Raw genomic sequence first — 225,830 nt, 5'->3', positions numbered from 1 at the left:
CGCTGTACCTGCGCCTGGCCGAAACCGCTGCGGGCGACCGCCCACCGCTGCCCGACGCCTTCGTGCAGGCGGTGCAGCAGGTGCCCGGCGTGGCGCGCGCCGACGGCCTGCGTGCCGTGCCTGTGCAACTGGCGCCCGCCCTGCCCCCGGTGACGCTGCTGGCGCGCCCGCTGCACACCGGGCCCGGTACCGCGCTGGCCCTGCCCCTGGTTGGCGAAGCCCTGCGCGCGCCACCCGGGTCGGGCGCGGTGCCGGTGTACGTGAGCGAAGCCTTCCGCGATCTCTACAGCGCCCGGCCCGGCCAGTGGCTGCCGGCGCTGGCCACCGCGTTCGCGCCCGAGCGCCTGCAGGGCCGGCGTTTCTTCGTCGCCGGGGTCTGGCGCGACTACGCCCGCCAGCACGGCAGCGTGGTGATCGACCGCGCCGACTACCTGCGCCTGACCGGCGATGCGCGCGTCAACGACCTCGCGCTGCAACTGGCCGACGGCGCCGACGAAGCCGCCGTGCGGGCCGACGTCACCCGCCTGGCGGCCAGCGCGGCGTTGCCCGAGGCACTGGCCTTCGCGTCGGCGGCGCAGATCCGCGCCACCTCGCTGCGCATCTTCGACCGCAGCTTCGCCGTCACCTACTGGCTGCAGGCGGTGGCCATCGGCATCGGGCTCTTCGGTGTGGCCGCCAGCTTCAGTGCCCAGGTACTGGCACGGCGCAAGGAATTCGGCCTGCTCGCGCACCTGGGGCTGACGCGGCGGCAGATCCTCGCCGTGGTCGGCCTCGAAGGCCTGGCCTGGACCACGCTGGGCGCGCTGGCCGGCCTGGCCCTGGGCTTGGTGGTCAGCCTGGTGCTGGTGCACGTGGTCAACCCGCAGAGCTTTCACTGGACCATGGACCTGTCGCTGCCCTGGCCCCGGCTGGCGGCGCTGTGTCTGGCCGTGGTGCTGGCCGGCACGGTCACGGCCTGGCTGTCCGGGCGCGCCGCCGCCAGCCGCGACGCGGTGCGCGCCGTCAAGGAGGACTGGTGATGCCGATCCAGCGCCGCCACCTGCTGGCCACCGCCCTGGCCGCCGCCCCCGGGCTGCGCAGCGGCCCGGGGTGGGCCGAGACCCGCACGCTCGCGCCGCGCCCGCTGGCCTTTCCGCGCGACCACGGCAGCCACCACGACACCCGCACCGAATGGTGGTACCTCACCGGGCACGGGCAGGCTGGCGACGGCCGGCTCTATGGCTTCCAGATCACGTTCTTCCGCAGCCGGGTCGACGCGGCCGCCCGCTTGCCCGGGCGGCTGGCCGCGCGCCAGTTGCTGTTCGCGCACGCCGCCATCACCGATGTGGGCGGCGCCCGCCTCTGGCACGACCAGCGCATCGCGCGCTGGAACGGCGAAGTGCCCGCCGACACCGAGCGCGGCGTCTTCGCCCGCGAGACCGACACCGAGGTGGTGCTGCGCGACTGGCACCTGCGGCGCCGGCCCGATGGTGGCTACGAAGCCCGCATCGGCGGCGACGAGATCGGCATCGAACTGCAGGCCACACCGCGCCAGCCCCTGCTGCTGCAAGGCGATGCCGGCTTCTCGCGCAAGGGCCCGCAGCCCGCACAGGCGAGCTTCTACGTCAGCCACCCGCAACTGGCGGTGCAGGCCCGCCTGCGGCTGCCCGGCACGCGGGTCGCGGTGCGCGGCAGTGCCTGGCTGGACCACGAATGGAGCGAGGCGCTGCTGCACCCCGATGCCATGGGCTGGGACTGGATCGGCATGAACCTCGGCGACGGTGCGGCGCTCACCGCCTTCCGCCTGCGCCGCGCCGACGGCTCGGCGCTCTGGGCCGGTGGCTCGTGGCGCACGGCGGCGGGCGTGCTCACCGTGTTCGGCCCGGACGCGCTCGCCTGGACACCACGGCGCCGCTGGACCAGCCCGCGCACCGGCGCCGACTACCCGGTCGCCTGGCGCCTGGACACGCCGGCCGGCAGTTTCACCGTGCAGTCCCTGGTGGACGCGCAGGAACTCGACAGCCGCGCCAGCACCGGCACCGTCTACTGGGAAGGCCTGTCCGACCTGCTCGATGCGCAAGGCCGGCGCACCGGCCGGGGTTATCTGGAGATGACCGGCTACGCCGGCCGGCTGGTGCTCTGACCCACGTGCCCAGGCCGCGTCACGGGCGCGACCGCTGTGCGGGAAATCCCCCAAAGCCAGGCCGGGCACCCCCCGCCTAAGATGCCCCTCGGCCGTCCGCCGACGGCAGGAGACCCGCCATGAACACCGCCACCGGTGCCGCCCCCGAGGTGGTCGACCCGCGCAGCTTCCAGCGCTTCGCCGACTTCTACCCCTTCTACCTGAAGGAGCACAGCCACCGCACCTGCCGCCGCCTGCACTTTGCCGGCTCGACACTGGCACTGGTGTGCCTGGCCCTGCTGCTGGCCACGGGCCAGCCGGGCTGGCTGCTGGCCGGGCTGCTGTGCGGCTACGGCTTCGCCTGGTTGGGCCACTTCGGTTTCGAAAAGAACCGGCCAGCCTCGTTCAAGCGCCCGCTCTACAGCTTCATGGGCGACTGGGTGATGTACAAGGATCTCTGGACCGGCCGCATCCCCTTCTGAGCCACCCCGCGGGCGGGCGCCCGCAGCGCCCCGCCCATCAGGGCAGGTTTTCGCGGAACATGATCTGCCCACGCGTGACTTCCACCCCCGTCATCGCGTCGCGGCCATCGCGCAGGTTCGCGAAGATGCGCACGCAGGTCATCATGGCGCCCTGCGGGTTCTGGCTGATCACCGCGTCCATGGTGCCGTCGATCAACAGCGCTCGCGTGTCGGGCGACAGGCCGTGCCCGATGAACACCACCTTGTGCGCGCGGCCGGCCTCCTTGAGCGCGCGGCCCACGCCGTCGGATGCGCCGCCGATGTTGTAGAGCCCGGCCAGGTCGGGGTACTGCTCCAGCAGGGTGCGCGTGAGTTCGTGATTGCGGTCGGCATCGTCGTGCCCTTCGCGCAGGCCCACCACCTCGATGTGCGGGAACGACTCCTTGAACAGGTGCAGGAAGCCCACCTCGCGCTCCTCGTGCGCGCGGTAGCTCAGGCTGCCCGCGATCATGGCCACCTGCGCCGGGCGCTCGCCGATGAAGCGCGCGATCAGGTACGCCGCAGTGCGGCCGGCGGCGCGGTTGTCCAGGCCCACGTAGGCGGCCCGCTTCGAGCCCGAGATGTCGGAAATCAGGGTCACGGCCGGCACGCCGCGTGCGGCCAGCGCGTCCACCGCATCGCGCACCAGCGGGTGCTCCAGCGCCATGAAGGCCACGCCGTCGGCCTTGGCGCCGTGGCGCAGCAGCGCCTGGGCCAGCACCTCGGGATTGAACCCCTCGACCCATTCGACCCGGCAGCGCACGTTGTAGGGCGACCAGTGCGCCTCGGAATAGCCGATGGTGTCGCCGAGCATGCGCAGGAACCGGTTGTGGCCCGCCGGCAGCAGAAACACCAGTTGCATGGGTGCGGGCTGCAGCGCGTGGTGCAGGTCGGCGTCGGGCAGGTACTGCAGGCGCTCGGCGGCCTGCAGCACACGCTCGACCGTGGCCCGGCGCACGCCAGGACGGCGGTTGAGCACGCGGTCCACCGTGGCCGTGGAAACACCGGCCAGCTGGGCAATGTCGGGAATGCGGGCAGGCTTTGCCATCAAAAAACCATCAAAAAACATCAATCAAGAAACTGGCAATCTGGCGATGCCGGCAGTTATTATTCCCTCACGTTTGATGGATGTACACATCAAATTTGATCAAACAACACATCTTGTACCAGCCGCCCTGCCGGCCCGGTACCCGGAGACAGGCATGCCGTTTTTCCCCCTGGGGCTGCGCCCCTTGAACCGCCGCTGCGCCGGCTGAACGGACCCCGCGCGTGGATTACGAATTCGATTTCGCCAGCGTGCTGGCCGCCTGGCCGCAGTTTCTGGACGGCGCCTGGCTGACCATCCAGCTTTCGGTGCCGGCCACCGTGATCGGTTTCATCATGGGCACGCTGCTGGCCATCGGCCGGCGTGGGCCGGTGCGCTGGTTGTCGGCGCTGTGCGGCGCCTACGTGGAAGTGATCCGCAACACGCCGTTGCTGGTGCAGGTCTTTCTGGTGTTTTTCGGCCTGTCCAGCCTGGGCTGGAAGGTGCCGGCCTTCACGGCCGCGCTGCTGGCCATGGTGATCAACGTGGCCGCGTACTCGTGCGAAATCATGCGCGCGGGCATGGACGCCATCCACAAGGGCCAGCTCGAAGCCGCCGAATGCCTGGGGCTGACGCGCCGGCAGGTGTACTGGCACGTGATCCTGCGCCCGGCCATGGAGAAGGTCTACCCGGCACTGACCAGCCAGTTCGTGCTGCTGATGCTGGCCACCTCGATCACTTCGCAGATTTCGGTGGAAGAGCTCACCGCGGCTGCGGCCCGCGTGCAGTCCGACACCTTCCGCCCGTTCGAGGCCTACATCCTGGTGGCCGTGGCCTACCTGGCGCTGTCGCTGCTGATGCGCGCCGGCCTGTGGCTGTTCGGCATGGCGGTCTTCACCCGCCGTCGCCGTCTCGGCACGGGAGGCACCCGATGAACACGCTGTTGCTTTGCCTTGCGGAGGCCTTCCATGGTTGATGGCGGCCTGAATCTCTACCACCTGCAGTTTCTGGCGGTGGGCGCGCTGTGGACGGTCTGCCTGTCGCTGATCGCTTTTGTCGGCGGCGGCCTGGCCGGCGGGGTGATCGCGCTGTGCCGGATCAGCTCCTTCAAGCCGCTGCGCTGGCTCACCATCGCCTGGATCCAGATCATCCAGGGGACCCCGCTGCTGGTGGTGCTGTTCGTGTGCTACTTCGGCCTGAGCATCATGGGGCTGGAGCTGCCCGGCCTGGTGGCGGCCAGCATCGCGATGATCGTCTACGTCAGCGCCTACCTGGGCGAGATCTGGCGCGGCTGCATCGAGGCGGTGCCGCGCACCCAGTGGGAAGCGGCCGAGTGCCTGGCGCTCTCGCGCTGGCAACGCATGCGGCTGGTGGTGCTGCCGCAGGCGCTGCGCATCGCCACACCGCCCACGGTGGGCTTTATGGTGCAGATCGTCAAGAACACCTCGCTGGCCTCCATCGTCGGCTTCGTCGAGCTGGTGCGCGCCGGCCAGCTCATCAACAACTCCACCTTCCAGCCCTTCCTGGTCTACCTGATCATCGCGGCCGTCTACTTCGCGATGTGCTACCCGCTGTCGGTCTGGAGCCGGCGCCTGGAAGCACGCCTGCACTTCGGCCAGCGTGCTGCCGGCCAGGCCTGAGACACCGCAGAACAAGGTTTCCGAGACATGAAAGCAACCCCCTCCATGAACGCGGTCGTCGAACTCCAGGACGTGCACAAGCGCTTCGGCAGCAACCCGGTGCTCAAGGGCGTGTCCTTCGCCATCCCCAAGGGCCAGGTGGTGGCCATCATCGGCCAGAGCGGTTCGGGCAAGAGCACGGCGCTGCGCTGCATCGACCGGCTGGAAACCATCGACAGTGGCACCATCCAGGTCTGCGGCCACGCGGTGCACGCGCCCGACGTGGACCTGCGCCGGCTGCGCCAGGACGTGGGCATCGTGTTCCAGAGCTACAACCTGTTTCCGCACCTGACGGTGGAGCAGAACATCACGCTCGCACCCAAGGCGGTCAAGGGCCTGTCCAGCGCCGACGCGCGCGCCATCGCCGAACGCACGCTCAGGCAGGTCGGTCTGGCCGACAAGGCCCAGGCCTATCCCGAACAGCTCTCGGGCGGCCAGCAGCAGCGCGTGGCGATCGCGCGATCGCTGGCCATGGAGCCGCAGGTGATGCTGTTCGACGAGGTCACTTCCGCACTGGACCCCCAGCTCACCGGCGAGGTGCTGCGCGTGATCGAGCAGCTCGCCGAAGGCGGCATGACCATGGTGCTGGTCACGCACGAAATGGAATTCGCCGCCCGCGTGGCCGACACCATCATCTACATGCACGCGGGCAAGGTCTGGGAGACCGGCCCCGGCGCCATGCTGAAGAACCCGCAAACGCCCGAGCTGCGCGACTTCCTGTCGCACGGGCTGTGATCCGGCGGCGCCCCTTTTTCCTTCACCACCACCCCAACGGAGACACACCATGACCCCTTCCCGCTTCCTGCGCCGCACCCTGCTGGCCACTGCCGCCGCCACCCTGTGCCTGCCCGCGCTGGCCGAACTGGCCGACGTCAAGGCCGCCGGCAAGATCCGCATCGGCATCGACCTGAGCGCTCCCTTCTACGGGTACGTGGACGACAAGGTGCAGCCCGCCGGCTCCGACGTGGACGCGGCCAAGCTGCTGGCCAAGGACCTGGGCGTGGAGCTGGAGATCGTCAACACCACCAACTCGGCGCGCATCCCCAACCTGCTGTCGAACAAGGCCGATCTGATCATCTCCTCGCTGTCGATCACGCCCGAGCGCCAGAAGGCGGTGGACTTCTCCATTCCCTACGGCGCCATCCAGGCCGCCGTGGGCGCGCCCAAGAGCCTGGCGATCAAAGGCATCGACGACCTGGCCGGCAAGACCGTGGCCGTGACCCGCGGCGGCCCGCAGGACAAGATCCTGTCGGAGCGTGCACCCCAGGCCAAGGTGGTGCGCTTCGACGATGAAGCCGCCTCCATCACCGCCGCCGCCAGCGGCCAGACCGACATCGTGGCCATCACGCCGCCCATCATCGCGGCCATCGCCAAGCGCGCACCGGCGCGCGAGTTCGAGGTCAAGTTCATCCTCCAGTCCTACCAGCTCGGCATCGCCATGCGCAAGAACCAGCCCGAGCTGATGAACTGGGTCAACGGCTGGGTCAAAACCAATCTGCACAACGGCAAGCTCAATGAGATCCACCTCAAGCACGCCGGCGTCGCCATCCCCAAAGAAATCATCGACGGCGCCAAGTAAGCGGCTGGCACCGCCACCCGCGCCCACGCCACACAGGAAGGAATCCGCATGAGCCGCCACTTCGGCGAAATCCGCCAACTCGGCTATGTCGTGCACGACATCGAAGCCGCCATGGACTACTGGAGCCGCACGCTGGGCGTGGGCCCGTGGTACTACAACCCGCGCGTGCCGATCAAGCACTACCGGTACGACGGACAAGACTACGAGCCGCACAACTCGGTGGCCCTGGCCAACTCCGGCTTCGTGCAGGTGGAGCTGATCCAGACCCGCAACGACGTGCCCTCGATGTACCGCGACTTCCTGCAGGCCGGGCGCACCGGACTGCAGCACGTCGCCTACTGGACCAGCGACTACGACGCCGATCTGGAACGCCTGCTGGCGCAAGGCTTCAAGCCCAAGATGCAGGGCGAGGTCGGTGAAAAGGGCCGCTTCATCTACTTCGACACCGAGTACCACCCGGGCACCGTGATCGAGCTGTCGGAAGTGGCCGGCCCCAAGGGCCGCATGTTCGACCTGATCCGCGAATCCTCCCTGACCTGGGACGGCGTGACCGACCCGGTGCGCCCCTTCCCCGACCTGAGCACGATCTGACCTCTCGCCCATGACGACGCCCGCCGACCGGCTGCAAGCCACCTACCTGATCGAAACCCCCCTGGAACCCGCGAAGGTGGCCGAGGTGATGGCGGGCGAACAGTCCTGCGGGACCTTCACCCGCGTGCAGGGCGAAACCGACGCGCTGCGCGAACGTGCCCGCGCCACGGTCGAACAGCTCGACGAACTGCCCGCGGCCGAAACGCCCAGCCTGCCCAACGCCTGGCTGGACCGCCAGGGCCGGGGCGGTCCGTGGCGGCGCGCTCGGGTGCGGGTGAGCTTTCCCACTGCCAACATCGGCGCCAACCTGCCGACGCTCGCGGCCACGGTCAGTGGCAATCTGTACGACCTGGGCGAAGTCACCGGGCTGCGGCTCGAATCCATGCAGGTGCCGGCCAGCTACCGCGCCCGCTTCGAGCGCCCGGTGGCCGGCATCACCGGCACGCGCAAACTCACCGGCGTGACCCACGGCGCGCTGGTGGGCACCATCATCAAGCCCAACGTCGGCTTCTCGGCCCAGCAGACGGCCGAACTGGTGGCGCAGCTGTGCGCGGCCGGCGTGGACTTCATCAAGGACGACGAGGTCTGTGCCGACCCCGACCACGCCCCGCTCGCCCAGCGCGTGCCCGCCGTGATGGCCGCCGTGCGCGCCCACCAGGCGCGCACCGGCAAACACGTGATGGTGGCCTTCAACATCACCGACGAAACCGAGGCCATGAAGCGCCACGCCGATCTGGTGGAACGCGAAGGCGGCTCCTGCGTGATGGTCAGCCTCAACTGGTGCGGCTTCTCGGCCGTGCAGACGCTGCGCCGCCACACCCCCCTGGTCATCCACGGTCACCGCAACGGCTTCGGCGCGCTCTCGCGCCACCCGCAGCTGGGCATTGGCTTCCAGGCCTACCAGACGCTGTGGCGGCTGGCCGGCGTCGACCACATGCATGTGCACGGCCTGCAGGGCAAGTTCTCGCAGCCCGACGCCGAGGTGCAAGCGTCCGCGCGCGACTGCCTCGCGCCGCTGGCCGAAGGCTGCGACGACGCGGTGATGCCCGCCTTCTCCTCCGGCCAGTGGGCCGGCACCGTACCCGCCACCTGGTCGGCCATCGGCACCGACGACCTGCTGTTCATGTCGGGCGGCGGCATCCTGGCCCATCCGGGCGGGCCGGCCGCCGGCGTCACCAGCATCCGCCAGGCCTGGGCCGCGGCGCGCGCCGGCATCGCCCTGCCTGACGCCGCGCGCGAGGCGCCCGAACTGGCCGCCGCCCTGGACTTCTTCGGCCCCAAAACGCGGTGAACCCCGACACCGCCCGCCCCCGACTGGCCTGGTACGGCGACGACTTCACCGGCGCCACCGACACCCTGGCCACCACGGCCCAGGCCGGCCTGCGCAGCCTGCTGTTCCTGGGTGTGCCCAGCGCCGCGCACCTGGAGCGCGCCGGTCCGCTCGACGCGGTGGGCATCGCCGGCGCAGCACGCGCCATGGGGCCGGCCGAGATGGCCACCGAGCTCGAACCCGTCGGGCGTTTTTTCGCCCGCCTGGGCGCGCCGGTGGTGCACTACAAATGCTGCTCCACCTTTGACAGCGCGCCGCACGTGGGCAGCATCGGCGAAGCGGTGCGCTGCCTGCGCCCGCACCTGCCCACCGCCTGGGTGCCGATCGTCGGCGGTCAGCCCAATATCGGGCGTTACTGCTGCTTCAGCCAGCTGTTCGCTGCGGCCGGCACCGGCGGCGAGGTGCACCGCATCGACCGCCATCCCACCATGAGCCGGCACCCTGTCACGCCCATGGGCGAAGCCGACCTGCGCCGCCACCTGGCCGCACAAGGCCTGCCCCGCGTGCTTGGCCTGCATTACCCGAGCTACCAGACCGCACCCGCGCAGCAGGACGCCCTGCTCCAGCACCTGCTGGCCGACGCACCCGACGCGGTGCTGTTCGACATCGCCAGCCCCGCCGACCTCGCCGCGGTGGGGCGGCTGCTGTGGCACCAGGCGCTGCAGGCTCCTCTGCTGGCCGTCGGCCCCAGTGGCGTGGAACAGGCCCTGGCCGCCCACTGGGCCGAGACCGCCGATGCGCATCCAGCCGCATCGGCCCCCTTGCGGCCCCCGAGACCGGCGCAGGGCCCGGTGTTCGTGTTTGCCGGCAGCCTCTCGCCCCGCACGGGCGAGCAGGTGGCGGCGGCCCATTCCTTCGAACGGCTGTCGCTCGATGTTCGCGATTTGTTGAGCGATCCGGCCGCGGCCCGCCACCGGTGTCAGAGCGTGCTCGCCGCCCTCGCCGCCGGCCAGCACGTGCTGCTCCACACCGACGCGCAGGCCCGCCATGGCGACCTCGATCCCCACGCCGTCGCCAACGCCACTGGCGAACTGGTGGCGGCCATCGTCAACGCGTGCGCCCAGACGAGCCGCCCGCTCCAGCGCATCGGCATCGCCGGTGGCGACACCTCCAGCTTGGCCGTGCAAAAGCTCGGGCTCTGGGGCCTGGCTTGCGAGGGCGTGCTGGCGCCCGGCGTCACCCTCAGTCGGGCACGCAGCGATCAGCCCGCCCTGGATGGGCTGGAGCTGATGCTCAAAGGGGGGCAGATGGGCCCGGTGGATCTGTTCGAGCGGCTGTTGCGCGGGCTGGCCTGAGCCCCGCCGTCATCCCCCTCAAGCCGGGCGACCAAACACCGTCACCACGTAATCCGTCATGGCCAGGCCGTGCGACTGCGCGATCGCCTCCAGGCGCGCCTCGATGGCGGGATCGTGGAATTCGTGCACCTCACCGTCGCGCAGCGACACCAGATGCCCATGGTGCGGCTCGCCATCGCACAGTTCGTAGACGGCACGCCCACCCCCGAACTGGCTCTTCTTGAGAATGCCCGTCTGCTCGAACTGCGCCAGCACCCGGTACACGGTGGCCAGCCCCAGGTCCATGCCCAGACCGACCATCTGGCGGTAGACGTCTTCGGCGGCCAGGTGGCGTTGTTCGCTGCGCTGAAACAACTCCAGCACCTTGATGCGCGGCAGCGTCACCTTCAGGCCAGTGGTTTTGAGCTTGTCCAGATGCTCCATGCGTCAAGGCCCTCAGGGCGCTGGCAACGCGCCACGTCGACAGGAATGCGGGAAAAAAAGCATGGCTGGTCGGAAGTCTTCCGATGGCTAGCTAAAAACGACCTTGAGGTGATGAAACCCCGGGTCGCCCCACGATGAAACACTGGCAGCCCCCGAACATCTGGAAATCCCCTGCCCGGTTGGCTGCAATGACTGCATCATAACATTGAATGCGAATAATTCCCATTAATTCGGAAAAATTTTTCCACCACCACGCCCACGGATGGGGACGCTGCTGCAACGGGCTGCCGGCGCCACGATGCCATCCCAGATCGGGTCGGGTCGGCCGGGAGCAACGAATGGCTGTTACAGGCTGGTACAGCGGGAGGGAAATCCAATGTGCGCAGACAGCCCATCGGTACCTGATGCCGCCGTTCCCTCAACTCCGCGGACCATACAAAGTGCTCCGCCGCACTGTGGCGGGAGGCGGCTCCGGCGCCCAACCCCATCGGTGATGGCCAGAAACGACAAAGCCCGGTGAAAACCGGGCTTTGTCAGGGAACTATCTGGGGTGGCTGATGGGACTCGAACCCACGACGACAGGAATCACAATCCTGGACTCTACCAACTGAGCTACAGCCACCGCAAGCCCAAGATTATAGCCTGAACCCGAGGCGTTTCCAGAACTTCATCAGGGTCTTTTCGGTTCCGGCACCAGGATACGCACCTTGAAGCGATCCTTGAGGGTCTCGTAGTAGGCCTGCGCCTCAGCGGTGGTCCACCATTGCGCGTACTGCTGGCGCTCCTGCGTGCGGCGCGCGGCCTCCGCTTCGGAACGGGGCAGCAGCTTCTCGACCTTGACGATGGCGTAGCCCTGCGCGCCCAGATCCACCCCCGCCCAGGCGGGTAAGGTGGTCGCCGGCGCACTCAGGGCCGCCCGCAGCACCGCAGCCGACACCCCCTGGGGCTGGTCGCGCGACACGGTCACCGCCGCCGGCAGACCCGAGGCATCGCCACCGGCCTTGAGGGCTTCCAGACGCTGGGCACCGGCTTCGCCGGCCAGCTGTGCCGAGCGCTGCGCCACCAGTTGGGCGCGCACCTGCTCGCGCACCTCGGCCAGAGGCTTGGTATGGGCCGCCTCGTGGCGGGTCACCCGCGCCGAGGTCAATTGCCCGCTGCCCGTTTCCAGCGCCTCGGTGTTCTGCTTCTTCTCCAGCGAATCGGGCGCAAACAGGGCCGCCAGCAAGCGCTGGTTGCCCAGCACGCCCGCGTCGGGCCGCGGCTCGCGGGTCACACCCTGGGCGGTCTGCACCGTCAGCTTCAGACGTTCGGCCGCCGGCTGTAGGCTGTCGGCCTGTTCGTAGACGAGGTTGCTGAAGGTTTCGGCCGCTTCGCTGAACTGCTTCTGGGCCTGCTGCTTCTTCAGATCACCTTCGAGCTGGGCACGCATCTCCGCAAAGCTGCGAACCTTGGGTGCGCGAATGTCGGTGAGTTCGATGATGTGGAAACCGAATTCGCTTTCCACCAGATCGGAGATACCCCCTTTGGCCAGCGCGAACGCGGCGTCCTCAAAGGGCTTGACCATAGCGTTGCGCCCGAAGAAGCCGAGGTCACCGCCTTGCGCCGCCGAACCGGGGTCCTGCGAGTGGGCCTTGGCCAGTTCGGCAAACTTGGCCGGGTCCTTGCGCACCTGGTCCAGCAATTCCTGCGCCTTCTGCCGCACTGCGGCCTTTTGTTCGGCCGAAGCGCCGGCTGGCACCGTCAGCAGGATGTGGCTGGCGCGGCGCTCTTCACCGCCGGAGAGCGCCACCGCGTTCTGGTCGTAATACGCGCGCAGGTCGGCTTCGTTGAGCGTGACTTCCTTGGCCAGGGCAGCGGCATCGAGCACGAGGTACTCGACATCGACCTGCTCCGGGGCCTGGAACAGCGCCTGGTTGCTGTTGTAGAAAGCCTCGATCTCGGCCTCCGTGGGCTGCACGCGGGCGGCAAAGTCCTTGGCCGCGAGCATCTGCACGCGAATTTCGCGGCGCTGGAAGAACGGCTCCAGCGCCTGTGCCGCCACGGCCGGCGTCACCAGGACCGATGCCGTGACGCCGCCCAGCACCTGCTGGCGCGAAAGGTCGGCGCGCACGCGGGCCTCGAACATTTCGGGCGACAGGCCCTGGCGGGCCAGCAACTCGCGATAGGCCTCGACGTCGAGCGTGCCATCGGGCTTGCGCAGCGTGGCAATCGCCTGGTTGCGCTGCAGTTCCGCCGCCAGGCGCGCGTCGGTGGTGTAGAGGTGGTCCTTTTCCGCAGCGACGGCCAGCACGCGGTCCCGCACCAAGCGGTCCAGCGTGGCGTAGCGGGCTTCGTCGCTGTCGAGCAGGCGTGCATCCAGGCCGGGCATGGACTCGCGCAGGCGCTGGGCCTCGACCTGGTGGGCCTGGTCCCATTCGGCCTTGGTGATGTCGTGCCCATCCACCGAGGCCACCGGTTCGCTGCGCTCATTGAAACGGGTGTACCCCTCGATGCCGAACAGCACGAACGAGGGAATGATCAGGATCATCAAGAAGCCCATGAGGTACTTCTTGTGGTTGCGGATGGAATCGAACATGCCTGGCTATCCTGAAATCGGCGAACAACAAAAAAGGCGAACCCGGGTTCGCCTTTTGGGGGTGGTGGGTGCTGACGGGGTCGAACCGCCGACCTACGCCTTGTAAGGGCGCCGCTCTACCGACTGAGCTAAGCACCCCACCTGAAATTCCCGGTGCCGTCAGTTCAGCGCGTCCTTGAGCGCCTTGCCAGGACGGAACTTGGGCACCTTGGCGGCCTTGATTTTAATCTCAGCGCCCGTGCGGGGATTGCGGCCCTTGCGCGCGGGACGCTTGGTCACGGCAAACGAACCAAAGCCCACCAGCGACACGGTACCACCCTTCTTCAGCGTGGTACGGATGGCCGCAATGGTCGAGTCCAGGGCGCGGGTCGCCGCAGCCTTGGAGATGTCGGCATTCTTGGCGATGTGTTCGACGAGTTCTGTTTTGTTCACGAAAAGCCCCTCTTGAAGTGTTGGAAGGAAATCGTTGATCCGAGCAGTGCCCGATGGGCAATACAAAGGCCGCAACAGAGGCGGCCTGCTACGCGCGCATCACGCCGGACGCCAATGAGGCACGGGTGACGCGATGCCATGGGATTAGACCCACGCGCTTGCCAGACTGTCAATACGCAACGGCCACGCCGTCTGCCTGCCCGCGCGAAAGGCGGCATTCTAGACGCTCGGATGCACCAGAATGCGCAGCAGCCGTGAATTTTTGCCAGCGTTCCCGCCGCCCTTGCGCGGCGCGCGCTCAGCCTGCAAGTGCCTGGGCAATCGCCTGTCCGACGTCGCGCGTGCCGGCTGTGCCACCCAGGTCGCGGGTGCGTGGCGCGCCGCTGTCGGGTTGCAGCACGGCCTCGATCGCGCCGAGCACCGCATCGTGCGCGGCCCGGTAGCCCAGGAAATCCAGCATCATCGCGCCGCACCAGATCTGGCCGATCGGGTTGGCGATGCCCTGCCCCGCAATGTCGGGGGCCGACCCGTGCACCGGCTCGAACAGCGAAGGGTGTTCGCGCGTGGGATTGAGGTTGGCGCTGGGCGCAATGCCGATGGTGCCGGTGCATGCCGGGCCGAGGTCGGAAAGGATGTCGCCGAACAGGTTGCTGGCCACCACCACATCGAAGAAGTCCGGGCGTTGCACGAAGTGGGCCGTGAGGATGTCGATGTGGAACTTGTCCACTTTCACATCCGGATACGATTTCGCCATTTCCGCCACACGCTCGTCCCAGTAGGGCATGGTGATCGCAATGCCATTGCTCTTGGTCGCACTGGTCAGATGCTTCTTGGGGCGCGACTGGGCCAAGTCGAACGCGAACTTGAGCACGCGGTCCACCCCATGGCGGGACATCACCGTCTCCTGCATCACGATCTCGCGCGGCGTGCCTTCAAACATGCGCCCGCCGATGCTGGAGTATTCGCCTTCGGTGTTCTCGCGCACGATCATCATGTCGATCTCACCCGGCAGGCGCGGGCTGCCGTCGCGCCGCACCACGGGCGCGGTCACGCCGGGCATCAGGCGCGCTGGACGCAGGTTGATGTACTGATCGAACTCGCGGCGGAACAGCAGCAGCGATCCCCACAGCGACACGTGGTCGGCGATCTTCTCCGGCCAGCCCACGGCGCCGAAGTAGATGGCCTCGTGACCGCCGATCTGGTCCTTCCAGTTGTCGGGCAGCATCTTGCCGTGCTTCTCGCAGTAGTCCCAGCTCGAAAAATCGAAGTGGTCGAACTGCAGGTCGATGCCGAACTTCGACGCGGCGACCTCCATCACGCGCAGGCCTTCGGGCATGACTTCCTTGCCGATGCCGTCCCCGGCGATGACAGCGATGCGATGGGTTTTGCTCATGGTGTCTCCTGAAAAATGGCCTCGGACCGGATGGTGGATGCGCAAGCATAAGCCGGCCAAAGGCAATAATCCGGAAACCCATTGATTCCTACAGAGCAAGAATTGGAACGCTCCGATCTCGAACTGGTCTGCGCCATCCGCGCCCAGGGCAGCCTCGCCGGCGCCGCCCGCGTGCTGCAGGTGGCCCCACCCGCTGTGAGCAAACGCCTGGCCGCGCTGGAAGCGCAGCTCGGGCTGCGCCTGTTTCTGCGCACCACGCGGCGCGTGAGCCCCACGGCCGAAGGCGAAGCCCTGTGTGAACAGGCCACGCGGCTGCTGGGCGCCTTCCAGGCCGTGGAGGAATCCCTGCGCGAGCAACGGCGCGAACCGGCAGGCAGCATCCGCCTGGCCGCCACCTTCGGGTTCGGCCGACACTGGCTCGGGCCCGCCCTCGCCGAGTTCCAGAGCCGCCACCCCGCCGTGACGGTGCAGTTGCACCTGACCGAACAGTTGCCCGATCTGGCCGTCGAGGGCTATGACGGTGCCATCTGGCTCTGGAACGCGCCCCAGCGGCGCGCAGGCGAATGGACGGCACGGCGCCTGGCGCGCAACCAGCGCGTGCTGGTGGCAGCGCCGCACTACCTGCAATCGCGCGGCGCACCCGCGCAACCCGAGGACCTGGCCCGGCACGACTGTCTGGCCGTGCGCGAAAACGTCCATCCCAGCAACCCACGCTTCGACGAATGGCGGCTGGTCCACGACAGCAGCGGCCGCCAGGCCAGCGTCGCCGTGCAAGGGCCACTGAGCAGCAATTCTGGAGAGATGGTGCGCGACTGGTGCCTGGCCGGGCACGGCATCATGCTGCGCAGCCTGTGGGACGTGGCCCCCCGGCTCGCGGCCGGCGGTCTGGTGCGGGTGCTGCCCGCATGGTCCATGCCCGATGCCGATGTCCACTGGCTGGCGCCCTACCGGCCGCAGACGCCACGCCGCATCCGGCTGCTGGTGGACTTTCTGGCGCAGCGCTTCGAGGCCGAGCCCTGGAAGCTCAGCCCACCGGCTTCGGCACGCGCACCACGAGGCTCACGCCGAACGCCGTGAGCGCGATGCCGGCCACCGTCACCACCGTGATGGGTTCGCCGAACAGCAGCCACGCGATCAGCGCCGTGCACGGGGGCACGAGGTACATCAGGCTGGCGACCGAGGCCGCCGCACCGCGCTGGATCAGCAGGTACAGCAGCGAACTGCCACCCAGGGTCAGCCCGAGCACCGACCAGGCCATGGCGCCCGCCAGCTCGGCATTCCATTGCATGGGCTCGGCTTCCAGCAGCGCCAGCGGCAGCGTCACCAGCAGCGCCGCCGCCAATTGCACCGTGTTGGCGGTGCGCACGTCGCACGGTTTCACGAAACGTTTCTGGTAGAGCGTGCCCGCGGTGATGGCCAGCAAGGCCAGCAAGGCAAAAGACAGGTTCAGCCAGTTGGCCTGGTCGCCCGGCCCGCCCGAACCGAATTTGCGCGACACCACCAGCACCAAGCCGGCAAAACCCAGCAGCAGACCGGTCCACTGCCGGCGCGACACCGCCTGCCCACCCACGCTGGACAGCCACACTGCGGTCAGCACCGGCTGGATGCCGACGACCAAGGCCGATAAACCGGAGCCCATGCCGGCCTTGACCGCCGCCCACACGCCGCCCAGGTAGGCCGCGTGCATCAGCACGCCGGTGACCGCCAGGTGCAGGGTCTGGCGCCGATCGCCAGGCCAGCGCACGCCGGCCCACCAGATCCAGGGCAGAAAACACAGGATGGACAGCGCATACCGCACCGCCAGAAACTTCATGGGCGGTGCATAGGGCATGCCGTAACGCGCCACGATGAAGCCCGTGCTCCAGATCAGCACGAACACCCAGGGCATGGCCTGGAGCCACCGGGTGTCGGTTGCGCGTTCGCTCATGAATGCCCGCGACTCATCGGGCCTTGGCGCGGATTTCCGGCAAGGCCTTGCGCAGGTAATAGACCATCGACCAGACCGTCAGCACGGCCGAGGCCCAGATCAGCCATGTGCCCCAGACGTGCGTGTCGACCACGCCGAGCAGCACGCCGTTGAACAGCAGGAAGGGGATCGCCACCATCTGCACCGTGGTCTTGAGCTTGCCGATCATGTGCACCGCCACGCTCTTGGTGGCACCGATGATGGCCATCCATTCGCGAAGCGCCGAGATGGCGATCTCGCGACCGATGATGATCAGCGCCACGAACACGTTGGCGCGGTCCAGGTGCACCAGCACCAGCAGACTGGCACAGACCAGGAACTTGTCGGCCACGGGATCGAGGAAGGCGCCGAATGCCGAGGTCTGGTTCAGCTTGCGGGCCAGGTAACCATCGGCCCAGTCGGTCAGGGCAAACACCACGAACAGCACCGTCGCCAGCAGGTTCTGCTGCGCGGCGTTCAGACCTTCCCAGTAAAAGACGCCGATGATGAGCGGGATCGCAACAATGCGCGCCCAGGTCAGCAAGGTGGGAAGGTTGAAGAACATGGTGCGTGATTATGCGGGAGCCCGCCCTTAGCGCAGCGCACGGTAGATGGCATCGGCCAGTTCGGCCGAAATGCCGTCCACGGTCGCCAAATCCTCCACGCTGGCGGCCGCCACCCCACGCACGCCGCCGAAGCGTTGCAACAGACGGGCTCGCTTCTTGGGCCCCACGCCCGGGATGTCTTCGAGCTTGCTGCCGCCGGTGCGCACCTTGGCACGTTGCGCGCGCATGCCGGTGATGGCGAAGCGGTGGGCCTCGTCGCGGATCTGCGCCACCAGCATCAGCGCGGCCGAATCGTGGCCCAGGTAGACCTTGGGGCGGCCATCGGCGAACACCAGTTCTTCCAGCCCGACCTTGCGGCCTTCGCCCTTTTCCACACCGACGATCAGCGCGAGGTCCAGGCCCAGTTGCTGGAACACCTCACGCGCCATCGACACCTGGCCTTTGCCCCCGTCGACCAGCACCAGGTCGGGCATGCGCGGTCCCTTGGGCGGTTCGGCCGATTCGGCGGCTGCCACGACCGCCGGATCGGGCGCGTCGTCGCTGCGCTCCGGCGCCTCCGCCAGGGCCTCGCCCTGCTCGGCGCGCAAGGCCTCGGCGATCCTGCCGTAACGCCGCAGCAGCACCTGGCGCATGGCGGCGTAGTCGTCGCCCGGCGTGATGCCGTCGATGTTGTAGCGGCGGTACTGGCTGTTCTGCATCTTGTGTGCCTCGAACACCACGCACGAGGCCTGGGTCGACTCGCCCGCCGTGTGCGAGATGTCGAAACACTCGATGCGCAGCTCGTCGAGGTTGTCGTCCGGCAGGCCCAGCGCTTCGGCCAGCGCACGGGTGCGCGCCTGCTGCGACCCCTCTTCGGCCAGCAACCGTGCCAGCGCGATCTCGGCGTTCTTCTGCGCCATGTCGAGCCAGGCGCGGCGGTGCTCGCGCGGCTGGTGCACCGCGTGCACGCGGGCGCCGTTCTGCTCGGTCAGGGCCTCCATCAGGGCCTTGCTGACGGCGTGGCTGGTCACCAGTGTGTGCGGCAGCGCGGTGCCCAGGTAATGCTGGGCGATAAAGGCCTCGAGCACGCGCACGTGCACGCGCTCCAGCGGGTCCGCACCGGCCACCGGCGACGCGCCACCTTCCGTGCCCAGGCCCTCGTCGATCTGGGTGGCATCGTCCACGTGCGCGGGAAAGTACGGCCGGTCGCCCAGGTGGCGGCCACCGCGCACCATGGCCAGGTTCACGCAAGCCTTGCCGCCGAGCACGCGCACGGCCAGGATGTCCACGTCGCGGTCGCTGGCGCTTTCCATGGCCTGCTGGTGCAGCACCCTGGACAGCGCGCTCATCTGGTTGCGGATTTCGGCCGCCTGCTCGAATTCGAGCCGGTCGGCGTGCGCCATCATGCGCATTTCCAGCTCGTCCAGCACCTGCTGGGTCTCGCCACGCAGGAAGCGCTCGGCCGCCGCCACGTCGCGCCCGTAGTCTTCCGAATCGACCAGGTCGACGCAGGGGCCGCTGCAGCGCTTGATCTGGTAGAGCAGACAGGGCCGCGTGCGGTTGGTGAACACCGTGTCCTCGCAGGTGCGCAGGCGAAACACTTTCTGCAGCAGCGTGATCGACTCCTTGACCGCCCAGGCGCTCGGGTACGGCCCGTAGTAGCTGTGGCGCCGGTCCACCACGCCCCGGTAATAGGCCATGCGCGGGAACGCCAGGGACGGCACGGGCAAGGCACCGGCGGTGCGGTAGGTTTCGCGCGTGCCGGTGATCTTCAGGTAGGGGTAGCTCTTGTCGTCGCGAAACAGGATGTTGAACTTGGGGTTCAACGTCTTGATCAGGTTGTTTTCCAGCAGCAGCGCCTCGGCTTCGGAGCGCACCACCGTGGTCTCCATGCGCACGATGCGGCTGACCATGTGGCCGATGCGCGTGCCATCGTGGTTCTTCTGGAAATAGCTGCTGACGCGCTTCTTCAGGTTGCGCGCCTTGCCCACGTAGAGCACCTGGCCCTGGGCGTCGAAATAGCGGTAGACGCCGGGCAAGGGCGGCAGTGCGGTCACCTGGGCCAGCAACGCCTGGCTGTGCGCGGGTTTGTCGGCGTCGGACGGGGCATCGGTCATGGGCGCTATTGTGGACAATGCGCGCCATGCCTTCGCTGCTCTGGGACGTTTTCTGCACCGTGGTCGACAACCACGGCGACATCGGCGTGGGCTGGCGCTTCTCGCAGGGGCTGGCCGCTCGTGGCCAACGCGTCCGTCTGTGGGTGGACGACGCCTCGGCGCTCGCGTGGATGGCGCCCGAAGGCGACCCGGACGTGCAGGTGCGGCCCTGGCAAGGCATGCCGCCAACCGGGCTGGCCCCCGGCGATGTGCTCGTCGAAACCTTCGGCTGCGACATCCCGCCGGACTGGGTGCTGGCCGTGGCCCCACGGCCCGGCCCCTGGATCAACCTGGAATACCTGAGCGCCGAAAGCTACGTGGCGCGCATGCACCGCCTGCCTTCACCCGTGCTCAACGGCCCCCTGGCCGGCCGCACCAAACACTTCTTCTACCCCGGCTTCACGCCGGACACGGGCGGCCTGCTGCGCGAAACCGACCTGGCGGCACGCCAGGTCCGCTTCGACCGCAGCGCCTGGCTGCATCGGCACGCCGACGGCTGGCAGGGCGAACCCGTGCACAACCTGTTCTGCTACGAACCTGCCGGCCTGCCCGCCTGGCTGGACAGGCTGCGCGCACCCGACCAGCCCCCCGCCCACGTGCTGGTGGCCCCGGGTCGCGCCGCCGCCGCGGTGCGCCAGCACCTGGGCCCGGCCACACAGCACGGCCCGTTGCGCCTGACCTGGCGCCCCCCTTGCAGCCAGGCCGAATTCGACGAAGGCCTCTGGGCCAGCGACACCAACTGGGTGCGGGGTGAAGACTCGCTGGTGCGCGCCCTGTGGGCCGGCCGGCCGCTGGTCTGGCACATCTACCCGCAACACGACGGCGCCCACCACGCCAAGCTGGCGGCCTTCCTGGACTGGCTGGACGCCCCGCCCGACCTGCGTTCGGTGCACCGCTGCTGGAACGCCGACACGCCGCAAGACATGCCCGCTCACGATCCGATGGACTGGGTAGCCACACTGGCCCGCGCCCGGGAACGGCTGCTCGCGCAACCCGATCTGGTGTCGCAACTGCTGGATTTCGTGGCGGCCACCGCGCCCCACTGACCCCGCCGGCGTGGCTCAGCCGGCGCGCCCCTCGCTCAGCGCCGGTGCCACACGCAGGAACGCCTCCCGCAACACCGCGACCGCCGGCAACTCGGGCCCCGACCCCCGGTGCGTGAGCATCATCCCGTGCTCATCGGGAATGCCAACGCGATGCGGATCTGGCGCAACGCGGCCAGCATCGAAGGGCTGGACAGGCGGGGCGCCATCGGGATTGGTTAAAATCGCAGGTTTTGCAAAGGGCCACGGCCCGCTTTGCCGCCGGAAGTTCCGCATGGGGTGGGACCCCTGCCCCGCGGCTGGAACCCTACCTACTCCCAGATTCACCATGAAAATCGCCCAAGAAATCCGCGCCGGCAACGTCATCATGCACGGCAAGGACCCGATGATCGTCCTGCGCACCGAATACGCCCGCGGCGGCCGCGGCGCGGCCACCGTCCGCATGAAGCTCAAGGGCCTGCTGGGCAACATCGGCACCGAAGTCGTGTTCAAGGCCGACGACAAGATGGACCAGATCATCCTGGACCACAAGGAGTGCACCTACTCCTACTTCGCCGACCCGATGTACGTGTTCATGGACACCGAGTACAACCAGTACGAGGTGGAAGCCGAGAACATGGGCGATGCCCTGAACTACTTGGAAGACGGCATGGCCGTGGAAGTGGTGTTCTACGACGGCAAAGCCATCTCGGTCGAACTGCCCACCAGCGTCGAGCGCGTGATCACCTGGACCGAACCCGCCGTCAAGGGCGACACCTCGGGCAAGGTGCTCAAGCCCGCCAAGATCGCCACCGGTTTCGAAGTCGCCGTGCCGCTGTTCGTGGCCCAGGATGACAAGATCGAAATCGACACCCGCACCGGCGAATACCGCAAGCGCGTCTGAACACCGTGCTTGCACGCGCCGGCGCTGCGCGGATCGCCGCTCCCCGACAGGACGGACGGCCTCCAGCGCGCCCCGGCGGGAGGCCGTTGGCGACCTCCCACCCAGGCTCCTGACGGAGCCTTTTTTTCGCCCCCACCATGGAACTGCTGTCCCGCATCGCCGACGTGATCGTCCCGGTCTTCCTGATCGTGGCGATCGGCTACACCTACGGGCGCCGGCACGCGCCAGACCTCGGTGCCTTCAACCGCATCGCGCTGGATGTGCTGGCGCCGCTGCTGGTGTATGCCGCCCTGGCCGACCGCGACTTCCAGCTCTCCGCCCATGTGCCGCTGCTCATCGGCGGCACCGTGCTGATCCTGGGCAGTGGCCTGCTGGCCTGGCCCCTGGCGCGCCGCTTCGGCGCCGAACCGCGCACCCTGGTGCCGGTGATCATGTTCAACAACTGCGGCAACATGGGCCTGCCGCTGGCTCTGCTGGCCTTCGGCACCGCGAATTTCGGGGCCGCCGTTGCCCTGTTCGCGGTCAGCAACCTGCTGCATTTTTCTGTCGGGGCACGCATCACCAGCCGCGTGGCGCGCACCCGCGACCTGCTCACCAGCCCCTTGATGATCGGTACCGCACTGGGTTTCGCCAGCGCGCTGACCGACCTGCGCCCTCCCGCCCCGGCGCTGGCCGGCATGAAGCTGCTGGGCGACGCCCTGCTGCCCATGATGCTCTTTGCCCTGGGAACGCGCCTGACATCGCTCACCCGCAGCGGCCTTGCACAGGGCCTGCTCGGTGCCCTGGCCCGCCCACTGATCGGACTCGCGCTGGGCATTCCGCTGGCCTGGGCCCTCGGCCTGGAAGGTGCGGCGCGGGGCCAGTTGCTGCTGTTTGCCGCCCTGCCACCCGCCGTGGTGCAGTACATGCTTGCCGAACGTTATGGCCAGGAACCCGACAAGGTGGGCGCAATGATCATGCTGGGCAATGCCCTGTCCGTGGTCTTTGTCCCGCTGGCCCTCGCGCTCGGGCTCTGAGCGCCATCCTCCCGTTTCAAGACACCGCTGAAAGGACCCTCTCGATGCAACCCACCCAGCACCTGAGCGAACAGCGCCTGGCCGACGCCTGGGCCGAGCTGCAGGCCCAGTCCAACAACGGCACCGCCCTGACCGCCGACGCCTACCGCCTGGCCTTCGCCGACCCCGAGTTCATGCTCCGGCGGGAAACCCGGGGCATCCGCATCCAGCTGGAAATGCTCAAACCCGATCTGGCGCAGGCCAGCATGGGCGTTCAGCACACCGTCGTGGTGTTCGGTAGCGCCCGCATCCGCGAACCCGCGGTGGCCGCCGAACAGCTCGCCGCCGCCGAGGCCGGGGGCGATGCACGCACCATCGCCAAGGCACGCGCCCTGATGCGCAACGCCCACTACTACGACGAAGCCCGTGAATTCGCGCGCATCGTCGCCCGCTACAGCCGGCACTGCCCGCGCGAGGAGCAGATGTTCGTCTGCACCGGCGGCGGGCCCGGCATCATGGAAGCCGCCAACCGGGGCGCCCACGACGAAGGGGCCCTGAATGTGGGGCTCAACATCACGCTGCCGCACGAGCAGTCGGGCAACGCCTACGTCACACCCGACCTGGGCTTCAAGTTCCACTACTTCGCGATGCGCAAGATGCACTTCATGATGCGCGCGAAGGCCCTGGTGGCGTTCCCCGGCGGTTTCGGCACGCTGGACGAGCTGTTCGAGGTCATCACGCTCGTGCAGTGCCAGAAAGCCAAGCCGGTCCCCATCGTGCTGTTCGGCAGCGACTACTGGCGCCGGCTGCTCAACCTCGATCTGCTGGTGGAAGAAGGCACGATCTCGCCGGAAGACGTGAACCTGGTCAAGTACGTGGACGACCCGCAGACGGCCTGGGAACACATCCTGGCGTTCTACAACCTGCCGGACGTGCCGTCGCGCTGCGGATAAACAGGGTGGCCCGCCGGCGGCGGGCCACCGGGACGCGGCAGACGCCGCGCCAGGGATGCTTCAGTAGCCGCCGCCCAGGGCCTTGTACAGCGTGACCTGGTTCAGGCGCTGCGCCAGCGCGGTCTGCACCTGCGCCTGCCGGGCCGTGAACAGCGAACGCTGGGCATCGAGCACGTCGAGGTAGCTGGCCACGCCGTTGCGGTAACGCAGCTCGGCCAGACGCATGCGGTCGGACTCGGCACGCACGAGGTCTTCCTGCGCCTTGAGCTGTTCGCCCAGGGTGGCCCGGCCGGCCAGCGCGTCGGCCACTTCGCGGAACGCGGTCTGGATGCTCTTCTCGTACTGGGCCACGGCGCCGTCGCGTGCGGCGCGGGCCGCGCCGAGCGAGGCCTGGTTGCGGCCGAGATCAAAGATCGGCAGCAGCGCCTGCGGTGCCAGCGTGAAACCCCAGGAGCCGTCCTTGAGCAGCCCCGACAGCTCGGTGCTGGCCGAACCCAGCGACGAGGTCAGCGAGATACGCGGAAAGAAAGCCGCACGGGCCGCGCCGATGTTGGCATTGGCCGCACGCAATTGCTGCTCGGCCTGGCGGATGTCCGGACGGCGCTCCAGAAGGTCCGAAGGCAGGCCTTCGGGCACATCGGGAAGGGCAACGGTTTGGGCCGAAGGCACCTGCGGCAGCCATTCGGCCGGCACCGCCTGCCCCACCAGCAAAGCCAGCGCATTGCGGTCCTGTTCGCGCTGGCGCTGCTGCTGGGCCAGCGTGGCCCGCGCGGTGGCCGCCAGCGACTCGGCCTGCCGCAGGTCCAGCGCGGACGAAGCGCCGTTCTCGAACCGCAGGCGCGTCAGGCGCAGTGATTCGTCGCGCGTGACCTGGGTGTCGCGCGTCAGCGCCAGCAGTTCCTCATCGGCCTGCAGCGTCAGCCAGGTGCTCGTCACGGCCGCCACCAGGCTGGTCTGCGCCGCATGCAAGGCTTCTTCGCTGGCCAGGAAGTTGGCCAGCGCCGCTTCGCGCAGGCTGCCGAGGCGGCCGAAGAAATCGATCTCCCAGGCGCTCACCAGCAGGCCGGCGGTGTAGGTGCTGCTGATGTTGCCGCCTTCGGTGGCCACACGCTCGCCCGTCACGCCCACGTTCAGCGTGGGCGCCACGTTGGCGCGGGCGATCTGGTACTGGGCACGGACCTGTTCGACATTGGCCATTGCCACGCGCAGGTCGCGGTTGTTGGCCAATGCCAGCCGGACCACTTCGCGCAGGCGCTCGTCGGCCACGAAATCGCTCCAGGCCGGCAGGGCGGCGGCAGCAGCGGCCTGTGCGGCCGGCGCACCACTGAACGTGGCGGGCACGGGCGCCTCGGGGCGCTGGTACTCGGGCGTGAGCGAACAGGCGGACAGCGCGGCCAGGGCCAGGGCACCGAGCGCCCAGCGGCCGGAGCGGGAGAAACGGGTCAGGGGGGTAGCAAGGTCACTCATCGCTCTTGGCTCCGATGTGCGAATGTTCGGCCGCAAACTGTTGCTGGCGGGCGCTGCCCTTGAACAGCGAACGCACGACCACAAAGAAGATCGGCACGAAGATCACCGCCAGCGCGGTGCCGGTGATCATGCCGCCGATCACGCCGGTACCGATGGCCCGCTGGCTGGCGGAACCGGCCCCGGAGGCGATGGCCAGCGGCAGCACGCCGAGCGTGAAGGCCATGGAGGTCATGACGATGGGACGGAAGCGCAGGTGCGCCGCCGCCAGCGCGGCTTCGATCACGCTCTTGCCCTGGGCCTGCAGGTCCTTGGCAAATTCGATGATCAGGATGGCGTTCTTCGCCGACAGGCCGATGATGGTGATCAGCCCCACTTGGAAGTACACGTCGTTGGCATAGTTGCGAAGCAGCGTGGCCAGCAGCACGCCGAGCACACCCAGCGGCACCACCAGAATCACCGAGAACGGAATCGACCAGCTTTCGTACAGCGCTGCCAGGCAGAGGAACACCGCCAGGATGGCAAACGCGTAGACGATGAGCGCCTGCGAACCCGCCAGCTTTTCTTCGCGCGACTGGCCGGTCCATTCGAAACCGAAGCCCTGCGGCAGTTGCGCCGCCAGCTTTTCCATTTCGGCCATGGCGTCACCGGTGCTGAAGCCGGGCGCCGCGCCACCGCTGATGCGCATGGACGGGTAGCCGTTGTAGCGCACGGTCTGCATCGGGCCGGTGACCCAGTGGGTGCTGGCGAAGGCAGACAGTGGCACCGCCTGCCCCTTGCTGTTGAGCACGTTCAGGCGCAGCAGGTCTTCCGGCTGCATGCGGGCGGCCGCGTCGGCCTGCACCACCACCCGTTGCAGGCGGCCGGCGTTCGGGAAGTCGTTCACGTAGCTGGAACCCAGCGCGGTGCCGATAGCGGTGCTGATGGACGCGAAGTCCACCCCTTGCGCGTTGGCCTTGTCGCGGTCGATGTCGAGCTGCAACTGCGGCGCGTCTTCCAGGCCGTCCGGGCGCACCTGGGTCAGCACCTTGCTCTGCGATGCCATGCCCAGCAACTGGTTGCGCGCGGCGACCAGCGCTTCGTGCCCACGACCGGCGCGGTCCTGCAGGCGGAACGTGAAGCCCGACGACGCCCCGAGCTCGGGGATCGGTGGTGGGCTCAGCGGAAAGATGAACGCATCGCGGATGCCCGACAGCGCGCCGAAGGCACGGCCAGCCAGCGCCTGGGCCGAGCTGCCCGGCCCGGTGCGTTCGGTCCAGTCCTTGAGGGTCACGAACGCCAGCGCGGCGTTCTGCCCCTGCCCGGAGAAGCTGAAGCCCAGCACGCTCACCATGCTCTCCACTTCGGGTTGCTGCAACACGAAGCCTTCCACCTGCTTCATCACTTCCAGCGTGCGCTCGCGGGTGGCCCCCGGCGGCAGTTGCACGTTCACGAGCATGTTGCCCTGGTCTTCGTTCGGCAGGAACGACGTGGGCAGGCGGTTGTAGACCACGGCGGCGGCGGCCACGATGGCGGCATAGATCACCAGCGTGCGGCCGGCGCGCGGCAACAGCGCCGCCACGCCCTTTTCGTAGCGCTTGGCGGTGCGGGAGAAGCCACGGTTGAACCAGCCGAAGAAACCCTTCTTCTCGTGATGGTGCCCCGCCTCCACCGGTTTGAGCAGCGTAGCGCACAGCGCCGGCGTGAGCGACAGCGCCATGAAGGCCGAGAAGGCGATGGACATGCCCATCACCGCGGCGAACTGGCGGTAGATGTTGCCGACAGCGCCACTGAAGAAAGCCAGCGGCACGAACACCGAGATCAGCACCACGGTCACGCCGATGATGGCGCCCGAAATCTGGCCCATGGCTTTGCGCGTGGCCTGCAGCGGCGGCAAGCCCTCTTCGCTCATGATGCGCTCGACGTTCTCCACCACCACGATGGCGTCGTCCACCACGATACCGATCACCAGCACCATGCCGAACATGGTCAGCACGTTGATCGAGAAGCCCAATGCCAGCAGGCCCGCAAAGGTGCCCAGCAGTGCCACCGGCACCACGATGGTCGGGATCACGGTGTAGCGCCAGTTCTGCAGGAACAGGAACATCACCAGGAACACCAGTGCCACGGCTTCCAGCAGCGTTTCGGCCACCTGCTGGATGGAGATCTTCACGAAGCGCGAGCTGTCGTAGGGGATGGCCCACTGCATGCCTTCGGGGAAGTAGCGCTCCAGTTCGGTCATCTTGGCGCGCACCGCCTCGGCGGTGGCCATGGCGTTGCCACTGGGCGCCAGTTGCACACCGATACCGGTGGAAGGCTGGCCGTTGAGACGGGCTTCCGTGGCGTAGGCCTGGGCGCCCAGTTCGATTCGTGCCACGTCCTTGAGGCGCACGGTCGAGCCGTCGCTGCCGGCCCGCAGCACGATGTCGCCGAACTGCTCGACCGTGCTGAACTGGCCGTTGACGACCACGGTGGCGGCGATGCTCTGGCCGGCCACGTTGGGCAGGGCCCCGATTTCGCCAGCCGACACCTGCACGTTCTGCGCGCGGATGGCGGTGGTCACATCGGCCGCGCTGAGGTTCAGGCCCAGCAGCTTGGCCGGGTCGATCCAGACCCGCATGGCGCGCTCGGTACCGAACAGCTGGGCCTGGCCCACGCCAGGGATGCGCTGGATTTCCGGCACGATGTTGCGAGCGGCATAGTCGCCCAGCGCCACCGGGTCCCACTTCGGGTCATCGCTCGACAGGATGGTGAACAGCAGGAAGTTGCTGCGCGACTTGTCCACGCGCACGCCTTGCTGCGTCACCGCAGCGGGCAGGCGTGGCGTGGCCCGCGACAGCCGGTTCTGCACATCCACCTGCGCCAGATCGGCGTTGGTGCCGGCCTCGAAACTCAGCGTGATGCTGCCGGAGCCGTCGGCCTGCGCCACCGACTCCATGTAGATCAGGCCGGGCGAGCCGTTCATCTCGCGCTCGATGACCGACAGCACGCTGTCTTCGAGCGTCTGGGCCGACGCGCCGGGATAGGCGGCCGAAACCACGATGGCGGGCGGCGCCACCGGTGGGTACTGGGCGATCGGCAGCTGCGTGATGGACACGGCCCCGAGCACCATGATGAACAGGGCGATCACCCACGCAAAGATGGGGCGGTCGATGAAAAACTTCGCCATGTCGGGCGCTCCTTATTCGCTCTTGGCCGGGGCCTGACCACCGGCCGGTGCCGCGGCGGCAGCACCTTGCGGCGCCCAGGGAACGGCCTTGACCGGCGTCCCCGGGGGCATCATCTGCAGCTTCTGGAAGCCGTCGACCATCACCTGCTCGCCGGTCTTGAGCCCATCCAGAACCACCCACTGGCCGTTCTGCTGGCCACCGATGCGCACAACACGCCGTTCGATCTTGCCTTCGGCCGACACCACCTGCACCGTGTCGCCCTGGGCCGATCGCGTGACAGCCTGCTGCGGCAGCAGCACGGCGTCACCGGCCTTGGCCTGCTCCAGGCGCACGCGCACATACAGGCCCGGCAGCAGCACGCCCTTGGGATTGGGCACTTCGGCGCGCAGCGTCACCTGGCCGGTGGTGCTGTCCACCGTGAGGTCGGAAAACAGCAAGCGACCGACCTGCCCGTATTCGGTGCCGTCTTCCAGCACCACACGCACCGCCGCGGCGTCCTGGCCAGCCGACTTGAGCTGGCCCGCCTCCATGGCGCGGCGCAGACGCAGGGCCTCGGTGGCCGACTGCGTGAAGTTCACATACAGCGGGTTGACCTGCTGAACCACCGCCAGCGCCGTCGCCTCGCCCTGCCCGACCAGCGCGCCCTCGGTCACCAGCGCGCGGCCGATGCGCCCGGAAATCGGCGACGTCACGTTGGCATAACCCAGGTTGATGCTGGCGGTCTGCACCGCGGCCTTGCCGGCCGCCACATCGGCCTCGGCCACCTTCTGCGCGGCCAGCGCGTTGGCGTATTCCTGCTGGCTGATGGCGTTTTCGGCCACCAGCGGCTTGTAACGGTCCGCCAGCGCCGTGGCCTGCACCAGGCTGGCTTCGGCCTTGGCCAGACTGGCCCTGGCACTGGCCAGTGCGGCTTCGTAAGGCGCCGCATCGATGCGGAACAGCACTTGGCCGGCCTTGACGTCGCTGCCTTCCTGGAAACTGCGTTGCTGCAGGATGCCCGCCGCCCGGGCGCGCACCTGGGCGACGCGCGAGGCTTCCAGCCGCCCCGGCAATTCGGTCAGCAATCCCACATCACCCGGCGCCACCGTCACCACACCGACTTCAGGCGCCGGCATGCCCCCACCGGCCGCCGCCTGGGGCGCCTCCGACGGGCTGCAGGCGGCCAGCGCGGCGACCAGCGGCAACAGGAACAAGGGCCCCAACGGGCTCCGGGAAACGGGCCGGCGGCGCGGGTTCTGGCCGGCAACAAGGCAGCTTTGGGGACGTTGAGCGCTGGGCATGGCGATCCTTCGGGATGACGAGGGCGGAAAAAAACCACCAGCACGGGCTCTGCCCCGGCAATAACCGAGGACCCGGGTCTGGCAAAGCGGCGGAGTATACATACGTTCTTGAATGTATGTATATTCTGGGGAAATTCGACGACACGCTGATGACCGATGCAGGAGGTATGCCATGGTCCGACGAACCAAGGCGGATGCCGAAGCCACCCGACACCGGCTGCTTGATGCGGCCGAGACGCTATTCCAGCACAAAGGGGTTTCCAACACGTCGCTCCACGATATTGCGGTGGCTGCAGGCACCACGCGGGGGGCGATCTATTGGCACTTCAAGGACAAGGCCGACCTGTTCAACGCCATGATGGAGCGGGTTTCGCTGCCGCTGGAGGAAGCCCTGGCCTGCCTGGGGGCCAGCGCTGACCGCGTGGACGACCCGGTGCGGGCGCTGCGCCTCATGACGCGCACGGCTCTGCGCCGCGTGGCGACCGATGAACAGACCCGCCGGGTGTTCGAGGTCGCCACCCATCAGGTGGAATACACCACCGAAATGTCCGCCGTCCGCGAACGGCACCTGCGGGTGCGCAACGATTGCATGCAGCAGTCCGAACAGGCGCTGGCCGCTGCTGCGGCCCGAGAGCGCGTGCACCTGGCCATGCCCGTGTCCACAGCGGCCCTGGGCATGCATGTGATGATCGACGGCCTGATCCAGAACTGGCTGCTGCAGTCCGAGGCCTTCGACCTGGTGAACACTGGCACCCGCGTGCTCGACACCTATCTGCGGGGTCTGGGCTTCCGCCTGCCGGACCACGAAACGCTGGCGGACAACGACGACGCTGCGATCAACGCGGCCCCGCAGTGTCCGACCCAGCGCCCCTGACCCGTTCGGGGTCGGCCTCCGGCCGGGGCAGTCGCCAGGCCAGCGGCGCGCCCACCCCAACCAGCCCCCCCACACTCCAGAACACCGCCCCCACCCCCACCAGGGCCCCGGCAGACCCGAACAGCAGCGGCATGACCACGCTGGACGCGTTGATCGCCATCGAACGCAGGCCCAGCGCTTCGCCATGCCGGTGCCGGGGCGTGATCTGGTGCAGGGTGCTCATCACCATCGGCTGCACCGAGCCCAGCGCCAGCCCAAGCAACACCGACAGGGCGGCCATGGTCCAGGCCGACGGCGCCAGGGGATACACCGCGAACAGCGCCGCCGTCGCCACCATGGCCACGGTGATCACCTGGGCCTCGTGCAGGCGCGCCGCGATCCAGGGCATGAGCAGGCGGATGGCGGTGGCAGCGAGTGCAAAGCCGCCCAGAATGCTCCCGATCACCGTGGCCGACAGCCCCCGCTCGTGGCCGATCACCGGCACCAGAAAGGTGTGCACATCCCAGCAGGACGACAACAGCCAATTGACCAGCATGAGATCGCGGAACCCCCGCTCACGCAGCAGCGTCCACGACGACGAGCGCGCGGCCCCGGCCGGGCGCGGGCTGGCCGGCAGCTCGGCGACCGGCCTCACCCACCACAGCGCGAGCGGCGGCAACAGGGCCAGCAGCAGATAGGCGGCGCGAAACCCGGCCGCATCGATCAGCAGACCGGCCACGAACGGGCCCAGGAAGTTCGACACCGACGGCCCGAGCGCCAACCAGCTGAACACCTGGCGCAGCTCGGCCGGGCTGCTGGCCAGCGCGCCCACATGGCGCTGCAGAGCGATCACGGCCAGACCCGCCGCGGCGCCACTGGTGAGCGCGGTCAGGCACAGCACCCCGAACACCGGCCAGGCCACGGCCAAAGCCCCCCCGGCAACGGCCACCACCACGGCCACCCGCAGCGGTCGCTTGAGTCCGTGGCGGTCAGCGTAGCGCCCGGCCGGCAGCGACAGCACCACCTGCGCCAGCGAAAACAGCGCCAGCAGCACGCCCACCGCGATGGCGCTGTGCCCCTCGCGCAAGGCCATGAGCGGCGCGGCCATGCGAAAGCCGGTCATGCACCCGTGCACACAGACCTGCGACCCGATCAGGCGCACCAGCGACGGCAGCAGCGAGCGGCTCAAGCGTCACTCTGCGGGTCGGCCTGCTCGGGCGGCAGCAGTGCCTGCGCGCGGTCCTGCGGCAGCGCTTCGACCGACTTGAGCGCCCGCCCCATGGCACGGCTGCGCACCTCGGCCGCATCCAGGCTGTTGAGCACCGTCTGGGTCTGGTTCTTCACCTTCGCCAAGACATCGCCAAACTTGCCGAATTCGGTCTTGACCGCGCCCAGCACCTGCCAGACCTCGCTGCTGCGCTTTTCCAGCGCCAGCGTGCGAAAGCCCATCTGCAGCGAATTGAGCATGGCCATCAGCGTGGTCGGCCCGGCCAGCGTGACGCGGTGGTCGCGCTGCAGGGCCTCCATCAGGCCGGGCCGGCGCAGCACCTCGGCATAGAGGCCTTCGGTCGGCAGAAACAGGATGGCGAAGTCGGTGGTGTGCGGCGGCTCCAGGTATTTGTCGGCGATCGACCGCGCCTCCAGCCGGATGCGCTGCTCCAGGGCGCGCGCCGCGATCTCGGCGGCTTCGGCGTCGGCGCGCTGCTGCGCATCGAGCAGGCGCTCGTAGTCCTCGTTGGGGAACTTGGCGTCGATCGGCAACCAGCAGGGCGCACCGTCGTCACCGCGTCCGGGCAACCGGATGGCGAAGTCGACCACGTTGCGGCTGTTGGGCCGCGTTACCACCTGGGCGGCGTACTGTTCGGGCGCAAACACCTGTTCCAGCAAAGCCGCGAGCTGGGTCTCGCCGAACATGCCGCGCGTCTTCACGTTGGTAAGCAGGTGCTTGAGATCGCCCACCCCTTGCGCCAGGGTCTGCATTTCCCCCAGCCCCCGGTGCACCTGTTCCAGCCGGTCGGCCACCTGTTTGAAGCTCTCGCCCAGACGGGCCTCCAGCGTGGCGTGCAGCTTTTCGTCCACCGTGGCGCGCATCTCTTCGAGCTTGCCGGCGTTGCTCTGCTGCAGCTGGGCCAGTTGCTGTTCCAGCGTGGCGCGCACCTCGGCCAGGCGGCGTGCGTTGGCCTCGCTCAGGTCCTGCAACTGGCGCGTGAGCGTGTCGCCCAGCGTGCCACGCAGTTGCACCAGTTGCTGCGCAAAAGCGTCGATCTGCGCGTTCTGTGTGCGCGTCGCCTCGGCCGCCTGCTGCGTGATGCCCAGGCTGATCGCCTGCAACTGCTGCGTCAGGGTGTCCCCCAGCGTGCCACGCAACTGCAGCAGTTGCTGGGCAAAGGCGTCGAGTTGCGCGTTCTGGGTGCGGGTGGCTTCCGCCCCCTGGCGCGATAGGGTTTCCTGGAAGGTGGCCAGGGTTTGCTGCACCTCCTGGCGGCCACCGCGCGCGTTCTCGCCGATCTCGCGCCGCAACTCGCTTTCAACACGCTCGATGCGCTGCGTGCTCTGCTGGCCCAGGCTCTGCAACTGCGAAAGCAGCTGCTGCTGACGCGCGAGCGCCTGGTCGTCCACCGGCGGCTTGCGGAGCCACAGCGCCACCCCGATCAACCCGTTGACCAGCAGCAACGCCAGCACCACCCACAGCCACCACATCTCGTTCATGGGGCGAGATTATCGGCGCCTGCCGCCACCCGCGCAGCGGGTGGGGCAACTCAGTGCCGGCCGATGACCTGCGGGTTCAGCGGGGTCAGCGCCCGCCCTTCGGTCAGGTAGGCGATGAGGTTGTCGGCCGCCAGGGTGGCCATGGCCAGGCGCGTGGGCCGCGTGGCGCTGGCGATGTGGGGCGTGAGCACCACGTTGGGCACGGTCAGCAGCGCGGGATTGACGGCCGGCTCGCCCTCGAACACGTCAAGCCCCGCCGCGGCCAGGCGCTGCTCGCGCAACGCCGCCACCAGCGCATCCTCGTCGACGATGCCGCCCCGCGCGATGTTGATGAGCGTGGCCGTGGGTTTCATGCGGGCGAGTTCGGCCGCGCCCACGGTGTGGTGCGCCGCCGGGGTGTAGGGCAGCACCAGCACGAGGTGATCGGCCTGGGCGAACAGCGTGTCGCGGTCCACATAGCGGGCGCCGACGCGGGCCTCCTGCTCGGGCGAGAGGGGCGAGCGGTTGTGGTAGATCACCGGCATGCCGAAACCGAGCGCGCCACGGCGCGCGATGGCCTGGCCGATGCGGCCCATGCCCAGAATGCCCAGGGTGCTGCCATGCACCTCGGCCCCGGCGAACAGGTCCAGCGACCACTGCTTCCACCGCCCGGCGCGCAGGTAGTGCTCGCTCTCGGTGACACGGCGGGCGGTGGCCATGAGCAGCGCGAAACCGAAATCGGCCGTGGTTTCGGTCAGCACGTCGGGCGCGTTGGTGCCCAGCACGCCGGCGCTGGTCATCGCTTCGAGATCGAAGTTGTTGTGGCCGACGGCCAGATTGGCCACCACCTTCAACTGCGGGCACGCCGCCAACAGCGCGCCGTCGATGCGTTCGCTGCCGGTGGTGAGCACGCCCACCTTGCCCTGCAGGCGTTCGCGCAGTTCGGCCGGCGACCAGGCCACGCCGTCGGGCGTGGTTTCCACCTCGAAGTGCAGCCGCAGCTTGTCGATCACCTCGGGGAAGACGGCCCGGGCCACGAGGATGGCGGGACGCGCGCTCATGCCAGTTGCCCCCGCATCACAGGAAGAACACCCAGGTCATCAGCGCGAACAGCGGCAGCAGGATGGCGCCCGACCAGAGCATGTAGCCAAAGAAGCTGGGCATCTTGACGCCGCGGTCTTCGGCGATGGCCTTGACCATCAGGTTTGGCGCGTTGCCGATGTAGGAGTTGGCCCCCATGAACACCGCGCCGGCCGAGATGGCGGCCAGCGTGGGTGCCAGCGTGGTCATCAGCACCTGCGGGTCGCCACCGGCGGTGTTGAAGAACACCAGGTAGGTCGGCGCGTTGTCCAGGAACGAACTCAGGATGCCGGTGGCCCAGAAATAGGCCGCCGGATTGGGCGACCCGTCCGGGTTGGTCACCGCCTTCACGATGGCGCCGAAGGGGCCTTCCACACCGGCCTTGAGCATGGCAATCACGGGAATGATGGTCAGGAAAATACCGGCGAACAGCTTGGCCACTTCCTGCATCGGTGCCCAGTTGAACTGGTTGTCCGCATGCACGCTGCCTGGCGTGACCTGCAGCGAAACCACGGTCACAACGAGCAGGCCGATATCGCGCAGCAGGCCCGGCAGACCGACGTGGGTACCGGCGATGTCGAACACCACGTCGGACTTCCAGAGGCCGCTCATCAGCACCAGCCCCACCACGCAGCCGAGCAGCACGAAATTGATGCGACCATCGAAGCCGAACTTTTCGTCTGCCGGCGTGGGATCGACCGGCCGGATTTCTTCGCGGCGGTGAAAGTACCACCAGTCCATGGCGTAGAAGATCGCCAGCAGCGCACCGACCAGCAGCGCGGTGTCGGGCAGGATGTGGATGAAGGTCCACGAGAAATCCACACCCTTGAGGAAGCCCAGGAACAGCGGGGGATCGCCCAGCGGCGTGAGCGAACCACCGGCGTTGCTGACGATGAAGATGAAGAACACCACCACATGCACCACGTGCTTGCGGTTGTCGTTGGCACGGATCAGCGGGCGGATCAGCAGCATCGACGCACCGGTCGTGCCCATGAAGCTCGCCAGCACGGCACCGATGGCCAGGATGGCCGTGTTCAGCCCCGGACTGCCACGCAGATTGCCCCGGATGTAGATCCCCCCGGCCACGGTGAACAGCGCGGTGAGCAGGATGATGAAGGGGATGTACTCGGCCAGCAGCGCGTGCACGATGCCCGCCCCGGCCACACCCGGGCCGAACACGATGGCGAAAGGCAGCAGGAACGCCAGCGCCCAGGCCGCCGAAATCTTGCCGAAGTGGTGGTGCCAGAACATCGGCGCCAGCAGCGGGAACAGGGCGATGGACAGCAGAATGCCGGCAAACGGCACGCCCCACATCACCGACAGCTGGCTGCCGTCCAGGTCGGCGGCGCGGGCCAGCGCCGGCGCCAGCAGGCCCAGGATGGGCAGGACCGCGCGCGGGGCGCGGGAAAACAGGGAGGTCATGAACGTGTCTCCAGAAGCGGGCCGCGCGGCGATCAGACGGCGAGCAGGTCCACTTCAAACAGCAGGGTCGCGTTGGGCGGGATCACGCCACCGGCCCCGCGTGCGCCATAACCCAGCTGCGGCGGAATCACGAGGCGGCGCGTGCCCCCCACGGCCATGCCCTGCACGCCTTCGTCCCAGCCCTTGATGACATGGCCAGCCCCCAGGGGAAACTCGAACGGCAGGCCACGGTCCTTGCTGGAATCGAACTTGGCGCCTTGCACGCCGTCCTGGAACAGCCATCCGGTGTAGTGCACCTGCACCGGGCGGCCGGCCTGGGCCACCTCGCCCTGTCCGATCACGGTGTCTTCATATTGCAGGCCGCTGGGGGTGGTGATCATCACGAATCTCCTTCGTTGATTGTGTTGGGCAAAGGCGCGATTATCCAACCACGCTCTGAGCACGGCCTGACGGCGCCCTGTCCCCGGGTGCCGGACCGTCCGCGACAGCCCCGGATCACCGCCTGCCCCCCGATAGAATGGCCCGCAGCCATCGCGCTTCCGAGCCCCGACCGAGGGCGCCCACCGCACACCAGGAATCTTCCATGAGCGTCTACGACAAACTCCACCAACTCGGCATTGCCCTGCCCCCCGTGGCCGTGCCGGCCGCGGCCTACGTGCCCTTCGTGCAGACCGGCAAGCTGGTCTTCATCAGCGGCCACATCGCCAAGCGGGACGGCAAGCCTTGGACCGGGCAGCTCGGCCTGAACACCACCACCGACGAAGGCAAGGCCGCGGCGCGTGCCATCGCCATCGACCTGCTGGGCACGCTGGAAGCAGCGGCCCGCGCGGCCGGCACCGACCTTGACGGCGTCAAGCGCATCGTCAAGGTGATGAGCCTGGTCAATTCCACGCCCACCTACACCGAACAGCACCTGGTCACCAACGGCGCCAGCGAACTCTTCGGCGAGGTTTTTGGCCCAGCCATCGGTGCACACGCCCGCAGCGCTTTCGGCGTCGCGCAGATCCCGATGGGAGCCTGCGTGGAAATCGAGCTGATCGCCGAGCTGGCCTGAACGCGGCACACCGGCGCGGCCCATGGCGATGCATCCCGTTCCCCTCGACCGGGCCAGCCGCCTGCTCAACCACGGCCCCACCGTGCTGGTGGGCAGCCGGCACGGCGACCGCGCCAACGTGATGGCGGCGGCCTGGGCCATGACGCTGGATTTCGAGCCGCCGAAAGTCTCGGTGGTGATCGACAAGGCCACCCTCACCCGCACCCTGGTGGAAGCCAGCGGCGTGCTCAGCCTCTGTGTGCCCTGCGCGGCCCAGGCCGGGCTGGTGCGGGCGGTCGGCAACGAGAGTGGTCGGGACCACCCCGACAAGCTCGACCGTTGCCAGGTGGCCTGGGAGCCCGGGCCGCTGACGGGCTGCCCGCTGGTGCAAGGGGCCATCGCCTGGATGGAGTGCCGGGTCCTGCCGGCGACCGCACACGTTGCCGGCCCGCACGACCTGATCCTGGCCGAGGTAGTCAGCGCCTGGGCCGACGACCGCGTCTTTTTCAACGGGCGCTGGCATTTCGAAACCGCCCCGCCCGATCTGCGCAGCCTGCACCACGTGGCAGGCGGGCACTTCTACGCCATCGGCGAGCCACTGCCCCCGCCGGAAACCCGCTGATCGCGGCCCCACCTCCGTGGATCCCCCCCCGACGCCCGCCCCATCCCCGGCCGGGTGCGCGCAGTGGGTCTGCGGATGGGACCTGGGCCACAACGCGGCCGGCCGCGCCCACACCCTGGCGGAACTGCATGCCCAGGCCGCACCGACCGGGCTCATGGGTTGCCTGGACGGCGCCACCCACGCCCACCTCTGGGAACCGATCCGCGACACCGCCCTGCCGCTCCAGGCCCTGGTGGTCGATGACTGGAGCGCCTTCGTGCGGCAGGCCCGGCATTTTGTCGAACACCACCCCTGCCGCCTGCTGCACCTGTCCAAGCCCCGCGGCCCCAACCTGGTGCTGGGCCTGCTCTACAAGCAGCGCTGGTCCACCACGGTGCTGATGGACATCGACGATGAGGAACTGAGCTTCGTCGGCGACCCCACACCGACCACCCTGGACGGGTACGTGACCACACAGGGTGCGTTGCCCCCATGGCACGAACTGCGCGGTGCCGACTGGACCCGCATCGCGGTCGGCCATGCCCGGGACTTCGATGCCGTCACCGTGTCCAATCCGGCGCTGCAGCAGCGTTATGGCGGGCTCCTTCTCGCGCACGCCCGCGACGGTTCGGCCGGCCCGGCGGACGAAGCCAACCGCCAGCGCAGCCGCGCCGCGCTGGGCCTGCCCGCCGGCGCACGGGTGGTGCTGTTTTTCGGCACACCCCGGGCACACAAAGGTCTGTTGCACACGGCGCACGCCATGGCCTCGCTGCGCTGCCCGAACGCGGTGTTCACCGTGGTCGGCGAGTTTCCCGACCCCAACCTCCAGGCCGCGCTGCTCGCGGTGCCCGGGATCCGGGTGCACCTGCTGGGCAACCAGCCCTTTGGGCGCACCCCGGCCATCGTGGCCGCCGCCGACGCCTGTGTCCTCATGCAAGACCTGTCGTACGGCCCCGCGCGGTGGCAGATGCCGGCCAAAATCAGCGACGCGCTGGCCATGGGTGTGCCAGTGATCGCCAGCGCCGCCCCGGCCCTGCAGCCCCTGGTGGCCGCCGGAGCGCTGGAGGTGGCGACGCCTGCCAGCCTGGCCACGGTGCTGGACCGCCTGCTGCTGGACCCCGGACGGGCACGCGATCGCGGACTGGCAGGCCGCCGCTACTTCGACGCACACCTTTCCTTCGCGGCGCAGCGCGAGCCGCTGGACGCCCTGCTGCGGCAAACGGTGCCGCGGCCGCTGTCGCCCGCGTTGCAAGGCCTCCTCGCCCACCTAGGCTGAAGCGCTGCCGGCGCGCAGCACGCGTTCAGAACCAGGTGCTGACGGCGTCCACCACGCGGTAGCCGTCGTCCACCACCGGCAACCAGCGCCACTTGTCGAAGGTGGTGCAGGGGTGGGAGGTACCGCTGGCCACCGTCTCGCCGAGATGTGGCCATTCGGCCGGGGGCGCGCTCGCGTCGAAGCGCAGATAGGCATGTTGGTCGTTGAGCGCGTCGATGCGCCAGTGGGCCGGTACCGGCTGCGGCGCACCACCCTGGGCATCGGACCGCCACACCGGTTGCGGCAGGTCCAGGTCGTGGGCGACGTCGCGCTTGCCCATGGACAACAGCGCCAGACCGGGCTCGGGCTGGCTTTGCACGCAGGCCAGCACCTCCAGCGCGGGCTTCAGCGTCTCACGCAGGTTCAGGCGCTCGGCCACACAGCACAGGTAGCGCGTGTAGCGCTGGTGGTCGTGCGTGAGGTAGCAGCCCGAGCGCAGCACGCCGCGCACCGGGCGGCCAAGCTCGGGGGTCAGGCGCGCCGCCACGAGGTCGAAGATGGCCGAGCCGCCCGCGGTGAGGACGATTTCGTCGCGGCCGAACCAACCTTGCGCGATGGCTTCGCGCGCGATGGCATCCACCCGGTCCATCAGGCCCTGCACGGTGGCGCTGTCTTTGGCGTGGTCGCAGTGGGCGGTCGTGCCTTCGTAGCACTCGATGCCCACGAGCTGCAGCACCGGGCTGGCAGCGATGCGCGCGGCCGTCTGCCGCGCCTCGTCCGCCGTGCGGGTGCCCGTGCGCTGGCCCGCGATGCCCAGTTCCAGCAGCACCTCGAAGCGGCCCTGGAACGACCGGCTGGCGGCCCAAGCCTAGATGGCGTCGACCTGCCCGACCGCGTCCACCAGGAACATCGAACGCAGATCGGGCCGCTCGGCGTGCAGCGCCGCCAGCGCGTCGAGCTCGGCACGCTGGATCACCTGGTTGGCGATCAGCAGCACCGGCACCCGATGGCGCGCGCCGACGGCGGCCTGGAACACGGTGGCGAAGCTGATACCCCAGGCGCCGGCGTCGAGCTGCATCTGCCAGAGCTCGGGCGACATGCTGGTCTTGCCATGCGGTGCCAGATGCAGCGCGCGCTGCGCGCAGAAGTCGCGCATCCAGTGCAGGTTGTGCCGCAGGGCAGACTGTTTGAGCACCGCCAGCGGCAGCGGCAGGTCGCCACGCAGCAGGTTCCAGCCTTGCGCCGGGATCTGCTCGCGAACGAGTGGCGCGCCCGCCGAAGGGAAGCCCTTGAGGTGAGGTCCAAAGACAGGTCGGGGTGCGGTCATGGCAGCAGACGGTGTATTCAGTCCAGCGGCCACTGCAGGGCCTTGGGCAGGTTTTTGGGCGGGTGATCGGGCTCGGCGGCCGGCGCCGGGCCGGCTTTGATCTCGACGCGCCGCCACCACGGGTCGGTGCGCTCCACGTGTGCGGGCTCCACCGCCTGGCCCAGTTGGGGCATCAGCAGCGGCGCATCGTGTTTCTCGGCCAGCGCATGAAGCACCTCGGCTGGCTGGTCCCAGGCGTGCATCGCCAGGCTGAACGTGCCCCAGTGCACCGGCAGCAGCACGCCACCACCGAGCAGCGCATGCGCCTTCATCGCGTTCTCGGGCCCGAGGTGGATGTCGCCCCAGGCGGGGTGGAAGGCGCCGATCTCCAGCATCACCAGATCGAATGGGCCCAGGCGCTGGCGAATCTCGGCGTAGGCGTCGGTCAGCCCGGTGTCGCCGCTGAAGAACACGCTGTGCCGGTCCGACCGAATGACCAGCGAGGACCAGAGCGTGGCGTTGCGGTCTTTGAGGCCGCGCCCGGAAAAGTGCTGCGAAGGCGCTGCGGTGACGGTGACCTCGCTGCCCGGCAGGCGGTGGCTCTCCCACCAGTCCAGTTCGGTGATGCGTTCGGCCGGCACGCCCCAGGCCTGCAGGTGCGCACCGACGCCGAGCGAGGTGACGAAGGGCACCCCGCGCTTGTTCAGCTCGCGCACCGTGGGGTAGTCCAGGTGGTCGTAGTGGTCATGCGAGACCAGGGCCGCGTCCACCGGAGGCAGTTCTTTGACCTTGAGCGGCACGGGCTGAAAGCGTTTGGGGCCAACCAGGGTGGACGGCGAGGCGCGCGGCCCCCAGACCGGGTCGGTCAGCAGGCGTTTGCCGCCAATCTCGATCAGCACCGTCGAATGCCCGAGCCAGGTGGCCCGCAGACCGCTCTGCGGGGCCCGGCGCCAGCCTTCGAGCGGGTTCACGGCGGGCAGCGGCGCGGTGGGCACACGGCGCTCGCCGCCACACAGGAAATCGGTCAGGCCCGGAAAGGGCACACCCGGGTCGCGCAGCCCCGGCGCCACCGGGTAGACGTTGTGAAAGCCCTCGCCGCGCCACTGCGGCGAGCCCTTCATGCGGTCCAGCCGCTCGCCGTCAGCGCGTTTGCCCAGTGATTTCATGGCCGTCCTTTCCGTGAACCACCATTCTGCGGGCTGCGCCCAGGCCCCGCCCGCGTCAGTGCTTTTGTCGGCGCGCGGCGGCCCGCCGGACCTGCCGGCTCTGTTGCGCCAGGGCCTCGCGGGCCTGCTCCGCCGCACGGGCCTCGCGCCGCGCCCTGAGCCACCGGCCGACGAGCCGCGCCGCCCCGAACGCAAGCGCAAAGCCCACGGCCATGATCACCACGCTGGCACCGCTGAACGCCATGCTCATTCCACCCGGGTGATGCGCTGCGGCTTGAAGCCGAGGTCGGCCGCCTTGCCCTTGCGTGCCCGCGCGGCCTTGGCGTTGTTGAGGCTGCGGATTTCGAGCGTCTCGTCGCGCTCCTTGCCGCCACGGCCGATGCCGTCGATGCGGATGCTGCGCGTGTAGGCACAGGCGCCAGCCAGCGTGTCCTTGTCCTCCAGGTCGATCAGCATCAGGCCACGACCGCCTTTCTCCATCAGCTTCAGTTCGCCGATCTCGAAGGTCAGGATGCGCCCGCCGGTCGAGGCGCAGGCCACGTGCGTCGCGGGCACCAGCGGCTGGCTGCCCGAGCTGTGGGCCACGTGCGAGGGCGCGCAGATGGTTTCGCCCTCGCCCACGCTGATGAAGGCCTTGCCCGCCTTCTGGCGCGAGACCAGGTTCTCGACCGTCGCCAGGAAGCCGTAACCGCCGGTGCCCGACAGCAGCAGCGTGGCGTTGGCCGGGCCGGCGAAGTAGTGCGCGGGCTGGGTGCCGGCTTCCAGATCGATCAGCGTCGTGATCGGCTGGCCATCGCCACGCCCCCCTGGCAGGCTGGCCACCGGCACGCTGTACACACGACCCACACCGTTCTGTGCCGTGCCGAAAACGATGAGCACGTCCACTGTGCGGCACTCGAAGGTGCCGTACAGGCCATCGCCGGCCTTGAAGGCGAAGCTGGCGGCCTCGTGGCCGTGGCCGGTGCGCGCACGCACCCAGCCCTTGCTGGAGATCACCACCGTGACCGGCTCGTCCACCACCTTGATCTCGGCCACGGCCTTCTTCTCGGCCTGAATCAGGGTGCGGCGCGGGTCGGCGAAGGTCTTGGCGTCCTGCTCGATTTCCTTGACCATCAGGCGCTTCAAGCTCGCCGGATTGGCCAGAATGTCTTCGAGCTTGCCCTGCTCTTCGCGCAGCTCCTTCAGTTCCTGCTCGATCTTGATCGCTTCAAGCTTGGCCAACTGGCGCAAGCGGATTTCAAGAATGTCCTCGGCCTGGCGATCGCTGAGTTTGAACGCCTCGATCAGCGCAGCCTTGGGCTCGTCGCTGTGGCGGATGATGCGGATCACCTCGTCGATGTTCAGCAGCACCAGCTGCCGGCCTTCGAGGATGTGGATGCGGTCCAGCACCTTGTTCAGGCGGTGCTGGCTGCGGCGAATGATCGTCGTCTGGCGGAATTCGATCCACTCCTCCAGCATTTGGCGCAGGCTCTTCTGCGTCGGCCGGCCATCGAGCCCGATCATGGTCAGGTTGATCGGCGCCGAGCTTTCCAGGCTGGTGTGGGCCAGCAGCGCGGTGATGAGCTCCTGCTGCTCGATGCGGCTGCTCTTGGGTTCGAACACCAGGCGCACCGGCGCGTCCTTGCTCGACTCGTCGCGCACCGCGTCGAGCACCATCAGCATGCTGGCCTTGAGCTGGGTCTGGTCCTGGGTCAGCGCCTTCTTGCCGGCCTTGACCTTGGGGTTGGTGATCTCCTCGATCTCTTCGAGCACACGCTGGCTGCTCACGCCGGGCGGCAGCTCGTTCACCACCAATTGCCACTGGCCACGCGCCAGGTCTTCGATCTTCCAGCGCGCGCGCACCTTGAGGCTGCCGCGGCCGGTGCGGTAGGCGTCGGCGATGTCGCCGGCCGGGCTGATGATCTGGCCGCCACCGGGGTAATCCGGTCCGGGCAGGATGCTCAGCAGTTCCTCGTCGCTGAGCCTGGGGTTTTTGACCAGCGCCACGCAGGCATCGGCGACCTCGCGCAGGTTGTGGCTGGGGATCTCGGTGGCCAGGCCCACGGCGATGCCGCTGGCGCCGTTGAGCAGGTTGAACGGCAGGCGCGCGGGCAGCTGTTTGGGTTCTTCGAACGAGCCGTCGTAGGTGGGCATGAAGTCCACCGTGCCCTGGTCGATCTCGTCCAGCAGCAGCCCGGTGATCTTGGACAGGCGCGCTTCCGTGTAGCGCATGGCAGCGGCGCCATCGCCATCACGGCTGCCGAAGTTGCCCTGGCCGTCGATCAGCGGGTAGCGCTGGGAAAAGTCCTGCGCCATGCGCACCAGCGCGTCGTACGCCGCGCTGTCGCCGTGCGGGTGGTACTTGCCGAGCACGTCGCCGACCACACGGGCGCTCTTGACCGGCTTGGCCGCGGTATTGCCGGAAAAGCCCAGGCCCATGCGGTCCATGGCGTAAAGGATGCGGCGCTGCACCGGCTTCTGGCCGTCGGCCACGTCGGGCAGCGCGCGGCCCTTGACCACCGAAAGAGCGTATTCCAGGTAGGCCCGCTGGGCGTAGCTGGCCAGGTTGTCGTCACCGGCGTCGCCGCCCGCGGGCGCGGAAAGATCGGGAATGAGGGTGTCCATCGGTCAGTGAAGAAAAGCAGAAAGGGAGGCCGCCCCGGCCGGTGCCGGCAGCACCGCGCTCACGCGGGCGGGGCGCTCCCGCAGGGAGACGGTGGTGTCGGCCGGCCCGGTGGCCGGCGGGCGCAGCAACTGGTGCAGGCGGGAAACCGTGCGCACGTAGCGCTGGGTTTCGGCAAAGGGCGGAATCTGGTTGCCGTAGCGCTGCACCGCGCCTTCGCCAGCGTTGTAGGCGGCCAGCGCCAGCTCGGTCTGGCCGTCGAAGCGGCGCAGCAGCCAGGCCAGGTAGCGGGCCCCGGCCTGGAGATTGGTGCGTGGGTCGGTCAGGCGCGCAGGCACCGGCTGCCGGGCCGTGGCGTGCACACCGAAACGGCTCGCGGTGTCGGGCATGAGCTGCATCAGACCGATGGCCCCGCGCGGGCTCACGGCCTGCGGATCGAAGCCGGACTCGGTCGCCACCACGGCTTTGAGCAGTTCGTATTCGAGCCCGGCCGCGGCCGCGGCTTCGCGCATCAGGTGGCGCACGGCCTTGTAGGCGATGGACACCTCGAACGTGGCCAGCAGGCGCGCCGGGGCTGCCGCAGCCCCCTCGGCCGCACCCACGTCGGCATCGCCCGCGTACAGCAGGGCGTAGCGCGCATCCACGCGTTCACCGGCAAAGTGCGGCACCCCTTGCGGGTCCACAAAACCCCAGACCTGGGCCGACGCCGGTCCGGCCAGGGCCAGCCACAGCGCCAGCAGGCAAGCCCCCGAGCGCGCCAGGTGGCGCATCAGACGTCGACCTCCACCGAATCGCCGTGCAGCTCCATCAGTTCGCGCCGCGCCGCCGCCTCGCCCTTGCCCATGAGCTTGGTGATCAGGGCCTCGGTGCCGGCGAAGTCGAGCGCGCCCAGCGCCACGGGCATCAGGCGGCGCGTGTCGGGGTTGAGCGTGGTGTCCCACAGCTGTTCGGCGTTCATTTCGCCCAGCCCCTTGAAGCGGCTGATCTGGCACTTCTCGCGCGGCACCCCGTCCTTGGCGCACTTGTCGAGGATGGCGTTGAGCTCGCCCTCGTCCAGCGCGTACTGCTTGCTGGCGGGCTTCTTGCCGCGCGCCGGCACATCCACCCGGAACAGCGGCGGCCGCGCCACGTACACGTGCCCGGTCTCGATCAGCTTGGGAAAATGGCGGAAGAACAGCGTCAGCAGCAGCACCTGGATGTGCGAGCCGTCGACGTCGGCGTCGCTCAGGATGCAGACCTTGCCGTAGCGCAGGCCGCTCAGGTCCGGTGAATCGGCCGGCCCGTGCGGGTCGACGCCGATGGCGACCGAGATGTCGTGGATTTCGGTGTTGGCGAACAGGCGGTCGCGCTCGACCTCCCAGGTGTTGAGCACCTTGCCGCGCAGCGGCAGCACCGCCTGGCATTCCTTGTCGCGGCCCATCTTGGCGCTGCCGCCGGCCGAGTCGCCCTCCACCAGGAACAGCTCGTTGTGGGCGATGTCGCGGCTCTCGCAATCGGTCAGCTTGCCCGGCAGCACGGCCACGCCCGAACCCTTGCGCTTCTCGACCTTCTGCCCGGCGCGCTGGCGCGTCTGCGCCGCCTTGATGGCCAGCTCGGCCAGCTTCTTGCCGTATTCGACGTGCTGGTTCAACCAGAGCTCCAGCGCCGGCTTGACGAAATTGGACACCAGGCGCACCGCGTCGCGGGAGTTGAGTTTTTCCTTGACCTGGCCCTGGAACTGCGGGTCCAGCACCTTGGCGCTGAGCACGTACGAAGCCCGCGCGAACACGTCCTCGGGCAGGAGCTTCACGCCCTTGGGCAGCAGCGCGTGCAGCTCGATGAAGCTCTTGACCGCCTGGAACAGGCCGTCACGCAGACCGCTGTCGTGGGTGCCGCCCGCGCTGGTGGGAATGAGGTTGACGTAACTCTCGCGCACCGGCGCACCGTCTTCGGTGAACGCCACACACCAGCCCGCGCCCTCGCCTTCGGCGAACGTGTCGTCCTTGCTGTCGGCGTAACCTTCGCCGTCGAACACCGGGATCACCGGATCGGTGGTCAGCGTCTGCTGCAGGTAGTCGCGCAGCCCGCCCTTGTACTGCCAGCTCTGGGTGTCGCGGGTCTTTTCGTTGACCAGCGTCACCTGCACACCCGGCATCAGCACGGCCTTGCTGCGCAGCAGGTGGGTCAGCTCGCCCAGCGGCAGCGTGGCCGCGTCGAAGTATTTGGCGTCGGGCCAGGCGCGCACCGTGGTGCCCTGCCGGCGATCGCCCTCGCCCTTGGGCACCACCACCAGCGGCTCGATCACGTCGCCACCGGCAAAGGCCAGGCGCGCCACCTGGCCTTCGCGGAAACTGGCGACTTCCAGCCGGCTCGACAGGGCGTTGGTCACGCTCACACCCACGCCGTGCAGCCCCCCTGAAAAGCTGTAGGCGCCGCCCTTGCCCTTGTCGAACTTGCCGCCCGCGTGCAGCCGGGTGTAGACCAGTTCGATCACCGGGGCCTTTTCTTCCGGATGCAGACCGAACGGAATGCCGCGCCCGTCGTCTTCCACGCTGACCGAGCCGTCGCCATGCAGCGTGACCTTGATCTTCTTGCCGAACCCGGCCAGCGCCTCGTCGGCGGCGTTGTCCAGCACTTCCTGAATGATGTGCAGCGGGTTGTCGGTACGGGTGTACATGCCCGGCCGCTGCTTGACCGGCTCCAACCCTTTGAGAACGCGGATGGAGCCTTCGGAATAGTCGCTTGATTGGGTTGCCATGGCGGCGGATTGTAAGGTGCCCCGCACAAAACACTGTATGAAAGCACAGATCAAAAATGCACACGAAAGGCGAACTCCTGCGTTGATGCCGGCGGATCATCAATCGCCCGCAGTGATTTCATGACCCTGAGACGCGCAGGTGCATGCCGATTCCGGACGGATTGGCTACATTTGCCGGCTATGTCCGCCACTTCCGCTTCCTCCGCCGCGCCTCAGCGGCTGTCTGCCATGCAGGTGCTCGCCTGCGGCGCCGCCATCGTCACCCTGTCGATGGGCATCCGCCACGGCTTCGGCCTGTGGCTGCAACCGATCACCCAAGCCCAGGGCTGGACCCGGGAAACCTTTGCCTTCGCACTGGCGATCCAGAACCTGTCCTGGGGCCTCTTCGGCATCTTCGCCGGCATGGCGGCCGACCGCTTCGGGGCGTTCCGCGTGCTGCTGGTGGGCGCGGTCCTGTACGCCTTCGGCCTCATGGGCATGGCCCTGTCGTCCACGCCGCTGCTGTTCTCGCTGACCGCCGGGGTGCTGATCGGCGCGGCCCAGGCCGGCACCACCTATGCGGTCATCTATGGCGTGATCGGGCGCCAGATCCCGGCCGAACGCCGCTCCTGGGCCATGGGCGTGGCCGCGGCGGCCGGCTCTTTCGGCCAGTTCCTCATGGTGCCGGTCGAAGGCTGGCTGATCAGCGGTTTCGGCTGGCAGCAGGCGCTGCTCGTCCTCGCGGCGGCGGCCCTGCTGATCATGCCGCTGTCGCTGTACCTGCGTGAACCCGGCTTCGGCACGGGCGCGGCGCAGCACCGCGAGCAGACCATCGTGCAGGCCCTGCGCGAGGCCTTCGGCTACCGCAGTTTCCAGCTGCTGATGGCGGGCTACTTCGTCTGCGGCTTCCAGGTGGTGTTCATCGGCGTGCACATGCCCAGCTACCTCAAGGACCACGGCCTGTCGCCCCAGGTGGCCAGCTACGCGCTGGCGCTGATCGGTCTGTTCAACGTCTTCGGCACCTATGCCGCCGGCGTGCTCGGCCAGCGCCTGGCCAAACGCCACATCCTGGCATTCATCTACCTGGCGCGTGCCGTGGTCATCCTGGTGTTCCTTTGGGCGCCACTGACACCGATGAGCGTGTATGTGTTCTCGGCCGTCATGGGTGTGCTGTGGCTGTCCACCGTGCCGCCGACCAACGCCGTGGTGGCGCAGATCTTCGGCGTGGCGCACCTGTCCATGCTCGGCGGGTTCGTGTTTTTCAGCCACCAGATCGGCAGCTTCATGGGCGTGTGGCTCGGCGGCCTGCTCTACGACCGCACGGGCAGCTACGACGTCGTCTGGTACATCGCCATCGCGCTGGGGGTGTTTGCCGCGCTGATCAACCTGCCGGTGCGCGAGTCGGCCATCCGGCGCGGCCCTCAGCGGGTCGCGGCTTCCGCATGAAGCCGCGCGCCACCCAGGTGCTGGTATGGCTGGCCGTGGCCGCAGCGCTGGCCGCCACGCTGGCGCTGTACCGCCAGCCGGACTTCATGGTGAACCTGGCCGATCAGCTCTGGAGCTGCTTTTGAACACCCTGGCGGTGCAGCCGCCGCAGCCCCTGTCCCCGCCATCGGCCTGGGTCCGGCGCTGGTGCCACCTGATTCCGGCCGGCAGCGCCGTGCTGGACGTGGCCTGTGGATCCGGGCGGCATCTTTATGCGCTGCACGCACAGGGCCATCCCGTCACGGGCGTGGACCGATCGGCCGAAGCGGTGGAAAACACCCGTCCGCTGGCCGAGGCTGGCGCGCGCATCGTGCAGGCCGACATCGAAAACGGCCCCTGGCCGTTGCCCGGTGAGCGGTTTGGCGGGGTGGTGATCACCAACTACCTGTGGCGCCCGCTGCTGCCTACCCTCGTCGACAGCGTCGCGGAAGGCGGCGTGCTGATCTACGAAACCTTCGCGGCCGGCAACCAGACCGTCGGCAAACCTTCGCGACCGGTTTTTTTGCTGGCGCCCGGCGAACTGCTGCGCGCCTGCGCCGCGCTGCGCGTGGTGGCCTACGAAGACGGTTTTCTCGATCAGCCCGCACGTTTTGTGCAGCGCATCGCGGCCGTGCGGGAACCCCGCACTGCCCACGATCAGCCCCTGCGGCACGCCCTGATGGGCGCTGGGTAGAATGAGCGATTCGCGCGGGTACCGCCTGGATCCAGTGACCTCCGGCGCCCGCCGCGTGCCACAAACTGACCGCATTCCATGAAGACCATCACCGGCAGCATCGTTGCTCTCGTCACCCCCTTCCTGCCCGACGGCAGTGTCGACTACCCCACCCTGCGCAAGCTGATCGACTGGCACATCGACGAGGGCACCGACTGCATCGGCGTCGTGGGCACCACCGGCGAATCGCCCACGGTCAGCGTGGAAGAACACTGCGAGATCATCCGCGTGGCGGTCGAGCAATCGGCCGGCCGCGTGCCCATCATGGCCGGCTGCGGCGCCAATGCCACCGCCGAAGCCATCGAGCTGGCCAAATTCGCGCGCAGCGTGGGCGCCGACTGCCAGTTGCAGGTCGTGCCCTACTACAACAAGCCGACCCAGGAAGGCCAGTTCCAGCACTTCAAGGCCATTGCCGAAGCCACTGGCGACCTGCCCATCATTCTGTACAACGTGCCCGGCCGCACCGTGGCCGACATGTCCATCGACACCGCCTTGCGCCTGTCGCAGGTGCCCGGCATCGTCGGCATCAAGGAAGCCACCGGCAACATCGAGCGCGCGCAATGGCTGGTGCGTGAAAAGCCCGAAGGTTTTGCGCTCTATTCGGGCGACGATCCCACCGCCGTGGCGCTGATGCTGTGTGGCGGCCAGGGCAACGTGAGCGTGACCGCCAACGTGGCCCCGCGCCTGATGCACGAGCTGTGCGTGGCCGCCATGGCGGGCGATGCGCGCAAGGCCATGGACATCCAGATGCGCCTGATGCCGGTGCACAAGAACCTGTTTGTCGAAGCCAACCCGATTCCGCTGAAGTGGGCCATGGAACGCATGGGTCTGTGTGGCGGTACCATGCGCCTGCCGCTGACACCGATGAGCGCCCACCTGGAACCGGTGGTCGAAGCCGCGCTCAAAGACAGTGGCCTGATCGACTGAGCTGCCCGGCGGCCCGTCGCTCTTTCCCGAACTCACCAACCAGAGCTTTCCATGCGTCTCACCGAATCCCGTCTCCTGCGCAGCCCCTCCCGCCTGGGCACCCTGGCCATGGCCGCCGCGTTGCTCGGTGGCTGCAGCGTGCTGCAGGAAGACAAGATCGACTACAAGTCCGCCCAGCGGGGCAATACGCTGGCGGTGCCGCCCGATCTGACCCAGCTGAGCCGTGACCCGCGCTTCCAGGTGCCGGGCGATGCGGTCAGCGCCAACAGCTACCAGGCTGCGCAGCCGACGGCCGCCCAGGCCACTGCCGGCAACACGGCCGCCGCCAGCCTCGGCGACGTGCGCATCGAACGCGCCGGCACCCAGCGCTGGCTGGTGGTCAACCGCCCGGCCGACCAGCTCTGGGCACCGGTGAAGGAATTCTGGGAAGAAAACGGTTTCCTGCTGCAGCTGGAGCAGCAGAACCTCGGCATCATGGAAACCGACTGGGCCGAGAACCGGGCCAAGATTCCGCAGGACTTCATCCGCTCCACCATCGGCAAGGTGTTTGAAAACCTGTACTCCACGGGCGAGCGCGACCGCTTCCGCACCCGTCTGGAACGCAATGCCAGCGGGGGCACCGAGATCTACATCAGCCACCGTGGCCTGGAAGAGGTCTACACCAGCAGCCAGAAAGAGCAGACCGTGTGGCAGCCGCGCGCGGCCGATCCGGAGCTGGAGGCCGAATTCCTGCGCCGCCTGATGGTCCGGCTCGGCGCCAGCGAGGCCCAGGCCAAAGCCGCCGTGGCGACCGCGCCGTCGACGCCGCCGGCCGCCCGCGTGGTGACGGAAAACGGCGTGCCCACGGTGCAGCTGGAAGGCGATTTCGATCGCGCCTGGCGCCGTGTCGGCCTGTCGCTGGACCGCAGCGGCTTCACCGTGGAAGACCGCGACCGCAGCCAGGGCGTGTACTTCGTGCGCTACATGCCCGCAGGTGCCAACGAGACCGCCAAGCCGGGCTTCTTCAGCCGGCTGTTCAGCGGCACACCCGCTGCCCAGGGCCCGGACCGCTACCGCATCCAGGTGCGCAGCACCGGCAGCACGGCCGCCGTTACCGTGCTGGATGGCCAGGGGCAACCGGCATCGTCGGAAAACGCCCGCCGGATTGCCCAGTTGCTGGCAGACGATCTCAAATAACCCGCGCGGGTATCCGCCGACAAAAAAGCCGCTCAGGGAGCGGCTTTTTTTCTGGGCTCGCAGGCCCGGATTATTTGACGGCGTCCTTGACCGCTTCCACAGCGTCCTTGGTGGCGCCGGCCGCCTTGTCAGCTGCCTCCTTGGTCGCGTCTGCCGCAGCGGCCACGCCATCCTTGGTCGCTTCCACGGCCTGGCCGGCCGCTTCCTTGGTCGCGTCCACGGCCGCCGCAGCGGTGTCCTTGGTCGCTTCGACGGCGGCGGCCGCGTTTTCCTTCACCGCCTCCACCGAAGCGGCTGCGGGCGCCGGCTCTTCCTTCTGGCCGCAGGCCACCAAAGCGGCAGTTGCCAGCAGGCTGGCACACAAAAAAGTGATCTTCATGAGATATCCCTTGGATGAAAAACGCGCTGTTGTCTCGGCCCCTGCGGCGGCAAGACCTGCTTGCCACCGCAGGAGGTCACGCTTCCCGGCGCGCGCGCAACCCGGGACGTGCACGCAATGTACCTCCAGGACGCGGGTTCCCATCCATCGGTAGCCGCTGTTTCTTTTGTTCACACCGCGACGCGGTGCCCACGCCGCGCCACTGTGGGGAATGTCACAGGCCAAGCACCGTCGCCGGGAAAGCCGGACTGCCCTTGAGCCAGAAGGCGTCCAGCCGCTCGCGCAACGCCACCTTGCGTTCGGGAGAGCGACTGGCCACCAGCACCGAGCGCTCCGGGTCGATGCGCTCCAGCGTCCACGCGGGGGTCCAGATCGCGCTGGGCACACCCTCGCCGCTTGCACCCCGGCACGCGCGGGCCTCGACGATGTGCGACCAGGTGGTGCGCCAGCCGACAAAGCGCGGATGCCGCTGACGCAGCGTGTCGAACTCGCGGGCCAGCAGTTGCAGCGTGCGCCCGGTGCGCGACCAGGCGTTCAACGCTTCGACCACCGCACGCTCACCCAGCGGCCAATCGGCAAAGTCGGTATCGCTCAGCAGCAGTTGCTGCCAGCCTTCCGAAGCGGCTGTCTGCAGGGCCTGTCGCACGATCGCGCCAAAGTCTTCGCGGCCCACGATGCGGCCTTCCGGCAAAAGGGGCGGTGACGGGGTGGAATCGGTCGGTGGCATGCCTGCTCCTGCTGCGGGTCCGGACTCGCCATCTGACACGGCAGGGGCAGCGGCGTCAAGCGCCTTGCCGCAACCAGCCGGCTTCGTACCAGTCCTGCAGGATGGCCCGCACCGCCTCGCTCGCACGCAGCACGTCGCCGGCGGCCAGCGAGCGCTGATCGGCCAGTCGCTGCATCAGGCGGGCATCGGCACCGCCAGCGCGAAAGCTCTCGCCGTTGATGAACACGTGGTCGGCGTCATACATCATGCGGGTACGGCGATCCAGCGCCACCGCCCCGGGCCGCCAGTCTCCGGTCGGCTCGTCAAACCAGACCTGAGGTTTCGGCTCGGTCATCGCCTCGCCCAGGGCGCAGGCCAGGGAGCGGCGATCGGCGAGCAGGCGCTGCAGCGCATCGGCGGCATAGGCGTGCAGCGCGTCCGGCACCGCGGCGGGTGTGGGCGTGGCCGCCTGCGCGGGATCGCGGTACAAGGTCTCGTCCTCGAACGCGTCGGCCATGCGCTGGACCAGCTCACCCGCGAGCGACGCGCGCTGCGGCACCCGGAAGCCAATGGAATAGGTCATGCAGTCACCCCCCACGGCAATCCCGTCGTGGGCCCAGCGTGGTGGCAGATAAAGCATGTCGCCCGGCTGCAGCAGATGCTCTTCTTCGGGCACGAAGTGGCTGAGGATCTTCAGTGGCACGTCGGGCTCCAGCGACAAGTCCTTCTGGCGGCCGATGCGCCACAGCCGCTCGCCACTGGCCTGCAGCAGGAACACGTCGTAGCTGTCGAAGTGCGGCCCGACCCCGCCGCCATCACTGGCCCAGGAGATCATCAGGTCGTCCAGCCGCGCGTCGGGTACGAAGCGAAAGCGCTGCATGAGTTCGTGCACCGGGTCGACATGCAGATCCACCCCCTGCACCAGCAGGCTCCAGCGCGGCTGCTTGAAGGGTGGGAAGGCCCCTTTCGCGAAAGGACCGTGGCGCAGTTGCCAGCCCGCGTCGCGGTGCACGATCAGGCGCGACTCCACCGACGGCTGACCCGCCAGCGCAAACAGCGCCGCCCGCGAAAGCAGTGGCTGAAAGCCGGGAATGGCACCGCGCACGAGCAAAGGCTTCTTCTGCCAGTGGCGCCGCATGAACTGTTGGGGAGAAAGGCCGCCCAGCAAAGGGGTGGGCAGCGCCAAGTCGCCGACGAGGCCGGCGCGGGAAAGGGACACAGCTGTCATGGGACAATTGTCCGATGAAAATCACCCCGCAATGTGTCGTTTCACTCACCTGGACGCTCAAGGACACCCTGGGCGAAGAACTGGACGTGCTCGACGAGCCGGTGGAATTCCTCGTCGGCGGCGCCGACCTGCTGGCCCGCATCGAAGAGTCCTTGCAGGGGCATGAGGCCGGCGACGTGCTCGATCTGCACCTCGAACCGGAAAACGCTTTCGGTGACTACGACGACCGGCTGCTCTTTCTGGAGCCGCGCCAGCTGTTTCCTGACAACCTCGAAGAGGGCATGGGCTTCGAAGGCCTGCCCGAAGGCTGCAATCCCGCCGCGCCGCGCGACCGCCTCTACTTCGTGAGCGACATCTATCCCGATCATGTGGTGCTGGACGGCAACCACCCGCTGGCCGGTATTGCCCTGCGCCTGAAACTGAAGGTGCATGCCGTGCGGGAAGCCGATGTGGCCGAAGTGGGCCGTGGCACCCTCGGCGCTGGCTTCTTCCGCGCCCACATCGACCCGCCCGCCGACACGCCCCCGCGCACCCTGCATTGAAAAGAACCCAGGGCCCTCACGGGCTCTGGGTTCTTTTCACCACGGCCTGGCGATTTCAGCCGCGACCGGTCGATCCGTACCCGCCTTCACCGCGCTCTGAGGGAGCGGCAAACTCGTCCACCACGTGGAAACGCGCCTGGACCACGGGCACGACGACCAACTGGGCAATGCGCTCCATCGGCTCGATGGTGAAGGAGGTCGGGCTGCGGTTCCAGGCGCTGACCATCAGCTGGCCCTGGTAGTCGCTGTCGATCAGACCCACGAGATTGCCCAGCACGATGCCGTGCTTGTGACCCAGGCCCGAGCGCGGCAGGATCAGCGCCGCATAACCAGGGTCGGCCAGGTGAATGGCCAGCCCGGTCGGCACCAGTTGCCAGGCATTCGGGGCCAGTGAGAGCGGCGCCTCCAGGCAAGCGCGCAGGTCCAGGCCGGCACTGCCCGGCGTGGCGTAAGACGGCAACTGCCCGGCCAGACGCCGGTCCAGGATCTTCACATCGATCTGCATCAGGGGTTCCAGTCCTTCACTCGGTCTTCTTGAGCGACTCTTCGAGCGCCTTGGTCGGATCTTCGGGTTCCGCTTCCTCGGCAGCAGGCGGGGGCTCCAGCGTGGGAGCCGCGCCGGCCTCGTGGGATTCTTCCTCGCCACCCATTTGCAGATCCTGCATGTTGTTGAGCATGTCCATCACCTGTGCATCATCGACCTTGACCGCCTTGTCAAGATTGCCCAGCACCAGCCCCGGGTTGAACAGGATCACCGACACCATGATGAGCTGCAGGATGATGAACGCGATCGAGCCCTTGTAGATCTGTGACGTGGTCACGGCCGGGATGCGCTCACCGGTCACCTCGTCGGTGTAATCCTCGCGCGCCGCCACGCTGCGCAGGTAGAACAGCGCAAACCCGAACGGCGGTGTGAGGAAGGAGGTCTGCATGTTCATGGCCAGCAGCACCCCGAACCAGATGAGGTTGATGTCCAGGCTTTGGGCCACCGGCACCAGCAGCGGAATCACGATGAACGCGATCTCGAAGAAGTCGATGAACATCCCGAGCACGAACACCAGCAGGTTCACGAAGAGCAGGAAGCCCAGTTGGCCACCCGGCAGCTTGTCGAACAGATGCTCCACCCAGATGTGGCCGTCCGCCGCATTGAAGGTGAAGCTGAACACGGTCGAACCGATCAGGATGAACAGCACGAAGATCGACAGCTTGGTCGTGTTCTCCACCGCTTCCTTGAGCAGCGACACACTGAGCGTGCGGCGGCCGGCAGCCATGATCAGGGCCCCGACGGCGCCCATGGCGCCGCCCTCGGTGGGCGTGGCCACCCCCAGAAAAATCGTGCCCAGCACCAGGAAGATCAGCACCAGCGGCGGGATCAGCACGAAGGTCACCTGCTCGGCCAGTTTGGACAGCAGCCCCAGGCGCAGCAGCCGGTTCACGAGGGCCAGCGCCAGCGCCAGGAACGAGCCCACGGTGATGGACATGATCACCACTTCATCGCCCGCCGGCGGCATCTCCCGGCCGATCATCGGGTTGATGATGGCTTCGTGGTTCATGCCCCAGAACCAGCTCGCGGCGGCGCAGATGGCCAGCAGCACCAGCAGGGACACGTGCCCGGAGGCACCGCTGGATTCGCGATAGATGCGCGCTTCGGGGGGCAGGGCCGGCACCCACTTGGGCCGGAAAATCGCCACCCCGGCGATGAAGAGCAGGTACAGGCCCACCAGCATCAGACCGGGAATCAGCGCCCCCTTGTACATGTCACCGACCGAACGGCCCAGTTGGTCGGCCAGCACGATCAGCACCAGCGAGGGCGGAATGGCCTGGGCCAGCGTGCCCGAGGCGGTGATGGTGCCCGTCGCGATGGTGCGGTTGTAGCCGTAGCGCAGCATGATGGGCAGCGAGATCAGGCCCATGGAGATTACGGCCGCCGCGACCACGCCGGTGGTGGCCGCCAGCAGTGCCCCCACCAGGATCACCGCCACCGCCAGCCCGCCGCGTACCGGCCCGAACACCTGGGCCACCGTGGCCAGCAGGTCCTCGGCCATGCGGCTGCGTTCGAGAATGATGCCCATCAGGGTGAAGAACGGGATCGCCAGCAGCGTCTCGTTCTGCATGATGCCGATCACCCGCAGCGGCAGGGCTTGGAACAGGTTGGACGGGAACAGCCCCACCTCCATGCCGATGAAACCGAAGAAGAGGCCCGTGGCCGCCAGCGCAAAGGCGACCGGGAATCCGGTCAGCAGGAAAAACAGCAGGCCCGCAAACATCAGCGGGACGAACTGGTTGGCAATGAGTTCGGTCATGTCCGTCTCGCTCAGTGGGTGGTCTTGGGTGCCACGGCGGCGTGTTGGTGCTCGGCTTCGGCAATCTGCTTGGCCAGCATTTCGGCTTCACTCGGCCCGGTGTGGTCCAGCGGGTCCGGGCCGGCTCCGGCCAGGAAGGCCAGGCGCTTGATGAGTTCGGAGAGCCCCTGCAGCAGCAGAAAAGCAAAACCCGCCGGAATCAGCAGATACACCGGCCAGCGGATGAGCCCCCCCGCGTTGAGCGACACCTCCCCGGAGGCCCAGGCACGGGCGAACACCGGCCAGCCCTCGATCATCATGAGGATGCACAGCGGGGCAAGGAAGATCACGATCCCCAGCACGTCGATCCAGTTGCGCGTGCGCTGGCTGAACTTGCTGGAAACAAAATCGATGCGGACGTGCGCGTTGCGCAGGAAGGCATAACCGCCCCCGAGCATGAAAACGGCCGCGAACAGGTACCACTGGATCTCCAGCCATGCGTTGGAGCTGGTGCCAAGCACTTTGCGCACCACGGCATTGCCCGCACTGATCAGCGTGGAAGCCAGGATCAGCCACATGGTCAGCTTGCCGACCCAGTGGCTGAAGGCGTCGATGAGCCGAGATAGCTTAAGCAGGAAAGTCATAAAGGTTCCCCTCAGGGACGGGAAAATCGCAAACCCAGCAGTCTACGATGGCCGCGATGTGGGCTGCTGTTCAAAGGCTGACGACCTGCCGTCGGCCACTGCACAAAAAACCCCGCACACGCGGGGTTTGCAGCCAACGGCAGGCGGGACCGCTTACAGCTTGGCCGACTGCATGTAGCGGTCGAACTGGGCATCGGTGAAGCGGAACCAGAGGTTCTGGTCCTTGCGGAAGTTGGAATAGTCCGTGTAGATCTTCTTCCAGTGTGGATTGGAGTCGGTGAGTTCCTTGTACAGGTCCATCGAGTGCTTGAACGCCGAATCCATCACCGCCTTCGGGAACGGCAGCACCTTGGCGCCAGCGGCCACCAGGCGCTTGAGCGCGGCCGGGTTGCGGGCGTCGTACATGGCCTGCATGGTGACGTGGGCGTGCGAAGCCGCGGTTTCGACCATCGCCTTGTACTCGGGCGACAGTGCATTGAAGGCCGCCTTGTTGATGTAGAAGTCGACCTGGGCACCACCTTCCCACCAGCCGGGGTAGTAGTAGTTCTTGGCCACTTTCTGGAAGCCCAGCTTTTCATCGTCGTACGGTCCGATCCACTCGGCCGCGTCGATGGTGCCCTTTTCCAGCGCCTGGTAGATCTCACCGCCGGGAATGCTCTGTGGCACGCCACCCATGCGGGTCAGCACGCTGCCGGCAAAGCCGCCGATGCGCATCTTCAGACCCTTGATGTCGTCCAGGGTCTTGATTTCCTTGCGGTACCAGCCGCCCATCTGGGCACCGGTGTTGCCACCCGGGAAGTTGATGATGCTGTACTGGTCGTAGAACTCGCGGAACAGCTTCAGGCCGTTGCCGTCGTAGTACCAGGCCGTCAGCTGGCGGCTGTTCAGGCCGAAGGGAATGGCCGTGCCCATTGCAAAGGTCGCATCCTTGCCGGCGTAGTAGTACGGGCAGGTATGGCCCGCTTCGACCGTGCCTTGCTGCACAGCGTCCACGACGCCCAGCGCCGGCACGAGTTCACCCGGAGCGTGCACGGTCACGGAGAATTTGCCGCCCGACATTTCGTTGAGCTTCTTGGCGAACACGTCGGCCGCGCCATGAATGGTGTCCAGCGACTTGGGAAAGCTCGAGGTCAGGCGCCAGCGAATGGTGGCCTGGGCTTGCACGGCCGGCGCAACACCGGCGGCGAGCACACCCGCGATACCGGCATGCTTGATGATGGAACGACGATCCATGTGAGTTGACTCCGTAATGGCGTTGGACTTGCTTGCCTGACCGTTGTGCGTTCATCGCGCAACAGCAGACGGGTGACTTGCAACAGTCCGAGGCATTTTAGGGAGCGGGTTCGGGGTCAACTGTCGGGTTTTCCCTCGAAACACACGCCGTCACGGCCAGCCTTCAGGGTTCTGCAAGCTTGGTGAAAGCCCGGCGCAAGCCAACGCAGAAACCTCAACAGGTCATTGAAACCTTCTCACAAGCGCGCTGCTCAGGCCGCTTTCAGATCGTTGGCACCATCGGTCAGCAAGGCACCGAAACGCGCGCGGATCGAACGCTCGATGCCGGCGGCATCCAGCCCCAGATCGGCCAGCAGGCGGCCCGGATCGCCATGTTCCGTGAACACATCCGGCAAACCCAGTGAGAGCACGGGCAGGGACAGGCCTTCGGCTTGCAAGGCTTCCAGCACCGCACTGCCTGCGCCTCCCTGCACGCACCCCTCTTCCACCGTGACCAGGGCTTCGTGGCTCCGGGCGAGCTCGCGCAGCAGGTCGGTATCCAGCGGTTTGGCCCAGCGCATGTTCGCCACGCTCAGCCCCAGGCGCTCACCCACTGCCAGGGCCGGGTGCAGCAACGGACCGAACGCGAGGATGGCCACACGACGCCCCTGGCGCCGGATCTCCCCCTTGCCGTACGGCAAACCTTCAAGACCGGCCGGCACCTGGGCGCCGATGCCCGCCCCGCGTGGGTAACGCACCGCCACCGGGTGGTTTTGCGCGAACGCGGTCGACAGCAGTTGCCGGCATTCGGCCTCGTCGGCCGGACAGGCCATCGCCATGTTCGGAATGCAGCGCACGAAGGCGATGTCGTAGGCGCCGGCGTGGGTCGCCCCGTCAGCGCCCACCAGGCCGGCGCGGTCCAGCGCGAACACCACGGGCAGATTCTGCAAGGCCACGTCGTGGATCAGTTGGTCGTACGCCCGCTGCAAGAAGGTCGAATAAATGGCCACCACCGGCTTCATGCCTTCGCAGGCCAGACCGCCGGCAAAAGTGACGGCATGCTGCTCGGCGATGCCGACATCGAAGTAACGCCCCGGGAAGCGCTGATGGAATTCGACCATGCCCGAGCCTTCGCGCATGGCCGGTGTGATGCCCACCAGACGCGTGTCGGCCTCGGCCATGTCGCACAGCCACTGCCCGAATACCTGGGTGAAGGTGGGCTTGGGCGGTGTGGCAGGCTTGACCAGTCCCACCGCCGGATCGAACTTGCCCGGCCCGTGGTAGGCCACCGGATCGGCTTCGGCCAACTTGTAGCCCTGCCCTTTTTTCGTGACCACATGCAGAAACTGCGGCCCGTTGTCGTTGTCCATCAGATGCCGGATGTTCTCCAGCGTCGGGATCAGCGATTCGAGGTCGTGTCCATCGATGGGACCGATGTAGTTGAAGCCGAATTTTTCGAACAGCGTGGCCGGCACCACCATGCCCTTGGCATGCTCTTCCAGCCGCTTGGCCAGTTCGAACAGCGGCGGCGCCCCCTTGAGCACGGACTTGCCCACATTTTTGGCTGCGGCATAGAACTGCCCGCTCATGAGCTGAGCCAGATAGCGGTTGAGTGCTCCCACCGGCGGCGAGATCGACATGTCGTTGTCGTTGAGGATCACCAGCAGGCGGCCGGTTTCCACACCCGCGTTGTTCAGCGCCTCGAAAGCCATGCCGGCGGTCATGGCACCGTCGCCGATGATGGCCACCGAGCGGCGGCTTTCGCCCTTCATCTTGGCCGCCAGCGCCATTCCCAGCGCGGCCGAGATGCTGGTGGACGAGTGCGCGGTGCCGAAGGTGTCGTATTCACTCTCATCGCGGCGCGGGAAGCCGCTGATGCCGCCCCATTGCCGCAGCGTGTGCATGCGGTCGCGCCGGCCGGTCAGGATCTTGTGCGGGTAGGTCTGGTGCCCCACGTCCCACACCAGCCGGTCTTCCGGCGTGTTGAAAACGTAGTGCAGCGCGACCGTCAGCTCCACCGTGCCCAGGTTGGAACTGAGATGCCCGCCCGTGCGCGACACGCTGTCGAGCAGGTAGGCGCGCAACTCCTGCGCCAGCGGGCCCAGTTGGGTGCGGGGCAGGCGCCGCAGGTCGGTGGGGGATTCGATCGTGGAAAGCAAGGAGCTCATGTGGTTTTCAGGGACGCCAGCGCCCCTCCCTGTTCAGTGCGTGCGCCGACCCACCCAGTCGGCCAGCGCGTGCAGATGGTCGGCCTGCGGCAGGCGGCTCTCGCGCAGCGCGGCGTGGGCTTCACCCAGCACGCGGTCTGCGTAGGCCTGGGCCCCGTCCAGCCCCATCAGCGAAACAAACGTGGGCTTGTCGGCAGCGGCATCCTTGCCTGCCGTTTTTCCCAGCGTGGCGGAGTCGGCGGTCACGTCAAGAATGTCGTCAACGACCTGAAACGCCAGGCCGATGCTTGCGCCATAACGGCGCAGCGCCTCCTGCGTGGGTGCGTCGGCCAGCCCTGTGGAAGCGCCCATGGTGACGCTGGCCTGCAGCAGGGCACCGGTCTTGAGCCGGTGCATGGCCTCCAGGGCCGGTTGGTCCAGCGCCAGGCCCACGCTGGCCAGGTCGATCGCCTGCCCACCGGCCATGCCCTGCCCGCCCGCAGCCCGTGCCAATTGCCGGCACAGCGAGGCCGCCATGGCGGGCGGCAAAGACCCGTCGTCGGGCAACATCAGTTCAAACGCCAGGGCTTGCAGCGCGTCACCGGCCAGAAGGGCCTGCGCCTGGCCATAGCGCACGTGCACGGTGGGCTTGCCCCGGCGCAGCACGTCGTTGTCCATGCAGGGCATGTCGTCGTGCACCAGCGAATAGGCGTGAATGAGCTCCACCGCGCACGCGGCGCGCAAGGCCGCTTCGGGCAACCCACCGACGGCCTCGGCCGCGGCCAGCACCAGCAGCGGACGCAGACGCTTGCCACCATCGAGCACCGCATAGCGCATGGCGTCACCCAGCCCGGCGGGTGCATCGGCACACACCCAGCGGGACAGCGCGGCTTCCACCGCTTGTTGCTGGCGCTCGCGCCAAGCCCCGAAGGTGGGCCAGGACAGGTCATTCATCACGGCACTCACGCAGCATCCCAGGGTTTGAGCTGCCCGTCGTCGAGCACCTTGATCTGGTTCTCCACGGCGTCCAGACGCTCGCGGCAGAACGCCAGCAGTTCGGCCCCCCGCTGGTAACGGCCGAGCAACTGGTCCAGGGGCAATTGCCCGGCGTCCAGATCGGCCACGAGCTGCTCCAGCTCCTGGAGAGCGGCCTCGTAGCTGGCCGCGGGCGGGGCGGCCCGGGAACGCGGTGTTTTGGAAGGAGAGGAAGTGGTCATCGGGAGACGGTTGGGGTCCCGGCGCAGCGCGTCGGCCAGCGCCCCGGCACAGCCGCCAGGCGCGCCGCAAAGTGAAAGATTTTAACTGCTGCCCCTGCGCATCCCGCATCGCAAAAACCCACGCTGCGCCAGGCCTTCAATGGGAGCCCCGGGGTACAATCGCCGGTCTTTTTTTCAACTGACGGGCCTTACAGCCCGGAGGGACGAACCCACCCACCCATCCCGCGCCGATCGTTCACTCGTTAAGCGCTTCACCCTGCCCCTTCATAGGGGGAGTCTTTAGGTCAGGACCGTCATGTCTGATTTGAGTCTTCAATTGCAGCAGGCCGCAAGCCAACTTCCGGTTTCCAGCTACTTCGACGAGGCATTGTTCCGCCAGGAACTTGAAACGATCTTTCAGCGCGGGCCCCGCTATGTGGGGCACTCCAACGCCGTTCCCGAACTGGGCGACTACTTCGCCCTGCCCCAGGAAGATGAAGGCCGTGCGCTCGTGCGCACCGCCCGCGGGGTGGAACTGGTTTCCAACGTGTGCCGCCACCGGCAGGCCGTGATGCTCAAAGGCCGAGGCAACCTCGGCCAGAACGCCAGCGGCCATGCGGGCGGGCACATTGTGTGTCCGCTGCACCGCTGGACCTACAACGGCGGCCAGAGCGCCGGCACCCGGCTTGGCAATCTGCTGGGTGCCCCGCACTTTTCGCAGGACCCCTGCCTGGACCTCAAGCGCTACCCGCTGCGCGAATGGAACGGCCTGCTGTTCGAAGACAACGGCCGCGACATCGCCGCCGATCTGGCGGGCATGGGCCCTGCCGCCACGCTCAATTTCGACGGCATGGTGCTCGGCCACGTCGAGTCTCACATCTGCCACTACAACTGGAAGACCTTCATCGAGGTCTATCTTGAGGACTACCACGTCGAGCCCTTCCACCCGGGTCTGGGCAACTTCGTGACCTGCGACGACCTGAAGTGGGAATTCAAGCCCGAGTTTTCGGTGCAGACTGTGGGCGTGCAGAACCTGCTGGCCCAGTCAGGCAGCCCCGCCTACCAGCGCTGGCACGAGGTGCTGATGAAGTTCCGCAACGGCGAATTGCCGGCGCACGGTGCCATCTGGCTGACCTATTACCCCCACATCATGGTGGAGTGGTATCCGCACGTGCTCACGGTGTCGACACTGCACCCGCTGGCGGTCGACAAGACGCTGAACCTGGTGGAGTTCTATTACCCCGAAGAGATCGTCGCCTTCGAACCGGAGTTCGTGGAGGCGCAACGCGCCGCCTACATGGAGACCTGTATCGAGGACGACGAGATTGCCGAGCGCATGGATGCCGGCCGCAAGGCCTTGCTGGTGCGCGGCGACAACGAGGTCGGGCCGTACCAGAGCCCCATGGAAGACGGCATGCAGCACTTCCATGAGTGGTACCGGGAGAAGATGAGCTTCCCCCCCGCCGCCTGAGGGGCGCCACCTGCGGCCCGGCCAAGCCGGTTCCGCGGTGGCCCAGGCCAGACACCCCGTCATCCACACCGCTTCACCGGACTTTTTCATCATGCAGGCTTTGTGGATGTTGCTGGGCGCATTTTTCTTCGCGTCCATGGCGGTGTGCATCAAATTCGCGTCGCCACACTTCAACAGCTTCGAAATTGTGGCCTACCGCGGGCTGATCGGCATGGTCCTCCTGCTGGGTCTGACCCGCGCCCGGGGCATCTCGCTGCGCACCCGCTATCCGATGATGCACGCGTGGCGCAGCCTGGTGGGCACCATCGCGCTGACCAGTTGGTTCTACGCCATCGCCCACCTGCCGCTGGCCACCGCCGTCACGCTCAACTACATGAGCAGCGTCTGGATCGCCGCCTTCCTGCTCGGTGGCACCATCATCACGCAAGGTTTCGGCATGCCGGTACGCCGCCAGTCTCCGCTGTTCCTGGCGGTGATCGCCGGCTTCATCGGTGTCGCCATGATGCTGCGCCCCACGCTGGGCCCCGATCAGTTTCTGGGCGCCCTCGTCGGGCTGTTCTCGGGACTCTTCTCCGCACTCGCCTACCTGCAGGTGGCTGCACTGGCCCGGGCCGGCGAACCGGAGAGCCGCACCGTCTTCTATTTTTCGGTGGCGTCGGTGATCGCCGGCCTGCTGGGCACGGCGGTGGCCGGCATCTCGCCCCTGACCTGGCCGGCTGCGCTGTGGTTGCTGCCGATCGGCCTCCTGGCCGTCTTCGGCCAGCTCTGCATGACACGGGCCTACACCCGCGGCTCGACCATGGTCGTGGCCAACCTGCAGTACTCGGGCATCGTATTCGGCGGCATTTACGGCCTGACGCTGTTCGGCGACCGACTGCCCCTGATCGGCTGGCTCGGCATGGCGCTGATCATCGTCAGCGGCATTGCCGCCACGGCCCTGCGCGAGCGCGCTGTGCCCAATGCACCGGCCGAAGAGCATTGACCTGAAGCGGCCCTGAGCCCCGCCCAGGCGGGTGATGGCCGCCTGCCCGCGACTGCGACAGAATGCAGCCATGTACCAGACCCTCATCACCCCTGCCCAACTGCAGCAGCTCATTGCCAGCGGCGAACCGCTGCGCCTGTTCGACTGCAGCTTCGAACTGACCGATCCCGACGCCGGCCACCATCAGTTTCTGACGCAACACATCCCGGGTGCCACCCACGCGCACCTGAACGAGATGCTGAGCGAGATGCATGGCCGCGATACCGCCAGCGGTGGTCGGCACCCGCTGCCTGCGCGCGAAGCCTTTGCGAACCGTCTCGGCGCCGCCGGCGTGCGACCCGACATGCAGGTGGTGGTTTACGACCGCCAGGGTGCCAACTACTGCGGACGCCTGTGGTGGATGCTCCGCTGGTGCGGGCATACGGCCGTGGCGGTGCTCGACGGCGGTTTGCAGGCCTGGGTTGCGCAAGGCTTAGCCACCCGCAGCGGCCCGGCAGACCCTGTAGCCCCCGCCAGCCAACCCTACGGGCTGCGCGCACCGCTGGTCCCGATGGTCACCACCAGCGAACTGATGGCCCGGCTGGGCCGCGCCGACACGACCGTGCTGGATGCCCGGGGCGCGCCGCGCTTCCGTGGCGAAACCGAGCCGCTGGACCCGGTGGCCGGCCACATCCCCGGCGCCCTCAACCGGCCGTTCCCGAGCAACCTGGGCCCGGATGGCCGTTTCAAACCGGCCGAGGTCCTGCGCGCGGAATTTCTTGCCCTGCTGGGTGCCCGCGCACCGGAAACGGTGGTTCACCACTGCGGCAGCGGCGTCAGCGCCATCCCGAACGTGTTGGCCATGGCGGTGGCGGGCCTGGGTACCGGCAGCCTGTACGCGGGCAGTTGGAGCGAGTGGTGCACCACCCCCGGCGCCCCCTGTGCCAGCAGCCAGGCTCAACCCCCTGCCGCATCCGCCGATACTCCTCTCAAGCACTGAGACGGCGGCGCCCGGCTTGCCTTTCCGTTCACTGGCGCGCAACTTGAAATTATTCCCCCGCACTCCGGCCGTTCCCGCGCGCCATCTGCACGCCGACACCGAGCGCCTGATCGCCCTCGTGGTGGGAGTGTTCAGCTCGGCACTGGTCCCCCTTCTGTACGCGCAAAAACCGATCGATGCCGCCGCTCCGGGGCTCATCGCAGTGTTGGCCTGGGCCTGTGTGGCCCTGCTGCATCTGGGCTACCGGCGCTATGTCGTTCACGTGCTCGTCTTCGGCACACAACTGGCCGCCATGCTGGACGCCGTGGCTTACGGCTCACTGCGTTCGGCCTCGACCAGCGCCATGGTGGCCGCTGTGGCCGGAGCCGGCATCTTTCTCAGTCGACGGGCCCTGGTCGCGGCCGTGTGTTTCGCGCTCGGGGCCATGGCGCTGCTCACGCTGGCCGAATGGCACGGCCACATCCGCGTCGAGTCGCTCACCATCACCCTCAACACCTTGCTCACACACGGGGCAACCACCATGGTCGTCGCCCTGGTGGTCTTCTACGCGCGGCGCCAGAACGACCAGGCGCTGCACCGGCTGAGCACCGAGCTGGAAGCGCGTCGGGCGAGCGAACGCCAGCGCGATCGCAGCATGAGCCGGTTTGCCCGCATCTTCCGCAACAGCCCGAGCCCGCTGGTGGCCCAATCGGCCCGGACTGGCCGCATTCTCGACGTCAACCCGGCCTTCGAACGCCATTTCGGCTACAAGCGGTCACAAGTGCTGGGGCATGACGACGCCTTCCTGTGGGCAGAACCGGAACACCGCGAAGCCTACCTCCACCGCCTCTGGCACGAGCGCCGCACCGAGAAAGTGGCCGTGCACTGCCGACGAGCCGATGGCAGCACCTTTGAAGCCGTGATTTCCTCTGAGTTGGGTGACGCCCGCAGCGACCAGCTCATCATCACCACGGTCGACGACGTGACCGCGCAGAACGCGGCGATGGAACAGTTGCGCCGCTCCGAAGAACGCTTTTCCAAGGCCTTCAACTTCAGCCCGCTGAACATGACCGTCACCCGCCTGTCGGACGGTCAGTTCATCGAAGTCAACCGGGCCGAAGACAAAGTCCAGGGCCGACCGCGAGACGAACTGCTGGGCAAGACCTCCGTGGAAATGGGCGTGTGGCCCTCGCCCGAAGACCGCGCCGCCTTTGTGGCCCGGCTGCGGCGGGACGGTCACGTACACGGCTACGAAACGCGCATGCGGCACAAAGACGGCCGGCTGGTCGATTCGCGCCTGTGGGCGGAAATCATCGACATCGACGGCGAACCCTGCGTGCTTTCCTGCACCGTCAACGTCAGCGAAGAAAAGCGGCGCGAAGCGCTGCTGAGCGAGCTGGCGCGCGGCATGGCCGGCCACACCGGTGAAGCCCTGTTCGACAGCCTGACACGCCACATGGCCCAAGCGCTGGGCGCCGACATGGCCGGCCTGGCGGAAACGACCGACGACCAATGGATGCGTACCCTGGCCGTCTACGCCGACGGCGCGCGGGCCCCGGACTACAGCTACCTGCTGGCCGGGACCCCCTGCGAACAGGCCATGCGCCACCCCTCCCTGTGCATCTTCGCCCGCGACGTGGACCTGCTGTTCCCCAACGACGCCGAGCTCAAAGGCCACGGCTTCAAGGCCTATGTGGGCCAGGGCCTGTTCGACGAAGACGGCCAGCCCATCGGCATCCTGCACGCCCTGTGGAAAGCCCCCATGGCGCTGGACACCCAGCGTCAGACGCTGATGTCCATCTTTGCCGGCCGGGCCACCGCGGAGTTGCTGCGGGCCCGCCGTGAACGCGAAGTCCGCCAGCTCAACGCCACGCTCGAACAGCGGGTGCTCGAGCGCACGGCAGAACTGCAGAAGCTCAACGACGAACTCGACTCCTTCGCCTATTCCGTCTCGCACGACCTGAAGTCGCCGCTGCGGGCCATCGACGGCTTCACCCGCGTGCTCAACGACCTGCTGGACGAAAAGGCCACGCCTGAAGAGCGCCAGTTGCTCGATCGCGTGCTCGGAGCCACCCAGCGCATGGGCATGCTGATCGCCGACCTGCTGGCCCTGGCACGCATCAGCCAGGGCGCGCTGGAGCGCCAACCGGTGGACATGAGCGCCATGGCCCAGGAGGTGCTGGAGCATGAACAGGAACGGCAACCCCAACGCATGCTCCAGTGGCGGATCGCCCCGGGCCTGCAGGCGCACTGCGATCCGCGCCTGATACGCATTGCCCTCGAAAACCTGCTCGGCAACGCGGTGAAGTACACCCGGGACCAGCCGCAACCGCTGATCGAATTCCACAGCGAGCTTCCCGCCGACGGGGGTGCGCCGGTTTTTGTGGTGCGCGACAACGGCACCGGATTCAACATGGCGTATGCCGACAAACTTTTCAAACCGTTCCAGCGCCTGCACAGGCCCGGCAGCGGCTTTGAGGGCACCGGCATCGGCCTGGCCACCGTGCGCCGTGCGGTCGAGCGCCATGGCGGCACCATCAGTGCCTGCGCCGAACCGGGCCGGGGTGCCGAATTCCGGTTCACGCTGAGCGCGCCCGACACCCCCGGCCCGGAGACGGCGCCATGACCTTGCCAGCGGACGATGGCGCCCCGCTGACCGCCGCGCAGCCACCCGGCATCCGGCAGTATCAGGAGCGGTCGCTGTTCGTGCTGCTGCTGGGCATCGCGCTGTCGAGCCCGCTGGTCACCGGCAGCGTTTTCGCCCGTGAAGGTCTGACGCCGCTGTCGCTGGTGGCCATGGCGCTCACCGCTGCCGTCTGGCTGCTCCTGGGGCTCTATCACTACGGCCAGCGCCAGCGCGTGGCCAACCTGCTGGTCTATGTGCTGGTGCTGGCCTCGGGCGCGGCCATCGCCGCCCAGGGCTCGGTGCGCAGCTCGGCCTCACTGGTGATGCTGGCCGCGGTCGTCGGCGCCGGCACCTTCCTGCCACGGCGCAGCATGCTGTTGTGCGCTGCGCTGGCCATCGCCCTGCTGGGCGCCCTCAACCTGATGGAAAACCGGGGCCTGCTGCCGGTGACGGATATGGACACCGGGTGGGCGGTCTGGGTCACGCAGGCGGCGGTGCTGCTGAGCCTGCTCGTGGCCGTGAGTTTCGGACGCCGCCGCATGATCCACGCGTTCCAGGCCCAGAACCGGGCCCTCGAAGAAGTCATCCGGACGCAGGACGAATTGAAGGCCAGCCAGGCGCACCTGCAGGCGCTGTTCCGCAACAACCCGGCGGCCTGTGCGGTCCAGGTGCTGGCCTCTCGCACTCTGGTGGAAGCCAACGAGGCCTTCATCCAGATGTTCGGCTACCCGCGCAGCGAACTGCTGCACCAGACCCCACCGACGCTGTGGCATCACCCGCCAGACCGGCAGGCCTTTCGGGCGGCGCTGCACGCCAGCGGACGGGTGCGAGGCATGCAGGCACAAGGCCGGCGCAAAGACGGCACCCTGTTCGACGCCAAAGTGCATGCCGAGGTGGTGCGTCCGGGCGACGAGGACCTCGTCATGGTGATGGTGATCGACGTGACGGCCGAAGTGGCCTCGCGGCGCGAACTCGAACAATCCCGTGACCGCTTCTCCAAAGCCTTCAATTTCAGCCCCCTGGGGATGACGATCACGCGCCTGTCGGACGGCCAGTTCGTCGAGGTCAACCCGGCCAACGAGCGGGTGCTGGGCTGGACCCAGGCCGACTTTGCGGGCCGCAATGCGCTGGAGGCCGGCGTGTGGCCATCGCGCGAAGACCGTGACCGCTACGTGGCCCAGTTGCTGCACGACGGGCGGCTGGCCGGCTACGAGACCCGCATGCGCACCAAGGCGGGCGAGGTGGTCGACGTAAAGGTCTGGGCGGAAAAGATCGAGCTCGATGGCGAACCCTGCATCCTCTCCTTCACCCTCAACGTGGCCGAAGAAAAGCGCCGCGAAGCCATCCTGCTCAACGTGGCCCAGGGGGTCTCGGAAGAAGTGGGGGAAGCCTTTTTCCGGTCGTTGGTGGAGCACCTGGCCCGCGCCATCGGTGCCGACGGCGTGATGGTCGGCGAAGTCGGCGAGCACCGCCGGCTGCGCACCCTGGCCACGATCTGGCAAGGCCAACTGCTGCCGCCGCAGGAGCACCCGCTGCACTTCACGCTGTGCGAGCAGACCCTGCAACAGCACCGGCTCCTGCAGCACGAAATCCCCGAGCCCGGCCCGATGCCGCTGGTCGCCCCGTTCCGCCACGCCCCCCTGCGCGCGTTCGCGGGCATGCCCCTGCGGGATGACGACGGCGCACCGGTCGGCCTGCTGATGGCGGTCTGGCGCGACCGTCCACCGCGCCAGCACGACCTGCCCTCCCTGCTGACCATCTTCGGCAGCCGTTGCACCGCCGAGCTGCAGCGGCTGCGGCGTGACCGCGAAATCGCGTCCCTGCACGGAACGCTGGAGCAGCGCGTGGCCGAACGAACCGCGCAGTTGCATTACCTCAATCGCGAGCTCGACGCCTTCGCCTACACTGTCTCGCACGATCTGAAGTCACCCCTGCGCGCGATCGACGGCTTCATGCACCTGCTGCAGGAACAGCTCGATGACCGCCTGCAGCCGGACGACCGCGACCTCATGCAGCGGGTGCAGGATTCCGTGACCCGCATGGGCAGCCTGATCACCGATCTGCTGTCGCTGGCCCGGGTCAGCCAGGGGCAGCTCCAGCGCATGGACACCGACCTCACAGACCTGGCCGAAAGCGTGATCCGCCGCGAGCGCGATCGCGACCCCACCCGCGAGGTGCGCATCTGCATCGCCCCAGGCCTGCGTGCCAACTGCGACCCCCGCATGGCGCAGATCGTGCTGGAAAACCTGCTGGGCAACGCCTGGAAATACTCGCGCCAGCAGCCTGATGCCATGATCGAGCTCGGTCTGCTGGCAGCCACGCCAGACGCGGTCGACACCGCCGTGCCGCAGTTCTACATCCGCGACAACGGCGCCGGCTTCGACATGTCGCGTGCCGACCGCCTGTTCAAGCCCTTCACCCGCCTGCACTCACCACAGGAGTTCGAGGGCACGGGCATCGGGCTGGCCACAGTGCGCCGCATCATCGAGCGGCACGGCGGTGAAATCCAGGCCCAGGGCGCCGTCGGCGCCGGTGCCACCTTCCGGTTTTCCTTCGGCCGGCCTGGCATTGACGGCTGAAGGCGCCGCAAGGGCGCATCCGGCAGGCCAGGTGCTTCAGTGCGCGTGGTGGGCGAAGCGGCTTACCAAAGTCACCAGCCCGATGCCGGCCACCAGCCACAGCACCTGGGCCACCGTCTGCCCCAGGCTCAGGCGTTTTTGCAGTTGCGGGATCAGGTCGGCCAGTGCAACGTAGATGAAGCTGCTCGACGCAGCCACCAGAAAGTACGGCAGCCAGTCGGCAAACTGCGACAGCAGAAAGTACCCCGTGACCCCACCCAACGCCGTCACGGTGCCGGCCAGCGACACCTTGAGCAAGGCCGCGCGCTGCGTACCCGAGGTCGCACGCAGGACCGCCAGGTCGCCCATGTGGTGCGGCACCTCGTGCGCCAGCACCGCCAGCGCCGCCACCACGCCCAGCCGCATGTCCGCCAGGAACGCCGAGGCGATCAGGATGCCGTCGCCGAAGGCGTGCACGCTGTCGCCGGCCAGCACCGTCCAGCCGCCAGAGCGCAGGCCCCCTTCGGCCGCTGCGTGGTGGTGATGTCCCGCGTGATGGTGGTGGTGACCCGCGGCGGGATGGTGATGGTCATGACCACCGTGCCCGGCATCTGCCGCCATCCCGGCCTGGCCGTGCTCATGGCCGTGGTGCCAGAGTTCGGCCTTGTCCAGCAAGAAGAAAAACACCAACCCTGCCAGCAACAGCGCGAACAGCTCGTGCGCACCCGCCGCGCTCTCGAACGCCTCGGGCAGCAGGTGCATGAATGCCGTGGCCATCAAGGCCCCCGCCGCCAGGCTGAGCATGTGCTGGGTGAAGCGCGCCAGCATCGCGAACCCCAGCACCGCCGCCAGCCACACACTGCCAACGCCGGCGGCCACCGTGCCCAGCAGGATCGCAAACAGGGTCATCTTGTTGTTTCCATCCACAAAAAAAGGGCCGCTCCCGCGGCCCTGTGACAGAGAGGTTCCGGCCCGGTTCAGGCCACGCCGTGCTGCTGGAACCAGGCCAGTGCACGCTTCCAGCCGTCTTCGGCGGCAGCCTGTCGGTAGCTCGGCCGGTAGTCCGCGTGGAAGGCATGGGGCGCCTCGGGGTACACCACAAAGGTCGACGCCTTGGCCGCCGCATTGCCGGCCGCCAGCGCAGCCTTCATCTTATCAACGGAGTCCAGCGGAATGCCGGTGTCGGCCTCGCCGTAGAGGCCCAGCACCGGGCCATGGAGCTGCGCCGCCACGTCGATGGGGTTGCGCGGCGTCAGGTCGTTCTGTGCCCCCACCAGGCGGCCATACCAGGCCACGCCGGCCTTCACCGCCGGGTTGTGGGCCGCGTACAGCCACGTCTGACGCCCCCCCCAGCAGAAGCCCGTCACACCCAGCTTCCGGGTGTCGCCGCCATGGGCCGCCGCCCATTTCACGGTGGCGTCCAGATCGCCGAGCACCTGCGCGTCGGGCACCTTGGAGATCACCTCGGCGATGAGCTTGGCCATCTCGCCATACCCCTGCGCGTCGCCCTGGCGCACGAACAGCTCCGGCGCAATGGCCAGATAGCCGGCCCGGGCGAAACGGCGCGCGGTGTCGGCGATGTATTCGTGCACCCCGAAGATCTCGGACAACACCAGCACCACCGGCAACCCGGTCTTGCCCGCCGGCGCGGCGCGGTAGGCCGGCATGGAAAAGCCGTTCACGTCGATCATCACCTCGCCGACCGTGAGGCCGTCGGCCGGGGTCTTGATCGCCGTCTGCGCCAGCGTCGGCAACGTGGAGGCCGCATAACCCACGCCCAGCGCGGCCTTGAGCGCGGTGCGGCGGGTGGGACCGGCCTCGGTCGACTGGCCGGGCAGCAGAGCGGAAAGGTCCTGAGTCTGCGATTCGTTGAGCATGGTGGTCATCTCCTGTTTGGGGGTGGGAAAGCTGTGGTGATCCAATTTGAAACCTGAAAGTTCACCCACGCAGACGATGAACGAAATGGTTGTGCTTATTCTTGGTGACCCCATTGAAGAGCGCGGTATGACTTTTGGACGTGCTGCATTTATCCCAGCGGCATGCCATTCCAAATGCTGTCTCCCGCAACACAAAAAGGGCTACAACTCAACAAAAGTCAAACCAATCTCAAGCTTTCGATCCACGCAGTCATTCCTGACGTGCGAGCCCGCTCTGCGCTCCCGTTCACCGGGCGACGAACTCAGGTTTCAATCCACGCCCGTCATTGCTGACGGGCGAGCCTTGAGAGGTTGCGGCCAACGATGGTAAGGCCGTAGTTTCAATCCACGCCCGTCATTGCTGACGGGCGAGCCACGCCGGCAAGTCCACCCTGATCACCTTCCTCTGGTTTCAATCCACGCCCGTCATTGCTGACGGGCGAGCCCTGCGGTGGCGGCCTGCTTGGCGGCCTGCACGCGGCGGTTTCAATCCACGCCCGTCATTGCTGACGGGCGAGCCCTCGCGCAGCTGGGCGGGTGTGCGCTCTGCGTCGGCGTTTCAATCCACGCCCGTCATTGCTGACGGGCGAGCCGTGCGCTCGCCCTGCTGGTTCTGCACGATGAGCGTGTTTCAATCCACGCCCGTCATTGCTGACGGGCGAGCCAGCTGCACCAGGGCGTGGGTGGCACCGCCGAGCGGTTTCAATCCACGCCCGTCATTGCTGACGGGCGAGCCCGGGCGGTGTTGACGGAGCCGGCCTTGTCGACCTGGTTTCAATCCACGCCCGTCATTGCTGACGGGCGAGCCCTGATCTATTTTCGCGGCACCGATGAGTTCCGCGAGTTTCAATCCACGCCCGTCATTGCTGACGGGCGAGCCGCACCGCCCGACCGGCGTCAAGCCACCCTGTTTTGTTTCAATCCACGCCCGTCATTGCTGACGGGCGAGCCGTGCGCAGCCGGCGCCTGCTGTGGGACGCTGGGTGGTTTCAATCCACGCCCGTCATTGCTGACGGGCGAGCCTGGCGCGCGAGCTCGACGCGCTGGCCAATACGTTGGTTTCAATCCACGCCCGTCATTGCTGACGGGCGAGCCAGTACGGGCGCATTGAATACAAGTTCTGGGACAAGTTTCAATCCACGCCCGTCATTGCTGACGGGCGAGCACTGCCACTGTTCCATCAGCGGGCGATCCGCTTGAGGTTTCAATCCACGCCCGTCATTGCTGACGGGCGAGCCAGGGCCAGGATGGCTTTTTCGGCCTTGGGCAGCGTGTTTCAATCCACGCCCGTCATTGCTGACGGGCGAGCGCTGATCTCGTGGAACACGTCGCCGTCGTCGCCGAAGTTTCAATCCACGCCCGTCATTGCTGACGGGCGAGCAGGGCCAGGATGGCTTTTTCGGCCTTGGGCAGCGTGTTTCAATCCACGCCCGTCATTGCTGACGGGCGAGCTTCACGCGGAGCGTAGTTCGGGTGCACGATGGTCAGTTTCAATCCACGCCCGTCATTGCTGACGGGCGAGCCGCTCCTGCCAGTTCAGCGCGCGGCCCAGCGTCGGGTTTCAATCCACGCCCGTCATTGCTGACGGGCGAGCCCCTGCAACTGCGAGAGCAGCTCGTCGGGCACATTGTTTCAATCCACGCCCGTCATTGCTGACGGGCGAGCGCTCATGGTACTCATCGACGATGGCGCAACTGGGCGTTTCAATCCACGCCCGTCATTGCTGACGGGCGAGCGTTGGTCCGCCCGGCCGCGGCAATGGAGGTGATGTTGTTTCAATCCACGCCCGTCATTGCTGACGGGCGAGCAGCGAGAGCCAGGTGATGGCGCCGACAGGCATGTAGTTTCAATCCACGCCCGTCATTGCTGACGGGCGAGCTTGTTAGGGTCGGGCTCGGCCACGGTGGACGAGATGTTTCAATCCACGCCCGTCATTGCTGACGGGCGAGCTCGACATTCCGGATGCAACCTTGTTCAGCTCCTTGTTTCAATCCACGCCCGTCATTGCTGACGGGCGAGCTGGGAACGCATCATCGACAAGCCGCACCGCTTCCCGAAGTTTCAATCCACGCCCGTCATTGCTGACGGGCGAGCGGTGTGCCCCGGGCTCAGTATTTCCAGCACAGCGGGTTTCAATCCACGCCCGTCATTGCTGACGGGCGAGCTCCGGGTCTGAAGCACCTCCGTGCGCAGCTTCTCGTTTCAATCCACGCCCGTCATTGCTGACGGGCGAGCGTCGGCATAGCCGGCCATGATCGGGAACACGCGCATCGTTTCAATCCACGCCCGTCATTGCTGACGGGCGAGCGGCGACCGCCTGCGCTACTACCCACGCTACAGCGTGGTTTCAATCCACGCCCGTCATTGCTGACGGGCGAGCCAGCGTTACGGTTTCGGTGACTTCGAGATAGCGCGTTTCAATCCACGCCCGTCATTGCTGACGGGCGAGCTGTTGCCGGTGGCGCTCTTGATCTGCTCGGGGCGGTTTCAATCCACGCCCGTCATTGCTGACGGGCGAGCGCCCGGGGCCGTGGCACACGTCGCCATTGCGTGCGTTTCAATCCACGCCCGTCATTGCTGACGGGCGAGCGCCGGCGGTTCGCTCAGTCGCCCGAGCGTTGCGGGTTTCAATCCACGCCCGTCATTGCTGACGGGCGAGCGTGACGCCGGCGATGGTGCAGGACTTCCTCGACACGTTTCAATCCACGCCCGTCATTGCTGACGGGCGAGCGCTCGCCGCCGAAGCCGCCCGCGGCCTCACGCCTGTTTCAATCCACGCCCGTCATTGCTGACGGGCGAGCGCCGGCGTCCAGATTCTCACGCACACCCTTGCGCTCGTTTCAATCCACGCCCGTCATTGCTGACGGGCGAGCAATGAGGGCCTGGACGCGCTGGAGTGGTATCACGAGTTTCAATCCACGCCCGTCATTGCTGACGGGCGAGCGATCGAAACCGTCCATGGCATCGCGGTTCATGTAGTTTCAATCCACGCCCGTCATTGCTGACGGGCGAGCGCGCCTGACCACCCCAATCCCCAACCCCGCACCACAGGAGTTTCAATCCACGCCCGTCATTGCTGACGGGCGAGCCACCGCACCTACCGCCATGGCCGACCAGAACAGCATTGTTTCAATCCACGCCCGTCATTGCTGACGGGCGAGCCGGTGGCTGCGTCCCACAGCTGGGGCACCTGGCGATGTTTCAATCCACGCCCGTCATTGCTGACGGGCGAGCGCAGGATCTGCGCGACGGCGATGCGCGCCTGGTGGTTTCAATCCACGCCCGTCATTGCTGACGGGCGAGCGTCGAGGCTGGCCATGAGGGCCTGCACTTGGGCGAGGTTTCAATCCACGCCCGTCATTGCTGACGGGCGAGCACTTCGCATCCATCAACTTGATCCATCACCACATTTTTCAGACTCTGCGCGAACCGCAAGCGGCAACGCTGAAAAATCGCTTCGCCCAAAACAGCAAGTGAGGAAAACATTCAAGAAATCAATGGAATACGAGGTGCGCGAACCTTCCAAGGCACCGTCCGGCACTTCAGGTTCGCGCAGTCATGATAAGCCGCCGACACGGCCATCACCAACTCAAAGCACGAGCGGACCGTCGAAATCCACCGCTTTGAAATGCCCGTGTTCGCGCACCTCGGCGCCGCGAACATCCGGGACGCGGTACAGCCGCAAGCAGTCCTGCGTCGGTTCGATCTCGGCCAGCAGCTTTCGCTCCAGCTCTTCGAAACCAGACAGCTCGACCCGGCACTCGAACACAGACTTTTGGACCCGCTGCCCCGTGCTCTCGCAGACTTTGGCCACACGCCTCAATCGGCGCCGGCCAGCGGCGGTCTCTGTGCTCACGTCATAACAAACGATCACCAGCACGCCGACACCTCACCGCACCAGAAAAGGCAGATACCCTGTGACCAGCCCGGACTCGTCACTCTCCTGACGGATCGCCCGCGCCATCAGTCGCGCCTGCACCAAGGGCACCAGACCAAGCGGCAGCGTCTGCTTCAACACCGGGTGTTGAACCTCCTCCTGCTTGCGCTCCTGAAAAGCCACCACAACCGCCTTTCGCGCGTCCGGCTTCAAAGAAACCCCGCCTCCGGTGCTCACGATGAAATCGTCCTCCTGAACCTGATGGCGGTTGACCAGCGACAACGCAAGACGATCCGCGAACGAACGGAACTCCTCCATCAGGTCCAGCGCCAGCGCTGCCCGACCGGGGCGCAGCACATGAAGAAACCCCACCTGCGGGTCCAACCCAACGGACTCCAGCGCGCTGCGGCAATCGTTCATCCACATGGAATACAGAAAGGACAACAACGCGTTCATGCGATCACGAGGCGGCCGTCGAGTTCGCCCGTCCATGGAGAACACCGAACGCAAATCCGCCTTGACCAACAAGGGCTGCCGGTCAAAGTACTGTCGCGCGGCCTCGCCTTCCAGGCCACGCAGCACATCCAGGTCACCCGCATCAGGCAAAGCACGCAGCGTGGCGGCCAAGTCTTGCGCGCCACGCGTCAGTGCCGCCGCGTCGGCCTCGCTGCGACTGTCTCGCGCGCCCCGCAGCAACACCTGCCGGGCATTGCGCACCTTGCCCGCCACACAGGCGCGCGCAATGCCGAGTGCAAACGCAGCGTCCATCGACTGGGTGTGCTGAGCACGGCGCAGCAAGACATTGCCAGACGTCGGCCCCTCCAACCGCGCCTTGAAGCGCCCGTTTTCGTCCAGCAGCACCAGGGCCATGCCCTCCTCGGCCAAGCGGTGCATCAGCGGCAAGGAAACCCCCACCCGGCCAAAACACACCACCGACTGCAGGTGATGCAAGGGCACACGCAAGCGCGTCTCGTCATCCACCAGCACCCGCAGCGTGTCGTTGTCCAACCGCAGGTAGCTGTCCTGCGTGTTGACATACAAGGTGTTGAGCAAGTGCATGCGGACCGCCTACCCTTCTGGTCCCAGATCAACGTCCGGATCGAACAAGCCCAGGGCCGCACGGCGCAACGCGGCGGCGCCCGCTTGCGGCTGACAACGGTCACGCAGAGAGCACCCCTTGCAGCGCTGCACCGCCGTCTCACCGCTCAAGGGTGGCGGCAGACGCTGAGCGCCCAACATGCGCCGCACCTCGCCAACCACCGACTCCACCTGGGCGCGCAACGCGGCATCCAGAGCCACCACCCGGCGGCGCTTGGAACTGGCGTAGTAGATGGCTCCTTCGGGAATGGTGAAACCCGTCATCGTCTCCAGACACATGGCCTGCGCCGCGAGCTGAAGGTCGTCGCACGCCGCGATGTCCGCCGCCTTGTGCCGGCTACCGTGTTTGTATTCCACCGGGTAGGGGCGCCCCGCCTTGTCGAACTCCACCGCATCGGCCTTGCCGAGCATGCCCAGGCCGTCGTGCCACAAAGGCAGTGCGTGCTCCACCCGCACGCCCTTGGCGGTCTCAACACCCGGTTGATCCACCCGCTTGTGCACAGCCTGCCCCCGCAGGGTGTGGACGTTCTCGTCAAAGGCCTGATCCAGATGGATCAGGCCGCACTGACGGGGGCAGTACGCCCAGTGCTGCAGGGCTGACAGGGGGATGGGGTCTTCTTCGCTCACACCTTGCGGAGCAAAGTCACCCCAGCGGGCATATCCGACTCATCCACTTCAACCCCATAGTCCGAGAAGCCGCGAGGCACATCCGCCGTCTTCTTGACTTTGATGCGCTCGAACAGTTTGTGGGCATGTGCATTGCCCAGCTCGCTATCGTGCTTGAAAACGTAGAGCCCGCGAGTCGACATCTCACCGCGTGCCGCTGATCGGTCGTGCTCGAACATGTGTTCCAGCGACTGCCACAACAACTCCAGGTCGTCCTCGTCGAATCCGGTCTGCTTGGCCAGGAAGGACGACACAAAACCATGCGCCATGTACAGGCCATACGGCACGGTGTGCTTGCGGCCCATGGTGCGGTTGTCACCCTGCTGCTTCTCGGCCTCCGCTTCGGTGGCTACGGCCATGCGGGTGATGGAATGCTCCAGTGCGACGATGGGATCGATCGAGCGGGCAAACGTCAGTTGCACAGGGCCCCGAACCTGCCCGGCATTGGTGCCGGTGGACATCACCGCACCGAACGTGCGAACGTCGAAGAAGTTCTGGCACATCCACTTGCGGGCCAGGTCCACATCGCTGGCGCTTCCTTTGCGCTTTTCCTTGCCGCCTTTCTTAGCCTTCTTGTCTTCACCCTCAGCGGCTTCTGCGACCTCATCCGCCGGCGCATCCAGCTTGAGTGCCGAGTAGGCGCGCTGGTGCTGGAGGTTCAGGATGGCCTTCTCTCGGACATAGATCTCGAAACGCTTCTCCCCGGCTTCCGGCGCCTTTTCGGTCTGATCCTGGGTCAGCGCGACGAAGTTGCGCACCTTGCGCTTGAGCGCCACGTCGGTCATCAGGCCGTGTCCCGTCTCCGCGTCCAGACGCGGCAGATTGCCTGCATCCGGGTCTCCATTGGGGTTGCCGTCTTTCACGTCGAACAGCAATACGAAGTCGTAGCGATTGGTCAAGTTCATTTCAGTTTCCTCCTGGGGTGGGTTCAGTGAGCGGTTTCGGTCTGCGCAGTGCTTTCGGTTTCTGCCGATTCACGCTTCGTGAAAAAGTCTTGTCGCTGGTGGTAGTAGCCGATGGCGAAACGGCCCTGGTCCGGCAGGTTCATGTGCACGGGGAAGTCCGAAATACCCGACATGATTTCCGCAAGCAACTTCTCGAAGTTCACCGCCCGCCCTTTGCTCTGAAACTTGGCAAGGTGGTGATTCTTCAAACGCATCAGCGTGGTGAACACCGCCACGGGTGTGCTGGATGCGGCGCCGTAGTAACGCTCTCGAATCGTTGCGTTCAGACCAGGACTGGCTTCTTCCTGGATCTTCTCCAGCGTGGCAAACAGGCGACCCAAGCGGTACGCCGTGGACAGACTTTCGATGTCGAGCATGGGTTGAATCTCCCTGGGTTGTGAATCAGATGTGGTGAGGGAACGGTTGAGGTAAGCCTTGATGGCCGCCGCGCGCATGTACGTGACCTGCTGTTCTGCGCGGCAGCGTTGGACGGCGGCGTTAAGCCAAGTCGTGGGATACGGCGCGCCGGTGAAGATGCTGCGAATCAGATCGCCACCCAAGCTGGGGGGGATGTTGTCGGCCTTGCCTTGCAAGGCCACGGCAGTGAGCAGGCGAAAGAGGCTCGGAAACTCCGGATCGTTCGGCCCACGCACCAGTGAAAGGTCATCAAACCATGCCGCGATGCGCTCTGCGATGACGTGCAGTGGAGCTGCGTGCCAGAACCGCACCGAGATGCGCGCCGCATTTGGAGCCAAGCCCAACACATAGAACGCGTTGTCTCCTCGCGCACCCGTGAAGCCACCGCTGTGAACGGAATCAAACAAGGCTTTGACCTGTTGGGTGTGCGCGTCCGGGTTGTCACCTCCGCCGAGCAAGGCAGCCAACTCATGCTCCAGGGCGTCGGGCTTCTGAGCCCAGAAGACGGTAGAGGCATCACCAATCTGAACGCGCTGATCGGAGTCCCGCACCAACAAAGCGTTCAGCGCTGTGGTGTAAGCAAAGGCTGCTGCTTGGCTGACTGGAGCGTTCGCGCCCTGGTTCTTGCCGTAGGAATTGAACGCATCCAGATTGAAAGAAACGATGTTGGCACCGGATGTCTGTGCACCCCACACGCCTTTGATCGCAGTGTGTAACCGCTCCACTGGCAAGGTATCGCCCGTGATCAGGCACATGGCCTTCGCACCGTCACGCTCTTCGGTTGCCTCCCACGCTGGTGCATCAGCAACCAAATGAGGCGCAACGCCCGGTCTTTGACATACCAGTGCCGTGTCATCAACCAGCCGGAACGTCAAGACAGGATTCGACGCCGAAATCTCGGCATGGGCAGCAAATAGCGTCAGCTGTTCGGCCGGGTTCGCATCCAGGAAGGCCAACACACCACGCAGCCCGGCATCGCTCTGAGCACGCTCTGGAAGTGTCGAAATGCGGTCTCGAAATGCCTGCTGCATTTCAACGAGACGGGCCAGGTACTCATCGGCACCGCCTTTGGAGCGAGCCAACTCCATCTTCTTAGCGTCAGGAAGCGCAAGAACGTATTCGGCGTTGTCCCACAGCAGGTTGGCTGCTATGCCCGAGGTCTTCTTGACACCCTTGGGCACCAAGTAGCTTGTGCCGATCTTCTTTTTCCCAGACATCTGACGCGCGTCGATGATCGCGTGAAGCTGGCCACTTTCGTCCACTTCGAGAATGAAGCCAATTTCCTTCTGCTCCAGTCCATACGCGGGCAACCGGCGAGCAGGATCTACGTCGGCTTGGCGACGCAGGTAGTAGTCATAGAGGGCTTGCAGGATCATCCCCGTACCTCCACACGATTCAGGTCAAGAACACCCCTTTGCACCTGAGCACGAAAAAAGCGTGGTTGGGGTGTAGGGCCGGCTGCGAAATCCATGTCGTAGAGCATCCAGCCCAGATCGGGCGACCAGTCGTCCAATGCACTCGGCTCATCCGGTCCAACGCGCCAGCCACCCCGGCCATCTGCCACCAGCTCGACAGCCCGAAATGCGGCAGCAAACTCACGGCAGCCCAGATAGGGCTGATTCACGCACTGCCCCGCCTCAGCGCGGCGATTGAACATGGCGATGTACTTGTTGGGGTTGGCGCGAGCATCGTCCCCCACCATCTCCATGTCAGCGTGCAGCCGGTAGGCCACATCGCGCAAAAGCAGACTGGCGCGTTGCTGGCGCTCTTCTTCAATGTAGAGCGCCAGCTCACCATGGCCTTCGTTCATGGCGGTGAGCGCGTTGCGGGAAGAGGTCACCGCACCCACTTCATTGCGCCGCACGCTGGTCCAGCGCACCGGCTGGAGCACTTCGATCCGAGTGATTCGCCATCGGATGGCGGGCTTCCACAGAATGGCCTCGAACACCGCCCGTGCTGCGGACGGCGTGATCAGGTCGTAAGACACCCGCTCAACTTTCATCTCTGGCCGGGTGAAACAGGCGTAGTCGCCCCGAACTTCAATGCAAAACGGTTTCATTGGATCCTCCCCAGTTTGTCTGCGATGTAGCCAACCACATAGGCGGCCACGATGATGAAAAGAAGCACGTACAAAGCGAAGAACCGCGCCGGCTGCAACTGCGTGGCCAGCAGTCGCAGTTCACGAAAAACACCTTTCCAGTTGACTCTTGGCGGCATAGGGGCCCCTCAGATACAAAACCTGAGCGCCACTCTAACATATCACTTCCAAGAAGCGTCATTGCCTTGTTTGTTATACTTTCTTCACTCACTGTCACCAGTGCGGATTGAAACCAAGAGGCGTCCTTGCCAAGAGCAGGTCGAACGGGTGGGGCCAAAAGCCCCACCCCCTATGACACATAGGCACTTGGGTCTCCTGGTGCCGAGTCCACCTTCGCACCCATCACCGGGTCGTAAAACCCCTCCCATCCTTCGCGCTGCACATACAAGCCCGGGCAGGTTGCCACCTCCACGATGTCGCCCATGTCCACCAAACGCCGCACCTGGTGCTGGTAGATCGTGACGCCGTAGCGTTGCAACTTGCGCATCAACCAGCGGGCCGGGCCATCGCGTTCCAGCAGGCCAATCAATGCACCCACATCGTCGCGGGCGCTGGAACTGCTGTAGCGAACCAGCACCGTGGCGCTGTCTTTCTCGTCAATGAGCTTGAACGCATCGGCTGCAGCCCGAAACTGAACGGGCAGGCTCATCGCCTTCAGGTCAGGCTCCAGCTTGAGCAGATCGCAAATGCGTGCTTTGTCCGTAGACGGTGCATCGTGATACAGGCGTTTGAAGTACAGGTCGATCAGCGGCAACGCAAAAGGATCTGCCGGTAAACCGCGCCATACCGCCTTGCAGGTGTCTCGCGCCAAGGTCAGCAACCCCGGAGGTGCTTTGGTCGGGGGCACGAACACATGCACAGCCCCCGGCTCGGGCAACTTGCCTTCGCGGTTGCACCGCCCCGCCGCCTGCGCGATGGAGTCCAACCCAGCCAAAGCTCGATAGACCACCGGGAAATCCAAATCGACACCAGCTTCAACCAACTGGGTGGACACCACATGAATGGGAACTGGTTGTTGCCCTGCGGCCAGTGCTTCCCGGCGCGCCTTCAGCGCGCTCTTGATCTCGGCGATGGTGTCGCTGCGGTGCTGCGCGCACATGAGTGCTGACAGGTGCCAACACCGCGCGCCATCGGCGCGCGCCTTGATCAAACGGAACAGCTCAGCCGCATCGGCGCGTCGGCTGACGATGGTGAGCGCGGCATCGTGATTGGCGATTTCGTCCGCGAGTTCTGGCCAACTGCGCGGGGTTTCCAGACTTGGAGGCAGGTGCACACAAACCCGCTCCAGCACGCGGTACAAGCCAGGCACGTCGTCGATGATCTCTGCTACCGGGCCGAGGGAACGCCTCAAGCCTCGTTGGGGATCGACGCTGGGCGGTGTGTTGAGAGCAGGCTGGGTAGCGGTGCACAGCAACACGGTCACGCCAAAGTCCTGCACGAGGTAACGCAACACATCCACCACGGGCTGCAAAAACTCCACCGGCAGCAACTGCGCTTCGTCCAGCACGATCACGCTGTTGACCAGACTGTGCAGCTTGCGACACCGCGAGGTCTTCCGCGCAAACAGGCTTTCGAACAACTGCACGTTGGTGGTGACGATCAGCGGAGCGTCCCAGTTCTCGCAGGCCAGTCGGGAACGCGTGGTTTCTTCTTCTGGGTTGGACTCCGCATTGCTGTGGTGCTCGATCACGGCGTCTTCGCCCAACGCCTTGAAGACCTCGCGAAACACGTCAGCGGTCTGCTCGATGATGCTGGTGTATGGGATGGCGTAGACGATGCGCCGCTTACCGTGCTTGACCGCATGATCCAAAGCGAAAGCCAAGCTCGACAGAGTCTTGCCGCCCCCGGTGGGGACCGTGAGACTGAAGACCCCGGGAGGCTGACTGGCTTTGGAGTGGCATTGCGCCAGCACTTCGGCTCGAATGCGGTTGACCGCCGTCTTGGGTTCCCCAAAGGCAGCGAGGTAGGCATTCAGCTCATCCCGGAACGGCCGAAGATCGCATTCGCCTCGGCGCGCTTCTGCTTTGCGGCCGTCCATGTAGACCTCGGTGTCCAGAAAGTCAGCGTCCACCAGCGCTGAAAACACCATCCTGACCCACAAAGCAAAGCGGCCAGGGTTGAGCTTCTGGTGCTCATTGCAGATACCCACGCTGTTGAGGTCGATGCCCGCCAGAATGGCTTTGAGAATGTCGTCGGCCTGCGGGCGCGCCAGGGCTTCTGACAACTCACGCTGAGCATCTTGACCCTCCAAGCGGGCGGAAAGACCCAGCCCTTGGCCGCCTTCCCAGTTATCGAGCCCTGCGTGGTGGCCCGCGATCACGTATTGAAGCAGTCGACCCAGAATCTTCCCTTGTGGTCCATGGCTCTGCTCAAGGTGTTGAACGGCCCAAAGCGCTCCAGCAGCCGAGTGGGTCTTGTCTTTGTCAGCCAGACGCTCGATGTGAGCATCGACGATGCCCGTTCGCTGGATGTATGCCTGAAAACCAGGACGGCGTTTGCCCAGGTCATGCCATAGGCCCGCCAGTCGGGCGACAGCTTGGGCACGCTCGGGCGCGAAGTCGGCAGCCAGACGCCCCACAGACAGAAGATGCTCGTCAAGCCAATGCGGGTCTTTCCCGCTGCCCTCTGGTGGGGAGTGAGCCCAGTCCTGACTGAATGCATCCTGCGCCGCCATGTGCGTGTTCCCGTTTGCCCAGTTTCGATTTCGTGTCGTGACGCCTGCGAGCAGTGATTTTGAGCAGACGACGGTCTCAATTCATGAGACACCCCACCGAGCCACCCCGTCCCGCATCCTCTGCAGCACCCGCTCGCGCAACGCCGCAGGCGCCAGCACCTCCACCTCCGGCGTGTGCCGCAGGATGTCCATCACCAGTTCGCGGTCGTCGATGTAGGGGATCTGCAGCAGCCAGTGGCCTTCGCTGTCCCATTCGCCTTTCTGCGCCGGGTGCCACTGCTCCGCTGCGACCCAGCGGGCGCGCTCGGGCGAAAAGCGCAGCGTGGCCCATTGCACTTCCTTGCCGCTGAAGATGCCGTAGCCGTTGCCCAGCGTCTGGTCCAGCTCGTCTTCGGGCAGGTCGATGGCCGGCGTGTCTTCGATCTGCGGCTGGCTGATGTTGTCCAGGCTGAAGCTGCGCAGTTCGTCGCGCTCGTGGCACCACGCGTCCAGCAGCCAGTTGCTGCGGTAGTGGATCAGGCGCTGGGGCGAGACGCTGCGTTCGCTGCTCTGGCCGGAGCCGCGCGCCTGGTAGTGAATACGCAGGCGCAGGCGCTGGGTGAGCGCCAGCCCGACGGTCTCGAAGCACTGCGGCGGCACGCGCCGCTGCCACAGGCCGATGACGCGAACGCGCCGCCCGAGCAGGCTTTGGGCGGATCGGTCCAGGCCCGACTGCTTGAGCATCTTGGTCAGCCGGTTTTCCAGCGGCTGCAGGTGTCCGCGCAGCAGGTCGCCGGGCTGGATGTCGCGCAGCAACTGGTCCAGCGTCACCAGCGCCAGCACTTCGGACGGTCTGAGCCACAGGCCGGCCATCTCCTCGGGCTGCTCACCCGCCAACTCGGATTCACGCCACACATAACAACGCGCTTCGTGGTCCCAGTGGATCGGGTGCCCCAGTTCCACCCGCAACCAATCCAGATCGCGCATCAGGGTGGCGCGCGAGACCTGCAGCGTCTGCATCAGTTCCGCCAGCGTGACGCGCCTCCGCTGCCGCAGGGTTTTGGAAAGCTGATGAAGGCGTTCAGTTTTTGACATTGTCCCCCCCCTTTTTTTGCGGTGGTGACTCGTGGGTCACCTGTTCTCGCGTTTGCACTGTTAGATCGTGTGGTCCCCGTTCAGTGCGCCTGCTCCCAGTTCGGCCCCACGCCCACCTCGGCCAGCAGCGGCACCTTGAGTTGCGCGACGCCCGCCATCAGGCGCGGGATTTCGCTGCGCACCCAGTCCACTTCCGATTCGGGCACCTCGAACACCAGTTCGTCGTGCACCTGCATGATCATCCGGGTGCCCTTGCCCTGGTCGTCCAGCGCTTTCTGCACGGCCACCATGGCCAGCTTGATGAGATCGGCTGCCGTGCCCTGCATGGGCGCATTGATGGCCTGGCGTTCCAGCGCGGCCTGCTTGGCGCCTTTGGCGTTCTTGATGTCGGGCAGCACCAGCTTGCGGCCGAACACGGTCTCCACATAGCCCTGCTCTTTGGCCAGCGCACGGGTGTCGTCCATGTACTGCTTGACGCCGGCAAAGCGCGCGAAGTAGCGGTCGATGTAGGTCTTGGCGGCCGCGTTCTCGATGCCCAGCGACTTGGCCAGACCGAAGGTGCCCATGCCGTAGATCAGACCGAAGTTGATGGTCTTGGCGTAGCGGCGCTGCTCGCTGCTGACCTCGGCCGGCGTGATGCCGAACACCTCGGCCGCGGTGGCGCGGTGCACGTCCTGCCCTTCCTGGAAGGCCTTGAGCAGGGCGTGGTCGTCGCTCAGGTGGGCCATGATGCGCAGCTCGATCTGCGAGTAGTCGGCGCTGGCGATCACGTGGCCCGGCGCGGCCACGAAAGCCTCGCGCACCTTGCGGCCTTCGGCGGTGCGGATGGGGATGTTCTGCAGGTTGGGGTCGTTGCTCGACAGGCGCCCGGTCACGGCCACCGCCTGCGCGTAGTGGGTGTGCACGCGGCCAGTACGGGGCAGCGCGAGCTGGGCCAGCTTGTCGGTGTAGGTGCCCTTGAGCTTGCTCAGCGAACGGTGTTCCAGAATCTTGGCCGGCAGCGGGTAGTCCTCGGCCAGTTTTTCCAGCACCTCTTCGTCGGTGCTGCGGGCGCCGGTGGCGGTTTTCTTGATGACGGGCAGGCCCAGTTTGTCGAAGAAAATTTCGCCGAGTTGCTTGGGGCTGCTCAGATTGAACGGCTGGCCGGCGATCTCATACGCCTCCTGCTCCAGCGCAAAGATGCGCTGGCCCAGCTCGTGGCTCTGTTTGGCCAGCGTGGGCGCGTCGATCAACACGCCGTTGCGTTCGATGCGGTACAGCGTCTCGCTGCTGGCGATCTCCAGCTCGTAGATGAACTTCAGCTTGGCGTCGGCTTCGATCTGCGGCCACAGCGTGCGGTGCACGTCCAGCGTCATGTCGCTGTCTTCGCACGAATACTCGGCCGCCTTGGCCACGTCCACCTGCGCGAACGGAATCTGGTGCGCGCCCTTGCCGCACAGGTCTTCGTAGTTGATGCCGCTGCGGCCCAGGTGGCGTTCGGCCAGGCTGGCCAGGCCGTGCGGCTTGTGCACTTCCAGCACATAGCTCTGCAGCATGGTGTCGTGCACATACCCCTGCACCTCGATGCCGTGGTTGGCGAACACGTGGCGGTCGTACTTGATGTGCTGGCCGAGCTTGTGCCTGGTCGGGTCTTCCAGCCAGGGCTTGAGTTTGGCGAGCACGTCGTCCAGCGGCAGTTGCTCCGGCGCGTCCGGCCCGGCGTGCGCGAGCGGGATGTAGGCAGCTTCGCCCGGCGTCACGCTGAAGCTGATGCCCACGATCTGCGCCACCATTTCATCGAGCGAGGTGGTTTCGGTGTCGATGGCGGTGAGCTCGGCCGCCGCCAGCTTCGCCAGCCAGGCGTCGAAAGCGTCCCAGGCCAGCACCGTGTCGTAGGCCAGCGTGCTGGCAGCCGGCACGGCCGCGGTCGGCTCGGCAAACAGGTCGTCGCTGGCACCGGGCGCCGGGGCCGGCGCGGCGGGCGCCTCCCCGCCACCCAGCGCCTTGGCCAGGCCCTTGAAGCCATAGGTTTCGTAGAAGCGGCGCAGCGGCTCTTTCTGCGGTTCGCCCATGCGGATGGCGTCCAGCGACGGCAGGCCGGGCACCCAGCCGTTCAGGTCGCAGTCGGTCTTGATGGTCAGCAACTGCCGGCCGATGGGCAGCCAGTCCAGCGCCTGGCGCAGGTTCTCGCCCACGGCGCCCTTGACCTGGTCGGCCTGGGCGATGAGGTTGTCGATCGAGCCGTATTCCTGCAGCAGCTTCACCGCCGTCTTGGGGCCGACCTTGTTGACGCCCGGCACGTTGTCGACCTGGTCGCCCACCAGCATCTGGTAGTCCAGCATCAGGCGCGCCGGCACACCGAACTCGGCCTCCACCCCGGCCAGATCGCGCAGCTTGCCGCTCATGGTGTCCAGGATGGTGATGTGTGGATTGACCAGTTGCGCCAGGTCCTTGTCGCCGCTGCTGATGAGCACGTCCAGCCCCTGGTTGGCCGCGGCCACGGCCAGCGTGCCGATCACGTCGTCGGCCTCCACGCCGGGCACGTCCAGCACCGGCCAACCCGAGAGGCGCACCACTTCGTGGATGGGCGCGATCTGGCTGCGCAGATCGTCGGGCATGGGGCTGCGCTGGGCCTTGTAGTCGGGGTAGAGGGCGTCGCGGAAGGTCGGTCCCTTCGCATCGAACACGCAGGCTGCGTAGGTCGCCGGAAAGTCGTTCAGCAGCTTCTGCATCATGTTGATGATGATGCGGATGGCACCGGTTTTCTGCACCGTGCCATCGGGCAGGGTGATGCTCATGGCGTCGCCGCCGGCGAAGAAAGCGCGATACAGGTAGCTGGAGCCATCGACCAGCAGCAGGGAAGGTTTTGCGTCGGACATGCGGCAATTGTGGGGCACAAGGCACAGCCCGCCCCAGGTGGCGGCCCTTTGCCTACAATCCGGTTCATGCGCGCCCGAAACCTCCTCCTTCCGTCTGCCCTGCTGTCGCTGGGCCTGTGCCTTTTCAGCTTCGGGGCCCATGCCCAGACGCCGCCCCCGGCCGAAGCGCCCCAGGGCATCGAGGCGGACCGCAACAACCAGCTGATCGAGCGCATCCAGCACGAAGACGCGGGCAGCCGCATCGAGGAACTGCGCGTGGGCGGCGAAACCCGCAGCATCAACGTGCAACCCAAGAACGGCGGTGCGGGCTACGAGGTCGCCCCCGTCTCCGGCGGTGAAAACGTGGGCTCGGGCAGCGCCACGAACGCCGGGCGCAGCCGCTGGCGCATCATGAGCTTCTGACGGCCATGGCCGTCTACACCGACGTTCCGTTCGCGGAAGCTGCGGCCCTGATCGAACGCCTGGACCTGGGCGTGCTGACCGGCCTGCGCGGCATCCAGGGTGGCATCGAAAACACCAATTATTTCGCCACCTGCGAGCACGATGGCCAGACGCACGAGCACGTGCTGACGGTGTTCGAACGCCTGGGCTTCGACCAGTTGCCGTATTACCTGCGGCTGATGCAGCACCTGGCAGGCAAGGGCATCCCGGTGCCGGCGCCTGCCGCCGACAGCCAGGGCGAGATCCTGCACACACTGGCTGGCAAACCGGCGGCCGTGGTGACCAAGCTGCGAGGCCGCAGCGAACTGACCCCGGGCGTGCGCCATTGCACCGCCGTGGGCGGCACGCTGGCCCGCATGCACCTGGCCGGACGCGATTTCGCACTCAGCCAGCCCAATCTGCGCGGCCTGTCGTGGTGGAACGAAACCGTGCCGGTGGTGCTGCCGCACCTGTCGCCGGCGCAGAACGAGCTGATCCGCGCCGAACTGGCCTACCAGAACCACGTCGCCGCCCTGCCGGCCTATGCCGCCCTGCCGCGTGGCCCGGTGCATGCCGACCTGTTCCGCGACAACGTGATGTTCGAAGGCGAAGCACTGACCGGCTTCTTCGACTTCTATTTCGCCGGCCAGGACACCTGGCTGTTCGACCTGGCGGTGTGCCTGAACGACTGGTGCGTCGTGCACGCGGCCGATGCCACCGACGGCAGGCACCGCGCCGACCTGGCGCAGGCTTTCCTGTCGGCCTACGAAGCGGTGCGCCCGCTCACGGCCGCCGAGCGCGAGCTGCTGCCGGCCATGCTGCGTGCCGGGGCGCTGCGCTTCTGGCTCTCGCGCCTGTGGGACTGGTTCCTGCCGCGCGAAGCCTCGATGCTCCAACCCCACGACCCGGGCCATTTCGAGCGCGTGCTGCGCGAACGGCTGGCCCGCGCGGACGCGCTCGACCTGCTGCGCGCGCCCTGCGCCGTCCCGGCCTGACCGGCCGCTCCCCCTGCCCGCGCGCCGCGCCCCTGTCTTTTCGCGTTTGTTCTCGCGCCGATGAAGCTTCACATCGTTCCCGCCCGCACCGGCTTCACCTGGGTCCGCCTCGGAACCCGCACCTTCCTGCGCCAGCCCCTGGCGCTGGCAGGCCTGTTTTTCATGTTCATGGCCCTGGTGACGGTGCTGGCACTGGTGCCGGTGGTGGGCTCGGTGGTGGCCCTGGTGCTGGTGCCTGCGGCCACGCTCGGCATCATGGCCGCCTCCCGCGAGGCCGACGCCGGCCGCTTCCCCATGCCCAGCCTGCTGCTGACCGGTTTCCGGGCCGACCGCCAGCGCACCCGCACGCTGCTGACCCTGGGCCTGATCTACGCCGTGGCCGTCACCGTGGTGCTGGGGCTGGCCGCGCTGGTGGGCGGTGACCCGGCCAGCGCGCCCCCGCCGCCGGCCGATGCCGACCCGACCGAGCTGGCCCGTGACGCGCTGCTGGGCGGCGGCCTGTGGCTGGCCATGCTGCTGTACCTGCCCATCGGCATGGCTTTCTGGCATGCCCCGGCGCTGACCCACTGGCACGGCATCGGCCCGGCCCAGAGCCTGTTCTACAGCGTCATGGCCTGCTGGGCGAACAAGGGCGCCATGCTGGCCTACATGGCCGGCTGGGTGTTCATGTTCATGGCCAGCAGCGTTGTGCTCAGCCTCATGGCCGCCCTGCTCGGCCCGGCACTGCTGGGGGTGATCCTCTACCCCATGGTGCTGCTGATGGCCTCGCTGTTCCACGCCTCGGTCTACTTCACGTACCGCGACAGCTTCCAGACCGACGACACACCGGCCGACACCGCCGCCACCTGACGGGTGCGGGGGGCGATGGCGCCCGTCACCGGTGCGCCATCGAACCGTCACAAAGGTTTCACACGCAGGACCGATGCTGCCAGGGTTTCAGACCAACCCACGAGGCACATTGATGGCACACGACCTGTCCCGTCCGCTGGACCCCTTCAACGACGAAGACTCCAACACCACCCCCAACCCGCACATCGACCAGATCGTGCAGGCCCGTCTGTCGCGCCGCGGCCTGCTGCGGGGCGCCCTCGGCGGCGCCGGCCTGGTGGGCGCGGCCGGCCTGACCGCCTGCGCCAGCACCGGCCAGGGCGCCGTCGCCAGCCCGCTGGGCAGCCTCGGCTTCAAGCCCGTGGCCAAGAGCATGGCCGACATGGTGGTGGTGCCGGAAGGCTACACCGCCACCATCGTCTACGCCCTGGGCGATCCGCTGTCGGCCAGCACCCCGGACTTCAAGAACGACGGCAGCGACACCGCTTTCGACCAGCGCGCCGGCGACCACCACGACGGCATGGAGTGGTTCGGCCTGGACGCCCAGGGCAAGCCCTCGCGCACCGCTTCGGCCCGTGGCGTGATCGCCATGAACCACGAGGCAACCACCGACCAGAAGCTCTCGTCCTTCTTCCTGCACGCCAACGGCGGCGCCTCCACCCTGCCGCGCCCGGCTTCGGAAATCGACAAGGAACTGATGATCCACGGCCTGTCGGTCGTGGAGCTGCAGAACGACGGCAAGCGCTGGGCCTACCAGAAGGCTTCGCCGTTCAACCGCCGCGTCACCACGATGAGCGACGCCGTGATCCACGGCCCGGCCCGTGGCAGCGAACACCTGGTCACCCGCTACGACCCCACCGCCACCAAGGCGCGCGGCACGCTCAACAACTGCGGCAGCGGCAAGACGCCCTGGGGCACCTACGTGTCGGGCGAAGAAAACTGGTTCGGCTACTTCTTCCGCGACGCACAGGACGATGACCGTCGCAAGAAGGACAAGCAGGTGCAGGCCCTGGTGCGCTACGGCCGCAAGGCCGGCGCGGCCAGCCGCCACGGCTGGGAAAGCGGCGGCAGCGACGAGCGCTACGCACGCTGGAACAACGGCGCCCTGGCCGCCAGCGCCAAGGACGACTTCCGCAACGAGATGAACACCTTCGGCTACGTGGTGGAAATCGACCCCTACGACAAAACGCAGGCCGTGCGCAAGCGCACCGCGCTGGGCCGCCTGGGCCACGAAAACTGCACCTTCGCCCGCGCGGTGGCCGGCCAGCCCGTGGTCGCCTACATGGGCGACGACGCCCGGGGCGAATACATCTACAAGTTCGTCTCGGCCGCCCGCTGGGACGCCGCCGATGCCGAACCCGCCAACCGCCTGGCCGCCGGCGACAAGTACCTCGACAAGGGCACCCTCTATGTCGCCCGCTTCAAGGACGACGGCTCGGGCGAATGGCTGGAACTGTCGATGGACAACCCGGTCATCGCGGGCAGCTCGTACTTCGAGTTCAAGAACGCGGCCGACATCGCCGTCTTCACGCGCCTGGCCGCCGACGCCGTGGGCGCCACCAAGATGGACCGCCCCGAATGGGCCGGCGTGAACCCGAAGAACGGCGAGGTCTACATCACCCTCACCAACAACAGCAACCGCACCCCGGCCGCCACCGATGCGGCCAACCCGCGCTCCTACACCGATCTGAAGAACGGCAAGGAGCAAAAGGGCAACGTCAACGGCCACGTGATCCGTCTGGCCGAAACCCAGCCGGCCGCCAGCGCGTTCAAGTGGGACATCTTCCTGTTCGCCGCCGAGGCGGGCGCCGACAAGTCGACCATCAACCTGTCGAACCTGAGCGACGCGAACGACCTGTCCTCCCCCGACGGGCTGGTGTTCAGCCAGGCCACCGGCCTGTGCTGGATCGAGACCGACGACGGCGCTTACACCGACAAGACCAACTGCATGCTGCTGGCCGCCGTACCGGGCCGCGTGGGCGATGGCGGAACGCGCACCCTCACCCACGGCAACCGCACGGTGACCACCCATGCCGGCAAGCCGCAGACCCCGGCCACGCTCAAGCGTTTCCTGGTCGGCCCCAAGGGCGCCGAGATCACCGGCATCACCGAAACGCCCGACGGCCGCGCCCTGTTCGTGAACATCCAGCACCCGGGTGAAAACACGAACATGGCCGACATCGGCAACCCGGCCAAGTACGAAAGCCACTGGCCCGCCAGCGTCGGCTACGGCGTGGGCCAGCGTCCGCGCTCGGCCACCATCGTGATCACCAAGAACGACGGCGGCCTCATCGGCAGCTGATTCTTCAGCCACCCCCTCGCCCCACAAAGGGCCCGCCTTGGCGGGCCCTTTGTGTTTTCAGGGCAGCGCTGGCGGGCGGTATCCGTCGGCCAGCCCGCGGCGCTGGGGAGCGCTCCACGGGCCCTGCTCCAGCACCCGCACGAACACGCCTTCCACCTGGGCGGCAATCTGCCGCCAGTCGAGGTCGGCCACCGAAGCGCGCGCCACCTCGCGGGCCCCGGCCAGGCATTCGCCCGCCGTGGCCAGCGCATGGGCCTGGGCCACGAAGGCGGGCGCATCACCCGCCGGCACGACCCAGCCGTTGTGCCCGTGCCGCACCCACTCGGCCGCCGCCGCGGTGTCGAAGGCGAGCACCGGCAGGCCGCTGGAGAGCGCTTCCAGCGTCACGTTGCCGAAGGTTTCGGTCAGGCTGGGAAACAGCAGCAGGTCGGCTGAGGCGTAGCAGGCCGCCAGTTGGTCCTGGCTCTGCATGCCCAGAAAGCGGGCATCCGGGCAACGTTCAGCCAGCGCGGCGCGCTGCGGCCCGTCGCCCGCCAGCACCAACCGCACGCGGGTGCGGATGGCCGGGTCGGCACGCACCGCCTCGCACGCCTGCAGGGCGATGTCGAGGTTCTTTTCAGCGGCCAGGCGCCCCACCACGAGCCAGACCTGTTCGCCCGGTTGCACATCCCAGGCGGCGCGCAGGTGTTCGTCACGCCGGCCGGGATGGAAACGCGTGGTGTCCACCCCGCGCGCCACCACCTGCAGGCGCTCGAACCCCTGCGACAGCAGTTCGGCACACAGGGCGCGCGTGGGCACCATGGTGCACTGCGTCAGGTTGTGGAACTTGCGCAGGTAGGCCGCGATGGGCTTGCGCAGCCAGCCCAGGCCGTAGTGGGCGCTGTAGCGGTGGAAGTTGGTGCGGAAGTCCGAGGTCACCGGCAGTTGCAGACGGCGTGCCGCCTGCAGCGCCGACCAGCCCAGCGGACCTTCGGTGGCGATGTGGACCAGGTCGGGCCGCTGGCGCGACCAGGCGTTGATCAGCGCCTTGCGCCCGGGCAGCCCCAGCCGGAGCTCGGGGTAGCGCGGAATCGGCATGCCCGGCACCAGCAGTTCCTGCACGCTGCCGGCGGCCAGCGCCGCGTCATCGGGCCGCTGGCGCGGCCGCACGAGCTGGACCTGGTGGTTGCGCTCGCACAGGCCGGCCACCAGCCGCGCCAGGGTGAGCGCCACCCCGTTGATCTCGGGCGGCCAGGTCTCGGTGACCACGGCCAGGCGCAACGAAGGGAGGGCGGCAGGAAAGTCCTGCAGCACGATGTCCTGGGAACGCAAGCTGTCCATGGCGCCATGTTCGGGGCCACACACGGCAGTGGTGTGACACCGCGGCATCCCCGTGACAGCGGCGTGTCGGCACCGTGCTGTCACCGGATTTTCATGCGCTTGCGACAGCATGGCGGACCCTCAACCCTGTTGGAAGGACCGCCCGTGAACCGCTTTCTCGATGACCTGAGGACCCAGCGCTGGGACGACCACCGCTACTACCACCACAGCCGCATCAACCAGGCGCTGCACCTGGTCAGCGCGATCAGCTTTCTGGTCGCCTACGCCTGGCTGTGGATCGACCCGGTGGTGTCGGCCCTGATCGCCTGGCTGGTGTCCATGACCTCGCGCCAGGCCGGCCATTTCTTCTTCGAGCCGCGCGGCTACGACGCCATCAACCAGGTCACGCACGCCTACAAGGAAGACGTGAAGGTGGGCTACAACCTGCGGCGCAAGGTGGTGCTGATGGCGCTGTGGGCCGCCGCGCCGCTGCTGCTGGCCACGGCCCCGGGCCTGTTCGGCCTGCTGCCGGTGCATGAGGGCTGGGGCGGTTACGTGCGCCAGGTCGGCGCGCTGTGGCTGGCCATCGGCATCGGCGGCCTGCTGTTCCGCACGGTGCACCTGTTCTTCCTGCGCGACGTGCGCACCGGGCTGGTGTGGCTGGCCAAGATCGTCACCGATCCGGTCAACGACATCCGCCTCTACCACCGCGCGCCGCTGCACCTGCTGCGCGGACAGTGGATGGACCCGGGCCACCCGTCGCACGGCTGAGTCGGGCACGATGGCCGCGCCCCGCGCCAAAGCCCCCGCCCCGTCAGGCCCGCCGGCCCAGCACCGCCCGCCCCCATTCCCGGGCCATGCGGCGGCGCAATGGCCCCGCTGCCGGCGTCTGGCCCGGCGGCAGCCACCAGCCGCCGGCCTGCATGTCGCGCCCCGCCGCCAGGAAGCGCTGCAGCACCTCGTCGAACTCGGCTTCGCCCAGGTCGAGGCTGAAGATGAGGCGCCCGGTGCCGACCCAGCTCAGCGCCAGCCCCTGCCAGCGCAGGCAGTAGGCGAACATCCAGTGGTAGCGCGAGGCTTCGGTGAAGCCCAGCGTCCAGATGCTCTGCAGGTTCGTCGCCACCACGGGCAGGCCGGCTTCGGCCATGGCCGCGTTGAAGCGGGCGGCGCGATCATTCCAGCGCGCGTCCTGGTCGGCGTACAGCGCCTGCACCGCGGGCGATGCCAGGCGGTCGAGAAAGGCCGCCATGCCGGCCATCACCCAGGGGTGGGCGTTGAAGGTGCCGCGCGCCAGGCAGAGGTCGGCGGGCCGCTCGGGGCGGAAACGCTGCATCAGCGCAGCCCGGCCACAGACCACCCCCACCGGGAAGCCACCACCCAGCGTCTTGCCGTAGGTGACCATGTCGGCCTGCACGCCGAAGTAGGCCTGCGCCCCGCCCGGCGCAAGCCGGAAACCCAGGAACACCTCGTCGAAGATGAGCACGATGCCGCGCTCGGTGCAGACCTCGCGCAGGCGCTGGAGCCAGCGCGTGTAGGCCGCACGGTCAAAGCCCGCGCTGCGACGGCCGGCCAACAGCGCCGAATCGGCCGGGGCATTGTGGTTGGGGTGCAGCGCCTGCAAGGGATTGACCAGCACGCAGGCAATGTCGCGCCGCTGGCGCAGCACCGCCAGGCTGCGTTCGCTCATGTCGGCCAGCGTGTAGGTTTCGCGCGGCGGCAGCGGGTTGCCGGGGCCGGGCTGCACGTCTTCCCACCAGCCGTGGTAGGCACCCGCAAAACGCACCAGGTGCCGCCGGCGGGTGTGGTAGCGGGCCAGCCGCACGGCCTGCATCACGGCTTCGGTGCCGGACATGTGGAACGAGACCGCGTCCAGCCCCGACAGGGCCCGCAAACGCTGCACGTTGTCGGCCACGCAGGGGTGGTAGGCGCCCAGGGTACCGCCCAGCGCCGACGCCCGCTGCGCCGCCTCGGCCATGCAGGCCTTGTAGAAATCGGCGCCGAACACGTTGACGCCGTACGAACCGGTCAGGTCGATGAAGCGCTGGCCATCCAGATCGACCAGGTGCCGGCCTTCGGCAGCCTGCAGGAAGGCGCCGACGCGCAGGCGCCGGCTCACCAGGTCGCTGAACGGGAAAGGCACCCGGTAGCGGCCCGTCAGTTGCAGATCGGGCAGCCCCTCGCGGGCCTCGGCCGTCAGGGCCAGGGTGCGCGCATGGCGCTGTTCGAAGCCGGCGCTCAGCGCGTCGAACGCGGCGCGGCGGCGCGCGGCGATGGCCGGGCCCGCCCCGTCGGCGTCGAAAAACCGCTGTTCATCGAGGCTGTAGCCCGGCAGCCAGCGCGCCAGGCGCTTGGCCAGCCGCGAATGCCCCGCCAGCGAACGGTGCTTGGCGCGCGACAGGGCCCAACGCTGCCGCAGCAGCGGCCAGGCCAGCACGAGGGCGGCCGAAGGCCACAGGATTTCGGAGGGCAGCATGGGCAATCGGTGGCAATGGACAGGCCGCTTTTTTAGGGCGCAGGCGTGACAGCCGCGTGAACACCGCATGACATCCCGTCACTGGCTGCGCCGACTGGCGCTCAACGAAGACCTCAACTTCCTGCTCACCAACCGCGTGCCGCGCATCGCACTCACGCACTTCATGGGCTGGTTCAGCCGCCTCCGGCATCCGGGGGTGCTGAAGGCTTCGCTGGCCGTCTGGCGGCTCTTCACCGACCTCGATCTGAGCGATGCGCAGCCCACCCGCTACACCTGCCTGCACGACGTCTTCACCCGCGCGCTGCGCCCGGGCGCGCGCCCGCTGGACCCCGACCCGCAAGGCCTGGTGAGCCCCTGCGACGGCATCGTGGGTGCCCACGGCCGCATCGGTGATGCGGGTGACGCCACCGGCGACGGCCCGCAGATTTTCCAGGCCAAGGGCTTCCCCTACCGGCTGGCCGACCTGCTGGGCGACGACGCGGCCGGCCAGGCGCTGGCGCGGCGACTGCAAGGCGGCACCTACGTGACGCTGCGGCTGACCTCGGCCATGTACCACCGCATCCACGCACCGGCCGATGCCCGCCTGCGGCAGGTGACCTACCTCAGCGGCGACACCTGGAACGTCAACCCCATCGCGCTCAAGCGGGTGGAGCGCCTGTTCTGCCGCAACGAACGCGCCGTGCTGCACCTCGAACTGGCCGACGGCACGCCGCTGCTGCTGGTCCCGGTGGCGGCCATCCTGGTCGCCAGCCTGCGCCTGCACGCGATCGACGTGCCCCTGAACCTGCGCTACCGCGGCGCCCACCAGTTGCCGTGCGATCAGGCCTACCGGCGCGGCGACGAACTCGGCTGGTTCGAGCACGGTTCCACCGTCATCGTGCTCGCGCCGCCCGGCTGGGCCGGCGTGCCGGGGCTGGGCACCGGCCAGGCCCTGCGCATGGGCCAGGCACTGCTTCGGCGGGCCTGTCATGAAGACGTCACGCACTCTTCATGAAAACGTCATCAATTCCACGGGGTGCCCCGCTATGCTCGCCCGGACAGCGCGTCAGGCCCTCGTCCCGCGCTATTCCTTTTTCATCCTTGAGTGTTGGAGGCTCCATGCGCGCCCTGAAAAAAGCCCGAAAACTGATTGAAACCCAACCCGACCAACCCGCCGCGGCCATCCTCTCGGCCCTGGTGGTGGCCCTGGAAGCCGAACAGCCGTACGCCATCAGCGATCTCTACCGCCTGGACTACGACACCTTCCAGCTGGCCCTGGAATTGCTGCAGGAATGGCGCCTGGACCGCTACTACACCAGCAAGGTCCGGCTGCTCGATCTGTCCGTGCAACTGAGCGACCTCAAGCAGGCCGGCGCCGTGCCCACCGAGGCGACCCCGGGCGCCTGAAGCCGCTGCCGTTTCCGCCAGGCCCCTGCAGCGAAGACCCGCTGCAGGGGCTGTTTTTTGGCGCCCTCGCCGCCCTTGCCACACGCGGCGGCACCGTTTCATGACGCTGACACAGAGCCCGCCTAGGCTGCCGGGTTTTCAACGATGCCCGCGCCCCTGGTGGCCGCGGTCCGAACCATGCAGCGTCACCTCCCGTCCCCCGCCCTCTCCCACCTGACCCGCCTGCCGCTCCTGGCCGCCCTGACCGGCGCCTGCCTGTTGGCGCAGGCAGCGCCCGCCGCCCCCGCACCCCAGACCCCGTTCGCCATGGTGGCGCACCTACCGGTGCACGGCGTGGCCGAAATCGTCGCGGCCACGCCCGACGGCCAGCACCTGTTCTACACCAGCGCCGACGCGGGCGAACTGGGCGTGGTGGACATCCGCGACCCGGCACACCCGCGCACCCTGCCGCCGGTGAACGTGCGCCTGCACGGCATCGGTGAACCCACCTCGGTGGCCATCACGCCGGACGGGCGCTACGCCGTGCTGGCCCTGCGCCTGGACGACGACAAGAACAACCCGCGCCGCGGCCTGCTGCGGATCTACGACATCCGCGACAAGGCCGCGATCACCCACGTGCGCGACATCACCGTGGGCATCGGCCCCGATTCGCTCGCGCTGGCTGGCAGCGGCCGCCGGTTGCGCGCCGTGGTCGCCATCGAAGACGAGGAAAGCGATGCCAAGGGCGACGCCACCCTGGGCGGCCAGCGCCCGGGCTTCATCGATGTGGTCGGGCTGGAAAGCCTGTACGGCGGCGCCGACAGCGGTCTGCAGCGCCTGGATCTGGTGGCGGCTTTGCGCGCCACGCCCGGCGTGCTCTACCCCGAGGACCCGCAGCCCGAGTTCGTGTCCGTTCGCGCCGATGGTCGGCAGGCCGTGGTCTCGCTGCAGGAGAACAACGCCATCGCGGTGGTCGACCTGAGCCACCCACGCCGTGCCCGCCTGGCCCGCGTGTTCAGCGCCGGCACCGTGACCCGCACGGGCGACGCCGACCTGCAGCGCGACAAGGAAATCCGCCTGCAGGACAGCTTCACCGGCCGGCGCGAACCCGATGCCGTGGCCTGGGTGTCGAACGGCGTGATCGCCCTGGCCAACGAAGGCGACGGCAAGAAGGGCGCCGACGGCACGCTGCCGGGCGGCCGCGGCTTCACGCTCATGGACATCCGCGGTCAGGTGGTGTTCGAAACCGGCGACCGCACCGAACGCCACGCCGTGCAGCACGGCCACTACCCCGATGCGCGCTCCGCCGCCAAGGGCGTCGAGATCGAGTCCGTGGCCAGCGCGCATTTCGGCGGTCGGCCCTATCTGCTAGTGGGCTCCGAGCGCGGTGCCTTCGTCGAGGTCTGGCGCATGGACCAACCGGGTGCGCCCACCTTCGTGCAGCTGCTGCCCACCGGCCAATCGCCCGAAGGCCTGACCACCATCACCCACCGCCGCGACGGCCAGCAACTGTTCGTCACCGCCAACGAAGGCGACGGCTCGCTCAACCTCTACCGCTTCCACGCGCAGGGCGCCCCCGCCAACCCGGCCGACGTGCAGGTGGTCGCCGCCAGCGACGACATGCCCTGGGGCGCGATCTCGGGCCTGACCAGCGACGGCACCCACCTCTGGGCGGTGCCCGACAACGCCTTCGCCACCTCGCGCATCTGGCGCATCGACACCCGCCAGGTGGCGACCGCCGGCCGCATGGTCATCGACCAGGCGCTCATGCTCACCGATGGCAACGGCCAGCCGCTCAAGCTCGACCCGGAAGGCATCGCCCGCGTGGCCGACGGCTTCTGGATCGCCAGCGAAGGCGCCACGGTCGACGGCAACGAACTGGTGAAGGTGGATTTCCAGGGCCGGCTGCAGCGGCGCGTGAAGCTGCCCGCCAGCATCACGCAGCGTTTTGCCTCGCCCAAGATCAGCACCGGCTTTGAAGGCGTGACCGCCAGCCCCGACGGCCAGACGCTCTACATGGCGGTGCAGCGCGGCTTCGACCCGGCCAAGCCCCAGGCCGCCATCCTGCGCTGGCACATCCCCAGCGACACCTGGACCACCGCGCTCTACCCGCTGGAGCAGCACAGCCAGAACCCGAAAGGCCTGTGGATGGGCCTCTCGGAAATCCAGCTCACGCCCGATGGCCGGTTGCTGGTGCTGGAGCGCGACAAGGGCGGCGGCGAAGCGCGCGCCATCACGGCCGAAGTCAAGCGCATCTACAGCGTGCGCGTGGCCGACATCGCCGAAAACGCCGTGCTCGGCAAGACCCTGGTGCGCGATCTGCGCAAGGACCTGAACTTCGTGCAGGAAAAGGCCGAAGGCATGGCCCTGCACCAGGGCCGGCTCTGGGTCGCCAGCGACAACGATGGCGCCGGCTGGACCCGCATGGTCGACGCAGGCACGCCCTGATGCCCTTCATGTCTTGTTGTGTTGCTACAACAAATATAGCTATCTCATGAAGTGTCACAGAGGTTTTATGCGCTTTCGATGCAATGGGCGCACCTGCTTGCCAAGGGCATCAGGCGGAGAAAAAACCTCCACCCGTACCAACACATCCTTCAAGGAAAAAGCATGAACAAGAGCCTGATCGCTCTGGCCGTCCTGGCCGCTTCCGGCGCCGCGATGGCGCAGTCCTCCGTGACGCTGTATGGCCGCGTCGACCTGTCCGTGGGCTCCCTCAAGGAACTCGGCAAGGGCAGCGAAACCAAGATGTTCCAGGGCGGCGACGGCGGTCTGACCACCTCGCGCTGGGGCCTGCGTGGCAGCGAAGACCTGGGCGGCGGCCTCAAGGCCATCTACAAGCTGGAAAACCGCTTCAACGCCACCGACGGTTCGTCGCAAGACCCGTTCTTCAAGGGCGAATCCACGGTCGGCCTGAGTGGCGGTTTCGGTACCGTGCGCCTGGGTCGCAGCACCACGGTGTACGACGACATCCGCGCCGTGTCCTACAGCGCCAACGTGTTCGACTCGGCCTTCACGCCCGCTTCCAACGGCGTGTTCAAGTCGGGTGGCGACTACAACAGCCGCTTCAACAACATGATCAGCTACGAAACCCCCTCCTTCGGTGGTTTCTACGCCGGCCTGAACCACGCGCTGGACAACGACAGCACCAAGAACGAAACCATGACCGCGCTGAAGGCCGGCTACAAGAACGGCCCGCTGCACGCCGCTCTGGGCTACCAGAACGAGCGCAAGACCGACGACAAGTACGTCGCCCTGTCCGGCGCCTACGACCTGGGTGCCGCCTCGATCTCGGCCGGCTACAACCAGCGCAACGGTACCGATGCCAACGGCGATGACACCGAATTCACCGTCGGCGTGAACGTGCCGCTGGGCGCCGTGAACCTGTCGGCCGGCTACGCCAACAGCAAGACCGAAAAGGGTGGCGCCACGTCGTCCAAGTCGTCGGGCTTCGGTCTGGGCGCCACCTACTCGCTGTCCAAGCGCACCCGCCTGTACGGCGGCTACCGCACCCACGAAGTCAAGAACGGCGCCGGCACCAAGACGGCCGACACCCGCCTGTTCGCCCTCGGCATCCGCCACGACTTCTGATCACCAGCCCGGGCGCTGCCCGGGCCGCGGTTCCTTCGTTTCTCCAAGGTTGCACGCGGGCCTCGCGCCCGCACTCAGAGATCGTGCAGCTTTTTCATGCCGCCGGTGGCTCGCGCCACGGGCGGCTTTTTTATGCGTCCACGGGCGTGAGCTTGGCCACGCTCAGCGCCAGCCACTTCACGCCATGGCGGTTGAAGCTGACCTGGGCCCGGGCGTCGGGGCCCGCCCCTTCGATGGCCAGCACCTTGCCCTCGCCGAACTTGTTGTGGAAGACCTTCTGCCCGGCCCGCAGGTCGACGCCGCGGTCGGGCTCCGGCGCCTTGGGTGCTGGCGCCCGGTCGGCCGCGGCCAGCCATCCCGGCGTCCAGGCCGGCTGCGCCCCTGCCCCGGCCGCCCCGCGGCCTCCGCCCTGCCAGCCACCGGCCGACAGGCCCTGGCGGGCTTGCGGCGGCGTGAGCCACTTCAGCGCGTCTTCGGGCAGTTCGTCAAAAAAGCGGCTGCGCAGGTTGTAACGCGTCTGGCCGTGCAGCAGCCGGGTCTGCGCATGGGCCAGGTACAGGCGCTGGCGCGCCCGCGTGATGGCGACGTACATCAGGCGGCGCTCTTCCTCCAGCCCGTCGCGGTCGCTCATGGCGTTTTCGTGCGGGAACAGCCCTTCTTCCAGGCCGGTGATGAACACGGCGTGGAATTCAAGCCCCTTGGCCGCGTGCACCGTCATGAGCTGCACCGCATCCTGCCCGGCCTGGGCCTGGTTGTCGCCGGACTCCAGCGCGGCATGCGTCAGGAACGCGGCCAGCGGGCTGAGCGTTTCGCCGGTGTCGGGCACCACGGCCGGCAGCGGCTCGTCGACCAGAGGCTGACTCATGTCGAGCCCCTGGCTCGCCGGGCTCTGCGTCAGCGGTGCGCCCAGCTCGTCCACCGGCAAGGCCACCGCGTCGCGGCCAAAACCTTCCTGCATCACGAAGCTCTCGGCCGCGTTGACCAGCTCCTCCAGGTTCTCGACCCGGTCTTCGCCTTCGCGCTCCTGGCGGAAATGTTCGACCAGACCGCTGCGGTCGAGCACCAGCTCGATGATTTCCTTCAAGGTCATGCCCTGCGTCTTTTCACGCATCACGTCCAGCAGGGCGACGAAGTGGCCGATGGCGGTGCCGGCGCGACCGGTGACGCCGCTGGCCGCGTCGTGCAGCGAACAGCCGCTCGCGCGCGCCACGTCCTGCAACTGCTCGACGCTGCGCGCCCCGATGCCGCGCGGCGGGAAGTTCACCACGCGCAGGACGCTGTTGTCGTCGTGCGGGTTCTCCAGCAGACGCAGGTAGGCCAGCGCGTGCTTGATTTCAGCGCGCTCGAAGAAGCGCAGCCCGCCGTACACGCGGTAGGGCATGCCGGCGTTGAACAGCGCGGTTTCCATCACGCGGCTTTGCGCGTTGCTGCGGTAGAGCACGGCCATCTCGCTGCGCGCCATGCCCTCGCGCTCGAGTTGCTTCATCTCGTCGACCACCCAGCGCGCTTCGTCGAAGTCGCTGGGCGCCTCGTACACACGCACCGGCTCGCCCGCGCCCGCATCCGTGCGCAGGTTCTTGCCCAGGCGCCGGCTGTTGTGGCCGATCAGCTCGTTGGCCGCGTTGAGGATGTTGCTGCAGCTGCGGTAGTTCTGCTCCAGCTTGATCTGGTGCCGGACCTGGAACTCGCGCACGAAGTCGGCCATGTTGCCCACGCGCGCGCCGCGGAAAGCGTAGATGCTCTGGTCGTCGTCGCCCACGGCGAAGACCGCATTGCCCGAGGGCGGCAGCCCTTCGAGCGGCGGCGCCGAAAACATCTTGAGCCAGGCGTATTGCAGGCGGTTGGTGTCCTGGAACTCGTCGATCAGGATGTGCCTGAAGCGCCGCTGGTAATGCACGCGCACCGGGTCGTTGTCGCGCAGCACTTCGTACGAACGCAGCATCAGCTCGCCGAAATCGACCACGCCCTCGCGCTGACACTGCTCTTCATACAGCTGGTAGATCTCGACCTTGCGGCGCGTCTCGTCGTCGCGCACCACCACGTCGCGCGGGCGCTGCCCGTCTTCCTTGCAGCCGCTGATGAACCACTGCAACTGCTTCGGGGGAAAGCGCTCGTCGTCCACGTTGTGCTGCTTGCACAGGCGCTTGATGGCCGAGAGCTGGTCCTGCGTGTCCAGGATCTGGAACGTGGCCGGCAAGCCCGCCGCCTGGTGGTGCGCGCGCAGAAAGCGGTTGCACAGGCCGTGGAAGGTGCCGATCCACATGCCGCGCACGTTGACCGGCAGCATGGCCGTCAGGCGGGTCATCATCTCCTTGGCCGCCTTGTTGGTGAAGGTCACGGCCATGATGCCGCCGGGCGAAACCTGCCCGCTCTGCAGCAGCCAGGCGATGCGGGTGGTCAGCACCCGGGTCTTGCCCGAGCCGGCGCCCGCCAGGATGAGGGCGTGTTCGGCCGGCAGGGTGACGGCGGCGGCCTGCTCGGGGTTGAGGCCGACGAGCAGCGGGGAGGGATCTTCAAACAGCATCGGGCGATTGTAGAAAGCCGCTCCACCCCCCGATAGCGACCACCTCCCGCCATATGGCCTTTCGTATACCGGGCATATGCGCGGTGCCCGCCCCCAGGCGGACGCATCCGGCCTAGAATCAATCACCGGGCCCAAGCAATTGCGCCCGGTTTCTTTTTTCCACCCCCGGAATCAAGGGCCGGCCAGTTCCAAGCGCCTTTTCATCAACCCACCTCCCGAAACGGTCGAGGTGACTGAAAGGCCCACATGGAAATCTTCGACTACGACAACATCCTGCTGCTGCCGCGCAAGTGCCGCGTGGAAAGCCGCAGCGAGTGCGACCCTGGCATCGAATTCGGCGGCCGGCGCTTCAAGCTGCCGGTGGTGCCGGCCAACATGAAGACGGTGCTGGACGAGTCCATCAGCGAATGGCTGGCCGCCAACGGTTATTTCTACGTCATGCACCGCTTCGACCTGGACAACGTGGCCTACGCGAAGCGCATGCGCGAGAAGGGCCTGTTCGTCTCCATCAGCTCGGGCGTGAAGGCGCCGGACTACGAGGTCATCGACCGCCTGGCCGCCGACGGTGTGGGCGCGGACTACATCACCATCGACATCGCGCACGGCCACGCCGAGAGCGTGCGCCTGATGATCGAGCACATCAAGAAAACACTGCCCCAGGCCTTCGTGATCGCCGGCAACGTGGCCACGCCCGAAGCCGTGATCGACCTGGAAAACTGGGGCGCCGACGCGACCAAGGTCGGCGTGGGCCCGGGCAAGGTCTGCATCACCAAGCTCAAGACCGGTTTCGGCACCGGCGGCTGGCAGCTGTCGGCGCTCAAGTGGTGCGCGCGCGTGGCGACCAAACCCATCATCGCCGACGGCGGCATCCGCCACCACGGCGACATCGCCAAGAGCGTGCGCTTTGGCGCCACGATGGTGATGATCGGCTCGCTGTTCGCCGGCCACGAGGAATCCCCCGGCCAGACGGTCGAGGTCGACGGCAAGCGCTACAAGGAGTACTACGGCTCGGCCAGCGACTTCAACAAGGGCGAGTACAAGCACGTGGAGGGCAAGCGCATTCTGGAGCCCATCAAGGGCCACCTGGCCGACACGCTGCGCGAGATGCAGGAAGACGTGCAGAGCTCGATCAGCTACGCCGGCGGCACCCAGCTGAGCGACCTGAAGAAGGTGAACTACGTGATCCTCGGCGGCGAGAACGCCGGCGAACACCTGTTCATGTGAGCACGGCCCGGCCGCTCAGATCCCGAGCAACTGGCGGGCCAGCCGGTGCAGGCGGTGGCGCGGCTGCACCAGCGCTTCCAGCACGCTGAAGTGGTTCAGCCCGGGCAGCGCTTCGCAGACCGGCACGGCCGCCGCCCCCCAGGCCTGGCGCATCAGGGTGTTCTGGCGCAGGAACTCATCGCTTTCGGCCCCGCCAGCCACGCACGACAGCGCTCCCCGGTCAGACGGGGCCGCCGGGGCGGGAAACCGCGCCGGGCTCGCCTGCGCCACCTGGGCGGGTGTCAGGCGCAGCGCATCGCGCAAAAACGGGGTGTGGCGCAAGGGCTCCAGTTCGTACAGGCCCGAGATCGCCAGCGCGTTTTTCACCAGCGCCGGTGGCAGATCGCTGCGCCATTGGGGCCACAGAGCCGCCAGCAGCATCGCCGCCAGGTGCCCGCCGGCCGAGTGCCCGACGACGGTGATGCGGTCGGGATCACCGCCGTGGGTGGCGATGTGGTCCCAGGTCCAGACCAGCGCCTTGACCATCTGCAGCGCGATGTCGGGCACCGTCACCGCCGGGCACAACGCGTAGTTGGGCACCACGACCACCGCCCCCCGCTGCACGAACGGCGGCGCCACAAAACTGTGATCGCGCTTGTCCAGGCTGCGCCAGTAACCCCCATGAATGAAGAGCAGCACCGGCGCCAGCGGCCGATCGGCCTGGCGCGGTGGCAGAAACAGGTCGAGCGTCTCGCCACTGCCATGGCCATAGGCCACATCGGGCAGGCACACCAGACGCTGCCGCGCCTCGGCCGAGACACTGGCCCAGTGCGCCAGATGCTCGGCATGCGCAGGCACCAGCGCACGGTTGTTGTACTGGGCGTCCAGCCAGGCGGTGTCGGTTCGGGCATTCATGCCGGCGATTTTGGCACGCACGGGCCACGGGGCGGCTCAGGGCGGGCCATAATGGATTCTGAATTCAGAATCCCGAACTATGCCCACCGCCCCGCTGCGCCCCGCATCCCCGCCCGACCTCGTCGAGCAGGTCTACCAGGCCTTGCTGGAAGCCATCAGCGACGGCACGCTGCCGCCGGGCAAGCGCCTGACCCAGGAAGACCTGGCGAGCTGGCTGGCGGTGTCGCGCCAGCCGGTCACCCTCGCCCTTCGCCGGCTGAAACAGGATGGTCTGGTGCAGGCCGCCCCGCTGGCGCACGGAGCGGCCGGGCGCACACGCGGGCTGCAGGTCAGCCCCCTGGACCCCGAACAGGTCGCGCGCGTGCACCAGGTGCGCAGCGCCCTGGATGCGCTGGCGGTGCAGTTGGCAGCGCAGCGCCGAGCCGACATGGACCCGGCCCTGTTCATCCGCGGGCGCGCGGCGGTGGCGCGTGGCGACGTGCGCGCCATGATCGCGGCCGACCTCGACTATCACCGCGCGCTCTATCAGGCCTCGGGCAATCCCCTGATCGAACAGAGCGCCCTGCTGCACTGGCACCACATCCGCCGCGCCATGGCGCTGGTGCTGCGCACCCATCCCCTGCGGGCGTCCGTATGGGATGAACACGCAGCCATCGCGGCCGCCATCGCCGCTGGCGACGCCGCACACGCCGAGGCCCTGATGCGCGAACACGGCCAGCAGGCGCGCGAACGCCTGTTCAACCGCCTGGCCACCCTGGCACCGACATCGACACCCCCTGACGACGGCAGGTCCGGCAGTCCCCAAGAGGCTGCCGGACAGTCCCCCGCCGCGCCTGCGAACCAGGCCCGGACCCTGTCAAAGACCTGACCGCCCACCCCCGCGGTCGCCCACCCCCTCCTACAATTTTTTCGGCCTCCCGGCCTTTCCGAGACATCGTGAACGACTCTTCCTCTCCGCCTCCAACCGTCGCCGTGCTGGGCATCGGCATGATGGGTTTTCCCATGGCCCGCCGCCTGTGCGAAGCCGGGCTTACCGTACACGCCTGGAACCGCTCGCGCGACAAGACCGAACGGCTGCAACCGCTCGGCGCCCATGTGCACGACACCCCGGCCCAGGCGGTCGCGCAGGCCGACATCGTGATCACCCTGCTGCAGGACGGCCTCGCGGTCGAAGACGTGCTGTTCCACCAAGGCGCCGCCCACGGCCTGCGCCCCGGCTCGCTGCTGGTGGACATGTCTTCCATCCAGCCCCGCCAGGCGCGCGACCACGCCGCCCGGCTCGCGGCGCTGCAAGTGCGCCACCTGGACGCCCCGGTCTCCGGGGGCACGGTCGGAGCGGAGGCCGGCACGCTGGCCATCATGGCTGGGGGCCGCGCCGCCGACTTCGAGCGGGCGCAACCCGTGCTGGCCCTGCTGGGGCGCGCCACCCACGTCGGCCCCACCGGCGCCGGGCAACTGGCCAAGCTGGCCAACCAGATGATTGTGGGCATCACCATCGGCGCCGTGGCCGAGGCCCTGCTGCTGTGCGAAAAAGGCGGCGCCGACATGGGCAAGGTGCGCCAGGCCATCGCCGGGGGCTTCGCCGACAGCCGCATCCTGCAGGTGCATGGGCAGCGCATGGTCGAACGCGACTTCGACAAGCGCGCGGCCATCGCCGTGCAGCTCAAGGACATGCGCAACGCCCTGAGCACAGCGCAGGAAATCGGATTCGATGCGCCCATCACCGCCCTGTTCGAGCAGCTTTTTGCCGACGCGGTCGACCACGGCCTGGCCGAACTGGACCATTCGGGCCTGTTCGTCGAACTCGCCAGCCGCAACGGCCTGTGCTGAGCCAAGCAGGGCAGCCGCTCTGAACGCATAAGCCGGGCTTTGACCCGGCTTTTCTTCGCCTTGCCGCCCCACCAAGCCGCCAGAATCGGCTGGAGCCGGGGCTGTACCCGCACGGAGATACCCGATTGAATCCGTCCACCCTCATCGGCATGATCGCCAGCGTGGTGCTCATGGCGGTGATCCTGCTGTTTGCGGTCGATGACCCGCTGCGTTTCATTGATGCGCCCAGCATCGCCATCGTGCTCGGTGGCACGCTCGCAGCCACCTTCCTGAGCTATCCGCTGCGCGAGGTGTTGCGCGTGTTCCAGCTCGTGGGCAAGGTCATCCGCCAGGAACGCATCGACACCAAACTGCACATCGAAGAGCTGGTGGTGATCTCGCGCCTGTGGATGCAGGGCGACCTTCAGGCCGTCGAACGCGCCCTGGCACAAATCCAGAACCCCTTCCTGCGCACCGGCGTGCAGCTCGTCATCGACCATACGCCCGAAGACGAAATCATCGACCTGCTGCAATGGCGCATCGCCCACATGCGTTCGCGCGAAGCCGCCGAGGCCCAGATCTTCCGCCTCATGGCCACCTACGCGCCAGCCTTCGGCATGCTCGGCACCCTGCTCGGCCTCATCAACCTGATGGAGCTGATCGGCGCGGGCGACATGAAGGCCATCGGCCAGCAACTGGCGATCGCCCTCATCACCACCTTCTACGGCATCCTGCTGGCCAACCTGGTGTTCAAGCCGATTGCGGTCAAGCTCGAACGCCGCACCGAGCAGCGCCTGGTGCTGATGAACATGGTGCTCGAAGGCATCTCGCTCATGCACGCCGGCCGCAGCCCTGCGCTGATGCGCGAAACCCTCAAGGCCTTCGTGGCGCAGTACGACGACGAAATCTACGACGGCAAGCCCGAACGGCCGGCCAAGCCTTCGCATGGCCATCGCTGAAACATCGCCGCCTGCTGCACCGGCACCGCGCCGCCCGACACCGGCGCGCGTCTCCACCCAGTCGGGCCGGTACCGCCGCTGGCACATGGAGGAGCGCCATGAAACCGAAGAAGAGGGCTGGCTGCTCACCTACCTGGATGTCATCACGCTGATGCTGGTGGTGATGGTCGTCATGCTGGCTTTTTCCGGACCACCCCAGTCCCACCTGCCCTCCACCGAGAGTCCCGACACCGTCACCGCGGCCACGACCGCCTCGCCGACCTCCACGCCCAGTAGCGCTGCGAACGAAGCCAGCACCAGCAACCCGCTGAACGCCGCCACCACGGCGGGCACAGGCACACCCAGCATCGTGCCACCACTGCCCCTGCCCGTGCCTCAGAGCGGGCCCACCGCTCCCGCCGCACCGCCGCCGCCGTCCCCGCTGGACCAGCTCGGACGCGACGTGGAGGTGCTGCGCTCGGAACAGGGCGTGCGCCTGCGCATCAACAGCGAGCTGCTGTTCCCGTCAGGCACGGCAAGTCTCGGCGAAAGCGGGCGTCAGGCGCTGAGCCAGATCCTGCCCGCCCTCAAAGCCGAGCCCCTGATGCGCCTGACGGTAGAAGGCCACACGGACAGCACCCCGATCCACACCGAGCGCTTTCCGTCCAACTGGGAGCTGTCGGCCAGCCGGGCTGCCGCCGTGGCCCGATACCTCATCGACCAAGGCATCGCCCCCCAACACATCGAAGCGACCGGCTACGCCGACACCCGCCCGATCGCAGCCAAGGAAAACCCGGTCGACCGCGCCCGCAACCGCCGTGTGGAACTGGTGCTCGAAACCCCGAAGCCCGCGACTCCGTCACGTTGAAGCACCCCGAAGGCGTCCACCTTTGATAAGATCCGGCGTTGTGGGGACGTAGCTCAGCTGGGAGAGCGTCGCGTTCGCAATGCGAAGGTCGGGAGTTCGATCCTCCTCGTCTCCACCATGTGAATTTCCAGGGAAGTCCCAAGACGTCCCAACAAACTCAAAGAGCCCTTGGGAATCAACGCCTTGGGGCTTTTTTCTTGCCCGGAACTTGCCCGGAAAGCCGGGGGTGCCCACCTTCGCCTCACACGACCGGCCGCTCTGCTACGAACGCCACGGCCAGGCCCCGGCACTCATCGTCCTGCACAGTGCCGGCGCCTACCAAGGAACTGCGGCATACGAGGCCAGTTCGGGGCCGTGCATCCAGGCCAGGAAGGGCCCGCTGAGGTCGCCCCGAGGGCCATGATGGAGTGGTACACCACTTGCTGCGGAGGGTCCAGCCGGTCCACGTCCGTCAAGGCAAGGTGCGACTTCATGCCTCAGGTGGTGGTGGCGGTGAAGTTGAAGGACTTCACGATAGGTCGCCATTTTTCAATGTCCGCCTTGAGCCGGGCACCCAGATCGGCAGAACTGGTCCAGCGCAGTTCCAGGCCACGCTCTTCCATGGCTTTGACCAGCGCCGGGTTGCCCAGCGCCGACTTGAGCGCTGCGTTCAGGGCGTCGACCCTGGCCGCTGGGGTGTTGACCGGGAGGAAGAAGCCGAACCAGTCGTCCAGCACGACCTCTTTGAATCCCTGTTCCACAAAGGTGGCCACCGTGGGGGCAAAGCGGCTGCGTTTCTCGCCCGTGGTGGCCAGCAGGCGGCACTTGCCGCCGGCCACGAACGGAAGAAAGTCGCCCAGGGGCGCGCACACGGCAGCGATCTGGCCACCGACCATGTCCTGAATCGCAGGCAGAGTGCCACGGAAGGGCACATGGGTGAGCTCAGCGCCGGCCGAGCGGGCCGCCATGCCGCCCGCGAAGTGGGGCGTGGAGCCGGCAGCGGGCGAACCGAAGTTGGCCGCACCCGGGTTCTGCTTGCACCATTTGAAAAAGTCGGCCATGGTGGTCACGCTGGCGGGCACCAGGGGACCGACCGCGAACGCCAGATCGAACACCCCGCCCATGGACACCGGGACGAAGTCCGCCACCGGGTCATAGGGGAGCTTGGCGTAGGTGTGTGGAAAGATGCCCATCATGGGCATGGGGGTCATCAGAATGGTGTTGCCATCTGGCGCAGCGGCCTTCACCGTCGACACCGCGATCTGGCTGGCCGCCCCCACCTTGTTCTCGACCAAGACAGTGCGCGCATAGCCCGGAGCGATGGCCTCGGCCACGCGGCGCGCAAACAGGTCGACCAAGGTGCCGGGCGGTGGCCCGACGACGATCCGAGCCAGCTCGGACGGCGCTGAGGCACCTTGCGCTCGCGCCCAGGGCAGGCCGCTGGCCGAGGCGAGTGTGGCCGCCGCCAGTTGCAGGCAGCGGCGGCGGGAAGGGATATGGGACTGTGTCATGGTGGTCTCCGTTGGTGTTATGGGGAAGCAGGGGAATCCAGCGATTGCACGAGAAAGGCGCCCACGGTTTCCGTGAACGCCAGAGGCAGTTGCACGTTGCCGATGTGGCCAGCCCCGGGCAGCATGGTCAGGGTGGCATGGGGCAGCCGGTCGGACATCAGCCGGGCCAGCGCGGGCGAAGCGGCCGCGTCCCGCTCGCCGGCCACCACCAGGGTGGGCGCGGTGATGCCGTGCAACTGGTCGAGGTGGTCCAGCCGCTGGATCGCGCCGATGGCCGCTGCGTAGCCGTCGAAAGGGGTGGACGCAATCTGCTCCGCGACCCATTGCAGCGTCATGGGTGCCGACGCCGCGAAGTCGGGTGGGAACCAGCGGCCCAGGATGGCCGGAACCTGCGCGGCCATGCCTTCGTCGGCCGCCTGTTGCAGCCGGGAGCTCCACAGGTCGCGGATGGTGGACTCTGTACGGGCGCTGGTGTGCGCCAGCACCAGGGCCTGGGTGCGCTCGGGCCAGGCGAGCGCAAAGGCCTGAGCCACCATGCCGCCCAACGACAGCCCGACCAGGGCCGCGCGGTCCACCCCCAGGGCGTCGAGGACATGACGGACCTCAGCGGCGTATTGGCTCAGGGTGGTGACGTCGGGCAGCACCGGGCTGTGCCCGTGTCCGGGCAGGTCGACGCAGACCACCTGGAACCGGGTGGTCCACGCGGGCAACTGCGGAAGCCAGAGAGCACTGTGGGTGACCAGGGGATGCAACAACACGACCACGGGCGCGTCGTCCGGCCCATGCACGCTGTGAAAAAGGCGGGGAGCGCTCATCACACGCCCCCGGTGCGCCAGCGGCCGAGACCGATGCCGGTGTACCAGGCCGGCACGGCCTTGTAGTACAGGGTGTCGAAGGCGCCGCCGTCGGCCACGCCATGGGCCACCAGCCAGGTGCGCACTTCCTCGGCGCCGTTGCCGGCCTCGTGCACGCGGTGGGTCGCGTGGTCCAGCAGGCGGGCGTCGTCGCCCGCGGCCAGCAGGCGCAGGAACTCGCGGTCGAAGGCTTCGTTCACCAGGCCCATGCGGGGGGTGGCGATGTCGTGGCTCAGGCCGCCGGTGGCCAGCACGGACACCCGTTCGCAGCCGCCGTAGCTGCGCAGCGCCTGGCCCAGCAGGCGGCCCCACTGCAGCGCGCGCTTCATGGGCGGCAGCGGGGGCTGCACGCAGTTGATCAGCACCGGCACCACCACCACTTCGCGGGCGATGCCCGCCAGGTGCAGCGGCGCGAGCGTGCCGTGGTCGAGGGTCAGCGCCATCGAGAAGGCAGGGTCGAAGCCGCCGTCGAGCGCGCTGGTGATGAGGTGCCCGCCCAGCTGCACGTCGCCACGCAGTTCGTGCTGGTCAATCTTGAGCCAGTGCTCCACCGGCGACTTCCAGGATGCCGCGGCGCCGATGCAGACCGCCGGCAGGTTGTCCAGGAAGAAGTTGTGCACATGGTCGTCCGAGACCACGACCACGGCGTCCGGACGGGCCTGCCGGATCTCTTCGCCCACCTGCCGGAAGCCGGCAAAGATGCGCTCGCGATCTTCGTCCGGTATGGCACCCGGGAAGTTGATCATCACCGGCGTGTGGCTGGTGGCGTGCACCGAGACAATCTCAGCCATGGGAGACCTCCCCAGTCGAATCGTGGACCACCGCGCGCAGCGAGTCCAAGAACGCGGCCTCGGAAATCCGCAAGCCCAGGCAGTGCGCGCGCAGCAGCAAGGGGTTGACGCCCGCGAGGTACATGGCGCCGATGTCGTTGTCACGAATCGCGGCCTTCATGGCGGCGGCCAGCGGCACCTCGGCCATGTAGGCATCGGGGTCGGCCTTGTAGCGTTGCAGGTGGCTGTCAACGTGGTGGATGTCGTAGAGCACGCGATTCATCCAGTAGGCCTCGGCCGTCGGCATGATCTGGCGCCAGTTGCTCTGCGTCATGTGCTGCCCTTCTGGCGCAGTTGCCGCTCCAGCCAGTCCACGATGGTGGGCAGGGTCATGGGTGTCAGACCCATGTGCCCGCCGGGGAACATGCGAACCGACTTGGGCCAGCCGTGGTCGAGCAGCAGGTGGATGTCGGCCACCGGGCACTGCTTGTCCTCCTTGCCGTTGACCAGCAGCAGCGGTGCGCAGGGCCGGTCCAGCAGGCCCTGATCGAGCAGCGAGAGCCGCCCGAAGCCGGCGACGTATTCGTCGTCGTTGGTGGCGCCCAGCATGCGGCTGCGGGTTTCGACCAGCTCCATCAGATAGCTGTCCGGGTAGCGCGAGGCCTGCACCCACTCAGGCTGAAACATGTGGTGCACACCGCCACCCCAGTTGACCGCGCCGGCCAGGGCATCCGGCAGCAGGTGCGCGAGTTTGGTGGCCCAGTAGCCGCCGAAGGAACGGCCGAGAACAGCGGGTTTGGCGCCGTCGAGGTCGGGCTGCGCAGCGATCCATTGCAGCGCGGTGATGAACTGGCGTTCGGCGTCCGGCACGCCTTTGACGGGCGACTCCCCGGTGCCGGCGTTGTCCATGGCCACGGTGGCCACGCCCCGGGCCAGCAAGGCGTCGCAGGCGGCGGTCATCTGCTCCTTGCAGGCGTCGACACCACCCCACATCAGCACCACGGGCGGGCGCGTCACGCCCACCGGTTTGCGCACCAGCACCACCACCCGCGCCCCCTCACCGGCGTGACCGGCAAAGGGGATCTCGACGCGCTCGATGGGTTCGCGCCAGTGGCGGCTAACGGCCAGGTAGGTCTCGCGCTCGGCGACCGCGCAGCGCTCCTTCGCGGGGTGATTGGGGCAAGGAAACCGCCCCATGAAGAAAAGCCCGCTGGCTTTCTGGTACAGGGCCGCAGCCCGGCCGGCGTCGCCGGCCTGTTCGGCCTGGGCGGCCTCGCTGCGCACGCGCTCGCCCAGACCAAACCAATAGCCACCCCAGGTGGCGCCGTCCAGACCGGGCACGCCGTCGATGAAGGCGGGGCCGTCGTCCAGGTCGAGGGCGTTCATCGGATGAAAGCGGGAGGCCAACCGCTGGTGCATCCACCGTTTGGACTCGTCGAGGGTCTTGGGGCGGTCGGCAACATCAGCGACCGGTGCAGCGTGGCTCAAGGCGGGAACTCCTGTGGTGGGGCAAGGCGGTCTTGCGGGAACTGGCAGGAGGGATCGTAGGAAAAAGAAACCCACGATGTTGTTCTGTCCGTGTAGCGCCATTTGACTGGGCCTGCGATGCGTTTTGCCTGGGATGGCGACAGGCCCCGGGTCGCATTGACGGCCCTTGTTCAGCCCACGCCTAATGCCCGCATCGGCTCCCGATCCGGGCAGCCCGGCCACTTGTCTGCATCCATTTTTCGAACACCATGAACACCTCATCCAAGCGCAGGGCCTTGATCGTTGGCGGCGGCATCGCGGGCATGTCCACCGCCATCACGCTGAGAAAGATCGGCATGGCCGTGGACCTGATCGACCTGGACCCGCAGTGGCGGGTGTACGGCGCGGGGATTTCAATCACCGGCCCCACGCTGCGCGCCTTCGGGGCGCTGGGCATCCTCGACGCCGTGCGGCGCGAAGGCTTCACCGGCGACGGCATCCAGGTCTGCGATGCGCAAGGCGCACCCTCGCACGTGGTGCCCACGCCCATCGTGGCCGATGATGACGTGCCCGGCTCGGGCGGGATCATGCGCCCGGTCCTGCACCGCATCCTGTCCGAGAAGACCCTGGCCAGCGGCGCGCAGGTGCGCCTGGGCCTGACGGTGGACCGGCTGGACTCGGACGTCGACGGGATAACGGCCTGCCTGTCCGACGGGACCTCGGGACGGTACGACATGGCGGTGGGCGCGGACGGGGTGTTTTCCAAAGTCCGGCGCCTGCTGTTTCCCGAAGCGCCCGGGCCGGTCTACACCGGCCAGTGTGTCTGGCGCGTGACCGTGCCGCGCCCGCCTGAGGTGGAGCGCCGCATGTTCTTTCTCGGCGGGCCGCTGAAGGTCGGGCTCACGCCGGTGTCGCGCGACGAGATGTACATGTTCGTGCTGGAGACGGGGCCAAAGCGCCCCCCCATGCCAGACGATCAGTTGCCGGGCGAACTCCAGCGCCTGCTGGCCGGTTACGGCGGCGTGCTGCGGAACGTTCGCGAGGGTTTGAATCCGTCGTCCCACGTGGTGCTGAGACCGCTGGAGGGCTTCCTGCTGCCGCGCCCCTGGGAAAGAGGCCGCGCCATCCTCATCGGCGATGCGGCGCACCCGACCACCCCGCACCTGGCCTCGGGCGCGGGCATGGCGGTGGAGGACGCCCTGGTGCTGGGCGAAGAGCTGGCCCGAAACGGATCGGTCGAGGCGGCCTTCGAGGGCTTCATGAACCGGCGCTACGAGCGCTGCCGCCTGGTGGTGGAGAACTCGCTGGAGATCGGGCGGCGCGAGCAGTCTCGTGCGCCGATGCATGAGCAGGCCGAGTTGGTGGAGCGCTCGCTGCGCATCCTCGCAGAGCCCATCTGAGGCCTGCGAGCCGGGACCGCCACCGCTCAGTGGCGAATGGCCGGAACCGCGTCTGCCAGCGCCCGGGACCGACGGAACTCTCGCGGGCCGATGCCGAATTCGGCCTTGAAAGCTCGACTGAAATGCGACACATTGCTGAAGCCCCAGGCGTAAGCAATCTCGCCGATGGACCGGGACCGCAGGGCCGACGCCGACAGGTCGCGGCGGCACAGGGCCAGGCGCTGTTTCCACACCGACTTCATCAGCGTGTGGCCGCCCGGCTCGTCGAAAAGCTCGTACACATGGCGCGGCGACAGGCCGACACCCCGCGCGATGGACAGCGCGCTGAGCTGGCTGTCCCAGAGGTGATCGCGCACATAGGCCAGGATGCGCTGGCGGTGCAGCGTCTTCAGCCGCGTGGGGGAAGAATCCGTTTCATCCAGCAACGTGCGTAGCGCGGGCGCCAGCAGGCGGGGCAAGGCCTCGGCAATGTCGTCGGCCGTGTCTTCGCCGATGTCGGGCACCATGGCGAACAACTGGTCCAGCAGGCCTGTGAACAGCGCGCCGGTCTTCACGCCGGGCCGGATGGCGCGCGCCGTCAGCATGTCCCAGTGCGGCAGCACCTGGCGCAGGGCCTGGGGCTCCAGATAAACCGAATGCACCTCGCTGTCGGTGGTCTGGATGTGGAAGGGCCGCGATGGGTCGATCACAAAAAAATCACCCGCCTCGACACGGCTCTCGCGGTCACCTTGCGCCACCACGGCGGCCCCCTGCCGGTGGTACGACACCAGCAACCGGGACTCGCTCGCGTTCCGGGTCCGGGTGGACACCGTGGAATGGGCCGAGAACCGCAGTGCAGCAAAACGGAGTTTGCGACCGAAGTAGCCCTGCACCTCCGCCGTCAAGGGCGTGGTAGGCGGGCTGCTGATGGCCAGGTGCATGGCGAAGGTGGACTGCATCTCCTGCTGGAACCGCTGAGCCCGAAGTGGCTCAGGGGTACTGTCCATCGTGAAATGACAGGCTTTGCCGGGCACGGCGGTGGCGGTTTTCATGTTGTCTCCAACGGGTCTTCTGTGCGCTGGGACCCGATGAGACATTAAAACCCGATCGGCAAAACCAGACCGACAAACGGGTTGTGCAACGCGCCCCTCCCGAACGAACCTATGCAGCACCTGGCCTTGTCAGGCATTCATGATGCTTCCGGGATGCGACACATACGCAGTTGCAGACCTTCGAGCCGGGACAAGCGACGCACCCGCGTCTTGCCCACCTGCCAGTCCTCCCGTTTGAGCATCACCAGAACCCTCTGGTAACCCAACCGCGGCCGGCTCATTGCGATGTCCCGGATACGTTATCGAGGCGCACTTTGGTCTCATGCCTCGCACTTGACATACCAGATCGGGCGCTGCAACAGCGCCCGTCGGCACGAGTGGTGCACGCTCACCTTGAAGCGTGCCTGCATCCAGGCTGCCAGCTCGCGGCGCTTGGCAGCGGATACGCAATCCGCTCCTCGCTGAATCGGGACTTCTTCATCGCTTCTACCTGCCTCTCTCGGGGCCTTGGGAAGCAACCGTACCTATGGTTTTGACCCATCGCGGTTTTTCGGGGAACGTCACATATGCCGCTGAACCTGATGATCCATGGTGCGCGGCGCAACAAAAAAGCCCGAAGTCGTGAGACTCCGGGCTTTCGCAATAAATGGTCGGCGTGGCGGGATTCGAACTCGCGACCCCTTGCACCCCATGCAAGTGCGCTACCAGGCTGCGCTACACGCCGACAAGCCTTAGATTATAGCCTGACTGAAGCCACTTTCAGAACGGCTCGTCAAGAAGATTGCGGATCTCCCTCAACTCCTGGCGAACACGGGGCAACCAGCCCCCCGGATCGTCGCTCTCGGCGCTCATCGGTGTCTGCACCACCACCTCCTGCACGGCACCCTCGGCGGACCGCTCATCGGTAAGGGCCTCATCATGCCGATCCGGTTGGCCTGCAAGCTCCTGAAGGCGGTTGCGCGCCCCGCTGATGGTGAACCCCTGGTCGTAGAGCAATTCGCGGATGCGCCGGATCATCAGCACCTCGTGATGCTGGTAATAGCGCCGGTTACCGCGGCGCTTCATGGGCCGCAACTGGGTAAATTCCTGCTCCCAGTACCGAAGCACATGGGGCTTCACACCACAGAGGTCGCCCACTTCACCGATGGTGAAGTAGCGTTTGGCCGGGATGGGTGGCAGCGCGTTTTCCATGAAAAATCAAGGCGATACAAGCCGAACCTTGAAATTTACTCTAAGCGCGGCGCGCTGAAACTCCAGATCGGCAAATAGGTGTCGACATGTTGTGTTCCCGCCCCTGAAGGCGGGAAAAACACCCATGCGCAGCGATCAGGCCCCGGTGATCGCAGCTTGCACCTGCTCCTTGAGCTTGGGGCTCGCATGGAAAGTGACCACGCGCCGCGCCTCGATGGCCACGGGCTCCCCGGTGCGGGGATTGCGGCCCGGGCGGGCCGCCTTGGTCCGGATCTGGAAGTTGCCGAAGCCGGAAATCTTCACGTCCGTGCCATTGACCAGGCTGTCGGTGACCAAGTCAAAAAACGCGTCGATCATGTCCTTGGACTCGCGCTTGTTCAGCCCGATCTGGTCAAACAGCAGTTCGGCCAGCTGCGCTTTGGTCAGCGCGGGCGTTTCCAGGCTTTCGACGGCCAGTTCCATGTGTGCTCCTGTGTCTTGTTGTGGTGCGGGCCAGGTCAGCGCAAGCGCGCTGCCACACCCTGGGCCAGCGCCTTGAGCACCGACTGTACCGACGCTTCGATTTCGTCGTCGGTCAGTGTAGCGTCGTCCCGGCTCAGCGTCAGGCGAATCGCCAGACTCTTTTCATCTGCAGCCAGTGCACCGCTAACGCCATCGGCCTGCTTCTTGGGCCGGTACAGGTCGAACAGGGCTGCCTGCCTCAGCAGCGGCAAACCCGATGTACGGATGGTCGCCATGACGGCATCGTGCGACACCGACTCCTTGACCACGATGGCGATATCCCGCTCCACGGGCTGGTGGCGGCTGACGGGCTGGAACACCGGGACATCGCGCCGCAGCACGGCGTCAAGCGCCAACTCGAACATCACAGGCGCCTGGACCATGTCGTAGGACTGCCGCCATTTCGGGTGCAGTTCACCCACATGCCCGATGCAGCGATCATCCAGCCACACGCTGGCGCAGCGCCCGGGGTGCATGGCGGGGTGTTCTGCGGGTTTGAAAACGGGCTGCAGCGGTGCCAGCAGCGCCTGCACATCGCCCTTGACATCGAAAAAGTCCACCAACCGATCGGCCGTTCCCCATTGCAGGCCATCCGCACCGCCATAGGCCAGGCCGGCCACGTGCATGGGCTGGTCGAAACCCGCCACGGTCGTGTCGCTGTCCACCACCGCAGCGTCCTTGCGGAACACGCGCCCCAGTTCAAAGAGCCTCACGCGCTGGGCCTTGCGATCCAGATTGAACTTGAGGACCGCGATCAGACTACCCAGGAGGGACGAGCGCATCACGCTCATCTGGCTGGCAATCGGATTGAGCAGCTTGATCGGGTCGGCATTGCCCGCAAGCTCGCGCTCCCAGCGTTCTTCGACAAAACTGAAGTTGATGGTTTCCTGGTAGCCCAGTTGTGCCAGTTGGCGGCGCACGGCAAACGGTCCCCGCTGGCTTTCGGTACGCAGCTTGGCGGTGATCGGTGCCAGTGGCGGATTGGTCGGCAATTGCTCGTAGCCGATGACCCGCGCGACCTCTTCGATCAGGTCTTCCTCGATCTGCAGGTCAAACCGGAAAGCCGGCGGTGCAACCGTGACCGTCCCGTCACCTTCGGAGACCTCGAGGCCGAGGCGGCGCAATGCGCCGGCACACTGGGCTTGTGTCACCGGCATCCCGATGACCTTGACCGCCCGCGCCACGCGCAGCGTCACCGGCTTTCCCTCCGGCAGAGCCAGGGTCTGGTCGTCCAGCGGTCCGGCCTGGCCGCCGCAGATGTCGAGCACCAGTTGCGTGATGCGCTCGATATGTTCCACCGTGGTCGACGGATCGACACCCCGCTCGAAGCGGTGACCGGCGTCGGTGCTGAAGTTGTAGCGGCGCGACCGGCCGGCAATGGCCTGCGGCCACCAGAACGCCGCCTCGATGAAGATGTTCTGCGTGTCGTCGGACACCGCCGTGGCGTCGCCACCCATGATGCCGGCAAGCGACTCGACCTGCTGGTCGTCCGCGATCACGCCCACGGCGCCGTCGACCACAACGGTATGGCCGTTGAGCAGCTTGAGTTGCTCGCCCTCACGCCCCCAGCGCACCTGCAGACCACCGTGAATTTTGTCGAGGTCAAAGATGTGTGAGGGTCGCCCCAGCTCGAACATCACGTAGTTGGAAATGTCCACCAACGGCGAAATGCTGCGCTGGCCGCAGCGCGCCAGACGGTCGACCATCCAGCCCGGCGTCTGCGTCTGGGTGTTCACACCCCGCACCACTCGGCCACTGAAACGGCCGCACAGGTCACTCGCGTGCACGGTCACAGGCAGACGGTCGGCCACGCCCGCAGGAACCGGCGGGAACTCGGGCTGCAAGAGGGGGGTATCGGTCAAGGCAGACACCTCGCGCGCAATGCCGTACACGCTCAGGCAATGCGCCAGATTGGGCGTGAGCTTGAGCGTGAACAGCATGTCATCCAGCGCCAGTTGCTCGCGGATGTTGCGCCCGATCACGGCGTCGTCGTCCAACTCCAGCAGACCATGGCTCTCTTCCGAGATCTTCAGTTCCTTGGCCGAACACAACATGCCCTGGCTTTCCACGCCACGCAGCTTGCCCAGTTTGATGGCGAAGGGCTTGCCGTCTTCACCCGGAGGCAGCAAGGCGCCTACCGTCGCACAAGGCACCTTGATGCCGGCACGGGCATTGGGTGCACCGCAGACGATGTTGAGCGGAGCACCCTGCCCCACGTCCACCTGGCACACGCGCAGACGGTCGGCGTTGGGGTGCTGCTCGGCACTCAGGATCTGCCCCACCACCACCCCCGTGAACGCGGGCGCCACGGGGTGCAGCTCTTCGACCTCCAGACCGGCCATGGTCAGGGTGTCAGCCAGTTGCTGACTGGTCAAGGACGGATTGCAGAAGGCTCGCAGCCAGGACTCGGGAAATTGCATGGAACGACTCGGTAAGCGACGACGCGAAGATGTTTACTGGAATTGCTTCAGGAAACGGATGTCGCCGTCGAAGAACAGGCGCAGATCGTTGACGCCGTAGCGCAACATGGTCAGGCGATCGGGCCCCATGCCAAAGGCAAAGCCGATGTACTTTTCGGGGTCCAGCCCCATGTTGCGCACCACGTTCGGGTGCACCTGGCCGGAGCCAGCCACTTCCAGCCACCGGCCAGCCAGCGGGCCGCTCTGGAACTGGATATCGATTTCGGCACTTGGCTCGGTGAACGGGAAAAAGCTGGGGCGAAAGCGCAGCACCAGGTCATCGCTCTCGAAGAAGGTCCTGCAGAAGTCGGTAAAGACTACTTTCAGATCCTTGAAGCTCACATTCGCACCGATCCAGAGACCTTCGCACTGGTGGAACATGGGCGAGTGGGTCGCGTCGCTGTCCACCCGGTAGGTACGCCCAGGAGCAATCACCCGAATCTCGGGCATGTCACCACCAAAAAGCTGGCTGGAACGCGGATCGAAACCGTTGCCGTGCTTGCGCACATGCGCATGCGCATACCGGATCTGCATGGGGCTGGTATGCGGCCGCAGAGGCAGCAGCAACCCATCGGCACTGCGGCCGTCCACATAGAACGTGTCCTGCATGGAACGCGCCGGGTGGTTGGGCGGGTTGTTCAGGGCTGTGAAGCTGAACCAGTCGGTTTCGATCTCGGGACCATCGGCAACATCGAACCCCTGCGAGGCAAAGATCGCCTCAATGCGCTCCATCGTCAGACTGACCGGATGCAAGCCGCCTTGCCCGCGCTGGCGCCCCGGCAGAGTCACATCGAGCGCTTCGGCTTTCAGCTGAACCTGCAACTCGGCATCGGCCAGGGCTTGGCGCCGCTCGGTCAACGCCGCTTCAATCGCCTGCTTGGCCACATTGATCGCTGCCCCCCGGGTCTTTTTCTCATCGACCGACAAGGCAGCCATGCCCTTCATCAGCTCCGTGATGCGGCCCGACTTGCCCAGGTACAGCGCCTTGGCATTTTCGAGATCGGCCGGTGTGGTGGCCTGGGCAAACGCACCCCGGGCACCGTCCACCAGAACATCCAACTCGTTCATGTGTGTCTTTCGGCAAAACAATGAAAAAGGGGCTGAAGCCGGCGGCAAACCGCTCAAGCCTCAACCCCTTCAAACGACGTGACCGCCAAGCTACCGAAGAGGCAGCCCTCGGCCGTCGGAAATCAAGCGGCGGCCAGCTTGGCTTTGACTTGTTCCACGATGCTGTTGAAGGCAGCAACGTCGTTGACGGCCAGATCGGCCAGAACCTTGCGGTCGATGGCGATCTCGGCTTTCTTCAGGCCATTGGCGAACTGGCTGTACGTCAGGCCGCAAGCGCGGGCACCAGCGTTGATACGCGCAATCCACAGTTGGCGGAAAACGCGCTTCTTGGTACGGCGATCACGGTAGGCGTATTGGCCCGCCTTCATCACCGCCTGCTTGGCGATGCGGAAGACGTTGCCGCGACGGCCGCGGAAACCCTTGGCCAGAGCCAGAACTTTCTTGTGTCGGGCGCGAGCCGTGACACCACGTTTGACGCGAGGCATGTGTGTTCTCCTTGTTCGTCGTGATTACAGGCCAGCCGAGGGCAGCATCTGTGCCATGTGACCCATGTTGGTCTCATGCACCGTCACCGCACCGCGAAGGTGGCGCTTGTTCTTGGTGGTCTTCTTGGTCAGGATGTGACGTTTGAAGGCTTGACCGCGCTTGACGGTCCCACCCGGACGAACGCGAAAACGCTTTTTCGCGCTGCTCTTGGTCTTCATTTTGGGCATTCTCATGCTCCTGTTTTGTTTGTGCTCGTGAGGCGCCGCGAACCTTCCGCGAACTTGTTGGCCCCGAGACACTTCTGATGAGGCTCCCGAAAGAGCCCCCGATCGGCCATGGTTTTCACCCTGGCCTGCGATGAAAAGGCCCGAAGACCTTATCACCCCTTTCTGTTCAACCGACCTGCCTCAATCAGGCGGCCTGCCCAGCTGGCGCTTCAGCCGCCTTGGGAGCGGAACCACCACCAGCCTTCTTGCGTCCAGGCGCGATCATCATGATCATTTGCCGCCCTTCCAGCTTGGGAAACTGCTCGACGATGATCGCATCACCCAGGTCGTCCCGGATGCGATTCAGCAGTGCGAGACCCAACTCCTGGTGGGTGATTTCGCGACCGCGAAACCGCAGCGTGATCTTGCATTTATCACCGTCGTCCAGAAAACGGCGGATGTTGCGCATCTTGATGTTGTAGTCGCCGTCGTCGGTACCGGGACGGAACTTGACTTCCTTGATCTCGATGACCGTCTGCTTGGCCTTGGCCTCAGCCGCCTTCTTCTGCTCCTGGTACTTGAACTTGCCGTAGTCCATCAGCCGGCAAACCGGCGGAGTGGCCGTTGCCGCAATTTCCACCAGATCCACATCCAGCTCACCGGCCATGCGCAACGCCTCTTGGAGACTCACGATGCCCAGTGGCTCGTTTTCCGGTCCATTGAGGCGAACCTCCGGAGCCATGATTTCTCGGTTCAGGCGGTGTGCACGCTCTTCACGCTGGCGGCGGTCGCGAAAATTGGTAGCTATGGCGGTTTCCTTGGATGGGCAAATTAAAAAAACGGCGACATCCCCATCGGGGACGCACATGCGAAGGAAGCAACAGCCTATGCGGCTCCGGAAGGATTTACACCTTGGAAGCTATATCTGCCGCCACAAGCCTGGAGAAGTCCTCCAGCGGCATGACACCGAGGTCTTTGTTGCCTCGCGCCCGCACGGCCACGGCTCCAGCAGCTTTCTCTTTGTCGCCCACGACAAGGATAAAAGGCAGCTTTTGCAACGCGTGCTCCCGTATTTTATACGTAATTTTTTCGTTGCGCAGATCAAGAGCCACCCTAAGCCCTTGATTTTGCAGCATTTCGGTGATTTCGCGACAGTAATCGGCTTGGGAATCGGTGATATTGAGCACCGCCACCTGCACAGGGGCCAGCCATGCAGGCAGCGCGCCCGCATGCTGTTCGATCAAGATACCGATGAAACGCTCCAGGCTGCCGACGATGGCCCGGTGCAGCATGACAGGGCGATGGCGGCTGCCATCCTCACCGACAAACTCCGCATCCAGGCGCTCCGGCAGATTGGGATCGACCTGGATCGTGCCGCACTGCCATTCGCGCCCCAGCGCATCCTTGAGCGTGTACTCGATCTTGGGCCCGTAGAAAGCCCCCTCACCCGGCAGATAAGTGAACTCGCACCCCGACGCCCGCAAACCCTCGGCCAGCGCCGCCTCGGCCTTGTCCCAGCTCTCCTCGGTCCCGATCCGTTTTTCCGGGCGGGTGGACAGCTTGTAGATGATGTCGGTGAAACCGAAGTCTTTGTAGACCTTCTGCAGCAGCGTGGTGAACGCCTGGACCTCACCCTGGATCATGTCTTCCGTGCAGAAGATGTGACCATCGTCCTGCGTGAAAGCGCGTACGCGCATGATGCCGTGCAGACCACCCGTGGGCTCGTTGCGGTGACAGGCGCCAAACTCGCCATAGCGCAGCGGCAGGTCGCGATAGCTCTTGATGCCCTGCTTGTAGATCAGGATATGGCCAGGGCAGTTCATCGGCTTGAGCGCGTACTCGCGCTTTTCCGACTCGGTGGTGAACATGTTCTCGCGGTACTTGTCCCAGTGGCCCGTCTTCTCCCACAGCGACTTGTCGAGAATCTGCGGCCCCTTCACTTCCTGGTAGCCGTTCTCACGGTACACCTTGCGCATGTACTGCTCGACCTCTTGCCAGATCACCCAACCCTTGGGGTGCCAGAACACGGTCCCCGGGGAATGCTCGTCAAGGTGGAACAGGTCCAGCTCGCGGCCGATCTTTCGGTGATCGCGCTTCTCGGCCTCCTCCAGCATGGTCAGGTACTGCTGCAAATCGTCCTTGCTCGCCCAAGCCGTGCCATAGATGCGCTGCAGCATCTCGTTGCGATGATCGCCGCGCCAGTAAGCACCCGCCACCTTCATCAGCTTGAAGTGCTTGAGCTTGCCCGTACTCGGCACGTGCGGCCCCCGACAAAGGTCTTCGAACGCCCCTTCGCGATAGAGCGACACGTCCTCGTTGCTGGGAATGCTGGCGATGATCTCGGCCTTGTAATGCTCACCCAAACCCTTGAAGTACGCCACCGCCTCGTCACGCGGCAGCACACGGCGCACCACAGGCTCGTCCTTGGCGGCGAGTTCGGCCATGCGCTTTTCGATCGCCACCAAATCTTCGGGCGTGAAGGGCCGCTTGTAGGAGAAGTCGTAATAGAAGCCGTTGTCGATCACCGGACCGATGGTGACCTGTGCCTCGGGAAACAGTTCCTTGACCGCATAAGCCAGCAAATGCGCGGTCGAGTGACGGATCACCTCAAGACCATCGGCATCTTTGGCCGTGACGATGGACAACGGGCTGTCCTGGCTGATGAGGTGGCTGGTATCCACCACCTTGTCACCGATCTTGCCGGCCAATGCAGCCTTGGCCAGGCCGCTGCCGATCGAGGCAGCGACATCGGCGACCGTGACCGGCCCGGGAAACTCGCGTTGGGAACCATCGGGAAGCGTGATGTGCAACATGGCGTATCCGAAAAACAAAAAGCGCGGCAGAGGCCGCGCTAGGAGAGGGAGGAGCAAGAAATCGGGCAGGCGCGAACTGCAGGCCTCAAAGGGCCAGAAAAACCACCTCCGGTGTAGTTCGCGGTGTCATAACCTGAATGCCTTTCTCGATCTTGCTGATCAAACTGCCTCGCATTCTCTCATACATCGGCCAACCGCTATCACCCGATGCTCAGCCGAGCGGATGCCCCGGAGCCCCCTCTCGTGCGTCCGCGTACCAGCCGAGGAGCACCGACCAGGAAGGATGTTTGTCACGCAACAGAACATGGGCACGCCGGTTGGCCACCAAGAGCTCGGGCGTTTTGGCGCCGTTAGAGCTTCCCTGCCCCATGTGATAGACGAGCGAGTCTTTGACGCACACCACCCGCCGGCCAGCCAGAATCGTGCGGTAGCTGAAATCCGTCTCCTGTCCGTAGTAGACAAACGATTCGTCAAAATAGCCCAGACTGACCATCCAGTCCCTGCGCACGCCATAGCAATACCCATAGCCGTAAGGATCGTCCAGAACGATGGAGGGGAGCTGGCCCGCAAGGGCATCCATCTGGGCCTCGATAAGGCTTCCTGCTGCGTCAAAAGCCTCGGGCGCATCGAGCGCCTGCAATCTGGAGCAAGGATCCCCCGCGCCACCACCCCGGTAGGGCATCGAGGGGCTGGCAACCGCGACCGAAGGCATGTCCAAGGCACGCAGCAGCGCACTGGCCCAGCCGGCGCCGCAAATGATGTCCGGATTGACGAAACACAGGTACGGCGCCCGCGACTGTCTGGCAAACGCATTCCAGATCTGTGTGAGGCTGCGGTTGTCCGCGTTGTTGTCGATCACGGTCAACCGGTAGGGCACATCCGTTTTGGCACGAATGCTGTCGATGGCCGCTCGCTCGAACGCCTCGCTCCGGTATGTGACCATGAGGATGTCAAGCACAGGCGCGTCGTCGGGCGCCCCCTTTTCCCGACCATGGGTGTCGTGACAGGAAGCAGGGAATATCGAAAGGTTGTTCATGCAACGGGACCAGCGATCGGCAGCGACGGAATATAAACCCCTCCTGCCATGCCACACACCCCGCACGACACAGCGCCTGGAAGGCCTGCGACCATCACCACAGGCAAACAAACAAGCCCAAGGCTCACGCCTTGGGCTCGAGATGCCCGACTGATCCCGTGGATCAGTGGAACTGCTCTTCTTCGGTCGAACCGGTCAACGCCTTGACGCTGGACGAGCCGCCCTGGATCACCGTGGTCACGTCGTCGAAGTAGCCTGCGCCGACTTCCTGCTGGTGCGACACGAAGGTGTAGCCCTTCTCACGAGCGGCGAACTCAGGCTCTTGCACCATTTCCGTGTAGTGCTTCATGCCTTCGCCTCGGGCATAGGCATGGGCGAACTGGAAGGTCTGGAACCAGTTGATGTGGATACCGGCCAGGGTGATGAACTGGAACTTGTAGCCCAGCGCGGACAGGTCTTCCTGGAAGGAAGCGATCTGTTTTTCGTTGAGATTCTTCTTCCAGTTGAACGATGGCGAGCAGTTGTAGCTCAGCAGCTTGCCGGGGCAGGCAGCATGCACGGCCTGAGCGAATTCGCGGGCGAAGCCGATGTCGGGCACGCCGGTTTCACACCACACCAGATCGGCGTAGGGGGCGTAGGCCACGCCGCGGCTGATGGACTGCTCCAGACCGTTCTTGACGCGGAAGAAGCCTTCCTGCGTGCGCTCCCCGGTGAGGAAGGGCTTGTCGTTGGCGTCGTGGTCGCTGGTGATCAGGTTGGCGGCTTCTGCATCGGTGCGGGCCAGCACGATGGTCGGCACGCCCATCACGTCGGCGGCGAAGCGCGCGGCGATCAGCTTCTCCACGGCCTCCTGCGTCGGCACCAGCACCTTGCCACCCATGTGGCCACATTTCTTGACCGCAGCCAATTGGTCTTCAAAGTGCACGCCAGAGGCGCCGGCAGCGATCATGTTCTTCATCAGCTCGAAGGCGTTCAGCACGCCGCCGAAACCGGCCTCTGCATCGGCCACGATGGGCAGAAAGTAGTCGATGAACTCAGCGCTGCCCGGCTCGACACCACGGCCCCACTGGATTTCGTCAGCGCGTTTGAAGGTGTTGTTGATGCGACGGACCATGGTCGGCACGGAGTCGTAGGCGTACAGCGACTGATCCGGGTACATGGTTTCCGAGGTGTTGCCGTCGGCGGCGACTTGCCAGCCCGACAGGTACACAGCTTCCAGGCCGGCCTTGGCCTGTTGCATGGCCTGACCGGCGGTGATGGCGCCGAAGGCGTTCACGTAGCCCTTCTTGGCACTGCCATTGATCTTGTCCCAGAGTTTTTCCGCACCACGCTGAGCCAGCGTGTATTCGGGCTGCAGGCTGCCGCGCAGACGAACCACATCGGCCGCGGTGTAGCCACGCTTGACGCCCTTCCAACGGGGGTTGTTGGCCCAGTCTTTTTCGAGGGCTTCGATCTGCTGCTGACGGCTGAGTTGCTCTTTCAGGGATTGGGGCATGTCGGGACTCCGTGAGGTTGGTGAAGAGGTCGATCAGCTCAGGCCTTGCTGGCTGTGTCGATGGCTTCACTTTAAGTCTTATAGAAGACACAGGAAATCTCTTATGTCTTATACAAGACTTTTTTTATTCTCTTTTAAATCAAAGACATTTCAACAATTTTTCTCAATGCAAAATTTGTTTTCTTGTATTGAGAAATTTTTCCGCAATGCAGCACAAATACTTCCACAATACAAAATTTAACTTTCTCATTGTGGAAGGCACTCATGGAGGCGCCTCCCCGCTTGAGGCATGATGCGCAGCCATGTCGGCCCTCCCCGTTGTCGCAACCGCTCCCCGTTGGCTGGCCTACGGGGCCTTGGCCCTGAGCATGTCGCTCGTTGGCAGCTATGTGGCCTTGTCCAAGCCGTTGGTGGCCATATTTCCGGTGTTTCTGCTGGCCTGGTTGCGTTTTGGTATCGGCGGTTTAGCGATGGCATCCTGGCTGCGCCGTCCGGCAGACGAGCCCCCCATCACACCGCGGGTAAAACGCCTGCTGTTCCTGGAATCGTTTCTGGGCAATTTCCTCTTTTCCATCTGCATGTTGTTTGGCGTGCGCTTGACCACCGCCGTGGCGGCCGGCGTGGTGATGTCCGCCATTCCCGCGGTCGTGGCCATCCTCAGCGCCCTCTTCCTCAAAGAGCGCATTGGTCGCCGTACCGCAGCAGCCATCGCCTGTGCCGCCATCGGCATCGCTCTGTTTTCGTTGCAGAAACCGATACACGACGATGCGCTCGCGGCGACTGCCAGTCAATTTGCCGGGGTATCCCTGACCGTGTGGGGCAACCTGCTCGTTTTTGCCGCCGTGGTCTGCGAAGCCTCCTATGTTGTGATCGGCAAACGCTTGACCGAAGGGCTTGGCCCCAAACGCATCTCGGCCATCATCAACCTCTGGGGTTTTGCTCTGGTGACCCCCCTGGGGCTCTGGGCCGCTTTCTCCTTTGACTTCGGCAGTGTGTCAATGGGACTGTGGGCGCTGTTGGTCTTCTATGCCCTGGCTGCAAGCATGTGGACCGTCTGGCTGTGGATGACCGGCCTGAAGACGGTGCCTGCGTCTCGGGCTGGTGTGTTTACCGTCATGCTGCCGGTGAGTGCCGCGGCGGTTGGCGTGCTGTTCATGGGCGAGCGCCTGTCATCGCTGCAGGTGTTGGCTTTTGCCATTGCCTTGCTCGGCCTTGTTCTGGCCACCCTGCCTGCACGCAGCCCAAACTGAAGGTATCCCAAGACCTTCGGTCAAAGGCACCACAAGCCGGTAGGCTGCGTGATGCCCATCCAGAGCGCCCACCCGGATGTGAGAGCCAGCGCCAAGCCTGCCAGCCGAATCGCCCAGCCCCCCGAAGCGCCGCCCCGGACACGCAACAACAACCACGGACCTGCAGTGAGCGACAGCGAAGTGCCCGCCGAAAACAAGGCCATGATCAGCGCCCCATCGAGCGCACTGGCCGACAAAGAAGCCATGAGCAACGCCGAGTAGAGCAGCCCACAAGGCATCAGCGCCCAGGCCACCCCAAGCACCACCGGAGCCTTGCTGCCCATGCCTGCGAGCACCGGTCGGGCACGGCGCCAGACCCCCTGCCCCAGATCCTCGATCCAGCCGGGCTGGCGTGCGCGCCATATCAGCGTCACACCCAGAAGCAGCGCCGCCACGTGAAACATGGTCCACACCGGGCGAACCACCTGGGTGTTGGTCCCCAGCCAAGCGAGGCCTTGCACAGAACCCGCAGCGAAAGCCCCGAACAGTGCGTACCCCACCATGCGGCTGACCTGGAAATACCACAAAGCCTGTGTACTCCGTGAACCGGCTGCGCGGCTGATGCCGGCGCAGGCAGCCCCACACATGGCCACGCAGTGCGGGCCACCGACCACGCCCATGAACAGGGCTGTCAAAGCCATCGAGGTCTGCATGGAAGCACTCTAGCAGGCGAACACGGGGGCGTCACCGCACCCCGACATGCCCGTTGTCCATCAGATGATCTTGGAAAAGCGTGCGCGATCGATGTCGCCTTGCAGGTACTTGTCAAAAACCATGGCAATCGCCCGCACCAGGTACCAACCGGTGGCTGTGACCTCGATCCCAGCGCTGTTGATCTTGAGCAACCCTTGTTCGACCAGCCCGTCCAGGGTTTCCAGCTCACGGGCGAAGTAGGTCGGAAAATCGATCAGATGTCCCAGCTCGATGGATTCGAACTGCACCGCCCCCTGGCACATGATGGACATGATGACCGAGCGACGCAGCAGGTCATCGCGCGACAAGGCCAACCCCCGCACGATGGGCAAGCGCCCCTGGTCCAGCGCATCGTAATAGTCTTCCAGGGTCTTGGCATTCTGGCTGTAGGTGGCGCCAATACGGCCAATGGCCGACACCCCGAGCGCAATGAGATCGCAGTCGGGCTGCGTGCTGTAGCCCTGGAAGTTGCGATGCAGACGCCCTTGCCGCTTGGCCACGGCGAGCGCATCGCCAGGCAAGGCGAAATGGTCCATGCCCACATACACGTACCCTGCATCGCTCATCGCATCGAGCGACATCGACAGCATGGACAGTTTGTCTCCCGGGCTGGGCAACTCGGCCGCGACGATGCGCCGCTGAGGTTTGAAGCGCGTGGGCAGATGGGCGTATGCGTACAACGCAATGCGGTCAGGGCGCAGCTCGTTAACCTGGGCAAGCGTTCGAGCAAACGATTCCGGTGTCTGCAGCGGCAGACCGTAAATCAGGTCCACATTGACCGACTCGAACCCGATCTTGCGGGCAGTATCGACCAATGCAAACACCTGCTCTGCGGGCTGCACGCGATGCACCGCCTTCTGCACGGCCGGATCGAAGTCCTGCACCCCGAAGCTCAGGCGGTTGAAGCCCAGGCGTGCCAGTGTCTGCAAGCGCTGGCTGGTAACGGTACGCGGATCCACCTCGATCGAGTACTCCCCACCGGGCACCAGCGTGAAATTGCGGCGCAGCATGGTCATCAAATCTTCCAGCTCCGGATCGGACAGGAAGGTAGGGGTACCGCCCCCCAGATGCAACTGTGAAACGTTGTGCCCTTTGCCAAAATGCTGAACCTGCAGTTCGACTTCGCGGGTCAAGTAGCGCAGATACTCGGCAGCACGCTCATGGTGTTTGGTGATGACCTTGTTGCAGGCACAGTAGTAGCACACCGACTCGCAGAACGGGACATGCACATACAGTGACAGCGGCAACGCCAACGAGCCTGCTCGACGCTGTTCAAGAGCCCTGACGTAATCTGCCTCGGTGAACGCCTCCACGAAGCGGTCGGCGGTCGGATACGAGGTGTATCGGGGACCTGGAATGTCGAATCGCTTGAGCAATTCGTCGGATATGGCGTGACTCACTGGCAGTTCTCCACTTGGGCGTTCCAATGTGCCTCAGTGGGTTGGCGGGGCCCTTGATCTTGGTCAAAAGAGACCGCGCGTACGGGGTTATCCCCACACCCAACGCCTTGATGGCACTGGGATTTCTCGACACCCTCCCATCCATGGGTTAAGCTTCGAGCGCCAATTGGCGGAAGATTTATGGACGTCCAAAGCATCAAAGTCGCCTGTTCGAGTTGCAACCTCCGCGAGCTGTGTCTGCCCATGGGCCTGAGTACAGACGAGATGAGCAAACTCGACAGTGTGGTTTCCACCCGTCGACGCATCAAGCGGGGAACAGCCCTCTTCAATGTGGGTGACAAGTTCACCTCCCTCTACGCGGTCCGCTCGGGGTTTTTCAAGACCTGCGTCACCACGGCCGATGGCCGCGATCAGGTCACTGGCTTCCAGATGACTGGCGAGATCATCGGTCTGGACGGCATCGTGAGCGACCGCCACTCCTGCGATGCAATCGCCCTGGAGGATGCCGAGGTCTGTGTGATGCCTTTTGATCAGGTCGAAGAACTCTCACGCGAATTCACGACCTTGCAGCACCATGTGCACAAGATCATGAGCCGCGAGATCGTGCGCGATCACTCGGTCATGCTGCTGCTGGGCAGCATGCGTGCCGAGGAGCGACTGGCGGCCTTTCTGCTGAACCTGGTGCAGCGCCTGCATGCACGCGGCTTCTCGCAGTCCGAGCTCATCCTGCGCATGACGCGAGAAGAGATCGGTAGCTACTTGGGCATGAAGCTCGAAACGGTCAGCCGCACGTTTTCGAAATTCGTCGACGAAGGCATCATCGACGTCAAGCAGCGCTATGTGCACATCAAGAACACCGACGGCCTGAGGTTGATCGTCAATCCAGGCACCTGCCGCTGACTGGCATCTGACATCTCACACCAAGCCCTTCGGTGCACCGAGGGGCTTTTTTATGACTGTGTCGGATCCCCTGCATGCGGGTGGCGGACACAGCCTTCGGGCCGCTGGTCCTCCGGCACAGGACAACGGTTCACCTCCAGCGGCGACATGGCGAGCAATGTGGTCAGCGCACTCGACGTCAGCGTGATGGCCCAGAAGCCAAAAAAGGCCAGGGTATAGACCGCTTGCCGGGACAACGCCAAAGGTTCACCAAACCAGTGCAGGTCGTGCGGATCCACCATGGCAAACACCAGCATTTCCAGCACGGCGGCGGCCAGAAATGACGGCCACCCTACCCACATCCATCGCTGCGCTTTCATCGTCGGTCTCCTCTACGCACGAAGTCGAGATTCGGGGTCGACGGGCTCGCCCCCGAAAGGCTCAGCGCTTAGGCGCCTCACCGGGCACCACGGGGGATGCCGCATGGTTGCGGGCCTGTCCGGCCGGCTGCATTTTGACAAGCGCGTCCACCCGCTCCTTTCCCTGCAGTGCTTTGGCAGCGGCCAGATCCCGCTCGTATTCGACCTTGTCGAGCACAGGATCTTGGTTGCTGTAGGCAATCACCGCTGTGGCAATGCCTGCCACCACAACAGCCATCGGCCCCCCCAATACCAGCCACATATGAGGGACCCGCCACCAAGGGATAGGTGCAGAGGCAGGAGACGTTTTCTGAGGGGAGTTCATGACCCAGTCCATGTGGTTGATGTGGTGAGGTTTCAGTTTATCGAGGAACCAGAAAGACAGCCTTTTCGGCGACTGCATCGGTCGGCTTCTCAGACGAGCGCACGAGAAAACGAATGGGGTGCGAACCGGGCTCTGCAGCATCCGGAGGAATTTGCACACGAACGGCGACCGAACGCACCTCAGTAGGCAGCACATCCACCCACCGATCCGACGCAATCACGATATCCGGCAGTCCGTCCACATCGAGAAAATAGCGTTGAGGGTGTTCAGTCGCGTTCATGACCTGCAAGCGGAACACATTCTCGATCCGCCCTTGCTCCACCATGCGAGCCAGTGCTCCACGATCACGGATCACATCCACTTTCAGCGGGGTGCGTAAATAAAGGCTGACCAGTAAGGCCGCCGTGATAGCCCCCAATGCCGCGGTATAGACCAGCACCCGGGGCCGGAAGGCGCGCCGGATCATCGCCTGCCGACTCCAGCCTTGTGCCACGCCGTTTTGTGTGGAATACCGGATCAGGCCACGCGGATACCCGACCTTGTCCATGACCTCGTCGCACACATCAATGCAGGCACCACAACCGATGCACTCGTATTGCAAACCCTTGCGAATGTCGATTCCGGTCGGACACACCTGCACGCACAGCGTGCAGTCGACACACGACCCCAAGCCAAGCGCTTTCGGGTCAGCCTTCTTGGAGCGCGCCCCACGTGGTTCACCGCGCGCTTCGTCGTAGGTCACGATCATCGTGTCCGGATCGAACATCGCACTCTGGAAGCGGGCATACGGGCACATGTACTTGCACACCTGCTCACGCAGAAAACCCGCATTGCCATAGGTCGCCAGACCGTAGAAAAACACCCAGAAGGTCTGCCACGGCCCCAGCGAGGCCATCAGCGTCAGCGAGCCCAGTTCGCGAATGGGGGTGAAATACCCGACAAAGGTAAAGCCCGTCCAGAGGGAAAAGATGAGCCAGAGCAGGTGCTTGAGGCCACGCTTGCCCACTTTGGCCACAGACATCGGGGCTTCGTCGAGCCTCAGCCGGGCCGAGCGCTCCCCCTCCACCCTTTTCTCTATCCAAAGGAATATTTCTGTGTAGACCGTCTGGGGACAGGCATAACCACACCAGAGACGCCCCGCCACCGCCGTGAAAAGGAACAAGGCCAGCGCTGAAATGACCAGCAACCCTGTCAGATAGATGAAGTCCTGGGGATAGAGCACCAGTCCAAAGAGGAAGAACCGACGGGACTCCAGATCAAAGAGAACCGCTTGGCGGGCATTCCACTGCAGCCATGGCAACCCATAAAAAACGATCTGGGTCACCCACACCAAAGCCCAGCGCCACTTGGTAAAGAGACCGAAAACAGACCGGGGCTGGATCTTCTTTTGGGAGACGTAAAGCGAAAGCACGGCCTCATCACCGCCACCTGCGGGCGACCGGGACGTCACCTTGTCAGCGGAAGACTCTTGAGACAAAGCACTCGCTGCTGGGGGATGAGAACTCACAAAGGCACTTTAAAAAAAGAAAACCCCAGGCATGAGATCTCATGCCTGGGGTCGATGAGGGCTTACTGTGCCGTACCGGGTTTGGTCGACAGGCCCCACACATACGACGCGAGCACGTTGATCTGCGCCTCGTTCAACAACGCCGATTGAGCCGGCATGTGGTTGGTGAAACCATTGTTGACCGCACGGACGATGGCATCCTCACCCCAACCATGCAACCAGGTGCCATCAGTGAGGTTGGGGGCCCCCATGGCATGCATGCCCTTGCCATCAGGTCCGTGGCAAGCAGCACAGGCCGCAAACTTCTCCTTGCCCAACGTGGCGCGGACCGAATCGTTGGGACTGCCGGAGAGGCTCAGCACGTAGTGCGCCAGATTACGGACATCTTCTGCCGAGCCCACTGCTGCCGCCATGGGAGGCATCACACCGGTACGGCCGTTGGCAATGGTGGTCTTGATGTACTCATGGCCCGTGCCGCCCAGCCAGTCACCATCGGTCAGATTGGGAAAGCTCTTGGAGCCTCGGGCGTCCGAACCATGGCACTGCGCGCAGTAGTTCATGAACAGGCGCTCACCGATGGCCCGTGCTTCAGGATCGGCCACCATCTGCTCCGGGGTCATGCCGGTGAATTTGGCATACACCGGGGCAATGGCATCCTCGGCCTTCTTGACCTCGGTCGCATGCTGACCCTGCGACGACCAGCCCAGGGCCCCCTGGAACTTGCCGAACATGGGGTACAACGCACCATAGATCAGCGCAAACACAACGGTGATGATGAACAGGTAGACCCACCACTTGGGCAGCGGGTTGTTCATTTCCTTAAGGTCCACGTCCCAGACGTGACCAGTGGTATTGTCGGCATGGGTCGCAGCTTTGGTGGTGCCGCTGACCCACAGCAGGATTGCACAGGCAATGATGCTGACCAGGGCGAGGCCGCCGACGTAGATATGCCAGAAGTCGCTGGTGAAATCGCTCATGATGATTCTCTTGATCGTGGGGCGGGTCTTCAGTCTTCCTGAAAGGGCAGCCGGGCTGCCTCTTCAAAGTCGGCCTGGTTTCGCTTGGACCAGGCCCAGACCACAATGCCGACGAAGGTCAGCAGGCTGATCGCCGTGACGATGCTGCGAAGGTCGTTGATATCCATGTCGTCACTCCTTCACTGCTGAGCCAGCTTGGCCGCACTGCGCGCGGTACCCAGCACTTGCAAGTAGGCGATCAGAGCGTCCAGCTCGGTCTTGCCCTTGACCTCGTCCACCGACTGGGCAATCTCCTCGTCCGTGTACGGAGCGCCCAGCATGCGCAACACTTCCATGCGCTTGGGCAGACCTTCAGCCTTGACCGTCTTCTTCTCCAGCCAGGGGTAGGCGGGCATGTTCGACTCCGGCACCACATCCCGCGGGTTGTGCAGATGCAAGCGGTGCCATTCGTCGCTGTAACGGCCACCAACGCGGGCCAGATCCGGACCGGTGCGCTTGGAGCCCCACTGGAAGGGCCGGTCGTAGACGAATTCACCCGCCACCGAGTACGGGCCATAACGCAGCGTCTCGGCCTGGAACGGGCGAATCATCTGCGAGTGGCAGTTGTAGCAGCCTTCCTTGACATAGATGTCACGACCGGCCACCTGCAGCGCGGTATAGGGCTTGAGCCCCTCGATCGGCTGCGTGGTCGACTTCTGGAAGAACAGCGGCACGATTTCCACCAGACCACCCACAGCCACCACGAGGGTGATCAGGACGATCATCAGAAAGTTGCTGGTCTCGATCCGGGCGTGGCCGGTCAGCTTTTCATTGCTAGCCATTTTGTTGTTCTCCTGATCAGGCGTGGGCAGGGTTGACGGCGATCACGGGCGCGTTCACGGCGCGGCCTTGCAGAGCCGTCATCACCACGTTCCAGAGCATCACGATCATGCCGGTCAGGTACAGCACGCCGCCAAGCAGACGGATCACGTAGAACGGGAAGGTGGCCTTGACAGATTCGACAAAGGTGTAGGTCAGGCTGCCATCGGGGTTGACCGAGCGCCACATCAGACCTTGCATCACCCCGGCGATCCACATGGCGGCGATGTACAGCACGATACCGATGGTGGCGATCCAGAAGTGCAGTTCGATGGCGGGCACCGAATACATCTTCTTCTGACCGAACAGGCGCGGGATCAGGTAGTACAGCGAGCCCATGGACACCAGCCCCACCCAGCCCAGAGCGCCGGAGTGCACGTGGCCCACCGTCCAGTCGGTGTAGTGCGACAGCGCATTGACTGTCTTGATGGACATCATCGGGCCTTCGAAGGTGGACATGCCGTAGAACGACAGCGACACGATCAGGAAGCGCAGGATGGGGTCGTCACGCAGCTTGTGCCAGGCACCCGAGAGCGTCATGATCCCGTTGATCATGCCGCCCCAGCTGGGAGCGAGGAGGATGAGGGAGAACACCATGCCCAGAGACTGCGCCCAGTCAGGCAGCGCGGTGTAGTGCAGATGGTGGGGGCCGGCCCACATGTAGGTGAAGATCAGGGCCCAGAAGTGCACGATCGACAGGCGATACGAATACACGGGACGCTCGGCCTGCTTGGGGATGAAGTAATACATCATGCCCAGGAAAGCGGCGGTCAGGAAGAAGCCCACGGCGTTGTGCCCATACCACCATTGCACCATCGCGTCCTGCACGCCGGCGTAGGCAGAGTACGACTTGAACAGTTCGACCGGCACGGCCGCGCTGTTGACGATGTGCAGCAGCGCCACGGCGATGATGAAAGCGCCGAAGAACCAGTTGGCCACATAGATGTGCTTGACCTTGCGGATACCGACCGTGCCGAAGAACACGATGGCGTAGGCCACCCAGGTCACCGCAATCAGGATGTCAATGGGCCATTCCAGTTCGGCGTATTCCTTGCCGGACGTAATGCCCAGCGGCAGGGTGATCACCGCAGAAACGATGACGATGTTCCAGCCAATGAACGTGAACCACGCCAGCGCATTGGAGAACAACGGGGTGTGACAAGTCCGCTGGACAACGTAGTAGCTCGTCGCGAACAGCACACACCCTCCGAAGGCGAAGATCACCGCATTGGTGTGCAGCGGTCGCAAGCGGCCGTAGGTGATCCATTCGATCCCCATGTTGAGCTCGGGCCAAGTCAGCTGGGCCGCGATGATCACGCCCACCAGCATCCCCACCACGCCATAAATCACGGCAGCGATGGAGAACCAGCGAACCACGCTGTCGTTGTAGACCGCCGGTTGGCCGGTCTTTGTTGTCACGGACATACAGAACTCCTCGTAAATGTCACCAGCGGGAGTGTCGTTTTCGGCACCCACTGCCGCCTTGACGTAAGTCAATCGCCTCTGAGAACCCGCTCGCCCTCGCGCTCGATGTTGTCGAATTGCCCCGACTGCAAAGCCCACCAGAACACGCCGATGATGACAAAGACCAGCAGGACGGAAAGCGGAATAAGCAAGTACAGAATGTCCATGGTCAAACCCAGGTTGAGTTGATGAGCGAAAGCCTTCTCAGGCCCGCGCCCGCGTGGAGCCCGCCAGACGCAAGGCATTGCCGATCACCAGGAGGGAACTGCCTGCCATGCCCAGGCCGGCCAGCCACGGGGGCATCCAGCCAACCAGCGCCATCGGAATGCTCACCGCGTTGTACAGCGCGGCCCACACCAGGTTCTGCCGCACGATGCGCATGGTGGAACGGGCTTGGCGCAACGTCAAGACCACATCCATCAGACGCCCGCCCTGAATGATGTAATCGGACTGGGCCTGTGCGAGCGCTGCGGCGTGCCCCAATGCAAATGACGTGTGTGCACGTGCCAGCACCGGGCCGTCGTTGAGACCATCGCCCACCATCGCCACACGGCGCCCTTTCGCCTGAAGGGCTTCCAGCTCGGCGAGCTTGCGTTCTGGTGTTGCACCCGCAATCACAGCGCCCACACCCACCTCACGCCCAACCCGCTCCGCGGCTGCCTGGCGATCTCCCGACAACAGCCAAGTCTGGACACCCAAATCGTGCAAGGCGGCCACCGTTGCCCGGGCATCTTCGCGCACCCCTTCTCGCAGCTCGAAAGTGGCCAACCACCCGTCGGCATCGGCCAGATAAGCTTTTGGGGTCTCGTTGGCGGTATCCGCAGCCAGCCCACAGAAGCTGGCAGAGCCGAGGCGGACGACCGTCCCGTCGGCCCTCAGGGCTTGCAAGCCCTGGCCAGCCAGTTCACGACAATCTCCAAGCGCTGAAGGAGCACCCTCCATCGGGTTCGCCAGCTTGGCGGCCGCCACAATGCCACGCGAAACCGGATGCAGAGAACCTTGCGCAAGCTCAGCGGCCAGCGACAGAACCATGGCTGACGTCCATCCTTCGCGAGCCCGGACACTTTCGAGTTCGAGACGATCATGGGTGAGCGTGCCGGTCTTGTCGAACACCACCGCGTCGATGCCCGCCAACGACTCGAAGGCCTGCAAGCGCCGCACAAGCGTTCCGCGCCGCGCCAACGCCCCCGCCGAAGTCAGCATGGCCGCCGGCGTGGCCAGCGACAAGGCACAGGGGCAGGTCACGATGAGCACCGCCACGGCAACCGCCAACGCCTTGCTGTGGTCGATCTGCCACCAATACCAGCCGGCAAACAACGCACTGAGCAGCACGATGACCAGAAATGGGGCCGCAATGCGATCAGCCAGAACGGCCAAACGGGGCTTGTCCGTGGAAGCCTTTTCCATCAACGCCACGATCTGGGCAAAACGGGTATCGCGCCCCAGACGGTCCACGCGCATCAGCACGGGCCCGGCAAGATTGAAGCTGCCCGCCACCACCGACTCGCCCGCCGAGCGCGTCACCGGATGCGACTCACCGGTGAGCAGCGCCTCGTCCACCGTGGCGGAATCGCTGAGGATGGCGCCATCACCCGGAAAGGCCTGCCCCGCGCTGACCCGCACCACATCACCAACGGACAAGCGCCGCACCGACACGGTTTCGAAGCGCCCTTCCGCCGCCTGACGATCGCAGACCTCGGGCAACCGGTTCATGAGCGTGTCCAGTGCCCCCGCCGTGCGATCACGCGCCTTGTGTTCCAGGTAACGTCCACCCAGGAGGAAAAACACGAACATGGTGAGCGAATCGAACCACACCTCGTGTCCCCAGGGACCGGATGGATCGAACGTGGCCGCCGTGCTCACCAAAAAAGTGACCAGGATGCCGATGGACACCGGCGTGTCCATCCCGACGTGCCCCAGACGCAGATCGCGCCAGGCATTGCGAAAAAACGGGCCGCTGGCGAATGTCACAACAGGCACACTGAGGATCCAGCTCGCCCAGCGCAACAGTTGCTCCAGATCGGCGGGCATCTCGCCGGGTTTGGCCACATACGCCGGCCATGCGTACATCATGACCTGCATGTTGCAGAAACCCGCCACGAACAGCCGCCACAGCGCCATGCGCGTCTCGCGCAAGCGCTCACTGATGGACAGCGCCTGCTGCAACGGCAGGAGGCGATACCCTGTGCGCCCCACGGCCTGCGCCAAATCGGAGAGTCTCGCCTGTGCCGGATCCCAGCGCAGGGTCAACCGGCGGGTGGCTGCATGCACCCGGGCGCTTTCCACGCCTGGCAGATCCTGCAGCGCACATTCGACGGTGTCGGCACAGGCGGCACAGTACATGCCCTGAACCAGCAGCACCGACTGCGCCACACCCGCTTCGCCAGGCGACGCTTCGGCCGCCGGTTCGTACGTGGTGAACTCCTGCTGCTCCACAGGGTCATCGAGCACGGTGAAGTCATCGGTCACCGTCAACGGACCCCGGTGCGCACCAAACACGTCATCGACCGGCTCCCCAGCCGGGAGACTCTCTGGTGAGGGCCCCACCGGGGGCACGGCGAGGGCCTTGTTCATGGGCCGGGAGCGTACTTCAGGGTCCGAAACCGGGGCTTGACATATATCAACCGGGGTGGAACCCTGTGTGCGTAACCTGTTGTCTGTCTTCACCATATTCCCAGGAGATCTCGATGTACAAGCGCATTCTGGTCGCGACCGATGGGTCAAAACTGTCCAATCTGGCCGTCGAACACGCCATTGGACTGGCCGACATCACCGGCGCTGAAATCGTGGCCGTCAAAGTCGTTCCCCGCTACCCGCAGACCTACTTTGAAGGGGGCGTGGCATTGGCGGCCGCCGAAGTGGCCAAGATCGAGAAGCAATGGCAGGACGAAGCCATGGAAGCGGTCAATGCCGTCAAGGCAGCCGGTCAGAAACGGGAGGTCAAGGTCAAGCCCATCACCGTCAAGTCCGACCTGATTGCCGAAGCCATCATCTCGGCCGCCAAGCGCAACAAGGTGGATCTGATTGTGATGGCCTCGCATGGACGCAAAGGCCTCAAGCGGCTGTTGCTGGGCAGTGAGACCCAACAGGTGTTGACGCACTCGCACATCCCGGTGCTCGTGTTGAGATAACAGCCCAACACCCACACGCTGCCCGCAACCACCTTGATGGAACTGTGCGGGCAGCCTCCTTGAGGGCTGCGCCCACTCGGCAAAAGCCTCTTACCCGAAGAGGCCCCTGTACTGCTCGCGCAGCAGGTTTTTCTGTACCTTGCCCATGGTGTTGCGCGGCAGTTCGGTCACGACCACGCAGTGCTTGGGAATCTTGAAGTTGGCCAGACGTGCTTTGAGATCGGCCAGCACCGGCTCTGGGTCAATATCCGCACCCTGACGGCCAATCACAACGGCCACGCCGACCTCGCCAAAATCCGGATGCGGTACCCCCACCACCGCGCTCTCGGCCACCCCCGGCATCTCGTTGATAACGGATTCGATCTCGGCTGGATAGACGTTGTAGCCACCGGAGATGATCAGGTCCTTGCTGCGCCCCACGATCGTCACATAACCATCGGCATCGATCCGGCCCACATCGCCCGTCTTGAAAAAACCGTCGGCGGTGAACTCTTCCGCAGTCTTCTCTGGCATGCGCCAGTAGCCCCGGAACACATTCGGACCGCGCACCTGAATTCCGCCGATCTCACCGCTCGCCACACCCTGCCCCGCCTCGCCCACCACACGCAGATCGACACCCGGTAAGGGAAAGCCCACCGTTCCGCCCCGGCGCTCGGTAGCATCGGCATGGCGCGGGTCCACGCCACAGGGGTTGGACGTGAGCATGACCGTCTCGCTCATGCCATAACGCTCCAAGATGGTGTGGCCGGTGCGTGTCTGCCAATCGCGAAAGGTCTCAACCAGCAGGGGTGCCGACCCTGAGATGAACAACCTCATGCGCGCCGCTTGCGCCTGGGTGAGCGCCGGCTCGGACAGCATGCGCACGTACAGCGTGGGTACGCCCATGAACACGGTGGCTTCCGGCAGTTTTTCAACAACCCGCTTCGGATCGAACTTCGACAGCCAGATCATCCGGCTGCCATTGATGAGCGCACCATGAATGGCCACGAAAAGGCCGTGCACATGGAAGATGGGCAGCGCATGGATCAGCACATCGTCGGGTTGCCACTGCCAGTAGTCCCGCAGCACCTGCGCATTGCTCAGCAGATTGCCGTGCGAGAGCATGGCGCCTTTGCTGCGTCCGGTGGTCCCGCTGGTATAGAGAATCGCGGCCAGATCGTCGGCGTTCCGAACCGCCGGCGCATGGCTGTCCGGCATGGGGGCAGCACGGTCCAGCAAGCTGCCCGTGCGGTCTTCACCCAAGGTGAACACATAGCGGGTGCCTGCCTGAAAGGCCAGCTTGCTCACCCAACCGTGGTTCGCCGGCGCGCACACCACCACCGCCGGCTCGGCATTGCCGATGAAGTACGCGATTTCTGCCTGCCGATAAGCGGTATTCAGGGGCAGGAACACGTGACCGGCACGCAGCGTGGCCAGGTACAACACCAAGGCCTCGACCGATTTCTCCACCTGCACGGCAATGCGCGAATGCGCTGGCAGATCGAGCGCATCCAGCAGATTCGCCATCATGGCGGTGGCCCGGTCGAGATCACGCCAGCTGTAGCGCAGGCCGTCATCGGTCTCGATGGCGAGGTCATCCAGATCAGCAGGAAAGGACGCGCGCAGCGCACTGAAAAGGTTCTGGTTCTCCATGAATTCTCCTGGGATGACCGGCGCGCCGACAGGCCTGCTCAAAACGCCGGTGACCGCTTCGCCATGAACGCACCAATGCCCTCGCGGTGTTCCGCACTGTCCGCATAGGCATAGGCTTCGGACAACAAAGACTCGGCGGATCGGCCGCTCGCCAGTGCTCGCAATGTGCGCTTGTTCAGACGTGCCGCTTGCGGCGCCCAACGCGCCAGGCGTTGCACACGCTGGACCACATCGATGACGACCTCCGCATCGGGCAGCACAGCCTGCACAAAACCACGCCGGAGCATCTCGGCAGCATCGAGCACCACCGCCTCCAGCAACATCTGCCGCGCCGTTGCCAGCCCGGCTTCACGCGCCACGAGCTCGGCCTCCCGCGGCGCCATGGGAAAGCCCAGCTTCGCGATGGGTGCGCCGAACTTCGCCCCCTCGCCGGCAATCCGTATATCGCAGCAACTGGCGATTTCCACCCCCGCCCCCATGCAGTTGCCTTCAATCTGCGCAATCAGCGGCAGGTCGCAATCCAGCATGGCCTGCAGACCACCCCAGACGTCGTTCTCATGGAAATCGCGCAACCCCGCTTCGTCGAAGCGAAAACCCGGGTATTCAGAAATGTCGCCCCCGGCGCAGAAATGCCCTTGATCGCCACACACGATCACGCCGCGCAGATCATCACGCGCCTGCAAGGCGACGAACGTGGTGCGCAAGTCGCGCCACATGCTGCGCGACATGGCATTGAACCGCCCCGGATGCGAAAGCACCACCCGCGCCACCGCCCCTTCGATGAGCAACAGAACCTGGCCCGCCATGCCTCAGCCCCGGGCGGGCACCAGCGCCCGACGGCCCGCCCAGACCCACAGCGCCATACCCGCTAGCACCATGGGCACGCACAACCACTGGCCCATGCTGAGTCCGAGCGACAGCAGGCCCAGATGGGCGTCAGGCTCGCGGAAAAACTCCACCACGAAGCGCAGCACGCCATACCCCATGAGGAACAGGGCCGACACCTGCCCCATGGGCCTGGGCCGCCGCGCAAACAGCCACAGCACCACAAACAGCAACAGCCCTTCGAGCAGGAACTGGTAGACCTGCGACGGGTGGCGCGGCAGATCCCCCGCGCCCCTGAACACCATGCCCCAGGGCAATGAAGGATCGGCCACGCGCCCCCAGAGCTCGCCGTTGATGAAATTGCCTACGCGGCCTGCAGCCAGACCGGTGGGCACACAGGGCGCGACAAAATCCATCACCTGAAGCCAGGGTCGCTGACGGCTGCGGGCGTACCAGACCATGGCCACCAGCACACCCAGCATGCCACCGTGGAAGCTCATGCCACCTTGCCAGACCGCAAAGACCTCCAGCGGGTGTGCGAGGTAGTACGCAGGCTTGTAGAACAGGCAGTACCCCAGGCGACCGCCCACCACCACGCCCAGCACCCCCAGGAAAAGGATGTCCTCGACATCCCGGGCGGACCAGGGGCGAGGCCCGGTCATGGAAGCATAGGGCTCATGCTTGAGACGAGCGCGCCCCAGCAACATGAACAACGCGAACGCGGCCAGATAGGTCAGGCCGTACCAGTGAACCGCCACCGGGCCGAGCTCAAGGGCGATGGGATTGATCTGCGGGTGAATCAGCATGCCCGAGATTGTGCCGGACTCTGGTGGCAAGAACCCGGCCATGCGCAGGCCGCAGTGCGCATGGAGCCTCACCCGGCGCCGGGCCTCCGTACAGCGGCCACGACGCCTTACGGCTTACAGTTGGGAAAGGTCGCGCACCGCGCCCTTGTCGGCACTGGTGGCCAGCAGTGCGTAGGCTTTCAGCGCGGCACTCACCTTGCGCGGGCGTGGCTCGGCCGGCTTCCAACCCTTGGCATCTTGTTCGGTTCGGCGGCGGGCCAGTTCGTCATCGCTCAGCAGCACGTTGATCGTGCGGCTGGGAATGTCGATGCGAATGCGGTCGCCGGTGCGCACCAGCCCGATGTTGCCGCCAGCAGCAGCCTCGGGCGAGCAGTGCCCAATGGACAACCCCGAAGTGCCGCCCGAGAAGCGGCCATCGGTCAGCAGGGCGCAGGCCTTGCCCAGGCCCTTGCTCTTGATATAGCTCGTGGGGTAGAGCATCTCCTGCATGCCAGGGCCGCCCTTCGGGCCTTCGTAGCGCACCACGACCACGTCACCCGCCTTGACCTGGTCATTCAAGATGTGGTCCACCGCCTCATCCTGGCTCTCCACCACATGGGCGGGGCCCTCGAAAACGAGCAGACTGTCGTCCACGCCGGCGGTTTTCACCACACAGCCGTTCTGCGCGATATTGCCGGTCAGCACGGCCAAGCCACCTTCCCGGCTGAATGCGTGGTCCACACTGCGAATGCAGCCGTCGGCCCGATCCAGATCCAGGCTGGGCCAGCGTGTGGCCTGGCTGAAAGCCACCTGGCTGGGAATGCCAGCCGGACCAGCCTTGTAGAAAGTCTGCACCGCCTCGTCGTTGCTGACCGCGATGTCCCATTGGGCCAACGCATCACCGAGGGTCTTGGCATGCACGGTGGGCGCATCCAGGTGCAGCTTGCCACCGCGCGCCAGTTCACCCAGGATGGCCATGATGCCGCCCGCACGGTGCACGTCTTCGATGTGGTACTTGTTGGTATTGGGTGCGACTTTGCACAGCTGGGGCACGCTGCGCGAGAGGCGGTCGATGTCGGTCATCGTGAAGTCGATGCCAGCCTCTTGCGCCGCAGCCAGGATGTGCAGGATGGTGTTGGTGCTGCCGCCCATGGCGATATCGAGCGTCATCGCATTTTCGAAGGCCTTTTTGCCGATGCTGCGCGGCAGCACGCTGGCATCGTCGCCTTCGTAATAGCGCTTGGCCAGTGCCACGATCAGGTGACCAGCCCGCTTGAACAGGCTTTCGCGATCGGCATGGGTGGCCACCACGGTGCCATTGCCCGGCAGCGACAGGCCCAGGGCCTCGGTCAGGCAGTTCATCGAGTTGGCGGTGAACATGCCGGAACAACTGCCGCAGGTGGGGCAAGCGCTGCGCTCGATCTCGGCCACGTCGGCATCGCTCACCTTGCTGTCGGCTGCCATCACCATGGCATCGATCAGGTCGAGTTTTTTGATTTCGATGGTCTGGGTCACCGGATTGGCCAGACGCACCTTGCCTGCTTCCATCGGGCCGCCGCTGACGAACACCACCGGGATGTTCAGCCGCATGGCAGCCATCAGCATGCCGGGCGTGATCTTGTCGCAGTTGGAGATGCACACCAGCGCGTCGGCGCAGTGGGCGTTGACCATGTATTCCACCGAGTCGGCAATGATGTCGCGACTGGGCAGCGAGTACAGCATGCCGTCGTGACCCATGGCGATACCATCATCCACCGCGATGGTGTTGAACTCCTTGGCGACACCACCAGCAGCCTCGATCTCGCGCGCCACCAGTTGGCCCAGGTCCTTCAGGTGCACATGGCCGGGAACAAACTGGGTAAAGCTGTTGGCGATGGCGATGATGGGCTTGGCAAAGTCCTCATCCTTCATGCCGGTGGCGCGCCACAGCGAGCGCGCACCAGCCATGTTGCGGCCAGCGGTGGAGGTCTTGGAACGGTAAGCAGGCATGTCGGAGCAAAAAGTGGGGACGGGGGGACTCTGGATTATCGGTCACGCACCAAAGCCCTGCTGTCCCATCCCGTTCCCGGGATTACCCTGCCCTCAATGGCGGCGCTTGTGCAAGCCCAGCGATTCGCGGTGCTTTTCGATGCGGTCGCGCTTTTTCTGCTCGATCTTCTCGGCGGCCTTGCGTTTGGTGTAACCCGAACTGTCGGCCCAGACCCACCACAAAGCGGCCAAACCGAACGGAACCAGCACCCACCACCAGGAGACTTCAGCCAGAAAGCCGAACTCTAGGAACTTGAGAAGCGCCATCAGCAGACCCAGAATCAACAAATACATCACATCCTCCGGTAAAGCACCCGTGAAGCCGGCAAGAAGCTGTAACCACGCGTATCGAAGCCCGGGCGACTGGGTAGAATTGGCTCGTGAGATTCACACTTCCATTCCAGAGGAATAACCCCATGAAACGTGCTCTCCTGATTATGGCCGCTGTGGCCGCCATCTCTGCCCCTGCCATGGCCGATGAAGCGCTGGCCAAGAGCAAGAACTGCATGGCCTGCCACGCCGTCGACAAGAAACTGGTGGGGCCCGCCTACAAGGATGTGGCCAAAAAATACGCCGGTGACGCCAAGGCTGCCGATGCACTGGCCGCCAAAGTGATCAAGGGGGGCTCGGGCGTGTGGGGCGCCATCCCGATGCCCGCCAACCCCCAGGTCAGCGAAGCCGACGCCAAAAAGCTCGTGGCCTGGATCCTGAGTCAGAAATAAGCCACTCGCTTGTCCAGCAAAAAGCCCGCCAATGGCGGGCTTTTTGCTGCAGTGAAGGCCCCACCCACAGACGCAGATCGGGGCAGGATTTCTCAGTTGGTCTTGGCGAGCTGCTCCAGGATGGCCGGGTTTTCCAGCGTCGAGGTGTCCTGGGTAATGGCTTCCCCCTTAGCGATTGAGCGCAGCAGGCGGCGCATGATCTTGCCCGAACGGGTCTTGGGCAGGTTCTCGCCAAAGCGGATGTCCTTCGGCTTGGCGATCGGACCAATTTCCTTGCCTACCCAGTTGCGCAGTTCGTTGGCCAGCGCCTTGGCCTCGTCCCCCGTGGGCAGCGGGCGCTTGAGCACCACGAACGCCACGATGGCTTCGCCGGTCAGGTCGTCCGGGCGTCCCACGACGGCGGCTTCGGCCACCAGATCGGACTTGGCCACCAAAGCCGACTCGATCTCCATGGTGCCCATACGGTGGCCCGAAACGTTCAGCACATCGTCGATGCGGCCGGTGATGCGGAAATAACCGCGATCAGCGCTGCGTACCGCACCATCGCCAGCCAAGTAGTAGCCCTTGAGTTCTTCCGGGAAGTAGCTTTTCTTGAAACGCTCCGGGTCACCCCAGATGGTGCGGATCATCGAAGGCCAGGGCTTCTTCACCACCAGGATGCCACCCGATCCATTGGGCACGTCGTTGCCCGTCTCGTCGACGATGGCGGTGGCGATGCCCGGCAGTGGCAAAGTGCAAGACCCCGGCACCAGCGGCGTGGCGCCCGGCAGCGGGGTGATCATGTGCCCCCCCGTTTCGGTCTGCCAGAAGGTATCGACGATGGGGCAACGCTCACCGCCAACGTTTTTGTAGTACCACATCCAGGCTTCCGGATTGATCGGCTCACCCACCGAACCCATGATGCGGAGCGAGCCGAGGTTCCAGTTCTTCGGATGCACCTTCTCGTCACTGTCCGAAGCCTTGATGAGCGAGCGGATGGCCGTGGGTGCCGTGTAGAAGATCGTGCACTGGTGCTTCTCGATCATCTGCCAGAAGCGGCCTGCGTTCGGATAGGTCGGTACGCCTTCGAACACGATCTGCGTCGCACCGGCGGCCAACGGGCCGTAGGCCACGTAGCTGTGGCCGGTGATCCAGCCGATGTCGGCCGTGCACCAGAACACATCTTCCGGTTTGATGTCGAAGGTCCAGTCCATGGTGAGCCGGGTCCACAGCAGGTAGCCGCCCGTGCTGTGCTGCACCCCCTTGGGTTTGCCCGTGGAGCCGGAGGTGTAGAGCACGAACAACGGATGCTCGGCGCCCACCGGCTCGGCCGCACAATCGGTCGACTGCCCGGCCAGGGCATCGCTCATCGTGATGTCGCGGCCGGCAACCATGTTCACGGCGGTCTTGGTGCGCTCATAGACGATCACCGTCTGGATCGACTCACAGCCGCCCAGACCCAGCGCCTCGTCAACGATGGCCTTGAGCGGCAGTTCCTTGCCACCACGCATCTGGTAGTTGGCCGTGACCACCGCCACGGCGCCCACGTCCTGAATGCGCTCCTGCAGCGCCTTGGCGGAGAAGCCCCCGAACACCACGCTGTGGGTGGCACCGATCCGAGCGCAAGCCTGCATGGCCACCACACCCTCGATGGTCATCGGCATGTAGATGACCACACGGTCACCCTTCTTCACACCCCGTGCTTTCAGCGCATTGGCGAACTGGGCCACCTTGGCCAGCAGTTCCTTGTACGTGACTTTCGTGACAGCGCCGTCGTCGGCTTCAAAAATGATGGCGGTCTTGTCTTCGACCGGCGTACCGATGTGCCGGTCGAGGCAGTTGTACGAGGCATTGAGCTCGCCATCCTGGAACCACTTATAGAACGGCTTGTTCGACGCGTCGAGCACCTGGGTAAACGGCTTACTCCAAACCAGGTTTTCGCGCGCCTGGCGGGCCCAGAAACCTTCAAAGTCCTTGTCGGCTTCGGCGCACAGTGCCTCGTAGGCACCCATGCCGGCAATCCGCGCTGCCTTGACCGTGGCTTCACTGGGTTCGAAAACGCGGTTCTCGACCAGGGTGGATTCGATCGCCGATGACGGTGTGGACATGCGTTGTCTCCTCAGATGTTGCAGGGAACCAAAAGACCGGCCGAAATGTGCGCAAAGGCTCTTACGAGCCACTTACATGCTGCGGCGCAACACACGCGCAGACGGCCTGCTCGTGCACCTCGCAGACCTACAATACCGCCAGTTTTGCCGCCTTGCGGCAGCCCATTTTCCATTGTCTCCGCCCATGAACCCTCCCGTCAAAACCCCGGGCACCACGCGCGCGCTGCCCAACCTGATTTTTGCCAGCCGCTGGCTGCAACTGCCGCTGTACATCGGCCTGATCGCTGCCCAGGCCATCTACGTCTTCCACTTCTGGGTGGAGCTCGTGCACCTGATCGAAGCGGCCTTCGGCAGTGAGGTCGCACTGCACAAGCTGGTCGAGAGCATCGGCTACAAATCGGACGTGGAAATCACCGGCCTGAACGAGACGGTCATCATGCTGGTGGTACTGGCGCTCATCGACGTGGTGATGATCAGCAACCTGCTCATCATGGTCATCGTGGGCGGCTACGAGACCTTCGTCAGCCGCATGAACCTGCAGGACCACCCGGACCAGCCCGAATGGCTTAGCCACGTCAATGCGTCGGTGCTCAAAGTGAAGCTGGCCACCGCCATCATTGGCATCAGCTCCATCCATCTGCTCAAGACCTTCATCAACGCCGGCAACTACTCGGAAAAGGTGCTGATGTGGCAGACGCTGATCCATGTGGTCTTCCTGCTCAGCGCGATGGCCATCGCCGCCACCGACCGCATCATGCATCCGGTGGCAGACACCCCCGAACATTGAACCAGAAGCGACGTCTGCCAGCGCTTGCGCTGGCAGCGCCGTTCAACGGCCGACCATGTGCTCGGCCACCACCCATTCGTCAAACTGCTCGGCCGTAACGTAGCCCGACGCGATCGCGGCATCGCGCAGACTGGTGCCTTCCTTGTGACCTTTTTTGGCAATGGCAGCGGCCTTGTCGTAGCCAATGTGCGGGTTCAGCGCAGTGACCAGCATCAGCGACTGTTTGACCAGGTGATCGATCCGCTCCAGGTTGGGCTCTATGCCCACCGCGCAGTGGTCATTGAAGCTGACCATGCCATCGGCCAGCAGCCGCACACTCTGCAGGAAGTTGTGGGCCACCATCGGGCGGAACACGTTCAGCTCGAAGTTGCCCGACATGCCACCGATGTTGATCGCCACATCGTTGCCCATGACCTGCGCCGCCAACATGGTCAGCGCCTCGCTCTGTGTCGGGTTGACCTTGCCGGGCATGATGGACGAGCCGGGCTCATTCTCGGGAATGCGAATCTCCCCGATCCCGCTGCGCGGGCCGCTGGCCAGCCAGCGCACGTCGTTGGCGATCTTGTTCAGGCTGGCCGCCAGGGTCTTGAGCGCACCGTGCGCGTGCACCAGCGCGTCTTGGGAAGCCAATGCTTCGAACTTGTTGGGCGCGCTCACAAACGGCAGCCCGGTGATGCGGGCCAGTTCCTGCGCCACACCTTCGGCATAGCCCTTGGGTGCATTCAGCCCCGTGCCGACGGCCGTGCCGCCCAGCGCCAGTTCGTGCAAATGCGGCAACGCGGCCAGCACATGCTTCTTGCCATGCTCCAGTTGCGCCACCCAACCCGAGATCTCCTGGCCCAGTGTGAGGGGCGTGGCGTCCTGCAGATGGGTGCGGCCGATCTTGACGATGTGGTCGAAGTCCCGGGCCTTTTGCGCCAGGGTCTTTGACAGCACGTCAATGGCAGGCAGCAGCCGGTTCGTCAGCGCATCCACTGCGGCCACGTGCGAAGCCGTGGGAAACACGTCGTTGGACGACTGGCTCTTGTTCACGTCGTCGTTGGGATGCACCAGCCGCCCCTCCCCGCGCTCCCCGCCCAGCAGTTCGCTGGCCCGGTTGGCGATCACCTCATTGAGGTTCATGTTGGTCTGCGTGCCCGATCCTGTCTGCCAGACCACGAGCGGAAATTCATCAGGATGCCGCCCGTCGATGACCTCCTGCGCCGCCGCGACGATGACATCCTTTTTCTTCGCGTCGAGCAGCCCCAGCGCATGGTTGACGGCGGCCGAGGCGCGCTTGACCTGCGCCAGCGCCCTGATGATCTCGCGCGGCTGCTTCTCGCCCGAGATATCGAAGTTCTGCAACGAGCGTTGGGTCTGCGCGCCCCACAGCCTGTCGGCAGGCACTTCGATGGGTCCAAAGGTGTCTTTTTCGGTACGGGTCGTGCTCATGGCAAGGTGATTGGCAGGGTCAGAGAAAGATGATCCACATTATTGCAAACACGAACCATTCCCAAACACTAAAGCCCCAGAAAGCCTCCCGGTGCAGGACAAGCACAGCGTCAGGGCGGCGGCGATAATTCCCAGGTTCTGTCCCCAACAAAGACCCCACCATGACCACGACCATCCGCTACCACGACCTCGTGGAGTCCATCGCTGCGTCGCTGCAGTACATCAGCTACTACCACCCCGCCGACTACATTGCCCACCTGGCCCGCGCCTACGAGCGCGAGCAAAGCCCGGCGGCCAAGGACGCGATGGCGCAGATCCTCACCAACTCGAAGATGAGCGCCACCGGACACCGCCCGATCTGCCAGGACACGGGCATCGTCAACGTGTTCCTCAAGATCGGCATGGACGTGCGCTGGGAGGGCTTCCCCGCCGGACTGGAAGACGCCATCAACGACGGCGTGCGCCGTGGCTACAACCACCCCGATAACATGCTGCGCGCCTCGGTCGTGGGCGACCCGCAGTTCGCGCGCAAGAACACCAAGGACAACACCCCGGCGGTGATCTTCACCCAGATCGTTCCCGGCAACAAGGTGGACATCACCGTCGCTGCCAAGGGTGGTGGCTCCGAGAACAAGTCCAAGATGATCATGATGAACCCGAGCGACAACCTGGTCGACTGGGTGCTCAAGACCGTGCCCACCATGGGTGCCGGCTGGTGCCCGCCGGGCATGCTGGGCATCGGCATCGGTGGCACCGCCGAAAAGGCCGTGCTGCTGGCCAAGGAAAGCCTGATGGACGACCTGAACATGTACGAGCTGCAGCAGAAAGCCGCGCGCGGCGAGAAGCTCGATCAGGTCGAGGAACTGCGCCTGGAGTTGTACGAGAAGGTCAACGCGCTGGGCATCGGCGCACAGGGCCTGGGCGGCCTGGCCACGGTGCTCGACGTCAAGATCAAGATGTACCCCACCCACGCGGCCTCCAAGCCCGTGGCCATGATCCCCAACTGCGCGGCCACACGCCACGCCCACTTTGTGCTCGACGGTTCGGGCCCGGTGTACCTGGAAGCGCCCTCGCTCGACCTGTGGCCCAAGATCGACTGGGCACCCGACTACAACAAGAGCAAGAAGGTCAACCTCGACACGCTCACCAAGGAAGAAGTGGCGAGCTGGAAGCCCGGCGACACGTTGCTGCTCAACGGCAAGATGCTCACCGGCCGTGATGCCGCGCACAAGCGCATCCAGGACATGCTGGCCAAGGGCGAGAAGCTGCCAGTCGACTTCACCAACCGCGTCATCTACTACGTCGGCCCGGTCGATCCGGTGAAGGACGAAGCCGTCGGCCCCGCCGGCCCGACCACCGCCACGCGCATGGACAAGTTCACCGACATGATGCTGGAGCAGACCGGCCTGATCGCCATGATCGGCAAGGCCGAGCGTGGCCCGGTCGCCATCGAAAGCATCAAGAACCACAAGAGCGCCTACCTCATGGCCGTCGGTGGCGCGGCGTACCTTGTGTCCAAGGCCATCAAGACCGCCAAGGTCGTGGGCTTTGAAGACCTCGGCATGGAAGCCATCTACGAATTCGACGTGATCGACATGCCGGTGACCGTGGCCGTGGACGCTGGCGGCACCAGCGCCCACATCACCGGCCCGGCCGAATGGCAAAAGCGCATCGCCACCGGCGAGTTCAAGGGCATCGAGGTCGCCGCCGCTTGAGCCCGCCTGGCTACACCGTGGGTGTCTACGACAGCGGGGTGGGCGGCCTGAGTGTGCTGCGCGCCCTGCTGGTGGCCATCCCGGAAGCGCATTTCGTCTACGTGGCTGACCAAGCGTACGCCCCGTATGGTGAGCGCGGTGCGGCGGCAGTCACGGAACGTGCGCACCGCATCACAGCAGGGCTGCGGCGCGACTACCCGCTGGATGCACTGGTCGTGGCCTGCAACACGGCCACCGCACAGGCCATCGACCACCTGCGTCAGACCCACCACGACCTGCCCATCGTCGGCGTCGAGCCGGCGCTGAAACCCGCTGCCGCGCTCACTGCCACCGGGCACATCGGCGTACTCGCTACCCGAGGAACGGTGGAAAGCGCGCGTTTCCACCAACTGCAACAGCGGCTGCAAAAGGGCGATGGCAGCGGACCACACTTTCACAGCCAGGCCTGCGACGGCCTCGCCCAGGCCATTGAACGCGATGACACGGCGCTGATCCAGACCCTGTGCGAGCGCTACGTCCATGCGGTACAAGCCACTGTCCCCTCACCCCAGCAGATCGACACCTGGGTCCTGGGCTGCACCCATTACCTGTTTGCGGCCGACATCCTGCGCCCTCTGTGCGGCGGCCAGGCGCACTTGATAGAAACCGGCACACCGGTGGCGCGGCGCACCCGGGAGGTACTGCTCGCGCTCCGTCCGAGCCCCGCCCACGCGCATGCTTCGCTGACCCTGCTCAGCACGGCCGATCCCACCATGCTGGCCCGGCTCGCCCACCGCTGGCTCGGGGTTCCCGAACAGGCGCAGCTGTGGCAAGCCTGACGCACGGCCCCTTCGCCAATGTGAACTCCGGCACAGGCCGACGCAGCTTCTGCCAGCCCTCTGGTCAGCCCGCCAGGGTTTCAGTACATTGCGCGAAGGGCCCCTCCGGGGCGTCTTATCCGTGGAAAGGACTTTGTATGGCCAACCGCAAGATCATCGATGTCGAAGGCATCGGTCCCGTCATCGCCGACAAACTGACCCAGGCCGGCGCCAAGGACACCGACAGTCTGCTTACCCAGACCCGAACCCCGGCGCTGCGCAAAGCTCTGGCCGAAAAGACGGGCCTGAGCGAAAAGCAGGTTCTCAAGTTCGCCAACATGGTCGACCTCTACCGGGTCAATGGCATTGGCTCCGAATACGCCGAACTGCTGGAAGCCGCCGGCGTGGACACGGTGCCGGAACTGGCCAGGCGCCGGCCGGACAACCTGCACCAGGCACTCACTGCCGCCAACACAGCCCGCAAGATGGTGCGGCGATTGCCCACCGAGACCGAAGTCGCTCGCTGGGTTGAAGAGGCCAAGGGGCTGCCACGGGCCCTGTCCTACTGAGCCGGCTTCAATCCCCTCCCGACGGCCTGGATGGCTGCAGGGCGCGCTGACGGCCACGCTGCATGTCCACCGGCTGCAGCAGGGCCAGCCCCACCAGAAACAGCCCGGCCGTAAAGCCGATCGCCAGCCGCTGGTTGCCCCCTGTGGCCCAAGTGATCACCCCGTAACTCAGGGGCCCCAGAATGCTGGCCAGGCGAATGGCAAATGTCCACAGGCCATAAAACTCAGCCAAGCGGGCGGGCGGTGCCAACACCCCCGCCATGGCCCGACCGGCCGATTGGCTGGAGCCCATGCACAGGCCGGCGATGACGGCAGCCCACCAGAACCCCCCTTTGGTGGTCGTCAGCGCCGCGATGATGCAAGTAACGGCCCACCCTATCAACGTGATGCCCAAGGCCCGTTTGTGGCCCAGGCGGTCCTGGCCATAGCCAAACACGAACGCTCCGAGCATGGCCGCGATGTTGAGCACGAAGATCAACGCCATGGTCTCCTGCTGGGCGAACCCCACCACCTGCTCCGCATAGATGGCGGCCAGCGCTACCGCCACGGCAACCCCACCTTGGTACGCGACGGCACATCCCAGCAACCACAGGAAATCACGGTACTGCCGTGCTTCGCGCAGGGTCTGACCCAGTTGCCGCCAGGAGCTTCGCCAGCCCAGCGCCACGGAGGCAGAGGCCGTCTCGGCTGCCGGGCGCTCACGCACCAGCGCGAATGTGACACCGGCGGACAGCCCGAAAGTCACTGCCGTGATGAGCATGGTGACGGGCACAAAGCGGTCGGCCGACTGCCCCTGTGCCTGGGCCCACAACACATAGGCCAGGCTCAGCCCCAGCGCCAACATGCCCCCCAGATAGCCCAGACTCCAGCCCCAGCCACTGACACGCCCCATCGCTTCTGGTCGCGCCAACTCGGGAAGGAATGCCGCAACCAGAGACTCTCCCCAGGCGTAACAGGCGTTCGACACCACCACCAGCACCAACGCGAGCACAACCCCCCCCGGCTGTACCCCGGCCAACGCGGCGGTGCTGAGCACGCAACCCGCCGTCACGATCATGAGCAGGCGCTTTTTGGCAGCCCGCCGGTCGGCCCAGGCCCCCATCACAGGAATCGAGAGCATCACCAGCGCATTGGACAGACTCAGCGCCGCCGTCCAGGCAAACGTGGACCAAGGACGGCCTCCGGCCACGGCGCCCACGAAATAGGCGGCGAACACCGCCGTCAGCACCACCGTGGTGTATCCGGAATTGGCGAAGTCGTACATCGCCCAACCGAACACTTCGCGCCGCCGCACGCCGGGATTCAGCGCATCGGCAGCGAACAGTGCCTTCATTGACCAGCCTGGTTGCGCACAGAGTCAGGCTGGAGCGGATTGCCGCCGTTCAATGCAGATGGCGGGGTTTGCGAGGGCCGCCATGCGATGGGCCACCGTGACCACGAGGCGGTTTGCCCAGTTGCATGGAGCTCACCAGATCGTCAAAACGCTGAGTGAACAGCTTGTCAATGGCCGCCACCACGTCACCGAGTTCGGTGGCATCGAAATGGCGCTCCATGACATGCACCACATCCTGGACCAGCAGATCACGCTGGACCTGCATGATGGCAGCGGGTGTCGGCCCGACGAAACACATCATGAAATCGTCACGGGCCTCGGCATCCTCGGGCGCTTCGTCCTCGTCGAACTCGGTATCGTAGAAAGACACCTCCAGGGGGGCTCCTGCAGCCGCAATCTCGTTGAGACCCATGCAGGCATCCTCGATCACCTGACGGAAGTCTTCGTCACCCGGGACGGTCCAGCAGATCTGCAGCAAGTGGTCTCCGGCGTCGAACCGGATGCCGGGTTCATCTTCATAGGCACTCTCGGCCGCAGCGGCCAGAGAGCGGGCGCCCGCGTACTGCCAAAGGGGCTTGAGCGCCTCTTGAATCTGCTCGTACGCCACATCCTCGCGCAGCGACACATCGCCATGCACATGGATTTCAAAGGGGGCGTTGTATCGGGTCATGGAAACTCACTGTACCGGTGAAACCGGAAAAAACCTAGCGCAGGATGCCGTGGTGCCCCGGACCGGAATCGAACCGGTACGCCCGGTTAGAGGCGGCGGATTTTAAGTCCGCTGTGTCTACCAGTTTCACCACCGGGGCCCGCAAGCATTGTCGCAGGTCGCGTCAACCCTTCGGAGCAGGCATCACTTGGCGTGGCCAGAAAAAAAGGGAAGCCGGAGCTTCCCTTTTTCGGATATGGAGCGGGAAACGAGGCTCGAACTCGCGACCTCAACCTTGGCAAGGTTGCGCTCTACCAACTGAGCTATTCCCGCATAACCGTTTGCCGGCACCACAAGGTGGCTGGAGGCGCGTGGCGGAGTCGAACCGCCCTAGACGGATTTGCAATCCGTTGCATAACCGCTTTGCTAACGCGCCCCATGCAATGGACCAGCAAAACCGGCCCACCTCATCCGACAAAAAAGGGAAGCCGGGCTTCCCTTTTTGAATTTGGAGCGGGAAACGAGGCTCGAACTCGCGACCTCAACCTTGGCAAGGTTGCGCTCTACCAACTGAGCTATTCCCGCAAACTTCTGACGTTTGGTGAAGTTCGTCAGAAGCTGGAATTCTAGCGCAAAAAACCGGAGTTTTTCAAGCCCCCGGATTTTTTTGCACTCAGTGCTTCACGGCGTCCGGTGACGGCGCCGCAGCCGAGACCGCCGCCACTTGCGCAGCCACTTCCTCGTCCGTCAGGGGCACTGGCTGGCGCTCCAATGCGATGGACAACACCTTGTCGATCCACTTCACCGGAATGATCTCCAGACCTTCCTTGACGTTGTCGGGAATCTCGGCCAGATCCTTCACGTTCTCCTCAGGAATGATCACGGTCTTGATGCCGCCACGCAGTGCAGCCAGCAACTTTTCCTTGAGACCCCCGATCGCCGTGACTTCGCCACGCAAGGTGATTTCACCCGTCATGGCCACATCGGCTCGCACCGGAATCCCTGTGAGCGCCGACACCAAGGCCGTCGTCATAGCCGCTCCGGCACTCGGACCGTCCTTGGGCGTGGCACCATCGGGCACATGGATGTGCAGGTCGCGCTTGTCAAACAGCTCGTCCTTGATACCCAGCACACGGGCCCGGCTGCGCACCACGGTGCGGGCAGCTTCCACGGATTCCTTCATCACGTCGCCCAGCGACCCCGTGCGGGTGATCACACCCTTACCGGGCATGATCGCCACTTCGATCGTGAGCAGGTCGCCACCGACCTCCGTCCAGGCAAGTCCCACCACCTGGCCGACCTGGTTTTGCTGTTCGGCGCGGCCATAGGTGTACTTGCGCACCCCCAGGAATTCGCTCAGGTTCTCGTCGGTGACCACCACCTGCGGCGTGTATTTCTTGAGCAGCAACCCCTTGACCACCTTGCGGCAGATCTTGGAGAGCTCACGCTCCAGCGAGCGCACACCAGCTTCGCGGGTGTAGTAACGCACGATGTCACGCACTGCGGCCTCCGTCACCGCCAGTTCGCCATCGCGGATGCCATTGTTCTTGATCTGCTTGGGCAGCAGGTAGCGCACCGCGATGTTGGTCTTTTCGTCCTCGGTGTAACCCGACAGTCGGATGACCTCCATCCGGTCCAGCAGGGCCGGCGGAATGTTCATCGAGTTGCTGGTGGCCACGAACATCACGTCAGAGAGATCAAAATCGACCTCGACGTAGTGGTCGCCGAAGGTGTGGTTCTGCTCGGGGTCGAGCACCTCCAGCAGCGCCGACGACGGGTCACCTCGGAAGTCGGTCCCCAGTTTGTCGATTTCGTCCAGCAGGAACAACGGATTGCGCGTGCCGACCTTGTTCAGGCTCTGCAGCACCTTGCCCGGCATGGCGCCGATGTAGGTGCGGCGGTGGCCGCGGATCTCGGCCTCGTCACGCATGCCACCCAGCGCCATGCGGACGTACTTGCGCCCGGTGGCCTTGGCAATCGACTGACCCAACGAGGTTTTACCCACACCAGGCGGCCCCACGAGGCACAGGATCGGCGCCTTGACCTTGTCCACCCGCTGCTGGACCGCGAGGTATTCGAGGATGCGGTCCTTGACCTTGTCCAGCCCGTAGTGATCTTCATTGAGCACCGCCTCGGCATTGGCCAGGTCGTGCTTGATCTTGGTCTTCTTGCTCCAGGGCAGGCCGACCAGCGCATCGATGTAGTTGCGCACCACGGTCGCTTCGGCCGACATGGGCGACATCAGCTTGAGCTTCTTGAACTCGCTCTCGGCCTTCTTGCGCGCATCGGCGGGCATCTTGGCCAGCTTGATCTTCTTCTCGATCTCTTCGAGGTCGGCACCCTCTTCGCCCTCACCCAGCTCCTTCTGAATCGCCTTGACCTGCTCGTTCAGGTAGAAGTCGCGCTGGTTCTTTTCCATCTGGCGCTTGACGCGCCCACGGATGCGTTTGTCGACGTTGAGGATATCGACTTCGCGTTCGAGCTGCTCGAACAGATTCTCCAGGCGCTTGCTCACCGTATCCAGGTCCAGCACCACCTGCTTGTTCTCCAGCTTGAGCGGCAGGTGCGCGGCGATGGTATCGGCCAGGCGGCCCGCATCGTCGATGCTGGAAATCGAGGTGAGGATCTCCGAAGGGATCTTCTTGTTGAGCTTGACGTACTGGTCGAACTGTTGCATCACCGCCCGGCGCAAGGCTTCGAGCTCGGTGTCGGTGGCTTGTGCACGCTCGGCCCCGGGCGCAATCGGATCGACATGCGCCACGAAGTGGGTTTCGGTGTCGTGGATGTCCAGCACCTTGGCACGCTGCAAGCCTTCCACCAGCACCTTCACGGTACCGTCGGGCAGCTTGAGCATCTGCAGGATGGTGGCCACACAGCCCATCTCGAACATGTCTTCGGTCGTCGGCTCATCCTTGGCCGCAGCCTTCTGGGCCACCAGCATGATGCGACGCTCGGACTCCATCGCGGATTCGAGCGCCTTGATGCTTTTGGGCCGACCGACGAACAACGGGATGACCATGTGGGGGAAGACCACCACATCACGCAAGGGCAGCAACGGCAGATCCACCGGGGTGCTGGGCAGGGGGGTTTGTCCGGACATTTGGCAACCTCTACAAAATGGTCAGATGGGACCAGCGGACCTCGTTTCAAGCGGCCCGCCAACCGGACCGGACTCGGCGTCCAGTCCCGCAGAGGCCATCAAGCCTTCTTGGCCGCTTCGCGGTAAACCAACAAAGGCGGCTTGTTTTCTTCGATGGTGGACTCGTCGACCACCACCTTCTCGACATTGCTGACACTGGGCAGATCGAACATCGTGTCGATCAGCGCGTTCTCAAGGATCGAGCGCAGGCCCCGCGCGCCCGTCTTGCGGGCCAGTGCCTTGCGGGCAATGGCCTTGAGTGCGGCCGGGCGAACCTCCAGCTCAGCCCCTTCCATGGACAGCAACTGCGAGAACTGCTTGACCACCGCATTCTTCGGCTCGGTCAGGATCTCGACCAGCGCGTCCTCGCTGAGTTCCGCCAAGCTGGCAATCACCGGCAGGCGCCCCACCAGTTCGGGGATAAGGCCGAACTTGATCAGGTCTTCCGGCTCGATGTCCTTGAACGCCTCGGTCAGGCTGCGCTGCTGCTTGCTGCGCACCACCGCACCAAACCCCATGCCCGACGCTTCGGTGCGGTTCTCGATGATTTTTTCGAGACCGGCGAACGCGCCGCCACAGATGAACAGGATGTTGGACGTATCGACCTGCAGGAAGTCCTGGTTCGGGTGCTTGCGCCCACCTTGCGGGGGCACACTGGCCATGGTGCCTTCCACCAGCTTGAGCAACGCCTGCTGCACGCCTTCCCCCGACACATCGCGCGTGATGGAGGGGTTGTCCGACTTGCGGGTGATCTTGTCGATTTCGTCGATGTAGACAATGCCCTGCTGCGCACGCTCGACGTCGTAGTTGCAGCTCTGCAGCAGCTTGGCAACGATGTTTTCCACATCCTCACCCACGTAGCCGGCTTCGGTCAGCGTGGTCGCGTCGGCCATCACGAAAGGCACGTTGAGCATGCGGGCCATCGTCTGCGCCAGCAAGGTCTTGCCCGAACCGGTCGGCCCGATCAGCAGGATGTTGCTCTTGGACAGCTCGACCTCGTCCTTGCGGGCTGCCTGCTTGTGGCGCAGGCGCTTGTAGTGGTTGTACACCGCCACGGCCAGAGCGCGCTTGGCTGTCTCCTGGCCAATGACGTAGTTGTCGAGATTGGATTTGAGATCGACCGGTGTGGGCAGATCGTCCGATGAACTCTTGACCGCCTCAAGCCCGGGCAGCTCGTCGCGAATGATGTCGTTGCACAGATCGATGCACTCGTCGCAGATGAACACCGACGGCCCGGCGATCAGTTTCTTGACCTCGTGCTGGCTCTTACCGCAAAAGGAGCAGTAGAGCGCTTTTTCACCGGAAGCGGCTTTTTTGTCGGCCATGGATGTGCGGATGCGAGAAATGCTGCGGTTGCAAGGCGTTCAATGATAGATCAACCCCCAAGGGGGCCAAACCGGGGAAAAGCGGGCGGACAACCACTTTCCGACGAAGCCATGAATACTTCTACATGACTTCGTCGGCTGAATTCAGCCTCAGGCTGCGGCGCCGCGCTTGTCGATGACCTTGTCGATCAGGCCGTATTCGGCCGATTCGGCAGCGGTCAGGTAGTAGTCGCGCTCGGTGTCGCGTTCGATCTTCTCCAGCGGCTGGCCGGTGCGCTCTGCCAGAATCTTGTTGAGCTGTTCGCGGGTCTTGAGGATCTCGCGCGCATGGATCTCGATCTCCGTGGCTTGCCCTTGGGTGCCGCCCAGTGGCTGGTGAATCATGATCTTGGAGTTCGGCAGCGCGAAACGCTTGCCTTTGGCGCCCGCAGCAAGCAGGAAGGCCCCCATGCTCGCAGCCATGCCCATGCACAGCGTCGACACATCGGGCTTGATGAAGTTCATCGTGTCGAAGATCGACATGCCCGCGCTGACCGAGCCACCCGGCGAGTTGATGTAGAACGAGATGTCCTTGTCGGGGTTTTCGCTTTCCAGGAACAGCAGCTGCGCCACCACCAGGTTGGCCGACTGGTCGTTGACCGGACCGACCAGAAACACCACGCGCTCCTTGAGCAGGCGCGAATAGATGTCATAGGCGCGTTCGCCGCGACCCGACTGCTCGATCACCATGGGCACCATACCCAGGCCCTGAATGTCCAATGCGCTCATTCGAACTCTCCAATTCTTGACGGCAATGCCGCTACTGTAACCAACCCGTCATGGCCGACCCGCGACCACGGGATTGCCCGCTGTGACCTACCGGGCGCATATGACGCCCAGTCCCGGAAATGCAAGCAGGCGCCAACAAAAAGGGGCGGAAACCCGCCCCTTTCGTGCCAGCCGAAACGGCGTGGGATCAGGACTGACCCATCAGCTCGTCGAAGTCGACGCTCTTTTCCGTCACTTTGGCCTTGCCGAGGACGAAATCGGTCACGTTGTTCTCGATCACCACAGCCTCGATTTCGGCCATGCGGCGGTTGTCGCTCTGGTACCAGCGCATCACTTCGGCAGGCTTTTCGTAGGACGAGGCCAGCTCTTCGATGTGGGCCTTGAGCTGCTCGGGCTTGGCATGCAGTTCGTTGGCGCGCACCACCTCGGCCACCACCAGGCCCATGCGGACGCGGCGCTCGGCCTGTTCCCGGAACAGCTCGGCGGGAATCGGCGCCTTGTCCGCATCCTTGACACCACGCTGCTTGAGGTCGGCGCGCGCGCCCTCGACCAGACGGTCGATCTCGGCCTGCACGACCGACTTCGGCAGATCCAGTTCGGACTGGGCCACCAGGGCATCCAGAGCGGCTTGCTTGTTGCGGGCCAGCACGCGGAATTTCACCTCGCGCGCCAGGTTCTTCTGGATGTCGGCACGCAGACCGTCCACAGAACCGTCGGCGATGCCCAGGGCCTTGGCAAAGGTCTCGTCAACCTCCGGCAGGTGGGCCGCTTCGATCTTGTTCAGGGTCACCAGGAAGTCGGCGGTCTTGCCCGCCACGTCTTGACCGTGGTAGTCGGCCGGAAAATTCAGCGGGAACGTCTTGGACTCGCCGGCCTTCATGCCTCGCACGGCGTCTTCAAACTCCTTGAGCATCTGGCCTTCGCCGACCAGGAACTGGAAGCCCTCGGCCTTGCCGCCTTCGAAAGGCTCACCGTCGATCTTGCCGGCGAAGTCGATGGTCACGCGGTCGCCGTCCTGGGCCGCCTGGTCGGCAGCGCGCTGGGCAAACGTGCGGCGCTGCTTGCGCAGAATGTCCAGCGTGCGCTCGATAGCGGCATCGCTGACTTCGGCCGACACCTTTTCTACCTCGGCAGCAGCCAGGTCAGCAATCTTGACTTCGGGGTAGACCTCGAACACGGCGTCGAAGGCGATCTCGCCCTCGGGCGCACCGTCCTTCTCGGTGATCTGCGGCTGGCCGGCCACACGCAGTTGGGCTTCATTGGCCGCCTTGTTGAAGGCCTCGCCCACCTTGTCGTTCATGACTTCGTAGTGGACCGAATAGCCGTAGCGCTGGGCCACGACGTTGAACGGCACCTTGCCCGGACGGAAACCGTCCATCTTGACCTGGCGGGCCAGTCGCTTGAGGCGGCTTTCCACCTCGTTCTTGATCACGTCGGCAGGCAGCGTGAGCGTGATCTTGCGCTCCAGCTTCTCCAGGGTTTCAACGGTGACGGTCATGTCGTTCTCCAAATGGGTATCGGCCAGCCAGTTCGGCTGGCCTGCCGGTAGTGATCTGTGTTCCACGGTGCCGTGGTGCGCGGGGGGGGACTCGAACCCCCACACCATTGCTGGCGTCAGGACCTAAACCTGGTGCGTCTACCAATTTCGCCACCCGCGCGCCGGCTGTCCGGTCGCGCAACGGAAACGGGTTCACAGGGAACCACGCGCCTTGACGCACCGTTTGACGGCAACCTTCTATTGTAGCTGCTGGCGCCGCGGGTTCATGGCGCCAGCTGGCGCCGGAGCAAGCCCACCGCGCTGCCGGGGGTGGTGAACACCGGCAGCCCTGTGGCGGCTGTCACCGCTGCAGCGGCCCTGGCCATGCTGAACTGTGCCAGGGCCAGCGCCTGGCATCCCTGTGCCGCCAGATGGCGCGCGACCGCGACCACCGCCGCGTCGTGTCCCGGCCCGTCGCCCGCGTTCAAAGCTGCCATCGCGCCCTCGACCAGCGCTGTCTTCAACGGCACCTGCGGAGGAAACTCGGCCGGCATCGAAGCCAGGGTCGGCGCGAACGATGCAATCAAACCGACCGGCCCCTGCACCCGCGCCAGATCGGCGATCATGGCCTCGTTGGGTTTGAGCACCGGCATGTGCGGCCGCCGTGCGGCCACCGCCTCGATGCACGAACCGAAGGCCGAGCACGTGAACAGGATGCCTCGGGCTCCGGTGGCTTCGGCGTAGGCGGCCAGGCATTCGAAGCGCTCGTGCATGGCCGCATCGAGCCCGCGTCCGTCGCGCGCCAGGTCGGCCGAAAGGCTGTCGTCGAGCAGGTTCATGCGAATGGCCTCGGGCCAGGCCCGGGCCATTTCGGCATTGATCGGCTCGACCGAATGGGCCAGCGCATGGATCAGCGCAATGCGCACGGGCTGGCTCATCGCTTCACCGGCGCTGCCGTCTTCGCCCGGCGGCGCTGCAGGAACACGATCAGACCCAGCACCGCGAACGCCGGCAGGAACAGCCATTCCTTGGCCGGCCGATCGGCAGGCACTTCCACCGACGTGATGTGGAAGCTCTGCTCGATACCCAGTTTTTCGGCCGTGCTGCCGAACTTGACCCCCACCACCATGAGGGTGTCGCCATCGGGCATGACCGTCAGACCGGCGCTGGCCAGTCGGGTCTTGGCATCGCCAGGGGCGCCCAGCGGGATCAGCGCTCCCTTGCGGATGTCTTTGCCATCCATGTTCATGCCTTCGATCCAGACCCGTTTGCCGGTGTTGGCGGGAGCCGCTTCGATAGATTGCATCATGGCCTCCCCCCTGAGCTCGTCAAAGGGCGGGTGAACCATGTCCAACCAGAACCCTGGGCGGAACAGGGTGAAGCACACCAGCAGCAAGGCGATCGACTCATACCAGCGACTGCGGGCAAAGAAATACCCCGAGGTGGCCGCAGCAAAGACCAACATGGCGATCAGGGCCGTGCCCATGGTCAGGATCACGTGCAACGGGCCGTCCAGGCCGATCAGCAGCAGCTGCGTGTTGAAGATGAACAGAAACGGCAGGATCGCCGTGCGCATGCTGTAGTAGAACGCGGTGATGCCGGTCTTGATGGGATCGTGCTTGGCGATGGCGGCCGCCGCGAACGACGCCAATCCCACGGGCGGGGTGACGTCGGCCATGAGACCGAAATAGAACACGAACAGGTGCACGGCGATCAGCGGCACGATCAGCCCGCTCTGCGCGCCCAGCTCCACGATCACGGGCGCCATCAGCGTGGACACCACGATGTAGTTGGCCGTGGTTGGCAGACCCATACCGAGGATCAGGCTGATGACGGCCACCAGCACCAGCATCAGCATGAGGTTGCCGCCCGAGAGGATTTCCACCACCTCGGTCATGACCAGGCCCACCCCCGTGAGGGACACGGTGCCGACGATGATGCCGGCAGCCGCGGTGGCCACCCCGATGCCGATCATGTTGCGCGCACCGGTCACCAGTCCGTCGATCAGGTCCTGGAAGCCCGCCTTGACCTGCTCTCCGAAGCGGTGATCGCCCCGGAAGAAACCGATGATCGGTTTCTGGGTCAGCATCACGAAGATCATGAACAGCGTGGCCCAGAAGGCCGACAAGGCTGGCGACAGGCGTTCGACCATCAGGCACCACACCAGCACCACCACCGACAGCAGATAGTGCAGACCCGATTTGACCGTGGGACCGGTTTCGGGCAGTTCAAACACCGGGGCGTTCGGATCGTCCAGGGGCAACTCCGGCTGGCGCGACCCCACCCACAGCAGCGCGACATAGACCGCCACCAGCCCCAGCCCGATCAGGGCCGTGGCGGCGTCCCCCAGCGCCGATTTGAGGAAGCCGATCACGTAATAGGTGATGCCAGCGAGCACGATGAAGCCCGCCACCGTCATGAGAAACGACACCAGGCGCTGCGAAGCCGTGCTGTTGCCGCGGCGCGGCAGGCCCGTCATGTTGGCCTTGAGGGCTTCCAGATGCACGATGTAGAACAGCGCGATGTAGGAGATGACCGCCGGCAGGAAGGCGTGCTTCATCACGTCGACATAAGGGATGCCCACATACTCGACCATGAGGAACGCGGCAGCGCCCATGACCGGCGGCATGATCTGCCCGTTCACCGACGACGACACCTCCACGGCACCCGCCTGGTCACCCCGGTAGCCGACGCGCTTCATCAGGGGAATCGTGAACGTGCCGGTGGTGACGACGTTGGCGATCGACGAGCCCGAGATCACACCGGTTGCGGCCGACGAAACCACCGCCGCTTTGGCCGGGCCACCGCGCATGTGACCGAGCAAGGCGAAGGCCGACTTGATGAAGTAGTTACCCGCCCCGGCCTTGTCCAGCAAGGAGCCAAACAGCACGAACAGGAAGATGAACCCGCTGGACACGCCCAGCGCCACCCCGTACACCCCTTCGGTGGTGAGCCATTGGTGCGTCATCGCACGGTCGAGCGACGCGCCCTTGTGCGCCATCAGATCGGGCATGTAGGGGCCGGCGAAGGTGTAGGTCAGGAAGACCAGGGCCACGATCACCATGGGCAGGCCCAGCACGCGGCGCGTGGCCTCGAGCAGCAGCACGATGCCCAACACCGCCGTCCACACATCCATCGGCGTCGGCTGGCCCGGCCGTGTGGCCAGTTCGCGGTAGAAAACAAAAATATAAGACGCCGCGAAGGCGCCCACCAGGGCCAGCGCCCAGTCGAGCAAGGGCACATGGTCGCGCGGCGAGCGCTTGCTGGCCGGGTACGCCATGAAGGCCAGAAAGACGGCAAAAGCCAGGTGAATGGCGCGCGTCTGGGTGTCGTTGAGCACCGGAATCAGGTTCGACACCATGTACGGCAGGGGCGACGCAATCCAGAGCTGGAACAGCGACCAGGCCAGGGCCACGCCCATGAGCAGGCGGGCAACGACAGGGCCGGGCTGGCGGCCGCCAGTGTCGTTGTCCTCGACCAGTTGGTTGACATCAATGTCCGCGACGTTCGAAGGGGCGTTCACGGGTAGCTTCCTTTGTGTACTGCCAATGGATCCGGCCCGCGCAAGGCGTCGGGCCGGTGGGGTGTGCCATCAAAAAATGCCCCATGTCGACCAGCAACATGGGGCATTGACTCGCACAGAAGGGCTTACTTGACCCAGCCCTTTTCCTTGTAGTACTTGACCGCACCGGGGTGCAACGGTGCCGACAGGCCCGCCTTGATCATGTTTTCCGGCTGCAGGCCGGCAAAGGCCGGGTGCAGCTTCTTGAAGTCGTCGATGTTGTCAAACACGGCCTTGACGAACAGGTAGACCTCTTCTTCGGACTTCTTGGCCGAGGTGACCACGGTGGCCATCACCCCGTAGGTGTCGAGATCGGCGGCTTGCGAAGGGTAGGTCTTGGCCGGGATCTTGGCACTGGCGTAGAAGGCGTTGGCCGACACCAGCTTGTCCACGACGGGGCCGGTGATGTTCACCAGTTGCGCACCGCAGGTGGTCATCGGGTCCTGGATGTTGGCGCTGGGGTGGCCCACCACATAGAAGAACGCGTCGATCTTGTTGTCGCACAGAGCGGCGCCGTGTTCGTCGGCCTTGAGCTCGGAGACCGCGGCAAAGTCGCTGCCCTTCAGGCCGGCGGCAGCCAGCAGTTCGTCCACCGAAGAACGGGTGCCGGAGCCGGGGTTGCCGATGGCGACACGCTTGCCCTTGAGATCGGCCAGCGACTTGATACCGGCTTCCTTGCGGGCCACCAGCGTCAGCGGCTCGGGGTGCAGCGACAGCACGGCGCGCAGATCGCCCACGGGCTTGCCCTCGAAGGCCTTCAGGCCCTTGGCGGCATTGAACTGCGCATCGGACTGGGCCACGCCGAAGTCCAGGTCACCGGCATTGATGGTGTTGATGTTGGCGACCGAACCACCCGTGGATTCCACGGTGCAGCGGTAGCCGTGTTTGGAGCGGTCCTTGTTGACCAGACGGCAGATGGCACCACCCGCTGCGTAATAAACCCCTGTCACGCCGCCGGTACCGATGGTCATGAATTTCTGCTGTGCGTGGGCCGGCGCGACCGGCGCCATGAAGGCAGCAGCGGCGGCAACGGCGCTGAGGTAGGCGGTGATTTTTTTCATGGGAAACATCTCCTGCAGGGGGTCTGCTTGGTTGAACAATGTCGCTCCAGCTTGTGGCTGGCAGCGACGGACTTAAATAGTAAAGCAAGCTTCATGCAAGACGACCACCAATGACTGCGGGCATTCCCTAAAACGTCATGCCAAATCATCATGACGTCAGCGAATGCCCTTCATCACCTGGGCCAGAGCGCGCACGAGACGGTCCACGATGGCATCCAGTTCCTCAGGGCTGCTGATGAAAGGCGGCGCCAGCAGCACGTGGTCGCCGCAGCGCCCATCGACCGTTCCACCCATGGGGTAGATCATCAGGCCTTCGGCCATGGCCGCCGCCTTCAGGCGCGCATGCAGTTTGAGCGACGGATCGAACCACTGGCGCGTCGCCCGGTCCTGCACCAACTCAATGCCCCAGAACAAGCCCCGTCCGCGGATATCCCCGACATGGGGATGCTCACCCAGAACCGCTTGCAGGCGGGAGGCCAGGTAGGCGCCACGCTCGCGCACCTGGGCGAGCAGGCCATCGCGCTGAATGACGCGCTGCACCGCCAGCGCTGCGGCGCACGCCACCGCATGCCCCAGATAGGTGTGCCCGTGCTGGAACAGGCCGCTGCCCTGGCGCATGGCGTCGACGATACGTTCCTGCGCCAGCACCGCACCGATGGGCTGGTAGCCACCGCCCAGACCTTTGGCGACGGTGAGCAGGTCGGGCACCACGCCTTCCTGCTCGCAGGCATGCAGCGTGCCGGTGCGGCCCATGCCACACATGACTTCGTCTAGGATCAGCAAAATGCCATGCCGGTCGCAGAGTTCGCGCACGCCCTTGAAATAACCCGGCACCGGGGTGAGCACACCAGCGGTCGCGCCACCCACGGTTTCGGCCACGAAGGCCATCACCTTGTCGGGCCCCAGGCGTTCAATGGCTTCGGCCAGCTCCGCCACCAGCCGCTGCCCGTACTGTTCCGGGGTTTCGTCGGCATGCCGGTCCCGGTATTCGTAGCACGGCGCCACGTGGGTCACGTCGATCAGCAGGGGGCGGAATTGCGCCCGGCGCCATTCATTGCCACCTACAGCCAGGGCCCCCAGGGTGTTGCCGTGGTAGCTCTGCCGCCGCGCGATGAAATGCTCACGCTGCGGCTGACCGATTTCCACGAAGTACTGCCGCGCCATCTTGAGCGCCGACTCCACCGCCTCCGACCCCCCGCTGACGAAGTAGACGTGGCTCATGCCGGCCGGCGCCGTGGACACCAGTTGGTCGGCCAGTTGCTCTGCCACTTCGGTGGTGAAAAAGCTGGTGTGCGCGTAGGCCAGTTGATCGATCTGCGCATGCATCGCGGCCAGCACGTCCGGGTGCCCGTGGCCGAGGCAGGAAACCGCCGCGCCCCCTGACGCATCGATGTAGGCACGCCCCTCGGCATCGAACAGGTGCACCCCCTGCCCTTTCACGGCCAGAGGCGGACGCGTGGCGAGTTGACGGTGGAAGACGCGGGTATCGGGATTCATGGCAGGCCAACAAACAGAACAGACACAGCGCGGCAGTCTATGCACAGCCCTTGCCGGTCGGAAATGCCTTTTTCGGTCTTGTCCATAAATTTTGGTTATGGGCGACGGCGCGATCGGCATTTTTCCCGGCGGCCACGGCGGACTACATTCGCGGCCATGAACCGCTCTCCCCAATCTCCCGGTCATGCCCTCGTGGTGGGCGCCGGCATCATCGGCCTGACCACCGCCTGGCGCCTGCAACGCGATGGCTGGCGCGTGACCGTGGTCGACCGCCAGCACCCGGGCGCTGGTGCCAGTGGCGGCAACGGCGCCCAGCTGAGCTATTCGTACGTGCAACCCCTGGCCGATCCGTCGATCTGGCGCCAGTTGCCCAAGCTCCTGCTGGCCGCTGATTCGCCCCTGAAGTTCCGCCTGCAGGCCGACCCGCACCAGTGGGCCTGGGGCCTGCGTTTCCTCGCTGCCTGCCGCGGCTCGGTGTCGCGCGACACCACGGCACGGCTGCTGGCTTTGGCGGCCGCCAGCCGCCTGGCTTTCGACGACTTGCGCGAGGCCGAGCAACTGGACTGCGACTTCTCCAGCACCGGCAAGCTCGTGCTCTACCCCGATGCCGCCAGCTTCGATGCGGCACGTCGCCAGCTCGACCTGCAGCGCGCCCTGGGCGGCCAGCCGCAGACCGCTCTCACGCCGGCGCAGTGCCAGGACGTGGAACCCGCGCTGGCCCACTACGCGCCCCGCATTGCCGGCGGGGTCCACACCCCCAGCGAGTGCGCAGCCGACTGCCTGAAGGTCTGTCTGGCCCTGTACCAGCGCTTGGCCGACCGCGGCGTGCGCTTCGAGCTGGGCCGCACCGTGACGGGCTGGGTTCGTGAAGGCACTCGCATCATCGCGGTGCGAACCGACGCGGGAGACCTGCAGGCCGACCAGTTTGTGCTGGCAGCCGGCACCGCGTCCGCAGGGCTGGGCCGCGCGCTGGGTCTGGGTGTGCCGGTCTATCCGCTCAAGGGCTACAGCATCACCTTGCCCGTGCCGGAAGCCCCCGGTCAGGCGCCACAAGTCAGCGTCACCGACATCGCCCGCAAGGTGGTGTTCGCCCGGCTGGGTGCCCGCCTGCGCGTGGCCGGCATGGCCGAGCTGGTGGGCGACGACACGCGCGTGCTGCCCGAGCGCATCGCCTCATTGGCCGCGACCACAGGCGACGTCTTCCCGCAACTGGCCCAGGCCAGCGATCTCGGTGCCTGGAGCGGCCTGCGTCCCGCCACCCCCACGGGCTGGCCCCTGATCGGCCGCGCGGCCGGTGCTCCCGCCAACCTGCTGCTCAACACCGGGCACGGTGCGCTGGGCTTCACCCTCGCGATGGGCAGCGCCGAGCGCGTGGCACAGGCGCTCAATTCACCGGACTGACCCCCACGGCCTGCAAGGCCTGCTGCATGCAGCGGGTGAAGAAACGCACGGTCTGCGAATGCGGCCGTGCCAGCGGCCGCAACACGTGCACCGGCACATCGATCTGGGGCTCCAGCCGCAACACATCCACCCGCGCCGGATCGGCCGACGCGGCGGTGCAGGCTTCGACCAGGGCCACGCCCACCCCGTGATGCGCCAGGGCCAGGGCCACGTGGTAGGTCTGCACCGTCATCACCACGTTCAGGCCTGTTTCGCTGTCGCGCACGGCGTGGGCCAACAGCATGCCCAGCGGGTCCTGGCTGTCCAGCGAAAGCACAGGCACACCGGCCAGTTGGTTCAGGCCCACCTGCCCGGAGCGCACCACGCGCGCCGGCAGCATGCCTTTGGGGGCAACACAGACCATGTACCGCGCGCCCAGTTGTTCGTGCGTCAGTGCCGGGTGCGGCAGGGTGCTGAACACGTAGCCGACATCGGCTTCCTGCAGCACCAGCGCCGAAACGATCTGGGGCGAATGCAGGGCCTGGTGGTGCACCACCAGCGAAGGGTGCTTCTGGCGGAACAGGCGCATGGCGCGCGGCATGACCTCGTAGCTCAGCCCGAGCACGGTGAGCACGCGCAACTCGCTCTGGCTGCGGCCGGCGCGCAGATTGGCCGATAGGCGCTGCACCTCGTCGAGCTGCGTGAACAGCCGCTCGACGTGCGGGTACAGGGTCTGCGCCTCGACCGTGGGCCGCAACCGCCCACCCACGCGCTGGAACAGCGGAAAACCCAGTTGCAACTCGGCATGCTGCAGCGTGCGGCTCACGGCCGGTTGGGTGACATTGATCATGCGCGCCGCAGCACTCACGCTGCCCGTGAGCATGACGGCATTGAAGACCTCGATGTGGCGCAGGCGCATGGGGTTGATTGTGCGCGAGCGGCCTGCGGCTGACGACACGCGCCAAAAGAAGTGCCCTGGTCCAGCAGCACCCGCGAGACCGGCTGCGCCGAGCCACAGGGTGCGTCCCCCCTCGAAGCGCCGCTGGCGCGCCACGGAGGGGGAAGCCGCGCCAGCGGCGCAGGGAGCTACCGCTTCACCCGGAACCAGGCCGCGTACATCGCCGGCAGGGCCAGCAGGGTCAGCACCGTCGCCACGATGAGCCCGCCCATGATGGCCACCGCCATCGGCCCCCAGAACACGCTGCGCGAGAGCGGAATCATGGCCAGCACCGCTGCGGCGGCGGTCAGCACGATGGGCCGCATGCGGCGCACGGCCGCGTCGACGATGGCATCCCAGGCCGGCACGCCGCGCGCACGGTCCTGCTCGATCTGGTCGATCAGGATCACCGAATTGCGCTGGATCATGCCCATCAGCGCGATCACGCCCAGCAGCGCCACGAAGCCAAACGGCCGGTCCAGCGCCAGCAGTGCGGCGGCCACCCCCGCCAGGCCCAGCGGGCCGGTGAGAAACACCAGCAGCGACCGGCTGAAGCTCTGCAACTGGATCATCAGCAGGGTGAACACGATGAACAGCATCAGCGGCACACCGGCCGCGATGGAGGCCGAGCCCTTGCTGCTCTCCTCCACCGCGCCGGCCACCTGGATGTGGTAGCCCGACAGCCCGCGCTCGATCCAGCCGGCCTCCAGCGCGCGCATCGTCGGCAGCAGCGCGTTGGTGACGGTCGCTCCCTGCACGCCGTCGACCAGATCGCCTTGCACGGTGATCGCGTAGTCGCGGTTCTCGCGCCAGATCACCCCCGGCTCCCAGCCGAACACCGGGCGGGCAATCTGCAGCAGCGGGATGGCCTGACCGCTGGCCGTGGGCAGGTAAGCATTGCCCAGGCTGGTGAGGGCGTCGCGCTCGTGCAGCGGCTGGCGCAGCACGATGTCGATCAGCTTGTCCCCTTCGCGGTACTGGCCGATGGTGGTGCCGCTCAGGATGGTCCGCGCAGCCTGCGCAATGGACTGGCTCGACACGCCCAGCGCGCGCGCCTTGTCCTGATCCACTTCCAGCCGCAGCGCCTTGACCGACTCGTTCCAGTTGTCGTTCACACCCCGGGTGTCGGGGTGCTCGCGCAATCGCGCCTTGACCTCGTCGGCCAACCCGCGCAGCACCGTCGGGTCGGTGCCCACCACACGGAACTGCACCGGGTAGGGCACGGGCGGTCCGTTGGGCAGCAGCTTCACCCGGCCGCGGACTTCGGGGAATTCGCTCGCCAGCAATGCGGGCAGACGGTGGCGCAGCCGCTCGCGGGTCTTCAGGTCGTGCGGCATGACGATGAGCTGCGACACATTGCTCTGCGGAAAGATCTGGTCCAGCGGCAGGTAAAAGCGCGGCACCCCCGAACCGACCCAGGCGCTGACCGCGGCGACGCCCTCTTCGGCCATCAGGCGCTGCTCCACGCGCCGCGTCACCGCGTCGTTGGCGGCCATGCTCGCGCCCTCGGGCAGCCACAGGTCCACCAGAATCTCCGGCCGGCTTGAATCCGGGAAGAACTGCTGCTGCACCTTGCCCATGCCGGCCAGGCCCAGCACGAAGGTGGCGATGGTCAGGCCGATGGTGATCCAGCGGTGCTGCACGCACCAGTTCACCAACGCGCGGAAGCGCTCGTAGAACGGCCCGTCAAACACCTCTTCGGCATGGCCCACATGGGGCTTGACCTTGAGCAGCCGCACGCCCAGGTAGGGCACGAACAGCACGGCCACGAACCACGAAATGATGAGCGCCACCACCGTCACGCCGAAGATGGCGAAGGTGTATTCACCCACCGTGGACTTGGCCATGCCGATCGGCAGGAAGCCCGCCGCCGTGATCAGCGTGCCGGTGAGCATGGGCATGGCGGTGGCGTCCCAGGTGAAAGTCGCGGCACGCACCATGTCGTAACCCTCTTCGAGTTTGCGCACCATCATCTCGACCGCGATGATCGCGTCGTCCACCAGCAAACCCAGGGCGATGATCAGCGAACCCAGCGAGATCTTGTGCAGCCCGATGCCCCAGTAGTGCATGGCCAGGAAGGTGATGGCCAGCACCAGGGGGATGGTGATGAACACCACCAGGCCCGGACGCACATCCAGCACGTAGCGGCCGATGCGCCAGCCTGCGGTGTGCGCGCCACCGTGGCGGTGCAGGCCCAGGCTGAGAAAGCTCACGCCCAGCACGATGACCACCGCTTCGATCAGCACCTTCACGAATTCGTTGACCGAGGTCGTCACCGCCGCGGGCTGGTCCTGCACCTGCACCAGCGCCATGCCCGCCGGCAGCGCGGCCTCGATGGCGCCGAGCCGTTCGCCCAGCGCCTCGCCCAGGGCAATGATGTCGCCCCCTTTGGCCATGGCGATGCCCAGCGCGATGGACGCCTCGCCGTTGTGGCGCACCAGGATGCTCGGCGGGTCCACATAAGCCTTGCGGATGTCGGCGATGTCACCGAGCCGGAACTGCGCCCCGCTGGCGCCGCGAATGGGCATGGCGCGCAGTTGCTCGACCGTGTCGAACGCCCCGCCCACGCGCACCTGCACCACGTCGTCGGGCGCCTGCACGGCACCGGCCGACTCCACCGCGTTCTGCTGCCCCAGCGCGGTCAGCACCTGATTCAGGTCCAGCCCCATCAGCGCCAACCGCTTGTGGGAAATTTCGACGAACAGCTTCTCGTCCTGCACCCCGAACAGTTCGACCTTGGCCACGTCCCGCACGCGCAGCAGTTGCTGGCGCACGTCGTCGGCCACGGCCTTGAGTTCGGCCGGTGAATACCCCGGCCCCTGCAGCGCGTAGATCACGCCGTAGACGTCGCCAAACTCGTCGTTGAAGAAGGGCCCGACCACCCCCTGGGGCAGGGTGGCGCGCATGTCGCCCACCTTCTTGCGCACCGTGTACCAGATCTGAGGCACCTCGGCCGCTGGCGACGAGTCCTTGAGCTGGAACAGGATGAGCGCCTCGCCCGGCTTGGCATAGCTGCGGATCTTGTCGGCATAGGGCACCTCCTGCAGCGTCTTCTCGATGCGGTCGGCCACCTGCTCCGCCACCTGCTGCGCGGTGGCCCCGGGCCAGTAAACCCGCACCACCATGGCCCGAAAGGTGAAGGGCGGGTCTTCATCCTGCCCAAGCTGGAAGTAGGCCGCCACGCCCAGCAGCATGAGCACGATCATGAGGTAGCGCGTGAAAGCCGGATGGTCCAGCGCCCACTGCGACAGGTTCATGCGCGAAATCCAGTGGCCGGAGCTCCCGGCAGGGGTCGGGTTCTGCATGCCGGGCCTCACTGCTGGCGGTCCGCGTCGTGAAAGCGCGCGACCTTCTGGCCCGGCGCCAGGACATGCACCCCGGTCGCGACCACCGCTTCACCCGGGCGCAGGCCATCGGCGATCAACAAGGCATTGCCGTCCGCACCCGCAACCACCACGGGCCGCAACTGCACGGTGCTGGTGGCGGGATCAAAGACCCAGACGGTTGACGACGCCCCGCTGCCCTCGCCGCGCATCAGCGCGCTGGTGGGCAAGCGGATGGCCGCCGGTGCCTGGCCTTCCTGTGGGGCCAGGCGCACATAGGCCGTTGCGCCCAGGGGCACCTGGGCATCGGCCGGCAGGGCCAGCTTGACCGCGTAGGTGCGGGTGACCGGGTCGGCACTGGCCGCCACCTCGCGCACGGATGCCTGCCACGTCGCGGCCTCTGCAGCGGAGCCCGCCGCGCCCAGACGTACCTGCGCCTGCGCACCGGGCCGGACGCGCGCCACCACCCCCTCGGGCACAGCGAACACCACGTCGCGCGCGCCGTCGCGGGCCAACCGCACCACCGGGGCCCCGGCCGCCACCACCTGCCCCACCTCGGCATCCACACCGACCACCACCCCCGCCGCATCGGCGACGAGGCGGCTGTAGCCGGCCTGGTTGCCCTGCACCGCCGCCTGGGCACGCGCCTGGCGCCAGGCTGCTTCGGCCGCGTCGAGCTGGGCCTGACGGCGCTCCAGTTCGGCGCTGCTGATGAAGCCTTTGTCACGCAGTTCCTGGTAACGGCGGAAGTCGGCCGCAGCGAGGTCGCGCTGGGTCTGCGCGGCGCTCACCTGGGCCTGGGCCGCCTGGCTCGCCAGCGCCAGATCCTGCGGGTCCAGTTGTGCCAGCAGTTGCCCCGCCCGCACGGCCTGTCCCACCTCGGCCGGACGCTCCAGCAGCTTGCCGCCGACCCGGAAACCGAGCCGCGATTCCACACGGGCCCGCACCTCGCCCGCGAACTCCGGCGCCTGGTGCACGCCGTCCACGCCGACGGTCAGCAGCTTGACGGCCCGCACCGGTTCGGCGACGGGCTCGGGGCGACCGCAGGCCGCGAGCAGCAAAGCCGCCAGCAGGGTCATGGCATAAGAAGCAGGGGTTTTCATGTCTGTTCGATGGGGATGACGACAGAGGACGGAATCGGTGCGATCGAATCGCTAATGACTGACCGGTTAGTAAAATTGTAGATCAGATTGATCGGACATCCGCGCCGTTACATTCAGGGCTTTCCGCCCCGCCCAGCCCCATGAGCCCCGCCCCCACCCCGCCCCCCGCCAGCACCGATGCCGGGCTGGCGCCGCTGACCCGCGGTGTGGGGCATTACGAGAACTTCCCGGTCGCCTCGTGGCTGTGCCCGCCCGCACTGCGGCCCGCCGTGGTGGCGCTCTACCACTTCGCCCGCACCGCCGACGACCTGGCCGACGAAGGCAACTGGTCGGTGGCCGAGCGCTTGGCCCACCTCGCCGCCTACCGGCAGGCCCTGCAAACTTGCCTGGACGGCACACCCCTGCCCCCAGACACCGAAGCGGCCTGGCAGCGCGTTTTCGGGGCCCTGGCTCGGGCCCAAAAGCAGCACCGGTTTCCACCGCACTTGCTGCACGACCTGCTCAGTGCTTTCGAACAGGACGTGCGGTACACCGCGGCCGGTCACGCCTATACCGGCATGGACGAACTCCTGGCCTACTGCCACTGGTCGGCGCAGCCGGTCGGGCGCCTGCTGCTGCACCTCTATGGCATCGATGCGCCAGAAGCGCTTGCGCAGAGCGACGACATCTGCAGCGCCCTGCAACTGATCAACTTCTGGCAGGACATCAGCGTGGACCACCCACGCGGGCGCCACTACCTGCCCGCCGACCAGTTGGAGCGGCACGGCCTGACGCTGGCCGACTTCGGCGCAGAGGCCTCATCGGAACGCGCGGTGCGGCAGGCTGCGCTGGTCGCCGAACTCTGCGCCGATGCCCGCCAGCGGATACTGCGGGGAGCGCCCCTGGTGCACCGGATCCCCGGCCGAGCCGGCTGGGAACTGCGGCTGGTGGTTCAAGGCGGACTGCGCATCCTCGACCACCTGGCCGCGATCGGCCACCGCAGTTGGCAACACCGCGTGACCCTGGTCAAGGCCGATCTGCCGCGCCTCTTGTGGCGCGCATGGCGCATGGGCTGACGCCGCTGGCGCTCACATCACCGACGGTGGCGACACCGCGTCCACCTCCGGCACCGGCTCTCTGAGCGGCGGCTCGCTGGGCAGGTAGACAAAAAAGGTGGCGCCTTCGTTCACGCGGGCGTCGGCCCAGATCCGGCCGCCATGGCTTTGCACGATGCGCCGCACCAGCGCCAGACCGATGCCTTCTCCCCCGAATCGGGTGTCGCGATGCAGGCGCTGGAACATGCCGAACAGCTTGTCGGCATAGGCCGTGTCGAAGCCGATCCCGTTGTCGCGCACCGAAAACAGCCAGCCGTCCTCGTGCGGCTCGCAGGCGATCTCCACCACGCTCACCTCGCGGTGGCCCGAATACTTGAGCGCGTTGTCGAGCAAATTGGCCCAGACCTCGCGCAGCAGGATCGGATCGCAGAGCACCGTCGGCATCGATGCCTGCACCTGCCAGCGCACCTCGCGGCCAGCGGTGCCCCCACGCAACTCGGCCACCAGTTCGCCGACCAGTGCCCCCATATCCATCGGCGCCAGAGAGAGCCCCTCGCGCCCGAACCGTGCAAAAGACAGCAGCCCTTCGATCAGGCGCTGCATCTTGCCCGCGGCCTGGTTGATCTTGTCGGCATACAGCCGCACGCTGTCCGGGCAGGGGCCCGACTCCGCCAGCTCGTCCTGCAACAGGGTGGCAAACGACGACAGGTGCCGCAAAGGTGCCCGCAGGTCGTGCGACAGCGCATAGGAGAACTCGGCCAGCGCCTGGTTGGACGCTTCCAGCTTGCGCGTGCGTTCGGCCACCTGGCGGTTGAGCACCTCGTTCAGACGCCGACGCTCATCGAGGCGCGTGTGGTAGATGGTCACGTCCTGCACGGTCCAGGCCATCATGCTCCCGCAGAAACCCGGCGTCTGCCGGCCGCGGCACCGCACCCAGCGCCGCCCGCCGTGCACGCCCGTCACCCCGAATTCCACCTCCACCTCCTGCCCCGATGCGTCCCCCGCCGCCAGCGCCCTGCGCACGGCGACCTGGTCGTCCTCGTGCGCGTGCGCGAGCAGGTGCTCGAAGCCCCGTGGCTGCCCGTCCGGCTCCAGGCCCAGAATGCGAAAGACCTCGCCCGACCAGGCCGGCTGGCCATGCTGCGGATCGCATTCGATGCGGCCGAGCCGGGCCAGGCGCTGCGCCACCTTCAGCCGCTGCCCCAGCTCGAGTGCCTCACGCTCCAGGCGGCGGCGTTCGGTAACGTCGGTCTGGATCGACAGGTAGGCCTGCAGGTCTCCCCGGCTGTCGTACAGCGGTTCGATACTGAGGCTGACGATATAGGGTTCGCCGGACTTCTTGTAGTTGACAAGCTCCACACTGCCCACCGAATCGCGCTGATTCAGGCGCTGCGTGAGGCGGCTCAGCTCTTCGGCGTCGGTCTGTGGCCCGTGCAGCAGTTCGCGAGGCCGCCGCCCCATGGCCTCTTCCAGCGTCCAGCCGGTGACCCGGGTGTAAGTGGCGTTGACCCAGCGGATGCGGCGCTGGGCGTCGGTCACCACCACCATGTTGCTGCTGCCGTCGACCACTTTCTCCAGCATGAGCAGCCAGCCATACACGTCACCGGACACCCAGCCTGCTCCCAGCGCATCGCCTCCCCCGAGGTGCGCCTCCATCGGTTGTTCCGCATTCATTCCGTCACCGGCCATGGTTTGCCCTCAGAAATGCCATCTTGCCCGCACGTCTTTGCGCCACCGCAAGAAAACCGCGGTACGAATCGGTACTTATGAAGCCAATGTGATGAAGCGCGCATTTCATATGCATACATAACGTTACTTTCGGGAACATTTTCTCGCCTAATCCGCAGGCAGAACGGCCAACGGTCGTGACCCGGCGTCGTTGGAGAGGCGCCCCTTCGAGGAGCCCTTGCCACGCCATGCTGATGCCACCGCAACCGCCTCCCGGGCAAGCGCCCGCTGCCGATCAATTGGCCCGGTGCCAGCAATGCGCCACGCGCAGCCTGTGTCTGATGGGCTGGATCCGCCCGTCGCACGCGCAGTTGCTGGCGTCGGCGATTGCAGAGCAGCCGATCCAGAAAGGCGAAATCCTCCAGCGCCAGGGCGATGTGGCCGCCACCATCGCGATCATCAAACTGGGTACGGTGGTCGGCTCGCGCCGTGGCACGGACGGCAGCGAGCGGCCTGTGGCCCTGTTCAGCCGGGGACAGCTCATGGGGGCATACGGGCTGCTGGGTCAGCGCTGCCAGCTCAGCGCCCGTGCCCTGTCGCCAGGCCGTGTCTGCGAAGTCAGCATCGCCGACCTGTACCGGCTGGGCGTCATGGACCGCCAGTTCCTCGGGTGCGTCTACAGCATGATTTCCGCCGCCTTCGGGGTGCTGGCCGACTGGGCGCAGGTGGTGCGGGTCAAGGGCGTGCAATGGCAGGTGCTGCTGGCACTGCACCTGCTCGCGCGCGAACACGGCAACCCGGTGATCCGCCTTCCGAGCCACGTCGCACTGGCAGAACTGCTGTCCACCACGCGCGAGACGATAGCCCGCAGCCTGCAGCAACTGGAAAAACAGGGGCTCATCCACCGCATCGACCGGTGGCATTGCCAGGTGCTGCATCTGGATCCGCACAACGTCCCCTCGTCGGTCCTGCAAGAACTCGGTCAACTCGCCAAAACCCGCTACGGGGCCGACGGCGCATCCTGAACAAACACACCCATCGCATCGCGCAGCCGCCGCGCCTCGTCCTGCAACCCGTGCTCCAGCAACTGTCCCGCCTGACGCGCCTGCGTCACCCCCTGCCCCAGTCCACCCAGGTTGTCTTCGATGAGGCGCCGGATGTCGTGAGCCGCCTCCGCACAGCGCTGCGCGAGTCTGCGGACCTCGGCAGCCTCTCGGCCTCGCCCAGCAGGGCTCTGACCGGCGCCACCACCTGCCGCTGAAGCCAGCCCACACCCAGCAGTGCCGCGCCCAGCATCAGCAAGGCCCCGGCCCAGGCCGCGACACCGGACACCCCGTTCAGCACAGCACCGCCGAGCGCCACACCGATCACCGGCAGGTGCGCGCGCCAGGCCAGCGGCGGTCGACGGTGCCAGCTGCCACAGGCGCGCCAACCACTGCGCAGCACCAGTCCCTGGTGAAATTTCAGGCCCCGGGCCTGCCCTTGCCGGAAGCGGCGGTAGATCACCTCGGCCTCGCGGATCTCCTCCCAATCGGGCGCGGTGCGCACCGACATGTAACCCACCACGCCCGTCGCGCCGCACCGGCGTGGCGTTGGCCCGCACCCAGTAGTGGTCACCATCGGCGCGGCGGTTCTTGACCAGGGCCGACCAGGCATGGCCGGCGCACAGCGTGTGCCACATGTCGGCAAATGCCTCGCGAGGCATGTCGGGATGGCGCACGAGGTTGTGCGGCTGCCCCAGCAATGGCGACCGCGAAAACCCGCGGGCCTCCAGGAAAGCCTCGTTGGCGTAGGTGACCCGGCTGTCCAGATCGGTGGTCGACAACAAGGTCACACCGGGCTTGAGCGGGTATTCGTGGCCGCTGACCGGCTCGTTGATGCGCATTGCGGAGTCTCCAGAACAGGACGTCCAGACACTCTCGGCCATCCGTGCCGGTCTCTGCAGGATTCCGGCCGGCTCTCGCATGAAAGACACGACCGCCAAGTGATGCACTTCGCACTTTGGAGCCCGGCAAATGCGGCAACCATGGCACCAGCCCCTGATACAGATCAAGGCAGCAACAGCCGGGAAGTAGTTGAATGGCGCCGGGTTCTGGCGGAAGCCGACTGCCTCGTGGAACCCGTCGCCACACATCCGCCATGTCCACCCGTCTGACTGTGCTCCCCTTCATGAACAGCTCGCCCCGCTGCCCGCTCTGCGCGGCCCGCAACATCTGCCTCGTCGGCCGACTTCCCGCCCCCAGCCAGGACCTGCTCACCAGCGCCGTCCGCGAAATCACGTTCGTCAAAGGCGATGTGCTGCTGCGCCAGGGCGTCGTGTCCCCATCGATCCGCACCGTCAAGCTCGGCACCCTGCTGGCGTCCCGCAACGGCCCCGACGGCGTGCAACGGCCCGTGGCGCTGCTCGGTCGTGGCCACGCCCTCGGCCAGCACGGTGTGTTCGGCCACGAAACGCAGATGGACATGGTCGCGCTGACGCCGGGGCGCCTGTGCGAGCTGCGCATGGCCGACCTGCGGCGTCTGCAGGTGCTGGACATGGGCTTCCTGCAAGCCCTGCACGCGATCATGGTGCACACCTTCGGCCGCCTGGCCGACTGGGGCCAGGTGATGCGCATGCGGGGCCAGCAGCGCCAGTTGCTGGCGGCCCTGCGGCTGCTGGCCGATGAACAGGGCAACGGCATGGTGCGTCTGCCCAGTCAGCAGACGCTGGCCGAACTGCTCTCCACCTCCCGCGAGTCGGTGGCGCGCAACCTGCGCCAGCTCGAAGAAGACGGCGTGCTGCGCCGCATCGACCGCCGGCATTGCGAACTCATCGAGCCCCTGCAGGCGACCCGCGTCGCCTGAGACCAGGCGCCACACAGGGGCGTTGGCGCAAGCCGCAGGCTGCGCCTGATTACACTCGGGCAACCCCACCCGATCCATGACGCCGCAAGACTACGCCCAGCAGAAAGCCGCCGCCTCAGGCAGCAGCTTCTACTACGCCTTCCTGTTCCTGCCTCCGCCCCGACGCGCCGCCATCACCGCGTTCTACGCCTTCTGCCGCGAAGTCGACGACGTGGTGGACGAGGTGCAGGACCTCGGCGTGGCCCAGGCCAAGCTGGCCTGGTGGCGGCAGGAAGTCGCCCAGGCGTTTGCCGGGAAACCGAGCCATCCGGCCCTGCAGGCCCTGATGCCGCACGTGCCGGCGTATGGCATCGAGGCCCGGCACCTGCAGGCGGTGATCGACGGGTGCCAGATGGATCTGGACCAGAGCCGCTACCTGGACTACGCCGGCCTACAGCGTTACTGCCATCTGGTGGCCGGCGTGGTGGGCGAGGTGGCCGCGCGCATCTTCGGTCAGACCGCCGTAGCCACCACCGAGTACGCCCACCGCCTGGGGCTTGCCTTCCAGCTCACCAACATCATCCGCGACGTGGGCGAGGACGCCACCCGCGGCCGCATCTACCTGCCCGTGCAGGAGTTGCAGCGATTCGACGTGAAGGCCCACGAACTGCTCAAGCGCGGTGAGGCGCCGGGCAGTGACCGGGCCGACTTCGAACGGCGCTTCCTGGCGCTGATGACCTTCCAGGTCGACCGGGCCCTTGGCCTCTACGACGAAGCCCTGGCCCTGTTGCCGGACGCCGACCGGCGCGCCCAGAAGCCCGGGCTGATGATGGCCAGCATCTACCGCACCCTGTTGCGCGAAATCGCGGCAGAACCGCTGCTGGTGCTCACCCGGCGGGTGAGCCTGACCCCGCTGCGCAAACTCTGGCTGGCCTGGAAGGTCCAGGCCCTGGGCCGGCTGTGAAAGCCGCGCCGCAGCCGGCCGTTGTCACCACGCCCCGCCCGCGCTTTCCGCGCGCTGCGCGGCCCCTGCAGGTGGCCGTGGTGGGCGCCGGCTGGGCGGGCATGGCCGCTGCCGTGTCGGCGGCTGAACGGGGCCATCACGTCACCGTCTACGAAGCCGGTCGCCTGCCTGGCGGGCGGGCCCGCAGCCTGCCGGTGAGCACGGACGATGGCGCCGTGCTGCCGCTGGACAACGGCCAGCACATCCTGATCGGCGCCTACACCCGCACCCTGGACCTGATGGCGCATGTGGGCGTCGCGCCCCAAGAACATCTGCTGGCCCTGCCGCTGGAGCTGCGCTTTCCCGATGGCAACGGCCTTCAAATGCCCGGCTGGGCCCGGGGCTGGCCCGCCCCGCTGGACGCGCTCGCCAGCATTGCCCATGCGCCGGGCTGGAGCGGCGGCGAGCGCCTGGCCTTGCTGGCGCGGGCGCTGCGCTGGCGCATGACCGGCTTTCAATGCGCAGACAACGACACCGTCGCCGAGGTCTGCCGAGGTCTGCCCGATCGCGTGATCGACGAATTCATCCAGCCCCTGTGTGTTTCGGCGCTCAACCTGCCTGCCGCGCAGGCCAGCGGCACCGTGTTCCTGCGCGTGCTGAGCGACGCCATGACCGGGCGCGGCCATCCGCCCTGGTCGCCGTCCACGCTGTTGGTGCCGCGCACCGATCTCGGCACGCTCTTTCCGATGTCGGCCGTGCAGTGGCTGGCCCGGCACCACCGCGCCCGCTTCGAACTGCACGCCGGCACGCGCGTGGTGGCCCTGCGCCCGAACGAGGGCGCCTGGGTCATCGAGACCCTGCACACCGGCCCACTGGCCGAACGCCGTTTCGACCGCGTGGTCTGGGCCACGGCCTGCGGCCCGGCCGCCCAGGCGCTGCGGGCGGTCGGCGTGGCCCTCGAAGGCCGCAGCGGTTCCCCCGCGCTGCAGGACGGCCTGCTGACCTGGGCCGAGCGGGCCAACGCGCTGGACTTCACCGCCATCACCACCGTCTACGCCCAGACCGATCCGGCATGGCGCCTGCCGCGCCCCATGCTGGCGCTGCGCAGCGAGCCCGAGTCGGCGCAAGACCCGGCCCAGTTCGTTTTCGACCGGGGCCAGTTGCAACCCGATGATCCGCGCCTGCGCGGCGTGCTCGCCTTCGTCGCCAGCGACAGCGAGGGCGATCGCGAACAGCTGGAAGCCCGCGTGCTGGACCAGGCCCGGCGCCAGCTCGGGTTGCAGGCACTGCGGCCCTTGCAGACGGTGGTGGAAAAGCGCGCCACCTTCGCCTGCACGCCGGGGCTGATCAGACCGCCAACCCAGGCTGCTCCGGGCCTGCTGATGGCGGGCGACTACATCGACGGCCCCTATCCCGCCACGCTCGAAGGGGCGGTGCGCAGCGGCCTGACCGCAGCGGCGCGGCTCTGAGCAGCCTCCTCTGCCGGCCAAGCCGGTCACCGAATCGGCCCCGATCCGCGGGATTCAGGAACTCCCCGGGACGAGGGCGTTCACACGGGATGTGTTCAACCGGAGCCCAGGAGATTCCAACGATGCCCGAGACCATCGCCACACCCCATCGCCACCCCCACCGGAATCCGCGCCGACTCAGGCGTTCCCTGGCCGCACTGGCCCTGAGCCTGTGTGTGCCCGGCAGCCTGGTGCTGGCCCAGCCGCAGGCCAGCATGGTCAGCGTCAAGGTCGAGACGGCCAACATGCGGCAGGGCCCGGGCACCGGCACCGCCGTGCTCTGGCAACTGCACCGCGGCTACCCGCTGCAGGTGGTGGATCGCCGCAACACCTGGATCAAGGTGCGCGACTTCGAAGGTGATGAAGGCTGGGTGTCGCGGCGCCTGACCGGGCGCACCGCCCACCACGTGGTGAAGGTGCCCACCGCCAACCTGCGCGGTGGTCCTGGCACGGGCCACCGCATCGTGGGCAAGGCCGAATACGGGGAGCTGCTCCGCACCCTGGAGCGCCGCGGCGACTGGGTTCACGTGCGGCGGGCCGACCAGCAAAAGGGCTGGATCGCCCGCCGTCTGCTCTGGGGCTGGTAAGCGCGCCGCCCTCAGGCGGGTGGCGCCCCGCTGCCCGCCTCCCCCGGTGCCACCGGGTTGGGCGGCACGATGGCACCGATGATGTCGGACAGCGTCACCACGCCGAGATGGCGCCCCTTGCTGTTGACCACATTCGCCGCCTCGCGCCCTTCGGCGCTGAGCAGGCGCGCGGCCTCCTCGATCACCAGACTGGCATCCACCTGCGGCCCTTCGACCGGCGCGCCCGCCTGCATCAGCGTGCGGCAACGGATGACGCGCCCGCGGTTGACGTCCTTGACGAAGTTGGCGATGTACTCGTCGGCCGGCTGCAGCACGATCTGCTGACCCGTTCCCTGCTGCATCACCTCGCCGTCGCGCAGGATGGCGATGCGGTCGCCCAGGCGCAGGGCTTCGTCCAGGTCGTGCGTGATGAACACGATGGTCTTGCCGATCTCCTGCTGGATATCCAGCAGCACGCTCTGCATGTCGGCCCGGATCAGCGGGTCGAGCGCGGAGAAGGCCTCATCCATCAGCAGGATGGGCGCGTCGTTGGTCAGCGCCCGCGCCAGGCCCACGCGCTGCTGCATGCCGCCCGAGAGCTGGTTGGGGTAGCTGTCCTCATAGCCCTTGAGCCCCACACGCTCGATCCAGCGCAGCGCGTGTTCGCGCCGCTTCTTGCGCGCCACGCCTTGCACCTGCAAGCCGTACTCGGTGTTTTCGAGCACGGTGCAGTGCGGGAACAGCGCGAACTTCTGGAACACCATGGCGGTCTGCTCGCGGCGGAACTGCCGCAGCGCCGACGCGCCCATCTTGGCCACGTCGACTTCGCGGCCGTCGATGTCCACCAGCACCTCGCCGGCCGTGGGGTCGATGAGGCGGTTGATGTGGCGGATCAGCGTGCTCTTGCCCGAGCCCGACAGGCCCATCACCACCTGGATGCCACCGGCGGGCATGTCGATGTTGATGTCGCGCAGGCCCAGCACGTGGCCGTGCTGGTCGCGCAGTTCCTGCTTGCTCATGCCCTGCTGCACCAGCGGCAGGAACTTCTCGGGTGTGGCACCGAAGATCTTGTAGAGGTGCCGGATGCGCACACCGGTGGCGGACGGCACCGCGGCCGCGGCCACCGCATTCGGGGTTTCAGCCATGTTTCACCTCCAGGTGTTTCTGCAGCCGCTTGCCATAGGCCTGCGACACACGGTCGAAGATGATGGCGATACCCACGATGGCCATGCCGTTGAGGATGCCCATGGTGAAGTACTGGTTCGAAATCGCCCGCAGCACCGGCTGGCCCAGCCCCTGCACACCGATCATGGCCGCGATCACCACCATGGCCAGCGACAGCATGATGGTCTGGTTCACGCCCGCCATGATGGTCGGCAGCGCCAGCGGCAGTTGCACCTGGCGCATCTTCTGCCAGGCTGAGGAGCCGAACGCATCGGCCGCTTCCAGCAGGTCCTTGTCGACCAGCCGGATGCCCAGATTGGTGAAGCGGATCACCGGCGGAATGGCGTAGATCACCACGGCGATCAGCCCCGGCACGCGCCCGATCCCCAGCAGCATGACCACCGGAATCAGGTACACGAAACTGGGCATGGTCTGCATCACGTCCAGCACCGGGTTGACCATGCGCTGCAGCCGGTCGGAACGGCTCATGCCGATGCCCAGCGGCAGGCCGACGGCCAGCGCGACGACGGTGCACACGAAGATCATCGAAATGGTCTTCATGGTGTCGACCCACATACCGAAGTAGCCGATCATGAGCAGCGTCGCCACCGTCCCTACGACGATCTTCACGTTGCGCGAAGCCAGCCAGACGATCAGGGCGATGACCCCGATCACCACCGGCCACGGCGACTGCGTGAGCAGCCGTTCCGAGAACAGCAGGAACTCGCGCAGCGGCAGGAACAGTTGTTCCAGGGCTTCACCGTTCTGACGCGTGAACGTGCGGAAAGCGTCGTCCACGGTGCGTCGCAAGGCACTGAGGGCATCCGCCCCCATGGCGGGAAATTCCCGCAGCCAGTTCATGGGCGCGCCTCCGCTCAAAGGGCAGCCTTGACCTTGGCCGCCACTTCAGGCGAGACCCAGGTGCTCCAGATCGCTTCGTTGTTGCGCAGGAAGTGGCGGGCACCATCGTCCCCGGCGGCCTGGTTGTCGCTCATCCAGGCCAGCAGTTGGTTCACGGTGTCGTTGCCCCAGCTGCGCTTGGCCAGGTAGTCGTACGCCGGGCCGCCCGCGTTCTTGAAGCGGTCGGTCACCACGGTGATGACTTCGGCACGCGGCCAGTCGGTCTTGGTCGGGTTGTCGCAGGCCTTGGCGTTGCAGTTGTCGAACGCCTCGCGATCGAGCGGCACACCCGCGTCAAGCTTGACCATTTCGTACTTGCCCAGGATGGATGTGGGCGCCCAGTAGTAGCCCAGCCAGCCTTCCTTGCGCTCGTAGGCCTTGGCGATGGAGCCGTCGAGACCGGCGGCGGAACCGGTGTCCAGCAGCACGAAGTTCTTGTCCTTGGCGCCCCAGGCCTTGAAGGCGTTGTCGGTCGTGATCTGGCAGTTCCAGCCGGACGGACAGTTGTGCACCGCGCCCTTGCCCTTGGACTCGGGGGCCGGGAACAGATCGGGGCGCTTGAGCGCGTCGTCGATGGTCTTGAGGTCGGGGTTCGCGTCGGCCACGTACTTGGGAATCCACCAGCCTTCGACGCCACCGTCGGTCAGCGAATGGGCCGCGTAGTGCAGCTTGCCTTCCTTGACGGCGGCTTCCAGCGGTTCGCGCACCGCATTGATCCAGGCTTCAGGCGCCACGTCGGGCTGGCCTTTTTCCATCATCGAGGTCAGCGTGGGCATGGTGTCGCCCGGCACGATCTCGACCTCGCAGCCGAAGCCTTGCGACAGGATGATCTTGTCGATGCTGGCCAGCACTTCGGCCGACTGCCAGTTCATGCTGGCGACGGTGACCTTGCCGCAAGCCTGGGCCGTTTCGGCCGGTGCGGTAGCGGGGGTTTCATCGGCCTTCTGGCCGCAGGCGGCCAGCACGGCGGCCGAAATCAGGGTCAGGGAAATCAGGGAAAGGGATTGCATGCGTACTCCTCCGGGGTTCGTGTGGGTGAATTCCACCGACGCACAGCGCCACTGGATACGGACAAAACCGATCCAACGACCTGAGGAATGACGAAGAACGCTGCTGCAAACCAAGTGACCAGCCGCTCAACCAACAGGGCGTTGGGTTGGGCTTAGCCTGTCAAATATAGTTTTTTATCTAAATCTCACGCAAATACTGAGACTTTTCATATAACGATATCCGAGTGCCGAACTCGACTATGCCGGCGCCCGTTCAGAGCCCCAGGAGATCGCACAGCGCGAGCAGATCGGACACCGTGGCGTGCGGCGGCACCGGGCCGTGCGACCAGGCGTGCCCGGCCCGATTGACCCACGCCAGTTGCATGCCCGCGTTGAGGGCCCCCACCCCGTCGAGCGCGGGGTCATCGCCCACGTGCAGCACGGCCGATGCAGGCACCCCCGCCGCGTCCGCCGCGGCCTGAAAGATGCGCGGGTCCGGTTTGCCGACACCGAAGCGGCGCGCCGTGACTTCACCCCGGAAGTACCCTCCGATGCCCACCCGGTGCACGTCGGCATTGCCGTTGGTGAGCGTCACCAGCGGGTAACGGGCGCTCAGCCGTTCCAGGGCCGGCAGCGCATCGGCATACAGATCGACGCGCTGGCGCTCGGCAAAAAACACCTCGAACGCCGGCTCGGCCAGCGCCGGGTCGTCGCCAGCACGCTGCAGCAGCCCCCGGATGGCTTCGCGGCGCATCGCGCTCAGGTCGTGCGCCAGTTCCGGGCGCTGGCGTTCGAGTTCGGCCCGCGCGGCGCGCAGGGCATCGGGCTGGACGCACAGGGCCGCGGTCGCCGGCGCGCGCTCGGCGAGCCAGGCACGCAGCACCTCGTCGGCCCGGGCGATGGCGGGCCAGATCGGCCAGAGCGTGTCGTCCAGATCGAGGGTGATGGCCTGGATGCGATCGGTGTCCAGGCCCGAAATGGGCCGTGGCTGGGGGCTGGGGGCGTATGGGGTCATCATGGCTGCGGGAGAATAGCGCATGGCTTTTCGCAACGAACCCGCTCTCCCTGCCGGCCGCGCCGACGGCACGGCCGTCGTGCTGTGCAACCTCGGCACCCCCGACGAACCCACCGCCCCGGCGCTGCGCCGCTATCTGGCGGAATTCCTGGGCGACCACCGGGTGGTGGAAATCCCCAAGCTGCTGTGGTGGCCCATCCTGCACGGCATCATCCTGCGCACCCGGCCGGCCAAATCGGCCGCCAAATACGCCACCGTCTGGATGCCCGAGGGCTCGCCCCTGAAGGTCTGGACCGACCGGCAGGCCAAGCTGCTGCAGGGCTACCTGGGCGAACGGGGCCACCGGATCACCGTGCGCTACGCCATGCGCTACGGCACGCCCGGCATCGGCGCGGTGCTCGATGAACTCAAGGCCCAGGGCGTGGGCCGGGTGCTGATCCTGCCGGCCTACCCCCAGTACAGCGGCACCACCACGGCGAGCGTGTTCGACGCCGTGGCGCAATGGGGCCTGCAGGTGCGCGCGCTGCCCGAACTGCGCTTCGTCAACCGCTACCCGGACGACCGGGGCTACATCGAGGCCCTGGCGCGCAGCGTCCTGCGGCACTGGCAGCAGAACGAAGCGGCCGAGCACCTGGTGATGAGCTTCCATGGCCTGCCCGAGCGCAACCGCACGCTGGGCGATCCGTATGCCGACGAATGCCAGACCACCGCGCGGATGCTGGCCGGGCGCCTGGGCCTGCCGCCCGAGCGCTACACCGTGACCTTCCAGTCGCGCTTCGGCAAGGCGGCCTGGCTGCAGCCGTACACCGAGCCCACCCTGGTGGCCCTGGCACAGAAGGGGCTGCGCAGCGTCGACGTGGTGTGCCCCGGCTTCACCAGCGACTGCATCGAGACGCTGGAAGAGATCAACCAGGAAGTGCGCGAGGCCTTCGTGCACGCGGGCGGCGAACGGTTCAGCTACATCCCCTGCCTGAACGACGACACCGACTGGATCCGGGCCCTGACCGACCTGACCGAGCGCCATCTGCAGGGCTGGCCGACGAAGGCCCCGGGCGGCCAGTAAGGCCCCTGGCCGGTCCCGCCACAGGCCCGGCCCCGATCAGGTTCTGGTCAGGAACCCCGCCTTAAGCTGACTTCATGCCTTCCCCGCGGCGCCGACCCTGGCGCTGCGGGGGCACGGCTTCGTGGTCGCGCCGCTGGTCGCGGCTCCCGTCAACGGCGCGCTGGCGCCCGTTCTCCGATCCGCATGAAAACGACCCGAGACATTCACGATCTTCTGGGGGGCCTGCTCATGACCGCAGCAGGCCTGTTCTTTGCCGTCCATGGCCGCGACTACGAATTTGGCACCGCCGCTCGCATGGGCCCCGGCTACTTTCCGGTGGTGCTGGGTTGGGTGCTGGCCGTGCTCGGCCTGCTGGTGGCCCTGCCCGCCCTGTGGCGGCGGGGCACCGCGGTGCAGGTGCAGTGGAACAACCTGTTCTGGTGCGTGCTCAGCCTGATCGGTTTCGCGTTCATGCTGCACCTGCTGGGCGTGTTTGTGGCGGCCTTCCTCACCGCGCTGCTGTCGCTGGTGCCCTCAGCCATGCGCCTGCGCACACGCCTGGCCGTGTGCACCGTGGTGGCCGTGCTCACCACGCTGATCTTCCCCATCGGCCTGCAGATGGTGCTGCCCATCTGGCCCTGGTCGGCCTGAACCCGAAGGAGTCCCCATGGAATTGCTTGGCAACCTCTGGCTCGGCCTGCAGGTCGCGGCCGAACCGGCCAACCTGCTGTACTGCTTCTTCGGCGTCTTCCTCGGCACGGTGGTCGGTGTGCTGCCCGGCATCGGCGCGCTGGCGGCGATCTCGCTGCTGCTGCCGGTGACCTACCACATCCCCCCGACCGCGGCCATCATCATGCTGGCTGGCGTGTACTACGGCGCGCAGTACGGCGGATCGACCGCCTCCATCCTGCTGAACCTGCCCGGCACCCCCTCTTCGGCGGTGACCTGCCTCGACGGCTATCCCATGGCCAAGAAAGGCAAGGCGGGGGTGGCGCTGTTCGTCACGACGATCGCGTCCCTGGTCGGCGCCATGTCCGGCCTGATCCTGCTGACGCTGTTCTCGCCGGTCATTGCGGAGATCGGCCTCGAATTCGGCCCGGCCGAGTTCTGCGCCATGATGGTGCTCGGGCTGGTGGCCGCCTCGTCCATGAGTTCGGGTTCCGCCGTGAAGGGCCTGGCGGTGATGGTCTTCGGGCTGCTGCTGGGCATGGTGGGCACCGACGTCAACAGCGGCATCTCGCGCTACGCCTTCGATGTGCCGGAACTGATGGATGGCATCAACCTCGTCGCGCTGGCCATGGGCCTGTTCGGCGTCGCCGAAGTGGTCCGCTGCATCAATTCGGCCGATGCCAACCGCCAGCCCGAAAAGGTCTCGCTGCGGTCCATGGCACCGGACCGGGCCGAGTTCAAGGCCACGGTAAAGCCCATGGTTCGCGGCTCTGCACTGGGCGCGGCGCTGGGTGCCCTGCCCGGCGTGGGCCCCTCCATCGCGGCCTTCATGGCCTACGCCATCGAAAAGAAGGTCGCCAAGGATCCGAGCCGCTTCGGCCTGGGCGCCATCGAAGGCATCTCGGCCCCCGAGTCGGCCAACAACGCCGCCGCGCAGACAGCCTTCGTGCCTTCGTTGTCGCTGGGCATTCCGGGCGATGCGGTCATGGCCGTAATGCTGGGCGCGCTGATCATCCACGGCATCCAGCCCGGGCCGATGCTGATCACCGAACAGCCCAACCTGTTCTGGGGCCTGGTGGTGAGCTTCGCCATCGGCAACATCATGCTGGTCATCCTGAACCTGCCGACGATCGGCCTGTGGGTTGCCCTGCTGCGCATCCCGTTCTCGTGGATGTACCCGGCCATCCTGGTGTTCGTGGCGCTGGGCGTGTACAGCGTCAACAACAACACCTTCGACATCTACATGGTCGCCGCCCTGGGGATCATGGGTTACGCCCTGATGGTGCTGAAGTTCGAACCCGCGCCGCTGCTGCTGGGCTACATCCTCGGCCCCATGCTGGAGGAATACCTGCGCCGCGCCCTGCTGATTTCGCGTGGCGATCCCATGATCTTCATCGAGCGCCCGATCAGCGCCACGCTGCTGGGGCTGACCTCGGTCCTGCTGCTGTGGGCCATCTGGAGCACCCTGCGCCAAAGCCTGCGCGCGAAGGAAGACCTCGACGACGCCCGGCTCTCCCGGTCCTGAGCCTTGCCCACCCCGCCTTCTGCTAGCCTTCCGGGCATGCGAATCCTGCTGGTCGAAGACGATGCCGTGCTGCGCGAGGTCATCGCCCGCAGCCTGACCGACGCGGGGCACCGCGTCGACCCGGTCGGCACCCTGCACGAGGCGGGCCATCTCTGGCGCGTCCAGCCTTTCGACGCGGTGCTGCTCGATCTGAACCTGCCACAGCATGCCCGCCCCGACAGCCCGCTGGGCAACGGCCTGCAGTTGCTGCGCGAGGCCCGCGCACGCGGCGACCGCACGCCCGTGCTGGTGCTCACCGCGCGCAACCGCACGGAAGAGCGCATCACCGGGCTCGACAGCGGCGCCGACGACTACCTGGGCAAGCCCTTCGATCTGGCCGAGGTCGAAGCCCGCCTGCGCGCCCTGGTGCGCCGCGCCATCGGCAGCGACGACCTGGCGCGCCTCGGCGCGCTGCAACTGGACCGGCGGGCCCGGCGGTTTTCGGTGGCGGACGCGCCGCTCGACCTGCCCGCGCGCGAGTTCGAGGTGCTCTGGGAACTGATGAGCCCACCGGGCCATGCCGTCAGCAAACGGCAGCTCTCCGACAAGCTCTCCGGCTTCGACGAAGCCCTGGGCGACAACGCGCTGGAGGCCTTCATCTCGCGCCTGCGCAAGAAGCTGGCGGGCAGCGGTGCGTCGATCCGCACGCTGCGCGGCATCGGCTACCTGCTGGAGCCGGAAAATTGACCGCCGACCCGCGCCCCGCCCCAGCGCTGCCTCCCTCGCTGCGCGTGCGCATGCTGCGGCACGTGATGCTGCCCCTGGTGCTCACCTGGCTGGTGGGCACGGTGGCCACGCTCGGGGTCGCCAGCCATTTCACCGAGCAGGCTTTCGACCGCGCCCTGGTCGACGACGCCTACTCGATCGCCTCCTACGTCCAGGCCGGCCCCGACGGCGCCGTGGGCCTGCAACTGACCGAAAGCGAACTCCGCGCCGCGCTGTTCGACCAGGCCGAGGCCGTGCACTTCACCGTGCTGCGACCCGACGGTACCCGGCTGGCGGGCACCCCGCTGCCGCCCACCCCCTGGCCCGACAGCGATCAGCGCTTCCGCTACAGCAACATCGTCTACCACGGGCTGCCGGTGCGTGCCGTGACACTGCGCCACGAAGTGCTGGGTGACCCTTTCCATGTGGTGATGGCACACACCACCTATGTGCGCGCGGCCCTGGTCCAGCGCATGCTGCTGTTCGGCGCCCTGCCCCTGCTGCTGATGCTGAGCCTGCTGGCCTTCTGGTTGTGGCGCCGCATCGAGCGCGATCTGGCTCCGCTGGGCCGGCTGCAGGCGGCCCTGGCGGACCGGGATGCCCAAGACCTGACACCGGTGGCCATCACCCCGTCCACCCGCGAAATCGCCGCCGTGGGCCAGGCGGTCAATGCCTTGTTCGACCGGCTGGGCCGCAGCGTGCGCACGCAGCGCGAATTCATTGGCAACGTGGCCCACGAGTTGCGCACGCCGCTGGCACGCATCCGTGCGCTGGCCGACTACGGCCTGGCCCACCCCGAAGCGGCCGAGGCGCGACAGCCGTTGCAGCAGATCGCCGACAGCGCCGAGCGCACCGGGCGCCTGGTCAACCAGTTGCTCGACCTGGCCGCAGCCGACGAGGCCGAAGTCGTGCTGCAGAAAGAGCGCGTCTCGCTCACGCACTTCATCGGCCAGGCGGTGCTGCGCCACCTGGACACGGCCGATGCGCGCGGTGTCGACCTCGGCGCGCGCGGGCTGGAGGGACGCATGGACGACGTCGTGGTCTGGGCCAACCCCGCCATGATCGAAGGCATCCTCGACAACCTGATCGACAACGCCATGCGCTACGGCGGCCGCACGATCACGGTCGAACTGGCGACAGAGGACGGCGCACGCCGTTGCGTGCTGTCGGTGGTGGACGATGGCCCCGGCATCGCCGAACCCCTGCGCCGCAACCTCATGCAGCGCTGGAGCCAGGGCCGCGAGGGCGAACTGCTCGGCCAGGGCAGCGGTCTGGGCCTCTACATCGTGGCCCGCTACGCCGGCCTGCTGGGTTCGTCGCTGCAACTGGACAGCGCCGACCACGACCGGGGCCTGCGCGCCAGCGTGGCGTTGCCGCTGGCGTAAGGCCTGCCCACAGAACCGCCGCACATTTCAAAAAAGGGGTGAACAGGCCCCCATCCCCGCCCGGGCGGACGCGGCTCAGTGACCCGAAAGAAAGCGCTGCACCAGCTCCAGCTGATCGGGCACGTTCAGCGCCGGCGCGTGGCCGCAGTCGGCGATGGTGACCACCAGCGCACGCGGTCCGCGGTCGCGCATGGCTTCGGCGGTGTCGGCCAGCAGCAGGTCCGAATCCACGCCGCGCAGACAGAGCACCGGCACGTCGATGCGGTCGTACACCGGCCACAGGGCGTAGTCCTGTGGGTGGTGCGTGAACTGCTGGGCCATGGCCGGGTCGTAATGCGGCGTCACGCGGCCGTCGGGCAGGCGGCGGGTCGAGCTTTCGGTCAGCAGCCGCCACTGCGCGTCGGACAGGTAGCCGTAGGGCTTGTAGACCGTGCGGAAGTACTGCTCCAGCTCGCTCACGGTATCGAACGCCGCCGGGCTGCCCGCGTAGGTACGGATGCGTTCAACGGCGGGCGCAGCCAGCTCGGGCCCGATGTCGTTGAGCACCAGACGCTGGATGCGCCCGCGCAGCAGGCCGTCGGCACAGACCATGCCGATGGCACCGCCCATCGAGGTGCCCACCCACTGGAAATCCGCCAGGCCGAGCTGGTCGACCAGCGAGCGCGCCAGCCGGGCGTAAAAAGCCAGGCAGTATTCGACCAGCGGTTCCGGACTCCACTGCGACAGCCCCCGGCCGATGGTGTCCGGGCAGACGACGCGCCAGCCCTGCGCCGCCAGGTGCGCGGCCAGTGGGTCCATGTCGCGCCCGGTCCGGGCCAGGCCGTGCCAGGCGACCACCGTGCCGCGATCGGGCGTGCCGGGGGCGGGTGACCATTCCATGAAATGGATCTCGCGCCCTTCGCAGGTGAGGTAACGCGACTGGGGAATCACGGGCGAGGGGTTCATTGCAGGCCTTTCACGCGCGCCAGCACCGCGCGCTCGCGGAGCTTGCCGACGATGCCGGTGGGAAAGTAGTACACGGAGAGCACGAACAGCAGGCCGAGCCAGAGCAGCCAGCGGTCGGGCGTGAGCAACGCGGGCAGCAGCGGCACCCCGGCCACCGCGTCACCGGCCACGCGCAGCAGGTCCTGCAGATAGCTTTGCGCCAGCAGGAACAGCACGCTGCCGATGATGGCGCCGTAGAGCGTGCCCATGCCGCCGATCACGACGATGAGCAGGATGTCGAGCATGATCTCGAACGACAGCGAGGTGTCCGGCCCGTTGTAGCGCAGCCAGAGCGCCAGCAGGCAGCCAGCGAGCGTGGCGAACGCCGCCGAGATGACGTTGGACAGCGTGCGGTAGACCACCGTGCGGTAGCCCAGCGCCTCGGCACGGAAGTCGTTTTCGCGGATCGCCTGCAACACACGGCCGAAGGGCGAGTTGACGATGCGCAGCATCACCAGGAACATGCCCGTGACCACCACGAACAGCAGGTAGTAGGTGATGAGCCGGCCGTTGAGCGCGACGTCACCGAACGGGCCGGCAAAGTCGTCCTCGCTGAGCGAGAAACCGGGCGTCAGCAGCTCGGGCACGCTGAAGCTCAGGCCGTCCTCGCCACCGGTGAAGTCCGACAGCTGCGACGCCAGCGTGAGAAAGGCCGAGGCCACGGCCAGCGTGATCATGGCGAAGAAGATGGCCTTCACGCGCAGCGAGAACAGCCCGATCACCAGCGACAGCAGCAGCGACACCACCAGGGCGCACAGCACCCCCAGCAGCAGTGCCGACCACGAAGGCTCTTCCACCGCCGACAGCGCGATCGCCACGCCGTAGGCACCGATGCCGAAGAACATGGTGTGCGCGAAGCTCACGATGCCGGTGTAGCCCAGCAGCAGATCGAAGCTCACCACCAGCGCGATGAAGACCAGCACCTTGGCCGCCACGTTGAGCGCCTTGACGCCGGGGAACAGGAAAGGCGCGAAGGCCAGCCCCAGCACCAGCAGGATCAGCACCGCCGCCAGCACGCGGCTGCGCGGCAAGTCATGGGAAAGCAGTCGGGTCAGCATGAAGAAACCCCATTCAAGTTCAGTAGGCCCATCGCACACAGCGCAGGCACGCAACGTCCAGTTGCAGCCGTGGAACCGGCTCCGCCGTGCCACAGGCTGCGCCCCTGGGGGGTGACGCAGAAGGCGGCGCGGGGGGTCATCGGTTCGTCACCGGGTAGACGCCCTGCGGCCGCCACAGCAGGATCGCCACCATCAGCGCGATGTTGGAAAACAGCGCCACCTTGGGCACCAGAAAGCCGGTGTAGTTGGCCATCAGGCCCACCAGCAATGCCCCGATCAGCGCGCCCAGCGTGGAGCCCAGGCCGCCGATGATGATGACGATGAAGATCAGCACGTTGACCTGTGCGCCCATCTGCGGCACCACGTTCTGCTGGTACAGCCCCCACATCACGCCGCCCAGGCCGGCCAGCGCGCTGCCGACCACGAACACGCCCACGAACAGGCGCTGGATGCGGTAGCCCAGCGACTCCACCATTTCGCGGTCCTGCACGCCGGCGCGGATCAGCAGGCCGACCTTGGTGCGGTTGAGCACCCAGACCATGACCGCGAACACCGCCAGGCCCACCAGCACCGCCAGCACGCGGTACTTCTCGACCGCCGCGTCGCCCAGCAGGAACGAGCCGCGCAGTGCTTCGGGCAGCGGCAGCGGGCGCTGCTCGGGGCCCCAGATCACCTTGATCAGCTCCTCGCCGATGATCATGCCGCCCATGGTGATGAGGATCTGCTTCAGATGCTGGCCGTACACCGGGCGCACGATGAAGCGCTCGAACGCCAGCCCCAGCGCACCGGCCACGGCCATCGCCGCCAGCATCGCCGGCACCAGCGCGGCCAGGTTGAGCCAGAAGTTCTGCGCCGACACCCAGTCGGCCATGCCCCCCATGACGGTGACCGCCATGAAGGCGCCCAGTGCGATGAACACGCCGTGGCCGAAATTGAGCACGTCCATCAGACCGAACACCAGCGTCAGGCCCGAGGCGATGATGAAGACGATCAGCCCCATCGCCAGACCGGCCACGGTCAGTGTCAGCCAGGTCGAGGGGCTGCCCACCAGAGGCAGTGCCAGCAACGCCAGCACCGGCACCAGGGCCAGGGGTTTCCAGTCGAGATCGAGTTTGTTCATGAGGTCTCCCGCCGGGCCGCCCCAAGGGAGGCCTGCGCCCCCTCGGGGGGCAGCGAATACACGCAGTGATGAGCGTGGGGGTTCATATGCGCGCCTCCCGCCGGGCCGCCCCAAGGGAGGCCTGCGCCCCCTCGGGGGGCAGCGAATACACACAGTGATGAGCGTGGGGGTTCATTGATGCGCTCCCAGTGACAGCCCCAGCAGCTTGGCCTGCAGCGCCTCGTCTTCGGCCAGCTCGGCCATGGCGCCGCTGTGCACGACCTGGCCGTCGTCCATCACGGCCACGCTGTCGCCCAGCTGGCGGGCGAAATTGAAGTTCTGCTCGACCAGCAGGATGGTGGTCTGCGCGGCCTTGAGCTCCCGGAAGGCCGCGATCATGTTCTGGATGATGGCCGGCGCCAGGCCCTTGCTGGGCTCGTCGATCAGCAGCAGTTGGCGCGGCTCCACGATGGCGCGCGAGACCGCCAGCATTTGCTTTTGCCCGCCCGAGAGCTTGCCCGCCGGGTGGTTCCAGAACTTCTTCATGGCCGGGAACAGGCCGAAGATCCATTCGAGCCGCGTGGTGTCGATGTCGTCCACGGTGCGTGCGCCGCGCGCGGCCAGCACCATGTTTTCCTTGACGCTGAGGTCGGCGAAGATGCCCATGTTCTCGGGCACGTAGGCCACGCCGGCGCGCGCGATATCGGGCGTGGGGCGCTGTGTGATGTCCTGCCCGGCCAGCGTCACCGAACCCTGGCTGGCGTGCCACAAGCCCATGATCGTGCGCAGCGTGGTGGTCTTGCCCGCGCCGTTGCGGCCCAGCAGCATGGTGAGCTGGTTGGCCGGCACCACGAGGTCCACGCCATGCAGGATGTGGTATGCGCCGATGTGGGTATGCACCCCTTCGAGTTTCAGCAATGCTTCACTCATACGGCCTCCGTTTCTTCCGGGTTCACGCCCAGGTAGGCCTGCTGCACCACGGGCGAGGCGATCACGGCCTCGGGTTCGCCGTCGGCCACCAGCTCGCCGTTGTGCAGCACGATGATGCGATCGGAGAGTTCGCGCACCACGTCCATCTTGTGCTCGACCAGCAGGATGGTCTTGCTCGGGTCCTGCTTGAGCTGGCGGATCAGGTTCAGGATCACCGGCACCTCGTCCACGCTCATGCCGGCCGTGGGCTCGTCGAACATGAACACCTGCGGCTCCAGCGCCATGAGGATGCCCACCTCCAGCTTGCGCTGGTCGCCGTGCGGTAGGCTGGCCGCGCTGGCGTCGCGCTTGTCGGCCAGCGCCACGGTTTCCAGAATGGCCTCGGCCTTTTGCAGCAGGTCGCGCCGGTCGCTCCAGATGCGGAAAAAGTCCAGCCCGGCGCCGGCCTTGGCCTGCACGGCCAGGCGCACGTTTTCCAGCACCGTGAGCTGCGGGAACAGGTTGGTGAGCTGGAAGGCCCGGCCCAGACCGGCACGCGTGCGCTGCGGCGCGCCCAGGGCCGTGAGGTCTTGCCCGTTGAGCACGACGCGACCGGCAGTGGCCTTGATCTGCCCCGAGATGAGGTTGAAGTAGGTCGTCTTGCCGGCGCCGTTGGGGCCGACGATGGCGGTCAGCGTGCCCGGCCGAAAGGCGCAGGACACAGCGTTCACCGCCACGTGGCCGCCGAAGCGGACCGTGAGACCGGAAGTTTCAAGCATGGAGTCTCCAGGCACTGCCGCCCAACGGCGCAGCGCAAGTGCGCAAGCGGTCGCCGCCAGTGGCGACCTTCCAGGAACGCCGCGGAACCGGCTGGGCCGGACCGCAGGCGTTGTTTCCCCAGCAGGGAGCTGCCGCGTCAGCGGCGCACGGGGTCGCCCCCTTACTTCTTGTTCCGGATCGGGACCTGCATTTCGTCAGGCTTGATTTCCCGCACCAGTTCCGGCACGCCCCAGGCAAAAGCCGGATCCACCTTGATCTTGAAGTGGTACATGCTCTGCATGGCCTGGTGGTCTTCCTTGCGGAAGGTCATCGTGCCCTTGGGCGTGTCGAAGCTCATGCCCTCCATCGTCTTGATGAGGGTGCTGGTCTTGGTGTCGCCACCGGTCTTCTTGAGCGCCGTCACCAGGGCCATGGCGGCGCTGAAGCCCCCGGCCGTGAAGAAGTCGGGCGGCGCCTTGAACTCGCTGTAATGGCGCGAAACCAGGGCTTCGTTGACCGGGTTCTTCGGGATGCCGAAGTAGTAGTACGTGGCACCTTCCATGCCCGGGAAGTTCTTGTAGTTCGCCATCGCCGGCAGGATGTTGCCGCCCGTGGCGATCTCGATGCCGTAGCGCTTGAGGTCCAGATCGGCGATCTTGAACGGGTTGCCCGCGCCGGCCCAGATGATGAAGATGACCTTGCGGCCCGGCTGGTCCTTGAGCTTGTCGATCAGGCGCTGCGCACCGGCGGTGAAGTCGGTGGTGTTGGCCGGCAGGTATTCCTCGTGCACCAGCTTGGCGGTCTTGATCGCGTCCTTGAACGCCTTCACACCGTCGCGGCCGAAGGCGTAGTCCTGTGCCAGCGTGGCGATGGACACCCCCGGCTTGTCCAGCGCCACGGCGTTGGAGATCGCGTCCTGGCTGCTGTTGCGGCCGGTGCGGAAGATGAACTTGTTCCACTTGTCGCCGGTGATGGAGTCGGCCACGGCGGGCTCCACCAGCAGGATCTTCTGGTATTCCTGCGCCACCGGCAGCATGGCCAGCGCCACACCCGACGAGGTGGGGCCGACCGCGATGTCGGCCTTGTCATCGCCGTAAGCGGTGGCCAGCAGCGACTTGCCCAGATCGGGCTTGCCCTGGTCGTCCTTCTCGATCACCACCAGCTTGCGGCCGTTGACCATCATGGTGCCGCCCGTGGCGTAGTCCAGCCCCATCAGCAGGCCGGTGTGGGTCTGCTTGCCATAGGCTTCGAGCGGACCGGTCTTGCTGTAGACGTGGGCGATGCGGATGTCTTTGGACTGGGCGTAGGCAAAAGCCGAGGCGCAGGCCAAGGCGATGACCGCCAGGCGGCGGGTGGTCTTGAACATGCTTGTCTCCTGGTGAGAGGTTTTATGGGCCGCACAGGGCTGGCACGCTCACCATTGCAGGGAACGTGCCACTTCGAAAAGTCTTTGATTTTTAATGACTTTCGAATCTATTCATCCAGGAATGTCTGAATTTCAGACATTCCAGACACGCCTCAATTGTCTGAAATTCAGTCAATCGTCTGAATTTCAGACAACTCCGACCACAGGGCCAGCTTGTCGTAAAAGCTGGCCCGCGACATGCCCAGCAGGCGCGCCGCGGCCGAGCGGTTGCCCCCGGTGCGGCGCAGCGCTTCGGCCATGGCCTGGCGCTCCAACGCCGCCACCTGCTCGGCCAGGGGCCGCAACGGCGCCGCCAGGTTCTCCGGATCGCCAGGCGTGGCCGTGCTCGGCACCGCCGCCGATGCCGTCGCTGCGGTCGCCGCCCCGCTCAGCGCGCGGTCTGCGGGCGGCAGCACGGTGGCCAGCACCGCAGCACCGATGCGGTGATCGTCGCTGCGCAGCGCCACCTGCTCCAGCACGTTGCGCAGTTCGCGGATGTTGCCGCGCCAGGCCTGCGACTGCAGCAGCCACAGCGCTTCGGGGTCCAGCTCCAGCTGCGAGCCGCCGCTGCGCGCGGCGATGTCTTCGCACAGGGTCTCGACCAGCAACGGCAGGTCGGCGCGGCGCTCACGCAGTGGCGGCACGCGGATCGGCAACACGTTGAGGCGGTAGTACAGGTCTTCGCGGAAGTGCCCTTCGCGCACCAGCGCTTCGAGATCGCGCGAAGTGGCCGCGACCACCCGCACGTCGAAACGCACGAGCTGGTTCGACCCCAGCGGCTCGATCTCACCCTCCTGCAATGCCCGCAACAGCTTGGCCTGCACCGCGGCAGGCATGTCACCCACCTCGTCGAGGAACAGCGTGCCGCCGTCGGCGAGCTTGAACTTGCCGTCGCGCCCCTTGCGGTCGGCACCGGTGTAGGCGCCGGGCGCCACGCCGAAGAATTCGGCTTCGAGCAGGGTGTCCGGCACGGCCGCGATGTTCACCCCCACAAAAGGCCGCCCGGCGCGGGCCGAGGCCGCATGGATGGCGTGCGCCAGCAGCTCCTTGCCGGTGCCGGTCTCGCCCAGCAGCAGCACCGGGCTGGCCGACTGCGCCGCGCGCCGCGCCTGGCGCTTGACCTCCACCGCCGCCGGGCTGCTGCCGACGAAGCTGGCAAAGGTGTACTTGCTGCGGCGCTGGTGCGCGAGTTCGCGGCGCGCATCGTTCAGGTCCTGCTCCAGCCGCGCGAATTTGCTGATGAGGGGCTGCAGTGTGGTCTCGGGATGGTCGAACAGCACGATGCCCAGCACGCCGATCACCCCGCCCTCGCTGTCGCGCAGCGGGATGCGGCTGACCACGAACGTGCCGGCCTTGTTGGTCAGCAGGTCGATGAGGATGGGCTTGCCGGTCTCCAGCACGCGGTGCATCTGCGTGTTGTGCACCACGCGCGAGACCGGGTGGCCGACAAAGTCTTCCTCGCGCGCGTAGCCGAGCGCGGGCAGGAAACGCCGGTACTGATCGTTGATCCACACCACCCGCGCCTCGCGGTCCACCAGCAGCATGCCCTCGCTGGCGTTGGCGAACAGGTCGAACATCGACCTCGCGGCGAGTTCGAGAATGCTTTGCGCGTCGCGCGGCAAGCGGCTGTCGGCGGTCATGGCCGGATGGTACCTGCCTCCCGCGCCGGCAGCGCCTTCAGACGCATGCCCACGGCAATCAGCGAGGCGGCCGACGCCAGCGCCACCACCCCGTTCCAGCCCCAGCGCTCGAACAGTGCGCCGCCCAGCGCCGAGCCCAGTGCCATGCCGCAGAACATGGCCACGAACAGCAGCGCATTGACACGGCTGCGGGCGGCCGGATCGGCCCCGTAGACGATGGTCTGGTGCGAAATCAGCGCGGCCTGGAAGCCCAGGTCGAAGCCGATCACCGACACCACGACCAGCCCGATCTGCGCGCCGCGCGGTAGCCACGACAGGCCCCCCATGAGCGCGAAGGCGCCGAACACCAGCACCGCACCCGCCAGCGCGACCCGGTGTGGCCCGTGCCGGTCGGCCAGCCGACCGAACACCGGCGCCCCGAGTGCACCCGCCGCACCGGCGATGCCGAACGCCCCCGCCGCGGCGCTGCCCAGGTGGAAAGGCGCGCCGTGCAGCCAGATGGCCAGTGTCGACCAGACCGCACTGAAACCGATCGCCAGCGTCCCCTGCGCCAGCGCCGCCTGGCGCACCGCGCGGTGGCGCCGCCAAAGCCCCACCAGCGACCCGAGCAAAGCCCCATAGCCCAGCGAGGTGGTGGGCGGGAAACGCGGCAGGCCACGCTGGAGCGCCACGCCGATCCCGGCCACCGCCAGCGCCGCCAGCACAAACATCGCACGCCAGCCCAGGTGTTCGGCGACGAAGCCGCTCACCACGCGCGACAGCAGAATGCCCAGCAGCAGTCCGGTCATGACCGAACCCACCGCCTTGCCGCGGCTGCTTTCGGGAGCCAGCACGGCCGCGGCCGGCACGATGTCCTGTGCCACCGTGGCCGCCAGGCCGGTGAGAAAGCTGGCCACCAGCAGAAAACCGATCGAAGGTGCCAGCGCATTGCCCAGCAGCGCCACCACCAGGGCGGCGCACTTGACCAGCACCAGGGTGCGGCGGTCCCAGCGGTCGCCCAGCGGTCGCCCAGCGGGGCCATCAGCAGCAGGCCCAGCGCGTAGCCGAGCTGGGTCAGCATGGGCACCAGGCCCAGGGTCTGCGCACCCACGCCCCATTCTTCGCTCAGCACGCCGAGCATGGGCTGGCTGTAGTACAGCGACGCCACGGTGAAGCCCGCGCCCGCCGCCAGCAGGCGGGTCAAAGAGAGCGAGAGGCCGGACGCACCCGGCATCGATAAATTCGCTGAGCGAATGGAAGACATCAAAAACCCCTGAATCACAACCATGCCCGGAGTCTGAGGGGCTTCAGGCCTCGGGGGTAGTGCAGGCGCGCTCACTTCAGATATACGATCGGCGCATGAATAAAAGCCCTGTCCGCCCGCAGACGCCACCGCCCCTGGCGGGTGCCGGGGACCGGCTGGACCTCATGCAGACCTTCGTGCGCATCGTTGAGGCGGGCAGCCTGTCGCGCGCGGCGGCGCAGATGCAGACCACGCAGCCCACCATCAGCCGCCGGCTCCAGACCCTGGAACGCCTGCTCGGCCTGCGCCTGTTGCAGCGCTCGACACGCGCCATGCACCTGACCGAAGACGGTGAACGCTGCTACGAACATGCCAAGGCCCTGATCGACCAGTGGGAAGCGCTGCAAAGCGATGTGCGGGGCGACCACGACACCCCGCGCGGCCACCTGCGCGTGGCGGTGCCGCACGCGTTCGGGCAGGAGCAACTGGTGCGGCCCATGACCGAGTTCCTGCTGCGCCACCCCGACGTGCAGGTGGAATGGCTGCTGCGCGACGACGTGCGCGACTTCATCGGTGCCGGCATCGACTGCGCGATCCAGGTCGGCGAGGTGCGCGACCCGTCGGTGGTGGCGATCCGCCTCATGGACGTGCCGCGCATCGTGATCGCGTCGCCCCGGCTGTGGCCCGCCGACGCACCACCGCCACAGGTGGAGGACCTGCCTGACCTGCCCTGGCTGGCCCTGCGCACCTACTACCGCAGCGAAGTGGTGCTGGCCCATCCGCAGACGCGGCACACCCGCCGCTTCGCGATCCACCCCCGCCTGAGCACCGACAACCTCTACGTGCTGTGCAACGCCGCCATCTTCGGCCTGGGCGCGGGCATTGCCTCGGCCTGGATGGTGGCCGATGCCCTGGCCGACGGCCGGCTGGTGCACCTGGCGCCGCCATGGCAGGCGCCTTCGCTGCCGGTGTACCTGGTCTATCCGCACGCCCGCTTCTACCCACCCCGGCTGCGCCGCTTCATCGACGCCATGCGGGCCGCGATGCCGGTCGCGGGCGGGGTCACCGCCTGAGCGGTCGCCCCCGGGCCGGCTGGCACCAGCGGGACGACCCGGGGCTCATGCGCGCCGGTGCCAGGCCAGCGCCCGTGGCGTGATGAGCACCAGCGCCACCGCGGCCAGCAGGGTGGCCGACATCGGCCGCTGGAAAAACACCAGCCAACTGCCTTCGCCGATGGCGATGGCGTTGCGCAGGTGCGCCTCGGCCAGCGGCCCGAGGATCAGGCCCACGATCACCGGTGCGATCGGGAAGTCGAAGCGCCGCATGGCAATGCCCGCCAGCGACAGGCCGTACATGAGGAACAGGTCGAACGCGCTCTGGCGCATGCCGTACACGCCCACGGTCGCGAAGATGAGGATGCCGGCGTACAGCGGCGCGCGCGGAATGCGCAGCAGCTTCACCCACAGCCCCACCATCGGCAGGTTCAGCACCAGCAGCATCACGTTGCCGATGTAGAGCGAGGCGATCAGCGCCCACACCAGCGTCGACGAGGTCTGGAACAGTTGCGGCCCGGCCTGGATGCCGTAGTTCTGCAACGCCGACAGCAGGATGGCCGCGGTCACCGACGTGGGAATGCCCAGCGTCAGCAGCGGCACCAGCGTGGCGGTCACGGCCGCGTTGTTGGCCGCCTCGGGGCCGGCCACACCCTCGATGGCGCCCGCCCCGCCGAATTCGGCCTGGTGTTCGGGCGCGGCCAGCTTGCGCTCGGTGGCGTAGCTCAGGAAGGTGGGAATTTCCGACCCACCCGCCGGGATGGTGCCGAACGGGAAACCGATGGCCGTGCCGCGCAGCCAGGCGGGCCAGGAACGGCGCCATTCGGTGCGCGTCATGTGGGCCCGGGTCATGCGGTTGAGCGTGCTCGGGTTGCGGCCCTCGTAGAGCGCGTTGTAGAGCGCTTCGGTCACAGCGAACAGGCCCACTGCCACCAGCACCACCTCGATGCCGTCCATGAACTCCAGCACGCCACCGGTGTAGCGCACCTGGCCGGTGATCTGGTCGATGCCCACCAGCCCCATGGCCAGGCCCAGGAACAGCGCCGTCAGCCCGCGCAGCGAACTCTGGCCCAGCACCGCGCTCACGGTGGTGAAGGCCAGCAGCATCAGGCAGAAGTACTCGGGCGGGCCGAGCTGGACGGCAAAGTCGGCCAGCAGCGGTGCGAACAGCGTCACCAGCACGGTGGCGATGGTGCCGGCCACGAAAGAGCCGATGGCCGAGGTGGCCAGCGCCGCGCCGGCGCGGCCGCTCTTGGCCATCTTGAAACCTTCGAGTGCGGTGACCATGGTGCCGGTCTCGCCCGGCGTGTTGAGCAGGATGGAGGTGGTCGACCCGCCGTACATGGCACCGTAGTAGATGCCGGCGAAAAAGATCATCGACGCGGTCGGCTCGACCTGGCCGGTGATGGGCAACAGCATCGCCACCGTGACCGCCGGGCCGAGGCCGGGCAGCACGCCGATGGCCGTGCCCAGCGCACAGCCAGCCAGCGCCCACAGCAGGTTGATGGGCGTGGCGGCGGTGGCAAAACCGCCCAAGAGTTGGTTGAAGATATCCATGGTGTTCTGGTCTAGATCCAGCCGGACGCGGTCAGGCCCGGCAGATTGACCGCCAGCACCTTGGTGAACATCCAGTACGTGGGGGCGGCGATCACGATGCCGGTCACGGCATCGCGCACCGCCTGCAGCGCGCCGCCGGCCGGTTTGCCTTCGCTCAGGCGCAGGCCCCGCACCGCCAGGGCAAAACACAGGGCGCAGCTGAGCACAAAGCCGATGGAGGTGATCAGCGCCGCGTTGCCCAGCACGCCGGCCGACACCCAGGCAAACGCCGGCCAGTCACCGCGTGCCGCGCCGGACGGGATTTCCATGTGCCGGAAGCCCCCGGTGCGCGCCTCCCACAGCAGCAGCGCGCCACACACCGCGAGCGCCACCGTCACCACCCAGGGCAGGAAGTCGGGGCCGACACCGGCATAACCGGCATCGGAGGGCAAGCCCGCCGCGCCCCAGGCCAGCACGCCGGCCACGCCCAGTGCGGCCAGGCCCATCAGGGTCTGTCCCGTCCGGCTGCCGCCCGGCACCGCTTCGGCGGCCGGTGAAAGGTCTGCACGCATGGTTGCCTCCGCTCAGACCATGCCCGCGCGCACCATGGTCGCGCGCAGCGAAGCGAAATCGCGGTCCACGAACTCGTCGAAGGCTTTGCCGGTCAGCAGCGCCGGGGTCCAGTTGTTCTTGGCCAGCGCGTCCTGCCAGGCCTTGCTCTTGGTCGCCTTCACGATCATGTCGGTCAGCGCGTCGCGTTGCGCGGGGGTGATGCCGGCCGCGCCATACACGCCGCGCCAGTTGCCGATCTCGATGTCGATGCCCTGCTCCTTGAGCGTGGGCACGTCGATGCCGGCAATGCGCTGCGCCGAAGTGATGCCGACGGCGCGCATCTTGCCGCTTTCGATGTAGGGCTGGAATTCGCTGTAGCCGCTGCCACCGATGGTCACGTTGCCACCCAGAATGGCCGCGACCGCTTCGCCACCGCCCCGGAACGGCACGTAGTTGATCTTCGCGGCCGACACCCCCACCAGTTGCGCAATCTGCGCGGCCGCGATGTGTTCGGTCGCACCGCGCGAGCCGCCCCCCCACTTGACGCTGCCCGGGTCCTTCTTGAGCTGCTCGACCACCTCCTTCATGCTCTTGAACGGCGAATTCGCCGGCAGCACGAACACGTTGTATTCGGTGGTGAGCCGCGCGATGGGCGTGAGCTGCGTGATCGACACCGGCGGCTTGCCGGTGATGATGCCGCCCAGCATCACCGCCCCCATCACCATCAGCGCGTTCGGGTCGCCCTTGCTGGCGTTGAAGAACTGCGCCAGGCCGATGGCGCCGGCCGCGCCGCCCTTGTTCTCGAACGTGACCGACGACGCCACGCCCGCATCGCGCAGCGCGTCGCCCAGGGCCCGGCCCGTGCCGTCCCAGCCACCGCCGGGGTTGGCGGGAATCATCATCTTCAGGTTGGCACTGGCCCAGGCAGCCGGCGGCAAAGCACCAGCGGCGGCCAGAGCGGCCAGGGATTTGAGGAAAGTGTCGCGACGCATGGGGAGTCTCCTTGGTGTGGGCCGAAACGGCACGGCGAACTGACAGGCGCGATGTTCCTGTCGGCCGCTGTCAATCGGCTGTCGATCGCCCTAGGACAAACCCTGATCCCGAAAACCCCGGAAGGCGTCCCCATAATCGCCCCCGGATGAAGCTGCTCCTGATCGAAGACAACCTGGCAATGCGCACCACCCTGCAGCGCACGCTGGAGCGCCGCGGCATGCAGGTGCAAACCTGCAGCGACGGGCAGCAGGCCCTGGCCCAGTGGCAGGCCTGCCAGCCCGATGCGGTGCTGCTCGACCTGAGTCTTCCCGGCCGCGACGGCCTGCAGGTGCTCGGCGACGCGCGCGCCGCCGGCCTGCGCACGCCAGTGATCATCCTCACCGCGCGCGGCACCGTCGGCGACCGCATCATCGGCCTGAACACCGGTGCCGACGACTACCTGCCCAAGCCGTTCGACCTCGACGAACTCGAAGCCCGCGTGCGCGCCCTGGTGCGCCGTGCCACGCCCACGGCCGACGCGGCACAGGCACCGGCCCTGCCACAGGCCGCCTGGTGCGGCATGCAGATCGACCGGGACAGCGGTGCCGTTTATCACGACGGTCAGCCCATGGAACTGGCCCCGCGCGAACTGGCCCTGCTGCGCGCCGTGCTGGCACGCCCGGGTCAGGCCATCGCGAAAGAGCGCCTGTTCGAACTGGTGTTTCCCGGCGAAAGCCAGGCCCTGCCCGAAGCCATCGAGGTGGTGGCCTACCGGCTGCGCAAGAAGATCGCCCACACCGGCGCGCAACTGGTCACGCTGCGGGGCCTGGGCTACCTGCTGCGGGCGTCCCCGTGATCCTCGCCCGGCCCCGCACACCCCGGTCGCTGCGGCGCACGCTGCTGCTGGGCATCCTGCTGCCGGTGTTCGGCTTCCTGGTGCTCAACACCGTGGTGCTCTACCGCCAGGCCCAGGCTGCGGCCAACACCGCCTACGACCGCACGTTGCTGGCCACCGCCAAATCGCTTGGCGAAGACCTGGAGGTCAGCCCATCCGAGCAAGGCCCGCAGTTGCAGGCTTCGGTGGCGTATTCGGCCCTGGAAGCCTTCGAGGCCGACAACCGCAGCCGCCTGTACTACCGCGTCAACGGCTTTGCCGGCGAAATGGTTTCCGGCTTCGCCGACCTGCCGCCGCCCCGGGCCAACCTGCCCGACCAGAACATCTACGCGGCGCTGGTCCACTTCTACGACACGCGCTACCGCGACACCCCCGTGCGCATGGCCGTGCTGCTGCAGCCCGTGGCCGGTGCGGCGGGCCACGGCATGGCCACCATCCAGGTGGCGGAGACCCTGGAGCTGCGCGAGACACTCGCGCGCCAGATCCTGGTCGACACCCTGGGACGGCAAGCCGTGCTGGTGCTGGTGATCGCCATGGTGGTGGTCTTCGTCGTGCAGCGCGCCACCCGGCCCGTGCGGCAGCTCAGCCACGCGCTGGCCGCGCGCAGCGACAACGACCTCTCGCCCCTGCCGCTGGAAGACGCCCCGCGCGAGCTGCACCCCCTGCTGGCGGCGACCAACCAGCACATGGAGCGGCTGTCCCAGTTGCTGGACCACCAGAAGCGCTTTGTGCGCGACACCTCGCACCAGCTGCGCACGCCGCTGGCCGTGCTCAAGGCCCAGGTGCAATCGGCCCGGCGCGGCGACCTGCCCGCGCCGCAGGCCCTGGAAGAAATCGCCCACACCGTCGACCGCGCCACCGAACTGGCCAACCAGATGCTGGCCCTGGCCAAGGTGGAACAGCTGCGCCAGCAACGCGACGAGGTGCCCGACACCGACTGGGCCGAAACCGTGCGCCAGGTGGCCCTGGATCTGGCCCCGCTGGTGGCCAATCAGGGGCTGGACTTTTCGCTCACGGCGACGGCGCCCGCACCCGTGCGCTCGCACGAATGGGCGTTGCGCGAACTCACCCGCAACCTGCTGCACAACGCCATCAAGCAGTCACCGCCGGGCGCACGGCTGGGCGTGCACCTGGTGAGCGATCCGCACACCGTGGCACTGACCATCAGCGACGATGGCCCGGGCATCGCCGATGCCCAGCGCGAGCGGCTGTTCCAGCCCTTCGCCACCGGCGCCAGCCCACGCCCGGGCGAAGCGGGCTCGGGGTTGGGGCTCGCCATCTGCCAGGGCATCGTGCAGTCGCTGCACGGCAGCATCGAGCTGATCAACCGCACGCAGCGCGGCCAGGTGCAGGGCCTGGACGCGGTCGTGCGCCTGCCCCGCTCCGTGGCAATATCCGTCTGATCCCACTGCCCTTGCGCGCATGAACCCACCCACCACCGCACCCGACTCAGCCCGCCTGCGCCTGGACAAATGGCTCTGGGCCGCCCGCTTCTACAAGACCCGCAGCCTGGCCTGCGACGAAATCGACAAGGGCCGTGTACGCGTGAACGAACAGATCGCCAAGCCTGCGCGTGAAGTGCGCGCCGGCGACACGGTGGAGGTGCGCATCGGCACCGTGGTACGCATCGTCATCGTCAGGGCGGTAAGCACCACGCGCGGGCCGGCACCGGTTGCGGCCCTGCTGTACGAAGAAACGGAAGCTTCGCGCCTGGCACGCGAAGCGGCGGCCGAGCGCCGCCGGCTCGCCCCCGAACCGGCCCTGGCGCAAACGCAGGGGCGCCCCACCAAACGCGACCGGCGCGACATCGACACCCTGCGCGGCCGCACCGACTGGAACGACCGCTGGAGCGCCTCGATCGACGGCGACGCCTGAGCGCCGTTCAGGCGCGCCGCAGCCCCAGCCACATCACCGCGGCGACCACGATCAGCCCGCCGGCGACCTGCACCGCGGCGATGGTCTGCCCCAGCACGGCCCAGGCCAGCACAAGCGCAAAGATGGGCTCCACATTCATGATCGCCGAATTGCCCACCACACCCAGCCGGGGCAACACGGTAAACATGATCGTGAAGGCCGTGCCGTAAAGCACCGTCAGCCCCACCAGTCCCCACCAGCCCACGGCCGATGCCGGCAGCGCGGGCCCGCCCTGCGCCATCACCCCGACCAGCGCCATGAGCGCCACCAGCGCCATGGTGGCTGCGGTGCGCACCCGCCCATCCACCCCGGCCGTGCCGTGCTGGATGATCACCAGCGCGAGGCCGAAGCTCGCCGCCGCGGTCAGCGCGAACGCCACGCCCGCGCCAATGCGCCCCCAGTGGTCGGCAGCGCCCAACCCAGAAGCCGCACCGGACACGTCCAGCGCCAGCGCCAGACCCAGCAGCAGCACGGGCATGGCCATCAGGACGCGACGGTCCGGCCGCTCGCCGTACACCACGCGCGCCCACAAGGCGGTCCAAAAGGGGTAGGAATTGAAAGCCAGCAAGGCCAGCGCCACCGGCAGGCGGGCAACGGCGGAATACAGGCACAGGCTCTGGGCGCCGATCAGCCCGCCCACGATCAGCAGCGCACGGCGCTGCCGCGCATCGGTCCGCCACGGGAGTCGATAGCCGACCACCACGGCCAGCACCACCGCAGCGGTCACCGTGCTGCGAAACAGCACCGCCGTCGCCACATTGACGCCATCGTTGAACGCCAGGCGGGCCGCCACGTGGTTGGCGCCCATCATCAGGGCGATGAGCAACAAGGTGGCGAACGCGGCGGCAGAAATCGAGCGAGCAGAAGAAGCCATGGGGGGCGATTGTCACCGCGCGCTGGGTGGCCAGGCGGTCGCTCGGGCTACAGCCCGCAGTGCTGACCGGGAATCAGCCCTGCGCAGTCACTGCCCGGCTTCCTGATCCAGCTTCTGCAACCGGTCGGTGCCTTGCTGCAACGCGTCCTGCAACTGCTGCTCGACCACCTTCTGCGTGGCCTTGCCTTGCTCCAGTTCCTGCTGCTTGAGAGCGGCTGCGGTGGCCGCGCTGCCGGCGGCCTCCATGCCGCATCCGGCCAGGGCCCAGGCAGCCGCCATCGCCATGCCCCATCCCACACACCTGTTCATGCCTTGCTCCCGGTGGATATGCGCCAAGAAAAAAGCCCAAGTGGATTCACTTGGGCTTTTTGTATGGCGGAGCGAGAGGGATTCGAACCCTCGATGAGGCTCTACACCCCATACTCCCTTAGCAGGGGAGCACCTTCGGCCACTCGGTCATCGCTCCGGAGCCGCATATTATGCCTCAACTGAAGGCACTTTCTGCGAAGTGCCGCTGTCTGCGGCACGTTTCCCTTTTACTCGGCGATGGTGTCGATGGTCTTGTCCAGATCGAACTCGCGGTGCAAGGCGCGCACGGCCAGCTCCATGTACTTCTCGTCGATCACCACCGAAGTCTTGATTTCGGAGGTGGAGATCATCTGGATGTTGATGCCCTCGTCGCTCAGGCACTTGAACATGCGGCTGGCCACGCCCACATGGCTGCGCATGCCGATACCGACGATGGAGACCTTGCAGATGCGCGTGTCGCCCACCACGTCGGCGGCGCCCAGCGACGGCACCACCTGGGTCTTGAGCAGGTCCAGCGTCTTCTGGTAATCGTTGCGGTTCACCGTGAACGAGAAGTCGGTCTTGCCGTCCTTGCTCAGGTTCTGGATGATCACGTCGACCTCGATGTTGCCCCCGGCGACCGCACCCAGGATCTGGTAGGCAATGCCCGGCTTGTCGGGCACGCCCAGCACGGACACCTTGGCTTCGTCACGGTTGAAGGCAATGCCGGAAACAACGGCTCGTTCCATATCTTCGTCTTCCTCGAAAGTGATCAGGGTGCCAGAGCTGGCTTCTTCGTTCAGGTCGATGTCCCAGGGCGTGAAGCTGGACAGCACGCGCAGAGGCACCTTGTACTTGCCCGCAAACTCCACCGAGCGGATCTGCAGCACCTTGGAGCCCATGCTGGCCATCTCCAGCATTTCCTCGAAGCTGACACGCTCCAGACGACGCGCTTCCGGCACCACGCGCGGATCGGTCGTGTAGACGCCGTCCACATCGGTATAGATCAGGCATTCGGCCGCCTTCATCGCTGCGGCCACGGCCACGGCAGACGTATCGCTGCCGCCGCGGCCCAGCGTGGTGATGTTGCCGTCAGGATCCACGCCCTGGAAGCCGGTGACGATGACCACCTTGCCCGCAGCCAGGTCAGCGCGCACGCGCGCATCTTCGATCGACTCGATGCGGGCCTTGGTGTAAGCGTCGTTGGTCTTGATGGCCACCTGCCAGCCCGCGTAGCTCACCGCCTCAATGCCTTCGGCCTGCAGCGCGATCGCCAGCAGCGCCGACGATGCCTGCTCGCCCGTGGCGGCCAGCATGTCGAGTTCACGCCCATAGGCCTTGCCCGGCTTTTCCGGGGCCACTTCCTTGGCCAGGGCCAGCAGGCGGTTGGTCTCGCCGCTCATGGCGCTGGGCACCACGACCATCTGGTGACCGGCCTTGTGCCACTTGGCCACGCGCCGGGCCACATTGCGGATGCGCTCGGTCGACCCCATGGAGGTGCCGCCGTACTTGTGAACTATCAATGCCATCGGGAAGGAACAGGTTGGGAGAGGATGTCCGACACATCCCCCGAGGCCCGCGCACCGGGCCCGGTGCCGGACGCCCCGGAAATCGCCGGGAAGAACCGCAAAGCCCCGCCAAAACACCGGGCGAACTCCGGCAAACAGCGAGAGGCAAAACCTTGGGATTATACCGACCGGTCGAAACGCAGCCGATCGCCGTCGCGCTGCACCTGACCGTCGGCCACCTTGAGGTGGATGCGGTGGCCGCGCGTGCGGCAGGCATCGATCTGCAACAGCAGCGCGTCCAACTGGACCTCGCTCGGCGCCACCGCCTCGTGCCGCCGCAACCAGTGCCGCAGCAGGTTGGCCTGGCGCGGACGCGAGAGGGCTTGCAGCGCCCCGATGGCGGGCGGCACACCCGTGCCCTGCAGGTCCTCGGCAGCAAGCTCGTCCAACAGCCCCTGGGCCTGCGCGATGTGGCGCATGCTGCGCGCCAAGGTCTCGCGCCAGGCGGGAAAGTCCTGTGCCCAGGCCGGCAGCAGATGCGCCCGGATGCGGTTGCGCGTGAAGCGCGGATCGGCGTTGCTCGGATCATCGGCAAACGCCTGCCTCCGCGCCACCAGCCAAGCGCGCAAGCTGGCCGACGACACGCCCAGCCAGGGGCGGCCAAACACCACCCCATGGCGCTCGAAGCGTTCGGGCATCCCGGCCAATCCCGGCAGACCGGCTCCCCGCGCCAGCGCCAGCATCAGGGTCTCGGCCTGGTCGTCGGCATGCTGGCCCAGCAACACACAGCCGGCACCGCGCTGCCGGGCCATGTCGGCCAGCGCGCGGTAGCGGTATTGACGCGCCGCGTCCTCAGGGCTTTGGCCGGGCTGCGCGCGCGCATCCAGCCGGCAGACGTGCACCGGGATGCCCAAGGCCCGACCTGTGAGAAGGGCCATCGCTTCAAAGTCGTCGGCAGCGGCTTGCAGGCCATGGTGCACGTGCAGTGCCAAGACCTGCCCCGGCCAGAGGGTGTGCGCCGCCAGCAACAGCGCGGTGGAGTCCGCCCCGGCACTGAAAGCCACGGCCACCGGCGCAGCCAGCGGATCGGGCAACCATCGAGCGCCCCACGCTACGAGTGCCGCCGCGCCAGGAGAAGATGCGTCGCCTGGCGCGCTGTTGGCCACAGGTGCCACGGTGGCGACAGCGCCTCAGCGCTTGTCTTTGGTGTCGGCCTTGGTGTCGGTGAAGCGGCCGTAGCTGTCGATGCGCTGGTAGCGCCGATCAAGCAGCTCTTTGACCTTGAGGTCCGCCACCTGGCGCCAGGCGTCGCCCAGCGCGCGCTTGAGGAAGGCAGCCATCTGCTTGTGGTCGCGGTGCGCGCCGCCCACGGGCTCGCTCACGATCTTGTCGACCAGGCCCAGCGCCTTGAGTCGGTGCGCGGTGATGCCCAGGGCTTCGGCAGCGTCGCTGGCGCGGTCGCTGGTCTTCCAGAGAATGGAAGCACACCCTTCCGGGCTGATGACCGAATAGACGGAGTACTGCAGCATCAACACCTGATCGGCCACGGCGATGGCCAGCGCGCCGCCAGAGCCGCCTTCACCGATGATGGTGGAGATGACGGGCACTTCCAGCTGCGCCATCTCGAAGATGTTGCGGCCGATGGCTTCGGACTGGCCACGCTCCTCGGCGTCAATGCCCGGGTAGGCGCCCGGCGTGTCCACGAAGGTGAACACCGGCAGCTTGAACTTTTCAGCCAGCTTCATCAGGCGCAGCGCCTTGCGGTAGCCCTCGGGCTTGGTCATGCCAAAGTTGCGCGCGGTGCGCTCCTTGGTGTCGCGCCCCTTCTGGTGGCCGATGACCATGCAGGGCTGCCCATTGAAACGGGCCAGCCCCCCGACGATGGCCAGGTCGTCGGCGAAATGGCGATCACCGTGCAGTTCCTGGAAATGCGTGAAACAGTCGCGCACATAGTCCAGCGTGTAGGGCCGATCCGGGTGCCGGGCGATCTTGGTGATCTGCCAGGGCGTGAGGCTGCTGTAGATGTCCTTGGTCAGCTGCAGGCTCTTGCCAGACAGCTGTTCGATTTCGGCCGAGATGTCGACAGCCGATTCGGTCTGCACGTAGCGCAGCTCTTCGATCTTGCCCTCGAGTTCGGCAATGGGCTGCTCGAAGTCGAGAAAGGTTCTTTTGGCCAAGGTGAAACTCCTTTGGTCTTAGCGTGAACGGCGTCCGGGATGCAAAAAAGAAGCCCGATCGGGCCTCAGTAACTCACCGGCAACGGGTCCAGCGAGCGCCAAATATACCAAGTGGCGACGCTGCAGAACGGCGCCCAGGAGCCGGCGACCTCGCGAATCTCCGAACGGCTGACCGGCTCGCCCGAAAAGTAGCACCGGCTGATGCCGTTCTGCAGACCGATGTCGTCCAGCGGCAGCACATTCGGGCGCATGAGATGGAAGATCAGGAACATTTCGGCCGTCCATCGGCCGATGCCGCGGATCGCCACCAGCTCGGCCACGATGGCCTCATCGTCCATGCTGGCCCAGTCGGCCACGTGCACCTGGTTGTTGGCAAAGTGCAGCGCCAGGTCGACCAGGTACTCCACCTTGCGCGCCGAGAGGCCGGCCGCGCGCATGTCGTCGACCTTGAGCTTGAGCACGTGAGCCGGCGTCAGCTTGCGTGGCAGCTTCTCGAACCGGTCCCACACCGACTGGGCGGCCTTCACCGAAATCTGCTGGCCCACGATGCTGCGCGCGAGGGTGATGAACGCATCACCACGCGACTGGAGGCAGGCGCCCGGGTATTGGGGGATGAGTTTTTTCATCACCCGGTCGCGCTTCATCAGATGGCGGCAGGCCTCCTGCCAGTACAAGGGAGCATCGGCGCCGACCTCGGGCAAAGTGGCGGTGGCCATCAGTGGCGCTCCCAGGTGGTGCCCGCGGGGCCATCTTTGAGCACGATGCCTTGCACCAGCAGCGCCTGGCGGATGCGATCGGCTTCGGCAAAATTCTTCGCAGCCTTGGCGGCGGCGCGCTCCGCAATCTGCCCGGCAATGGCCACTTCATCCAACCCTTCGCCCGCACCGCCGGCCTGGAGGTAGGTGGCCGGGTCCTGTTGCAGCAAGCCCAGCACCCCGCCCAGCGCACGCAACAAACCGGCGAGTTCGGGCGCCTTGCTGCGATTGACTTCCGACGCCAGGTCGAAGAGCACCGCCACCGCTTCGGGCGTGCCGAAATCCTCGTCCATCGCCGCCTTGAAGCGGGCCGCCAAAGGCTGCTGCCAGTCGATGGCGGCGTCAACCGCCGGGCCTGCACCAGCCAGCGCCGTGTACAGCCGCTTGAGCGCCGCCCGGGCGTCATCGAGGTGCGCGTCGCTGTAGTTGAGCGCGCTGCGGTAATGCGCGCGCAGCACGAAGAAGCGCACGGTCTCGGCGTCGTATTTCTCCAGCACTTCGCGGATGGTGAAGAAGTTGCCCAGGCTCTTGGACATCTTCTCGTTGTCGACCCGCACGAAGCCGTTGTGCATCCAGAAACGGGCCAGTGGCTGACCCGTGGCACCTTCGCTCTGGGCAATCTCGTTCTCGTGGTGCGGAAACTGCAAATCGGCTCCACCACCGTGGATGTCGAAGCTTTCGCCCAGCATCTGGCAGCTCATGGCCGAGCATTCGATGTGCCAGCCGGGTCGACCGCTGCCGTAGGGACTGTCCCACTGGGCCTCCACCGGCTCGTCGGGTTTGGCGGCCTTCCAGAGCACGAAGTCCAGCGGATCCTGCTTGCCGTCGTCCACGGCCACACGTTCCCCGGCACGCAGGTCGTCCAGCGATTTGCCCGAGAGCTTGCCATACCCCGGAAACTTGCGCACCGCGTAGTTCACGTCGCCATGGGGGCTGCGGTAGGCGAGGCCCCGGTCTTCCAGGCGGCGCACGATGTCGAGCATCTGCGGCACATACGCGGTGGCACGCGGCTCGTGGGTCGGTCGCTCGACACCCAGGGCATCGGCATCCTGGTGCAGCGCCGCGATCATGCGGTCGGTCAGGGCCGTGATCGTCTCGCCGTTCTTGAGCGCGCGCGCGATGATTTTGTCGTCGATATCCGTCACATTGCGGACATAGGTCATGCGATAGCCACTGGCCTTGAGCCAACGCTGCACCACGTCGAACGCCAGCATGGAACGGGCGTGGCCGAGGTGGCACAGGTCATAAACGGTCATGCCGCACACATACATGCGCACATGGCCGGGCTCCAAAGGCCTGAAAACCTCCATCCGGCGGGTCAACGTGTTGTAAATTTGCAGAGACATGAAAACGATCGACAAACCACCATCAGCGCAGGCGATGGCGGTGTTCTGAAACGGGAAGCGGGATGGATCAGCGGTGGTGTCATCGAAGGCAGGACCTTCGACCCGGAAAGCCGGGGAATGCGGAGCTCAGAATGCGGGAACTGCATCCATTGGCACTACACCCCTCAGATACAATGGAACAGTATATCCAGCAGGCCCCGGCGGCATCTACCGCGGCGCGCCCTCCTTCAACCCGAGATTGTCTGCGTTTGCCCACCCCAATTCGTTGACACGAGGCTCCATGACCACTCCAGCGACCCCCCTCCTTTCCGCTTCTGCCCCTCTGGCCGGCGCGGCCTGGCGCACCACCGCGCAGCGAGCAGCCATCGCCGTGGCCACGGCCTTTCTGTGCGCCACCGCCCAGGCCCAGCCGGACGACTATGCCGAGGTCAACCGACTGGTGCGGGCCGGGCAGCTCGGTGACGCCCTGACCAAGGTCGACCAATACCTGGCCGGCAAGCCCAAAGATCCCCAGATGCGCTTCCTGAAAGGCGTCATCCAGACCGAGTCCGGCAAGACGACCGACGCCGTGACCACATTCACCCAGCTGACGCAGGACTTCCCCGAACTGCCCGAGCCCTACAACAACCTCGCGGTGCTGTACGCCGGCCAGAGCCAGTTCGACAAGGCGCGTGCAGCACTGGAAATGGCCATCCGCACCAACCCGAGCTACGCCACGGCGCACGAAAACCTGGGTGATGTGTACGCCAAACTGGCCAGCCAGGCGTACAGCAAGGCGCTGCAACTCGACTCGAACAACACCGCCGTCTCGCCCAAGCTGAACCTCATTCGCACGCTGTTTGCGGCCGATGCCAAGGGCGTCAAACCGGCTGCTGCCGCACCGGCGAGCCAGCAAGCGGCGGCCAAGCCGGCCACGCCCGCAGCAGCTCCGGCGCCCGTAGCGGCCGCACCTGCCGCACCGCCCACACCAGCGCCGGTGCCCGCTGCACCCACCCCCGGCGCACAGGGCGATGTTGAAGCCGCCGTGGAAGCCTGGGCCAAGGCCTGGTCCAACAAGAACATGTCCGGTTACCTGGGCGCCTACGCTCCCAACTTCACGCCCACTGGTGGCCAGTCCCGCAAAGACTGGGAAAGCGAGCGCCGCTCGCGCATCGTTCCCCGCTCCCGCATCGAAGTGGGCATCAACGATCTGGACGTGAACGTCAACGGCGATCGCGCCACGGCACGTTTCCACCAGACCTACCGCTCCGACGCCACCAATGTGTCCAGCCGCAAGACACTGGAAATGGTCAAAAGCGGCAACCGCTGGCTGATCCTGCGCGAATCCACCGGTTCCTGATGGCCGGCCCCCGGTTCTTTCAACGCGGCCACGCCCAGATTGCCCCGGGCTTTGCTGGGCGCGAGTGGCGTCCTGGCTCTCGCCGTCGAACTTGGAACCTCCGCGCATGGGGTGCTGCATTGCTCGGCCTGCTGGCCGCGGGCGGTGTAGCTGCGTACCTCTTTCTGGCCAACCGCGCTGAAGGCGGAGCAACGGCCCCTCCCGCCACGGACACCGGTTCCCTCCTGGACAATGCCCTGGCCAAAGTCCAGGCCGCGGTGTCGGACGGCAGCGCACCCACGCCCGCCGTGCGCGGCGGTTTGCTCAGAACCCCTTTGTCGGCTCCGCTGCAGCAGCAGATCGGCACCACACTGGGTCGCGGGGAAGCCAGGCTCATTCATATCTACCAGTTGATTGGCCAGGGTGATCACCGCACCGCGCTCGCAGAGGCCGAGTCCCTGGTTCGCGACCACCCCAACTTCCAACTGGCCCAGTTGGTGCTTGGTGACCTGCTCAGCGTGCATGCGCGGCCGGTCAGGCAACTGGGCGATGTGCCCGACACCAAAGCACAACTGGCTGCGCAACAGCTCAGCATCCTGCGGGAAGAGTCGCGACGGCGCCTGCTCGCCCTCACCGAACGCCCACCGGAGGGCAGCATCCCGGCACAGTTCCTGGCCTTGTCGCCGCAAAGCCGCCATGCGATTGCGGTTGATGCTTCGCGCTCGCGCTTGTACCTGTTCGAGAACACAAGCCCGCCGGCCAGCAACGGCAAACCAGCCCAGGCCCGCCTCAAGTTGGTGGCAGACTACTACATCTCGGTCGGCACGGGGGGCGTCGAAAAGCAATTCGAAGGCGATCTGAGGACGCCTCTGGGGGTGTACTACATCACCAGCACGCTGAACCCCAAGTCGTTGCCCGATCTGTACGGCGTGGGGGCCTTGCCCCTCAACTACCCCAATGCGCTCGACCTGCAACGGGGCAAGACCGGCAGCGGCATCTGGCTGCACGGCACCCCCAGCGAACAGTACGCCCGCGCGCCGCTGGCATCCGAAGGTTGCGTGGTGGTGTCCAACGCCGATTTCACCCACATTCTGTCGACGGTGCAAATCCGAACCACGCCGGTGGTGATCGCGTCCGAACTGCAATGGGTCCGTCCCGATGCCCTCGACACCGATCGCACCCAGTTCGAATCGGCCCTGGAGGCCTGGCGCCAGACCAAGAGCCGCGGCCAGATCGAGCAACTCAAGACCTTCTATTCCGAACGCTTTCAGAGCCAGGGCCGTGATCTCGCCCAGTGGTGGCCCCGGGTGGAAAAAGAAGTCCAGGCGACAGGCTCCCGAGAGCTGTCCTTGCGCGACATTTCCCTGCTGCGCTGGCGCGACAGCGATGACACCATGGTGGTGACCTTCGGCGAAGTGCCTGCCGGCCAAGGTCGAGGGACAACGCGCCGCCAGTACTGGTCACACGAAAACGGCCAGTGGAAAATCTTCTACGAAGGAAACATCTGATGGTTTTCTCCCCCATCCGCCGGTACCTGATGGTGCTGTCGGCGGGCGTTGTGCTCTTGGCGCACAGTCTGCCGGGACTCGCGCAACCGGCCCACCCCAAAGTCCGCATCAGCACGAACCTTGGCGACATCGTCGTCGAGCTCTATCCGGACAAAGCCCCCAAGACCGTTGAGAACTTCCTGCAGTACGTGCGTGACAAGCACTATGACGGCACGATCTTCCACCGCGTCATCGGTAATTTCATGATCCAGGGCGGCGGTTTTGACGCCAAATTCCGGCAGAAACCCACGCGCGCGCCCATCACCCATGAAGGCCAGGCTGCGCTGGAAAAAGGCGGCCCCCGCAACGTGGTCGGCACCCTGGCGATGGCGCGCACCAACGACCCGCATTCCGCGTCGGCCCAGTTTTTCATCAATGTGAAGGACAATCCCTTCCTCGACCCGACACCGATCCCTCCTGGCGACCCGGTGCCGCGTTTCGAATACGGCGGGCAGGTCTACCAGAACGTGCCCCGCGCACGCCTCCTGGGTGCCGGGCAACTGTTCGGCTATACCGTGTTCGGCAAGGTCATTGCCGGCATGGATGTGGTCAACAAGATCAAGGACGTGCCCACGGGCGCGGGCGGCCCGTTCCCGACCGACGTGCCCAAGACCACCGTCACCATCCTCAAAGCCACCCTGGAGAACTGAACATGGCCAATCCGCAAGTCGAACTGCACATCGCCGGCAAAGGCGTGATCACGCTGGAACTGGACGCTGAAAAGGCGCCCCTGTCCACCGAGAACTTTCTGTCCTATGTGAACAAGGGCCACTACAACAACACGATCTTCCACCGTGTGATCCCCGGCTTCATGATCCAGGGCGGCGGCTTCGAGCCCGGCATGAACCAGAAGGGCACCGACAAGCCCATCAACAACGAAGCCAACAACGGCCTGAAGAACGACCTCTACACCATCGCCATGGCCCGCACCAGCGATCCGCACTCGGCAACGGCGCAGTTCTTCATCAACGTGGCCAACAACGGTTTCCTCAACCACACGGCCCCCAGCGCCCAAGGTTGGGGCTACGCCGTCTTCGGCAAGGTCACTGGCGGCACTGACATCGTCAAGCAAATCGAAGGCCTGAGCACGGGTCGGCGCGGTTTCCACGACGACGTGCCCAAGGAAGACGTGGTGATCGAAAAGGCTGTGGCGCTCTGATCAGCACCACGCCTCCAGCCTTTCCATGAACGACCGCCTGAACCAGTGGCGCGCCCCTGCGCACTGGCAGGCGGTCGATTTCATCGCCGACCTGCATCTGCATGCGGCCGACCCGGCCACCTTCGCCGCCTTCTGCCGCTACCTCGACACCCCCGCCGATCAGCGTGGCGACGCGCTTTTTATCCTGGGCGACCTGTTCGAGGTCTGGGTCGGTGACGATGCCTTGACGGCCCCGCCGGAAGGCGAACGGGCTTTCCTCCAGGACTGCGCCCATCGGCTCAGCGCCTTTGCGGCACACACCCCGGTCTTTTTCATGGCGGGCAACCGCGACTTCCTGCTGGGCACTGCCGGCCTGGAAGCTTGCGGCATGACCGGCCTGGCAGACCCGACCCGGCTCGAATGGGCCGGTCAGCCCTGGCTGCTGAGCCATGGTGATGCGCTGTGCATCGATGACCACGACTACCAGCGTTTCCGTGCCGAGGTGCGCAGCGCCCGCTGGCAGACAGCATTTCTGGTCCGCCCCCTGGCTGATCGCGAAGCCTTCGCGCGCGACCTGCGCGCACGCAGCGAGGCCCGCAAACGCGAACACGGGCTTGATGCCGCCCTCTGGGCCGACGTGGATAGCGCCACCGCGCGGGAATGGCTGGCCGCCGCCGGATCCCGGCACCTGATCCATGGCCACACACACCGCCCCGCTCGCCACGACCTAGGCGGCGGCTGCGAAAGATGGGTGCTCAGCGACTGGGATGCCGGCGCACACCCACCCCGTGCCGAAGTGCTGCGCCTGCGCGCTGACAGCGTGCAGCGCCTGTCCCTGTTTCCCGACGGCGGTTGAATCCGGCCCCTCCGCCACCACCTGCGCGCCATGCCCCCTTCCCCTCTACAGCCACTCTGGCGCGCCCTCCAATCCTGGTTGCCACGCCGCATCCGCCCGGCCCCGCCCATTGCCGATCGGTTCTGGCGCCACACCCTGGGCACACACCCCTTTTTGGCGGCGCTGCCGGCCGACGACCAGACCCGCCTGCGCCTGCTGAGCGGGCAATTCCTGCAAGAAAAAGAGTTCCACGGCGCCCATGGCCTGGTGGTCAATGACACCATGGCCCTGGCCATCGCGGCCCAGGCCTGTCTGCCGCTGCTGCATGTGGTCCGCCCCGATGGCCAGCCACTGGCGCACCCTTTGCAAGCGCTTGACTGGTACGACGATTTCGTCGGCATCGTGGTCCAGCCGGGCGCAGCCCTGGCGCGCCGCGAAGTGACCGATGGGGCTGGCGTGGTGCACCGTTATCAGGAGGCCCTGGCGGGTGAAGCCATGGACCGCGGCCCGGTGATGCTGGCCTGGACGGCCGTGGCCGAAGCACCGACCGTGGCCGCCCACGGCACGAATGTGGTGATCCACGAGTTCGTGCACAAGATGGACATGCGGGCCATGCCCCGTGGACAGCACCCTGACGGGGCGCCGCCACTGTTCAAGGGGTTTCTGGACAGTCCTTCCGACACCGCCGCCCGCCAGCGCTGGCGGACCACGATGCAGAAGGCCTATGCCGAATTCCGGGAGGCCGTCGCTCTGGCCGAGCGTTTCGGCGGCGAGCGCCCCTGGCTCGACGCGTACGCGGCGCAGGACCCGGCGGAGTTCTTCGCCGTGACCAGCGAAGCCTATTTCGTGAACCGTGAGCGCTTCACTGCAGAGTTTCCGCCCCTGCGGGAACTCTACGACGGCTTCTTCCGCTTCAGCGCCGCAGCAACACCTTGAGAGCGGCCTGCAGGCGCTTGGCGGCGGGACCATCGTGCGCCGATGACAGCACACGGGCAACATCCTGCGGCCAGGTGTCAGCGGGGCCCGGCTCATTGCGCCGGGTCAGCAGTTGCAACTGCAACTGGCGACGGGCTCCGATGTGTTCGGCGGGCGTCGGCACCTCAGCGGCCATTTCCAGACGCAACAACGCTTCAGCCCCCTCACCCGAGGCGGCCGCCTTGCCGATGGCCTGCGCCCAAGCCGAGCGCGTCGACGCCTGGACCCGGGAGCCCAGGGCCTGCGCGGGAGGCAGCGCCTCGGCATCGCGGTGCTCCCAGGCGCCAAGCACCTGAGTCAGCACCTCGCCGTGCGCCTGCGCCGCCAGCTTGCGCAGCGCCAGTTCGGCCTGTTCCTGCGCCTGACGCTGGGCCCGGAAGGCCGTATCGCCCAGTCGCGGCCCCCGCGCCTCGCGAGGCGCGCGCCCCCAGCCGGCGTCATCGCGCGGGGCCCGCCCACCATCGCGCGCGCCCCGGTGATCGCGGCCAGGCCGGCGCTCGTCGCGCGCCGCCGGTTCGGCCTTCTTCATGCCGGGACGGTCATCACCGCGCATGGCCACGAGTTTGCGGGCCGGCTGCGACGGGGCGACCGCAGCCGGCGTGTCCTCCGAAGCTTCGGACGAACCGGCAGACACGGCGGCGTCGGCACCTGCCGGGGCGGCAGCCGCCGCCTCGGCCTGACCCTTCAAGGCCTGTTCCAGCGCCTGTTGCGCTTCCCGGATGCGCTGGGCGTCACCCGCGTTCGCCGCAGCTTCCAGCGCCTTGGCCGCCTCCAGCACCCGCTGATCGTGGGCGCTGACCGCCGCCGCCACCTTCTCGCGTTCGCTGCTTTTGCGGGCAAAGGCTTCGTCGATGGGTTTGCGGAACGCGTCCCACAGCTTCTGCTCCTGCTTGCGGTCCAGTGGCACCGCCTGCGCCTCGGCCTGCCAGCGCTGTTGCAAGACCTTGACCGCATCGATGCGCAACATCGGCGCGGCACCCAGCGCAACCGCCTCGTCAATGAGGGCCCGGCGTCGCTCCAGACTCGCCGCCTGCGCCGCCTCCAGGCGCGCATGGGCCTCGTGCATGACGGTCTTCCACTGCGGCTGGATATCGGCAAACGCCTTCTCGCTCAGATGGCCAGCTTCGCGCCAGCGCTCGGCGAAGGCATGCAACTCGCGCACCTGGCGCTTCCAGTCTTCATCCTGCGCATGGGCCTGGGTCCAGGCACGCACCTCGTCCATCAAGGCCTGCCGCTGGGCTTTGCTGGCGTCCGCCTGCTGGCGCACCTGCAACAGCCACGCCTCCACCACCTTGTGCGCCTCGGTGCAAGCGGTATCGAAACGTTTCCACAGAGCATGGTTGGCGGCCCCGCCCTGATCGGTGGTCTTCCATTGCTCCCGCAGGCCACGCAGCGTTTCCTGCATCTTGCGGCCGCCCAGACGCTGACCCCCAGGCGCCTTGAGCAGCCCCTCCGCCTTGGCCACCAGCTCTTCGCGCAACTGGTCGGCGCGCCAGCGCTGCCAGCCTTCGAGTTCGCCAGCCTGCGCCAGCAATGCTTGCGCCCGGGCCTCAAGGGCCGGGCTGATCAGGCGCCCATGGCTCTTGAGCAGGCCCCGCGCCTCGGCGGCGACTTTGGGAGTGGCCTTGCCGTGGCCTTCTGCCAGTTCGCGCTCCAACTGGGTCAGGGCCTTGGTCACCTCGGCTTCAGCCTGGGCCCGGCGCTCCGTCACCACCTGGGCATCCTGCGCAACCCGCTCATCGGCAACGACCACGGACTCGCCGCGTGCCACACGCAGTTCATCCGCCCACACCGGCACGGCGGGCAAGGGGGCTTGCGGATCGGCGTCGGCCGCCACGGCTTGCGCCAGCGCAGCCTCGAAAGCATCCCACACCAGCTGCAGCTGGCTGCGCGAGGCTTCCAGCATGGGAGGGAACTTGGTCTCGACGCTGGCCCAGTGCGCATCCGTTGGCAATGCCTGTACCTGCTGCTGCCACGCCGAGACATCGGCACGCAAAGCCTCCACCACCTGCTGCGCTTCGCGCCAAGGTTTGGTGGAGAGCACCTCGATGCGCTGGGCCAAGAGCACAGCGGCCTCGCGTTCGACCTGCACGCGGTGCTGCAAGTCTTCCACCGCCTTGATGCGCTCGGCCAAAGCCTGTTTCAGCCCGACCAACGGTTCGCGCGACAGCGGCGCCCCTGCCCGCGCAGCGTCGCGCTGCCAAGCCATGGCGTCGGCCAGGTTCATGCGCGGATGGTCGAGCAGCGACTGTGCTTTTTGCGCCCATTCGGCGGCGATGTGCTCCTGCGCCTTCTGCCGCTTGAGCTCGTCCAGTTTTTCCTTCAGTGGCTTGGCCGCCCCCCGGTCGCGGTGCGACATCTCTTTGAACACCTCGTTCATCACCTCCAGATCGGGGTCCGTGGCCAGCCACTCGCGCAGCCGGGCGGCACGCTCTCCCGAGGTCGGCGCAGAAAAGGCACCACCGGTGACGGCATCCAGCGGATGGGACGGAGAGGCTTTGGGGACAGCGGGCGAGTTCACGGCAGGTAAATGATCAGAGGGTGCGCCGTTTCTGGAGCGCAAGGAAAACAGAGACATGATGGGCAGACCAACGGGCTCGATAGACGTCGAGCAAAGGAAGCAACCCGCTATTGTCGCTGCGGATTGCCTGGCTTGCTGAAACGAGCGCCCGTGGAGCCCCCAAAACAAGAAACCCCGGTGGGCTGAACCCACCGGGGTTGACGGCGGGCAAACTGCACTTGCCGTCGGTTTTGGCGGAGAGGGTTGGATGCCTCGCCAGCCTGGAAGCAAGAGATTGCTCCCGTGGGGTTCCGGTTTCAGACTTCGTGCCTGAGGGACCGGACAAGCCTCGCTCTTGCAAGGCACCCCCAGATTACGCCCATTCCGCGGCGGTTTCAACCACCTCAACAACCGCCTGTCGCGTCGGACTCACGCCAGCGCATCGACCGCCTCTGGCAGACCGCCCGCACTGGGCTCACCGTCCCGCGGGCGACGCCCAGCCCGGGAACACCCGACGAAAGGCCTCCATCCACGCCCCTCCGCCCGACGCCGCATGGATGCTGGCGAGCGCGCCACAGGAATGAGATCACCCCCAAAAAAACATAACTTTTAGAAATATTAAACGGTATCCAAATCATTGACTTGACATTTGAATCTCCCTATCATCCGGCCCGCTTTGACCCATCCCCGGGTTATCCCGCACCGCTGCCGAATACGGCTAAGTCGATGGACCGGCTCCATGAGGCCCGTCCAGATCGATGGCGACCCAATCAGCCCTGCCGAGCCAGACCGGCCGACAGGACCCGAAAGGAGCACGACATGACAGCGATGAGCCGGAGCCAGAGCCTGCAAGCCCCGCTTGCTTCCCTGGCCCAATCCATCCAAACCGCCGCCCAGGACGTCTGCCAAGGCTTTCTGGACGTGACCCGCAACAGCATGGCCCTGCTGGGCACTGTCCTGGCCACAGGCCTGATCCTGATGGCCGCCCATGGCGATCTGCGTGATCGCGCCGAAGACCGGCTGCTCGGCTGGCTGCTGGCGCGACAAGAGTCGGCAGCGGCCCAGGAACAGGCCCAACAGGCTTTTGTGCCGCCGGCAGAACCCGAGGCGGCCCAGCGCGTAACAGCCGCCCTGCCCCACGAGTTGCCGCAACCCCAAGCCAAGGTGGCTTACTGGCTCAGCCGCAAATACCGGGTCGCACCCGAGCCGCTGAGCGTGCTGGTGGCCGAGGCCTTTGAGATTGGCCGCAAGGCGCAGTTGGATCCGACACTGATTCTGGCCGTCATGGCCATCGAATCTCGCTTCAATCCCTTTGCCCAAAGCCCGGTGGGTGCCCAGGGCCTGATGCAGGTGCTCACACGCGTGCACACCGACAAATACGCCGGCTTCGGCGGCCAGTTGGCTGCGTTCGACCCCGTCAGCAATCTGCGCGTCGGCGTGCAGGTACTGCAAGACTGCATCCGCCGCGCGGGCTCGATCGAAGGCGGCCTCAAACTGTACGTGGGCGCGATCACGACAGACGGCAGCGACTACATCAACAAGGTAATGGCAGAGCATCTGCGCATCCAGAGCGTGGCGCTGGGCAAACCCATGCCCACCACTTTCCCGGTCTACCGGTCCCTGCCGGTTTCGGCCCCGGAAACCGCCACACCCGCCGAACCCGTGCCGGCCGTGCCCTCGGACACCGCAGCATCGTCGCCGGCGCTGCCCCCGAACGAAGCACCCGCCGTTCAATCCTGAGCTCACTCACCCGATCTCTGTGAACGGGATCGGCACGAGGTGAGCGCCTCGGCTAAACTAGCAGCGTGCGCAACTGGCGATAGGCGCCGGGTTTGTTCCGTGATTTCGGAATCCCGGTCGCTGACGTGGCCCCCCAGCTTCTGCAGCCTGGGACAACCACTGGGAAGCGCACCGCCCGTCTCGCGGGCGATCAGCCGTTCGCCTGGGCAGTCCCTGCCGCTCACCCTGAGCGCGTGGGGTCCACGTCACCCGAGACTGCCAAACCATGTACGACCG

General features: G+C 66.4%; 199 protein-coding genes, 10 tRNA genes, 2 pseudogenes and 1 CRISPR repeat array (1 of these 212 only partly in view). Of the genes and pseudogenes, 79 read left to right on the top strand and 132 right to left on the bottom strand.

Going from position 1 to position 225,830, the window contains the following annotated elements; translation table 11 throughout:
- The 3 genes from QQK43_RS01315 to QQK43_RS01305 form a co-directional block, all read left to right on the top strand.
- Positions 1-1,019, top strand: a 1,019-nt coding sequence (locus QQK43_RS01315; RefSeq protein ID WP_284306309.1) for an ABC transporter permease, incomplete at its 5' end; no start/stop codon positions are given.
- Positions 1,019-2,122, top strand: coding sequence for a lipocalin-like domain-containing protein (locus QQK43_RS01310; RefSeq protein WP_284306307.1), 1,104 nt, complete (start codon positions 1,019-1,021; stop codon positions 2,120-2,122). The genes QQK43_RS01315 and QQK43_RS01310, both read left to right, overlap by 1 nt.
- 119 nt (positions 2,123-2,241) lie before the next feature.
- Entirely contained in the window at positions 2,242-2,583 is a 342-nt protein-coding gene (locus QQK43_RS01305; RefSeq protein ID WP_284306305.1) for an Mpo1-like protein, read from the top strand.
- 37 nt (positions 2,584-2,620) lie between these two features.
- Here QQK43_RS01305 and QQK43_RS01300 read toward each other — a convergent pair whose 3' ends face one another.
- Positions 2,621-3,649 (bottom strand): LacI family DNA-binding transcriptional regulator, encoded by a 1,029-nt coding sequence (locus QQK43_RS01300; protein WP_284306303.1) that lies wholly within the window; start codon positions 3,647-3,649, stop codon positions 2,621-2,623.
- Between QQK43_RS01300 and QQK43_RS01295 the strand changes: the two genes are divergently transcribed.
- The 8 genes from QQK43_RS01295 to QQK43_RS01260 are packed head-to-tail and all read left to right on the top strand — an operon-like array spanning position 3,630 to position 10,099.
- Complete coding sequence (locus QQK43_RS01295; protein ID WP_284306302.1) at positions 3,630-3,857, top strand: hypothetical protein; 228 nt, start codon at positions 3,630-3,632, stop codon at positions 3,855-3,857. The two genes, QQK43_RS01300 and QQK43_RS01295, sit on opposite strands and share 20 nt — an antisense overlap.
- A 13-nt stretch (positions 3,858-3,870) precedes the next feature.
- Entirely contained in the window at positions 3,871-4,560 is a 690-nt protein-coding gene (locus QQK43_RS01290) for an amino acid ABC transporter permease (RefSeq protein WP_284306301.1), read from the top strand.
- A gap of 33 nt (positions 4,561-4,593) precedes the next feature.
- The gene (locus QQK43_RS01285; RefSeq protein ID WP_284306300.1) at positions 4,594-5,265 is read left to right on the top strand and encodes an amino acid ABC transporter permease; all 672 of its coding nucleotides are present in this window, start codon (positions 4,594-4,596) and stop codon (positions 5,263-5,265) included.
- 45 nt (positions 5,266-5,310) lie between these two features.
- The gene (locus tag QQK43_RS01280; RefSeq protein ID WP_284306319.1) at positions 5,311-6,039 is read left to right on the top strand and encodes an amino acid ABC transporter ATP-binding protein; all 729 of its coding nucleotides are present in this window, start codon (positions 5,311-5,313) and stop codon (positions 6,037-6,039) included.
- 49 nt (positions 6,040-6,088) lie between these two features.
- Positions 6,089-6,883, top strand: coding sequence for a transporter substrate-binding domain-containing protein (locus QQK43_RS01275; protein WP_234263066.1), 795 nt, complete (start codon positions 6,089-6,091; stop codon positions 6,881-6,883).
- A 48-nt stretch (positions 6,884-6,931) separates the two neighbouring features.
- Positions 6,932-7,474, top strand: a complete 543-nt coding sequence (locus QQK43_RS01270; protein ID WP_234263067.1) for a VOC family protein — start codon at positions 6,932-6,934, stop codon at positions 7,472-7,474.
- Positions 7,475-7,484: 10 nt separating this feature from the next.
- Positions 7,485-8,765, top strand: coding sequence for a ribulose-bisphosphate carboxylase large subunit family protein (locus QQK43_RS01265; protein WP_284306299.1), 1,281 nt, complete (start codon positions 7,485-7,487; stop codon positions 8,763-8,765).
- The gene (locus QQK43_RS01260; protein ID WP_284306298.1) at positions 8,762-10,099 is read left to right on the top strand and encodes a four-carbon acid sugar kinase family protein; all 1,338 of its coding nucleotides are present in this window, start codon (positions 8,762-8,764) and stop codon (positions 10,097-10,099) included. Before QQK43_RS01265 ends, QQK43_RS01260 begins: the two co-directional genes overlap by 4 nt.
- An 18-nt stretch (positions 10,100-10,117) precedes the next feature.
- Here QQK43_RS01260 and QQK43_RS01255 read toward each other — a convergent pair whose 3' ends face one another.
- From QQK43_RS01255 to QQK43_RS01230, 6 genes are all read right to left on the bottom strand, one after another.
- Entirely contained in the window at positions 10,118-10,522 is a 405-nt protein-coding gene (locus QQK43_RS01255; RefSeq protein ID WP_234263072.1) for a transcriptional repressor, read from the bottom strand.
- A 546-nt stretch (positions 10,523-11,068) separates the two neighbouring features.
- Positions 11,069-11,144, bottom strand: a tRNA-His gene (locus QQK43_RS01250).
- A 48-nt stretch (positions 11,145-11,192) separates the two neighbouring features.
- Positions 11,193-13,097: a SurA N-terminal domain-containing protein gene (locus QQK43_RS01245; RefSeq protein WP_284306296.1), complete on the bottom strand. Its 1,905-nt coding sequence runs from the start codon at positions 13,095-13,097 to the stop codon at positions 11,193-11,195.
- A gap of 62 nt (positions 13,098-13,159) precedes the next feature.
- A tRNA-Val gene (locus tag QQK43_RS01240) sits at positions 13,160-13,235 on the bottom strand.
- Between the two features lie 21 nt (positions 13,236-13,256).
- Positions 13,257-13,568 (bottom strand): HU family DNA-binding protein, encoded by a 312-nt coding sequence (locus QQK43_RS01235; protein ID WP_284306318.1) that lies wholly within the window; start codon positions 13,566-13,568, stop codon positions 13,257-13,259.
- A 259-nt stretch (positions 13,569-13,827) separates the two neighbouring features.
- Entirely contained in the window at positions 13,828-14,922 is a 1,095-nt protein-coding gene (locus QQK43_RS01230) for a tartrate dehydrogenase (protein WP_234263112.1), read from the bottom strand.
- Positions 14,923-15,024: 102 nt separating this feature from the next.
- Here QQK43_RS01230 and QQK43_RS01225 point away from each other — a divergent pair, with 102 nt between their 5' ends.
- Positions 15,025-15,999: a LysR family transcriptional regulator gene (locus tag QQK43_RS01225; protein WP_284306295.1), complete on the top strand. Its 975-nt coding sequence runs from the start codon at positions 15,025-15,027 to the stop codon at positions 15,997-15,999.
- On the opposite strand, the gene QQK43_RS01220 is transcribed toward QQK43_RS01225, so the two are convergent.
- Genes QQK43_RS01220 through uvrC form a run of 3 tightly spaced genes read right to left on the bottom strand, consistent with a single transcriptional unit; the run spans position 15,947 to position 19,529 of the window.
- Complete coding sequence (locus QQK43_RS01220; protein ID WP_284306294.1) at positions 15,947-16,849, bottom strand: DMT family transporter; 903 nt, start codon at positions 16,847-16,849, stop codon at positions 15,947-15,949. The genes QQK43_RS01225 and QQK43_RS01220 overlap by 53 nt on opposite strands.
- A 13-nt stretch (positions 16,850-16,862) precedes the next feature.
- Positions 16,863-17,432: a CDP-diacylglycerol--glycerol-3-phosphate 3-phosphatidyltransferase gene (pgsA, locus tag QQK43_RS01215; RefSeq protein ID WP_284306293.1), complete on the bottom strand. Its 570-nt coding sequence runs from the start codon at positions 17,430-17,432 to the stop codon at positions 16,863-16,865.
- 27 nt (positions 17,433-17,459) lie between these two features.
- A complete protein-coding gene (gene uvrC, locus QQK43_RS01210) occupies positions 17,460-19,529 on the bottom strand; it encodes an excinuclease ABC subunit UvrC (RefSeq protein WP_284306291.1) in 2,070 nt (689 codons plus the stop codon).
- A 17-nt stretch (positions 19,530-19,546) separates the two neighbouring features.
- Here uvrC and earP point away from each other — a divergent pair, with 17 nt between their 5' ends.
- The 4 genes from earP (at position 19,547) to QQK43_RS01190 (ending at position 23,442) form a co-directional block, all read left to right on the top strand.
- Positions 19,547-20,614, top strand: coding sequence for an elongation factor P maturation arginine rhamnosyltransferase EarP (gene earP, locus QQK43_RS01205; RefSeq protein WP_234263120.1), 1,068 nt, complete (start codon positions 19,547-19,549; stop codon positions 20,612-20,614).
- A 325-nt stretch (positions 20,615-20,939) separates the two neighbouring features.
- Positions 20,940-21,494 (top strand): elongation factor P, encoded by a 555-nt coding sequence (gene efp / locus QQK43_RS01200; protein ID WP_234263121.1) that lies wholly within the window; start codon positions 20,940-20,942, stop codon positions 21,492-21,494.
- Between the two features lie 137 nt (positions 21,495-21,631).
- Positions 21,632-22,510: an AEC family transporter gene (locus tag QQK43_RS01195; protein WP_284306290.1), complete on the top strand. Its 879-nt coding sequence runs from the start codon at positions 21,632-21,634 to the stop codon at positions 22,508-22,510.
- Positions 22,511-22,554: 44 nt separating this feature from the next.
- Complete coding sequence (locus tag QQK43_RS01190) at positions 22,555-23,442, top strand: LOG family protein (RefSeq protein ID WP_284306289.1); 888 nt, start codon at positions 22,555-22,557, stop codon at positions 23,440-23,442.
- Positions 23,443-23,502: 60 nt separating this feature from the next.
- Here QQK43_RS01190 and QQK43_RS01185 read toward each other — a convergent pair whose 3' ends face one another.
- From QQK43_RS01185 to QQK43_RS01175, 3 genes are read right to left on the bottom strand one after another with little or no spacing between them, the layout of a single operon-like run.
- Positions 23,503-24,909: an efflux transporter outer membrane subunit gene (locus tag QQK43_RS01185; protein ID WP_284306288.1), complete on the bottom strand. Its 1,407-nt coding sequence runs from the start codon at positions 24,907-24,909 to the stop codon at positions 23,503-23,505.
- Positions 24,902-28,054, bottom strand: coding sequence for an efflux RND transporter permease subunit (locus QQK43_RS01180; RefSeq protein WP_284306286.1), 3,153 nt, complete (start codon positions 28,052-28,054; stop codon positions 24,902-24,904). The genes QQK43_RS01185 and QQK43_RS01180 overlap by 8 nt, the downstream gene beginning before the upstream one ends.
- A 12-nt stretch (positions 28,055-28,066) precedes the next feature.
- Positions 28,067-29,335, bottom strand: a complete 1,269-nt coding sequence (locus QQK43_RS01175) for an efflux RND transporter periplasmic adaptor subunit (protein ID WP_370465187.1) — start codon at positions 29,333-29,335, stop codon at positions 28,067-28,069.
- A gap of 172 nt (positions 29,336-29,507) precedes the next feature.
- Between QQK43_RS01175 and QQK43_RS01170 the strand changes: the two genes are divergently transcribed.
- On the top strand, positions 29,508-30,209 hold the full coding sequence (locus QQK43_RS01170; RefSeq protein WP_284306284.1) for a TetR family transcriptional regulator: 702 nt from the start codon (positions 29,508-29,510) through the stop codon (positions 30,207-30,209).
- Here the strand turns inward: QQK43_RS01170 and QQK43_RS01165 are convergent.
- From QQK43_RS01165 to QQK43_RS01145, 5 genes are read right to left on the bottom strand one after another with little or no spacing between them, the layout of a single operon-like run.
- Positions 30,172-31,377, bottom strand: a complete 1,206-nt coding sequence (locus tag QQK43_RS01165; RefSeq protein WP_370465186.1) for an MFS transporter — start codon at positions 31,375-31,377, stop codon at positions 30,172-30,174. The genes QQK43_RS01170 and QQK43_RS01165 overlap by 38 nt on opposite strands.
- Positions 31,374-32,897 (bottom strand): DNA recombination protein RmuC, encoded by a 1,524-nt coding sequence (locus tag QQK43_RS01160; RefSeq protein WP_284306283.1) that lies wholly within the window; start codon positions 32,895-32,897, stop codon positions 31,374-31,376. The genes QQK43_RS01165 and QQK43_RS01160 overlap by 4 nt, the downstream gene beginning before the upstream one ends.
- A 50-nt stretch (positions 32,898-32,947) precedes the next feature.
- Positions 32,948-33,937 carry a 2-hydroxyacid dehydrogenase gene (locus tag QQK43_RS01155; protein WP_234263134.1) on the bottom strand — a complete coding sequence of 330 codons (990 nt, stop codon included), beginning with the start codon at positions 33,935-33,937 and terminating at the stop codon, positions 32,948-32,950.
- Between the two features lie 16 nt (positions 33,938-33,953).
- Positions 33,954-35,378, bottom strand: a complete 1,425-nt coding sequence (locus QQK43_RS01150) for a sodium:proton antiporter (RefSeq protein WP_284306282.1) — start codon at positions 35,376-35,378, stop codon at positions 33,954-33,956.
- A gap of 32 nt (positions 35,379-35,410) precedes the next feature.
- Positions 35,411-35,758, bottom strand: a complete 348-nt coding sequence (locus QQK43_RS01145) for an FKBP-type peptidyl-prolyl cis-trans isomerase (protein ID WP_234263137.1) — start codon at positions 35,756-35,758, stop codon at positions 35,411-35,413.
- 203 nt (positions 35,759-35,961) lie between these two features.
- On the opposite strand from QQK43_RS01145, the gene QQK43_RS01140 reads away from it, so the two are divergent.
- Genes QQK43_RS01140 through QQK43_RS01130 form a run of 3 tightly spaced genes read left to right on the top strand, consistent with a single transcriptional unit; the run spans position 35,962 to position 38,288 of the window.
- Positions 35,962-36,432 carry a RidA family protein gene (locus QQK43_RS01140; RefSeq protein WP_234263139.1) on the top strand — a complete coding sequence of 157 codons (471 nt, stop codon included), beginning with the start codon at positions 35,962-35,964 and terminating at the stop codon, positions 36,430-36,432.
- Between the two features lie 22 nt (positions 36,433-36,454).
- Positions 36,455-37,033 carry a flavin reductase family protein gene (locus tag QQK43_RS01135; RefSeq protein WP_284306281.1) on the top strand — a complete coding sequence of 193 codons (579 nt, stop codon included), beginning with the start codon at positions 36,455-36,457 and terminating at the stop codon, positions 37,031-37,033.
- Between the two features lie 16 nt (positions 37,034-37,049).
- Entirely contained in the window at positions 37,050-38,288 is a 1,239-nt protein-coding gene (locus QQK43_RS01130) for a glycosyltransferase family 4 protein (RefSeq protein ID WP_284306280.1), read from the top strand.
- A gap of 25 nt (positions 38,289-38,313) precedes the next feature.
- On the opposite strand, the gene QQK43_RS01125 is transcribed toward QQK43_RS01130, so the two are convergent.
- The 7 genes from QQK43_RS01125 to QQK43_RS01095 are packed head-to-tail and all read right to left on the bottom strand — an operon-like array spanning position 38,314 to position 46,078.
- Complete coding sequence (locus tag QQK43_RS01125) at positions 38,314-39,096, bottom strand: type III PLP-dependent enzyme domain-containing protein (RefSeq protein ID WP_284306279.1); 783 nt, start codon at positions 39,094-39,096, stop codon at positions 38,314-38,316.
- A 39-nt stretch (positions 39,097-39,135) separates the two neighbouring features.
- Positions 39,136-39,594 (bottom strand): type III PLP-dependent enzyme domain-containing protein, encoded by a 459-nt coding sequence (locus QQK43_RS01120; RefSeq protein ID WP_284306278.1) that lies wholly within the window; start codon positions 39,592-39,594, stop codon positions 39,136-39,138.
- Between the two features lie 17 nt (positions 39,595-39,611).
- The gene (locus QQK43_RS01115) at positions 39,612-40,739 is read right to left on the bottom strand and encodes an MBL fold metallo-hydrolase (protein ID WP_284306277.1); all 1,128 of its coding nucleotides are present in this window, start codon (positions 40,737-40,739) and stop codon (positions 39,612-39,614) included.
- 55 nt (positions 40,740-40,794) lie between these two features.
- Complete coding sequence (locus tag QQK43_RS01110) at positions 40,795-40,983, bottom strand: hypothetical protein (RefSeq protein ID WP_284306276.1); 189 nt, start codon at positions 40,981-40,983, stop codon at positions 40,795-40,797.
- A gap of 2 nt (positions 40,984-40,985) precedes the next feature.
- Positions 40,986-43,343 carry a DNA topoisomerase IV subunit A gene (gene parC, locus QQK43_RS01105; RefSeq protein WP_234263147.1) on the bottom strand — a complete coding sequence of 786 codons (2,358 nt, stop codon included), beginning with the start codon at positions 43,341-43,343 and terminating at the stop codon, positions 40,986-40,988.
- 3 nt (positions 43,344-43,346) lie between these two features.
- Positions 43,347-44,111, bottom strand: coding sequence for a lytic transglycosylase domain-containing protein (locus QQK43_RS01100; protein ID WP_284306274.1), 765 nt, complete (start codon positions 44,109-44,111; stop codon positions 43,347-43,349).
- Positions 44,111-46,078 (bottom strand): DNA topoisomerase IV subunit B, encoded by a 1,968-nt coding sequence (locus QQK43_RS01095; protein WP_284306273.1) that lies wholly within the window; start codon positions 46,076-46,078, stop codon positions 44,111-44,113. The genes QQK43_RS01100 and QQK43_RS01095 overlap by 1 nt, the downstream gene beginning before the upstream one ends.
- 180 nt (positions 46,079-46,258) lie before the next feature.
- On the opposite strand from QQK43_RS01095, the gene QQK43_RS01090 reads away from it, so the two are divergent.
- From QQK43_RS01090 to bamC, 5 genes are all read left to right on the top strand, one after another.
- Positions 46,259-47,503, top strand: coding sequence for an MFS transporter (locus QQK43_RS01090; RefSeq protein ID WP_234263150.1), 1,245 nt, complete (start codon positions 46,259-46,261; stop codon positions 47,501-47,503).
- A complete protein-coding gene (locus QQK43_RS01085) occupies positions 47,500-47,628 on the top strand; it encodes a hypothetical protein (RefSeq protein ID WP_267966304.1) in 129 nt (42 codons plus the stop codon). The genes QQK43_RS01090 and QQK43_RS01085 overlap by 4 nt, the downstream gene beginning before the upstream one ends.
- Positions 47,625-48,215 (top strand): class I SAM-dependent methyltransferase, encoded by a 591-nt coding sequence (locus tag QQK43_RS01080; RefSeq protein ID WP_284306271.1) that lies wholly within the window; start codon positions 47,625-47,627, stop codon positions 48,213-48,215. The genes QQK43_RS01085 and QQK43_RS01080 overlap by 4 nt, the downstream gene beginning before the upstream one ends.
- 78 nt (positions 48,216-48,293) lie before the next feature.
- On the top strand, positions 48,294-49,181 hold the full coding sequence (gene dapA, locus QQK43_RS01075) for a 4-hydroxy-tetrahydrodipicolinate synthase (protein ID WP_234263153.1): 888 nt from the start codon (positions 48,294-48,296) through the stop codon (positions 49,179-49,181).
- 51 nt (positions 49,182-49,232) lie between these two features.
- Positions 49,233-50,357 carry an NlpB/DapX family lipoprotein gene (gene bamC, locus QQK43_RS01070; protein ID WP_370465184.1) on the top strand — a complete coding sequence of 375 codons (1,125 nt, stop codon included), beginning with the start codon at positions 49,233-49,235 and terminating at the stop codon, positions 50,355-50,357.
- 70 nt (positions 50,358-50,427) lie between these two features.
- Here bamC and QQK43_RS01065 read toward each other — a convergent pair whose 3' ends face one another.
- From QQK43_RS01065 to QQK43_RS01055, 3 genes are all read right to left on the bottom strand, one after another.
- Positions 50,428-50,736, bottom strand: coding sequence for a hypothetical protein (locus tag QQK43_RS01065; RefSeq protein ID WP_234263154.1), 309 nt, complete (start codon positions 50,734-50,736; stop codon positions 50,428-50,430).
- Between the two features lie 214 nt (positions 50,737-50,950).
- Entirely contained in the window at positions 50,951-51,463 is a 513-nt protein-coding gene (locus QQK43_RS01060) for a hypothetical protein (RefSeq protein ID WP_284306267.1), read from the bottom strand.
- 55 nt (positions 51,464-51,518) lie between these two features.
- Positions 51,519-52,670, bottom strand: coding sequence for a JmjC domain-containing protein (locus QQK43_RS01055; RefSeq protein ID WP_284306266.1), 1,152 nt, complete (start codon positions 52,668-52,670; stop codon positions 51,519-51,521).
- 14 nt (positions 52,671-52,684) lie between these two features.
- On the opposite strand from QQK43_RS01055, the gene QQK43_RS01050 reads away from it, so the two are divergent.
- Positions 52,685-53,212 carry an FKBP-type peptidyl-prolyl cis-trans isomerase gene (locus QQK43_RS01050; protein WP_284306265.1) on the top strand — a complete coding sequence of 176 codons (528 nt, stop codon included), beginning with the start codon at positions 52,685-52,687 and terminating at the stop codon, positions 53,210-53,212.
- A 55-nt stretch (positions 53,213-53,267) separates the two neighbouring features.
- Here QQK43_RS01050 and dut read toward each other — a convergent pair whose 3' ends face one another.
- The 7 genes from dut to xseB form a co-directional block, all read right to left on the bottom strand.
- The gene (gene dut / locus QQK43_RS01045; protein WP_284306264.1) at positions 53,268-53,717 is read right to left on the bottom strand and encodes a dUTP diphosphatase; all 450 of its coding nucleotides are present in this window, start codon (positions 53,715-53,717) and stop codon (positions 53,268-53,270) included.
- A 16-nt stretch (positions 53,718-53,733) separates the two neighbouring features.
- Complete coding sequence (locus tag QQK43_RS01040) at positions 53,734-55,515, bottom strand: TRAP transporter large permease (protein WP_284306263.1); 1,782 nt, start codon at positions 55,513-55,515, stop codon at positions 53,734-53,736.
- An 11-nt stretch (positions 55,516-55,526) separates the two neighbouring features.
- Complete coding sequence (locus QQK43_RS01035) at positions 55,527-56,138, bottom strand: TRAP transporter small permease subunit (protein WP_284306262.1); 612 nt, start codon at positions 56,136-56,138, stop codon at positions 55,527-55,529.
- Between the two features lie 153 nt (positions 56,139-56,291).
- On the bottom strand, positions 56,292-57,371 hold the full coding sequence (locus QQK43_RS01030) for a TRAP transporter substrate-binding protein (protein ID WP_234263163.1): 1,080 nt from the start codon (positions 57,369-57,371) through the stop codon (positions 56,292-56,294).
- Positions 57,372-57,622: 251 nt separating this feature from the next.
- Positions 57,623-59,518 carry a 1-deoxy-D-xylulose-5-phosphate synthase gene (gene dxs / locus QQK43_RS01025; protein ID WP_284306260.1) on the bottom strand — a complete coding sequence of 632 codons (1,896 nt, stop codon included), beginning with the start codon at positions 59,516-59,518 and terminating at the stop codon, positions 57,623-57,625.
- A 33-nt stretch (positions 59,519-59,551) separates the two neighbouring features.
- On the bottom strand, positions 59,552-60,451 hold the full coding sequence (locus QQK43_RS01020; RefSeq protein WP_234263165.1) for a polyprenyl synthetase family protein: 900 nt from the start codon (positions 60,449-60,451) through the stop codon (positions 59,552-59,554).
- Positions 60,452-60,459: 8 nt separating this feature from the next.
- Complete coding sequence (gene xseB, locus QQK43_RS01015; RefSeq protein ID WP_234263168.1) at positions 60,460-60,714, bottom strand: exodeoxyribonuclease VII small subunit; 255 nt, start codon at positions 60,712-60,714, stop codon at positions 60,460-60,462.
- Between the two features lie 295 nt (positions 60,715-61,009).
- On the opposite strand from xseB, the gene QQK43_RS01010 reads away from it, so the two are divergent.
- The 5 genes from QQK43_RS01010 to QQK43_RS00990 all read left to right on the top strand — a co-directional run bounded on the left by QQK43_RS01010 (position 61,010) and on the right by QQK43_RS00990 (position 69,309).
- Positions 61,010-62,164, top strand: coding sequence for an aromatic ring-hydroxylating oxygenase subunit alpha (locus QQK43_RS01010; RefSeq protein WP_234263170.1), 1,155 nt, complete (start codon positions 61,010-61,012; stop codon positions 62,162-62,164).
- 91 nt (positions 62,165-62,255) lie between these two features.
- Entirely contained in the window at positions 62,256-63,146 is an 891-nt protein-coding gene (locus QQK43_RS01005) for a DMT family transporter (RefSeq protein ID WP_234263171.1), read from the top strand.
- Positions 63,147-63,216: 70 nt separating this feature from the next.
- A complete protein-coding gene (locus QQK43_RS01000; protein WP_234263173.1) occupies positions 63,217-64,125 on the top strand; it encodes a sulfurtransferase in 909 nt (302 codons plus the stop codon).
- 43 nt (positions 64,126-64,168) lie between these two features.
- On the top strand, positions 64,169-66,730 hold the full coding sequence (locus QQK43_RS00995) for a PAS domain-containing sensor histidine kinase (protein WP_284306258.1): 2,562 nt from the start codon (positions 64,169-64,171) through the stop codon (positions 66,728-66,730).
- A complete protein-coding gene (locus QQK43_RS00990) occupies positions 66,727-69,309 on the top strand; it encodes a PAS domain-containing sensor histidine kinase (protein ID WP_284306257.1) in 2,583 nt (860 codons plus the stop codon). The genes QQK43_RS00995 and QQK43_RS00990 overlap by 4 nt, the downstream gene beginning before the upstream one ends.
- A gap of 36 nt (positions 69,310-69,345) precedes the next feature.
- On the opposite strand, the gene QQK43_RS00985 is transcribed toward QQK43_RS00990, so the two are convergent.
- The 12 genes from QQK43_RS00985 to polA all read right to left on the bottom strand — a co-directional run bounded on the left by QQK43_RS00985 (position 69,346) and on the right by polA (position 86,910).
- Positions 69,346-70,197: a ZIP family metal transporter gene (locus QQK43_RS00985; protein ID WP_284306256.1), complete on the bottom strand. Its 852-nt coding sequence runs from the start codon at positions 70,195-70,197 to the stop codon at positions 69,346-69,348.
- Positions 70,198-70,265: 68 nt separating this feature from the next.
- Positions 70,266-71,165: a dienelactone hydrolase family protein gene (locus QQK43_RS00980; RefSeq protein ID WP_284306316.1), complete on the bottom strand. Its 900-nt coding sequence runs from the start codon at positions 71,163-71,165 to the stop codon at positions 70,266-70,268.
- 306 nt (positions 71,166-71,471) lie between these two features.
- Positions 71,472-74,580: a CRISPR direct-repeat array (repeat unit 36 nt; unit sequence GTTTCAATCCACGCCCGTCATTGCTGACGGGCGAGC).
- Positions 74,581-74,793: 213 nt separating this feature from the next.
- Positions 74,794-75,084: a CRISPR-associated endonuclease Cas2 gene (gene cas2, locus QQK43_RS00975; RefSeq protein WP_284306255.1), complete on the bottom strand. Its 291-nt coding sequence runs from the start codon at positions 75,082-75,084 to the stop codon at positions 74,794-74,796.
- A 9-nt stretch (positions 75,085-75,093) separates the two neighbouring features.
- On the bottom strand, positions 75,094-76,140 hold the full coding sequence (gene cas1c, locus QQK43_RS00970) for a type I-C CRISPR-associated endonuclease Cas1c (protein WP_284306254.1): 1,047 nt from the start codon (positions 76,138-76,140) through the stop codon (positions 75,094-75,096).
- A 9-nt stretch (positions 76,141-76,149) separates the two neighbouring features.
- Entirely contained in the window at positions 76,150-76,806 is a 657-nt protein-coding gene (gene cas4, locus QQK43_RS00965) for a CRISPR-associated protein Cas4 (protein ID WP_284306253.1), read from the bottom strand.
- Positions 76,803-77,750 carry a type I-C CRISPR-associated protein Cas7/Csd2 gene (cas7c, locus tag QQK43_RS00960; RefSeq protein ID WP_284306252.1) on the bottom strand — a complete coding sequence of 316 codons (948 nt, stop codon included), beginning with the start codon at positions 77,748-77,750 and terminating at the stop codon, positions 76,803-76,805. Before cas7c ends, cas4 begins: the two co-directional genes overlap by 4 nt.
- 23 nt (positions 77,751-77,773) lie before the next feature.
- On the bottom strand, positions 77,774-79,582 hold the full coding sequence (cas8c, locus tag QQK43_RS00955) for a type I-C CRISPR-associated protein Cas8c/Csd1 (RefSeq protein ID WP_284306251.1): 1,809 nt from the start codon (positions 79,580-79,582) through the stop codon (positions 77,774-77,776).
- A complete protein-coding gene (gene cas5c / locus QQK43_RS00950) occupies positions 79,579-80,265 on the bottom strand; it encodes a type I-C CRISPR-associated protein Cas5c (protein ID WP_284306250.1) in 687 nt (228 codons plus the stop codon). Before cas5c ends, cas8c begins: the two co-directional genes overlap by 4 nt.
- Complete coding sequence (locus QQK43_RS00945) at positions 80,262-80,423, bottom strand: hypothetical protein (RefSeq protein ID WP_284306249.1); 162 nt, start codon at positions 80,421-80,423, stop codon at positions 80,262-80,264. The genes cas5c and QQK43_RS00945 overlap by 4 nt, the downstream gene beginning before the upstream one ends.
- A 170-nt stretch (positions 80,424-80,593) precedes the next feature.
- A complete protein-coding gene (locus QQK43_RS00940) occupies positions 80,594-82,978 on the bottom strand; it encodes a CRISPR-associated endonuclease Cas3'' (RefSeq protein WP_284306248.1) in 2,385 nt (794 codons plus the stop codon).
- Positions 82,979-83,059: 81 nt separating this feature from the next.
- Positions 83,060-84,052: a helix-turn-helix transcriptional regulator gene (locus QQK43_RS00935; RefSeq protein WP_284306247.1), complete on the bottom strand. Its 993-nt coding sequence runs from the start codon at positions 84,050-84,052 to the stop codon at positions 83,060-83,062.
- 80 nt (positions 84,053-84,132) lie between these two features.
- A complete protein-coding gene (polA, locus tag QQK43_RS00930; protein ID WP_284306246.1) occupies positions 84,133-86,910 on the bottom strand; it encodes a DNA polymerase I in 2,778 nt (925 codons plus the stop codon).
- 66 nt (positions 86,911-86,976) lie between these two features.
- On the opposite strand from polA, the gene QQK43_RS00925 reads away from it, so the two are divergent.
- The 4 genes from QQK43_RS00925 (at position 86,977) to QQK43_RS00910 (ending at position 91,455) form a co-directional block, all read left to right on the top strand.
- Complete coding sequence (locus QQK43_RS00925; RefSeq protein ID WP_284306245.1) at positions 86,977-87,312, top strand: hypothetical protein; 336 nt, start codon at positions 86,977-86,979, stop codon at positions 87,310-87,312.
- Positions 87,313-87,317: 5 nt separating this feature from the next.
- On the top strand, positions 87,318-88,325 hold the full coding sequence (locus QQK43_RS00920) for a homoserine kinase (RefSeq protein ID WP_284306244.1): 1,008 nt from the start codon (positions 87,318-87,320) through the stop codon (positions 88,323-88,325).
- 60 nt (positions 88,326-88,385) lie between these two features.
- Positions 88,386-89,174 carry a BPSS1780 family membrane protein gene (locus QQK43_RS00915; protein WP_284306242.1) on the top strand — a complete coding sequence of 263 codons (789 nt, stop codon included), beginning with the start codon at positions 88,386-88,388 and terminating at the stop codon, positions 89,172-89,174.
- A gap of 112 nt (positions 89,175-89,286) precedes the next feature.
- Complete coding sequence (locus tag QQK43_RS00910; RefSeq protein WP_284306241.1) at positions 89,287-91,455, top strand: PhoX family protein; 2,169 nt, start codon at positions 89,287-89,289, stop codon at positions 91,453-91,455.
- 57 nt (positions 91,456-91,512) lie between these two features.
- Here the strand turns inward: QQK43_RS00910 and QQK43_RS00905 are convergent, their stop codons facing one another.
- Complete coding sequence (locus QQK43_RS00905; protein WP_284306240.1) at positions 91,513-92,775, bottom strand: glycosyltransferase family 4 protein; 1,263 nt, start codon at positions 92,773-92,775, stop codon at positions 91,513-91,515.
- Positions 92,776-92,919: 144 nt separating this feature from the next.
- Between QQK43_RS00905 and QQK43_RS00900 the strand changes: the two genes are divergently transcribed.
- Positions 92,920-93,525, top strand: coding sequence for a hypothetical protein (locus tag QQK43_RS00900; RefSeq protein WP_234263198.1), 606 nt, complete (start codon positions 92,920-92,922; stop codon positions 93,523-93,525).
- A gap of 43 nt (positions 93,526-93,568) precedes the next feature.
- On the opposite strand, the gene QQK43_RS00895 is transcribed toward QQK43_RS00900, so the two are convergent.
- Entirely contained in the window at positions 93,569-95,227 is a 1,659-nt protein-coding gene (locus tag QQK43_RS00895) for an aminotransferase class III-fold pyridoxal phosphate-dependent enzyme (protein WP_284306239.1), read from the bottom strand.
- Between the two features lie 67 nt (positions 95,228-95,294).
- On the opposite strand from QQK43_RS00895, the gene asd reads away from it, so the two are divergent.
- From asd to QQK43_RS00875, 4 genes are all read left to right on the top strand, one after another.
- Positions 95,295-96,221 (top strand): archaetidylserine decarboxylase, encoded by a 927-nt coding sequence (gene asd / locus QQK43_RS00890; RefSeq protein ID WP_284306238.1) that lies wholly within the window; start codon positions 95,295-95,297, stop codon positions 96,219-96,221.
- Between the two features lie 104 nt (positions 96,222-96,325).
- Positions 96,326-96,613: a hypothetical protein gene (locus tag QQK43_RS00885; RefSeq protein ID WP_234263201.1), complete on the top strand. Its 288-nt coding sequence runs from the start codon at positions 96,326-96,328 to the stop codon at positions 96,611-96,613.
- 177 nt (positions 96,614-96,790) lie between these two features.
- Positions 96,791-99,040: an esterase-like activity of phytase family protein gene (locus tag QQK43_RS00880; protein WP_284306237.1), complete on the top strand. Its 2,250-nt coding sequence runs from the start codon at positions 96,791-96,793 to the stop codon at positions 99,038-99,040.
- Between the two features lie 162 nt (positions 99,041-99,202).
- The gene (locus QQK43_RS00875) at positions 99,203-100,183 is read left to right on the top strand and encodes a porin (RefSeq protein ID WP_284306236.1); all 981 of its coding nucleotides are present in this window, start codon (positions 99,203-99,205) and stop codon (positions 100,181-100,183) included.
- A 130-nt stretch (positions 100,184-100,313) separates the two neighbouring features.
- Here the strand turns inward: QQK43_RS00875 and QQK43_RS00870 are convergent, their stop codons facing one another.
- Positions 100,314-102,707 (bottom strand): UvrD-helicase domain-containing protein, encoded by a 2,394-nt coding sequence (locus QQK43_RS00870; RefSeq protein ID WP_284306235.1) that lies wholly within the window; start codon positions 102,705-102,707, stop codon positions 100,314-100,316.
- Positions 102,708-102,953: 246 nt separating this feature from the next.
- Here QQK43_RS00870 and QQK43_RS00865 point away from each other — a divergent pair, with 246 nt between their 5' ends.
- Positions 102,954-103,931 (top strand): GMP reductase, encoded by a 978-nt coding sequence (locus QQK43_RS00865; RefSeq protein WP_284306234.1) that lies wholly within the window; start codon positions 102,954-102,956, stop codon positions 103,929-103,931.
- A gap of 15 nt (positions 103,932-103,946) precedes the next feature.
- Here QQK43_RS00865 and QQK43_RS00860 read toward each other — a convergent pair whose 3' ends face one another.
- Positions 103,947-104,825 (bottom strand): alpha/beta hydrolase, encoded by an 879-nt coding sequence (locus QQK43_RS00860; RefSeq protein ID WP_284306233.1) that lies wholly within the window; start codon positions 104,823-104,825, stop codon positions 103,947-103,949.
- Between the two features lie 79 nt (positions 104,826-104,904).
- Here QQK43_RS00860 and QQK43_RS00855 point away from each other — a divergent pair, with 79 nt between their 5' ends.
- The 5 genes from QQK43_RS00855 (at position 104,905) to QQK43_RS00835 (ending at position 108,558) form a co-directional block, all read left to right on the top strand.
- Positions 104,905-105,693 (top strand): GntR family transcriptional regulator, encoded by a 789-nt coding sequence (locus QQK43_RS00855; protein ID WP_284306232.1) that lies wholly within the window; start codon positions 104,905-104,907, stop codon positions 105,691-105,693.
- Between the two features lie 68 nt (positions 105,694-105,761).
- Positions 105,762-106,655 carry an NAD(P)-dependent oxidoreductase gene (locus tag QQK43_RS00850; RefSeq protein WP_284306231.1) on the top strand — a complete coding sequence of 298 codons (894 nt, stop codon included), beginning with the start codon at positions 105,762-105,764 and terminating at the stop codon, positions 106,653-106,655.
- 125 nt (positions 106,656-106,780) lie between these two features.
- Positions 106,781-107,593, top strand: coding sequence for a motility protein A (locus tag QQK43_RS00845; protein ID WP_234263208.1), 813 nt, complete (start codon positions 106,781-106,783; stop codon positions 107,591-107,593).
- Positions 107,580-108,440 (top strand): OmpA/MotB family protein, encoded by an 861-nt coding sequence (locus QQK43_RS00840; RefSeq protein ID WP_234263209.1) that lies wholly within the window; start codon positions 107,580-107,582, stop codon positions 108,438-108,440. Before QQK43_RS00845 ends, QQK43_RS00840 begins: the two co-directional genes overlap by 14 nt.
- 42 nt (positions 108,441-108,482) lie before the next feature.
- Positions 108,483-108,558 (top strand) — tRNA-Ala (locus QQK43_RS00835).
- 358 nt (positions 108,559-108,916) lie between these two features.
- Here QQK43_RS00835 and QQK43_RS00830 read toward each other — a convergent pair.
- The 5 genes from QQK43_RS00830 to QQK43_RS00810 are packed head-to-tail and all read right to left on the bottom strand — an operon-like array spanning position 108,917 to position 113,042.
- A complete protein-coding gene (locus tag QQK43_RS00830; protein WP_284306223.1) occupies positions 108,917-109,930 on the bottom strand; it encodes a Bug family tripartite tricarboxylate transporter substrate binding protein in 1,014 nt (337 codons plus the stop codon).
- 17 nt (positions 109,931-109,947) lie between these two features.
- Complete coding sequence (locus tag QQK43_RS00825) at positions 109,948-110,745, bottom strand: alpha/beta fold hydrolase (protein WP_284306222.1); 798 nt, start codon at positions 110,743-110,745, stop codon at positions 109,948-109,950.
- A complete protein-coding gene (locus tag QQK43_RS00820; RefSeq protein ID WP_284306221.1) occupies positions 110,745-111,575 on the bottom strand; it encodes a DODA-type extradiol aromatic ring-opening family dioxygenase in 831 nt (276 codons plus the stop codon). Before QQK43_RS00820 ends, QQK43_RS00825 begins: the two co-directional genes overlap by 1 nt.
- Positions 111,568-111,888 carry a subunit of meta cleavage enzyme gene (locus QQK43_RS00815; RefSeq protein ID WP_284306220.1) on the bottom strand — a complete coding sequence of 107 codons (321 nt, stop codon included), beginning with the start codon at positions 111,886-111,888 and terminating at the stop codon, positions 111,568-111,570. The genes QQK43_RS00820 and QQK43_RS00815 overlap by 8 nt, the downstream gene beginning before the upstream one ends.
- The gene (locus QQK43_RS00810) at positions 111,885-113,042 is read right to left on the bottom strand and encodes an alpha/beta hydrolase family protein (protein ID WP_284306219.1); all 1,158 of its coding nucleotides are present in this window, start codon (positions 113,040-113,042) and stop codon (positions 111,885-111,887) included. The genes QQK43_RS00815 and QQK43_RS00810 overlap by 4 nt, the downstream gene beginning before the upstream one ends.
- Positions 113,043-113,290: 248 nt before the next feature.
- Between QQK43_RS00810 and QQK43_RS00805 the strand changes: the two genes are divergently transcribed.
- Positions 113,291-114,421, top strand: a complete 1,131-nt coding sequence (locus QQK43_RS00805; RefSeq protein WP_284306218.1) for an FAD-dependent oxidoreductase — start codon at positions 113,291-113,293, stop codon at positions 114,419-114,421.
- 26 nt (positions 114,422-114,447) lie between these two features.
- On the opposite strand, the gene QQK43_RS00800 is transcribed toward QQK43_RS00805, so the two are convergent.
- The 13 genes from QQK43_RS00800 to aceA all read right to left on the bottom strand — a co-directional run bounded on the left by QQK43_RS00800 (position 114,448) and on the right by aceA (position 126,707).
- Positions 114,448-115,452 carry a helix-turn-helix domain-containing protein gene (locus QQK43_RS00800; protein WP_284306217.1) on the bottom strand — a complete coding sequence of 335 codons (1,005 nt, stop codon included), beginning with the start codon at positions 115,450-115,452 and terminating at the stop codon, positions 114,448-114,450.
- 137 nt (positions 115,453-115,589) lie between these two features.
- A complete protein-coding gene (locus QQK43_RS23440) occupies positions 115,590-115,739 on the bottom strand; it encodes an IS3 family transposase (protein ID WP_370465190.1) in 150 nt (49 codons plus the stop codon).
- Positions 115,740-116,099: 360 nt separating this feature from the next.
- A tRNA-Pro gene (locus QQK43_RS00795) sits at positions 116,100-116,176 on the bottom strand.
- Positions 116,177-116,211: 35 nt separating this feature from the next.
- Positions 116,212-116,643 (bottom strand): MerR family transcriptional regulator, encoded by a 432-nt coding sequence (locus QQK43_RS00790; RefSeq protein ID WP_284306216.1) that lies wholly within the window; start codon positions 116,641-116,643, stop codon positions 116,212-116,214.
- 135 nt (positions 116,644-116,778) lie between these two features.
- Positions 116,779-117,105, bottom strand: a complete 327-nt coding sequence (locus QQK43_RS00785) for an integration host factor subunit alpha (RefSeq protein ID WP_234263218.1) — start codon at positions 117,103-117,105, stop codon at positions 116,779-116,781.
- Positions 117,106-117,140: 35 nt separating this feature from the next.
- Complete coding sequence (gene pheT / locus QQK43_RS00780; RefSeq protein WP_284306215.1) at positions 117,141-119,564, bottom strand: phenylalanine--tRNA ligase subunit beta; 2,424 nt, start codon at positions 119,562-119,564, stop codon at positions 117,141-117,143.
- A gap of 33 nt (positions 119,565-119,597) precedes the next feature.
- The gene (gene pheS / locus QQK43_RS00775; protein ID WP_284306214.1) at positions 119,598-120,671 is read right to left on the bottom strand and encodes a phenylalanine--tRNA ligase subunit alpha; all 1,074 of its coding nucleotides are present in this window, start codon (positions 120,669-120,671) and stop codon (positions 119,598-119,600) included.
- 122 nt (positions 120,672-120,793) lie between these two features.
- Positions 120,794-121,156: a 50S ribosomal protein L20 gene (gene rplT, locus QQK43_RS00770; protein ID WP_234263221.1), complete on the bottom strand. Its 363-nt coding sequence runs from the start codon at positions 121,154-121,156 to the stop codon at positions 120,794-120,796.
- Between the two features lie 24 nt (positions 121,157-121,180).
- Entirely contained in the window at positions 121,181-121,384 is a 204-nt protein-coding gene (gene rpmI / locus QQK43_RS00765) for a 50S ribosomal protein L35 (RefSeq protein ID WP_234263302.1), read from the bottom strand.
- A gap of 184 nt (positions 121,385-121,568) precedes the next feature.
- On the bottom strand, positions 121,569-122,231 hold the full coding sequence (infC, locus tag QQK43_RS00760; RefSeq protein WP_284306213.1) for a translation initiation factor IF-3: 663 nt from the start codon (positions 122,229-122,231) through the stop codon (positions 121,569-121,571).
- A 37-nt stretch (positions 122,232-122,268) separates the two neighbouring features.
- On the bottom strand, positions 122,269-124,176 hold the full coding sequence (thrS, locus tag QQK43_RS00755; protein WP_284306211.1) for a threonine--tRNA ligase: 1,908 nt from the start codon (positions 124,174-124,176) through the stop codon (positions 122,269-122,271).
- 211 nt (positions 124,177-124,387) lie between these two features.
- On the bottom strand, positions 124,388-125,212 hold the full coding sequence (locus QQK43_RS00750) for a glycosyltransferase family 2 protein (protein ID WP_284306210.1): 825 nt from the start codon (positions 125,210-125,212) through the stop codon (positions 124,388-124,390).
- 163 nt (positions 125,213-125,375) lie between these two features.
- Entirely contained in the window at positions 125,376-126,707 is a 1,332-nt protein-coding gene (gene aceA / locus QQK43_RS00745; protein WP_284306209.1) for an isocitrate lyase, read from the bottom strand.
- A 302-nt stretch (positions 126,708-127,009) separates the two neighbouring features.
- Here aceA and QQK43_RS00740 point away from each other — a divergent pair, with 302 nt between their 5' ends.
- On the top strand, positions 127,010-127,957 hold the full coding sequence (locus QQK43_RS00740) for a DMT family transporter (protein WP_284306207.1): 948 nt from the start codon (positions 127,010-127,012) through the stop codon (positions 127,955-127,957).
- 20 nt (positions 127,958-127,977) lie between these two features.
- Here QQK43_RS00740 and QQK43_RS00735 read toward each other — a convergent pair whose 3' ends face one another.
- On the bottom strand, positions 127,978-128,649 hold the full coding sequence (locus QQK43_RS00735) for a sulfite exporter TauE/SafE family protein (RefSeq protein ID WP_284306206.1): 672 nt from the start codon (positions 128,647-128,649) through the stop codon (positions 127,978-127,980).
- A gap of 60 nt (positions 128,650-128,709) precedes the next feature.
- Complete coding sequence (gene hemN / locus QQK43_RS00730; protein WP_284306204.1) at positions 128,710-130,089, bottom strand: oxygen-independent coproporphyrinogen III oxidase; 1,380 nt, start codon at positions 130,087-130,089, stop codon at positions 128,710-128,712.
- A gap of 180 nt (positions 130,090-130,269) precedes the next feature.
- On the opposite strand from hemN, the gene fnr reads away from it, so the two are divergent.
- Positions 130,270-130,989, top strand: coding sequence for a fumarate/nitrate reduction transcriptional regulator Fnr (gene fnr / locus QQK43_RS00725; RefSeq protein ID WP_234263229.1), 720 nt, complete (start codon positions 130,270-130,272; stop codon positions 130,987-130,989).
- A 50-nt stretch (positions 130,990-131,039) separates the two neighbouring features.
- Here the strand turns inward: fnr and QQK43_RS00720 are convergent, their stop codons facing one another.
- The 9 genes from QQK43_RS00720 to QQK43_RS00680 all read right to left on the bottom strand — a co-directional run bounded on the left by QQK43_RS00720 (position 131,040) and on the right by QQK43_RS00680 (position 139,092).
- Positions 131,040-131,348 carry a hypothetical protein gene (locus QQK43_RS00720; RefSeq protein WP_284306203.1) on the bottom strand — a complete coding sequence of 103 codons (309 nt, stop codon included), beginning with the start codon at positions 131,346-131,348 and terminating at the stop codon, positions 131,040-131,042.
- A gap of 61 nt (positions 131,349-131,409) precedes the next feature.
- Complete coding sequence (locus QQK43_RS00715; RefSeq protein WP_284306202.1) at positions 131,410-131,790, bottom strand: nitrogen fixation protein FixH; 381 nt, start codon at positions 131,788-131,790, stop codon at positions 131,410-131,412.
- Positions 131,750-133,162 (bottom strand): cytochrome c oxidase accessory protein CcoG, encoded by a 1,413-nt coding sequence (gene ccoG, locus QQK43_RS00710; protein WP_284306314.1) that lies wholly within the window; start codon positions 133,160-133,162, stop codon positions 131,750-131,752. Before ccoG ends, QQK43_RS00715 begins: the two co-directional genes overlap by 41 nt.
- A gap of 119 nt (positions 133,163-133,281) precedes the next feature.
- Positions 133,282-134,196 (bottom strand): cytochrome-c oxidase, cbb3-type subunit III, encoded by a 915-nt coding sequence (gene ccoP / locus QQK43_RS00705; protein ID WP_234263232.1) that lies wholly within the window; start codon positions 134,194-134,196, stop codon positions 133,282-133,284.
- Between the two features lie 29 nt (positions 134,197-134,225).
- Complete coding sequence (locus QQK43_RS00700; protein WP_234263233.1) at positions 134,226-134,363, bottom strand: cbb3-type cytochrome oxidase subunit 3; 138 nt, start codon at positions 134,361-134,363, stop codon at positions 134,226-134,228.
- A 12-nt stretch (positions 134,364-134,375) separates the two neighbouring features.
- Positions 134,376-135,017: a cytochrome-c oxidase, cbb3-type subunit II gene (gene ccoO / locus QQK43_RS00695; RefSeq protein ID WP_234263234.1), complete on the bottom strand. Its 642-nt coding sequence runs from the start codon at positions 135,015-135,017 to the stop codon at positions 134,376-134,378.
- A 16-nt stretch (positions 135,018-135,033) separates the two neighbouring features.
- Positions 135,034-136,479, bottom strand: a complete 1,446-nt coding sequence (gene ccoN / locus QQK43_RS00690; RefSeq protein WP_234263235.1) for a cytochrome-c oxidase, cbb3-type subunit I — start codon at positions 136,477-136,479, stop codon at positions 135,034-135,036.
- Between the two features lie 68 nt (positions 136,480-136,547).
- Entirely contained in the window at positions 136,548-136,685 is a 138-nt protein-coding gene (gene ccoS, locus QQK43_RS00685) for a cbb3-type cytochrome oxidase assembly protein CcoS (protein ID WP_234263236.1), read from the bottom strand.
- A gap of 37 nt (positions 136,686-136,722) precedes the next feature.
- Positions 136,723-139,092 carry a heavy metal translocating P-type ATPase gene (locus tag QQK43_RS00680; RefSeq protein WP_284306201.1) on the bottom strand — a complete coding sequence of 790 codons (2,370 nt, stop codon included), beginning with the start codon at positions 139,090-139,092 and terminating at the stop codon, positions 136,723-136,725.
- Positions 139,093-139,205: 113 nt separating this feature from the next.
- Here QQK43_RS00680 and QQK43_RS00675 point away from each other — a divergent pair, with 113 nt between their 5' ends.
- Complete coding sequence (locus QQK43_RS00675) at positions 139,206-139,649, top strand: universal stress protein (RefSeq protein WP_284306199.1); 444 nt, start codon at positions 139,206-139,208, stop codon at positions 139,647-139,649.
- A gap of 90 nt (positions 139,650-139,739) precedes the next feature.
- On the opposite strand, the gene QQK43_RS00670 is transcribed toward QQK43_RS00675, so the two are convergent.
- The 5 genes from QQK43_RS00670 to QQK43_RS00650 all read right to left on the bottom strand — a co-directional run bounded on the left by QQK43_RS00670 (position 139,740) and on the right by QQK43_RS00650 (position 145,213).
- Positions 139,740-141,281 carry a malonate--CoA ligase gene (locus tag QQK43_RS00670; RefSeq protein ID WP_284306198.1) on the bottom strand — a complete coding sequence of 514 codons (1,542 nt, stop codon included), beginning with the start codon at positions 141,279-141,281 and terminating at the stop codon, positions 139,740-139,742.
- A gap of 38 nt (positions 141,282-141,319) precedes the next feature.
- A complete protein-coding gene (locus QQK43_RS00665; protein ID WP_284306196.1) occupies positions 141,320-142,087 on the bottom strand; it encodes an enoyl-CoA hydratase/isomerase family protein in 768 nt (255 codons plus the stop codon).
- 3 nt (positions 142,088-142,090) lie between these two features.
- Positions 142,091-142,912: a prolipoprotein diacylglyceryl transferase gene (lgt, locus tag QQK43_RS00660; protein ID WP_284306195.1), complete on the bottom strand. Its 822-nt coding sequence runs from the start codon at positions 142,910-142,912 to the stop codon at positions 142,091-142,093.
- A gap of 114 nt (positions 142,913-143,026) precedes the next feature.
- Positions 143,027-144,880: a dihydroxy-acid dehydratase gene (gene ilvD / locus QQK43_RS00655; protein ID WP_284306193.1), complete on the bottom strand. Its 1,854-nt coding sequence runs from the start codon at positions 144,878-144,880 to the stop codon at positions 143,027-143,029.
- Positions 144,881-144,973: 93 nt separating this feature from the next.
- A complete protein-coding gene (locus tag QQK43_RS00650; protein ID WP_284306192.1) occupies positions 144,974-145,213 on the bottom strand; it encodes a TIGR04438 family Trp-rich protein in 240 nt (79 codons plus the stop codon).
- Positions 145,214-145,335: 122 nt separating this feature from the next.
- Here QQK43_RS00650 and QQK43_RS00645 point away from each other — a divergent pair, with 122 nt between their 5' ends.
- Positions 145,336-145,641 carry a c-type cytochrome gene (locus tag QQK43_RS00645; RefSeq protein ID WP_234263244.1) on the top strand — a complete coding sequence of 102 codons (306 nt, stop codon included), beginning with the start codon at positions 145,336-145,338 and terminating at the stop codon, positions 145,639-145,641.
- A gap of 92 nt (positions 145,642-145,733) precedes the next feature.
- Here the strand turns inward: QQK43_RS00645 and acs are convergent, their stop codons facing one another.
- The gene (gene acs / locus QQK43_RS00640; RefSeq protein ID WP_234263245.1) at positions 145,734-147,728 is read right to left on the bottom strand and encodes an acetate--CoA ligase; all 1,995 of its coding nucleotides are present in this window, start codon (positions 147,726-147,728) and stop codon (positions 145,734-145,736) included.
- A gap of 184 nt (positions 147,729-147,912) precedes the next feature.
- Here acs and QQK43_RS00635 point away from each other — a divergent pair, with 184 nt between their 5' ends.
- Positions 147,913-148,515 (top strand): TIGR00645 family protein, encoded by a 603-nt coding sequence (locus tag QQK43_RS00635; protein WP_284306190.1) that lies wholly within the window; start codon positions 147,913-147,915, stop codon positions 148,513-148,515.
- Between the two features lie 42 nt (positions 148,516-148,557).
- Here QQK43_RS00635 and fumC read toward each other — a convergent pair whose 3' ends face one another.
- Positions 148,558-149,946: a class II fumarate hydratase gene (fumC, locus tag QQK43_RS00630; RefSeq protein WP_284306189.1), complete on the bottom strand. Its 1,389-nt coding sequence runs from the start codon at positions 149,944-149,946 to the stop codon at positions 148,558-148,560.
- Between the two features lie 161 nt (positions 149,947-150,107).
- Here fumC and QQK43_RS00625 point away from each other — a divergent pair, with 161 nt between their 5' ends.
- From QQK43_RS00625 to QQK43_RS00615, 3 genes are all read left to right on the top strand, one after another.
- Positions 150,108-151,661 carry a fumarate hydratase gene (locus QQK43_RS00625; protein WP_284306188.1) on the top strand — a complete coding sequence of 518 codons (1,554 nt, stop codon included), beginning with the start codon at positions 150,108-150,110 and terminating at the stop codon, positions 151,659-151,661.
- Complete coding sequence (gene murI / locus QQK43_RS00620; RefSeq protein WP_234263249.1) at positions 151,658-152,479, top strand: glutamate racemase; 822 nt, start codon at positions 151,658-151,660, stop codon at positions 152,477-152,479. The genes QQK43_RS00625 and murI overlap by 4 nt, the downstream gene beginning before the upstream one ends.
- Positions 152,480-152,616: 137 nt before the next feature.
- The gene (locus tag QQK43_RS00615) at positions 152,617-153,027 is read left to right on the top strand and encodes a DUF4332 domain-containing protein (RefSeq protein WP_284306187.1); all 411 of its coding nucleotides are present in this window, start codon (positions 152,617-152,619) and stop codon (positions 153,025-153,027) included.
- A gap of 7 nt (positions 153,028-153,034) precedes the next feature.
- Here QQK43_RS00615 and QQK43_RS00610 read toward each other — a convergent pair whose 3' ends face one another.
- From QQK43_RS00610 to QQK43_RS00540, 15 genes are all read right to left on the bottom strand, one after another.
- On the bottom strand, positions 153,035-154,360 hold the full coding sequence (locus QQK43_RS00610) for an MFS transporter (protein ID WP_284306186.1): 1,326 nt from the start codon (positions 154,358-154,360) through the stop codon (positions 153,035-153,037).
- Between the two features lie 49 nt (positions 154,361-154,409).
- A complete protein-coding gene (locus QQK43_RS00605; protein ID WP_234263252.1) occupies positions 154,410-155,030 on the bottom strand; it encodes a DUF6806 family protein in 621 nt (206 codons plus the stop codon).
- A 50-nt stretch (positions 155,031-155,080) separates the two neighbouring features.
- A tRNA-Leu gene (locus tag QQK43_RS00600) sits at positions 155,081-155,169 on the bottom strand.
- A gap of 97 nt (positions 155,170-155,266) precedes the next feature.
- A tRNA-Gly gene (locus QQK43_RS00595) sits at positions 155,267-155,342 on the bottom strand.
- A gap of 29 nt (positions 155,343-155,371) precedes the next feature.
- Positions 155,372-155,445, bottom strand: a tRNA-Cys gene (locus QQK43_RS00590).
- 73 nt (positions 155,446-155,518) lie between these two features.
- Positions 155,519-155,594, bottom strand: a tRNA-Gly gene (locus QQK43_RS00585).
- Between the two features lie 88 nt (positions 155,595-155,682).
- Entirely contained in the window at positions 155,683-158,109 is a 2,427-nt protein-coding gene (lon, locus tag QQK43_RS00580; protein WP_234265413.1) for an endopeptidase La, read from the bottom strand.
- 98 nt (positions 158,110-158,207) lie between these two features.
- Complete coding sequence (clpX, locus tag QQK43_RS00575; protein ID WP_234265412.1) at positions 158,208-159,473, bottom strand: ATP-dependent Clp protease ATP-binding subunit ClpX; 1,266 nt, start codon at positions 159,471-159,473, stop codon at positions 158,208-158,210.
- Positions 159,474-159,623: 150 nt separating this feature from the next.
- On the bottom strand, positions 159,624-160,241 hold the full coding sequence (clpP, locus tag QQK43_RS00570; protein WP_284306184.1) for an ATP-dependent Clp endopeptidase proteolytic subunit ClpP: 618 nt from the start codon (positions 160,239-160,241) through the stop codon (positions 159,624-159,626).
- Positions 160,242-160,428: 187 nt separating this feature from the next.
- Complete coding sequence (gene tig / locus QQK43_RS00565; protein WP_234265411.1) at positions 160,429-161,739, bottom strand: trigger factor; 1,311 nt, start codon at positions 161,737-161,739, stop codon at positions 160,429-160,431.
- A 73-nt stretch (positions 161,740-161,812) separates the two neighbouring features.
- Positions 161,813-161,899, bottom strand: a tRNA-Leu gene (locus tag QQK43_RS00560).
- A gap of 103 nt (positions 161,900-162,002) precedes the next feature.
- On the bottom strand, positions 162,003-162,656 hold the full coding sequence (locus QQK43_RS00555; protein ID WP_284306183.1) for an aspartate/glutamate racemase family protein: 654 nt from the start codon (positions 162,654-162,656) through the stop codon (positions 162,003-162,005).
- Complete coding sequence (locus QQK43_RS00550) at positions 162,653-165,241, bottom strand: TRAP transporter permease (protein WP_284306182.1); 2,589 nt, start codon at positions 165,239-165,241, stop codon at positions 162,653-162,655. The genes QQK43_RS00555 and QQK43_RS00550 overlap by 4 nt, the downstream gene beginning before the upstream one ends.
- A 125-nt stretch (positions 165,242-165,366) precedes the next feature.
- The gene (locus tag QQK43_RS00545) at positions 165,367-166,341 is read right to left on the bottom strand and encodes a TAXI family TRAP transporter solute-binding subunit (RefSeq protein WP_284306181.1); all 975 of its coding nucleotides are present in this window, start codon (positions 166,339-166,341) and stop codon (positions 165,367-165,369) included.
- A 156-nt stretch (positions 166,342-166,497) separates the two neighbouring features.
- Positions 166,498-167,838 carry an aspartate aminotransferase family protein gene (locus QQK43_RS00540; protein ID WP_284306180.1) on the bottom strand — a complete coding sequence of 447 codons (1,341 nt, stop codon included), beginning with the start codon at positions 167,836-167,838 and terminating at the stop codon, positions 166,498-166,500.
- Positions 167,839-167,994: 156 nt separating this feature from the next.
- Between QQK43_RS00540 and QQK43_RS00535 the strand changes: the two genes are divergently transcribed.
- Entirely contained in the window at positions 167,995-169,239 is a 1,245-nt protein-coding gene (locus tag QQK43_RS00535) for a D-amino acid dehydrogenase (protein WP_284306179.1), read from the top strand.
- Here the strand turns inward: QQK43_RS00535 and QQK43_RS00530 are convergent.
- The 3 genes from QQK43_RS00530 to QQK43_RS00520 all read right to left on the bottom strand — a co-directional run bounded on the left by QQK43_RS00530 (position 169,223) and on the right by QQK43_RS00520 (position 174,581).
- The gene (locus QQK43_RS00530; protein ID WP_284306178.1) at positions 169,223-170,137 is read right to left on the bottom strand and encodes a LysR family transcriptional regulator; all 915 of its coding nucleotides are present in this window, start codon (positions 170,135-170,137) and stop codon (positions 169,223-169,225) included. The two genes, QQK43_RS00535 and QQK43_RS00530, sit on opposite strands and share 17 nt — an antisense overlap.
- Positions 170,138-170,304: 167 nt before the next feature.
- Positions 170,305-173,412 carry an efflux RND transporter permease subunit gene (locus QQK43_RS00525; protein WP_284306177.1) on the bottom strand — a complete coding sequence of 1,036 codons (3,108 nt, stop codon included), beginning with the start codon at positions 173,410-173,412 and terminating at the stop codon, positions 170,305-170,307.
- Between the two features lie 56 nt (positions 173,413-173,468).
- Complete coding sequence (locus QQK43_RS00520; protein WP_284306176.1) at positions 173,469-174,581, bottom strand: efflux RND transporter periplasmic adaptor subunit; 1,113 nt, start codon at positions 174,579-174,581, stop codon at positions 173,469-173,471.
- A 140-nt stretch (positions 174,582-174,721) separates the two neighbouring features.
- On the opposite strand from QQK43_RS00520, the gene hpnC reads away from it, so the two are divergent.
- A complete protein-coding gene (gene hpnC, locus QQK43_RS00515; RefSeq protein WP_284306175.1) occupies positions 174,722-175,636 on the top strand; it encodes a squalene synthase HpnC in 915 nt (304 codons plus the stop codon).
- A 12-nt stretch (positions 175,637-175,648) separates the two neighbouring features.
- Here hpnC and QQK43_RS00510 read toward each other — a convergent pair whose 3' ends face one another.
- Positions 175,649-177,289 (bottom strand): sensor histidine kinase, encoded by a 1,641-nt coding sequence (locus QQK43_RS00510; protein WP_284306174.1) that lies wholly within the window; start codon positions 177,287-177,289, stop codon positions 175,649-175,651.
- A gap of 242 nt (positions 177,290-177,531) precedes the next feature.
- On the opposite strand from QQK43_RS00510, the gene QQK43_RS00505 reads away from it, so the two are divergent.
- A complete protein-coding gene (locus tag QQK43_RS00505; protein WP_234265400.1) occupies positions 177,532-178,308 on the top strand; it encodes a Crp/Fnr family transcriptional regulator in 777 nt (258 codons plus the stop codon).
- A gap of 85 nt (positions 178,309-178,393) precedes the next feature.
- On the opposite strand, the gene QQK43_RS00500 is transcribed toward QQK43_RS00505, so the two are convergent.
- Both QQK43_RS00500 and QQK43_RS23435 read right to left on the bottom strand, forming a co-directional pair.
- Positions 178,394-178,837, bottom strand: a complete 444-nt coding sequence (locus tag QQK43_RS00500) for a hypothetical protein (RefSeq protein WP_284306173.1) — start codon at positions 178,835-178,837, stop codon at positions 178,394-178,396.
- Positions 178,838-178,898: 61 nt separating this feature from the next.
- Positions 178,899-179,168, bottom strand: a pseudogene (locus QQK43_RS23435) (PAS domain-containing protein); the annotation flags it as partial.
- Between the two features lie 254 nt (positions 179,169-179,422).
- On the opposite strand from QQK43_RS23435, the gene QQK43_RS00495 reads away from it, so the two are divergent.
- The 4 genes from QQK43_RS00495 (at position 179,423) to QQK43_RS00480 (ending at position 183,144) form a co-directional block, all read left to right on the top strand.
- Complete coding sequence (locus QQK43_RS00495; RefSeq protein WP_284306172.1) at positions 179,423-180,127, top strand: Crp/Fnr family transcriptional regulator; 705 nt, start codon at positions 179,423-179,425, stop codon at positions 180,125-180,127.
- A gap of 76 nt (positions 180,128-180,203) precedes the next feature.
- A complete protein-coding gene (gene hpnD, locus QQK43_RS00490) occupies positions 180,204-181,070 on the top strand; it encodes a presqualene diphosphate synthase HpnD (protein ID WP_284306171.1) in 867 nt (288 codons plus the stop codon).
- A gap of 65 nt (positions 181,071-181,135) precedes the next feature.
- Entirely contained in the window at positions 181,136-182,518 is a 1,383-nt protein-coding gene (gene hpnE, locus QQK43_RS00485; protein ID WP_284306313.1) for a hydroxysqualene dehydroxylase HpnE, read from the top strand.
- 122 nt (positions 182,519-182,640) lie between these two features.
- Positions 182,641-183,144, top strand: a complete 504-nt coding sequence (locus tag QQK43_RS00480; RefSeq protein WP_284306170.1) for an SH3 domain-containing protein — start codon at positions 182,641-182,643, stop codon at positions 183,142-183,144.
- 11 nt (positions 183,145-183,155) lie between these two features.
- Here the strand turns inward: QQK43_RS00480 and QQK43_RS00475 are convergent, their stop codons facing one another.
- From QQK43_RS00475 to QQK43_RS00460, 4 genes are all read right to left on the bottom strand, one after another.
- A complete protein-coding gene (locus tag QQK43_RS00475; RefSeq protein ID WP_284306169.1) occupies positions 183,156-184,268 on the bottom strand; it encodes a quaternary amine ABC transporter ATP-binding protein in 1,113 nt (370 codons plus the stop codon).
- Positions 184,261-185,148 (bottom strand): ABC transporter permease, encoded by an 888-nt coding sequence (locus QQK43_RS00470; RefSeq protein WP_234265776.1) that lies wholly within the window; start codon positions 185,146-185,148, stop codon positions 184,261-184,263. The genes QQK43_RS00475 and QQK43_RS00470 overlap by 8 nt, the downstream gene beginning before the upstream one ends.
- Positions 185,149-185,162: 14 nt before the next feature.
- Positions 185,163-186,197 (bottom strand): ABC transporter substrate-binding protein, encoded by a 1,035-nt coding sequence (locus tag QQK43_RS00465; RefSeq protein ID WP_234265775.1) that lies wholly within the window; start codon positions 186,195-186,197, stop codon positions 185,163-185,165.
- A gap of 253 nt (positions 186,198-186,450) precedes the next feature.
- The gene (locus QQK43_RS00460) at positions 186,451-187,191 is read right to left on the bottom strand and encodes an HAD family hydrolase (protein WP_234265774.1); all 741 of its coding nucleotides are present in this window, start codon (positions 187,189-187,191) and stop codon (positions 186,451-186,453) included.
- 22 nt (positions 187,192-187,213) lie between these two features.
- Between QQK43_RS00460 and hemH the strand changes: the two genes are divergently transcribed.
- From hemH to QQK43_RS00435, 5 genes are all read left to right on the top strand, one after another.
- Positions 187,214-188,254, top strand: a complete 1,041-nt coding sequence (gene hemH, locus QQK43_RS00455; RefSeq protein ID WP_284306168.1) for a ferrochelatase — start codon at positions 187,214-187,216, stop codon at positions 188,252-188,254.
- Positions 188,255-188,482: 228 nt separating this feature from the next.
- A complete protein-coding gene (locus QQK43_RS00450; RefSeq protein WP_370465189.1) occupies positions 188,483-188,884 on the top strand; it encodes a tripartite tricarboxylate transporter TctB family protein in 402 nt (133 codons plus the stop codon).
- 16 nt (positions 188,885-188,900) lie between these two features.
- On the top strand, positions 188,901-190,427 hold the full coding sequence (locus QQK43_RS00445; RefSeq protein ID WP_284306165.1) for a tripartite tricarboxylate transporter permease: 1,527 nt from the start codon (positions 188,901-188,903) through the stop codon (positions 190,425-190,427).
- Between the two features lie 36 nt (positions 190,428-190,463).
- Positions 190,464-191,153, top strand: a complete 690-nt coding sequence (locus tag QQK43_RS00440; protein WP_234265770.1) for a response regulator transcription factor — start codon at positions 190,464-190,466, stop codon at positions 191,151-191,153.
- Positions 191,150-192,556 (top strand): sensor histidine kinase, encoded by a 1,407-nt coding sequence (locus QQK43_RS00435; protein ID WP_284306164.1) that lies wholly within the window; start codon positions 191,150-191,152, stop codon positions 192,554-192,556. Before QQK43_RS00440 ends, QQK43_RS00435 begins: the two co-directional genes overlap by 4 nt.
- Before the next feature lie 75 nt (positions 192,557-192,631).
- Here QQK43_RS00435 and QQK43_RS00430 read toward each other — a convergent pair whose 3' ends face one another.
- The 8 genes and pseudogenes from QQK43_RS00430 to QQK43_RS00395 form a co-directional block, all read right to left on the bottom strand.
- Complete coding sequence (locus QQK43_RS00430) at positions 192,632-193,501, bottom strand: alpha/beta fold hydrolase (protein ID WP_284306163.1); 870 nt, start codon at positions 193,499-193,501, stop codon at positions 192,632-192,634.
- Positions 193,498-194,598, bottom strand: a complete 1,101-nt coding sequence (locus QQK43_RS00425) for a branched-chain amino acid ABC transporter permease (RefSeq protein WP_234265767.1) — start codon at positions 194,596-194,598, stop codon at positions 193,498-193,500. Before QQK43_RS00425 ends, QQK43_RS00430 begins: the two co-directional genes overlap by 4 nt.
- 136 nt (positions 194,599-194,734) lie before the next feature.
- Complete coding sequence (locus QQK43_RS00420; RefSeq protein WP_234265766.1) at positions 194,735-195,718, bottom strand: branched-chain amino acid ABC transporter permease; 984 nt, start codon at positions 195,716-195,718, stop codon at positions 194,735-194,737.
- A 171-nt stretch (positions 195,719-195,889) separates the two neighbouring features.
- Entirely contained in the window at positions 195,890-196,627 is a 738-nt protein-coding gene (locus QQK43_RS00415; protein WP_234265765.1) for an ABC transporter ATP-binding protein, read from the bottom strand.
- Complete coding sequence (locus QQK43_RS00410) at positions 196,624-197,385, bottom strand: ABC transporter ATP-binding protein (protein ID WP_234265764.1); 762 nt, start codon at positions 197,383-197,385, stop codon at positions 196,624-196,626. The genes QQK43_RS00415 and QQK43_RS00410 overlap by 4 nt, the downstream gene beginning before the upstream one ends.
- 161 nt (positions 197,386-197,546) lie before the next feature.
- Complete coding sequence (locus QQK43_RS00405) at positions 197,547-198,731, bottom strand: substrate-binding domain-containing protein (RefSeq protein ID WP_234265763.1); 1,185 nt, start codon at positions 198,729-198,731, stop codon at positions 197,547-197,549.
- Positions 198,732-198,898: 167 nt separating this feature from the next.
- The gene (locus tag QQK43_RS00400; protein ID WP_284306162.1) at positions 198,899-200,410 is read right to left on the bottom strand and encodes a sigma-54 interaction domain-containing protein; all 1,512 of its coding nucleotides are present in this window, start codon (positions 200,408-200,410) and stop codon (positions 198,899-198,901) included.
- Positions 200,407-201,653: pseudogene (locus QQK43_RS00395) on the bottom strand (MFS transporter). Before QQK43_RS00395 ends, QQK43_RS00400 begins: the two are co-directional and overlap by 4 nt.
- Positions 201,654-201,748: 95 nt before the next feature.
- Between QQK43_RS00395 and QQK43_RS00390 the strand changes: the two are divergent.
- Positions 201,749-202,705: a LysR family transcriptional regulator gene (locus tag QQK43_RS00390; RefSeq protein ID WP_234265760.1), complete on the top strand. Its 957-nt coding sequence runs from the start codon at positions 201,749-201,751 to the stop codon at positions 202,703-202,705.
- 45 nt (positions 202,706-202,750) lie between these two features.
- On the opposite strand, the gene QQK43_RS00385 is transcribed toward QQK43_RS00390, so the two are convergent.
- Genes QQK43_RS00385 through QQK43_RS00375 form a run of 3 tightly spaced genes read right to left on the bottom strand, consistent with a single transcriptional unit; the run spans position 202,751 to position 205,764 of the window.
- The gene (locus QQK43_RS00385; protein WP_234265759.1) at positions 202,751-204,241 is read right to left on the bottom strand and encodes a tripartite tricarboxylate transporter permease; all 1,491 of its coding nucleotides are present in this window, start codon (positions 204,239-204,241) and stop codon (positions 202,751-202,753) included.
- An 11-nt stretch (positions 204,242-204,252) separates the two neighbouring features.
- A complete protein-coding gene (locus tag QQK43_RS00380; protein ID WP_370465181.1) occupies positions 204,253-204,792 on the bottom strand; it encodes a tripartite tricarboxylate transporter TctB family protein in 540 nt (179 codons plus the stop codon).
- Positions 204,793-204,804: 12 nt separating this feature from the next.
- Positions 204,805-205,764, bottom strand: a complete 960-nt coding sequence (locus QQK43_RS00375; protein ID WP_284306160.1) for a tripartite tricarboxylate transporter substrate binding protein — start codon at positions 205,762-205,764, stop codon at positions 204,805-204,807.
- A 146-nt stretch (positions 205,765-205,910) separates the two neighbouring features.
- On the opposite strand from QQK43_RS00375, the gene QQK43_RS00370 reads away from it, so the two are divergent.
- From QQK43_RS00370 to QQK43_RS00360, 3 genes are read left to right on the top strand one after another with little or no spacing between them, the layout of a single operon-like run.
- A complete protein-coding gene (locus QQK43_RS00370; RefSeq protein ID WP_234265757.1) occupies positions 205,911-206,600 on the top strand; it encodes a response regulator transcription factor in 690 nt (229 codons plus the stop codon).
- Complete coding sequence (locus QQK43_RS00365; RefSeq protein WP_284306159.1) at positions 206,597-208,042, top strand: sensor histidine kinase; 1,446 nt, start codon at positions 206,597-206,599, stop codon at positions 208,040-208,042. Before QQK43_RS00370 ends, QQK43_RS00365 begins: the two co-directional genes overlap by 4 nt.
- Positions 208,043-208,061: 19 nt before the next feature.
- Positions 208,062-208,514, top strand: a complete 453-nt coding sequence (locus QQK43_RS00360) for an RNA-binding S4 domain-containing protein (RefSeq protein WP_284306158.1) — start codon at positions 208,062-208,064, stop codon at positions 208,512-208,514.
- Positions 208,515-208,521: 7 nt separating this feature from the next.
- On the opposite strand, the gene QQK43_RS00355 is transcribed toward QQK43_RS00360, so the two are convergent.
- The 8 genes from QQK43_RS00355 to cysS all read right to left on the bottom strand — a co-directional run bounded on the left by QQK43_RS00355 (position 208,522) and on the right by cysS (position 215,501).
- Positions 208,522-209,427, bottom strand: a complete 906-nt coding sequence (locus QQK43_RS00355) for a DMT family transporter (protein ID WP_284306157.1) — start codon at positions 209,425-209,427, stop codon at positions 208,522-208,524.
- A gap of 87 nt (positions 209,428-209,514) precedes the next feature.
- Positions 209,515-209,736 carry a hypothetical protein gene (locus tag QQK43_RS00350; protein ID WP_284306155.1) on the bottom strand — a complete coding sequence of 74 codons (222 nt, stop codon included), beginning with the start codon at positions 209,734-209,736 and terminating at the stop codon, positions 209,515-209,517.
- A 64-nt stretch (positions 209,737-209,800) separates the two neighbouring features.
- Positions 209,801-209,893: transfer RNA gene (locus QQK43_RS00345), tRNA-Ser, on the bottom strand.
- A gap of 70 nt (positions 209,894-209,963) precedes the next feature.
- Positions 209,964-211,244: an aspartate kinase gene (locus QQK43_RS00340; RefSeq protein WP_234265753.1), complete on the bottom strand. Its 1,281-nt coding sequence runs from the start codon at positions 211,242-211,244 to the stop codon at positions 209,964-209,966.
- A gap of 158 nt (positions 211,245-211,402) precedes the next feature.
- Positions 211,403-212,317: a tRNA lysidine(34) synthetase TilS gene (gene tilS / locus QQK43_RS00335; protein ID WP_234265752.1), complete on the bottom strand. Its 915-nt coding sequence runs from the start codon at positions 212,315-212,317 to the stop codon at positions 211,403-211,405.
- Positions 212,318-212,413: 96 nt separating this feature from the next.
- Positions 212,414-213,400 (bottom strand): acetyl-CoA carboxylase carboxyltransferase subunit alpha, encoded by a 987-nt coding sequence (locus QQK43_RS00330; RefSeq protein WP_234265751.1) that lies wholly within the window; start codon positions 213,398-213,400, stop codon positions 212,414-212,416.
- Positions 213,401-213,465: 65 nt separating this feature from the next.
- Positions 213,466-214,116, bottom strand: a complete 651-nt coding sequence (locus tag QQK43_RS00325) for a DNA-3-methyladenine glycosylase family protein (protein ID WP_234265750.1) — start codon at positions 214,114-214,116, stop codon at positions 213,466-213,468.
- Positions 214,116-215,501, bottom strand: coding sequence for a cysteine--tRNA ligase (gene cysS / locus QQK43_RS00320; RefSeq protein WP_284306152.1), 1,386 nt, complete (start codon positions 215,499-215,501; stop codon positions 214,116-214,118). The genes QQK43_RS00325 and cysS overlap by 1 nt, the downstream gene beginning before the upstream one ends.
- A 280-nt stretch (positions 215,502-215,781) precedes the next feature.
- Here cysS and QQK43_RS00315 point away from each other — a divergent pair, with 280 nt between their 5' ends.
- The 6 genes from QQK43_RS00315 to QQK43_RS00290 all read left to right on the top strand — a co-directional run bounded on the left by QQK43_RS00315 (position 215,782) and on the right by QQK43_RS00290 (position 221,275).
- On the top strand, positions 215,782-216,840 hold the full coding sequence (locus tag QQK43_RS00315; protein WP_234265748.1) for a nuclear transport factor 2 family protein: 1,059 nt from the start codon (positions 215,782-215,784) through the stop codon (positions 216,838-216,840).
- Between the two features lie 119 nt (positions 216,841-216,959).
- Positions 216,960-218,327, top strand: coding sequence for a L,D-transpeptidase family protein (locus QQK43_RS00310; RefSeq protein WP_284306149.1), 1,368 nt, complete (start codon positions 216,960-216,962; stop codon positions 218,325-218,327).
- On the top strand, positions 218,327-219,016 hold the full coding sequence (locus QQK43_RS00305; RefSeq protein ID WP_370465178.1) for a peptidylprolyl isomerase: 690 nt from the start codon (positions 218,327-218,329) through the stop codon (positions 219,014-219,016). Before QQK43_RS00310 ends, QQK43_RS00305 begins: the two co-directional genes overlap by 1 nt.
- Before the next feature lie 2 nt (positions 219,017-219,018).
- A complete protein-coding gene (locus QQK43_RS00300; protein WP_234265746.1) occupies positions 219,019-219,525 on the top strand; it encodes a peptidylprolyl isomerase in 507 nt (168 codons plus the stop codon).
- Positions 219,526-219,550: 25 nt separating this feature from the next.
- Positions 219,551-220,360, top strand: a complete 810-nt coding sequence (locus QQK43_RS00295) for a UDP-2,3-diacylglucosamine diphosphatase (protein WP_284306147.1) — start codon at positions 219,551-219,553, stop codon at positions 220,358-220,360.
- Positions 220,361-220,390: 30 nt separating this feature from the next.
- Complete coding sequence (locus tag QQK43_RS00290; RefSeq protein ID WP_284306146.1) at positions 220,391-221,275, top strand: M90 family metallopeptidase; 885 nt, start codon at positions 220,391-220,393, stop codon at positions 221,273-221,275.
- Here the strand turns inward: QQK43_RS00290 and QQK43_RS00285 are convergent.
- Positions 221,253-223,892 carry a DUF349 domain-containing protein gene (locus tag QQK43_RS00285; RefSeq protein WP_284306145.1) on the bottom strand — a complete coding sequence of 880 codons (2,640 nt, stop codon included), beginning with the start codon at positions 223,890-223,892 and terminating at the stop codon, positions 221,253-221,255. The two genes, QQK43_RS00290 and QQK43_RS00285, sit on opposite strands and share 23 nt — an antisense overlap.
- Before the next feature lie 741 nt (positions 223,893-224,633).
- Here QQK43_RS00285 and QQK43_RS00280 point away from each other — a divergent pair.
- Both QQK43_RS00280 and glyA read left to right on the top strand, forming a co-directional pair.
- A complete protein-coding gene (locus QQK43_RS00280) occupies positions 224,634-225,554 on the top strand; it encodes a lytic transglycosylase domain-containing protein (RefSeq protein ID WP_284306144.1) in 921 nt (306 codons plus the stop codon).
- 265 nt (positions 225,555-225,819) lie between these two features.
- A protein-coding gene (glyA, locus tag QQK43_RS00275; RefSeq protein ID WP_284306143.1) for a serine hydroxymethyltransferase crosses the window boundary here: on the top strand, positions 225,820-225,830 show its 5' portion. The gene runs 1,234 nt beyond the window's last position; the window shows 11 of its 1,245 coding nt (coding positions 1-11); the start codon lies at positions 225,820-225,822; its stop codon lies off the right edge, out of view.

The organism is Hydrogenophaga electricum, from assembly GCF_030160815.1.
Taxonomy (GTDB): Bacteria; Pseudomonadota; Gammaproteobacteria; order Burkholderiales; family Burkholderiaceae_C; genus Hydrogenophaga; species Hydrogenophaga electricum.
This window is presented reverse-complemented; position numbering and strand designations above follow the sequence as displayed.

Excerpts from the sequence above, each read along its gene's own strand:
- QQK43_RS01310 (WP_284306307.1), top strand. The coding sequence starts at position 1,019 with ATGCCGATCCAGCGCCGCCACCTGCTGGCCACCGCCCTGGCCGCCGCC.
- QQK43_RS01305 (WP_284306305.1), top strand. The coding sequence starts at position 2,242 with ATGAACACCGCCACCGGTGCCGCCCCCGAGGTGGTCGACCCGCGCAGC.
- QQK43_RS01295 (WP_284306302.1), top strand. The coding sequence starts at position 3,630 with ATGCGGGCAGGCTTTGCCATCAAAAAACCATCAAAAAACATCAATCAA.
- QQK43_RS01300 (WP_284306303.1), bottom strand. The coding sequence starts at position 3,649 with ATGGCAAAGCCTGCCCGCATTCCCGACATTGCCCAGCTGGCCGGTGTT.
- QQK43_RS01285 (WP_284306300.1), top strand. The coding sequence starts at position 4,594 with ATGGTTGATGGCGGCCTGAATCTCTACCACCTGCAGTTTCTGGCGGTG.
- QQK43_RS01280 (WP_284306319.1), top strand. The coding sequence starts at position 5,311 with ATGAACGCGGTCGTCGAACTCCAGGACGTGCACAAGCGCTTCGGCAGC.
- QQK43_RS01275 (WP_234263066.1), top strand. The coding sequence starts at position 6,089 with ATGACCCCTTCCCGCTTCCTGCGCCGCACCCTGCTGGCCACTGCCGCC.
- QQK43_RS01270 (WP_234263067.1), top strand. The coding sequence starts at position 6,932 with ATGAGCCGCCACTTCGGCGAAATCCGCCAACTCGGCTATGTCGTGCAC.
- QQK43_RS01265 (WP_284306299.1), top strand. The coding sequence starts at position 7,485 with ATGACGACGCCCGCCGACCGGCTGCAAGCCACCTACCTGATCGAAACC.
- QQK43_RS01255 (WP_234263072.1), bottom strand. The coding sequence starts at position 10,522 with ATGGAGCATCTGGACAAGCTCAAAACCACTGGCCTGAAGGTGACGCTG.
- QQK43_RS01245 (WP_284306296.1), bottom strand. The coding sequence starts at position 13,097 with ATGTTCGATTCCATCCGCAACCACAAGAAGTACCTCATGGGCTTCTTG.
- QQK43_RS01230 (WP_234263112.1), bottom strand. The coding sequence starts at position 14,922 with ATGAGCAAAACCCATCGCATCGCTGTCATCGCCGGGGACGGCATCGGC.
- QQK43_RS01220 (WP_284306294.1), bottom strand. The coding sequence starts at position 16,849 with ATGAGCGAACGCGCAACCGACACCCGGTGGCTCCAGGCCATGCCCTGG.
- pgsA (WP_284306293.1), bottom strand. The coding sequence starts at position 17,432 with ATGTTCTTCAACCTTCCCACCTTGCTGACCTGGGCGCGCATTGTTGCG.
- uvrC (WP_284306291.1), bottom strand. The coding sequence starts at position 19,529 with ATGACCGATGCCCCGTCCGACGCCGACAAACCCGCGCACAGCCAGGCG.
- earP (WP_234263120.1), top strand. The coding sequence starts at position 19,547 with ATGCGCGCCATGCCTTCGCTGCTCTGGGACGTTTTCTGCACCGTGGTC.
- efp (WP_234263121.1), top strand. The coding sequence starts at position 20,940 with ATGAAAATCGCCCAAGAAATCCGCGCCGGCAACGTCATCATGCACGGC.
- QQK43_RS01195 (WP_284306290.1), top strand. The coding sequence starts at position 21,632 with ATGGAACTGCTGTCCCGCATCGCCGACGTGATCGTCCCGGTCTTCCTG.
- QQK43_RS01190 (WP_284306289.1), top strand. The coding sequence starts at position 22,555 with ATGCAACCCACCCAGCACCTGAGCGAACAGCGCCTGGCCGACGCCTGG.
- QQK43_RS01185 (WP_284306288.1), bottom strand. The coding sequence starts at position 24,909 with ATGAGTGACCTTGCTACCCCCCTGACCCGTTTCTCCCGCTCCGGCCGC.
- QQK43_RS01180 (WP_284306286.1), bottom strand. The coding sequence starts at position 28,054 with ATGGCGAAGTTTTTCATCGACCGCCCCATCTTTGCGTGGGTGATCGCC.
- QQK43_RS01175 (WP_370465187.1), bottom strand. The coding sequence starts at position 29,335 with ATGCCCAGCGCTCAACGTCCCCAAAGCTGCCTTGTTGCCGGCCAGAAC.
- QQK43_RS01170 (WP_284306284.1), top strand. The coding sequence starts at position 29,508 with ATGGTCCGACGAACCAAGGCGGATGCCGAAGCCACCCGACACCGGCTG.
- QQK43_RS01160 (WP_284306283.1), bottom strand. The coding sequence starts at position 32,897 with ATGAACGAGATGTGGTGGCTGTGGGTGGTGCTGGCGTTGCTGCTGGTC.
- QQK43_RS01155 (WP_234263134.1), bottom strand. The coding sequence starts at position 33,937 with ATGAGCGCGCGTCCCGCCATCCTCGTGGCCCGGGCCGTCTTCCCCGAG.
- QQK43_RS01150 (WP_284306282.1), bottom strand. The coding sequence starts at position 35,378 with ATGACCTCCCTGTTTTCCCGCGCCCCGCGCGCGGTCCTGCCCATCCTG.
- QQK43_RS01145 (WP_234263137.1), bottom strand. The coding sequence starts at position 35,758 with ATGATCACCACCCCCAGCGGCCTGCAATATGAAGACACCGTGATCGGA.
- QQK43_RS01140 (WP_234263139.1), top strand. The coding sequence starts at position 35,962 with ATGAGCGTCTACGACAAACTCCACCAACTCGGCATTGCCCTGCCCCCC.
- QQK43_RS01135 (WP_284306281.1), top strand. The coding sequence starts at position 36,455 with ATGGCGATGCATCCCGTTCCCCTCGACCGGGCCAGCCGCCTGCTCAAC.
- QQK43_RS01120 (WP_284306278.1), bottom strand. The coding sequence starts at position 39,594 with ATGACCGCACCCCGACCTGTCTTTGGACCTCACCTCAAGGGCTTCCCT.
- QQK43_RS01115 (WP_284306277.1), bottom strand. The coding sequence starts at position 40,739 with ATGAAATCACTGGGCAAACGCGCTGACGGCGAGCGGCTGGACCGCATG.
- QQK43_RS01110 (WP_284306276.1), bottom strand. The coding sequence starts at position 40,983 with ATGGCGTTCAGCGGTGCCAGCGTGGTGATCATGGCCGTGGGCTTTGCG.
- parC (WP_234263147.1), bottom strand. The coding sequence starts at position 43,343 with ATGGACACCCTCATTCCCGATCTTTCCGCGCCCGCGGGCGGCGACGCC.
- QQK43_RS01100 (WP_284306274.1), bottom strand. The coding sequence starts at position 44,111 with ATGCGCCACCTGGCGCGCTCGGGGGCTTGCCTGCTGGCGCTGTGGCTG.
- QQK43_RS01095 (WP_284306273.1), bottom strand. The coding sequence starts at position 46,078 with ATGGCAACCCAATCAAGCGACTATTCCGAAGGCTCCATCCGCGTTCTC.
- QQK43_RS01090 (WP_234263150.1), top strand. The coding sequence starts at position 46,259 with ATGTCCGCCACTTCCGCTTCCTCCGCCGCGCCTCAGCGGCTGTCTGCC.
- QQK43_RS01085 (WP_267966304.1), top strand. The coding sequence starts at position 47,500 with ATGAAGCCGCGCGCCACCCAGGTGCTGGTATGGCTGGCCGTGGCCGCA.
- dapA (WP_234263153.1), top strand. The coding sequence starts at position 48,294 with ATGAAGACCATCACCGGCAGCATCGTTGCTCTCGTCACCCCCTTCCTG.
- bamC (WP_370465184.1), top strand. The coding sequence starts at position 49,233 with ATGCGTCTCACCGAATCCCGTCTCCTGCGCAGCCCCTCCCGCCTGGGC.
- QQK43_RS01065 (WP_234263154.1), bottom strand. The coding sequence starts at position 50,736 with ATGAAGATCACTTTTTTGTGTGCCAGCCTGCTGGCAACTGCCGCTTTG.
- QQK43_RS01060 (WP_284306267.1), bottom strand. The coding sequence starts at position 51,463 with ATGCCACCGACCGATTCCACCCCGTCACCGCCCCTTTTGCCGGAAGGC.
- QQK43_RS01055 (WP_284306266.1), bottom strand. The coding sequence starts at position 52,670 with ATGACAGCTGTGTCCCTTTCCCGCGCCGGCCTCGTCGGCGACTTGGCG.
- QQK43_RS01050 (WP_284306265.1), top strand. The coding sequence starts at position 52,685 with ATGAAAATCACCCCGCAATGTGTCGTTTCACTCACCTGGACGCTCAAG.
- dut (WP_284306264.1), bottom strand. The coding sequence starts at position 53,717 with ATGCAGATCGATGTGAAGATCCTGGACCGGCGTCTGGCCGGGCAGTTG.
- QQK43_RS01040 (WP_284306263.1), bottom strand. The coding sequence starts at position 55,515 with ATGACCGAACTCATTGCCAACCAGTTCGTCCCGCTGATGTTTGCGGGC.
- QQK43_RS01035 (WP_284306262.1), bottom strand. The coding sequence starts at position 56,138 with ATGACTTTCCTGCTTAAGCTATCTCGGCTCATCGACGCCTTCAGCCAC.
- QQK43_RS01030 (WP_234263163.1), bottom strand. The coding sequence starts at position 57,371 with ATGGATCGTCGTTCCATCATCAAGCATGCCGGTATCGCGGGTGTGCTC.
- dxs (WP_284306260.1), bottom strand. The coding sequence starts at position 59,518 with ATGAGCTCCTTGCTTTCCACGATCGAATCCCCCACCGACCTGCGGCGC.
- QQK43_RS01020 (WP_234263165.1), bottom strand. The coding sequence starts at position 60,451 with ATGAATGACCTGTCCTGGCCCACCTTCGGGGCTTGGCGCGAGCGCCAG.
- xseB (WP_234263168.1), bottom strand. The coding sequence starts at position 60,714 with ATGACCACTTCCTCTCCTTCCAAAACACCGCGTTCCCGGGCCGCCCCG.
- QQK43_RS01010 (WP_234263170.1), top strand. The coding sequence starts at position 61,010 with ATGTCTGATTTGAGTCTTCAATTGCAGCAGGCCGCAAGCCAACTTCCG.
- QQK43_RS01005 (WP_234263171.1), top strand. The coding sequence starts at position 62,256 with ATGCAGGCTTTGTGGATGTTGCTGGGCGCATTTTTCTTCGCGTCCATG.
- QQK43_RS01000 (WP_234263173.1), top strand. The coding sequence starts at position 63,217 with ATGTACCAGACCCTCATCACCCCTGCCCAACTGCAGCAGCTCATTGCC.
- QQK43_RS00990 (WP_284306257.1), top strand. The coding sequence starts at position 66,727 with ATGACCTTGCCAGCGGACGATGGCGCCCCGCTGACCGCCGCGCAGCCA.
- QQK43_RS00985 (WP_284306256.1), bottom strand. The coding sequence starts at position 70,197 with ATGACCCTGTTTGCGATCCTGCTGGGCACGGTGGCCGCCGGCGTTGGC.
- QQK43_RS00980 (WP_284306316.1), bottom strand. The coding sequence starts at position 71,165 with ATGCTCAACGAATCGCAGACTCAGGACCTTTCCGCTCTGCTGCCCGGC.
- cas1c (WP_284306254.1), bottom strand. The coding sequence starts at position 76,140 with ATGCACTTGCTCAACACCTTGTATGTCAACACGCAGGACAGCTACCTG.
- cas7c (WP_284306252.1), bottom strand. The coding sequence starts at position 77,750 with ATGAACTTGACCAATCGCTACGACTTCGTATTGCTGTTCGACGTGAAA.
- cas8c (WP_284306251.1), bottom strand. The coding sequence starts at position 79,582 with ATGATCCTGCAAGCCCTCTATGACTACTACCTGCGTCGCCAAGCCGAC.
- cas5c (WP_284306250.1), bottom strand. The coding sequence starts at position 80,265 with ATGAAACCGTTTTGCATTGAAGTTCGGGGCGACTACGCCTGTTTCACC.
- QQK43_RS00945 (WP_284306249.1), bottom strand. The coding sequence starts at position 80,423 with ATGCCGCCAAGAGTCAACTGGAAAGGTGTTTTTCGTGAACTGCGACTG.
- QQK43_RS00940 (WP_284306248.1), bottom strand. The coding sequence starts at position 82,978 with ATGGCGGCGCAGGATGCATTCAGTCAGGACTGGGCTCACTCCCCACCA.
- QQK43_RS00935 (WP_284306247.1), bottom strand. The coding sequence starts at position 84,052 with ATGTCAAAAACTGAACGCCTTCATCAGCTTTCCAAAACCCTGCGGCAG.
- polA (WP_284306246.1), bottom strand. The coding sequence starts at position 86,910 with ATGTCCGACGCAAAACCTTCCCTGCTGCTGGTCGATGGCTCCAGCTAC.
- QQK43_RS00925 (WP_284306245.1), top strand. The coding sequence starts at position 86,977 with ATGCGCGCCCGAAACCTCCTCCTTCCGTCTGCCCTGCTGTCGCTGGGC.
- QQK43_RS00920 (WP_284306244.1), top strand. The coding sequence starts at position 87,318 with ATGGCCGTCTACACCGACGTTCCGTTCGCGGAAGCTGCGGCCCTGATC.
- QQK43_RS00915 (WP_284306242.1), top strand. The coding sequence starts at position 88,386 with ATGAAGCTTCACATCGTTCCCGCCCGCACCGGCTTCACCTGGGTCCGC.
- QQK43_RS00910 (WP_284306241.1), top strand. The coding sequence starts at position 89,287 with ATGGCACACGACCTGTCCCGTCCGCTGGACCCCTTCAACGACGAAGAC.
- QQK43_RS00905 (WP_284306240.1), bottom strand. The coding sequence starts at position 92,775 with ATGGACAGCTTGCGTTCCCAGGACATCGTGCTGCAGGACTTTCCTGCC.
- QQK43_RS00895 (WP_284306239.1), bottom strand. The coding sequence starts at position 95,227 with ATGCTGCCCTCCGAAATCCTGTGGCCTTCGGCCGCCCTCGTGCTGGCC.
- asd (WP_284306238.1), top strand. The coding sequence starts at position 95,295 with ATGACATCCCGTCACTGGCTGCGCCGACTGGCGCTCAACGAAGACCTC.
- QQK43_RS00885 (WP_234263201.1), top strand. The coding sequence starts at position 96,326 with ATGCGCGCCCTGAAAAAAGCCCGAAAACTGATTGAAACCCAACCCGAC.
- QQK43_RS00880 (WP_284306237.1), top strand. The coding sequence starts at position 96,791 with ATGCAGCGTCACCTCCCGTCCCCCGCCCTCTCCCACCTGACCCGCCTG.
- QQK43_RS00875 (WP_284306236.1), top strand. The coding sequence starts at position 99,203 with ATGAACAAGAGCCTGATCGCTCTGGCCGTCCTGGCCGCTTCCGGCGCC.
- QQK43_RS00870 (WP_284306235.1), bottom strand. The coding sequence starts at position 102,707 with ATGCTGTTTGAAGATCCCTCCCCGCTGCTCGTCGGCCTCAACCCCGAG.
- QQK43_RS00865 (WP_284306234.1), top strand. The coding sequence starts at position 102,954 with ATGGAAATCTTCGACTACGACAACATCCTGCTGCTGCCGCGCAAGTGC.
- QQK43_RS00860 (WP_284306233.1), bottom strand. The coding sequence starts at position 104,825 with ATGAATGCCCGAACCGACACCGCCTGGCTGGACGCCCAGTACAACAAC.
- QQK43_RS00855 (WP_284306232.1), top strand. The coding sequence starts at position 104,905 with ATGCCCACCGCCCCGCTGCGCCCCGCATCCCCGCCCGACCTCGTCGAG.
- QQK43_RS00840 (WP_234263209.1), top strand. The coding sequence starts at position 107,580 with ATGGCCATCGCTGAAACATCGCCGCCTGCTGCACCGGCACCGCGCCGC.
- QQK43_RS00830 (WP_284306223.1), bottom strand. The coding sequence starts at position 109,930 with ATGACACAGTCCCATATCCCTTCCCGCCGCCGCTGCCTGCAACTGGCG.
- QQK43_RS00825 (WP_284306222.1), bottom strand. The coding sequence starts at position 110,745 with ATGAGCGCTCCCCGCCTTTTTCACAGCGTGCATGGGCCGGACGACGCG.
- QQK43_RS00820 (WP_284306221.1), bottom strand. The coding sequence starts at position 111,575 with ATGGCTGAGATTGTCTCGGTGCACGCCACCAGCCACACGCCGGTGATG.
- QQK43_RS00815 (WP_284306220.1), bottom strand. The coding sequence starts at position 111,888 with ATGACGCAGAGCAACTGGCGCCAGATCATGCCGACGGCCGAGGCCTAC.
- QQK43_RS00805 (WP_284306218.1), top strand. The coding sequence starts at position 113,291 with ATGAACACCTCATCCAAGCGCAGGGCCTTGATCGTTGGCGGCGGCATC.
- QQK43_RS00800 (WP_284306217.1), bottom strand. The coding sequence starts at position 115,452 with ATGAAAACCGCCACCGCCGTGCCCGGCAAAGCCTGTCATTTCACGATG.
- QQK43_RS00790 (WP_284306216.1), bottom strand. The coding sequence starts at position 116,643 with ATGGAAAACGCGCTGCCACCCATCCCGGCCAAACGCTACTTCACCATC.
- QQK43_RS00785 (WP_234263218.1), bottom strand. The coding sequence starts at position 117,105 with ATGGAACTGGCCGTCGAAAGCCTGGAAACGCCCGCGCTGACCAAAGCG.
- pheT (WP_284306215.1), bottom strand. The coding sequence starts at position 119,564 with ATGCAATTTCCCGAGTCCTGGCTGCGAGCCTTCTGCAATCCGTCCTTG.
- pheS (WP_284306214.1), bottom strand. The coding sequence starts at position 120,671 with ATGAACGAGTTGGATGTTCTGGTGGACGGTGCCCGGGGTGCGTTTGCC.
- rplT (WP_234263221.1), bottom strand. The coding sequence starts at position 121,156 with ATGCCTCGCGTCAAACGTGGTGTCACGGCTCGCGCCCGACACAAGAAA.
- rpmI (WP_234263302.1), bottom strand. The coding sequence starts at position 121,384 with ATGCCCAAAATGAAGACCAAGAGCAGCGCGAAAAAGCGTTTTCGCGTT.
- infC (WP_284306213.1), bottom strand. The coding sequence starts at position 122,231 with ATGTGCGTCCCCGATGGGGATGTCGCCGTTTTTTTAATTTGCCCATCC.
- thrS (WP_284306211.1), bottom strand. The coding sequence starts at position 124,176 with ATGTTGCACATCACGCTTCCCGATGGTTCCCAACGCGAGTTTCCCGGG.
- QQK43_RS00750 (WP_284306210.1), bottom strand. The coding sequence starts at position 125,212 with ATGAACAACCTTTCGATATTCCCTGCTTCCTGTCACGACACCCATGGT.
- aceA (WP_284306209.1), bottom strand. The coding sequence starts at position 126,707 with ATGCCCCAATCCCTGAAAGAGCAACTCAGCCGTCAGCAGCAGATCGAA.
- QQK43_RS00740 (WP_284306207.1), top strand. The coding sequence starts at position 127,010 with ATGTCGGCCCTCCCCGTTGTCGCAACCGCTCCCCGTTGGCTGGCCTAC.
- QQK43_RS00735 (WP_284306206.1), bottom strand. The coding sequence starts at position 128,649 with ATGCAGACCTCGATGGCTTTGACAGCCCTGTTCATGGGCGTGGTCGGT.
- fnr (WP_234263229.1), top strand. The coding sequence starts at position 130,270 with ATGGACGTCCAAAGCATCAAAGTCGCCTGTTCGAGTTGCAACCTCCGC.
- QQK43_RS00720 (WP_284306203.1), bottom strand. The coding sequence starts at position 131,348 with ATGAAAGCGCAGCGATGGATGTGGGTAGGGTGGCCGTCATTTCTGGCC.
- QQK43_RS00715 (WP_284306202.1), bottom strand. The coding sequence starts at position 131,790 with ATGCAGTCGCCGAAAAGGCTGTCTTTCTGGTTCCTCGATAAACTGAAA.
- ccoP (WP_234263232.1), bottom strand. The coding sequence starts at position 134,196 with ATGAGCGATTTCACCAGCGACTTCTGGCATATCTACGTCGGCGGCCTC.
- QQK43_RS00700 (WP_234263233.1), bottom strand. The coding sequence starts at position 134,363 with ATGGATATCAACGACCTTCGCAGCATCGTCACGGCGATCAGCCTGCTG.
- ccoO (WP_234263234.1), bottom strand. The coding sequence starts at position 135,017 with ATGGCTAGCAATGAAAAGCTGACCGGCCACGCCCGGATCGAGACCAGC.
- ccoN (WP_234263235.1), bottom strand. The coding sequence starts at position 136,479 with ATGTCCGTGACAACAAAGACCGGCCAACCGGCGGTCTACAACGACAGC.
- ccoS (WP_234263236.1), bottom strand. The coding sequence starts at position 136,685 with ATGGACATTCTGTACTTGCTTATTCCGCTTTCCGTCCTGCTGGTCTTT.
- QQK43_RS00680 (WP_284306201.1), bottom strand. The coding sequence starts at position 139,092 with ATGAACAAGGCCCTCGCCGTGCCCCCGGTGGGGCCCTCACCAGAGAGT.
- QQK43_RS00675 (WP_284306199.1), top strand. The coding sequence starts at position 139,206 with ATGTACAAGCGCATTCTGGTCGCGACCGATGGGTCAAAACTGTCCAAT.
- QQK43_RS00670 (WP_284306198.1), bottom strand. The coding sequence starts at position 141,281 with ATGGAGAACCAGAACCTTTTCAGTGCGCTGCGCGCGTCCTTTCCTGCT.
- QQK43_RS00665 (WP_284306196.1), bottom strand. The coding sequence starts at position 142,087 with ATGGCGGGCCAGGTTCTGTTGCTCATCGAAGGGGCGGTGGCGCGGGTG.
- lgt (WP_284306195.1), bottom strand. The coding sequence starts at position 142,912 with ATGCTGATTCACCCGCAGATCAATCCCATCGCCCTTGAGCTCGGCCCG.
- ilvD (WP_284306193.1), bottom strand. The coding sequence starts at position 144,880 with ATGCCTGCTTACCGTTCCAAGACCTCCACCGCTGGCCGCAACATGGCT.
- QQK43_RS00650 (WP_284306192.1), bottom strand. The coding sequence starts at position 145,213 with ATGTATTTGTTGATTCTGGGTCTGCTGATGGCGCTTCTCAAGTTCCTA.
- QQK43_RS00645 (WP_234263244.1), top strand. The coding sequence starts at position 145,336 with ATGAAACGTGCTCTCCTGATTATGGCCGCTGTGGCCGCCATCTCTGCC.
- acs (WP_234263245.1), bottom strand. The coding sequence starts at position 147,728 with ATGTCCACACCGTCATCGGCGATCGAATCCACCCTGGTCGAGAACCGC.
- QQK43_RS00635 (WP_284306190.1), top strand. The coding sequence starts at position 147,913 with ATGAACCCTCCCGTCAAAACCCCGGGCACCACGCGCGCGCTGCCCAAC.
- fumC (WP_284306189.1), bottom strand. The coding sequence starts at position 149,946 with ATGAGCACGACCCGTACCGAAAAAGACACCTTTGGACCCATCGAAGTG.
- QQK43_RS00625 (WP_284306188.1), top strand. The coding sequence starts at position 150,108 with ATGACCACGACCATCCGCTACCACGACCTCGTGGAGTCCATCGCTGCG.
- QQK43_RS00615 (WP_284306187.1), top strand. The coding sequence starts at position 152,617 with ATGGCCAACCGCAAGATCATCGATGTCGAAGGCATCGGTCCCGTCATC.
- QQK43_RS00610 (WP_284306186.1), bottom strand. The coding sequence starts at position 154,360 with ATGAAGGCACTGTTCGCTGCCGATGCGCTGAATCCCGGCGTGCGGCGG.
- QQK43_RS00605 (WP_234263252.1), bottom strand. The coding sequence starts at position 155,030 with ATGACCCGATACAACGCCCCCTTTGAAATCCATGTGCATGGCGATGTG.
- lon (WP_234265413.1), bottom strand. The coding sequence starts at position 158,109 with ATGTCCGGACAAACCCCCCTGCCCAGCACCCCGGTGGATCTGCCGTTG.
- clpX (WP_234265412.1), bottom strand. The coding sequence starts at position 159,473 with ATGGCCGACAAAAAAGCCGCTTCCGGTGAAAAAGCGCTCTACTGCTCC.
- clpP (WP_284306184.1), bottom strand. The coding sequence starts at position 160,241 with ATGAGCGCATTGGACATTCAGGGCCTGGGTATGGTGCCCATGGTGATC.
- tig (WP_234265411.1), bottom strand. The coding sequence starts at position 161,739 with ATGACCGTCACCGTTGAAACCCTGGAGAAGCTGGAGCGCAAGATCACG.
- QQK43_RS00555 (WP_284306183.1), bottom strand. The coding sequence starts at position 162,656 with ATGAGCCAGCCCGTGCGCATTGCGCTGATCCATGCGCTGGCCCATTCG.
- QQK43_RS00545 (WP_284306181.1), bottom strand. The coding sequence starts at position 166,341 with ATGAAAAAAATCACCGCCTACCTCAGCGCCGTTGCCGCCGCTGCTGCC.
- QQK43_RS00540 (WP_284306180.1), bottom strand. The coding sequence starts at position 167,838 with ATGAATCCCGATACCCGCGTCTTCCACCGTCAACTCGCCACGCGTCCG.
- QQK43_RS00535 (WP_284306179.1), top strand. The coding sequence starts at position 167,995 with ATGAACCGCTCTCCCCAATCTCCCGGTCATGCCCTCGTGGTGGGCGCC.
- QQK43_RS00530 (WP_284306178.1), bottom strand. The coding sequence starts at position 170,137 with ATGCGCCTGCGCCACATCGAGGTCTTCAATGCCGTCATGCTCACGGGC.
- QQK43_RS00525 (WP_284306177.1), bottom strand. The coding sequence starts at position 173,412 with ATGAACCTGTCGCAGTGGGCGCTGGACCATCCGGCTTTCACGCGCTAC.
- QQK43_RS00520 (WP_284306176.1), bottom strand. The coding sequence starts at position 174,581 with ATGAAAACCCCTGCTTCTTATGCCATGACCCTGCTGGCGGCTTTGCTG.
- hpnC (WP_284306175.1), top strand. The coding sequence starts at position 174,722 with ATGAGCCCCGCCCCCACCCCGCCCCCCGCCAGCACCGATGCCGGGCTG.
- QQK43_RS00510 (WP_284306174.1), bottom strand. The coding sequence starts at position 177,289 with ATGAATGCGGAACAACCGATGGAGGCGCACCTCGGGGGAGGCGATGCG.
- QQK43_RS00505 (WP_234265400.1), top strand. The coding sequence starts at position 177,532 with ATGCTGATGCCACCGCAACCGCCTCCCGGGCAAGCGCCCGCTGCCGAT.
- QQK43_RS00500 (WP_284306173.1), bottom strand. The coding sequence starts at position 178,837 with ATGTCGGTGCGCACCGCGCCCGATTGGGAGGAGATCCGCGAGGCCGAG.
- QQK43_RS00495 (WP_284306172.1), top strand. The coding sequence starts at position 179,423 with ATGTCCACCCGTCTGACTGTGCTCCCCTTCATGAACAGCTCGCCCCGC.
- hpnD (WP_284306171.1), top strand. The coding sequence starts at position 180,204 with ATGACGCCGCAAGACTACGCCCAGCAGAAAGCCGCCGCCTCAGGCAGC.
- QQK43_RS00480 (WP_284306170.1), top strand. The coding sequence starts at position 182,641 with ATGCCCGAGACCATCGCCACACCCCATCGCCACCCCCACCGGAATCCG.
- QQK43_RS00475 (WP_284306169.1), bottom strand. The coding sequence starts at position 184,268 with ATGGCTGAAACCCCGAATGCGGTGGCCGCGGCCGCGGTGCCGTCCGCC.
- QQK43_RS00470 (WP_234265776.1), bottom strand. The coding sequence starts at position 185,148 with ATGAACTGGCTGCGGGAATTTCCCGCCATGGGGGCGGATGCCCTCAGT.
- QQK43_RS00465 (WP_234265775.1), bottom strand. The coding sequence starts at position 186,197 with ATGCAATCCCTTTCCCTGATTTCCCTGACCCTGATTTCGGCCGCCGTG.
- QQK43_RS00460 (WP_234265774.1), bottom strand. The coding sequence starts at position 187,191 with ATGACCCCATACGCCCCCAGCCCCCAGCCACGGCCCATTTCGGGCCTG.
- hemH (WP_284306168.1), top strand. The coding sequence starts at position 187,214 with ATGGCTTTTCGCAACGAACCCGCTCTCCCTGCCGGCCGCGCCGACGGC.
- QQK43_RS00450 (WP_370465189.1), top strand. The coding sequence starts at position 188,483 with ATGACCGCAGCAGGCCTGTTCTTTGCCGTCCATGGCCGCGACTACGAA.
- QQK43_RS00445 (WP_284306165.1), top strand. The coding sequence starts at position 188,901 with ATGGAATTGCTTGGCAACCTCTGGCTCGGCCTGCAGGTCGCGGCCGAA.
- QQK43_RS00440 (WP_234265770.1), top strand. The coding sequence starts at position 190,464 with ATGCGAATCCTGCTGGTCGAAGACGATGCCGTGCTGCGCGAGGTCATC.
- QQK43_RS00430 (WP_284306163.1), bottom strand. The coding sequence starts at position 193,501 with ATGAACCCCTCGCCCGTGATTCCCCAGTCGCGTTACCTCACCTGCGAA.
- QQK43_RS00425 (WP_234265767.1), bottom strand. The coding sequence starts at position 194,598 with ATGCTGACCCGACTGCTTTCCCATGACTTGCCGCGCAGCCGCGTGCTG.
- QQK43_RS00420 (WP_234265766.1), bottom strand. The coding sequence starts at position 195,718 with ATGAACAAACTCGATCTCGACTGGAAACCCCTGGCCCTGGTGCCGGTG.
- QQK43_RS00415 (WP_234265765.1), bottom strand. The coding sequence starts at position 196,627 with ATGAGTGAAGCATTGCTGAAACTCGAAGGGGTGCATACCCACATCGGC.
- QQK43_RS00410 (WP_234265764.1), bottom strand. The coding sequence starts at position 197,385 with ATGCTTGAAACTTCCGGTCTCACGGTCCGCTTCGGCGGCCACGTGGCG.
- QQK43_RS00405 (WP_234265763.1), bottom strand. The coding sequence starts at position 198,731 with ATGTTCAAGACCACCCGCCGCCTGGCGGTCATCGCCTTGGCCTGCGCC.
- QQK43_RS00400 (WP_284306162.1), bottom strand. The coding sequence starts at position 200,410 with ATGACCGCCGACAGCCGCTTGCCGCGCGACGCGCAAAGCATTCTCGAA.
- QQK43_RS00390 (WP_234265760.1), top strand. The coding sequence starts at position 201,749 with ATGAATAAAAGCCCTGTCCGCCCGCAGACGCCACCGCCCCTGGCGGGT.
- QQK43_RS00385 (WP_234265759.1), bottom strand. The coding sequence starts at position 204,241 with ATGGATATCTTCAACCAACTCTTGGGCGGTTTTGCCACCGCCGCCACG.
- QQK43_RS00380 (WP_370465181.1), bottom strand. The coding sequence starts at position 204,792 with ATGCGTGCAGACCTTTCACCGGCCGCCGAAGCGGTGCCGGGCGGCAGC.
- QQK43_RS00375 (WP_284306160.1), bottom strand. The coding sequence starts at position 205,764 with ATGCGTCGCGACACTTTCCTCAAATCCCTGGCCGCTCTGGCCGCCGCT.
- QQK43_RS00370 (WP_234265757.1), top strand. The coding sequence starts at position 205,911 with ATGAAGCTGCTCCTGATCGAAGACAACCTGGCAATGCGCACCACCCTG.
- QQK43_RS00360 (WP_284306158.1), top strand. The coding sequence starts at position 208,062 with ATGAACCCACCCACCACCGCACCCGACTCAGCCCGCCTGCGCCTGGAC.
- QQK43_RS00355 (WP_284306157.1), bottom strand. The coding sequence starts at position 209,427 with ATGGCTTCTTCTGCTCGCTCGATTTCTGCCGCCGCGTTCGCCACCTTG.
- QQK43_RS00350 (WP_284306155.1), bottom strand. The coding sequence starts at position 209,736 with ATGAACAGGTGTGTGGGATGGGGCATGGCGATGGCGGCTGCCTGGGCC.
- QQK43_RS00340 (WP_234265753.1), bottom strand. The coding sequence starts at position 211,244 with ATGGCATTGATAGTTCACAAGTACGGCGGCACCTCCATGGGGTCGACC.
- QQK43_RS00325 (WP_234265750.1), bottom strand. The coding sequence starts at position 214,116 with ATGGCCACCGCCACTTTGCCCGAGGTCGGCGCCGATGCTCCCTTGTAC.
- cysS (WP_284306152.1), bottom strand. The coding sequence starts at position 215,501 with ATGTCTCTGCAAATTTACAACACGTTGACCCGCCGGATGGAGGTTTTC.
- QQK43_RS00315 (WP_234265748.1), top strand. The coding sequence starts at position 215,782 with ATGACCACTCCAGCGACCCCCCTCCTTTCCGCTTCTGCCCCTCTGGCC.
- QQK43_RS00305 (WP_370465178.1), top strand. The coding sequence starts at position 218,327 with ATGGTTTTCTCCCCCATCCGCCGGTACCTGATGGTGCTGTCGGCGGGC.
- QQK43_RS00300 (WP_234265746.1), top strand. The coding sequence starts at position 219,019 with ATGGCCAATCCGCAAGTCGAACTGCACATCGCCGGCAAAGGCGTGATC.
- QQK43_RS00295 (WP_284306147.1), top strand. The coding sequence starts at position 219,551 with ATGAACGACCGCCTGAACCAGTGGCGCGCCCCTGCGCACTGGCAGGCG.
- QQK43_RS00290 (WP_284306146.1), top strand. The coding sequence starts at position 220,391 with ATGCCCCCTTCCCCTCTACAGCCACTCTGGCGCGCCCTCCAATCCTGG.
- QQK43_RS00285 (WP_284306145.1), bottom strand. The coding sequence starts at position 223,892 with ATGTCTCTGTTTTCCTTGCGCTCCAGAAACGGCGCACCCTCTGATCAT.
- QQK43_RS00280 (WP_284306144.1), top strand. The coding sequence starts at position 224,634 with ATGACAGCGATGAGCCGGAGCCAGAGCCTGCAAGCCCCGCTTGCTTCC.